General features: G+C 58.3%; 211 protein-coding genes, 1 pseudogene and 1 riboswitch (1 of these 213 only partly in view). Of the genes and pseudogenes, 122 read left to right on the forward strand and 90 right to left on the reverse strand.

The genetic code is table 11. From position 1 onward, the window contains the following. Positions 1-106: 106 nt before the first annotated feature. The 3 genes from ACR0I0_RS10725 to phnF form a co-directional block, all read right to left on the reverse strand. On the reverse strand, positions 107-676 hold the full coding sequence (locus ACR0I0_RS10725) for a hypothetical protein (RefSeq protein ID WP_480491367.1): 570 nt from the start codon (positions 674-676) through the stop codon (positions 107-109). 319 nt (positions 677-995) lie between these two features. Beyond that, positions 996-1685 carry a ribulose-phosphate 3-epimerase gene (gene rpe, locus ACR0I0_RS10730; protein ID WP_171636657.1) on the reverse strand — a complete coding sequence of 230 codons (690 nt, stop codon included), beginning with the start codon at positions 1683-1685 and terminating at the stop codon, positions 996-998. Between the two features lie 160 nt (positions 1686-1845). Continuing rightward, positions 1846-2565 (reverse strand): phosphonate metabolism transcriptional regulator PhnF, encoded by a 720-nt coding sequence (gene phnF / locus ACR0I0_RS10735; protein WP_480491369.1) that lies wholly within the window; start codon positions 2563-2565, stop codon positions 1846-1848. A 103-nt stretch (positions 2566-2668) separates the two neighbouring features. Here phnF and phnG point away from each other — a divergent pair, with 103 nt between their 5' ends. The 8 genes from phnG to ACR0I0_RS10775 are packed head-to-tail and all read left to right on the forward strand — an operon-like array spanning position 2669 to position 8262. After that, on the forward strand, positions 2669-3127 hold the full coding sequence (phnG, locus tag ACR0I0_RS10740) for a phosphonate C-P lyase system protein PhnG (RefSeq protein ID WP_480491371.1): 459 nt from the start codon (positions 2669-2671) through the stop codon (positions 3125-3127). Then, complete coding sequence (gene phnH / locus ACR0I0_RS10745; RefSeq protein ID WP_480491373.1) at positions 3127-3702, forward strand: phosphonate C-P lyase system protein PhnH; 576 nt, start codon at positions 3127-3129, stop codon at positions 3700-3702. Before phnG ends, phnH begins: the two co-directional genes overlap by 1 nt. A gap of 3 nt (positions 3703-3705) precedes the next feature. After that, positions 3706-4794: a carbon-phosphorus lyase complex subunit gene (locus tag ACR0I0_RS10750; RefSeq protein WP_480491374.1), complete on the forward strand. Its 1089-nt coding sequence runs from the start codon at positions 3706-3708 to the stop codon at positions 4792-4794. Next, positions 4791-5387, forward strand: coding sequence for an HAD family hydrolase (locus tag ACR0I0_RS10755; RefSeq protein WP_210093578.1), 597 nt, complete (start codon positions 4791-4793; stop codon positions 5385-5387). The genes ACR0I0_RS10750 and ACR0I0_RS10755 overlap by 4 nt, the downstream gene beginning before the upstream one ends. After that, positions 5384-6244, forward strand: a complete 861-nt coding sequence (locus ACR0I0_RS10760; RefSeq protein ID WP_480491376.1) for an alpha-D-ribose 1-methylphosphonate 5-phosphate C-P-lyase PhnJ — start codon at positions 5384-5386, stop codon at positions 6242-6244. The genes ACR0I0_RS10755 and ACR0I0_RS10760 overlap by 4 nt, the downstream gene beginning before the upstream one ends. After that, a complete protein-coding gene (phnK, locus tag ACR0I0_RS10765; protein WP_171636672.1) occupies positions 6241-7011 on the forward strand; it encodes a phosphonate C-P lyase system protein PhnK in 771 nt (256 codons plus the stop codon). The genes ACR0I0_RS10760 and phnK overlap by 4 nt, the downstream gene beginning before the upstream one ends. A 22-nt stretch (positions 7012-7033) precedes the next feature. Then, positions 7034-7717, forward strand: a complete 684-nt coding sequence (gene phnL, locus ACR0I0_RS10770; RefSeq protein ID WP_171724510.1) for a phosphonate C-P lyase system protein PhnL — start codon at positions 7034-7036, stop codon at positions 7715-7717. Next, positions 7714-8262, forward strand: a complete 549-nt coding sequence (locus ACR0I0_RS10775; RefSeq protein WP_480491378.1) for a phosphonate metabolism protein/1,5-bisphosphokinase (PRPP-forming) PhnN — start codon at positions 7714-7716, stop codon at positions 8260-8262. Before phnL ends, ACR0I0_RS10775 begins: the two co-directional genes overlap by 4 nt. Here ACR0I0_RS10775 and ACR0I0_RS10780 read toward each other — a convergent pair. Next, positions 8244-8927 (reverse strand): DUF1045 domain-containing protein, encoded by a 684-nt coding sequence (locus ACR0I0_RS10780; RefSeq protein WP_171724508.1) that lies wholly within the window; start codon positions 8925-8927, stop codon positions 8244-8246. The two genes, ACR0I0_RS10775 and ACR0I0_RS10780, sit on opposite strands and share 19 nt — an antisense overlap. Before the next feature lie 52 nt (positions 8928-8979). Here ACR0I0_RS10780 and ACR0I0_RS10785 point away from each other — a divergent pair, with 52 nt between their 5' ends. Beyond that, entirely contained in the window at positions 8980-10122 is a 1143-nt protein-coding gene (locus tag ACR0I0_RS10785) for an alpha-D-ribose 1-methylphosphonate 5-triphosphate diphosphatase (protein ID WP_171636945.1), read from the forward strand. Here ACR0I0_RS10785 and ACR0I0_RS10790 read toward each other — a convergent pair whose 3' ends face one another. Genes ACR0I0_RS10790 through ACR0I0_RS10820 form a run of 7 tightly spaced genes read right to left on the reverse strand, consistent with a single transcriptional unit; the run spans position 10123 to position 16616 of the window. Beyond that, the gene (locus ACR0I0_RS10790; protein ID WP_171229514.1) at positions 10123-10599 is read right to left on the reverse strand and encodes a class I SAM-dependent methyltransferase; all 477 of its coding nucleotides are present in this window, start codon (positions 10597-10599) and stop codon (positions 10123-10125) included. Between the two features lie 10 nt (positions 10600-10609). After that, entirely contained in the window at positions 10610-11365 is a 756-nt protein-coding gene (locus ACR0I0_RS10795) for a polysaccharide deacetylase family protein (protein WP_480491380.1), read from the reverse strand. Further along, the gene (locus ACR0I0_RS10800) at positions 11362-12504 is read right to left on the reverse strand and encodes a glycosyltransferase family protein (RefSeq protein WP_480486797.1); all 1143 of its coding nucleotides are present in this window, start codon (positions 12502-12504) and stop codon (positions 11362-11364) included. The genes ACR0I0_RS10795 and ACR0I0_RS10800 overlap by 4 nt, the downstream gene beginning before the upstream one ends. Next, positions 12501-13085, reverse strand: coding sequence for a histidine phosphatase family protein (locus ACR0I0_RS10805; RefSeq protein WP_171636684.1), 585 nt, complete (start codon positions 13083-13085; stop codon positions 12501-12503). The genes ACR0I0_RS10800 and ACR0I0_RS10805 overlap by 4 nt, the downstream gene beginning before the upstream one ends. After that, complete coding sequence (locus ACR0I0_RS10810) at positions 13082-14158, reverse strand: glycosyltransferase family 4 protein (RefSeq protein WP_210093572.1); 1077 nt, start codon at positions 14156-14158, stop codon at positions 13082-13084. The genes ACR0I0_RS10805 and ACR0I0_RS10810 overlap by 4 nt, the downstream gene beginning before the upstream one ends. Continuing rightward, positions 14158-15405: a glycosyltransferase family 4 protein gene (locus ACR0I0_RS10815; RefSeq protein ID WP_210093571.1), complete on the reverse strand. Its 1248-nt coding sequence runs from the start codon at positions 15403-15405 to the stop codon at positions 14158-14160. The genes ACR0I0_RS10810 and ACR0I0_RS10815 overlap by 1 nt, the downstream gene beginning before the upstream one ends. Then, the gene (locus tag ACR0I0_RS10820; protein ID WP_480491382.1) at positions 15402-16616 is read right to left on the reverse strand and encodes a glycosyltransferase family protein; all 1215 of its coding nucleotides are present in this window, start codon (positions 16614-16616) and stop codon (positions 15402-15404) included. Before ACR0I0_RS10820 ends, ACR0I0_RS10815 begins: the two co-directional genes overlap by 4 nt. A gap of 386 nt (positions 16617-17002) precedes the next feature. On the opposite strand from ACR0I0_RS10820, the gene ACR0I0_RS10825 reads away from it, so the two are divergent. Beyond that, positions 17003-19378 (forward strand): mechanosensitive ion channel domain-containing protein, encoded by a 2376-nt coding sequence (locus ACR0I0_RS10825; RefSeq protein ID WP_480491384.1) that lies wholly within the window; start codon positions 17003-17005, stop codon positions 19376-19378. Positions 19379-19401: 23 nt separating this feature from the next. Here the strand turns inward: ACR0I0_RS10825 and ACR0I0_RS10830 are convergent, their stop codons facing one another. From ACR0I0_RS10830 to ACR0I0_RS10850, 5 genes are read right to left on the reverse strand one after another with little or no spacing between them, the layout of a single operon-like run. Further along, positions 19402-20757, reverse strand: coding sequence for a CoA transferase (locus ACR0I0_RS10830; protein WP_480491385.1), 1356 nt, complete (start codon positions 20755-20757; stop codon positions 19402-19404). Beyond that, complete coding sequence (locus ACR0I0_RS10835) at positions 20754-21908, reverse strand: ABC transporter permease (RefSeq protein WP_171724500.1); 1155 nt, start codon at positions 21906-21908, stop codon at positions 20754-20756. The genes ACR0I0_RS10830 and ACR0I0_RS10835 overlap by 4 nt, the downstream gene beginning before the upstream one ends. Next, positions 21905-22933, reverse strand: a complete 1029-nt coding sequence (locus tag ACR0I0_RS10840; RefSeq protein WP_152457137.1) for an ABC transporter permease — start codon at positions 22931-22933, stop codon at positions 21905-21907. The genes ACR0I0_RS10835 and ACR0I0_RS10840 overlap by 4 nt, the downstream gene beginning before the upstream one ends. Positions 22934-22947: 14 nt before the next feature. After that, the gene (locus tag ACR0I0_RS10845) at positions 22948-24861 is read right to left on the reverse strand and encodes an ABC transporter substrate-binding protein (RefSeq protein WP_480491387.1); all 1914 of its coding nucleotides are present in this window, start codon (positions 24859-24861) and stop codon (positions 22948-22950) included. Next, positions 24854-26626, reverse strand: coding sequence for an ABC transporter ATP-binding protein (locus ACR0I0_RS10850; RefSeq protein ID WP_171636699.1), 1773 nt, complete (start codon positions 26624-26626; stop codon positions 24854-24856). The genes ACR0I0_RS10845 and ACR0I0_RS10850 overlap by 8 nt, the downstream gene beginning before the upstream one ends. 209 nt (positions 26627-26835) lie before the next feature. On the opposite strand from ACR0I0_RS10850, the gene ACR0I0_RS10855 reads away from it, so the two are divergent. The 7 genes from ACR0I0_RS10855 to ACR0I0_RS10885 all read left to right on the forward strand — a co-directional run bounded on the left by ACR0I0_RS10855 (position 26836) and on the right by ACR0I0_RS10885 (position 34830). Continuing rightward, positions 26836-27357 carry a class I SAM-dependent methyltransferase gene (locus ACR0I0_RS10855; RefSeq protein ID WP_480491389.1) on the forward strand — a complete coding sequence of 174 codons (522 nt, stop codon included), beginning with the start codon at positions 26836-26838 and terminating at the stop codon, positions 27355-27357. Positions 27358-27375: 18 nt separating this feature from the next. Continuing rightward, complete coding sequence (locus ACR0I0_RS10860) at positions 27376-28014, forward strand: glutathione S-transferase family protein (RefSeq protein ID WP_480491391.1); 639 nt, start codon at positions 27376-27378, stop codon at positions 28012-28014. Positions 28015-28116: 102 nt separating this feature from the next. Further along, positions 28117-30519, forward strand: coding sequence for a GcvT family protein (locus ACR0I0_RS10865; RefSeq protein ID WP_480491393.1), 2403 nt, complete (start codon positions 28117-28119; stop codon positions 30517-30519). 2 nt (positions 30520-30521) lie between these two features. Then, positions 30522-32066: a trimethylamine methyltransferase family protein gene (locus ACR0I0_RS10870; protein WP_480491395.1), complete on the forward strand. Its 1545-nt coding sequence runs from the start codon at positions 30522-30524 to the stop codon at positions 32064-32066. Further along, positions 32067-32741 (forward strand): TetR/AcrR family transcriptional regulator, encoded by a 675-nt coding sequence (locus ACR0I0_RS10875; protein WP_171636708.1) that lies wholly within the window; start codon positions 32067-32069, stop codon positions 32739-32741. Further along, positions 32738-34042, forward strand: a complete 1305-nt coding sequence (locus ACR0I0_RS10880) for an NAD(P)/FAD-dependent oxidoreductase (RefSeq protein WP_209834863.1) — start codon at positions 32738-32740, stop codon at positions 34040-34042. The genes ACR0I0_RS10875 and ACR0I0_RS10880 overlap by 4 nt, the downstream gene beginning before the upstream one ends. A 56-nt stretch (positions 34043-34098) precedes the next feature. Beyond that, positions 34099-34830, forward strand: a complete 732-nt coding sequence (locus tag ACR0I0_RS10885; RefSeq protein ID WP_480491397.1) for a hypothetical protein — start codon at positions 34099-34101, stop codon at positions 34828-34830. 6 nt (positions 34831-34836) lie between these two features. Here ACR0I0_RS10885 and ACR0I0_RS10890 read toward each other — a convergent pair whose 3' ends face one another. After that, positions 34837-35196, reverse strand: coding sequence for a DUF3307 domain-containing protein (locus tag ACR0I0_RS10890; RefSeq protein WP_371807769.1), 360 nt, complete (start codon positions 35194-35196; stop codon positions 34837-34839). Positions 35197-35440: 244 nt separating this feature from the next. On the opposite strand from ACR0I0_RS10890, the gene ACR0I0_RS10895 reads away from it, so the two are divergent. Beyond that, positions 35441-38437 (forward strand): cyclic nucleotide-binding domain-containing protein, encoded by a 2997-nt coding sequence (locus ACR0I0_RS10895; protein ID WP_480491603.1) that lies wholly within the window; start codon positions 35441-35443, stop codon positions 38435-38437. Between the two features lie 3 nt (positions 38438-38440). Here ACR0I0_RS10895 and ACR0I0_RS10900 read toward each other — a convergent pair whose 3' ends face one another. From ACR0I0_RS10900 to ACR0I0_RS10940, 9 genes are all read right to left on the reverse strand, one after another. Further along, positions 38441-38728 carry an ArsR/SmtB family transcription factor gene (locus ACR0I0_RS10900; RefSeq protein ID WP_171636950.1) on the reverse strand — a complete coding sequence of 96 codons (288 nt, stop codon included), beginning with the start codon at positions 38726-38728 and terminating at the stop codon, positions 38441-38443. A 112-nt stretch (positions 38729-38840) separates the two neighbouring features. Then, positions 38841-40073 (reverse strand): mandelate racemase/muconate lactonizing enzyme family protein, encoded by a 1233-nt coding sequence (locus ACR0I0_RS10905; RefSeq protein WP_171724491.1) that lies wholly within the window; start codon positions 40071-40073, stop codon positions 38841-38843. A gap of 19 nt (positions 40074-40092) precedes the next feature. Beyond that, entirely contained in the window at positions 40093-41187 is a 1095-nt protein-coding gene (locus ACR0I0_RS10910) for a Zn-dependent alcohol dehydrogenase (protein ID WP_480491399.1), read from the reverse strand. A gap of 82 nt (positions 41188-41269) precedes the next feature. Next, a complete protein-coding gene (locus ACR0I0_RS10915) occupies positions 41270-42469 on the reverse strand; it encodes a TCR/Tet family MFS transporter (protein ID WP_480491400.1) in 1200 nt (399 codons plus the stop codon). 100 nt (positions 42470-42569) lie between these two features. Beyond that, on the reverse strand, positions 42570-43283 hold the full coding sequence (locus ACR0I0_RS10920) for an alpha/beta fold hydrolase (RefSeq protein ID WP_480491401.1): 714 nt from the start codon (positions 43281-43283) through the stop codon (positions 42570-42572). Positions 43284-43295: 12 nt separating this feature from the next. Further along, positions 43296-44084 (reverse strand): 3-oxoadipate enol-lactonase, encoded by a 789-nt coding sequence (gene pcaD, locus ACR0I0_RS10925; protein WP_480491402.1) that lies wholly within the window; start codon positions 44082-44084, stop codon positions 43296-43298. 59 nt (positions 44085-44143) lie between these two features. Then, complete coding sequence (locus ACR0I0_RS10930; RefSeq protein ID WP_171636724.1) at positions 44144-45118, reverse strand: threonine ammonia-lyase; 975 nt, start codon at positions 45116-45118, stop codon at positions 44144-44146. Beyond that, positions 45115-45945 (reverse strand): alpha/beta fold hydrolase, encoded by an 831-nt coding sequence (locus tag ACR0I0_RS10935; RefSeq protein ID WP_480486818.1) that lies wholly within the window; start codon positions 45943-45945, stop codon positions 45115-45117. The genes ACR0I0_RS10930 and ACR0I0_RS10935 overlap by 4 nt, the downstream gene beginning before the upstream one ends. Further along, positions 45945-46631: a haloacid dehalogenase type II gene (locus ACR0I0_RS10940; RefSeq protein ID WP_480491404.1), complete on the reverse strand. Its 687-nt coding sequence runs from the start codon at positions 46629-46631 to the stop codon at positions 45945-45947. The genes ACR0I0_RS10935 and ACR0I0_RS10940 overlap by 1 nt, the downstream gene beginning before the upstream one ends. Positions 46632-46757: 126 nt before the next feature. Between ACR0I0_RS10940 and ACR0I0_RS10945 the strand changes: the two genes are divergently transcribed. Then, complete coding sequence (locus ACR0I0_RS10945) at positions 46758-47186, forward strand: FKBP-type peptidyl-prolyl cis-trans isomerase (protein ID WP_171330048.1); 429 nt, start codon at positions 46758-46760, stop codon at positions 47184-47186. A 271-nt stretch (positions 47187-47457) separates the two neighbouring features. Here ACR0I0_RS10945 and ACR0I0_RS10950 read toward each other — a convergent pair whose 3' ends face one another. Genes ACR0I0_RS10950 through fabA form a run of 3 tightly spaced genes read right to left on the reverse strand, consistent with a single transcriptional unit; the run spans position 47458 to position 50025 of the window. After that, complete coding sequence (locus ACR0I0_RS10950; RefSeq protein WP_480491405.1) at positions 47458-48249, reverse strand: enoyl-ACP reductase FabI; 792 nt, start codon at positions 48247-48249, stop codon at positions 47458-47460. 5 nt (positions 48250-48254) lie between these two features. Continuing rightward, positions 48255-49484 carry a beta-ketoacyl-ACP synthase I gene (gene fabB / locus ACR0I0_RS10955; RefSeq protein ID WP_171117367.1) on the reverse strand — a complete coding sequence of 410 codons (1230 nt, stop codon included), beginning with the start codon at positions 49482-49484 and terminating at the stop codon, positions 48255-48257. A 31-nt stretch (positions 49485-49515) separates the two neighbouring features. Continuing rightward, the gene (gene fabA / locus ACR0I0_RS10960; RefSeq protein ID WP_152457158.1) at positions 49516-50025 is read right to left on the reverse strand and encodes a bifunctional 3-hydroxydecanoyl-ACP dehydratase/trans-2-decenoyl-ACP isomerase; all 510 of its coding nucleotides are present in this window, start codon (positions 50023-50025) and stop codon (positions 49516-49518) included. Between the two features lie 186 nt (positions 50026-50211). Between fabA and irrA the strand changes: the two genes are divergently transcribed. Then, positions 50212-50628 carry an iron response transcriptional regulator IrrA gene (gene irrA, locus ACR0I0_RS10965; protein WP_170344907.1) on the forward strand — a complete coding sequence of 139 codons (417 nt, stop codon included), beginning with the start codon at positions 50212-50214 and terminating at the stop codon, positions 50626-50628. A 6-nt stretch (positions 50629-50634) separates the two neighbouring features. Here irrA and ACR0I0_RS10970 read toward each other — a convergent pair whose 3' ends face one another. After that, the gene (locus ACR0I0_RS10970; protein ID WP_480491406.1) at positions 50635-51576 is read right to left on the reverse strand and encodes a LysR family transcriptional regulator; all 942 of its coding nucleotides are present in this window, start codon (positions 51574-51576) and stop codon (positions 50635-50637) included. A 38-nt stretch (positions 51577-51614) separates the two neighbouring features. Here ACR0I0_RS10970 and ACR0I0_RS10975 point away from each other — a divergent pair, with 38 nt between their 5' ends. Next, positions 51615-52436, forward strand: coding sequence for a phytanoyl-CoA dioxygenase family protein (locus ACR0I0_RS10975; RefSeq protein ID WP_171724482.1), 822 nt, complete (start codon positions 51615-51617; stop codon positions 52434-52436). Here the strand turns inward: ACR0I0_RS10975 and ACR0I0_RS10980 are convergent. Further along, positions 52419-53282: a hypothetical protein gene (locus ACR0I0_RS10980; RefSeq protein ID WP_171636737.1), complete on the reverse strand. Its 864-nt coding sequence runs from the start codon at positions 53280-53282 to the stop codon at positions 52419-52421. The genes ACR0I0_RS10975 and ACR0I0_RS10980 overlap by 18 nt on opposite strands. A 123-nt stretch (positions 53283-53405) precedes the next feature. On the opposite strand from ACR0I0_RS10980, the gene miaB reads away from it, so the two are divergent. The 10 genes from miaB to cmk all read left to right on the forward strand — a co-directional run bounded on the left by miaB (position 53406) and on the right by cmk (position 63891). Then, positions 53406-54725, forward strand: coding sequence for a tRNA (N6-isopentenyl adenosine(37)-C2)-methylthiotransferase MiaB (gene miaB / locus ACR0I0_RS10985; RefSeq protein WP_171636739.1), 1320 nt, complete (start codon positions 53406-53408; stop codon positions 54723-54725). Between the two features lie 170 nt (positions 54726-54895). Continuing rightward, the gene (locus ACR0I0_RS10990) at positions 54896-55660 is read left to right on the forward strand and encodes an outer membrane protein (protein WP_348539536.1); all 765 of its coding nucleotides are present in this window, start codon (positions 54896-54898) and stop codon (positions 55658-55660) included. Positions 55661-55796: 136 nt separating this feature from the next. After that, positions 55797-56819 carry a PhoH family protein gene (locus ACR0I0_RS10995; RefSeq protein ID WP_171636743.1) on the forward strand — a complete coding sequence of 341 codons (1023 nt, stop codon included), beginning with the start codon at positions 55797-55799 and terminating at the stop codon, positions 56817-56819. A 36-nt stretch (positions 56820-56855) separates the two neighbouring features. Continuing rightward, positions 56856-57350 (forward strand): rRNA maturation RNase YbeY, encoded by a 495-nt coding sequence (gene ybeY, locus ACR0I0_RS11000; RefSeq protein WP_480486827.1) that lies wholly within the window; start codon positions 56856-56858, stop codon positions 57348-57350. Positions 57351-57386: 36 nt separating this feature from the next. Continuing rightward, complete coding sequence (locus ACR0I0_RS11005) at positions 57387-58274, forward strand: hemolysin family protein (protein ID WP_171636747.1); 888 nt, start codon at positions 57387-57389, stop codon at positions 58272-58274. Continuing rightward, on the forward strand, positions 58271-59776 hold the full coding sequence (gene lnt / locus ACR0I0_RS11010) for an apolipoprotein N-acyltransferase (RefSeq protein WP_480491410.1): 1506 nt from the start codon (positions 58271-58273) through the stop codon (positions 59774-59776). The genes ACR0I0_RS11005 and lnt overlap by 4 nt, the downstream gene beginning before the upstream one ends. A 41-nt stretch (positions 59777-59817) precedes the next feature. Beyond that, positions 59818-59867, forward strand: a riboswitch (SAM-SAH riboswitch). 5 nt (positions 59868-59872) lie between these two features. Continuing rightward, entirely contained in the window at positions 59873-61054 is a 1182-nt protein-coding gene (metK, locus tag ACR0I0_RS11015) for a methionine adenosyltransferase (protein WP_480491411.1), read from the forward strand. A 97-nt stretch (positions 61055-61151) separates the two neighbouring features. After that, on the forward strand, positions 61152-61862 hold the full coding sequence (trmB, locus tag ACR0I0_RS11020) for a tRNA (guanosine(46)-N7)-methyltransferase TrmB (protein WP_480491412.1): 711 nt from the start codon (positions 61152-61154) through the stop codon (positions 61860-61862). Between the two features lie 68 nt (positions 61863-61930). Beyond that, positions 61931-63277 (forward strand): 3-phosphoshikimate 1-carboxyvinyltransferase, encoded by a 1347-nt coding sequence (gene aroA, locus ACR0I0_RS11025; protein WP_210093553.1) that lies wholly within the window; start codon positions 61931-61933, stop codon positions 63275-63277. After that, positions 63274-63891, forward strand: a complete 618-nt coding sequence (gene cmk, locus ACR0I0_RS11030) for a (d)CMP kinase (protein ID WP_171636757.1) — start codon at positions 63274-63276, stop codon at positions 63889-63891. The genes aroA and cmk overlap by 4 nt, the downstream gene beginning before the upstream one ends. 21 nt (positions 63892-63912) lie before the next feature. Here the strand turns inward: cmk and ACR0I0_RS11035 are convergent, their stop codons facing one another. Beyond that, a complete protein-coding gene (locus ACR0I0_RS11035) occupies positions 63913-64389 on the reverse strand; it encodes a YHS domain-containing (seleno)protein (protein WP_171724473.1) in 477 nt (158 codons plus the stop codon). 217 nt (positions 64390-64606) lie between these two features. Between ACR0I0_RS11035 and ACR0I0_RS11040 the strand changes: the two genes are divergently transcribed. From ACR0I0_RS11040 to ACR0I0_RS11085, 10 genes are all read left to right on the forward strand, one after another. Then, positions 64607-65143 (forward strand): hypothetical protein, encoded by a 537-nt coding sequence (locus tag ACR0I0_RS11040; protein WP_170344921.1) that lies wholly within the window; start codon positions 64607-64609, stop codon positions 65141-65143. A 193-nt stretch (positions 65144-65336) separates the two neighbouring features. Then, complete coding sequence (locus ACR0I0_RS11045; protein ID WP_171636759.1) at positions 65337-67022, forward strand: tryptophan halogenase family protein; 1686 nt, start codon at positions 65337-65339, stop codon at positions 67020-67022. Between the two features lie 168 nt (positions 67023-67190). Then, complete coding sequence (locus ACR0I0_RS11050) at positions 67191-67466, forward strand: DUF6525 family protein (protein WP_256369019.1); 276 nt, start codon at positions 67191-67193, stop codon at positions 67464-67466. A gap of 231 nt (positions 67467-67697) precedes the next feature. Then, on the forward strand, positions 67698-69374 hold the full coding sequence (gene rpsA, locus ACR0I0_RS11055) for a 30S ribosomal protein S1 (RefSeq protein WP_480491414.1): 1677 nt from the start codon (positions 67698-67700) through the stop codon (positions 69372-69374). 270 nt (positions 69375-69644) lie between these two features. After that, a complete protein-coding gene (gene ihfB, locus ACR0I0_RS11060; RefSeq protein ID WP_050603110.1) occupies positions 69645-69929 on the forward strand; it encodes an integration host factor subunit beta in 285 nt (94 codons plus the stop codon). Between the two features lie 7 nt (positions 69930-69936). Then, positions 69937-70287, forward strand: coding sequence for a lipopolysaccharide assembly protein LapA domain-containing protein (locus ACR0I0_RS11065; RefSeq protein WP_171724471.1), 351 nt, complete (start codon positions 69937-69939; stop codon positions 70285-70287). Between the two features lie 11 nt (positions 70288-70298). Further along, on the forward strand, positions 70299-70940 hold the full coding sequence (locus ACR0I0_RS11070; RefSeq protein ID WP_480491416.1) for a phosphoribosylanthranilate isomerase: 642 nt from the start codon (positions 70299-70301) through the stop codon (positions 70938-70940). Positions 70941-70987: 47 nt separating this feature from the next. Continuing rightward, positions 70988-71323 (forward strand): hypothetical protein, encoded by a 336-nt coding sequence (locus ACR0I0_RS11075; RefSeq protein WP_480491418.1) that lies wholly within the window; start codon positions 70988-70990, stop codon positions 71321-71323. Positions 71324-71391: 68 nt separating this feature from the next. Then, positions 71392-72639: a tryptophan synthase subunit beta gene (gene trpB, locus ACR0I0_RS11080; protein WP_480491420.1), complete on the forward strand. Its 1248-nt coding sequence runs from the start codon at positions 71392-71394 to the stop codon at positions 72637-72639. A gap of 671 nt (positions 72640-73310) precedes the next feature. After that, positions 73311-74963, forward strand: a complete 1653-nt coding sequence (locus ACR0I0_RS11085; RefSeq protein WP_210093549.1) for an Ig-like domain-containing protein — start codon at positions 73311-73313, stop codon at positions 74961-74963. 54 nt (positions 74964-75017) lie between these two features. Here the strand turns inward: ACR0I0_RS11085 and ACR0I0_RS11090 are convergent, their stop codons facing one another. The 7 genes from ACR0I0_RS11090 to ACR0I0_RS11120 all read right to left on the reverse strand — a co-directional run bounded on the left by ACR0I0_RS11090 (position 75018) and on the right by ACR0I0_RS11120 (position 81045). Continuing rightward, positions 75018-75392 carry a DUF2237 family protein gene (locus ACR0I0_RS11090; RefSeq protein WP_171117420.1) on the reverse strand — a complete coding sequence of 125 codons (375 nt, stop codon included), beginning with the start codon at positions 75390-75392 and terminating at the stop codon, positions 75018-75020. Positions 75393-75401: 9 nt separating this feature from the next. Beyond that, positions 75402-76565: a serine hydrolase domain-containing protein gene (locus ACR0I0_RS11095; RefSeq protein ID WP_480491423.1), complete on the reverse strand. Its 1164-nt coding sequence runs from the start codon at positions 76563-76565 to the stop codon at positions 75402-75404. Positions 76566-76648: 83 nt separating this feature from the next. Next, the gene (gene pth, locus ACR0I0_RS11100) at positions 76649-77329 is read right to left on the reverse strand and encodes an aminoacyl-tRNA hydrolase (RefSeq protein WP_209834899.1); all 681 of its coding nucleotides are present in this window, start codon (positions 77327-77329) and stop codon (positions 76649-76651) included. A 141-nt stretch (positions 77330-77470) separates the two neighbouring features. Continuing rightward, complete coding sequence (locus tag ACR0I0_RS11105; protein ID WP_171636768.1) at positions 77471-78124, reverse strand: 50S ribosomal protein L25/general stress protein Ctc; 654 nt, start codon at positions 78122-78124, stop codon at positions 77471-77473. Between the two features lie 249 nt (positions 78125-78373). After that, complete coding sequence (locus tag ACR0I0_RS11110) at positions 78374-79540, reverse strand: alpha-hydroxy acid oxidase (protein ID WP_480491425.1); 1167 nt, start codon at positions 79538-79540, stop codon at positions 78374-78376. A 146-nt stretch (positions 79541-79686) separates the two neighbouring features. Next, entirely contained in the window at positions 79687-80478 is a 792-nt protein-coding gene (gene trpA / locus ACR0I0_RS11115; protein ID WP_209834901.1) for a tryptophan synthase subunit alpha, read from the reverse strand. Between the two features lie 78 nt (positions 80479-80556). Continuing rightward, positions 80557-81045, reverse strand: a complete 489-nt coding sequence (locus tag ACR0I0_RS11120; RefSeq protein ID WP_171636774.1) for an acyloxyacyl hydrolase — start codon at positions 81043-81045, stop codon at positions 80557-80559. A 198-nt stretch (positions 81046-81243) separates the two neighbouring features. Between ACR0I0_RS11120 and ychF the strand changes: the two genes are divergently transcribed. Further along, entirely contained in the window at positions 81244-82341 is a 1098-nt protein-coding gene (gene ychF / locus ACR0I0_RS11125) for a redox-regulated ATPase YchF (RefSeq protein WP_171724461.1), read from the forward strand. 78 nt (positions 82342-82419) lie between these two features. Here the strand turns inward: ychF and ACR0I0_RS11130 are convergent, their stop codons facing one another. Beyond that, positions 82420-82812, reverse strand: coding sequence for a GFA family protein (locus tag ACR0I0_RS11130; RefSeq protein ID WP_171636778.1), 393 nt, complete (start codon positions 82810-82812; stop codon positions 82420-82422). A gap of 215 nt (positions 82813-83027) precedes the next feature. Here ACR0I0_RS11130 and ACR0I0_RS11135 point away from each other — a divergent pair, with 215 nt between their 5' ends. The 3 genes from ACR0I0_RS11135 to fdhF all read left to right on the forward strand — a co-directional run bounded on the left by ACR0I0_RS11135 (position 83028) and on the right by fdhF (position 88495). Next, on the forward strand, positions 83028-83909 hold the full coding sequence (locus ACR0I0_RS11135; RefSeq protein ID WP_171636780.1) for a LysR family transcriptional regulator: 882 nt from the start codon (positions 83028-83030) through the stop codon (positions 83907-83909). A gap of 85 nt (positions 83910-83994) precedes the next feature. Then, on the forward strand, positions 83995-85698 hold the full coding sequence (locus ACR0I0_RS11140) for an NAD(P)H-dependent oxidoreductase subunit E (RefSeq protein WP_480491428.1): 1704 nt from the start codon (positions 83995-83997) through the stop codon (positions 85696-85698). 13 nt (positions 85699-85711) lie between these two features. Continuing rightward, positions 85712-88495 (forward strand): formate dehydrogenase subunit alpha, encoded by a 2784-nt coding sequence (gene fdhF, locus ACR0I0_RS11145; protein WP_480491430.1) that lies wholly within the window; start codon positions 85712-85714, stop codon positions 88493-88495. Positions 88496-88764: 269 nt separating this feature from the next. Here fdhF and ACR0I0_RS11150 read toward each other — a convergent pair whose 3' ends face one another. From ACR0I0_RS11150 to ACR0I0_RS11165, 4 genes are all read right to left on the reverse strand, one after another. After that, a complete protein-coding gene (locus ACR0I0_RS11150; protein WP_480491431.1) occupies positions 88765-92853 on the reverse strand; it encodes a translocation/assembly module TamB domain-containing protein in 4089 nt (1362 codons plus the stop codon). Beyond that, positions 92850-94655, reverse strand: a complete 1806-nt coding sequence (locus ACR0I0_RS11155; protein ID WP_171636786.1) for an autotransporter assembly complex protein TamA — start codon at positions 94653-94655, stop codon at positions 92850-92852. Before ACR0I0_RS11155 ends, ACR0I0_RS11150 begins: the two co-directional genes overlap by 4 nt. 152 nt (positions 94656-94807) lie before the next feature. Continuing rightward, on the reverse strand, positions 94808-95794 hold the full coding sequence (locus ACR0I0_RS11160; protein WP_480491433.1) for a type I glyceraldehyde-3-phosphate dehydrogenase: 987 nt from the start codon (positions 95792-95794) through the stop codon (positions 94808-94810). A gap of 54 nt (positions 95795-95848) precedes the next feature. Continuing rightward, positions 95849-96172, reverse strand: a complete 324-nt coding sequence (locus tag ACR0I0_RS11165; RefSeq protein WP_170344942.1) for a hypothetical protein — start codon at positions 96170-96172, stop codon at positions 95849-95851. A 325-nt stretch (positions 96173-96497) separates the two neighbouring features. On the opposite strand from ACR0I0_RS11165, the gene ACR0I0_RS11170 reads away from it, so the two are divergent. Beyond that, positions 96498-96854: a hypothetical protein gene (locus tag ACR0I0_RS11170; RefSeq protein ID WP_209834911.1), complete on the forward strand. Its 357-nt coding sequence runs from the start codon at positions 96498-96500 to the stop codon at positions 96852-96854. 15 nt (positions 96855-96869) lie between these two features. Here the strand turns inward: ACR0I0_RS11170 and ACR0I0_RS11175 are convergent, their stop codons facing one another. Next, positions 96870-97805 carry a 2-hydroxyacid dehydrogenase gene (locus ACR0I0_RS11175; RefSeq protein ID WP_480491435.1) on the reverse strand — a complete coding sequence of 312 codons (936 nt, stop codon included), beginning with the start codon at positions 97803-97805 and terminating at the stop codon, positions 96870-96872. A gap of 130 nt (positions 97806-97935) precedes the next feature. Between ACR0I0_RS11175 and ACR0I0_RS11180 the strand changes: the two genes are divergently transcribed. The 4 genes from ACR0I0_RS11180 to ACR0I0_RS11195 all read left to right on the forward strand — a co-directional run bounded on the left by ACR0I0_RS11180 (position 97936) and on the right by ACR0I0_RS11195 (position 100617). Then, on the forward strand, positions 97936-98163 hold the full coding sequence (locus tag ACR0I0_RS11180) for a hypothetical protein (protein WP_171636793.1): 228 nt from the start codon (positions 97936-97938) through the stop codon (positions 98161-98163). Between the two features lie 7 nt (positions 98164-98170). Next, complete coding sequence (locus ACR0I0_RS11185; RefSeq protein ID WP_171724455.1) at positions 98171-98977, forward strand: thioesterase family protein; 807 nt, start codon at positions 98171-98173, stop codon at positions 98975-98977. Positions 98978-99049: 72 nt separating this feature from the next. Then, on the forward strand, positions 99050-99697 hold the full coding sequence (locus ACR0I0_RS11190) for a DUF1007 family protein (protein ID WP_480491437.1): 648 nt from the start codon (positions 99050-99052) through the stop codon (positions 99695-99697). Continuing rightward, complete coding sequence (locus ACR0I0_RS11195; protein WP_480491439.1) at positions 99682-100617, forward strand: nickel/cobalt transporter; 936 nt, start codon at positions 99682-99684, stop codon at positions 100615-100617. Before ACR0I0_RS11190 ends, ACR0I0_RS11195 begins: the two co-directional genes overlap by 16 nt. A gap of 1 nt (position 100618) precedes the next feature. On the opposite strand, the gene truA is transcribed toward ACR0I0_RS11195, so the two are convergent. Next, positions 100619-101386 (reverse strand): tRNA pseudouridine(38-40) synthase TruA, encoded by a 768-nt coding sequence (gene truA / locus ACR0I0_RS11200; RefSeq protein WP_480486862.1) that lies wholly within the window; start codon positions 101384-101386, stop codon positions 100619-100621. A gap of 107 nt (positions 101387-101493) precedes the next feature. Between truA and ACR0I0_RS11205 the strand changes: the two genes are divergently transcribed. From ACR0I0_RS11205 to ileS, 6 genes are all read left to right on the forward strand, one after another. Further along, complete coding sequence (locus ACR0I0_RS11205; RefSeq protein WP_480491441.1) at positions 101494-102909, forward strand: YcjX family GTP-binding protein; 1416 nt, start codon at positions 101494-101496, stop codon at positions 102907-102909. Continuing rightward, positions 102906-103361, forward strand: coding sequence for a GNAT family N-acetyltransferase (locus ACR0I0_RS11210; protein WP_209834923.1), 456 nt, complete (start codon positions 102906-102908; stop codon positions 103359-103361). Before ACR0I0_RS11205 ends, ACR0I0_RS11210 begins: the two co-directional genes overlap by 4 nt. Next, positions 103354-104343 (forward strand): YcjF family protein, encoded by a 990-nt coding sequence (locus tag ACR0I0_RS11215; RefSeq protein WP_480491442.1) that lies wholly within the window; start codon positions 103354-103356, stop codon positions 104341-104343. The genes ACR0I0_RS11210 and ACR0I0_RS11215 overlap by 8 nt, the downstream gene beginning before the upstream one ends. Positions 104344-104403: 60 nt before the next feature. Further along, positions 104404-105114 (forward strand): VIT1/CCC1 transporter family protein, encoded by a 711-nt coding sequence (locus ACR0I0_RS11220; RefSeq protein ID WP_171636806.1) that lies wholly within the window; start codon positions 104404-104406, stop codon positions 105112-105114. Between the two features lie 178 nt (positions 105115-105292). Further along, positions 105293-108001 carry a DUF2339 domain-containing protein gene (locus ACR0I0_RS11225; RefSeq protein WP_480491444.1) on the forward strand — a complete coding sequence of 903 codons (2709 nt, stop codon included), beginning with the start codon at positions 105293-105295 and terminating at the stop codon, positions 107999-108001. A 164-nt stretch (positions 108002-108165) separates the two neighbouring features. Continuing rightward, on the forward strand, positions 108166-111078 hold the full coding sequence (gene ileS / locus ACR0I0_RS11230) for an isoleucine--tRNA ligase (protein ID WP_480491446.1): 2913 nt from the start codon (positions 108166-108168) through the stop codon (positions 111076-111078). Between the two features lie 40 nt (positions 111079-111118). Here ileS and ACR0I0_RS11235 read toward each other — a convergent pair whose 3' ends face one another. Continuing rightward, positions 111119-113077, reverse strand: coding sequence for a lipase family protein (locus ACR0I0_RS11235; protein WP_171724446.1), 1959 nt, complete (start codon positions 113075-113077; stop codon positions 111119-111121). A gap of 134 nt (positions 113078-113211) precedes the next feature. Between ACR0I0_RS11235 and ACR0I0_RS11240 the strand changes: the two genes are divergently transcribed. Then, complete coding sequence (locus tag ACR0I0_RS11240; protein WP_480491448.1) at positions 113212-113667, forward strand: methylated-DNA--[protein]-cysteine S-methyltransferase; 456 nt, start codon at positions 113212-113214, stop codon at positions 113665-113667. Positions 113668-113743: 76 nt separating this feature from the next. After that, positions 113744-114211: a hypothetical protein gene (locus ACR0I0_RS11245; RefSeq protein ID WP_152457211.1), complete on the forward strand. Its 468-nt coding sequence runs from the start codon at positions 113744-113746 to the stop codon at positions 114209-114211. Positions 114212-114232: 21 nt separating this feature from the next. On the opposite strand, the gene ACR0I0_RS11250 is transcribed toward ACR0I0_RS11245, so the two are convergent. The 4 genes from ACR0I0_RS11250 to fsa all read right to left on the reverse strand — a co-directional run bounded on the left by ACR0I0_RS11250 (position 114233) and on the right by fsa (position 117472). Next, positions 114233-114928, reverse strand: a complete 696-nt coding sequence (locus ACR0I0_RS11250) for a CDP-alcohol phosphatidyltransferase family protein (RefSeq protein ID WP_170344959.1) — start codon at positions 114926-114928, stop codon at positions 114233-114235. Positions 114929-114996: 68 nt separating this feature from the next. Continuing rightward, positions 114997-115917, reverse strand: coding sequence for a tyrosine recombinase XerC (locus ACR0I0_RS11255; RefSeq protein WP_171636812.1), 921 nt, complete (start codon positions 115915-115917; stop codon positions 114997-114999). Beyond that, entirely contained in the window at positions 115914-116621 is a 708-nt protein-coding gene (locus ACR0I0_RS11260) for a DUF484 family protein (protein ID WP_171636814.1), read from the reverse strand. The genes ACR0I0_RS11255 and ACR0I0_RS11260 overlap by 4 nt, the downstream gene beginning before the upstream one ends. A gap of 197 nt (positions 116622-116818) precedes the next feature. Continuing rightward, on the reverse strand, positions 116819-117472 hold the full coding sequence (gene fsa, locus ACR0I0_RS11265) for a fructose-6-phosphate aldolase (RefSeq protein WP_152457215.1): 654 nt from the start codon (positions 117470-117472) through the stop codon (positions 116819-116821). Between the two features lie 88 nt (positions 117473-117560). Between fsa and ACR0I0_RS11270 the strand changes: the two genes are divergently transcribed. The 4 genes from ACR0I0_RS11270 to ACR0I0_RS11285 all read left to right on the forward strand — a co-directional run bounded on the left by ACR0I0_RS11270 (position 117561) and on the right by ACR0I0_RS11285 (position 122459). Then, positions 117561-119756 carry a primosomal protein N' gene (locus tag ACR0I0_RS11270; RefSeq protein WP_480491450.1) on the forward strand — a complete coding sequence of 732 codons (2196 nt, stop codon included), beginning with the start codon at positions 117561-117563 and terminating at the stop codon, positions 119754-119756. 79 nt (positions 119757-119835) lie between these two features. Beyond that, positions 119836-121068, forward strand: coding sequence for an MFS transporter (locus ACR0I0_RS11275; protein ID WP_480491452.1), 1233 nt, complete (start codon positions 119836-119838; stop codon positions 121066-121068). A gap of 66 nt (positions 121069-121134) precedes the next feature. Continuing rightward, positions 121135-122013: a 50S ribosomal protein L11 methyltransferase gene (locus tag ACR0I0_RS11280; RefSeq protein WP_480491454.1), complete on the forward strand. Its 879-nt coding sequence runs from the start codon at positions 121135-121137 to the stop codon at positions 122011-122013. Between the two features lie 89 nt (positions 122014-122102). Next, positions 122103-122459, forward strand: a complete 357-nt coding sequence (locus ACR0I0_RS11285) for a hypothetical protein (protein ID WP_245218135.1) — start codon at positions 122103-122105, stop codon at positions 122457-122459. A gap of 110 nt (positions 122460-122569) precedes the next feature. Here the strand turns inward: ACR0I0_RS11285 and ACR0I0_RS11290 are convergent, their stop codons facing one another. After that, the gene (locus ACR0I0_RS11290) at positions 122570-122785 is read right to left on the reverse strand and encodes a DUF1127 domain-containing protein (RefSeq protein WP_171636824.1); all 216 of its coding nucleotides are present in this window, start codon (positions 122783-122785) and stop codon (positions 122570-122572) included. Positions 122786-123118: 333 nt separating this feature from the next. Between ACR0I0_RS11290 and ruvC the strand changes: the two genes are divergently transcribed. The 25 genes from ruvC (at position 123119) to ACR0I0_RS11415 (ending at position 151843) form a co-directional block, all read left to right on the forward strand. Further along, entirely contained in the window at positions 123119-123616 is a 498-nt protein-coding gene (gene ruvC, locus ACR0I0_RS11295) for a crossover junction endodeoxyribonuclease RuvC (protein ID WP_152457220.1), read from the forward strand. Next, positions 123613-124290 carry a Holliday junction branch migration protein RuvA gene (gene ruvA, locus ACR0I0_RS11300; protein WP_480491456.1) on the forward strand — a complete coding sequence of 226 codons (678 nt, stop codon included), beginning with the start codon at positions 123613-123615 and terminating at the stop codon, positions 124288-124290. Before ruvC ends, ruvA begins: the two co-directional genes overlap by 4 nt. Positions 124291-124294: 4 nt before the next feature. After that, the gene (gene ruvB / locus ACR0I0_RS11305; RefSeq protein ID WP_171229583.1) at positions 124295-125314 is read left to right on the forward strand and encodes a Holliday junction branch migration DNA helicase RuvB; all 1020 of its coding nucleotides are present in this window, start codon (positions 124295-124297) and stop codon (positions 125312-125314) included. Positions 125315-125377: 63 nt separating this feature from the next. Then, positions 125378-126001 (forward strand): hypothetical protein, encoded by a 624-nt coding sequence (locus ACR0I0_RS11310; protein ID WP_480491606.1) that lies wholly within the window; start codon positions 125378-125380, stop codon positions 125999-126001. Then, on the forward strand, positions 125998-126381 hold the full coding sequence (ybgC, locus tag ACR0I0_RS11315) for a tol-pal system-associated acyl-CoA thioesterase (RefSeq protein WP_171636827.1): 384 nt from the start codon (positions 125998-126000) through the stop codon (positions 126379-126381). Before ACR0I0_RS11310 ends, ybgC begins: the two co-directional genes overlap by 4 nt. A 110-nt stretch (positions 126382-126491) precedes the next feature. Then, positions 126492-127187 carry a protein TolQ gene (gene tolQ / locus ACR0I0_RS11320; RefSeq protein WP_152457225.1) on the forward strand — a complete coding sequence of 232 codons (696 nt, stop codon included), beginning with the start codon at positions 126492-126494 and terminating at the stop codon, positions 127185-127187. A 2-nt stretch (positions 127188-127189) separates the two neighbouring features. Continuing rightward, a complete protein-coding gene (gene tolR, locus ACR0I0_RS11325) occupies positions 127190-127666 on the forward strand; it encodes a protein TolR (RefSeq protein ID WP_152457226.1) in 477 nt (158 codons plus the stop codon). Positions 127667-127675: 9 nt separating this feature from the next. Beyond that, positions 127676-128779 (forward strand): energy transducer TonB, encoded by a 1104-nt coding sequence (locus tag ACR0I0_RS11330; RefSeq protein ID WP_480486883.1) that lies wholly within the window; start codon positions 127676-127678, stop codon positions 128777-128779. Continuing rightward, complete coding sequence (gene tolB / locus ACR0I0_RS11335; protein ID WP_171232590.1) at positions 128776-130095, forward strand: Tol-Pal system beta propeller repeat protein TolB; 1320 nt, start codon at positions 128776-128778, stop codon at positions 130093-130095. The genes ACR0I0_RS11330 and tolB overlap by 4 nt, the downstream gene beginning before the upstream one ends. A gap of 72 nt (positions 130096-130167) precedes the next feature. Next, positions 130168-130674 (forward strand): peptidoglycan-associated lipoprotein Pal, encoded by a 507-nt coding sequence (pal, locus tag ACR0I0_RS11340; RefSeq protein ID WP_152457229.1) that lies wholly within the window; start codon positions 130168-130170, stop codon positions 130672-130674. A gap of 4 nt (positions 130675-130678) precedes the next feature. Beyond that, on the forward strand, positions 130679-131503 hold the full coding sequence (gene ybgF / locus ACR0I0_RS11345) for a tol-pal system protein YbgF (protein WP_480491459.1): 825 nt from the start codon (positions 130679-130681) through the stop codon (positions 131501-131503). Then, the gene (gene tilS / locus ACR0I0_RS11350; RefSeq protein ID WP_480491461.1) at positions 131494-132753 is read left to right on the forward strand and encodes a tRNA lysidine(34) synthetase TilS; all 1260 of its coding nucleotides are present in this window, start codon (positions 131494-131496) and stop codon (positions 132751-132753) included. Before ybgF ends, tilS begins: the two co-directional genes overlap by 10 nt. A gap of 75 nt (positions 132754-132828) precedes the next feature. Then, positions 132829-134742, forward strand: coding sequence for an ATP-dependent zinc metalloprotease FtsH (gene ftsH / locus ACR0I0_RS11355; protein ID WP_171636833.1), 1914 nt, complete (start codon positions 132829-132831; stop codon positions 134740-134742). A 660-nt stretch (positions 134743-135402) separates the two neighbouring features. Then, entirely contained in the window at positions 135403-136629 is a 1227-nt protein-coding gene (locus ACR0I0_RS11360) for a hypothetical protein (RefSeq protein ID WP_480491464.1), read from the forward strand. Positions 136630-136791: 162 nt separating this feature from the next. Beyond that, positions 136792-138312 carry a type I restriction-modification system subunit M gene (locus ACR0I0_RS11365; protein ID WP_480491466.1) on the forward strand — a complete coding sequence of 507 codons (1521 nt, stop codon included), beginning with the start codon at positions 136792-136794 and terminating at the stop codon, positions 138310-138312. Continuing rightward, a complete protein-coding gene (locus ACR0I0_RS11370; RefSeq protein WP_480491468.1) occupies positions 138309-139646 on the forward strand; it encodes a restriction endonuclease subunit S in 1338 nt (445 codons plus the stop codon). The genes ACR0I0_RS11365 and ACR0I0_RS11370 overlap by 4 nt, the downstream gene beginning before the upstream one ends. After that, complete coding sequence (locus ACR0I0_RS11375) at positions 139643-140377, forward strand: DUF6615 family protein (protein WP_480491470.1); 735 nt, start codon at positions 139643-139645, stop codon at positions 140375-140377. The genes ACR0I0_RS11370 and ACR0I0_RS11375 overlap by 4 nt, the downstream gene beginning before the upstream one ends. A gap of 4 nt (positions 140378-140381) precedes the next feature. Next, positions 140382-141518, forward strand: a complete 1137-nt coding sequence (locus ACR0I0_RS11380; RefSeq protein ID WP_480491472.1) for a DUF4268 domain-containing protein — start codon at positions 140382-140384, stop codon at positions 141516-141518. Beyond that, on the forward strand, positions 141518-144628 hold the full coding sequence (locus ACR0I0_RS11385; RefSeq protein ID WP_480491474.1) for a type I restriction endonuclease subunit R: 3111 nt from the start codon (positions 141518-141520) through the stop codon (positions 144626-144628). The genes ACR0I0_RS11380 and ACR0I0_RS11385 overlap by 1 nt, the downstream gene beginning before the upstream one ends. Positions 144629-144643: 15 nt before the next feature. Continuing rightward, a complete protein-coding gene (locus ACR0I0_RS11390; RefSeq protein WP_480491476.1) occupies positions 144644-146977 on the forward strand; it encodes an NACHT domain-containing protein in 2334 nt (777 codons plus the stop codon). 175 nt (positions 146978-147152) lie between these two features. Further along, positions 147153-147749, forward strand: a complete 597-nt coding sequence (locus ACR0I0_RS11395; RefSeq protein ID WP_480491478.1) for an MOSC domain-containing protein — start codon at positions 147153-147155, stop codon at positions 147747-147749. A 144-nt stretch (positions 147750-147893) separates the two neighbouring features. Next, positions 147894-149570 carry a formate--tetrahydrofolate ligase gene (locus ACR0I0_RS11400; RefSeq protein WP_171170859.1) on the forward strand — a complete coding sequence of 559 codons (1677 nt, stop codon included), beginning with the start codon at positions 147894-147896 and terminating at the stop codon, positions 149568-149570. A gap of 60 nt (positions 149571-149630) precedes the next feature. Continuing rightward, positions 149631-149936, forward strand: a complete 306-nt coding sequence (locus tag ACR0I0_RS11405; RefSeq protein ID WP_171636837.1) for a chorismate mutase — start codon at positions 149631-149633, stop codon at positions 149934-149936. A 53-nt stretch (positions 149937-149989) separates the two neighbouring features. Further along, positions 149990-150880 (forward strand): bifunctional methylenetetrahydrofolate dehydrogenase/methenyltetrahydrofolate cyclohydrolase FolD, encoded by an 891-nt coding sequence (folD, locus tag ACR0I0_RS11410; RefSeq protein WP_171636839.1) that lies wholly within the window; start codon positions 149990-149992, stop codon positions 150878-150880. A gap of 369 nt (positions 150881-151249) precedes the next feature. Continuing rightward, positions 151250-151843, forward strand: coding sequence for a LytTR family DNA-binding domain-containing protein (locus ACR0I0_RS11415; protein WP_245218136.1), 594 nt, complete (start codon positions 151250-151252; stop codon positions 151841-151843). A 2-nt stretch (positions 151844-151845) separates the two neighbouring features. Here ACR0I0_RS11415 and pdeM read toward each other — a convergent pair whose 3' ends face one another. The 15 genes from pdeM to ACR0I0_RS11490 form a co-directional block, all read right to left on the reverse strand. Then, positions 151846-152508, reverse strand: coding sequence for a ligase-associated DNA damage response endonuclease PdeM (pdeM, locus tag ACR0I0_RS11420; protein ID WP_480491481.1), 663 nt, complete (start codon positions 152506-152508; stop codon positions 151846-151848). Positions 152509-152548: 40 nt separating this feature from the next. After that, entirely contained in the window at positions 152549-154960 is a 2412-nt protein-coding gene (locus tag ACR0I0_RS11425; protein WP_480491483.1) for a ligase-associated DNA damage response DEXH box helicase, read from the reverse strand. Between the two features lie 40 nt (positions 154961-155000). Continuing rightward, positions 155001-156308 carry an ATPase gene (locus ACR0I0_RS11430; RefSeq protein ID WP_171636847.1) on the reverse strand — a complete coding sequence of 436 codons (1308 nt, stop codon included), beginning with the start codon at positions 156306-156308 and terminating at the stop codon, positions 155001-155003. A 115-nt stretch (positions 156309-156423) separates the two neighbouring features. After that, positions 156424-156969 (reverse strand): prepilin peptidase, encoded by a 546-nt coding sequence (locus tag ACR0I0_RS11435; protein WP_171724435.1) that lies wholly within the window; start codon positions 156967-156969, stop codon positions 156424-156426. 3 nt (positions 156970-156972) lie between these two features. Beyond that, positions 156973-157824 carry a tetratricopeptide repeat protein gene (locus ACR0I0_RS11440; RefSeq protein ID WP_171636850.1) on the reverse strand — a complete coding sequence of 284 codons (852 nt, stop codon included), beginning with the start codon at positions 157822-157824 and terminating at the stop codon, positions 156973-156975. 30 nt (positions 157825-157854) lie between these two features. Then, on the reverse strand, positions 157855-158397 hold the full coding sequence (locus ACR0I0_RS11445; protein WP_371732270.1) for a tetratricopeptide repeat protein: 543 nt from the start codon (positions 158395-158397) through the stop codon (positions 157855-157857). A 57-nt stretch (positions 158398-158454) separates the two neighbouring features. Further along, positions 158455-159429 (reverse strand): type II secretion system F family protein, encoded by a 975-nt coding sequence (locus ACR0I0_RS11450; protein ID WP_480491485.1) that lies wholly within the window; start codon positions 159427-159429, stop codon positions 158455-158457. A 10-nt stretch (positions 159430-159439) separates the two neighbouring features. Next, complete coding sequence (locus ACR0I0_RS11455; protein WP_117869719.1) at positions 159440-160408, reverse strand: type II secretion system F family protein; 969 nt, start codon at positions 160406-160408, stop codon at positions 159440-159442. 11 nt (positions 160409-160419) lie between these two features. Continuing rightward, positions 160420-161862, reverse strand: coding sequence for a TadA family conjugal transfer-associated ATPase (locus ACR0I0_RS11460; protein ID WP_480491488.1), 1443 nt, complete (start codon positions 161860-161862; stop codon positions 160420-160422). A gap of 25 nt (positions 161863-161887) precedes the next feature. After that, complete coding sequence (locus ACR0I0_RS11465) at positions 161888-163123, reverse strand: CpaE/TadZ family protein (protein WP_152457246.1); 1236 nt, start codon at positions 163121-163123, stop codon at positions 161888-161890. Between the two features lie 221 nt (positions 163124-163344). Beyond that, entirely contained in the window at positions 163345-163968 is a 624-nt protein-coding gene (locus tag ACR0I0_RS11470; protein WP_171636857.1) for an OmpA family protein, read from the reverse strand. Positions 163969-163985: 17 nt separating this feature from the next. Then, positions 163986-165359 (reverse strand): type II and III secretion system protein family protein, encoded by a 1374-nt coding sequence (locus ACR0I0_RS11475; RefSeq protein ID WP_209834954.1) that lies wholly within the window; start codon positions 165357-165359, stop codon positions 163986-163988. A gap of 193 nt (positions 165360-165552) precedes the next feature. Then, the gene (cpaB, locus tag ACR0I0_RS11480) at positions 165553-166431 is read right to left on the reverse strand and encodes a Flp pilus assembly protein CpaB (protein ID WP_171636861.1); all 879 of its coding nucleotides are present in this window, start codon (positions 166429-166431) and stop codon (positions 165553-165555) included. 293 nt (positions 166432-166724) lie between these two features. Continuing rightward, a complete protein-coding gene (locus ACR0I0_RS11485) occupies positions 166725-166952 on the reverse strand; it encodes a hypothetical protein (protein ID WP_171724433.1) in 228 nt (75 codons plus the stop codon). 303 nt (positions 166953-167255) lie between these two features. Continuing rightward, positions 167256-167483 carry a Flp family type IVb pilin gene (locus ACR0I0_RS11490; protein WP_171724432.1) on the reverse strand — a complete coding sequence of 76 codons (228 nt, stop codon included), beginning with the start codon at positions 167481-167483 and terminating at the stop codon, positions 167256-167258. A 353-nt stretch (positions 167484-167836) separates the two neighbouring features. On the opposite strand from ACR0I0_RS11490, the gene ACR0I0_RS11495 reads away from it, so the two are divergent. Then, complete coding sequence (locus ACR0I0_RS11495) at positions 167837-168703, forward strand: lytic transglycosylase domain-containing protein (protein ID WP_171636865.1); 867 nt, start codon at positions 167837-167839, stop codon at positions 168701-168703. 37 nt (positions 168704-168740) lie between these two features. Here ACR0I0_RS11495 and ACR0I0_RS11500 read toward each other — a convergent pair whose 3' ends face one another. Together ACR0I0_RS11500 and ACR0I0_RS11505 are read right to left on the reverse strand one after the other, a co-directional pair. Then, complete coding sequence (locus tag ACR0I0_RS11500; RefSeq protein ID WP_152457252.1) at positions 168741-169367, reverse strand: CoA transferase subunit B; 627 nt, start codon at positions 169365-169367, stop codon at positions 168741-168743. After that, a complete protein-coding gene (locus tag ACR0I0_RS11505) occupies positions 169367-170071 on the reverse strand; it encodes a CoA transferase subunit A (protein WP_171724430.1) in 705 nt (234 codons plus the stop codon). The genes ACR0I0_RS11500 and ACR0I0_RS11505 overlap by 1 nt, the downstream gene beginning before the upstream one ends. Positions 170072-170276: 205 nt before the next feature. Between ACR0I0_RS11505 and ACR0I0_RS11510 the strand changes: the two genes are divergently transcribed. Then, on the forward strand, positions 170277-170612 hold the full coding sequence (locus ACR0I0_RS11510; RefSeq protein ID WP_480491492.1) for a hypothetical protein: 336 nt from the start codon (positions 170277-170279) through the stop codon (positions 170610-170612). A gap of 71 nt (positions 170613-170683) precedes the next feature. Here ACR0I0_RS11510 and topA read toward each other — a convergent pair whose 3' ends face one another. From topA to tldD, 3 genes are all read right to left on the reverse strand, one after another. Continuing rightward, complete coding sequence (gene topA, locus ACR0I0_RS11515) at positions 170684-173311, reverse strand: type I DNA topoisomerase (protein WP_480491494.1); 2628 nt, start codon at positions 173309-173311, stop codon at positions 170684-170686. 167 nt (positions 173312-173478) lie between these two features. After that, a complete protein-coding gene (gene dprA / locus ACR0I0_RS11520) occupies positions 173479-174603 on the reverse strand; it encodes a DNA-processing protein DprA (protein WP_480491496.1) in 1125 nt (374 codons plus the stop codon). 238 nt (positions 174604-174841) lie between these two features. After that, positions 174842-176263, reverse strand: coding sequence for a metalloprotease TldD (gene tldD, locus ACR0I0_RS11525; RefSeq protein WP_480491498.1), 1422 nt, complete (start codon positions 176261-176263; stop codon positions 174842-174844). Positions 176264-176439: 176 nt separating this feature from the next. Between tldD and coxB the strand changes: the two genes are divergently transcribed. From coxB to ACR0I0_RS11580, 11 genes are all read left to right on the forward strand, one after another. Beyond that, positions 176440-177351 carry a cytochrome c oxidase subunit II gene (coxB, locus tag ACR0I0_RS11530; protein WP_480491499.1) on the forward strand — a complete coding sequence of 304 codons (912 nt, stop codon included), beginning with the start codon at positions 176440-176442 and terminating at the stop codon, positions 177349-177351. An 88-nt stretch (positions 177352-177439) separates the two neighbouring features. Continuing rightward, the gene (gene cyoE / locus ACR0I0_RS11535) at positions 177440-178390 is read left to right on the forward strand and encodes a heme o synthase (RefSeq protein WP_480491500.1); all 951 of its coding nucleotides are present in this window, start codon (positions 177440-177442) and stop codon (positions 178388-178390) included. Continuing rightward, a complete protein-coding gene (locus tag ACR0I0_RS11540; protein WP_162896804.1) occupies positions 178387-178548 on the forward strand; it encodes a hypothetical protein in 162 nt (53 codons plus the stop codon). Before cyoE ends, ACR0I0_RS11540 begins: the two co-directional genes overlap by 4 nt. Continuing rightward, positions 178548-179123, forward strand: coding sequence for a cytochrome c oxidase assembly protein (locus ACR0I0_RS11545; protein WP_480491501.1), 576 nt, complete (start codon positions 178548-178550; stop codon positions 179121-179123). Before ACR0I0_RS11540 ends, ACR0I0_RS11545 begins: the two co-directional genes overlap by 1 nt. A gap of 22 nt (positions 179124-179145) precedes the next feature. Further along, positions 179146-179961 carry a cytochrome c oxidase subunit 3 gene (locus ACR0I0_RS11550; protein ID WP_152457261.1) on the forward strand — a complete coding sequence of 272 codons (816 nt, stop codon included), beginning with the start codon at positions 179146-179148 and terminating at the stop codon, positions 179959-179961. A gap of 157 nt (positions 179962-180118) precedes the next feature. Continuing rightward, entirely contained in the window at positions 180119-180796 is a 678-nt protein-coding gene (locus tag ACR0I0_RS11555; protein WP_480486915.1) for an SURF1 family protein, read from the forward strand. Then, entirely contained in the window at positions 180793-182181 is a 1389-nt protein-coding gene (gene thrC, locus ACR0I0_RS11560; protein WP_171117532.1) for a threonine synthase, read from the forward strand. The genes ACR0I0_RS11555 and thrC overlap by 4 nt, the downstream gene beginning before the upstream one ends. Continuing rightward, the gene (locus ACR0I0_RS11565) at positions 182178-183440 is read left to right on the forward strand and encodes a M16 family metallopeptidase (protein ID WP_480491503.1); all 1263 of its coding nucleotides are present in this window, start codon (positions 182178-182180) and stop codon (positions 183438-183440) included. Before thrC ends, ACR0I0_RS11565 begins: the two co-directional genes overlap by 4 nt. Continuing rightward, positions 183440-184024, forward strand: coding sequence for a GNAT family N-acetyltransferase (locus ACR0I0_RS11570; protein WP_171636888.1), 585 nt, complete (start codon positions 183440-183442; stop codon positions 184022-184024). Before ACR0I0_RS11565 ends, ACR0I0_RS11570 begins: the two co-directional genes overlap by 1 nt. Before the next feature lie 102 nt (positions 184025-184126). Next, the gene (locus tag ACR0I0_RS11575; RefSeq protein WP_210093517.1) at positions 184127-184945 is read left to right on the forward strand and encodes an MBL fold metallo-hydrolase; all 819 of its coding nucleotides are present in this window, start codon (positions 184127-184129) and stop codon (positions 184943-184945) included. Between the two features lie 38 nt (positions 184946-184983). After that, complete coding sequence (locus ACR0I0_RS11580) at positions 184984-186399, forward strand: FAD-binding oxidoreductase (protein ID WP_480491506.1); 1416 nt, start codon at positions 184984-184986, stop codon at positions 186397-186399. Positions 186400-186435: 36 nt separating this feature from the next. Here the strand turns inward: ACR0I0_RS11580 and ACR0I0_RS11585 are convergent, their stop codons facing one another. Further along, complete coding sequence (locus tag ACR0I0_RS11585) at positions 186436-186918, reverse strand: fasciclin domain-containing protein (protein WP_117869700.1); 483 nt, start codon at positions 186916-186918, stop codon at positions 186436-186438. 170 nt (positions 186919-187088) lie between these two features. Further along, positions 187089-187628, reverse strand: a complete 540-nt coding sequence (locus ACR0I0_RS11590; RefSeq protein WP_171636894.1) for an adenine phosphoribosyltransferase — start codon at positions 187626-187628, stop codon at positions 187089-187091. 438 nt (positions 187629-188066) lie between these two features. Here ACR0I0_RS11590 and ACR0I0_RS11595 point away from each other — a divergent pair, with 438 nt between their 5' ends. Continuing rightward, positions 188067-188240 carry a hypothetical protein gene (locus tag ACR0I0_RS11595; RefSeq protein WP_210093516.1) on the forward strand — a complete coding sequence of 58 codons (174 nt, stop codon included), beginning with the start codon at positions 188067-188069 and terminating at the stop codon, positions 188238-188240. 7 nt (positions 188241-188247) lie between these two features. Here ACR0I0_RS11595 and ACR0I0_RS11600 read toward each other — a convergent pair whose 3' ends face one another. From ACR0I0_RS11600 to ACR0I0_RS11610, 3 genes are all read right to left on the reverse strand, one after another. Further along, positions 188248-188877: a LysE family translocator gene (locus tag ACR0I0_RS11600; RefSeq protein ID WP_171636898.1), complete on the reverse strand. Its 630-nt coding sequence runs from the start codon at positions 188875-188877 to the stop codon at positions 188248-188250. Positions 188878-189160: 283 nt separating this feature from the next. Then, positions 189161-190033: an S-methyl-5'-thioadenosine phosphorylase gene (locus tag ACR0I0_RS11605; RefSeq protein WP_480491508.1), complete on the reverse strand. Its 873-nt coding sequence runs from the start codon at positions 190031-190033 to the stop codon at positions 189161-189163. Between the two features lie 66 nt (positions 190034-190099). Further along, positions 190100-190660, reverse strand: a complete 561-nt coding sequence (locus ACR0I0_RS11610; RefSeq protein ID WP_480491510.1) for an invasion associated locus B family protein — start codon at positions 190658-190660, stop codon at positions 190100-190102. 166 nt (positions 190661-190826) lie between these two features. Between ACR0I0_RS11610 and ACR0I0_RS11615 the strand changes: the two genes are divergently transcribed. Continuing rightward, positions 190827-192461 carry a SulP family inorganic anion transporter gene (locus ACR0I0_RS11615; protein WP_171636902.1) on the forward strand — a complete coding sequence of 545 codons (1635 nt, stop codon included), beginning with the start codon at positions 190827-190829 and terminating at the stop codon, positions 192459-192461. 31 nt (positions 192462-192492) lie between these two features. Here the strand turns inward: ACR0I0_RS11615 and ACR0I0_RS11620 are convergent, their stop codons facing one another. Together ACR0I0_RS11620 and ACR0I0_RS11625 are read right to left on the reverse strand one after the other, a co-directional pair. Further along, on the reverse strand, positions 192493-193131 hold the full coding sequence (locus tag ACR0I0_RS11620) for a CatB-related O-acetyltransferase (protein WP_480491512.1): 639 nt from the start codon (positions 193129-193131) through the stop codon (positions 192493-192495). Continuing rightward, positions 193131-193736: a flavin reductase family protein gene (locus tag ACR0I0_RS11625; protein ID WP_171636908.1), complete on the reverse strand. Its 606-nt coding sequence runs from the start codon at positions 193734-193736 to the stop codon at positions 193131-193133. The genes ACR0I0_RS11620 and ACR0I0_RS11625 overlap by 1 nt, the downstream gene beginning before the upstream one ends. Positions 193737-193807: 71 nt before the next feature. On the opposite strand from ACR0I0_RS11625, the gene ACR0I0_RS11630 reads away from it, so the two are divergent. The 5 genes from ACR0I0_RS11630 (at position 193808) to ACR0I0_RS11650 (ending at position 196861) form a co-directional block, all read left to right on the forward strand. Beyond that, positions 193808-194302: a GNAT family N-acetyltransferase gene (locus tag ACR0I0_RS11630; protein ID WP_171636909.1), complete on the forward strand. Its 495-nt coding sequence runs from the start codon at positions 193808-193810 to the stop codon at positions 194300-194302. A 52-nt stretch (positions 194303-194354) separates the two neighbouring features. Beyond that, positions 194355-195098, forward strand: coding sequence for an EcsC family protein (locus tag ACR0I0_RS11635; protein WP_171724418.1), 744 nt, complete (start codon positions 194355-194357; stop codon positions 195096-195098). 132 nt (positions 195099-195230) lie between these two features. Then, the gene (locus tag ACR0I0_RS11640; protein ID WP_171636911.1) at positions 195231-195692 is read left to right on the forward strand and encodes an NUDIX hydrolase; all 462 of its coding nucleotides are present in this window, start codon (positions 195231-195233) and stop codon (positions 195690-195692) included. Positions 195693-195764: 72 nt separating this feature from the next. Continuing rightward, positions 195765-196220, forward strand: a complete 456-nt coding sequence (locus tag ACR0I0_RS11645) for a DUF1178 family protein (protein WP_171330180.1) — start codon at positions 195765-195767, stop codon at positions 196218-196220. Between the two features lie 2 nt (positions 196221-196222). Next, positions 196223-196861 (forward strand): SDR family oxidoreductase, encoded by a 639-nt coding sequence (locus ACR0I0_RS11650; protein ID WP_209834980.1) that lies wholly within the window; start codon positions 196223-196225, stop codon positions 196859-196861. Here the strand turns inward: ACR0I0_RS11650 and ACR0I0_RS11655 are convergent. After that, positions 196855-197211: a hypothetical protein gene (locus ACR0I0_RS11655; RefSeq protein WP_171363717.1), complete on the reverse strand. Its 357-nt coding sequence runs from the start codon at positions 197209-197211 to the stop codon at positions 196855-196857. The genes ACR0I0_RS11650 and ACR0I0_RS11655 overlap by 7 nt on opposite strands. 165 nt (positions 197212-197376) lie before the next feature. Here ACR0I0_RS11655 and ACR0I0_RS11660 point away from each other — a divergent pair, with 165 nt between their 5' ends. From ACR0I0_RS11660 to ACR0I0_RS11685, 6 genes are all read left to right on the forward strand, one after another. Beyond that, positions 197377-198615 carry an aspartate kinase gene (locus tag ACR0I0_RS11660; protein ID WP_480491516.1) on the forward strand — a complete coding sequence of 413 codons (1239 nt, stop codon included), beginning with the start codon at positions 197377-197379 and terminating at the stop codon, positions 198613-198615. 46 nt (positions 198616-198661) lie between these two features. Continuing rightward, positions 198662-200905: a phosphoenolpyruvate--protein phosphotransferase gene (ptsP, locus tag ACR0I0_RS11665; RefSeq protein ID WP_171724417.1), complete on the forward strand. Its 2244-nt coding sequence runs from the start codon at positions 198662-198664 to the stop codon at positions 200903-200905. A gap of 149 nt (positions 200906-201054) precedes the next feature. After that, positions 201055-202500: a glucose-6-phosphate dehydrogenase gene (gene zwf / locus ACR0I0_RS11670; RefSeq protein ID WP_480491518.1), complete on the forward strand. Its 1446-nt coding sequence runs from the start codon at positions 201055-201057 to the stop codon at positions 202498-202500. A 2-nt stretch (positions 202501-202502) separates the two neighbouring features. Then, entirely contained in the window at positions 202503-204308 is a 1806-nt protein-coding gene (gene edd, locus ACR0I0_RS11675) for a phosphogluconate dehydratase (RefSeq protein WP_216598296.1), read from the forward strand. A gap of 4 nt (positions 204309-204312) precedes the next feature. Continuing rightward, positions 204313-204945 (forward strand): bifunctional 4-hydroxy-2-oxoglutarate aldolase/2-dehydro-3-deoxy-phosphogluconate aldolase, encoded by a 633-nt coding sequence (locus ACR0I0_RS11680; protein WP_171636920.1) that lies wholly within the window; start codon positions 204313-204315, stop codon positions 204943-204945. Between the two features lie 51 nt (positions 204946-204996). Then, a complete protein-coding gene (locus tag ACR0I0_RS11685) occupies positions 204997-206187 on the forward strand; it encodes a pyridoxal-phosphate-dependent aminotransferase family protein (protein ID WP_480491521.1) in 1191 nt (396 codons plus the stop codon). Positions 206188-206312: 125 nt separating this feature from the next. Here ACR0I0_RS11685 and ACR0I0_RS11690 read toward each other — a convergent pair whose 3' ends face one another. Beyond that, positions 206313-207428 carry a pyridoxal phosphate-dependent aminotransferase gene (locus ACR0I0_RS11690; RefSeq protein ID WP_480491524.1) on the reverse strand — a complete coding sequence of 372 codons (1116 nt, stop codon included), beginning with the start codon at positions 207426-207428 and terminating at the stop codon, positions 206313-206315. Positions 207429-207530: 102 nt separating this feature from the next. Here ACR0I0_RS11690 and ACR0I0_RS11695 point away from each other — a divergent pair, with 102 nt between their 5' ends. From ACR0I0_RS11695 to ACR0I0_RS11705, 3 genes are all read left to right on the forward strand, one after another. Next, entirely contained in the window at positions 207531-207773 is a 243-nt protein-coding gene (locus tag ACR0I0_RS11695) for a hypothetical protein (RefSeq protein WP_480491526.1), read from the forward strand. Between the two features lie 19 nt (positions 207774-207792). Then, entirely contained in the window at positions 207793-208863 is a 1071-nt protein-coding gene (locus tag ACR0I0_RS11700; RefSeq protein WP_480491528.1) for an SMP-30/gluconolactonase/LRE family protein, read from the forward strand. A gap of 66 nt (positions 208864-208929) precedes the next feature. Then, positions 208930-209712 (forward strand): crotonase/enoyl-CoA hydratase family protein, encoded by a 783-nt coding sequence (locus ACR0I0_RS11705; protein WP_480491530.1) that lies wholly within the window; start codon positions 208930-208932, stop codon positions 209710-209712. Here ACR0I0_RS11705 and ACR0I0_RS11710 read toward each other — a convergent pair whose 3' ends face one another. From ACR0I0_RS11710 to ACR0I0_RS11725, 4 genes are all read right to left on the reverse strand, one after another. Further along, positions 209713-210045: a DnaJ family domain-containing protein gene (locus ACR0I0_RS11710; RefSeq protein ID WP_209834987.1), complete on the reverse strand. Its 333-nt coding sequence runs from the start codon at positions 210043-210045 to the stop codon at positions 209713-209715. A gap of 40 nt (positions 210046-210085) precedes the next feature. Beyond that, positions 210086-211249, reverse strand: coding sequence for a benzoate/H(+) symporter BenE family transporter (locus tag ACR0I0_RS11715; protein ID WP_480486942.1), 1164 nt, complete (start codon positions 211247-211249; stop codon positions 210086-210088). Positions 211250-211387: 138 nt separating this feature from the next. Beyond that, a complete protein-coding gene (locus ACR0I0_RS11720) occupies positions 211388-214549 on the reverse strand; it encodes a valine--tRNA ligase (protein WP_480491533.1) in 3162 nt (1053 codons plus the stop codon). 79 nt (positions 214550-214628) lie between these two features. Then, positions 214629-215357, reverse strand: a complete 729-nt coding sequence (locus tag ACR0I0_RS11725; RefSeq protein ID WP_480486946.1) for a dienelactone hydrolase family protein — start codon at positions 215355-215357, stop codon at positions 214629-214631. 113 nt (positions 215358-215470) lie between these two features. On the opposite strand from ACR0I0_RS11725, the gene ACR0I0_RS11730 reads away from it, so the two are divergent. Both ACR0I0_RS11730 and ACR0I0_RS11735 read left to right on the forward strand, forming a co-directional pair. Then, entirely contained in the window at positions 215471-217762 is a 2292-nt protein-coding gene (locus tag ACR0I0_RS11730; RefSeq protein WP_480491535.1) for a xanthine dehydrogenase family protein molybdopterin-binding subunit, read from the forward strand. Beyond that, positions 217740-218816, forward strand: coding sequence for a DUF2235 domain-containing protein (locus ACR0I0_RS11735; RefSeq protein ID WP_171724407.1), 1077 nt, complete (start codon positions 217740-217742; stop codon positions 218814-218816). Before ACR0I0_RS11730 ends, ACR0I0_RS11735 begins: the two co-directional genes overlap by 23 nt. Before the next feature lie 313 nt (positions 218817-219129). Here the strand turns inward: ACR0I0_RS11735 and ACR0I0_RS11740 are convergent, their stop codons facing one another. After that, entirely contained in the window at positions 219130-220152 is a 1023-nt protein-coding gene (locus ACR0I0_RS11740; protein WP_480491537.1) for an alpha/beta hydrolase, read from the reverse strand. A 240-nt stretch (positions 220153-220392) separates the two neighbouring features. Next, positions 220393-221637, reverse strand: coding sequence for an alpha/beta hydrolase (locus tag ACR0I0_RS11745; protein ID WP_480491539.1), 1245 nt, complete (start codon positions 221635-221637; stop codon positions 220393-220395). Positions 221638-221710: 73 nt separating this feature from the next. Between ACR0I0_RS11745 and ACR0I0_RS11750 the strand changes: the two genes are divergently transcribed. Further along, positions 221711-222343, forward strand: a complete 633-nt coding sequence (locus ACR0I0_RS11750) for a tyrosine-type recombinase/integrase (RefSeq protein ID WP_480491541.1) — start codon at positions 221711-221713, stop codon at positions 222341-222343. Between the two features lie 1433 nt (positions 222344-223776). On the opposite strand, the pseudogene ACR0I0_RS11755 reads toward ACR0I0_RS11750, so the two are convergent. Next, positions 223777-224911: pseudogene (locus tag ACR0I0_RS11755) on the reverse strand (IS3 family transposase). Between the two features lie 265 nt (positions 224912-225176). Further along, on the reverse strand, positions 225177-225752 hold the full coding sequence (locus ACR0I0_RS11760) for a GcrA family cell cycle regulator (protein WP_152457300.1): 576 nt from the start codon (positions 225750-225752) through the stop codon (positions 225177-225179). A 126-nt stretch (positions 225753-225878) separates the two neighbouring features. On the opposite strand from ACR0I0_RS11760, the gene ACR0I0_RS11765 reads away from it, so the two are divergent. After that, positions 225879-226682, forward strand: a complete 804-nt coding sequence (locus ACR0I0_RS11765; protein WP_171638216.1) for an ABC transporter permease — start codon at positions 225879-225881, stop codon at positions 226680-226682. Positions 226683-226763: 81 nt separating this feature from the next. Here the strand turns inward: ACR0I0_RS11765 and ACR0I0_RS11770 are convergent, their stop codons facing one another. After that, on the reverse strand, positions 226764-227648 hold the full coding sequence (locus ACR0I0_RS11770; protein WP_171724521.1) for a DMT family transporter: 885 nt from the start codon (positions 227646-227648) through the stop codon (positions 226764-226766). A 273-nt stretch (positions 227649-227921) separates the two neighbouring features. On the opposite strand from ACR0I0_RS11770, the gene ACR0I0_RS11775 reads away from it, so the two are divergent. Beyond that, positions 227922-229109: an aspartate aminotransferase family protein gene (locus tag ACR0I0_RS11775; protein WP_209546957.1), complete on the forward strand. Its 1188-nt coding sequence runs from the start codon at positions 227922-227924 to the stop codon at positions 229107-229109. Positions 229110-229185: 76 nt separating this feature from the next. After that, positions 229186-229539: the start of an ornithine carbamoyltransferase gene (argF, locus tag ACR0I0_RS11780; RefSeq protein ID WP_171724400.1), read on the forward strand. The gene runs 573 nt beyond the window's last position; the window shows 354 of its 927 coding nt (coding positions 1-354); its start codon is at positions 229186-229188; its stop codon lies off the right edge, out of view.

Raw genomic sequence — 229539 nt, forward strand, 5'->3', positions numbered from 1 at the left:
GTGGGCGGCAGTTGCTCTGAAAGAGCAATGAGAGCCCACACCGTCGAACTAAAGAAGGCCGCTCCACACCGGGGCGGCCTTTTTTTGTTTTGTGTGAAGACCTTGGCTATTTACAAATATTAACCAATTCTTCCAGCGCTTCTAACAGAGGTGAATTGTTATCTGCTGAATTGTAGTGTTCGGCGTGTGAGCTACCCAAATCACTCGTGCAATGCGTTTCATTGCATTCGATGGCTGTCTCCCGAATGAGCTGGCCAGCAGGCTGAAGAGCTTCATCGTTGTTGTAGGTTTCCATGAACGCAATCGAGTAGTTTTCTGCATTGTCACCCCCACCACTAAATACAACGTAATGGTCATCCGCTCTCAGGATGCGGACGTCTACAATCGGAGTTTTCAAATAGGTTCCCTGATGCAAGATACCGTTTTGATCTGAAGTTTCCGTGCCGATCAAAAATATACATTTCTGTGGAAAGGAGATCTGCTGGGTTTTCTTTCGTCCGGCTGCCTGCGGCTGTGATGTCAAAGACATCTTGGCGATTTTGTGAGTCAGGCTCTCATAGTCGGCTTCGCCAGCTAAAACCGCACGACAAGCTACGATGATTAGAATGGAGGCACCTAATAGGTGTTTCATATTGTTTCCTTCGAATGACGCTAGTCGACGGTTGGTATAATCCATATGGAGAAATCCCAATACCGAAAGCAACTTTAACGCGCGATGATTCCGTTTGCAGAGCATGGATTCCCACTTGCCAAACCCCGCCAACCCCACTTTACGCGCGTTCTCAACAAGAACGTCACGGCGGGGTGATCCCAGCTTTTGAGGCGTGACGTGGATTGGCGATGCGCGTCTGTCCTCCTCCCTACTGCGACGTCAAGGAAACGGGCAGAGCGTCTCATGTGGGCGCGGTCCGCACGGACTGAAGCCCTTACTTGACAAGGGCTGTGATCCATACCGGCGGCTGACGGTCTTGCCGTCAGCCGCTGGTGATTGCAAATCAGGACAGTGCTGATTCAGCCGCCGCCCGGACAGCGCGGATGTTGTTTCCGTAGACCTGTGGGGTTGAAACCGAACCGCCTTTGAATACAGCCGAACCGGCCACCAGCACATCCGCACCCGCCGCTGCCACCAGCGGGGCGGTATTCGGGTCGACGCCACCGTCAATCTCGATATGCACTGGACGATCACCGATCATCTGACGCAGTTTTTTAACCTTGCCAGTCATGTCGATGAATTTCTGGCCCCCAAAGCCGGGGTTCACGGTCATCACGCAAACCAGATCCGTGAGGTCCAGCAGATGCTCGACCGCTTCGGCAGGGGTGCCGGGGTTCAGGGCAACGCCGGCTTTCATTCCGGCGCCGCGAATGGCCTGCAAGGTGCGATGGGTATGTGGGCCAGCCTCGATATGTGCGGTCAGAATGTCCGCTCCGGCATCGGCATAGGCCTGGATGTAGGGATCGACCGGCGTGATCATCAGGTGAACGTCCATCACCGTTTTCACATGCGGGCGAAAGGCTTTCACGGCCGGAGGGCCAAAGGTCAGGTTTGGAACGAAATGGCCATCCATCACGTCAACATGAACCCAGTCGGCGCCCTGCGCTTCGATGGCCTGAATTTCCTGCCCAAAATTGGCGAAATCGGCGGACAGGATAGACGGCGCGATCTTGATGGTGCGGTCAAAGCTCATGGTGGCCTCGTATCAGCTGAAGAGTCGCGGATGCGTATACCCCTGAGCCGGTGGGATGGATAGCCCCCGCAAACGCTGTGCCGCCACAAAACTCTTACCGCGTAGCATCTGACCCAATGGGTTGAGGCCTCGGCCCGGAGGTCGGATGCGGCTGAGAATCCTAGTTCGCTGATGCCTCGTTCAGGGTCAGCGTTACACGCTCACCCGCGAAAACCGTGCGGCCGTACTCGACTGGCCGTCCATCCGGGTCGGCATTGACGCCGACCGAAAAGAGAACAGGAGCACCTTCTGACAATTGAAGTTGTAGCGCCTGCGTTGCGGTCGCCCCGCGCGCGGTCAGGCGAGTCGAGACGCGGACGTAATCCCTGATGCCGCAGGCTTGCAGCGCTTTGGTAACGGATTGGGTTTCGGTCAATGTCTGCAAGATATCCGGAAATCGTTCCGCGGGGAAAACGCTTTGAAACAGGGCTATGGGCTGCCCGTCCGCCAGGGATAATCCGTCATAGACGTGCACTGGATCACCCTTGTTAAGGCCCAGAGCTTCGGCTTCGGCTTCATCGGCGACGCGCGTGGTCAAAGCTAGGATTTTCTTACCCGGTATCTTGCCGCTGGCCGAGATGTTCTTGTGATAGCGCACCCTTTTGCCGATCGGATAATCCGTTGGCCGTGCCGCAACAAAAACGCCCGCACCGCGCCGAGCGTGCACCAGCCCCTGATCAGACATGTTAGCCAAAGCGCGCCGTACCGTGTGGCGGTTGACGCCATAGGTGGCGGCCAGCTGAGTTTCGGTCGGCAGGCGATCTCCGGTTTGATAGCGCCCCTCGGCGATGTCCGAGGTCAGGCGCAGGGCAATACTTTTCCAGATCGGCGTTTTGCTCATTCCACCAAACCTTCAAACGGTCGCAGATTGCGTTTTGACAACCTGTCGGTTAACATTTGTCTAGTTGTATAGTTCATGTAGACAACCTATCCAAGAGGCTTTGATGGCAAACCAGACGGAAATCGGGATCAAGGCACGGAAGGAATGGATGGGTCTGCTGGCGCGCGCGCCGGACACTGCCCTAATGGCGCTGTGGGACGGCATTCAGGACTGCCCGAGTTTCGAATGGCTGCGCAGGCCCGAAGTGGGTGGTGTCATGGTGCGTGGCCGCATCGGAGGAACCGGCGCTTTGTTCAACCTGGGTGAAATGACCGTTACGCGCTGCTCGGTCGTGTTGCAGGATGGTACGGTCGGTCACGGATATGTTCAGGGCAGGTCGAAATCCAAAGCAGAAGCGGCGGCATTGATTGATGCGATGATGCAGACGGCCGCTGCTGGTGATTTGCAGGAACGGCTGCTTGATCCGCTGAGGCTGCAAATGCAGTCGATCAAGACAGCGCGCGCCGCAAAGGCAGCGGCCACCAAGGTCGAGTTTTTCACGCTGGCTCGGGGGGAAGACTGATGCCTGTTCAAATGCGGTACTCGGGGGGCTTTCAAGACGCACCTGTCGACGCGGCACATGCATTCCGCGCGGCCATGACCGCCATGGCGCGCCCGGGTGAACTCCGCACCCTGACTGGCTGCGCACCACCTGCGCCCTTGTCCGTTGCGGCTGGCACGCTGCTCCTGACGCTTTGCGACGCCGAGACAAACGTTCATCTGGCGGGTGAAGCCGACACCGATGTGGTGCGCGAATGGCTGACCTTTCACACGGGTGCACCGATAGTGGCGGCGGAAGAGGCTGATTTTGCCCTTGGTACGTGGGATGCACTGGCGCCGCTCAACACCTATCGTATCGGGACGCCGGAATACCCGGACCGGTCCGCGACACTTGTTGTGGAATGCAGGCGGCTGGAGCAGAACGGAGCGGTTCTCAGCGGCCCCGGCATCCGGCACACGGCGCGACTTTCTCTGCCGGATATTCCGGCTCTTCAGAACAATGCGCTGCTTTACCCTTTGGGGTGTGATTTTTTCTTCACCTGCGGTGAGGCGGTCGCGGCCCTGCCGCGTAGCACGCAAATCAGGTCCAGGGGGTAAGCCATGTATGTCGCTGTCAAAGGGGGCGAAAAAGCCATCGAAAACGCCCATGCGTGGCTTGCCGAAGAACGCCGCGGTGCGACAGATGTCGCGGAACTGAGCTTCGCGCAGATCCGTGAACAGTTGGGCCTTGCGGTGAACCGGGTCATGGCCGAGGGGTCGTTATACGATCCCGACCTTGCTGCGCTGGCAATCAAACAGGCGCGCGGCGATCTGATCGAGGCGATTTTCCTCGTCCGCGCTTACCGCACGACCCTGCCTCGTTTCGGCTATTCCAACCCTGTCAAAACCGGCGACATGGCCTGTGATCGCCGGATCTCGGCCACGTTCAAAGATGCCCCCGGTGGTCAGGTTCTGGGGCCAACCTTCGACTACACCCACCGATTGCTGGACTTCAAGCTGGCGGCCGAGAGCGAAGTTCCAAAGGCGCCTGAAGGCCCTGTGCGGCTGGAATCAACGCCACATGTTACCGCATTCCTGAAGGATGAGGGTATCATTCAGGATGAACCGGCCCGCGATGACGTTCCGGGCGATCTGACCCGTGAACCGATGGAGTTCCCGTCCACCCGCCCGGTGCGCCTTCAGTCGCTGACCCGTGGGGACGAGGGATTTGTGCTGGGCATGGCTTATTCGAGCCAGCGCGGTTACGCCCGCAACCACGCCTTTGTCGGAGAATTGCGTATCGGCAAGGTCGTGGTTGAGCTGGACATCCCCGAGCTGGGCTTTGCCATCGATATCGGCGAGGTCGAGCTGACCGAATGTGAGACGGTGAACCAGTTCACCGGTTCGAAAACGGAACCGCCACAGTTCACGCGGGGCTATGGGCTGGTCTTTGGCCAGTCTGAACGAAAGTCCATCGCGATGGCGCTGGTCGATCGGGCCTTGCGGTGGGAAGAGTTGGGTGAAGACAACGTGGGCGCGCCCGCGCAGGATGAAGAATTTGTTCTGAGCCATGCGGACAACATTCAGGCTACCGGCTTTCTCGAACATATCAAGCTGCCGCATTATGTCGATTTCCAGTCCGAGCTGGAACTGGTCCGCAAACTGCGCCGAAAGGCCCAAGAGCGCATGTCAGAGGAGGCCATGGAATGAAAGCCGTCGTTTTTGATATCGGAAACGTTCTGGTCAAGTGGGATCCGCATCTGGCATGGCTGGAGGAGATGGGTAGCCGCGAGGCGGTGGCAGAGTTCCTGACGCGCATCAATTTCCCCGAACGCAACCTGCGGGCCGATGGAGGAGAGATGTTCGCCGATCTGGCCGCTGAACTGGAAAATGCGGAAGATCGGCAGCGCCTCAGTGTTTACGTTGAACGTTATGCCAGAACCGTTCCGCAAAAGATCGAGGGAAGCTGGCGCCTGCTTTACCGCCTGAAAGAGAAAGGCACTCCGGTTCATGCGATCACCAATTGGTCAGCGGAAACCTGGCCTGTCGGCGTGGGGGCACATCCCGAATTGGGCGAAGTGTTTGGTGTCACCGTCGTGTCGGGGCAGGAGAAGCTCTTGAAGCCTCAGCCAGAGATTTTCCATCTGTTGTGCAAGCGGGCCAGGCTTTCACCCGAGAACTGCATTTTCATCGATGACGGGCTGCACAATGTCGAAGGCGCGCGTGCGGTGGGCATGGATGGGATCCACTTCACCGCGCCGCACGCGCTTGAACGCGCTCTTGCAGAAAGAGGCTGCTTATGAGCGCGTACAACTTCGCCTATCTGGACGAACAAACCAAGCGGATGATCCGGCGGGCGATCCTCAAGGGTCTGGCCATACCGGGGTATCAGGTGCCGTTTGCCAGCCGCGAGATGCCGATGCCCTATGGCTGGGGTACCGGGGGCGTACAGGTTTCAGCCGCGACGTTGACGCCCGAGGATACGTTCAAGGTGATCGATCAGGGCGCAGACGACACCACCAACGCCGTATCCATCCGCAAGTTCTTTGAAAACACCGCAGGGGTCGCCACCACGGAAAAGACGGAACAGGCCACAATCATTCAGACCCGCCACCGCGTCCCCGAAGCAAAACTGCGCGAAGATCAGATCATCGTTTATCAGGTGCCGATTCCCGAACCTCTGCGCTTTTTGGAACCGCGCGAGACTGAGACGCGCAAGATGCACAGTCTTGAGGAATACGGGCTGATGCATGTGAAACTGTACGAGGATATCAGCCAGCATGGGGCAATTTCGACCGCTTATGCCTATCCGGTGAACGTGGCTGGACGCTATGTCATGGACCCGTCCCCGATTCCGAAATTCGACAATCCAAAGCTTGAGATGGACGCGATCCAGCTGTTTGGAGCCGGGCGCGAGCAGCGTATTTATGCGGTGCCTCCGCATACCAAAGTCGTGAGCCTCGATTTCGAGGATTATCCGTTCGAGGCCACCAAGGCCGATCATCCCTGCGATCTGTGCGGGGCCGAAGACAGCTATCTGGACGAGGTTATCATGGATGACGCGGGCAACCGGATGTTTGTCTGTTCTGACACGGATTACTGCCGGTCACGGCGTGAGGCGGGGCATGCAGGCCAATTGGCCGGAAAGAACGCGCAATGACCCCTCTGTTGCAAGTCAAAGGCATTGAAAAAAGCTATGGCCGCCGGATCGGATGCGCGGATGTGAATTTTGATCTCTTCCCCGGAGAAGTAATGGGAATCGTTGGTGAAAGTGGGTCGGGCAAGTCGACCTTGCTCAACTGTATGGCCGGCCTTCTGAAGCCGGATGCCGGGCAGGTGATCTTTGATACCCGTGCAGACGGCCCGGTCGATACGGTCACAATGTCCGAGCCAGAGCGCCGGATGCTGAGCCGCACCGATTGGGCCTTTGTCCATCAACATGCGCGCGACGGGTTGCGGATGTCTGTCAGCGCCGGAGGCAACATTGGCGAGCGGCTGATGGCCGTCGGCGGACGCCACTATGGCAGCATTCGGGGCAAGGCCATTGACTGGTTGGGCCGGGTCGAGATTGACGAGAGCCGCGTCGATGACCGCCCAAGCGCGTTTTCGGGCGGGATGCAGCAGCGTTTGCAGATCGCGCGCAATCTGGTGACAGGTCCTCGGCTGGTGTTCATGGACGAACCGACCGGTGGTCTGGATGTGTCGGTACAGGCGCGTTTACTGGATTTGTTGCGCGGACTTGTGCGTGAGATGAGGTTGAGTGCGATCATCGTCACCCATGATCTTGCCGTGGTGCGTCTGCTGGCGGATCGGTTGATGGTGATGAAAAGCGGTCGCGTGGTCGAGGCCGGGCTGACGGATCAGGTACTGGACGACCCGCAACATGCCTATACGCAGTTGCTGGTGTCCAGCGTTTTGCAGGTTTGAGGCTTTGGGGAAAGATGAAGCGATGATTGAACTTGTCGATGTCAGCAAAAGCTTCACCCTGCACAATCAGGGCGGCGCCGCGATCCCGGTGGTAAAAGGCGCGTCTCTGAAAGTGGAACCGGGTGAGTGCGTCGCCCTGACCGGGCCGTCGGGTGCAGGCAAATCCACGCTGATGCGGGTGATCTACGGCAACTATCTGGCGGCCACTGGTCAGGTGCTGGTCGCAGGGTTGGACGTGGCCCGGGCTGAACCGCGGCAGATCCTGTTGCTGCGTCGTGACACGTTGGGCTATGTCAGCCAGTTCCTGCGGGTCGTGCCTCGGGTGCCGACGCTGGACGTTGTGGCAGAGCCGCTGCTGGCAGCGGGCTGTGACAGGCAAGTGGCAATGGACAGGGCAGCCGGATTGCTGAAACGGCTGAATATTCCCGAACGTCTGTGGACCCTCAGCCCGACGACTTTCTCGGGCGGCGAAAAGCAGAGAGTAAACATTGCGCGGGGCTTTGCGCATGAATATCCGGCAATGCTGTTGGATGAACCGACCGCAAGCTTGGATGCGCAGAACCGGGAAACGGTTTTGTCCCTGATCGAAGAGACAAAGAACAAGGGCGTGACGATTGTCGGGATTTTTCACGATCTCGACGCACGCGAACGGGTCTGCGATCGCGAGGTCGATGTCTCGGACTTCACGCCGGGGATGGCTGCATGACGCTTGCTCCGATCATAGCGGTCGTGGGTCCTTCGGGGGTCGGAAAGGACAGCGTAATGAACGCGTTGGTGGTCCGGGCGCCGGGTGTTCAGCGGCAGCGGCGGGTGATTACCCGTCCCGAAGGCGAAGACGGCGAAGATTTCGACCGGGTCTCGGTCGATACATTTCAGCGAATGGAACGGGTTGGTGCGTTTGCGCTGAGTTGGCATGCGCATGGGCTATATTACGGTGTGCCAAAGACGATCACGCGGCAGCGGCAGGTGGCCGTGGCCGTTCTGGTCAACCTGTCACGAACGGTGTTGCTTGAGGCGCAGGAGGTGTTTGGTGATCTGATCGTGATTTCCCTGACGGCCAAGCCCGAGGTTCTGTCCGAACGCTTGTCCTTAAGAGGGCGGGAAAGCAAGGCGGAACAGACGCGGCGTCTGGACCGGGCCCAAACGTCTTTGCCCAACGGTTTGAATCAGGTCCTGGAATTCGACAACTCCGGTGCGATGGAAGATACGGTTGCCGAAATCCTGCCGCACCTTCAACCGGAAAGCCCGTAGCGATGGATAAGGTAGAAGCGCCCGTCCTCAGCCTCGCCCGTAAGGGCCAGATCCGTGATCTGGAAGGGCTGCGGCAGCAGTGGGACCAGATCGGTTTGCAGCGCGTTCCGAGTTGCTCTCAGGGTTGGTTTGTCCAGCTTGCCGCTCAGGGTGATGTGAAAGCGGAACGCGTCCAGTACGTAAGGATAGCCCCACTGAACCAGGTTGGCGTCTTGCTCTGGGGTCAACCCGGCGGCGCGACGGCGGGCCAGTTCGGCCTTGGAGGTAGGCGCACGAAAGCTGTCCAGTTCCCGAACACAGGCCGCGGCAAGCGCATTCAGTGCCCGCGTCTCACCCAACGGACGCAGGGTCAGAAAGCGCCCAAACCGGGCGATCTCGAGGCCATCCAGCGACACAGGTGGTTGGCGGGAGGCGAGCGAGCTGCACGCCTCTTGCAGGGCTTCGAACGTTTTGCCGTCGCGCAGTCTGAACGGTGGCTTCAGTGTCGCGTGCAGCCCGTACTTGCGCGGTACTTCCGTGACAGCGGCAACGTCGATGCCTTCGACAATCGGATGGGCAACCGGCTTTCCCGCCTCCATGTCCCAACCCAGCCAACTGGTTGCAAATTTCGCCCATTCCTTTCCCGCAGGCGGCGCAAAATAGATCGCGTATCGCGTGAATGTCATGTCGGCCTCCTCTTGCGTGGCCTTCCTCGGTCTCAACATGCGTGAAGTTCAGATGACAGAAGAGTTGATCCTTGCCAATGCCACGCTTGTATTGCCGAATGAAACCGTAACCGGCAGTGTCCGGATTGTGGGTGAGGCCATCGCTGAAATCGACACCGGAAACGGGGTTCCCGCGGGCGCGATAGATTGCGAAGGCGACTATGTCAGCCCCGGCCTTGTCGAGTTGCACACGGACAACCTTGAACGTCACATTCAACCGCGCCCACAGGTGAACTGGCCCCATGCCGCCGCAATTCTTGCGCATGATGCGGAATTGGCCGGCGCCGGGATCACGACAGTGTTCGATGCCATGCGGGTTGGATCGATCCCGTCGGGCGCCCGGCGGTATGGGAAATACGCCCGCGGCCTGTCGCAGGAGTTGTGGGATCTGCACGAACAGGATGCGCTGAAGATCAGCCACTTTCTGCACTTGCGGGCCGAGGTGTGTTCGGAAACTCTGGTTGAAGAGCTGAGCGAATTTGGACCGGAAGACAGGGTTGGCATTGTGTCCATAATGGATCACACACCCGGTCAGCGTCAGTTTCGCGATATGGGCAAGCTGGAGACCTTTCTGAAGGGCAAATATGCCATGGATGATGACACGTTCTTTCAGCACGTGGCGCAATTGAAAGGGCTTCGAGATCGCAATGGCGTACTGCACGAGGTCGAAGCTGTCAAAGCTGCCCGCCGTTTCGGAGCAGTATTGGCCAGCCATGACGACACGACTGAAGATCAGGTGAAAGTGTCCGTAGGTCACGGCATCCGTCTGGCCGAGTTCCCCACAACCGTCGAAGCGGCACGCGCCTGCCACAAGAACGACATTCGGGTCATGATGGGCGCGCCGAACATAATCCGCGGGGGGTCGCATTCAGGCAATGTTGCTGCCTACGAGCTGGCTCAGCTTGGGTATCTGGACATCCTGTCTTCGGATTATGTGCCGTCGGCCTTGTTGCTGTCGGCGGTTAGGCTGGGCGAGATTTGGGGCGACCTGGCGCGGGGGATGAAGACGGTTACGCTGGCACCGGCTCGGGCCGCAGGGTTGGAGGAGCGGGGCGAGTTGCGCGTCGACGCCCGCGCCGATGTCATCCGCTTCCGGATGCGCGCGGGTGTACCCGTCCCGAGTTCGGTTTGGGCGCGCGGTCGACGCGTGGCGTGATCAGGCCGTGTAGAACAGGTAACGGTCCGGGGCGATTGTCTTGGGCCCCTGGATCTGGGCAAAGCCGACCAGGGGCTGACCTGAAATCAACAACCCGCCGGGCTGCATGACTTTTGCGATCAGCGGGCTGAGACGCTCTGCTTCGGCGACGTCCTCGTGCTTGATGCCGCGTCCGAAATCGTAATGCGCCAGCGCGATTCTATGCCCGTCGGCCGCCAGTCTGAGCAGCATCGGTTCGGCCTCACCTTGCAGGAAATCCTCGGCCGGGGGGGTGCTGTCCGGATGGCATTGCAGGATCCGGTCCATCACCCAGATCCGGCGCTCTGGCAGGATTTCACGCAGGTGGTCATAGGTGCGGCCATTGCCCAGGCCCATATCCAGCACATCCCCCGGCTGGCCGCTGATCCGCTCGGCCGCCCAGTTCAATCCGTCGCGTTGGGCCGTCAGTCGGCGCAGCATGGAATCCAATCGGCTCATGGTGATGTCCTCATTCGTTCTCTGGCGCGACCCGGGCTGTGGCGGGCCCGCTCAGCAGTTTGCTCAGAAGGGCCTCGGTAAAGGTCCAGATGTCCTGATCATGGACCAGATGATGGGTCAATATGCCAAAGGGCTCGGTGTTGTCTGAACGGCCTTCGCGTCGGTCTCGCAGAAGACCAGCAGTCTGCGCGATCAGGGCGTCGGCTGAGATCAAGCCACGCGACCCGCGCCAGTCGATCGGATCAAGGTGGGTATTGATCTGCTCAAGACCCGGGGCGGCCAGGCATGATTTTCGGGGCGTTGCGGTGGACAGGATGCGGTATCCCAGCTTTGGCAACTGTTTGGCCATTTCGGGTGCAATGCGATTCCAGGGGGGCACGAACATTTGTCGCATATTGTCACCAAACAGGGACCGAAGACGCACCATCCCGGCCTCCGCATCCGTCACCATCATGTCCAGCGGACGGTCGAGCCGAAACTCGGCCTTCTTCTCGCCGCGAGGTGCATGGTTTGTATGCGCCCACCCGTGTACGACCGGAACAAGAGACGCGCGCGCGGCGACGTATTCCGCCAGCGCGGGCGTCGCGTCGCGTGGAATGACGGCCAGATGCACGGGCAGGCCCAGTTTGTCGGCCAGCTCGGAAAGGCGGTCCAATTGCGGTGTTGGCGCGATGGCATCATCATCGCGCCACCACAAAGGCAAGGGCAAGCTTTCGGCGCGCCAATGATTCAACTCGACGTCAAGTGGGCGCCAGTCGGGGTTCATGTGCGTTGCTCCAGCAGGCGCTTGGCGATGTGGACGGATTGGATGGCCCCGTCAAAACCGAAATCCTGTTGTACACGGGGGCCGTCGGCCACGACACGCTCCACCGCCCGAGCCAATGTCGCCCCGCTCAACGCTCGGCTTTCCAGAACTTCGATTGCGGGCAGATCGGACAGGCTTTGCCCGCGCAGCCCTTGTTCCACCTCTTTGCCGTCGTCGAAAGGTACAAACACGGCGGGGGTGCCACTTTGAAGGATATCCATGGCAGTGTTGTAGCCGCACATGCTTACCGATGCCGCTGCCAGGGGCAGCATCTGGCGGAAATCCGGCCGCACAGGTTCCAGAACAACCGAAGCACCTTCGACCATCCGGGACAATTCCGCGATCCGTGCCTTTGCATCCGTTCCACCGACCAGCAGGCGCCAGCGCCTGTTGGGCATCTTTCGGGCGGCCTCGATGGCCGCGCGAAAGATCGGTTGCCCGACGGATCCGCCGCCAGCGCTGACCAGGATTTCATCCTGGCCCGCTGCGTCGGGGTGAGGTTGGGGCAATGCAGGCGCCACAAAGCCGGTGTAGTGAAGTCGCTTGGCCAATCGGTCCGACACCGGCCAGCTGACCGACAGGGGTGTAACGCTTTCGGTGGAATGCACCAGAATGCCGTCATAATGCCGAGACACGATTTCATCCGCGCGCTCGGCCTTGGCGCGTTTGGAGGGCGGAGCCAGAATGTCGCGGATGGATCCGAGAATGACGGGACGCTCAGGCAACGCGCTTGCCGCATTCAAGGCCGCATCGAACTCGGCCGACAGTGATCGGCGACCAAAGGGGTAAAGCTCGGTGATCAGGATCTGCGGCTGGAAGCTGTTCACCGCCTGCACCAGGGCGGCCTCGCGCGTGGCGTGATAGGCCGCGTCAGCCTCGTCGCCGCTTTCGGTCAGCAAACGGGTGAAGTTGGTTCCGTCTGACCTGAGCGGCGGCAAGCCGAACAGGGTCATGCCCGTGCTGTCCAATTGCGGCGCGGGCATGCCACCCGTCACGACCATGACGTCGTGGCCATCATCCCGAAAGGCCCGCCCCAATGTCAGCGCCCGGCTGAGATGCCCGGTGCCCAACAGGTGCGTGACGATTATCATCACCTTCATTGCGGGGCCTCGTATTTGATCAGGCGAACGGGGTCGGCGTCGGCGGTCATGGTCTTCATGTCGACGATATACAGCCGATTGCGTTTGATCTTAAAGGGGGCAGGTCCTTCGAAATTCCAACCCCATGCCCAAGCCAGAATGACCCGCATGATACCGATATGACAGACTGCGACCGTATCCTGCCGCAGCGCGGACAGCCAGGGGCGAAGCCTGTCCCGAACCTCGGCCGGGCTTTCTCCGTTTGGTGGGCGGAAATCCCAGCCCCAATGCTCGATATGACGATATCCGCTGGATGCGTCCGCGATCAGGTCGACCCCGCGCTGACCTTCCCAATCGCCCCAGTTCATCTCGGTCAACGCGTCCGAGGTGTTCGGGTCGCGACCGGTCACGATTTGCGCCGTCTCACTGGCGCGGTGCAGGGGGCTGGACCAGATGTCAGCCTTGGCCCAGTCCTGCGGCAATCCATAGCCCGCCAATTCGGCTCGGGCGTCATCGTCCAGCGGTATGTCGCTGCGCCCCTGGATCCGTCCCGCGCGGTTCCAATGGGTGTGCCCGTGGCGGAGCAGTGCAAGCCGGGTCATGATACGTCCTTCAGCAGGGGTCGGAGGGTTGCCCACAAGCGCTCGGTCGCCTGTGGCATCAGGTGGCGCTCTGCCACGTAGTTGCGTGCCGCAGCGCCCAGAGTGTGGCGCAGCGTGGAATCCGACAAAAGGGCCTGCATGCCATCCGCAAATCCCCTGGCGCCGCTTTCGACGGATGGATAGGCCGCCGGGGACAGAACATCGCGTACACCGGGCCGATCCTGAGCGACCACAGGCAATCCCGCAGCCTGCGCCTCGAGGTAAATCATGCCGTAAGCCTCATTCACTCCGGGCCATGCGAGCAGAGATGATTGTTGATAGACGCGTTGCAGTTCTTCCCGGTCAAGCTGACCCAGAAAACGCACCCGCTGTCCGAACGGCGCCATCAGCGCCTCAACCTGCCTGCGAGCCGGGCCGTCTCCTGCGATGTTCAGGTGCCAGTCCCCGGTCAAATGCGCCAGGGCCTCGGACAATATCTGATAGGACGCCAGCTTGTCCCCATGCCGCATCATGCCGACGGTCAGCATGGGTGCGCCACCTGTGGCGGCCGGAGGCAGTTCCGAGATGGGCAGGAACGGAGGCAATTCGACCAAAGCCTGATCGCCAAAGCGATCCCGCCGCAAAGTGATCAGGTCGTTGGCCGTATGATAAAAGATCACATCCGCTGCATCGCAGGCCTGATGCGCCGCATTGGCGAACTCAGCCCACGGCCCGTTTAACCGACTGGATGCGCGGGTGCTTTCCAGTTGCACATAGGGAATGCCACGCGCCTTGCAAACCCGAGGGCCCAGCAGGTCAGGTGCCTTGTAATAGTTGTGGTAGGTCACCCACAAATCGGTATCTGAAGGCATGTCAGAGACAAGTCGCTTCGCTTCATCTTCTGCCGCGCGCCTCAGGGCTTGTTGCAGGTCTTCGTCGCCGCTTTTGTCATAGATGCGCAAGTCGGTCGCCAGATCGACCGTATCACCCTCGGCGGTCAGCGCCTGCATCAGATTCCGGGCCATTTCACGGTCGCCCGAAGGTTTCGGGCTGTCAGGAGATTTCATCGGGGCATAAAACGCGACCCGCGCCATTAGGCGTTTTCCATGCACATGGAGTTGAGGCGTTCCGACAGCCGTGCGATGCCGGGAGCCATCCGGAACTCAGCGATCAGACGGTCATAGGCCGCATGCGCCATCTTTGACGCTTGCTGCGGATTGGCTGACAAACGTTCCACGGCTTCTGCAAGTGCAAAAGGGGCGTCATCGGACAAAACCCCATGTGTTCCGGTTTCGATAAACTCGGGGATCGCCGAGACCGGTGTCGACAGGATTGGCAACAACTGAGACGCGGCCTCCATCAGCACATTCGGCAACCCGTCGCGGTCTCCGTCCTTCGCTATGCGGCTGGGCAGAACGAACAGGTCGGCATCACGCATTGCTGCGATGACCTCGGGCTGGTCGCAAGCCCCTTTCCAAGTGATCCGGTTCGCAATGCCGGCTGCGTTCGCCTGTGCCCTCAAAACGTCATCCAATGCGCCGCCGCCGATATGGGTCCAGTGCCAGTTCAGGTCATCGGGCAGCAATGCGAAAGCCGCGATCAGACGATCGAAGCCTTTTTTCTCGACCAGCCGCCCGACAGAAATCATGTGAAAAGGATCATTCACAGCACGCAGCTGTCGCGTTGGGGGCTTGGGAAAGCGAGACAGGTCCAAACCGTGATAGATCAGGTCCACGCGCTTGGGGTCATCGGCCAGGCTGCGCAGATGTTCCGCTCCGATGGCTGTGCAGGTGGCGCCAAACGTGGCCCCGTAGGAGGCGGCTTGCAGCTTTTCACGTTTTTCCCAATCCGGCGACGTCCAGATATCCTTGGCATGAGCCGAAAAACTCCACGGCAATGCGCGCATGATGGCGGCGTAACGGGCAACGGATGACGGCGTGTGCATGAAATGAGCGTACAACCCTTGCGTCCGGGCAGGCAATTCTGCGGCCAGAACGCAGGCTTGCCCAAACCGTCGGATGCGATTGGGCGTCGGGTCGCGCTTCAAGTCCTGACGCCAGGTCCGATAGGCCCTGTCGTAACCGGGAAGCGTTTGGGCAAGGGCCCGTGCCGCCCAGACCCGTTTGGGTTCATCATGAAGATACTCGGGCAGGTATCGGACCTGTCCTGTGAACCGGTCATGCAAGGGATGGCGTTTCGTATCGGTCGGGTGCCGCAAAGACCAGATGTCTAAGCGATGCCCGGCCTCCTGCAAGGCGACAAGTTCCTGAGCAATGAACGTTTCGGACAGTCGTGGCCAACCTTTGACCACAACCGCCAATCGAGGAGAATCTGAGGTCATCCGGTGGCTCGTTCCTGTTCCCAGGTCAGCAGGCTCTCGATGCGGTCGGTGACATAATCCAGCCCGTCCAGCAATCCGCTTTGTATCGCCTGCGACGGTAGGGACTGGTGCGGTAATTCCCGAATGGCGCGGATCATCGCGTCCGGCGTCAGGCCATCCCGGTTTTCATCCAGCATTCGGACAAGGCTCAGCCCTTCTGCGCGCGAGGCCCGTATCCACTGTTCCAGACGGGGCGTGGTGCGCGGGACGATGACAGCGCGTTTGTCAAAGGAAAGAACCTCGCAGAACGTGTTGTAGCCGCCCATGCAGACGACGCCTTCGGCCCCTGCAAACAGCGTTTCGATCTGGGATTCGAACCCAACGGCAGTGACGCGGCCGTTCAACGCGGCAACGCGGGTTTCGAAATCTTCGCGCAACTCACCGGACAGAAAGGGGCCATAGACCAAAACCGCGCGCGGCGACAGATCCGGGTCTTTTTCATATGCGGACAGGACGAGGTTGACCATCGCCTTGCCGTCGCCGCCACCGCCGGGCGTGATCAGGATGTAGGGTTGTTGCGGAGGCTCGCCGACCGGACCAAGATCGCGGCGCAGATATCCCGTCCAGTGGATGCGGGACTGCGCCGAAGCGCTCAGCGGCAACCCCTGCGTCGGGTCATAAATCGACTGCAAGCCGTAAACCCAGATTTCGTGATAAAACCGTTCGGTGGCTTCAACGGCTTCCTTGCGCGCCCACTCGGCGGCCAGGACTTCGGGTTCATCCAGAACATCGCGCAACCCAAGCACCATTTTTGTTCCGCAGTTCTTTTGCAGATGGTTCAGTGTCGGTAGCAGCTCACCCCGAAACCCCGTCGGTTCCTTGTCTACGATCAACACGTCAGGGTCGAACTGCTGAACGGCGGTTTGAATAAGACCTGACCGCAACTCGGTCACTTCTTCGATGCCCATCCCGATCGTGCGTGCAGCATAAGACCCGTCTGCGCGTTTGGTGACACCGGGCAGGCGCACGTGGTCAACGCGACGGGGAAAGGTAAACCGTCCGGCCACGGGTGATCCCGTCAGGATCAGCGCGGATGCGCTTTGGTCCGCCTGCGTGATCGCGGCCGCCAAAGCCCGAGACCGGCGAAGATGGCCCAGCCCGAACGTATCGTGACTGTAAAACAGGATACGCGGTGCGCGGCCCGGTTTGGAATTGGTTTTGCCTAGGCTCATAGTGTTGCCTGTCTTCTTGATCCCGGTTCGAAATCCGCGCGTTTGCAAGCGTTACTGTATATATCCCCGTCGCGCTTGCCAAAGGAGGAATTGCTCTTCAGCAAATGTTCCAAGCATTGCGATTTGGCAACAGCATATTGACGGTTTCGCGTCATGTCGCACCAAAGCTTGAGAGGGATCGCAAAAGAACCGATGAACTGGCAAAGGGGCAGGGCCTTCAACTGCCGTTCATATTCAATTTTCGCCAGATTGAAAACATCCGGAATTACGCAGTGCGCCAAGAACACGCCCGAACACGATATTGAGCAGGGTGCACCCGAGTGTTTGAACTGCCTAAAACCCTTCTGTAATCTGATCGCTATCGGAAAAACTGGATGCAAAACCCCATGAAACATACCTTTCTGGCCGCAACACTTCTGGCTTTGTGGGCTTTTGTACTGGCGCTTCCGGTAAGCGTTTCAGCGCAAACATCCTTGATTCCGGGATACAACGCGGACAGTTCGTCTGCGTCCTCGCCGGAAAGTGACCTGGCTGCCGCAATTCGCGCCGCCAGCGAAGCCGGGGCCAGTGTGATCGTCATCGACAGCGCCGGGCAGGTTGTGACAACGGCAGGCGGCACGGATGCGGGCACGAATGATGCGGCAAGCGATTCGAACAATCCCATGGGTGAGGGATCGCAGCTGATGAAGGCGCAGGAGCGGTTCTCGAAATTCCGTGAGTCCATGCAGTCACGGCTTGAGGCGCTGCCGTATTCGGTGTTCGAAGTGAAGTATATCCTGCGCCAGACCAGTCCGGACGGTCGCATTCAGACCTATGTGGAAGTTCTGGGCTGGAACATCCTGTTCCTGTTGTTGGGCCGCTGGCTGTCTATCGAGATATACGGGAAACGCATCGCGCGTCGCTGGGTCGTGGCGCGGATCAAGGATGAACCGCAGGGTTACCGAGAAAAGATGCCCTTCCTTCTGTTCCGGTTCCTGATGGGGATCGGAGCGACGATATTTGCCATGCTCATGGCCCTGATCGTCGGATACCTGTTTTTTGGCGAGGCGGACGATATCTCGATCCAGTTCACGGTCACGGCGATCTTCACGGCGTTCTTCCTGTCGCGCACGGTGTCCGATCTGTGGCGGATGGTTTTGTCACCTTACCTGAGTCAATACCGGCTGCCGCCGTTCTCGGACCGGGACGCCAAGCGGCTGTATCTGTGGGCTTCGGCCCTCGCGACCTATGACATCACGGTTGTCCTGTTTTCGACCTGGGTTGCGGATTTCGGGCTGAACTACAACGTCTACGCCATGGTCTATGGCTGCCTGACAATGGTGGGCGCTTTCGGCAATATTCTGATGATCCTGTTCAATGCCCGGGCCATTTCAAATGCCATCCGGGGCGGAAGAGCGCCGGATCAGGTCTCGTGGTTGTTGCGGTTCGTCTCCTTCGGCTGGGCACCTGCACTGATCGTCTATGTCGTGTTCAGCTGGTTCCGTCTGGCGGTTGATCTTGCACTGGAGAACCCAACGCCGCTGCCGCTGATCGCAAGCAGCTATATGATCTTCATGTCTGTCGTCGTTGCCTATGGTGCGATGAACTACGTGCTGGAGCGGTATTTTGACCGTTCGCGCAAGATCAACGAGATAAACGAAGAAACCGCCGCTGCCGAAGCGGATGCCGAGCCCGTGGAAACGCCCGAGGCAGAACAGCGCAAACAGTATCTTCTGACCTATGAGGATCTGGCGCGTCGGGTGGCTGGAATTCTGGCCTTTGTGATCGGTGTCTATGCCCTTGTGGTGATTTGGTATCCCGATGCGGAATGGAGCGAGGACCTGCCGGTTGCACGTGTGCTGGATGTAATGGTCATCATCTTCATCGGCTACATCCTGTTTCATTTCTTTCGCATCTGGATCGACAGCAAGATAGCGGAAGAAGTCGATGATGGCACCGAGGCCGAACTGGGCGATGAGGGCGGGGAAGGCGGACAAAGCCGGCTGGCGACGCTGCTGCCATTGTTCCGCGGCGCAATTCTGGCCGTTGTGGTCGTGACCATCATGCTGATCGTTCTCATGGAACTTGGTATCAATGTCAGCCCGCTGTTTGCGGGTGCCGGTGTGGTTGGTCTGGCTGTCGGTTTCGGATCTCAAACACTGGTGCGAGACATCTTTTCCGGAGCGTTTTTCCTGATGGATGATGCCTTTCGGAAGGGTGAGTACATCGATATCGGAGACGTCAAGGGAACGGTCGAGAAGATCTCGGTCCGGTCCTTCCAGCTGCGTCACCATCTTGGCGCGTTGAACACGATTCCTTTTGGCGAAATCAAGGTTCTGACGAACTATTCCCGTGACTGGGTGATCATGAAACTGCCGCTGCGCGTGACCTATGACACTGACGTGGAAAAGGTGCGAAAGCTGATCAAGAAGCTGGGGCAGGAGTTGCTGAGCGATCCTGTGATCGGCGAAAACTTCATACAGCCGCTGAAGTCCCAGGGCGTGATCGAAATGCAGGATTCAGCGATGATCATCCGGGTCAAGTTCATGACCAAACCGGGCGATCAGTGGCTGGTGCGCAAGAAGGTCTATCAGGAAATTCGCGAATTGTTCGCGCGGGAAGGCATCAAATTCGCGCATCGCGAAGTCACCGTGAGGTTGGCAGACGGCAAAGACGCCGATGACCTGACGCCGAAACAGCGTGAGGCGGTAACAGGCGCGGTGCAGGCAGCGATCGATGAGGATTACCTGGACGATATCGGCCCTGGGGGCGATGATCGATAGGGGCGCGGCTGCGTACCGGATGGTCAGTAGGCGTCGAGCGGCCAGACAGGTTCTGAACTGCCCAGTTTCGACGCGGGCAAATCCCAGCGCATCGTCGCTTCGCCGACCCTCAGCGCAGGGTTGAGGCGATGGCCCGGCCCCCAGCCGGACGCCTCTGTCGCCGTGCCGTAATCCGGTGTTGCCGGGCTGACGGGTGAAGCTTCTGCGTCGTCTTTGCCGAGCACGGCCAGAAGTTCGGCGGTGCGCGCCAGAGAGAGATGCGCGTGCATGATGGAATTGCCTGACGCGGCCTCGGCCAGTGCGGACAGGACGGCAGCCGCCATCAGATAGCCGGTCGCGTGGTCCAGAGCCTGAACAGGCAACGGGGTCGGCTTGTCCGCGTTCGCCCACTCCATCCCGGCATGGGCGATACCCGCGCTCATCTGGACAAGGCTGTCAAACCCGCGCCGGGTCGACCATGGACCTTGCCAGCCATAGGCATCCAGCGTGACTTCGATCCGGTTCGGAGCCAGCTCGTCACGTTTGGCCCGGGTCAGACCCAGTGCCTCCAGCGCGCCGGGTCGATACCCGTGTACGAACACATCCGCCTGAGCCAGCAACCCATGCAATCGTTCAAGGCCGGTTACGGATTTCAAATCAAGATAGGCGCAGCGCTTTCCCAGAGATATGTCGGGGATCACCCCCGGTTCATCCCAGCCAGGTGGGTCGATGCGCAAGACCTCGGCTCCGAACCCTGCAAGCGTTCGCGTAGAAACCGGGCCGGCCAGAACGCGCGTCAGATCCAGCACCCGCAACCCGGCCAAAGGCCGATCAGCGGTGGCCCGAGGTCTGTCGCGCAGGTTGACATAGCGCGGTCGCTGCCAACCGATCAAAGGGTCGCGCGACACGGCGCGGCCTTGTGGGTGATCAAGCCATTCCGTCCGGCTGCGCATGGCAGCGGCCACCCCACCTTCGGCAACAACCGCCGTTTCCAGATCCGATACTGACCAAGATCTGACGGCTTTTGCCACGGCTTCACGCTCTGGCCGGGTGCCAAGGACTTTCAACGCGGCAGAGCGATGGCGGGGCAGGTTTGTGTGCAGCCTGATCCAGCCATCAGCGGCTTTGTAGTCGCCCGCGACCGCATCCCACAAACTGGGCATGTCCCAACCATCCGGCTTGAAGGAATAGCCGAACCACAGAGATGCCAGCCGATGATCGATCGAGACTTCGGGTGCCTTCGTGGACAGGTTGAGCGCCTGGATCAGCTGGGCCATTTCCCGCCCCACGGCTGCGAAACTGGCGGTGGCCAGTTCGGAAACGGCGAAGGCGCTTGGCAGCATACCGGCACCGACCCTGTGATAGCTGCCGGCAGCGGGAAGAGTGGCCAGCAGACTCATTGCTGATAGGGGTCGAGACTGTCGCGCAGCCCGTCACCAAGGAAGTTGAACGCCAAGACCACGACAATGATCGGCAGCATCGGGATTGCCGTCCAGGGATAGATCTCGATCGACGCGAGGTTCTGCGCGTCATTCAGCATCACGCCCCAACTGACCGCAGGTGCGCGCAGGCCGAGGCCAAGAAAGCTGAGCGCTGTTTCCCCAAGGATCATGGCCGGGATCGACAAAGTGGCCGACGCGATCAGGTGCGACATGAAGTTGGGCAGCAGGTGCTTGCGGATCACACGGCCCGAACTTGCCCCCATCATCTCTGCGGCCCGGACATATTCCTCTTCCCGCAAAGACAGGAATTTTGCGCGAACCGAGCGCGCCAGGCCCGGCCAGTCGAGGATGCCCAGAATGATCGAAATGATGAAGAACACTGCGACCGGGCTCCAGTTCGAAGGCACTGCGGCGGAAAGGGCCAGCCACAGAGGCAGTTCCGGCAACGAACGCAGGATTTCGATGACACGGTTGATGGTCCAGTCGATACGTCCGCCGAAATAGCCGGCCATCGAACCGAACAGGATGCCAAGAAAGAAGGACACCGAGATACCGATCAGACCCACCGTCAAAGACAGCTGTGCGCCATAGAGAATACGGCTGAAGATGTCTCGGCCCAGCCGGTCGGATCCCCACAGGAACAGCGTTGTCCCCTCTGGCGGGCAGAACAGGTGTGTGTCCGACGGTACGAAACCGGCCAGCTTGTATTCAGAGCCTTCGCAGAAGAACCGGATTGGGCGCGGGTCTTCGGTGTCGGGGACGAACTTCCATTGGAAGGTTTCAAGGTCCGCCTCGGCGACGATCGGATAGACATGTGGGCCGATGAACTCGCCCTCGTGAAACCAGTTTACCGATTGTGGCGGCGCGTACAGGTGCTCTCCGTTTCGGTCATTTGGCCCGTAAGGCGCAATAAACCCGGCAAAGGGCAGCATTAGATAACAAAACAGCAGGAAAATGCCCGAGATCAGGCCCAGCTTGTGGGTTTTGAACTTGCGCCAGACCAGAACCCAGTTGGGGGCATCCAGATCGGCGCGTTCCAGCTGCTGAATCGAGGCCTGCGGATCAAACGGCGCGTCATCGACATAGCGGTTGTCAGGACGATCAGTCATGCCTCGCGCCCCTCATACCGAATGCGCGGATCCAGCATCACCAGCAGGATATCCGAAATCATCGTGCCGATCAGCGTCAGCAGGGCGACGAACATCAGGATGAACGCCGACAAGAACTGATCCTGCGTCTTCAAAGCAGTCAGCAGTGTGGGGCCGATGGTTTGCAGGCCCAGAACGACCGAAACCAGAACCGAGCCGGACACCATCGACGGCAGCAGGTTGCCGATATCGGCGACAAAGGGGTTGAAGGCCACCCGCAGGGGATACTTGGTCAGCATTCGTGACGGGGCCATGCCCTTCGCGATGGCGGTTTCCACATAGGGTTTGCCGAGTTCGTCCAGCATGTTCGCGCGCAGACGCTGCATCATCGCCGATGCCCCTGAAGTACCGATGACGAAGGTCGGTACGATCAGGTGGATGAGGATGGACTTCAATTTCTCCCAACTCATCGGCTGGCCTTCGAAACTCGGATCCATCAAGCCCCCGATCGGCAGGTTGAAATACTGGTGGCCATAATAGAACAGGATCAGCGCCAGCAAAAAGTTCGGCGTTGCTAGCCCCAGATATCCGACGAAGGCCGAGGTATAGTCGATCCATGTCCGGGACCGCGCGGCGGCGATAACGCCCAGTGGCAATGCGACGGCATAAACAAACAGGATTGCAGCCAGATTGACCACAACCGTCAACCAAAGCGTGTCACCGACGATTTCGGAAACGGGACGGTCGAATTCAAAGGACCACCCGTAATTGCCCTGAATCAACCCGGAAAACCCGTGCGGTCCGGGCCAGAATCCCATCCAGATCAGGTATTGTTCCCACATCGGACGGTCCAGAGCGTATTCAGCGCGCAGAAACTCTGCCTTTGCGACACCTGCGGACTGGCCCGAGGCCTGAAGTTCAGCGATCTGGTTGCTCAGATAGTCGCCGGGCGGAAGGTTGATGATTACAAAAACCAGAACCGAGACCACCAACAAAGTCAGCAGCATCGTGAAAAAGCGATACACCACGTAGCGCAGCATGATCATTTAGCTGCTCCTGCTCAGTCGGCGAAAAAGAATTCGTCCGGGCGGTGAATGCCGAAATGTGCACCGGGTTCCCAGGCCCACATAGCCTGTTCCGGAACATTGCGCAGGCGGTTTGACACCACAATGGGCTGGGGGGCGCCGTTCAGGATGCCAATCGCATAGACCTGATCGGCATGGATTTTCAACATCTCGGTCCAGACAGCCGCGCGTTCTTCATCGGTCGCGGCGATTTGCCATTCATGCGCCAACTCCATCAGGCGCTGCGCCTCTGGCATGTCGGGGGCCTCACCCGCTTCGCCACCGGTCTGATAGTGCTGCCCCCATTTTGGCCAGGCCAGAAACACCTGATCTGTCGGGGCCAGATAAGCCGGAGATGTATGCGCCTGTGGAATACCGTCATCCCAACCGAACCAGACGGACGCCATGGAATTGCCCGCGAAAACGCGGTTGCGCAGGATGTCCCTGTCCAGCGGGCGCATGACCAGTTTGACACCGATTTCACGCCAGGTATCGGTTACGATCTGAAGCGCGTTTTCGACTTCTTGCCGCTCACCTGCGGTTTCGATAACCAGCTCCATCGAACGGCCGTCAGGCAAAAGGCGAATGCCGTTCTTGTCGCGCTGATCCAGACCAGCCTCATCCAAAAGTGCATTGGCCTGATCAATATCGTATTGTGCCCAGGCCGCAGCGTTTTCTTCACTGTAGAAGGGCGAGGCGGGAAGAACCGAGTTCGCGGCAGGGTGTGCGAGTTTGAAGTAAAGCGCCTGGTTGATGGTCTGCCGGTCGATGGCCAGCGACAAGGCGCGCCGAACACGAGCGTCCCTCAATACATTGCGCCAGACGTCATCAGAGAAGTTCAGGTTCGGGTAGATCGCGACCTGCGAGGCCACGCCGGTTTTCCACAACAGCGTTTTGTATCCGCCCTGTGCTTCGCCTTTCTTGAGGATCGACGCGTCTCGGAAGGCAAGGCCACGGCCTTGCAGGTCGCTTTCACCGGCGTTGGTCTTGGCGGCAACAAGACCGGGGGCGACGATCTCCATCTCGACCACGTCAATATAGGGAAGCTGCACCCCCTTGCTGTCGATGCGGTGATAATAGGGGTTGCGCACAAAGCTGTGGCGGATTTTCTTGCCCGAGCTGGCGTTCAGCCATGGCTGCAACGTGGGAAGTTCGTGGTTGTCGAATTTGTAAAGATTATCCAGCTTGTTGTGCAGCGCTGCCCAACTTTTGACCCGGGCATCTTCAACCTGAAAGGCAAGCTCTTCCGCATCTGCGTATTTCTCGTGATACTGTTTCAGAAAGGCGGCCGGCCGGTAAATAAACGGCGGTCGTGCTTGTGCCAGAGATTGCAGAAAGTTCGGGTTGGGATCATCCCATTCGAAGATCACCGTGGTCTCATCAGGAAACGTGACCGTGGGCAATTTGCCTTCGACGATCAGAAAATCGGGTGGGCCTGACGGGCTGAGCAACTCGTTGTTGGCGACGTCTTCCCACCAATAGCGGAAGTCTTCCGAGGTAAAGGGTGAGCCGTCCGACCACTTGTGTCCTTCGCGCAGTTTCAGGGTGAATTTGCGATTGCCCTCGTTTTCATACGAGGCCAGCAGGTCGGGTACCAATTCGTAATCTTGGTTGAACCCGACCAACCTTGCATAGCCGTAGACAACCATCTGCCGGATATCTTTGGATCGTGTGACCATGGTGCGCAGAGTGCCACCCGGTTTCCCGAATTCTCTTCCTTTTGCGGCCAGATCCACAATCAGAGGGTCCTTGGGCAAACGCTCCTGCACTGGCGGAAGATTGCCGCTTTCAACCTCGGCGCTCCAGAATGCGCTTTCCTGAGGTGTCGGGATTGTCTCTGCCGCGGCGGGCAGGGTCCCTGAAAACGCCAGCATTGCGGCCAGCAGCAGAGGGCGAATGGTATTAAACATGGCAACGTACCTTATGGCCCGGTTCCAATTCCACCAATGAGGGTATCACGGTGTCCGAGAAACGAAAGGCTTCATCCCAACTGTCCGGCGCGCCGGCACCCAGAGAAACCAATTGAAGGTCAATCGGGCGATTGATGTCGGGTTCGGGTTGAGCGGCAATCAGCGCCTTGGTGTATGGATGGCGCGGATTGTAGAAAAGAGTTTCGGGCGGTGCCTGTTCGACGATCAGACCCCGCCTCATGACGGCAACTTCGTCAGCGATCCGTGCAACAACGGCCAGATCATGTGAGATGAACAGGTAGGACAGGTTCAGGCTGTCTTGCAGGTTTTCCAGCAAAGTCAGGATTTGTTCCTGAACAGACACATCCAATGCCGAGGTCGGTTCGTCGCACACGATCAACTGCGGGTCCAGCATCATGGCCCGCGCCACTGAAAGGCGTTGTCGCTGCCCTCCGGAAAACGCGTGCGGATAGCGTTTGAGCATATCACCCGTCAGGCCGACGCGCTGCAACATCTCGGCGGCTTTGTCACGCTGTTCGGCTGTTGTGCCGATGCGATGGATTTCCAGTGGCTCGGTCATGGCGTCCTGGATGCGCATCCGCGGGCTGAGCGAACTGTAAGGGTCCTGAAACACCATCTGCGCCTTGCGCTGAAACGCTGTGCGCTGGGCTCGGGTCATTTTGTGCACTGTGATCGGGTCGGCGTCGGGGGCGGTACGAAACAGGACTTCACCACCGGGGTCGGGCAATTCAGCCCCCAAGGCGATGCGGGCCGCCGTTGTCTTTCCAGATCCGCTTTCACCGACAATTGCCAAAGTCTTGCCGCGCGCCAGGTTCAGGTCGACTCCTCGGCAGGCATAGATTGCTTTGTCGGATTGCCATCCTTTGCTGGACCGCATGGTATAGGTCTTGGACACATCCTTCATCTGCAGGATCAGATCCGTGTCGGGCATCGGTATACCCACCGCATCCTGATCCGGTATTTCCGGCGCGGCATCAAAAAGCTGCTTGGTATACGGGTGTGCGGGCGCGGTCAGGATCGGGGCGGCGGGGCCGGCCTCCATGATACGTCCCTTGTGCATGACGACGACCTGCTCGGCCATGTTGGCGACGACACCCAGGTCATGAGTCACCAGAATAAGCGCCATGCCGGTTTCACGCTGCAATTCCTTGATCAGGCCCAGAACCTGCGCCTGCGTGGTCACATCCAGAGCGGTGGTCGGTTCGTCCGCGATCAGCAATTCGGGTTTGGACACCATTGCCATGGCTATCATGGCACGTTGGCGCATACCGCCGGACAACTCGAAAGGGTAGGAGTCATAGGCACGCTGTGGATCCGGGAAACCGACGCGTTCGAATTGCGTCAGGACCTTTTTGCGCGCCGCGGACTCGGACAGCCCACGATGCAGCCACAAAACCTCGCTGACCTGATTGCCGATCTTGTGCAGCGGAGACAGCGATCTCATGGGCTCCTGAAAGATCATTGAAACCCGATTGCCGCGGATGTCGCGCAGCTCACGTTCGGAAACCGTGGTGAGCTCGCACATGCCCTTGGAATCGTTCAGGGTAATCGTGCCGCTTCGAATCTGCGCCGTGCGGGGCAGGATACGTAAGGCTGCGCGGCATGTGATTGTTTTTCCCGATCCCGATTCTCCGACAAGGGCAAGCGTCTGTCCGGCTTCGACATCGAAGTTCACATCCGTGACCACGGAATTGCCCGTACCAAAGCCGATGCTGAGGTCTCTTACGGACAACAACGCGCTCATGCGGGTTTTCCACCCGTTTGACCGTTCGATGACATCGGTTACTTCAACTCCCCGTGATTTTTTGTTCAGTGTCGCGCGGTTCCGCCCGTCTAGTCAAACCCGTTCTTGGGCCGAAATGTCGCGAAATCGTGAAACTATGGGCTTCGTCGCTACACAAAGTCTTGAGATTTTGCCATCAAGGACGGCATCGGGCGCATTTATGCTCTCGAATGGTATCAAGGAGATATTTTCCGGTGTCCGAGAATCAAAGCCGTCTGGATCTGTTCATCGATCGCATGGTGTCTCAGCGCGCTTGTCTGGATCACGCAATCAAGCACACTGCGGGCATGACAGGTCCGGTGTTCGAATTGGGTTTGGGCAACGGGCGTACGTATCACCATCTTGTGCAGCACATGGATGGTCGCCCGGTCTATGTGTTCGAACGCGCGGTGGCCTCGCACCCCGACTCGACCCCGCCCGAAGATCGCGTGATTCTGGGTGATGTGCGGGGTACCCTACCTGCATCGGTTGAACGGTTCGGTGCGTCAGCCAGCCTGATCCACGCGGATCTTGGCGGGCACAATCGCGAAAAGAATGACAAATTCGCGCGGTTTGTATCTCCGCTCATCGAGCCTTTGCTTGCTCCGGGCGGGCTGATGGTCTCGAGTGATCGGATGTATTTCGAAGGGCTGACCGAGATGCCGTTGCCCGAAGGCGCCGTCGAAGGGCGCTGTTTCATATATCGCCGCTGACCGAAAAGGAGTAACGGCATGATTTTCTACGATTGCTCCACTGCTCCAAACCCTCGTCGTGCGCGGATGTTCATTGCCGAAAAAGGATTGGATATCGAAACGCGTGAGGTCTCGATTGCGAAAGGTGAACAGTTGAGCGAAGCCTTTCGCGCCGTGAACCCACGGGCCACGATCCCGGTTCTGGTAACGGATGACGGAACCGTTTTTACGGAAAATCTGGGCATTGCGGCTTTTCTGGAGGCACAGTTTCCGGAACCGCCTTTGATGGGCCGAACCCCCAAGGAAAAAGGTTTGGTTCTGATGTGGAACGCGATCGTCGAACATCAGGGCGGGGCACCCATTGCCGAGGCTTTGCGCAATGGACATCCCGCCTTCAAGGATCGCGCCATTCCGGGCCCTTCCAATCATGCGCAGATTCCCGAACTTGCACAGCGCGGGCGCGAGCGTGTGGCGTCCTTCTTTGAAGTGCTGGAAACACGTCTGACGGAAAGCCCGTTTGTGGCCGGTGACGTGTTTTCCCTGGCGGATATCTCGGCTTTCGTTTTTGTCGATTTCGCCCGCGTCATCAAGATGCGTATCCCGGAAGACAACGCGGCCACCCTGGCGTGGTTTCGAGCCATCCAATCTCGTCCAAGCGCAAGTCTGCAAACCTGCTGAACCGTGCCGGGTTGCGTTGTGATCAGCACTGTACAGAAATGTCTAGACAGATGTGAACAGTGCCACTAGCGTCTCCTCAGATTCTGTTCAGGGGAGGTCGGGATGAAATCCCAATATCGCGTCGTGGTCATCGGAGGAGGCGTTGTCGGGGCCTCGGTTCTGTATCACTTGGCCAAGCTTGGCTGGTCGGATGTCGTCATGTTGGAACGGCGGCGGCTGGCGTCTGGGTCGTCTTGGCACGCAGCGGGAGGCATTCATGCTTTGAATGCCGATCCGAACATGGCGTCTTTGCAGGCCTATACCATTGATCTGCTCAGCGAGATCGAGAAGGAATCAGGCCAGAATATCGGCCTGCACATGACCGGTGGTCTGACGCTGGCGGGAACCCCCGAGCGGTGGGAGTGGTTGCAGGCCAATTACCGCATCTTCCAGTCCATAGGCATTGACGATTGTGAATTGCTGAGCCCGGAAGAGGCGCAGAAACGCTGCCCGATCATGTCCACCGACGGCATTCTGGGCGCGATGTGGGCCGACCGCGAAGGCTATATCGACACCACAGGCACCGTGCAGGCCTATGCCACCGCCGCGAAAAAGCGCGGTGCCGAATACTACGAGGAAACCAAGGTCGAGGAACTGATCCAGACGGCGGATGGCTGGCAGGTGGTGACCGACAGGGGCACGATCACCTGCGAACATGTGGTCAACGCCGCCGGCCTGTGGGCCAAGCAGGTGGGACGCATGGCAGGGGTCGAACTGCCGGTTTCTCCGCTGAAACACCATTACCTGATCACCGACACGGTGCCCGAGGTCGCAGCGGCCGATTTCGAGATGCCGATGACCGTGGATCTCGAGGGCTTCACCTATATGCGGCAGGATCAGAAGGGTGTTCTGGTCGGAATCTACGAGGTCGATCACGAACACTGGGCCATGGACGGCGCGCCGTGGAATTATGGCGAAGAGCTGTTCCAGGAGCAGCTGGACCGTATTGAAAACGAACTGACGCTGGGGTTCGAACGCTATCCGGCGATCCAGAACGTGGGCATCAAGACATGGGTGAACGGTGCGTTCACCTTCTCGCCCGACGGCAACCCTCTGGTCGGTCCGGTGCCGGGCAAGCGCGGTTATTGGACCGCCTGCGCGGTGATGGCCGGGTTCCTGCAAGGCGGCGGCGTCGGCAAGACGCTGGCCGAATGGATGATCCATGGCGAACCCGAGGCCGACGCGTGGCCGATGGATGTGGCGCGCTATGGCGATTTTGCACAGAACAAGCGCTATATCCGCGAGACGACGGGCCAGTTCTATTCCCGCCGCTTCGTGATGACCTATCCGAACGAGCAACTGCCCGCCGGACGCCCGTTGAAAATGGCACCGGCGCATGATGCGATGACCGAGGCAGGGTGCAAATGGGGCGTCAGCTGGGATCTCGAAGTACCGCTTTATTTCGCGCCGAAAGGGTTCGAGGAAACCCCGACGCTCAAGCGTTCGAACGCGCATGACATCGTGGCCGAGGAATGCAAAGTGATCCGCGAAGGTGCGGGCTTGCTGGATATTTCGGGCTTTTCGCGGTTCGAGGTTTCCGGTCCGAACGCAGAAGCTTGGCTGGACAATGTCATGGCCTCCAAGCTCCCCGGCCCGGGTCGTGCGAAACTGGCCCCGATGTTGGGTGAGGATGGACGCCTGAAGGGTGATCTGACGGTGCTGAATTGGGGCGACGGGACCTGGTGGATCATGGGCAGCTATTACCTGCGGGCCTGGCATATGCGCTGGTTCGACGATCACATGATGGATGGCGTCAATATCCGTGATTTGGGCGAGGAATATTGCGGCTTTGCCGTGGTCGGGCCGAAGTCACAGGCAGTTGTGGAAAAACTGGCGGAACAGGATATCTCGGGCTTGAAGTTCATGGGGTGCGGCGATTTCGATATCGGCCTCGTGCGCGCCCGCGTCGCCCGCATGTCGGTGACCGGAGAAAAGGGGTACGAGATCAACTGCCGCTATGGCGACCATATCAAGCTGCGCCGCCTCCTGCTGGAAGCGGGGGCCGAGGAAGGCATCCGCGAATGCGGTTTCAACGCGATGCTGTCCACGCGGCTTGAGAAAAGCTTTGGCATCTGGTCGGCGGAGTTCACGCAGGCCTACACACCGGGCATGACCGGAATGGACCGCTGGATCGACTGGGACAAGGACTTTGTTGGAAAGGCGGGCGCGCTTGCCGAACGTGACGGCAACGGCCCCGCGCAAATTCAGGCGACATTGGAAATTGATGCTCTGGACGCAGATGCCAGCGGATACGAACCGGTCTGGGCCAATGGCGAACGCGTTGGGTTCGTAACCTCGGGCGGCTACGGGCACTACACCGGCAAGTCACTGGCGATGGCCCTGATCGATCGGGACAAGGCGGAACCGGGCACGGAACTGTCCGTTCACGTGGTGGGGGTTGAACGTCCGGCGCGTGTGATCGCGCCGTCACCTTATGACCCCGAAGGCAAAGCGATGCGAGGCTGATCATGACTGCTGCAGAGCGCGGGCGCCGACGGCGGGGGCGGGGGGCTGAAGCCGCCCCGCAGCCCGGTCGCGATGTGAACTATCGCCAGCTCAGGAACCCTTTCCCACATATGGAAGTGTTCCCGGCCGATCAGATCGCGGATATGCATGACACCGCCTTGCGGACACTGGAAGAGTTGGGGGTAAAGACCCTGCTGCCCGAGGCGCGGAAACTGTTCAAACAGGGCGGCGCGCGGGTGGATGAAGACACTGAGATGGTGTTTATCGGGCGCGAGATGGTTGAAGCCGCAGTCGCGTCAGCGCCCAAATCCATCGCCTGTCGCGCCGGCTCGCGGCGTCGCGATTTTACTCTCGAACTGGGCTCGCTGGTGTTTCAACCCGGAGCCGGCGCGCCGAACGCAACCGATCTTGAACGTGGTCGGCGCCCGGCGACAGGTCAGGATTATCTGGAGTTTCTGAAGCTCACGCATCATTTCGACGTGTTCCAGATGATTTCGCCACAGGTCGAGCCGCAGGATGTGCCGACCCATCTGCGTCATTACTTCACGACTCGGGCGCAGATGGAACTGACGGACAAGTTTCCGTTCTTCTTCTCGCGCGGGACGCCGCAGGTGATGGACTGTTTTGAGATGCTGACCACGGCACGCGGTCTTTCGGATGATGCGTTCCGGGGCAACGCGCATTGCTATACGATCATCAACACCAACAGCCCGCGCACATTGGATATCCCGATGGCGCAAGGTCTGATCGACTTTGCCCGCCACGGTCAGATGTCGATCATCACACCCTTTACCCTGATGGGCGCGATGGCGCCGATCACCGTGGCCGGGGCGATCACCTTGTCTCATGCCGAGGCCCTTGCCGCGCTGACTTTGACCCAACTTGCCAATCCTGGTGCGCCGGTCTGCTATGGCACGTTCACCAGTAACGTGGACATGAAGTCCGGCGCGCCCGCTTTTGGGACGCCGTCGCACTTTCAGGCATCACTGGCTGCGGGCCAACTGGCGCGGCATCTTGGTTTGCCCTGGCGGTCGGCTGCCGGATCGGCGTCAAACACCAACGATGTACAAGCCGCGAACGAAAACCAGTTTGGGCTTTGGGGATGCCTTATGGCCGGGGCAACGGTGATCATCCACTCCGCAGGCTGGTTGGAAGGCGGGTTGACGGTTTCCTTCGAAAAGCTGGTCTGCGACGCGGAAGTGCTGAATATGGTCGCCGAACTGTGCGCAGGTGCGCAGGCGGGGCCGTCCGAGATCGGGTTTGAAACTGCATTGAGTGAGGTTGAACCCAGTGGCCACTTCTTCGCATCAAGCCAGACGATGGAGCGCTATAATACTGAATTCTATCAACCGCATGTCCATGACTACGCCAATTTCGGCACGTGGGCCGAGCGTGGTTCGGTGGACGCGAACCATCGGGCAACGGATGTTTGGAAAGGCATTCTGAACGACTTCCGGGCGCCCGCTGTCGACAATGATCGGACAGGTGATTTACATGACTTCATTGCCCGTCGTACCGCCGAGGGCGGTGCCCCACCGGAGAGTTGAATGAGCCCGAAACCGATCCTTCATCGCGATGACCCCGAGGCCGAACCATTGATCGGCAACATCAAGGTCACGCGTGACGACTGGCTGAACGTGGCGATGGATGTGCTGATTTCGGACGGGGTGGACCAGATCAAGGTCCTGAACCTTGCCGAACGGATGGCAGTATCGCGGTCGTCGTTCTATTGGTACTTCAAATCCCGGCAAGAGTTGCTGGATGCATTGCTGGCGCGCTGGCAGGCCACCAACACCGCCGCCTTGGTCGCGCAGGCCGAAGCACCGGCCGAGACGATAACAGCGGCCGTCTGCAACGTTCATCGGTGCGTAGTGAACACCGATCTGTTCGATACTGCGTTGGATTTTGCCGTACGTGACTGGGCGCGAAAATCGGGCAAGGTGCGGCGTATGCTGGATCAGTCGGACGCCCGCAGGCTGAAAGCGCTGCACGCCATGTTCGCCCGCTACGGCTATTCCGAGATCGAAGCCGAAACCCGGGCGCGCGTGCTGTATTACATGCAGATCGGTTATGATCTGGCGCAATTGAACGAACCTATCGAGATGCGGCTGTCGATGGTGCCGCATTACCTTTACGCCTTCACAGGTGTCGAGCCGAAACCCGAGGAAGTTGAAGAATTCAGCGCGTATTCCCTGCGCTTTTGGAAAGGAAACCAGACATGAGCCAACCAGACGCAATCATCATCGGAACCGGCGTGATCGGCGCGGCCATTGCGTTCGAGATGTCCAAGGCGGGACGGAAAACCCTGTCGTTGGACCGGAATTCTCAGGTCGGGCACGGTTCTACCGCGGGGTCCTGCGCGATTATCCGGATGCATTATTCCACATTCGATGGAACCGCGTTTGCCTGGGAAGGCTACCACTACTGGCGCGACTGGGCCGAGTACCTTGGCTTGCCGAAAGACGCCAACCTTGCGCAGTTCCGCGAAACCGGCTGTCTGGTCATGAAAACCGAGGCGAACGGGATGCTGGAAAAACACATGCGCAATTCGTCCGAGCTGAATTGCCCGTTCGAAGAATGGTCAGATGAAAAAGTGCTGGAACGCTTGCCGGTCTATTCGCTGGACAGCTTTGCCCCCGCGCGCCGTATGGACGATCCTGAATTCGGCCAACCCAACGGGCGTAAAATGACGGGCGGGGTGTACTGGCCTCAGGCGGGTTATGTCACCGACCCGGCCCTGTCGGCTCAGAACCTGATGGATGCCGCGAAACAGCATGGGGCCGAGCTGCGCACCGGCGCTGAAGTCACGGAAATCCTGACCGAGGGCGGGCGCGTTTCCGGCGTCAAGCTGGCCTCGGGCGAGGAAATCCACGCCAAGGTTGTGGTCAATGTGGCAGGACCTGGTTCGTCCATCATCAACAAGATGGCCGGCGTTCTGGACGATATGACCATCAAAACCCGACCCTTGCGGCAAGAGGTCGTGCACGTTCCAGCCCCTGAAGGGTTCGATTTTGAACACGACGGAACCATCGTTTCGGACAGTGACATTGCCTGCTATTGCCGCCCGGAACACGGCAATCACATCCTTGTCGGATCTGAGGATCCGGAATGTGATCCGCATCAGTGGTGCGAGGACGATGTGAACTACAATCGTGAATTCACCGATCAATGGACCACGCAGGCCATGCGGTATGCGCAGCGTGTGCCCAGCCTTGGTATTCCATCGAAAACGCGGGGCGTGGTTGACCTTTATGATGCGTCTACCGACTGGATTCCGATCTATGACAAATCCAGCCTGCCGGGGTTCTACATGGCCTGTGGTTCAAGCGGAAACCAATACAAGAATGCGCCCATTGCGGGCAAGATGATGGCGGCACTGATCGATTACTGTGAAGGTGGCGCCGATCACGACGCGAAACCGTTGCAGTTCGAATTGCCATACATCAAGCGGACAATCGACGTGGGCTTCTACTCGCGCAAACGACCGATCAATGAGGAAAGCAGTTTCTCGGTTCTGGGCTAGTCGCGTTTCGCAAACGGTCTATGTCGTGTGTGGCTGTCAACAAGCCCGGCCCTGACATGACCGACCGAAAGACAACCGTATTGATCCTTGGCAGCGCCCCATCGGCGCTGGAGGCGCGGGCATGGTCGCGCGCGCCTTTCACGCATATCGTCGCCATCAACAACGCATGGCGCATCCGAGAAGACTGGGATTACCTGATCCACCCCGAAGACTTCCCGGCAGAGCGCCTCCCTGGAAAAGTTCTTGGCACTCAACACATAGTCACTGCCGACGAATACGTCCCAAGACAGAATGACTATGGCGGGTTCGTTTATGCCGGCGGAACGATGGCTTTCACGGCAGGCTATTGGGCCTTGTCAGTCTTGAAGCCGGATGTTCTGGCTTTTTCCGGTTGCGACATGATGTATTCAGGATCGGGGCGAACACATTTTTACGGAAATGGCACGGCGGACCCTTTGCGAAAGGACGTGACACTGCGTTCGCTTGAAGCGAAGGCCGCCCGACTGGGGCTTTATGCAGCCGCTCAGGGGTGCAGAACCGTACGGTTATCCGGCGCGCCAAGCCGGCTGGTGTTTCCATCCGTCAACCTATCTGACCTGACAGCCGCACCGCTTCCCGGTATTGCAGCCATGCACAGTGTGCAGCGAATGGAAGATGATCTTGGCTATTATGTAGCCTCGGGTCGGTATTGGGAAGTTGAGCACCGGTTCGACCCTGCTGCGATTGACGCATTGGATCGGATGTGGCTTAGGGCCTATCGGCTTGCCGTATCGGAGAACGTGGCCTGACACCGTTCAGGCGGCGAAGGTAACCCAGGCCCAAACCATCGCAACATAAGTCAGGTTGTGCATCAACTGATCCAAACCTGCGGCGCGCCAAAAAGCGGGTTGCGTTGGCTCAAGTCGCTTTTTGTCTGAATAGCTGGCCTTGATGAAATCGATATTGAAATGGATGAACCATTCCAGCGCCCCGACAATCAGAATAAAAACCAGCGGCGCGCCGAACACCAAAAAAACGACGATAGAACCCACAACATGCACAGCGGCATGTTGCGCGCGTCCCAAGTGAAAATACTCACCCCGACCGGAAAGCATCTTCGGTGTCTGGAGGTAGTAGTCAGCGAACATATGCTTGATCAGCAAAAGACAAAGCATAAGAAACACTGCGCCAATACTGGCAGTCAAAAGAACCCTCCCGATATCGTTCTGACGCCAACATTAGGCAATAAAACGGGCACGCGTAAATGAACTAGTTCACATTCGGTCAAGAAATTTTCCAAAAGGGAAAAATTTGCTTATCCTGTCTGGATGATATTTGATTCATGCTGTTGAAATTGCATGCATTGCGTTTAATCCACGTCGAAGGTCAGCAGCAGGGGCAGGTTCCATAGAACGCACAATTTTCCGCTTTATCTGGAAATACTCCAAGCGCGAACAGCTGGTCCTGCTGGCCGTGACGGCGACGCTGTTTCCTTTGCTGTATCTCACACTTGAGTTGCCAAAACGAATAATCAATGACGCGATCGGGTCGTCCACCTCTGAGGTGACGATCTGGGGCTATTCCATGTCGCAGACCAATTTTCTGGTTGCTCTGTGCTTTGCCTTTCTGGCGGCCGTGCTGTGCCATGGCCTGATGAAAATGCGCATCAACACCATGAAGGGCGTGCTGAGTGAACGGATGCTGCGGCGCTTTCGCTATCAGTTGATCAGCCGGGCGCTGCGCTTTCCTCAACCCTATTTCGAGCGTGTCAGCCAGGGTGAAATGGTGTCAATGATCACCGCCGAAAGCGAGCCGATGGGCGGCCTGATGGGCGACGCGATCAGCCAGCCGGTTCTTCAGGCCGGCCAAATGATCACCATACTTTCCTTCCTGTTCCTACAAAGCGTCTGGTTCGGGCTAGCTGCCGTGGCGCTGATACCCTTGCAGGCCTGGTTGATCCCCAAGCTGCAACGCCAGATCAACCTGCTGAACAAGAAACGCATTCAGGAGGTTCGAGTTCTGGCGGCGCAGATTGGCGAGAACGCGGCGGGCGCGTCCACCCTGCGGACCAATGGCGGCTGGCGTTTTCGCCGGTCGATGATCTCGGAGCAATTGGGACGCCTGTTCGGCATCCGTTTCGAGATCTATCAAAAGAAGTTTTTCATGAAATTCCTGAACAACTTCATCTCGCAGTTGACACCGTTCATGTTCTATCTGGTTGGTGGTCTGTTGGTGCTTCAGGGCTCGGTTTCGCTGGGGGCGCTGGTTGCCGCATTGGCTGCGTACAAGGATCTCAGCTCACCTTGGAAGGAACTGCTGACCTATTACAACCAGACCCAGGACATGTCGCTGCGCTGGGATGTGGTCATTGACCGTTTTGCCCCGGCCGGAATGCATGATGAAACCTTGTTCGAAAGTGAACCCTCCGAGTGGCCACACCTGAACGGCGACATCGTGCTGGACCACGTTTCGGTGCGTGACATGGATGGCAATCAGGTGCTTGATGATCTGGACCTCAGTTTTCCTGCCGGAAAGACAATTGGGATCGCCGCCCCCAGCGAGGAAGATCGACGCGCCATCGGCGAATTGCTGACACGGGAAAAACGTCCCAGTGCTGGCCAGGTTCGGATCGGAGATCTGAAACTGGCCGAGTTGCATCAGGTGGTTGTCGCCGCGCGTATCGGGTATGTCACATCACGCCCTGTCATGTTCCAGGGTACGCTGGGCGACAACGTGATGATGCCGATGCGGTTCAAACCGCTGACTGACCCGCCGGACGACCCGGATTTTCTCGAAACCTTGAGGGCAGGCAACAGTGCCGATCCGTTTGGGGCGGAATGGCTGGACCCAACTCTGGCCGGCTTTCAGGACGCCGCAGAACTGCGTGCCTGGTGGTTGCAGTTGATTGATGGAATGGGGTTTGGCGCAGCGCTGTTCCAACGGGGCGCCGAACAAAGCTTCGATGCGGCCGAGCATTGTGAACTGGCAAAGAAACTGATCGAGCTGCGCCCGGTCGTGCAGCAGGCGGTTCGGGATGCCGGGCTGGAACAACAGGCGCTTGTCTTTGACCGGAACACCTATAATGCGGCCCTGCCTGTGGCTGAAAATCTGCTTTTCGCAACGCCACGTGTTCCTGTGACACAGGCTTTGCTTGCGCAGCAAAAGGTCTTTCTCGGACAGTTGCGTGAACTGGGGCTGGACGAGACATTGATCGCGTTGACCCGCGACGTGATCGACATGCTGCGCCAGATCTTCGGGATGGATGGAACCGACCACCCGTTGTTCCAAAAGCTTGGTCTTGATGCAAAAACCTATGAAATTGCGGTGGATCTGGTGGACCAGACCCGCAAAGAAGGTTCGGACGGGCTGGATGACGAACAGCTTGCCAACATGTTGGCGGTGCCATTTGTGATCTCTGCCGAACAGATCGGACCTGCGTTCACGGATGAACTGAAGGATCGCATCCTCGAACTCCGGCACAGCCATTCCGAGAAACTGATGGAGCGTTTGCAAGACGTCTTCGTTCCATTGGATCCGAACGTCTTTGCGCCCGGATTGACGGTCATGGAAAATGCGCTGTTCGGAAAAGTCAGCCAGATTGGCGGTTCCCGTTCGGACGAAGCCCGCAAGGTGATAGTGGATGTGTTGGCTGAAAACGGCGCGCGCCCATTGGTCACAGAGCTGATCTATGATGTCCAGGTTGCTCTCGGCGGTCAGAATCTTCCGGCGGTGTTTGCCGAACCCTTGGCCTTTACCCGAGCGACGATCAAGAAACCTGACATCCTGATTCTGGAAAACGCGCTGGCCAGCTACGACATGAAAACGCAGGTGGCGGTCTATAAACGGCTCCGTGAACTGCTGCCGGACACCACCGTCGTCTATCTGAATGATCAGTTTGAAAACCCCGGTGCATTCGACATGTATGTTGAAATCCGGCAAGGTCGTGTGGTCTCGGACGGAGGGCCTGTGGCGGTGGAGGAAGACAGTGCAGCATCGGCGGATTTGACGCGGAAACTGCGCGCTCTGGAACAAACCCCCTTGTTTTCGGGTCTGGACCGGCGTCAGCTGCGCCTGCTGGCCTTTGGTGCGCGCTGGTTTGATGCCGCGCCGGGGCAGGTGGTGTTCTTGAAAGATGACCAACCCACCGACGGTGCCTATGTGGTGCTGGAGGGCGAAGCAGGTTTGTATCTGCCGCAAGAACAGGGGCCTGACCAATTGATCACCAAAGTCGGGCCTGGTGCTTTGGTCGGAGAGTTGGGCCTGATCAGAAAAGAACCACGTGCGCTGAGCATGGTGGCGGAAACCCAGCTTTCCTGCTTGCGGATCGGTGAAGAAGAATTCCTTGCCGTTGTGGAAAACGACGCGGCGACCGCATTCAAGCTGTTGCAGGTTATCGCCGGCTATGTGTCCAATTAGCGATCAAGAGTCCGTGTTGCAGAACAAATCATAAAGCAGGCGGATCACTTTTTCCGTGGCACCGTCGCGCAATGAATAATAGACCGTTTTGCCTTCCCGGCGCGTCGAGACCAACTCTTCCTCGCGCAGGCGTGCCAGCATCTGGCTGACGGCAGCCTGCCGTAGCTGAAGCAGCTCTTCAAGTTGGCCGACGGATTTTTCACCACCGCCAAGATGGCACAAGATCATCAGGCGCCCTTCATGTGCCAGTGTTTTAAGAAATGCAGCCGCGCGTGCAGCGTTGTCTTTCATGTCCGGCGGAGCGTCTGTTGGGTGTGCCTGAGGTTCGGTTTCGTTAAGTGCCACTTTCGGACCGTCATATCGCGTTTCGTGATGCCAATATGCATCAAGGCCATTTGTATTGTCACCCCTCGGTTGCCGGGGCGCCCCCTTGAAAAGCGTTGCCTTCAACGTAATCGCATGGGTCCTCCTGCATTTGCAGATGCAACCCGTCGCCGTCATATGGGTGCGCGCGGGCCAGGTCTTCATCGACATCGATCCCAAGGCCCGCAGCATCCGGGGCGGCGACAAAGCCATTCTCGACCCGGATCGAGCCCTTGATCAGTAGATCGTGGAACGGTGTTTCGATGGTTTCCAGAAGCAGCAGGTTGGGAATGGACGCCGCCAGATGAATATTGGCGGCCCATTCCACCGGACCCGCATAGAGGTGCGGTGCCATCTGCGCGTTGAAGACCTCGGCCATGGCGGCGACTTTCTTCATCTCCCATATTCCGCCTGCACGCCCCAGCGCCGGTTGCAGGATTTCGGCGGCTCCGGCGCGCAGGACGGCTCCGAATTCGGCCTTTGTGGTCATCCGTTCTCCGGTGGCAACCGGAATGCGTACATTGCGCGCGACGCGGGCCATGTCTTCGATATTGTCCGGCGGCGTAGGTTCCTCGAACCACAGGGGTTGGTATGGTTCCAACGCCTGCCCCAGCCGAATTGCACCGGCTGTGTTGAACTGGCCATGGGTGCCGAACAGCAGATCGGCCCTGTCCCCCACGGCCTCGCGGATCGCTTTGCAGAAGGCGACGGACATGGAAATGTCGCTCATCGCGGGCATGTGCCCGCCGCGGATGGTATAGGGGCCGGCCGGGTCGAATTTCACGGCGGTGTAGCCACGGTTCACCATTTCCGCCGCCGTTTCACCGGCCTGTTCGGCAGAGGTCCAGAAATCGTTCAGGTTGTGCTGGGGCAGGGGGTACAGGTAAGTATAGGCCCGGATCCGGTCATTCATCCTGCCGCCCAGCAGCGCATGCACCGGCCTGTCGCGATCTTTGCCCAGAATGTCCCAGCAGGCAATTTCCAACCCCGAGAATGCGCCCATCACCGTCAGGTCCGGCCGCTGCGTAAAGCCGCTGGAATAGGCGCGGCGGAACATGAGTTCAATGTTTTCGGGGTTTTCTCCCAACATATGCCGGTCGAACACGTCCTGAATGACATGACGCATCGCTACAGGGCCCACGGACGAGGCATAACACTCACCCCATCCCGTGATGCCGGTGTCGGTCGTCACTTTGACAAGTATCCAGTATCGCCCTCCCCAGCCCGGGGCGGGCGGGGCGGTGACGATGACGTCGAGATCCTGAAGTTTCATCCCAAATCCTTTCGGTGGGTCAGGTCCTGTCGAACAGGATCACATTTCGCTTGGCCGATCCGGTTTTGGTGTCGGCGATGGCCTCGTTGATCTGATCCAGAGACCAGCGGCCCGAGATCAGCTCGTCCAGTTTCAGCCGTCCCTGCTTATACAGGTCCACCATCCAGGGTATGTCGCGCTGAATGACCACGTCGCCCATTTTCGACCCGACGATACCCTGGCCCAGGGCTGCCAATACAACGGGTTCATAGCTGGCCATGTCACCGGAATGTGGCATTCCGATCATGATCGCCTTGCCGCCGCGCCCAAGATAGCGCGGAGCCTGATCATAAGCGGGAATCGCGCCGACGGTGATCAGAACGGCATCGGCACCGCGCCCCCCCAGCGCCCTGTATGCGGCTTTCCAAGGTTGATCCAAGCTGGCCAAAACGCCATGGGTTGCGCCGAACTCTTTGGCGATCTCAAGCTTTTCTTCGGTCATGTCCACGGCCAAGATCCGCCGCGCGCCTGCAATCCGCGCGCCTTGAATTGCGTTCAGGCCGACCCCGCCCGCCCCAATGACCACCACGTCCTGACCAGGGCGCACGCCTGCCGCATTAACCGCAGCGCCGACCCCGGTGATCACGCCGCAGGACAGCAGGCTGGCCAGTTCCTTAGGCAGGTCATCCGGGATTTTGACAATCTGGCGGTGGCTTACCACGACCTTTTCAGCAAAGGCCCCGCATGCCATCGCCTGTTCGAGCGCGCTGCCATCGCCTGTTTTCAATGGACCTTTGACAGTGTCGTAGGGTGTTTCGCAAATTGTCGGTTGCCCGCCTGCACAGGCAGGGCAAGACCCGCAGGCGCGGATCAGGGTCACCACCACAGGGTCGCCGACCTTGAAATCCCCGGCCGCGTCTCCGACTGCGGTGATCACGCCTGCGGCTTCGTGCCCGTAAACCGCTGGCAGGAACCCTCCCCATGCGCCTTCGGCATAGGAAATGTCCGAATGGCAGATGGCCACGGCATCCAGTGTCACCTCGACCTCGCCCGTGCCGGGGGGGGCCAGATAAACGTCTTCGATCACCAGTGGCTCGCCAAATGCCCGGCAGACTGCGGCTTTGATTTTTTGCATGTTGTCCCTCACTCCCGTTGGGTTCACGGTGGCGCGGGAAAAGGCGGCTCGCAAGGCAGAAACCGCCATTTGCGTGTCGTTGTTACGCCACGACAGGCCGGGACCGTCTAAACAGTAGGAACCCTGCCAGCATCAACAAGAGTGCCAGCAGAAACGGGGCGCCAGGCAGGTAGAGCGGGGTGTCAGGTCGAATGAACTGCGCGAATACGCTGGTCATCACCAACGGTGAGATCACCATCGAAAGCGCATGCAACGCAGTCAGGACACCCTGCAATTCACCTTGCTGAGAATCTGGTGTGGCCCGCGACATCATCGCCTGAAGGGCGGGCGTGATGACCGCCCCAATGGCGGTAATCGGAATGAGAAGCAGTGCTATCAGGCCGTTGGTCAGAAAGGCCAGAATGGCGAAGCTTATGATTTCAAAGATCATGCCATAGATGATTGTTGCCCGCTCGCCCAAAAGCCGGATGGCCGGGCGGATCAGACCGCCTTGCACGACGGCCATGCCGATACCATAGATTCCAAGCGACAGGCCGATCATCTGCGCGGACCAACCGAAGCGCTCGGTCGTGAAATAGGACCAGATGGCCGGATAGACGTAGATTGAAACCGAATACAGGAAATAGACCCACAGCATAGGCCGGATGCCGGGCAATGATGCTATGGCGCGAAGCGAGTTCACCGGGTTCGCGCGCCGCAGGTTGAAGGCACGCCTGTTTTCATCGGTCACCGTTTCCGGCATCACGAAATATCCGATGCAGAAGGTCAGCGCCGCCAAACCCGCAGCAGCCCAGAATGGTGCGCGGGTTCCAAATTCGCTTAGCAATCCGCCGATCACCGGACCCAGAACGAACCCCACGCCAAATGCCGCGCCCAGAAGGCCGAAATTTGCGGCCTTGTCTTTTGGGTCGGACACATCGGCCATGAAAGCCGCCGCCGTCGAATGGGTGGCCGCCGTTATGCCGCCGACGATACGTCCGACCAGCAAAAGCCAGATGCTGCCCGCCAAGGCCATGACGACGTAGTCCAGCGCCATGACGAACAAGGACACCAGCAATACCGTTCTGCGCCCGTAAGCATCGGAAAGGTTTCCCAGAATGGGGCCGAAGATGAATTGCATCGTGGCAAAGGCTGTGCTCAGCACACCTCCCCAGATCGCGGCATTGGCCAGGGTGCCGCCCTGAACCTCGACGATCAGTTGCGGCATGATCGGCATCACAAGACCAATGCCCATAGCATCGATCATGACGATGCAGAGGATAAAGAAAAACGGCAGAGGCATGGGACCTGAACACATGAGTTGTGAGCGGCACCCTAGTCATGCCCGACGAATGAGGGAAGAGACAGTTCCGCGGGACACCCCATGTCGTTGCGGCAGGTTGTTAGAGTTTGCCCGCCAGTTCGGACAGAAGCTCAGCCAATTCCTGCGGATGTGAAAAAAACGGCGAATGCGAGCTGTCGATTGTACGTCGAAGGTTTTCGGGGACGCAGGCGTTCATGTCTGCCTGGTACTCGGTCGGTATCGTGTGGTCGTCGGTTGTTCGGATATAGGCCTTGGGGACCTTGGCAAAGCGTGGGCCGACAGGCAGCGGTGTTTCTTGTGGCAGGATGGCTTGCGGACACAGGCGCGCGTATGCGTATGGCAGGACGTCGTCCGGGCAATCGTGAAAAAACAGCTGTGGGATCGCATCCACTGACACGGTATAGGAAAGCCCGTCCGCAGATTTTTCCACTGCGTGCGCAATGGTTTGCCGTGGCCCGCGCCTGCGCATTTCCGCCATCGAAAGACCATCCCGAGGGACATAGGCACACAGGTAAATCAAGGCGCGCATCGCATCCGGGCGGGCCTCGGCCGCTGCGCTGATCGGAAAGCCGGCCCAGGAATGGCCGACGACGATTGTATCGGGTGTACAGGCGTTCAAAATGGCATCGCGGCAACCGTCCAGCGTGACGTCGGCCACCGGCGTGGGGTCTGCACCATGGCTGGGCATGTCGATGGCGCGGGCGGTATGGCCCAGGGCTTCCAAAGCGGGGATCAGGTCGCGCCAGCACCAGGCGCCGTGACACGAGCCATGGACCAACAGGAAGGACGTCATTGTCATTCTCCTTCAGACATGTCCGATCTCGGTCAGAAATCCGGTCAGGATTTCTGCGTATTCCGCGGGATTCTCAACGCAAGGCAAATGTCCAACGCGGCGGATCAGCCGAAATTGGGATCCGGGCACAAGATCAATCGTTTCCCGCACCAGATCGGGTGGGGTCGATCCGTCTTCGCTGCCCGCAATTCCAAGCGTGGGCAGGCGCAGGCCGCTTGTGGGGGTATAAAAGTCGGTACCGGCAATGGCGGCACAGCAGCCCAGATACCCTTCGACTGGTTGGCTGACCATCATATCGCGCCAGGGCAGGTAATTTTGGGCGTGGCGGAATTCGCGCGAGAACCAACGCTCCATCGTGGCATTGGCCAAAGCCTCGATCCCGCCCTTTCGCACCGCCTGAATGCGCTCTTGCCAGATCGAAGGCGTGGCGATCTTGGCAGCGGTGTTCGATAGCACCAGCGCACGAATCTGGTCCATGCGTTTGATCGCCAGCCCCTGCGCGATCATCCCGCCAATCGAGAGGCCGACAAAGACGCAATCGCGAACCTGAAGGTGATCCAGCAGCGCCTCGGCATCCCGCACCAAAGCGCCCATCGAATAGGGTGCAGGGGGCACCGAGGATTGCCCGTGCCCACGTTTGTCATACCGGATGATGCGCAGCCCGTCGGGCATGTATGGCAGCACTGCGTCCCAAAGATGCAGGTCGGTTCCCAGGGAATTGGCAAACACAATGGGTGCACCGTCCGTGGGGCCGTCGATGCGATAGTTCAGTTTCACGTCGCCCAGATCAGCGATCATCATGACAAAGGTCCTTGTCGTCATGCCGTCCTGACGTAATTTGCACGGCTTTCGCACCGATGTCAGGTCAGGAATTCCAACGCCTTAGCAAATATTCCCGGATCGACATTCCCGCCCGATGTGACGACGATCACGTCGTCGCCTTCGATCTCGTCGCCCCGGAAAAGGGCCGCGGCCAGTGCTACGGCGCCGCCGGGTTCCAACACGATTTTAAGGCGCAGAAAGGCATATGCCATGGCCTGCAATGCCTCGTCTTCGGTGACAGAGAGTCCGGGGCCGCAAAGACGGTGAAGGATCGGAAAGGTGATGTCGCCGGGCTGCGGTGTCAGGATCGCATCGCATATGTTACCCGACGCCGCATTGTTGTTTTGAATGCGACCTGACGCCAAGGATCGTTTGACGTCGTCGAACCCTTCCGGCTCACAGGGGCGCGCCCGCAAATTCGGCGCGTGTTTCTCCAGCGCCAGCGCAATGCCCGAGGTCAAACCTCCGCCGCCGCAACAGACCAGAACATCCGACTGCGAAACCCCAATTTCCGCGGCCTGCCTGGCGATTTCCAGCCCGGTTGTGCCTTGTCCCGCGATGACCTGCGGTTCGTCATAGGGGCGGATCAGGGTCAGACCACGTTCAGCAGCGATGGCTTCGCCTATTTCCTCCCGTTTTTCATTCGCGCGATCGTACAAAACGACTTCGCCGCCCAGCGCGCGGGTGTTGTCGATCTTGAGCTGCGGCGCGTCCGATGGCATGACAATGACCGAGGCAATCCCATGTTTCGAAGCGGCCATCGCAACGCCTTGCGCATGGTTGCCCGATGAATATGCGATCACACCACGCTGGCGTATGCCTTCATCCAGCGCCGAAATGGCCGACCACGCGCCGCGAAACTTGAAACTGCCGGTATGTTGCAAGCATTCCGGTTTGACCCAAATGCGGCGGCCCGCAAGCGTGTCGAGAAAGGGCGACGACAGGATCGGCGTTTCGCGAACGTGTCCTTTCAGCCGTTCTGCGGCGGCTTCGATCATCTCAAATGTGCTCATGCGGCGTTCTTCAATACCTTCTGTATCAGGTCCAGTGATTGGACTTCGTTCAGGAACGGAACATGCCCGCGATCCGGTACCTCGACCGAGATCAGCTCCGGGTGTCGATGCCGCATCTCGGCCAGAGTGTCCGCGCCCAGAACATCGGAATTCGCGCCCCGGATCACACCGGTGGGAATGCCACGCAAGGCTTCGAAGAACACCCAAAGATCAGGGGCTGCCGCGCTTGCAGCTTGTTCAAGAAGCGCCTTGCGCAGGGCTGGATCATATCGCAGCTTCAGCCCGTCTTTGCGCATTTCATACTGAAATTCTGCCTGCTTGCGCCAGGTCTCCAGTGGAACACCGGGAAATTGTGGCTCCATTACGTGTTTCAATGCGGCGGCGGCTTCATCATAGGTTTTGGCGGTGGGCTGCGCCCCCACGTAGGCCATGATCTTGGCGATGCCCGACGGCTCGATAACCGGACCCACGTCATTCAGAATTACGGCGGCCAGACGTTCGGGGTGGCTTGCGGCCAGCGCCATGGCGATCAGCCCGCCGCGCGATGTTCCCAGAATGACTGCTTTCTCGATCCCCAGATGATCGAGCAGCTCAATCGCGTCATGGGATTCGCGGAAGATATTGTAATTCATAAAGTCGGGGTCGTATTCCGAACGCCCGCGCCCCCTGTAATCCATGGCGATCATGCGCAGGCCCGAGGCATGTGGCGCAAAAAACGAAAAGTCGCGGCTGTTTCGAGTCAGACCGGCCAGGCACAAAAGCGGCGTGCCGGTGCCGGACTCTTTGAAATAGATGCGCCTGCCGTCCGTTGTCATGAATTCTGACATCAGAAACCGGCCAGCTTGGGAATCGAGGTCAGATCGGACAGCACATGCGCAGGTGTCCAGGGGAGGCGATCCATGGGTTCACCAATCCGATTGACCCATGCGGTCACAAAACCGTACCCGCTGGCCCCGGCAGCATCCCAGCCGTTCGAACTGACGAACAAGACGTCATCGCGTGCGCAGCCAAACCTGTTTTGCACCAGATCATAGACACGGGCGTGGGGTTTGAAGACGCCGACGCTTTCGACCGACAGCACATCATCCAATACATCGCCGATTCCGGCGGACTTCACGGCTCCGTCCAGCATCGGGGGCGACCCGTTGGACAGGATCGCCGTTTGCAGCCCACCATCCTTGAGGGCTTTCAGCATGGCCGGAACTTCTGGATAGGCCTGCAATTCCCAATAGAGATCAAGCAGACGTTGGCGCAGCCCCGGGTTGCCTTGCAGGCCTGCGGCCTCCAGAGCCCAATCCAGCCCGTCCTGGGTAACGTCCCAGAAATCCGCATGCGCATCCGCCACGGCGCGCAGCCATGTGTATTGCAGTTGTTTCAGACGCCAATGCCCCGCAACGGTGGTCCATTTGTCTTTCAGGGCTTCGAAACCCGGCTCGTCTGCCGCCTGCCGGGCAGCCGCGGCAACATCGAACAATGTTCCGTAGGCATCGAACACACAGGTCGTGATCGGCATATGGTCCTCCTTAGATTGCGCGCAGGTTGGCACATCGGCGCAGAGGGTGAAAGAGCCGAGGGTTTACAACATTGTGTCAACCTATAGGGTTGGCCGCTTAACCCCTTGGAACGGCCGGAGGCCACGATGACCGAAATCAAACAAGGCGACACGGTTCGCATCCACTACACCGGGACATTGCTGGACGGCAAAGTCTTTGACAGCTCGGACGGGCGTGATCCGTTGGAATTCGTGGTCGGGTCGGGCCAGATCATCCCGGGGCTGGACCGTGCCATGCCGGGCCTGTCCACCGGGGACAAGACGCGGGTGGAAATTGCCTGTACAGACGCCTACGGCCCGATCAACCCTGCGATGCGTCAGGAAATTCCCCGTGAAGGCATTCCAGACGACATCCCCCTGGATCCCGGGACACAGTTGCAGATGCAAACGCCAGAAGGTCAGGCCGTGCCTGTAACGGTTGTGGATTCAAACGAAGCCACCGTTACTCTGGATGCAAATCACCCGCTGGCAGGGCAGGATCTGGTTTTCGAGATCGAAGTCGTTTCAGTCAACTGAGACATGGTTCGGGCCGGATGTCCGGCCCCGATCTCACCCTATCAGAGCGTGAATCGCGGCCCTTACCTGTGGCTGCGTAAAGAAGACGAACACCAGCAACAGTGAAGTCAACGTAAGCAATAGCACCCTGGCCCGTTGGCTGAGAAAGCCGGGCTTTCGCCGGCTTTGCGTCGCGCGTGCATTGTTTGCAATGATTTGGTCAAGTTTGCTCATATCGATTACCTGCCGCCTAATGATGGTGAAATCTGGGCAGCGGCAGGGAAAGATATGGTCACATGGATTCGGGCTGAGGCATGCCCAGAACGTGGAAGCCACCGTCAACGCGGATGATCTCACCCGACGTGCAGGCACCTGCATCTGACGTCAGGTACACAGCCGTTCCGCCGACAGCTTCAAGTGTGGCGTTAGAGCGCATCGGTGCATTCTGATCGCAGAATTTGTAGGTCTTGCGGGCACCGCCGATCGCTGCACCGGCGAGGGTTCTCATCGGCCCTGGGGAAATCGCGTTCACGCGGATGCCATCGGGGCCAAGATCGTTGGCCAAATAGCGCGTTGCCGATTCCAGCGCAGCCTTTGCGACACCCATCACGTTGTAGTTGGGCACAACCCGGTTGGAGCCCTGATACGTCAGGGTCAGCAGGGAACCGCCATTGTCTTTCATCAACGGATAGGCGCGACGCGCGACCTCGATGAAGGAATAGGCCGAGACATCCATCGAATGCTTGAAATTCGCACGTGTGGTATTCAGGAACCGACCTGTCAGCTCGGACTTGTCCGAATAGGCGATAGCATGCACCAGGAAATCTATGGTGGGCCAACGTTTGGCCAGCTCGCCAAAAGCGCGATCCAGCGACTCGTCGTCGGTGACATCCGCATCGACCATGAAATCGCTGCCCAGGCTCTGAGCCAGCGGCTCCAGCCGCTTTCCGAATGCCTCGCCCTGATAGGTGAATGCCAGTTCGGCGCCAGCCTCGTGCATGGCCTTGGCAATGCCCCACGCAATCGAGCGGTCATTGGCCACGCCCATGATCAGGCCGCGTTTACCTTTGAGAAGATCCGACATTACTTTCACCCGTTATACTTTGAAAGAACCATGGACCCGTTCGTGCCGCCAAAGCCGAAGCTGTTGGTCATGACACTGTCCAGTCCTGCGTTTTCAACCACTTGAGTTGCAATTTCACCGGGCTGAATGCCTTCGGCAAGCGTGTCGACATTGATCGATGGAGTAATGAAATCATTTTCCAGCATCAGCAGGCAGAAAATCGTCTCAAGCGCGCCCGCCGCGCCCTGAGCGTGGCCTGTCATCGACTTCGTCGAGGAGATGGGGGGTACATTGCCTTCGCCAAAGATGCGGCGCACCGCCTCTACCTCACCCACGTCGCCGACGGGGGTCGAGGTGCCGTGAGCATTGATATAGCCGACCTTGCGCCCCTCGGGCAGGGTACTCAGAGCAAGTCGCATCGCGCGCTCGCCGCCCTCACCTGAAGGAGCAACCATGTCGTGACCATCTGAAGTTGCGGCATAACCTGTAACTTCAGCATAAATTTTGGCGCCGCGGGCCAGAGCGTGGTCCAGCTCTTCCAGAACAACGATTCCACCGCCGCCCGAAATCACGAAACCATCACGGTTTTCGTCGAACGCGCGCGAGGCTTTATCGGGTGTGTCATTATATTTCGACGACATCGCGCCCATTGCGTCGAACAGGCAGGAAAGCGTCCAGTCCAGTTCTTCACCGCCGCCGGCGAACATCACGTCCTGCTTGCCCAGCATGATCTGTTCGGCCGCGTTGCCGATGCAATGCAGCGAGGTCGAGCAGGCCGAGGTGATCGAATAGTTGATGCCCTTGATCTTGAACGCGGTCGCCAGATTGGCCGAGATCGTCGAGCACATGCATTTTGGCACGGCAAATGGCCCGATCCGCTTGGTCGCGCCCGTCTTCAGAACGGTTTGATGCGCCGTCAGCATCGCGCTGGTCGAAGGTCCGCCAGAGCCCGCAACCAGCCCGGTGCGTGGATTGACGATCTGGTCTTCGGTCAGCCCGGAATCGGCAATCGCCTGGCTCATGGCGATATGTGCATAGGCGGCCCCTGGACCCATAAAGCGCAATGTGCGCTTGTCCACATGCTGGGCCACGTCGATCTTGAGCGTACCCGCGATCTGGCTGCGAAAACCATGTTCTGCCATCTGCTCGCTGGCCACGATCCCGGATTTACCTGCTTTGAGCGAGGTCAGAACCTCTTCGGCATTGTTCCCGATCGAGGACACAACCCCCAGACCGGTGACGACTACTCGACGCATGTGCGCACTCCTTGTTTCAGACCGTTCAGGCTCAGGCCTCGGATAGAACGACCTTCATGTCCTTGACATCATAAATCATCTCGCCATCGGCTTCGACAATGCCATCCGCCACACCCATTGTCAGGCGGCGCGTTTGAATCGCTTTTTTGAAATCGATTTTATACGTCAGCATCTTGCGGTCCGGGCGAACCATGCCGGTCAGCTTTACTTCGCCGACGCCGACGGCCATGCCGCGCCCCTGCCATCCACGCCAGCCAAGGTTGAAACCGGTCAGTTGCCAAAGCCCGTCCAGCCCCAGACAGCCCGGCATGATCGGGTTGCCCGGAAAGTGGCACTCAAAGAACCAAAGGTCGGGTGTGATGTCGAATTCGGCCAGCACATGGCCCTTGCCGTGCAGACCACCATCGGCAGAGATGTCGGTGATCCGGTCCATCATCAGCATCGGTGGGGCGGGCAATTGTGCGTTGCCGGGGCCAAATAACTCACCACGAGCGCATTTCAGCAGATCATCTTTGTCAAAACTGCTAGGGAACTGGGCCATTCTGCCACCTTTCCTGCCGGGGGTCTGTCTTTACATCTGGCTTCGTCTAACACCCGTTTGCAAGGTCCTGCAAGAGCGGCGCGCCACATCATGTTGTGTTGGTTCTTATCTTGCGAATGAATTTCATTTGTAATTGCCGGTGATGCGCCCCTATATATAAAGGCAGGAATAATGGGTATCGGATCGATGACACCTCAGAGCCGCGAAATCGCAACAGGTTGGCTGGTGAATGCCGGCTTGCGACCGACGCGTCAGCGCGTGGCGCTGGCCGAGCTTTTGGTGGGCGACGGCCGCCATCGCCACGTCACCGCAGAAAGCCTATTTGAATCGGCAAAGGCGAATGGGGATGCGGTGTCTCTGGCAACGGTCTACAACACTTTGCGTGCTTTTTGCGATGCGGGCGTGCTGCAAGAAATCACAGTGGACGGATCGAAAAGCTACTTCGACACGAACACGCATGATCATCCCCACTTTTATTGGGAAGACGACGCAAGGCTAAGCGATGCGCCGTCGGATCAGCTGGTCATTCAGCGCCTTCCCGAGGCGCCGGAAGGTGTCGAAATCGCCTCTGTCGATGTCGTCATTCGCTTGCGCAAGAAGTAAAAGACCTTAAACGCCTGTCAGCCCGGCCACCAAAACTCGCTCGGCCTTTTCGATGACCGTGTCAGAGGGTCCTGTGCCGTGCCGCGCCAGAACGACGGATTCTGCTGTGTCCGGATTGGCAATCGGTACGCTGACCAGATGCTTGTTGTCATAGCTGAAGCTGCTGGGTGGGCTGGCATAGCTGATCCCGATTCCCTCACCATGGGCGGCAAGGCTGCGTTGAATCTCAAGGGATGCCGCCCGGTGCGCGACGGTAGGGCGCAGCCCGTTTTGTCGGAACAGGCCGAGAATGTGTTGGGCGGATAATCCTTCCGAAGACAGAATCAACGGATGACCTTCCAGCGCTGCAAGGGTGACTTCTGTGGTTGTCGCCAATGGATGATCCGGGGACATCAAGGCCTTCGGTCTGCTGTCGAACAGTTTTGTACGGGCGAACCCCGCATCCATGGTCAGGTCGTATGTGATTGCGATGTCAATCTGGCCATCCATCAATCCATTCAGCAGCCCTTCGAAGGACCCGGCCACATAGGTAAGGTTGAGATCGGTGAACGTGTTGCGGAGAAGTTGCAGGGCCGAGGCCAAAAGGAAGGGGGCCAGGTCCGTAAAGCAGCCCAATCTCAGCCTGGAGGTGCCCGGCGCGGAGGTATCGGACATTTCGATTCGCGCAGCATTTTTCAGCAAGACCTCGGCGTTCTCTATGAACGTACGTCCCTGAGGTGTCAGTGCCATGGCTGCACCCCGGCGGCGAACGAACAGCGGATACCCCAAATGGGCTTCAACACGCGTCAGCGCAGTGGACAAGGCCGGTTGCGAAACATTGAGATGCTGGGCTGCCGCCGACAAACTGCCGTGACGCCCGACTGCACAGACATATTCATATTGGCGCAACGAAATATATAACATGAGATTAATAATAACTTCGAAAGATATGATTTGAACAGAATACATTTTTCCGGTCAAAAGCAAAAAAACTTCAGGAGCTTCCGATGCCACACCGTCTTGTTACTCAGCAGATGATCGACACTTATCAGGCCGACGGCGTCGTACTGGTCAAAGGGCTGTTTGCGGATCATGTGGATCAACTGCGTGATGGTGTGGCCGCGAATATGGCCGATCCCGGTCCCTATGCCTCGGAAAACAAGAAGGCGGGTGAAACAGGTCGTTTCTTTGATGATTACTGCAATTGGACCCGGATTCCGCAGTTCCGCGACGTGATCGAGACGTCTCCCGCAGCTGAGGTTGCCGCGGATCTGATGCAATCGAAACGCGTTCAGATGTTTCACGATCACGTGCTGGTCAAGGAGCCCGGTACGTCGATGGCGACACCGTGGCATCAGGACGGTCCATATTATTTCGTCGAGGGTCAGCAGACGATCAGCTTCTGGTCTCCGCTTGATCCGGTCAGACAGGCGACGCTGCGGTGTGTTGCCGGGTCGCACCGATGGGATAAAGAAGTTCTGCCGACCCGATGGGTTTCCGAGGACGGCTTTTTCCCGGATGAAGGTCAGTACATCCCCGTGCCGGATCCGGATGCCGAAGGTATGAAGGTCATCGAATTCGAGATGGAGCCCGGCGATGCCGTCGCTTTCAACTATCGCACGCTGCACGGTGCGCGCGGAAACCAGTCGGACAGCCGTCGCCGCGCCTTTTCACTGCGGCTGGTGGGCGACGATGCCCGGTATGTAGAGCGCCCCGGCCGAACCTCGCCCCCGTTTCCCGGTCATGACATGACGCCGGGACAGCGCCTGCGCGAGGATTGGTTTCCGATCTTGTTGCAGCGCCAGGCCGGCTCAGAACCACTGACCTGATTCGATCAGCCCGAGATCCAGCAGCTGGCGGGACTGCCATTCAAACGGCACCGAGTTGCGCCAGCGAAAGCTTCGGATGTCAAAGGTTGACCCTGCATTGGATTTCAGCGCCTTCGCGGCACGGAAAGAACAAATGGCGGCCGTCAGGTTGTGATGCCAGGGACAGGAATAGGTATTGTATTCCGGTTCGTTGAAAGTGTGATCGGGTCTCAGCACCAGGTTTTTTTGTGCTTTGAACAATGCGATGCGGTCGATCCTGCGACGTTCGTAGGGAATGTGGTCCTCGAACCGCCACCGCAACCCGCCCGAAAGATCCACCTGACGGTCCAGCGGTTGGCCGCTTGGGTCGTGGCGGGTATGGGCATAATAGCCAACACTGTCGAACATGGCCTGATCGGGGGCCACGCCATTGGGATGTGCGGTCAGATCCTCGGCGTACAGGTCAATGACATAGCTGAGCATCGCATTGCGACGCTCTTCACCATGAAAGACAAGCATCTCGCCCACGCTGCGCGTTTCGCAGTAGGGAAAGAACAGGTATTCGGCGTTGTAGCAATAATACATCCAGATGCCGGGTGCGGCCTGAATGATCCTGTTTATGGTTTCGAACACGACCAGCCGGGGAACACATTTCAAATTGACCCGATGCACCTTGGCGGACAGGTCCTCTGTCAGATGAAACTCGTCCGGTGCAAAGACGATGACGGATTTGAAACCCAGCCTCAGATGATGGTGCAGCGTGCTGGCCAACTCGACGTCGTCCTCGGCAAAAATCAATGCTACGGGGCCTTTGGCCAGTGCGGCCTGTCCCGATTTCAGGAAATGGTCGAGGGAATCGTACGTCATCGGGTGCTTTTTGGTCCGGCCTTGCTGGAAAGTCCTGCCAAATTCGGGTAATTGCGCCCGCATTGCAAGCGGCGTTCGAAGCGTATAGATGACGCCGATCCAGCGAATGCAAAGGCCCGTCCCATGTCCGAACCGAAGAAGCTGTTTATCAAGACTTATGGCTGTCAGATGAACGTCTATGACAGTGAACGCATGTCCGAGGCGCTGGGCGGGCAGGGCTATGTCGAAACCAAAACGCCTGACGATGCCGACATGATTCTGCTGAACACTTGTCACATCCGCGAAAAAGCGGCTGAGAAAGTGTATTCGGAACTCGGTCGCTTCAAGGGTCTGAAAGCCGAAAAGCCTGACCTGAAAATCGGTGTGGCAGGCTGTGTTGCGCAGGCCGAAGGTGAAGAAATCATGCGCCGCCAACCGCTGGTCGATCTGGTCGTCGGTCCGCAAAGCTATCACCGTCTGCCCGAGATGGAGGCCAAGACCCGTGCGGGCGAAAAGGCACTGGACACCGATTTCCCCGAGGAAGACAAGTTTGAAAAACTGAAAAACCGTCCCAAGGCCAAACGCGGCCCGACGGCGTTTCTGACCGTTCAGGAAGGGTGCGACAAGTTCTGCGCCTTCTGCGTGGTGCCTTATACGCGTGGGGCCGAAGTCAGCCGCCCCGCTGATCGCATCATCCGCGAAGCCCATGATCTGGTTGAACGCGGCGTGCGCGAGATCACGCTGTTGGGTCAGAACGTGAACGCCTATCACGGGGCCGGCCCCGACGGAGACATGACCCTGGCCGGGCTGATCTGGGAACTGAACAAGGTTGACGGGCTGGAACGTATTCGTTTCACCACGTCGCACCCCAATGACATGGCCGACGACCTGATCGAGGCACATGGCAGCTGTGAGAAACTGATGCCGTATCTGCACCTGCCGGTTCAGTCGGGCTCGGACCGTATCCTCAAGCGAATGAATCGCAGCCACACGGCAGAAAGCTATCTGCGCCTGATCGAACGCATTCGTGCGGCGCGCCCGGATATTGTGATGTCGGGGGACTTCATCGTCGGCTTCCCAGAAGAAACCGAAGAGGATTTTCAGGCAACGATGGATTTGGTTGAAGAGGTCAAATACGGCTACGCCTATTCCTTCAAGTATTCCACACGCCCGGGAACACCAGCGGCCGAGCGGGCTCAGGTTGATCCGGCTGCGGCGGATGATCGATTGCAGCGCCTTCAGGCCCTTATCACACGGCACCAAAGGGAAATTCAGGACGGTATGGTCGGTCGTACAGTCCGCGTTTTGTTTGAAAAACCGGGCCGCCTGCCGGGCCAGATGGTCGGAAAATCCGAGTATCTGCATTCGGTGCATGTGAAAGGGCCCGAGATTGCCGTTGGTGATCTGAAAGAGGTCCGGATCACCGACTCGGGCGCCAACTCTTTGGCGGGTGAGCTGCTCTGACTCGGTAAGATTCCGCCGTTCAGACACCATAGTTGGTGTTTGTTTCCAAAATTTACCCTTGATTTATTGCTTGGAACTATGCTCCGAGAGGAGCCATGTTTTTCAGGCGCCGTTATTGCGTCAAAAAACGATTATACGCCGATCTGAAGATCGGAGTGATGGAGGTACGAGTGCCAATCTTGAACAGCTTCAGGACCCTGAGCCTAGTGAAAACCTTGCCTTTGGCCTCGGTTGTTACTTTTTTTGCCAGCGCGACGATTGCCGGAGACCTGAAGGGCACGACAACCGATCCTGTCGTTATCAGCCCCAAGAAGTTCAGCAGTGACGTCAGTGCATTTTACCTGGGGATTGCTGGCGGCTACGCCTCAGGCTGGGACGATCGATTTGGCCTGAGAACGCCCGCCGGGCTGTTTGATATTGGCGACCTGAACGTATCCGGCGCATACGGCGGCTTTCGTGGTGGTTGGCGTGGTGTTCTGCCTTCAAGGTGGGGGCGTGATTTCGTCTATGGTTTTGAAGTCAGTTATGATTTCGGATCCTTGGACGACAGTGTCAGGGCCCAGATCGGCGGTTCGAACGTTGAGGGTGGGGCAGAGATATCTGACGTTTTGTCCCTCAAATATCGAAGCGGCCTGACAAGCCGAAATGGTCGGGTTCTGTACTTTTTCAGCGTCGGTTACCTGTGGGGCGATGTTGAAACAACCAACAACATCACATCCGGAGCTACAGTACAGAGCTTTTCGGCATCGGATCGGCGGGGCGGATATACCGCAAGCATCGGTGCCGAACACAAGCTGACCGACAATTGGTCGGTCACCGGCGAATACGAATACGTCCAGTTCAAATCCGAAGACGTTCAATTCGGTTCGGGCTTTTCCACGAAGTCCACACCGAAATACGGCGGCTTGAGATTCGGGCTGAACTATACGTTCTGATGCGCGTCTGACAGGCTTTTTTCTTTTGTATGATCGGCGCTTTTGTCATCCGCGGGCTTATTTTTGAAACTGTGGCTTGCGCCCACCGAGATTTGTTGTCTACGCTCGGGGTGAACCGCCAAGACAGGAGAACGGATTGGCCATCGGTGCCCTGACCCCACCGCAAGACGAAATGCCCCAACGCGAGGCGTTTTTAGAGTTTCCCGACAACCGATTGTTGATTGACCTGTGCGGCGAATACGACCGCAATCTGACCGACATCGAAAGCAAGCTTTCCGTCCAGATCGTACGCCGCGGCAACCAGCTTGTCGTGATGGGCGATGAAGACGCCCAGAAGCAGGCTATTGAGGTGCTTCAATCGCTTTACACGCGATTGGAAGGCGGGCGCGAGGTCGAGGCCGCGGACGTGGACCGAGAACTGCGGATGGGTGGTTCGGAACAGGGGACCGGCAGCCGCGACGGCGATCAGTTGGAAATGTTCAAGGGCGGTTCAGTCGAGATCAAAACCCGCAAGAAACTGGTGGAACCGCGCACGGACGCCCAGAAAGCTTATGTGCAGTCACTGTTTCAAAATGAGCTTGCATTTGGCATTGGGCCTGCTGGCACGGGGAAAACCTATCTGGCTGTTGCCGTGGGCGTGTCGATGTTCATTGGCGGGCATGTGGATCGAATCATCCTCAGCCGCCCGGCGGTCGAAGCGGGTGAAAAATTGGGTTATCTGCCCGGTGACATGAAAGACAAGGTCGATCCCTACATGCAGCCGCTGTACGACGCGCTGAATGATTTTCTGCCCGGCAAGCAACTGGCCAAGTTGATTGAGGAAAAGCGAATCGAAATAGCGCCGCTGGCGTTCATGCGTGGACGCACGTTGGCCAATGCTTTTGTGGTGCTGGACGAAGCACAAAACGCTACGACCATGCAGATGAAGATGTTCCTGACTCGTCTGGGCGAAGGCAGCCGCATGGTAATCACCGGCGACAGGTCGCAGGTGGATTTGCCGCGCGGCGTTCAGTCGGGCTTGCAGGATGCGGAAAGACTGTTGAAAACGATCCCCAACATCAGTTTCAACTATTTCACGTCCAAGGACGTGGTTCGCCACCCGCTTGTGGCCGCGATCATCGAGGCGTATGAGGCGGATGCGGGCCGGGAATCCACTTGATTGCAAGGCTCATTCACAGGGCTTTTGTGCGATAAGATGAATCTGGAACTCACTGTCGAAGACGACCGGTGGCAAGGGCTTGAAGCTTTGTCGCGGCAAGCGATATCCGCTGTCCTGTCCTATGCGGAACTGGACCCTGAACTTTGCGAGATCAGCGTTCTGGGATGCGATGACGCACGCATTTCGGAACTGAACGCCGAGTTTCGCGGCAAACCAGCCGCCACCAATGTTCTGAGCTGGCCGGCAGAAGATTTGGCCCCGGAGGAAGCCGGGCAAGCGCCCCATCCGCCAAAGCCGGATTTCACCTGTGAAATTCCTTTGGGCGATATTGCGATCTCCTTCGACACCTGCGCGCGTGAGGCGGATGAGGCAGGCAAGGACATTGACGATCACGTCATCCATTTGCTTGTTCACGGAACGTTGCATTTGCTGGGATATGATCACATTCGTGACCCCGACGCCGCTTTGATGGAAGGGATTGAGGTCGAGATACTTGGCAAGTTGGGTATAGATGACCCATATAAGGTATAAGGTGGGTCATGTGACCCGATCAGTTGGAACAAGGTAATGGGCGAAACAGACGGCAGTTCTAGGGCGGCGCAAAGCGCGCAACCTCAGGACAGCGGCAATGATACAGAAGAGAAAAGCGGGTTTATTTCCCGAATTTTCGATGCGTTTTCGAGTCAGGAGACTCAGCAAAACCCGGGGATGAACGGGCAGAGCGCAGCGGCAGCTCGGCCTCACGGGATGATGAACCTGCGCAGGATGCGCGTCGAAGACGTGGCCATTCCCACGGCCGAGATCATCGCGGTTCCTTCTACCATCACCAAGGATGAGCTGGCTGACGTATTCCGGGACAGTGGGTTGTCCAGAATTCCGGTCTATGAAGGAACGCTGGATACGCCGTTGGGCTTCGTTCACCTCAAGGATTTAGCGCTGACCCATGGTTTCAATGGCGGTGCGGACAAGTTTGACCTGAAATCCATGTTGCGCACGCTTTTGTTCGTGCCGCCTTCAATGCCGATCGGTGTCCTGCTGACCAAGATGCAGACCGAACGTCGCCATATGGCGTTGGTGATTGATGAGTATGGCGGCGTCGACGGGCTGCTGACGATCGAAGACTTGATCGAGCAGGTCGTGGGTGAGATCGCGGACGAACACGATGCAGACGAAGATCAGCTTTGGGTGCAGGAAAAGCCGGGCTGTTACGTTGTGCAGGCACGTGTGCCGCTTGAGGACTTCGAGGCCGAGATCGGCAGATCCTTGACCAGCCACGAGGATGTGGATGAAGAAGACATCGACACGCTGGGGGGGCTAGTGTTCATGCTGTCCGGGCGTGTTCCGGCACGGGGTGAGGTCGTGATTCATCCGGAAGGGCCGGAATTCGAAGTGATCGAAGCCGACCCGCGACGCATCAAACGGTTGCGCGTCATGCTGCCGGACGTCGCTGCATGACGCCTGTCCGGGGCTGGCCGTTATCGTTGAGATTGTTTGCCGCCGCCGCACTGGGCGCCTTCGGCGCTTTTGGCCAGGCACCGCATGGGTATTGGGGCGCTACGGTTGTTGCACTGGTTTTGATCGTTCCGGTGTTCCTCGCCAGTGAAACCCGTGCTCGCGCGGGGTGGATCGGCTGGTTCTTCGCCACCGGCTATTTTGCCCATGCGCTCAGCTGGATCATCGAGCCCTTTCAGGTGGATGCAGAGCGTCACGCCTGGATGGCACCGTTTGCGCTGGTGTTCATGGCTGGCGGGCTCGCCCTGTTCTGGGCAATTGCGTTTCGACTTGCGCGGCATGTTGGCGCGACCGCCATGCAGCAAGGCGTTTTGCTGATCGCAACGCTGTCGCTGGCCGAACTGGCCCGGGGATACGTGCTGACCGGGTTCCCTTGGGGCGGAGTGGCGCAAATCTGGATGAATACGCCCGTGGCGCAAGTGCTGTCTCTGGTGGGGCCGTATGGCTTGAATGCGCTGACATTTGCCGTGGCGTTTCCGATAGGGGCGGCACTGATTCAGGAAAGACGCTTGCGGGCACTGGTCCGTCCACTGGGATTTACAGCTGCGGCGGCGGTGCTGGCGATTGGCTATGCGTCGATGCGGCCAACGGTTCAGGAAGGCCGGCACACAGTTCGTGTCGTTCAGCCCAACGCGCCGCAACACCAAAAGTGGGACCCGGCATATGCGCCCTTGTTCTTTGCCCGTCAGATTGAATATTCCGCCGCTTTGCCCAGACCGGACCTGATCGTCTGGCCCGAGACCGCAGTTCCAGCCTGGCTGGGCAGCGCGCAACCGTATTTGACGGCCATTGCGGATGCCGCTCAGGGGACGCCCGTGGTTTTGGGGATCCAGCGTGGAGACGGCCCGAGGATTTTCAACTCGATGGTCTATCTGGATGAAGCCGGGCAGCAGGGCGGTCTGTATGACAAACACCATCTGGCCCCGTTTGGAGAATATGTGCCTTTTGGCGAGTTGATGGGCCGTTTTGGGATTTATGGGATGGCGGCCACAACGGGGCATGGATTCAGCGCAGGGCCGGGGCCCGAGCTCTTGGGCCTTGGCAAATTGGGAAGGGCGCTGCCTCTGATCTGTTACGAAGCCGTGTTCCCGCAAGATGTGAACGGGGCGGCGGGTCGGGCGGACTTTCTGTTGCAGATCACAAATGACGCGTGGTTCGGAACGCGTTCGGGACCGTTTCAGCATCTGGCACAGGCCCGGATGAGGGCAATTGAACAGGGTCTGCCGATGATCCGTTCGGCCAATACCGGCATATCGGCCATGATTGACCCATTGGGTCAGGTCACGGCCTCATTGGCGCTGGGCAAGCCGGGATACGTGGATGCGATCCTGCCGCAGCCACATCAGCCAACAGTTTATTCCCGCATCGGGGACAGCCCTGTTCTTGGGTTGCTATTGTTTCTTGCTGCATTGGCGTGGTTCAACATCCGTCGCCTGAGCAAATAATTAGAGATTGACCCCATCTTTAAGCGAGCGTATGCGTCTGTGACCTGTCACAACGGCTTCCTGGCGTGGCGGAGAAACCCCTAATGGAGCGCATTTATGTCCCGACAGAACTATACATTTACTTCGGAATCCGTTTCCGAAGGGCATCCCGACAAGGTCTGTGACCGTATTTCGGATGCTGTCCTTGATGCATTTCTCAATGAAGAACCAGAAGCCCGTGTGGCCTGCGAAACTTTTGCCACGACCAACCGGGTTGTGATCGGTGGCGAAGTAGGTCTGTCTGATCAAGACAAGCTGCACGATTACATGGGTCGCATCGAACAGATCGCCCGCGACTGTGTCAAAGACATCGGTTACGAGCAGGACAAGTTTCACCACGAAACTATCGAAGTAACCAATTTGCTGCACGAACAATCTGCCCATATCGCTCAGGGCGTTGACGCTGCGGACGACAAGGACGAAGGTGCCGGCGACCAGGGCATCATGTTCGGTTATGCCACGACTGAAACTCCGGCGCTGATGCCCGCGCCGATCCAGTATTCGCACGCCATCCTGCGACGTCTGGCTGAAGTGCGCAAGAATGGCACCGAACCTGCTTTGGGCCCCGATGCAAAGTCGCAGCTGTCAGTCGTTTATCGCGACGGCAAGCCGGTCGGCGTCAGCTCGATCGTTTTGTCTACGCAGCACCTGGATGAAGCGCTGTCTTCGAATGACATCCGCGCCATCGTCGAGCCTTATATCCGTGAAACTCTGCCTGACGGCTGGCTGTCGGCCGAAACCGAATGGCACGTCAACCCGACCGGCAAATTCGTTATCGGCGGACCGGATGGTGACGCGGGCTTGACCGGGCGCAAGATCATCGTGGACACCTATGGCGGTGCGGCCCCTCATGGCGGCGGCGCGTTCTCGGGCAAAGACCCGACCAAGGTTGACCGTTCGGCAGCATACGCAGCACGCTATCTGGCCAAAAACGTCGTGGCGGCCGGCATGGCCGAACGCTGCACGATTCAGCTGAGCTATGCGATTGGCGTGTCCAAGCCGCTGTCGATCTATGCCGACACACATGGAACCGGCCAATTGGCGGATGCGGTTATCGAAAAAGCTGTGGGTGAGGTCATGGATCTGACACCGCGCGGCATTCGCCAGCATCTGCAACTGAACAAGCCGATCTATCAGCGCACAGCTGCATACGGCCACTTTGGTCGCCAGCCGAGCGATGATGGTGGTTTCAGCTGGGAGCGCACCGATCTGGTCGATGCGTTGAAATCCGCAGTCTGACCTGAACAACACAAAGCGCGCCTTTGAGGGCGCGCTTTTTCCTTGTGCGTGCCGCTCGCCCTTGCAACGTTCTCTGGCGCGCAGTATGGCGACCGCCATGAGCACCGAGACCCCAAAACGCCCGCGCAGAAACTTCTATGGCCGCTTCAAGGGCAAGACCCTGAAGCCCAGCCAAAAGACCTATCTGAACGAAGATCTGGCGGCTTTGTCGCCCGGTGCGGTGGATTGGGATACAAACCCCGAACGCAGGCCGTTGGACCTGAACACGTTGTTCGGCGGCAAACCGGTTTGGCTGGAAGTCGGCTTTGGCGGCGGCGAGCATCTGGTTCATCAGGCGCAAAGCAACCCCGACATCGGCATCATCGGGGCCGAGCCCTATATCAACGGCGTTGCCATGCTGCTGGGCAAAATTCGGCAGGCGGGGGTTGATAACCTTGCTGTGCATCCCGGCGATGCCCGAGACCTGTTCGACGTGCTGCCAGAGGCCAGTATATCGCGCGCCTTCCTTCTGTATCCTGACCCGTGGCCGAAAACCCGGCATCATCGTCGCCGTTTCGTGACGCCGGAACATCTTGAACCATTGGCAAAGGTCTTGAAGCCCGGATCGATCTTCCGGGTCGCCACGGACATCCCCGACTATGTGCGGCAGACACTGGAGGAAGTCCCCCGCGCCGGGTTCGAGTGGCTGGCCGAGCGCCCCGCAGATTGGCGCGAGCCGTGGGACGACTGGATTTCCACACGCTACGAGCAGAAAGCCTTGCGTGAAGGACGCACGCCCCATTACCTGACCTTCCGCCGCAAAGACTGATTGCCGCTGGACCAACCGGTGCCAATTCGCTAATCGGCTTGAGCACTGATAGCGCAAAAGGAGCCCCCATGTCCGGACACGGAACGCCCATCCCGATGACTTCGCATCCCTGCGGCCCGCTGACCGGCACGGCAGAGGTGCCGGGCGACAAGTCAATTTCGCACCGGTCACTGATCCTTGGCGCGATGGCTGTAGGCGAGACCAGGATATCGGGGTTGCTCGAAGGTGAGGACGTCTTGGACACCGCAAAGGCAATGCGGGCCTTCGGGGCAGAAGTCACAGATCATGGCGGCGGCGAATGGACCGTGCATGGCGTGGGCGTTGGCGGGTTTGCCGAACCGGATCAGGTGATTAACTGCGGCAATTCCGGCACCGGAGTCCGGCTGATCATGGGTGCCATGGCGACCTCGCCGATTACGGCAACTTTTACCGGCGATGCCAGCCTGAACAAGCGTCCCATGGCGCGAGTAACGGATCCGCTTGCGTTGTTTGGTGCGCAGGCCGTGGGCCGCTCGGGGGGGCGTTTGCCCATGACGATCGTCGGTGCGGCAGACCCGACTCCGGTCCGGTACGAAGTTCCGGTGCCCTCGGCCCAGGTGAAATCCGCCGTCCTGCTGGCGGGTCTGAATGCCCCCGGTGAAACCGTGGTTATCGAGAAAGAGGCGACCCGCGATCATTCCGAGCGGATGTTGTCCGGTTTCGGTGCCGAAATTACGGTGGAAGACACCGATGAAGGCCGGGTCATCACTTTGACGGGGCGCCCGGAGTTGAAGCCGCAAGTCATCGCCGTTCCACGCGACCCGTCCAGCGCGGCCTTCCCGGTTTGCGCCGCGCTGATCACGCCCGGTTCGGACGTTCTGGTGCCGGGTATCGGCCTGAACCCCACGCGCGCGGGCCTGTTCACGACGCTGCGCGAGATGGGCGCCGACCTGACCTATGAAAACGAGCGCGAAGAGGGCGGCGAGCCGGTTGCCGATCTGCGCGCGAAATACTCGCCAGACATGAAGGGTATTGACGTACCGCCTGAACGCGCGGCCTCGATGATTGACGAATATCCCGTTTTGTCCGTGGTTGCCGCAAACGCCACGGGCACCACGATGATGGGCGGAGTGAAGGAACTCCGGGTGAAGGAAAGCGACCGCATCGATGCCATGGCGCGCGGTCTGCGCGCCAACGGCGTCACGGTCAACGAGGGTGACGACTGGTGGTCGGTCGAAGGGTTGGGTATCGGCAAGGTTCCCGGCGGCGGGACGTGCGAAAGCTTCCTGGATCACCGCATTGCCATGTCCTTCATGGTGATGGGCATGGGCGCGCAGAACCCGGTAAGCGTGGATGATGGTGGTCCGATCGCGACATCCTTCCCGATTTTTGAACCGTTAATGGCGTCGCTTGGTGCAAAGGTAGAGCGCAGGTGAGCTTCACTGTCGCCATTGACGGACCTGCGGCTGCGGGCAAGGGCACGATCTCCAAGGCCGTTGCGGCGCATTTCGGGTTCGCGCATCTGGACACCGGCTTGCTGTATCGCGCCGTTGGGCGGCGTACTCTTGAAGGGTTTGGCGCGCTTGAAGCAGCGCAGGCCCTGACCGCCGAAGAGCTTGAGCAGGGTGATCTGCGCACGGCTGAAATCGCGCAGGCCGCATCCAAAGTGGCGGTGATCCCCGAGGTTCGCGCCGCCTTGGTGGATTTTCAGCGCGCCTTTGCCCGAAGGTCGGGCGGTGCCGTCTTGGATGGGCGCGACATCGGGACGGTGATTTGTCCCAATGCCGAGGTGAAGCTGTTTGTAACTGCCAGCCCAGAGGTGCGAGCCGAACGCCGGTTTCTGGAGCTTAGCGCAAAAGGTGCTGACGTGACGCGCGAACAGGTTCTGGCAGATGTCAAAGAGCGGGATGCGCGCGACGCAGAGCGCAGCGCTGCGCCGATGAAGCCAGCCGAGGATGCAGTGCGACTGGACACAACAGACCTCAGTATCGAGGCTGCATTGGCCAAAGCGCTTGAAATCATAAGCGCAAAACTGCCCGCGACGCGCTGACGTCGCAGGCAGGGGCGACATTTACAGCTCGCCTACGGCGATGCTCTTGATATTTGCCCACTGTTCGTCCGCCGTTTTTGTGGTGGCGGGAACGTCCTTCAGGAAGGCCGCGCGGGTTTCGGCGTTCAGGAACAGGTACAGTTTTCCATCTGCGACCAGGTACTGATCCGGGTCTCCGTCGAACTTCTTGCCGACCGACACGCCGAATGAACAGAATCCACCATGCTGCGGCAGATAGGCCGCCGGGTTCGCCATGAACGCCTCGAGGTTGGCGGCGGTGGTGAAGTAGTAGGACGCGCCATCATATGTCGCCGAGTGGGTGGCGAAGCCTTCGACCGGGTTGCCATCATTGACCAAAGCAACCAGATCGACCCCATGTGCGGCAAGCGGGGCACCTGCGGCCGAGATGCCGTTCGACACGTTGATTTCGTCCGCGGCAAAAGCCGGAGTGGACAGGGCGATGGCGGCCGCCAGGGCGGTGAAGACGATAGTTTTCATTACACGTTTCCTCTTGGTTCTGGGTTCGGGTCGATCGGATCGTCGACCGGTGAAACATAGTTAGGGGGTGAAAGTTGGACGTGTAATCGCAGATAAGCCATCAAATATTGCAGATCGTACAAGTATCTGAATGGCCAGAAGGCGCGTTCACCAAGCTTTGTTTGGTCAGTGTGGTTTTGCGTACCTATGCTGAAAGAATGCCTGCAGGAGTGCCATCATGATCCGATTAGCCCTCATTCTTGTTTTCATTGCCCGAAGCCTTGCCGCGCAAGAGCCCGTGCAAAGCCCACCCGAAGCCGAGCCGCCCATGACGTACGAACGGCTGGGCAACATTCTTTTCGCGCTTGACCCCGAAGCAGAGCCGAGCGGCCCTGGGTTTCAATTGACGATTGCAGGGGTACAGGTCTTGGTCATCACCGACACCAATGCGGATCGGATGCGGGCCATGGTCCCGATCCGCAGCGCTGAGGCGCTGTCGGAGGAAGACTTGATTCGAATGATGCAGGCCAATTTCGACAGCACTCTGGATGCCCGTTACGCGATCGCCAATGGCACCTTGTGGGCTGCGTTTATCCACCCGTTGTCCCTGTTGGAAAAAGATCAGCTGATCTCGGGGCTGGCCCAGACTGTGAACATCGCCAGGACATATGGCACCCTGTATTCCGGTGGCGCGGCAGAGTTCGGAGGCGGCGACAGCACCGATCTGCAACGTGAGTTGATTGAAGAACTGCTGAAGAAAGGCGAAGAGATCTGACCTGCACCGTGAATATGGGAATGGCGTGACGCCTGCTGGTTGGCCGACGTTGCGCGGCCGGGCCTTCATAGGCCCTAGATGGATTGAGGAAAGCTGTTATAGTTTCTTCCCAGCGAAAAGGGAAAGCTGCGACACAACCCGCAAAAAGCAGGGGCGCAGCAAAAAATTCCCGAGCCAACAGGGACAAAACTACATGAACAATCGTTTGAACAAAATCACTATCGTGGGTGGCGGTACGGCTGGATGGATGACCGCGCTGATCCTGGATATGGTGTTTTCCCGCACGTCAGCGCCCAAGGATCGACCGCAAATCTGTCTGATCGAAAGCCCGAACATCTCGACCGTGGGGGTGGGTGAAGCCACGGTTCCGCGGATGCCTGTCACGCTGCGTCAGGCGGGCATTTCAGAGCGGAGTTTCTTCCGCGAGACAAACGCATCGTTCAAGCTGGGTGTGAAGTTCTGCAATTGGAACAATGACGCCAAGGGCAATCGCATCGACTACATGAACCCCTTTGCGCACGGCCAGATGCTTGAGGGACTGGAGGCTGCCGAGTATTTCCTGCGCTTCGGCAATGGCGACAGGGATTTCACGCAGTCCATCTCGCCGCATGATGATCTGGCCCGTTTGTGCAAGGGCGCGCGTCAGTTGGGGCAGCCGGAATTCGAACAACGGTTTGGTTATGCCTATCATCTGGATGCCGTAAAGTTTGCAGGCATGCTGACCAGGGTCTGCACGAAGCGCGGAGTGGAACATATCCGGGATGAGGTGCAAACGGTCGAGCTGGATGAACAGGGCAATGTCAGTCATCTCATGCTCGAGGCAAAAGGCCGCCATGATATTGAGATGGTCGTGGATTGCACCGGGTTTCGTGGGCTGATCATCAACAAGGCACTCGGTGAGCCATTTTTGGATTACTCTGACTACCTGCCCAATGATAGGGCCATGGCGTTGCAGATCGAGCATCCGGATCCTGACAAGATCGAAAGCGCCACCAGATCCACTGCCTTGGGCGCAGGTTGGACGTGGCGCGTGCCGCTTTTTAACCGTGTGGGCACAGGATATGTCTATTCGTCGGCACACCGAACGGATGACCAGGCGGCGGACGAGTACCTTGAGTGGCTGGGTGACAGCGGCAAAGGTTTGACACCGCGCGTGATCCCGATGCGCGTCGGTCGCGTGCGCAATGCCTGGGTCAAGAATTGCGTGGCCATAGGCCTGTCCGGCGGGTTCATTGAACCGCTGGAAAGCACGGCGATCCACATGATTGACCATGCGATACGCTGGTTCGCCGAGCATTTGCCCACGCGAGACATCGAGCCTTCGCTAAGGGACAGATACAATCGGCAGATGGACAAGCTTTATAACGAGGTACTGGAATTCATCTGTTTACACTATCGGTTGGGCAACCGTACCGATGACCAATACTGGATCGATGCGCGCACCGAGATGAAGATACCGGATCGGTTGGCCGAAAATCTTGAACTGTGGCAGTATCGCCTGCCGATGGATCACGATATCGAGTTCGCCACTTTGTTTGACAGCCGCGTTTATCAAACCGTTCTTTTGGGCAAACAGGTTTATGATACGGGCTATGGTTCAGGCATCCGTGATCGTCTTCGACCGTTGAAGAAACCGATTTGGTTCCAGGGTATGAAGAACGCGAAAATGGATCTGGCGAAGATCGTTAAATCCATGCCGGATCACAAAACACTGTTGCGCGATATCCGGGGGGAACTTGATCAACCTGCCTTTGGAATGGCGGCAGCAATGAAGCCGACAGTGGCGATGCCGGGCACGGCGCCAGCCCCTGTGGTCATCGAGAACATGCCGAACTTTGCTGAAATCCAAAGCGGTAAAAAGGATTTGCAACTGTTCTGACTGCTTCCTGCCCGTCGCGCAGGGAATGTTTGCGGGAAAGGCGGGGTGCAAACTCCCCGTCTTTTTTACTTCCAACTGTTTTATCAATATGTAATGTAATCACATATATAGTGAAAGGCGACCGCATTGCGACAACAGAAGAAACAAGGGCAAACAAAGGGTCGGAACTTGCGGAGCACCCTCAAACGTCGGAGACGACAGGCGGCGCCTATGCAGGTTTACGATTCTCTGCCGTCAGGGCTGCGCCAGTGGTTGGCCTCGGCAAGTTTGCCGTGGAGCCCCGTTTCTGCGCAAAAAATCTGGACCCGGGCCGGAGGCGCGCGCAACCCTTCCGCAGCGTTGATGCGACTGGACGCAATTGAACAGGCCATGCTGCGGCGCGATGCCGGGGTTTGGACCTTCAAAACCGGCAACGCGCCTGGGTACAGAGCCGCCAAACCTTGAAAATATGGGCTTTGCCCTTGCACATACCGGGGAATCCGCCTATACGCGCGCTGTCGATACAAGGGCGGTCAACGTCCGGATGACGTTTCTGAGCAGGGCCGGGTTACCTCGGCCCTTTGTGTTTGTTTGCTCAGGGGCGCACCGGGTCACGTCCGATGGCACCATGAATCAAGACCGGCGGAGACAACCGCTCGGCCAGCAAAAACGTATTGTAAAGGAAAACAACGCCACATGGCTAACGCATCCATGGAGGAATTCGAAGCCCTCCTGAATGAAAGCTTCGAAATGGACACACCCGAAGAGGGTTCTGTTGTCAAAGGCAAGGTTCTGGCGATCGAAGCCGGCCAGGCCATCATCGACGTCGGCTACAAAATGGAAGGCCGCGTTGATCTGAAAGAATTCGCAAATCCCGGCGAAGCCCCTGAAATCGCTGTAGGTGACGAGGTCGAAGTTTACCTGCGTGCCGCAGAAAACGCCCGTGGCGAAGCCGTCATCTCGCGCGAGATGGCCCGCCGTGAAGAGGCATGGGACCGTCTGGAAAAAGCATATGCCGACGACCAGCGTGTCGAAGGTGCAATCTTTGGCCGCGTCAAAGGTGGCTTCACCGTCGATCTGGGTGGCGCAGTTGCGTTTCTGCCCGGCTCGCAGGTTGACGTGCGCCCCGTGCGCGACGCTGGCCCGCTGATGGGTCTGAAGCAGCCGTTCCAGATTCTGAAAATGGACCGCCGCCGTGGCAACATCGTTGTTTCGCGTCGCGCAATTCTGGAAGAATCGCGTGCCGAACAGCGTGCCGAGGTTATCGGCAACCTGTCCGAAGGTCAGACCGTCGAGGGTGTTGTCAAGAACATCACCGAATACGGTGCATTCGTTGACCTGGGCGGCGTTGACGGCCTGCTGCACGTCACCGACATGGCATGGCGCCGTGTGAACCACCCGTCCGAGATCCTGACGATCGGCGAAACCATCAAGGTTCAGGTCATCAAGATCAACAAAGAGACCCACCGCATCAGCCTGGGCATGAAGCAGCTGCAGGAAGATCCGTGGGATCTGGTTGCTGCCAAGTACCCGCTGGGCTCGGTCCATCAGGGTCGCGTTACCAACATCACCGACTACGGCGCGTTCGTCGAGCTGGAAGCCGGTGTCGAAGGTCTGGTGCACGTGTCCGAGATGTCCTGGACCAAGAAAAACGTCCACCCCGGCAAAATCGTATCGACCAGCCAGGAAGTTGACGTCATGGTTCTGGAAATCGACGGCGCCAAGCGTCGCGTGTCTCTGGGCCTGAAGCAGACTCAGCGCAACCCATGGGAAGTGTTTGCAGAAACTCACCCCGAGGGCACCGAGGTCGAAGGCGAAGTCAAGAACATCACCGAATTCGGTCTGTTCATTGGCCTCGAAGGCGACATCGACGGCATGGTTCACCTGTCCGACCTGTCCTGGGACGAGCGTGGCGAGGATGCGATCCAGAACTACCGCAAGGGCGATGTCGTTCAGGCGGTTGTCTCGGAAGTTGACGTGGATAAAGAGCGTATCTCGCTGTCGATCAAAGCCCTGGGCGGTGACAAGTTCGCCGAAGCCGTGGGCGGCGTGAAGCGTGGCTCGGTCATCACCGTCGAAGTCACCGCGATCGAAGATGGCGGCATCGAGGTCGAATACGAAGGCATGAAGTCCTTCATCCGTCGTTCAGATCTGTCGCGTGACCGTGCCGAACAGCGCCCCGAGCGTTTCTCGGTCGGTGACAAGGTCGACGTCCGCGTCACCAACGTCGACAGCAAGACCCGTCGTCTGGGCCTGTCGATCAAGGCGCGCGAGATCGCCGAAGAAAAAGAGGCCGTGGAACAGTACGGTTCCTCCGATTCGGGCGCATCGCTGGGCGATATCCTGGGTGCAGCGTTGAAATCCGGCGACTAAGCCAAGGCAGTATCCCAAGCATGAATTTCGGCCCCGCACGACAGTGCGGGGCCGTTTTTGTTGCGAATCAATATGTTCCGAACCGCAGGGTTAATTAGGGGATTGATCGCGCATTAAGTGTGGAAATTGGCCTGACAGATAAAATTTCGCGCGAGAATGTGGCAAAATAAAGCCTCAAAACTCAGAGTATCCGTTCCCCCCTTCCGGGTTTTTTCCTATACTGTCAAAACAGTAGACCTGTCACACCGGCTGCCTGGGAGGGTATCACGCATGATCCGTTCAGAATTGATTCAGAAAATCGCTGACGAAAACCCGCATCTCTATCAGCGTGATGTCGAGCGGATCGTGAACACCGTATTCGAAGAAGTCACAGACGCCATGGCGCGCGGTGACCGTGTCGAACTGCGGGGCTTTGGTGCCTTTTCCGTGAAAAAACGCGACGCACGTGTTGGGCGCAACCCGCGCACGGGCGAAACGGTGCAGGTCGAAGAAAAATGTGTACCGTTTTTCAAAACTGGCAAGTTGCTCAGGGATCGATTGAACGGTAAAGCCTGACACCATGATGCGTTACCTTCGATATGCTTTTCTGGCGGCCCTCGGGATCATCCTGATTTCCGTGTCTCTTGCCAATGTTCAGTCCGTAGAACTGAAACTGATGCCGGATGCTCTGGCCGAGCTTCTGGGTTTTAACCTCAGCGCGTCACTGCCGCTGTTTCTGGTGGTTTTGGGGGGTGTTGCGGCAGGATTGGTTATTGGTTTCCTGTGGGAATGGCTGCGGGAACACAAGCACCGCCGCGACGCGACCGTGAAGAAAACCGAAGTGCGCAAGCTTGAGCGCGAAGTCAAGAAGCTCAAGAAAAAGCAAAACCAAGGCAAGGACGATGTACTTGCCATTCTGGATGAGGCGAGCTGAGCCTGATCGTCATGTCTGATGTTCGGTTCAAAATCTGCGGTCTGACCGCACCGGATCACGTGCGCGCTGCGGCCGAAGCCGGGGCGGGTTATGTTGGGTTTGTTTTCTTTCCGAAATCGCCACGCAATCTGGATATTTTGCGGGCCGCAGAACTGGCGCATCTGGTCCCAGTTGGCGTTGCCAAGGTGGCTTTGGTGGTGAATGCCACTGACGAAGAATTGGACGGAATCGTTTCGACTGTACCGCTTGATATGCTTCAACTGCATGGCAAGGAATCGCCCGAACGGGTTTCCGAAATTCGCGAGCGATTTGGTTTGCCGGTGATGAAAGCCATAGGAGTGGCCGAGGCCGAGGATCTGGCGGCCGTCGATCTTTACTCGGAGGTGGCCGATCAACTGCTGATCGATGCGAAACCGCCCAGAGAGGCCGAATTGCCGGGCGGCAACGGGTTGGCTTTTGACTGGCGGCTGTTGGCCGGACGGAAATACTGGCGCCGGCCTTGGATGCTGGCCGGTGGCCTGACACCCCAGAACGTTGCCGAAGCAGTCCGGATGACAGGTGCCCGGCAGGTGGATGTGTCATCCGGTGTCGAAAGCGCGCCGGGTGTGAAAGATGCTGCCCTGATCCGCGACTTTGCATCGGCTCTCAGGTGATCTGATAAAGATCTTGCTGCGTATCCCTCGAAACAGAGGGGTTGAGCATGCTCGCAGCAATCGGGGGCGTTTCCTTGAAACACTGGTACCATGCGCCGGAGTTTTTCTGGCGCGCGGGACAGGCCTGTCGGCAGGCGCAAGGCGACCCATTGTGCCTGCACGCTGACTTGTTCAGGCAGGATGGCATCTATTTTTCATTCAGTGTCTGGCAAGACATCGAAGCAATGCTGACATTTTCCCAATCCGGCCCACACAGGCGTGCCTTGTTGGCGGCCGATCGTTTGGCGGATGTGAACAGGTTTCATCATTTTCCGTGCATTGGTGTGCCCAGCTCGGCGCAGGCGATTCAGGTCTGGCGTCAAAACACGCAGGTTGTGGAATGATGCGTTTTGCCCATGGCAAATCCCGCTGCCACCACCTATGAACAACAGATACGACGAGGGAGACACCCATGGCCAACGATCTTTTCAATTCCTTCATGTGCGGCCCTGACGAACAGGGACGTTTCGGCATCTTCGGCGGGCGTTTTGTCAGTGAAACTCTGATGCCGCTGATCCTGTCACTGGAAGAGGAATACAACAAGGCCAAAGATGATCCGACGTTCTGGGCCGAAATGGATGACCTGTGGGCAAACTATGTGGGTCGTCCTTCGCCGCTGTATTTTGCGGAACGCCTGACCGAGCATCTGGGGGGTGCCAAGATCTATCTGAAGCGTGACGAGCTGAACCACACCGGCGCGCACAAGATCAACAACGTGCTGGGGCAGATCATTCTGGCGCGGCGTATGGGCAAGACCCGGATCATTGCTGAAACCGGGGCAGGGCAACACGGCGTGGCCACCGCCACCGTATGTGCCAAGTTTGGCTTGAAATGCATTGTCTATATGGGGGCGCACGACGTGCAGCGTCAGGCCCCGAACGTATTCCGCATGCGTCTTCTGGGGGCCGAGGTGATCCCTGTGACCTCGGGCCGTGGGACGCTCAAGGATGCGATGAATGACGCGCTGCGCGACTGGGTGACTAATGTGCGCGACACGTTCTACTGCATCGGCACCGTGGCTGGGCCGCACCCCTATCCGGCAATGGTCCGCGATTTCCAGTCGATCATCGGCAAGGAAGCGAAAGAGCAGATGATGAAGGCCGAAGGCCGTTTGCCCGACACGATCATTGCGGCCATCGGCGGCGGTTCGAACGCGATGGGTCTGTTCTATCCTTTCCTCGACGACAAGGACGTCAACATCATAGGCGTCGAGGCGGGCGGAAAAGGTGTGAACGAGAAAATGGAGCATTGCGCTTCGCTGACCGGCGGACGGCCGGGCGTGCTGCACGGCAACCGGACCTATCTGTTGCAGGATGACGATGGCCAGATTCTTGAAGGCTATTCAATCTCGGCCGGGCTGGACTATCCGGGCATCGGGCCAGAGCATTCCTGGTTGCACGAAATTGGACGCGCGAATTACGTCTCGATCACTGACAAGGAAGCGCTCGAGGCGTTCCAGCTGTGCTGCGCAACCGAGGGGATCATCCCGGCGCTGGAACCAAGCCACGCATTGGCCCATGTGATGAAGATCGCACCGGAATTGCCCAAGGATCACCTGATCTGCATGAACATGTGCGGCCGTGGAGACAAGGACGTTCAGACCGTGGCCAAATATCTAAACTTCGATATGTCAGACACCGAAGGCCGTACGGCGGGTTGAGTGTGAACCGGGGCGGCATGTCCCGGTTGCTCTGTTATGGCGTCCTTTGCTCAAGCGGTCCTGAAAGCAATATTTTCAAGGCGAAACGTCCTGACGTTCCAGGGCAGGACAGGCGGGATAGTCAAACATGTGACATGTCCGCCCAAATCAGGTTGCCCTGCAAAAAAGGGCCGCCGCCAAGGCGCATGTAAGGACAACACAGAGGCCCGAGGAATCGCCGGCTGCTGGGAAACCTCGATCATTGTGCCTGCATTTGTTTCCCGACAACTGCCAGTTGCGATCTCTGCCTGGGATTGTTTCGAATATCCCGTCAAGGTCGAGAATCTGTAACCGGCATATTTTGAGCACGTGACTTGCAAAGTCACGGCTTGTTGTGACGTCTTGCCGAGAAGACTCCTTGAAAACACCGGGGTTCGAAGTGCTTTCCGACATTTTTTGCCTTTGTCTTTTGGTTTGTGCACAGCCATGTGGCCCGCACGCCAAAGTTGAGTTGTTTCCAATTCTATACAGTGTCTCCAATTTGAACTAACTATTGGGTAACTGGCGTGGTTGCGGCCGGTTCAGGGGACGTCTCTGCAATGGATGGGACAATGGATGACGTGGCTCGGGGCACAGTGTCTTTGCCCGGGCGCCCTGGTGTTTAGCGCCCTCGAGGTGTTGTAGGAGGTAAAATGGTCAGGTCCGTTATTTCGAGGCTGTTGTGCCTCTGTTTTCTGATTTCAGCACTCATGATCGGAAGCGCGAAAGAGGGTGCGGCCCTTGGTGGCGGCTTCTTCATAACCTCAGTTCCGACGCCGAACGGGGGAAGCATCTTTTTCAACAATATCCCACTTACCGGATCGGCCTTTGTTTCGCTGGGTGGGTCGGGGCAGGTTCCCGGCGGTAGTTTCTATTTCAACAACGGCATTCTGAACCTGAGTGCGATCACGCCTGCCGGCCTTGCTTCCCTGGGCTATATCGGCGCAACCATTCTCAGTCAGGATGGCGCGGATTCCACATATGCGGCAGACGGGTATATGGGGATTACGTTCACTGCGCGCGAAACCGTCGGAGGGCCGCTTTATCGCTATGAGATCGCGTTGTCCGGTGTAACGAACACCCAAATCGTCAACACGCGCGTTCTGGTGGATACGACACAGCCAACTGCAACGATTGGGGCCCTGACACCGACCGGCAGCGGAACGTTTCAAGCAACCATTACGCTGAGCGAACCAAGCACCGATTTCACCGTGGGCGACCTGTCCGTCACCAATGCAACGACCACTCTGACCGGGTCCGGCACCAGCTATGTCGCCACTTTGACGCCCCAGAACAACGGTACCATCGAGCTTTTCATTCCGGCAGGGGTGTTCTCGGACGCGGCTGGGAATCTGAACCTTGAGTCAAACAGGGTCAGCACGCTTCAGGCCGTGACAAATGCTCAACGTCAGATTCAGGCGTTCCAGAACGCCCGGGCCAACAGCCTTGTGTCGAACCAGCCGAAACTGACCCAGTTTCTGCAAGGTTCGGGGTCGGGTGTACTGGACGCTTCGGTCACGCAGGGCTCGGGGTATCTGAATTTCGCCAGTGATCCGGCGCGCCCCGTCTGGTTCAGTGTGACCGGCAACTGGAGTTCTCAGGATGATTATGACAACTCCTATGCACTGGCTGTTGTCGGGGCTCATCGCCAGATCAATTCGAACCTGTTGATCGGCGCCATGCTTCAGTTCGACTATGCCGAAACGGAAAACGGCCCGGCCAGCGTGGACGGTACGGGCTGGCTGGTTGGTCCTTATGTGGTGGCAAAATTGCCCAATCATTCGGTGTTTCTTGAAGGGCGGGTACTTTATGGCCAGGCCGACAACAACATCTCTCCGTTTGGCACCTACGAAGACAGTTTCGACAGTGACCGTTGGCTGGTCCAGTCGCGCGTGACAGGTGAGATAAAGCGTGGCGCCCTGACATTGATGCCCTTGCTGGACGTAAGTTATGCCAGTGACGATCAGAAAGCTTATACCGACAGCCTGGGTAATCTGATACCACAGCAGGATTTCAGTTTGACGACGGCACGGCTGGGTGTGGATTTCAGCCACCCGCTTCAAGTGTCACGAGGAGAGATGATGCTGACGGGCGGGCTTTCGGGGATTTGGAGCACGACTTCGGGTACTGGCACCGCCCCGGGCGTGACTCCGATTGGCGACACCGCCCGAGCCCGTGCGGATCTGGGCCTGGACTATCGGTTGGAAAACAACAGCTTGCTTGCAGCAAACGTGTTCTACGATGGCATTGGTGAAAGCGGTTTTGAAAACTACAGCATCAGCCTGATCTGGCAAATGGCGTTCTGACCTTGGGGCGAAACTGGATCGCGGATCAGGTCTCGCCCCAGGCGCAATGGCTGTCTAGGCATTCGCCTTGTTCTGAAGCAAGATATCAAGCGGCACAATCTCGAGCGCGCGTTGATGGGTCGCCTCCAGGTGAACCTTTGGGGCGCATCCTTCGTCATGGGCTTGTAGGAACCGGCCGGCACACAGACACCAGCTGTCACCGGGCTTGAGGCCCGGGAAATCAAACTCGGGCCGAGCCGTGCTCAGATCATTGCCGACGTATTTCGAGAATGCCAGAAACTCGGCCGTCATCACGGCACAAACCGTATGGCTTCCCTGATCCTCGGGGCAGGTATTGCACGCACCGTCGCGGAAGAACCCGGTCAGAGGATCGCGTGAGCAGGGCGCCAGAACGCCGCCGAGTACATTGATACTGTCTTGCTTCTGCATGAACACACCTTACAGGCTTTCTGCGATCTTGCGGAACATTTCGATATTTTGGTCGTTTACGCCAGTGTCGCGAAATTTCCGATCAGCGCCGGTAGACACAATCAGAACGCCGCGAGGTTGGTTGAAATAGATGTATTGCCCATACACGCCCCGGGCCAGAAACTCTCCCTCATGGGCGCCGCGCGGGATCCACCACTGGTACCCATATCCAATCTTCCCCTGAGCGGTCGGGGCGCTGGGTTGAGTTGCCTCGAATATCCAGTCGGAGGGCACCACTTGCCGGCCGTTCAATGCCCCATCTTGCAGGATCATTTGCCCGAACCGCGCAAAGTCACGTGTCGTGAAGTTCAATCCGCCCAAAACGAAGGCGACACCAGCGCCGTCAGTGACATAATACCCGTCCCGCTCAAGGCCCAGGGGCTGAAGGATTTTTTCCGTCAATAGATCCGCAACACTGCGACCGGTCGCCCCGCGTATCACCATGCCCAATACATGCGTGTCTATGGAAACATATTGCCAGGTTTCACCGGGGGGCGCGAAACTGTCCTGCAATGAGGCCGCGAAATCGTCCAGTTCACCGCCCAGGGCAATCACACGACCCATCCTGTTGATGTCAGATTTCGGGTCCAGATAATCTTCGTCAAACGTGACGCCGCTGGCCATGTTCAGAACGTTCCGAATTGTCGCCCTGTCATATGCGCTGCCTGCAAGTTTGGGGGCGTATTTGACGACGGGATCATCCAATGAATCGATTGCGCCCTCTTGCAGGAGAATGCCGAAAAGCGCCGACAGATAACTTTTTGCCACTGACCACGAAATCCGGCGATCATCGGGACCGGTGCCCAGATAGTATTCCTCGAACCGGATCTTGCCGTTCTGCATGATAAGCAAAGAAGTGACCGAGCGTTCATTGATCCAAGTGTCGGTGCCTTCCGGAAGATCGAAACCTTCGCCGTAGGGCAGTTCCCATGTTGGGGCGTTTCCACGCGGCAGATCCACGGTCAGAAAGGTTTCATCCATATGCGAAAAGTTGTGAACGATCTTGTCCTCGGAAAACAGAGAGTTCACCGCCATCAGGCGCTGTAACTCTTCGCGTTTCCAAAGCCCAACGGCAGCGGCGGCCAAAGCCAGCGCCAGCACAATGCGCAGAACCCACTTCAGTATGGACCGCATCGCATAGCCTCCCTTGTTTGCGTGTATTGGAACGTGGACATCCCGCTTTCGCAACGCCGACGTAACGGAAAGAGGGCGGGGCGCTATTTGAACTTGTCCAACAGTTTCTGCATGGCCGACCGTTCGTCGGCTGGTGGCTTCGGAGGTGCCTTAGATGCGGTTTCAGCTTTCGGAGCCGCCGTCTTGGACGACCGGGGCGGAGCAGTACGCAGGGCCACCGCGTTCATGAATTTTCCACCATCATTCTGGGCCAGATGGGGCGCGCCGTCCGAAACACCCCGCAGAACGTCGTCCAGCCAGTCACTCTCGGATTTCGCAAAGTCGCTCAGAACATAAGCCGAGACCATCTCCTTGCGGCCCGGATGTCCGATCCCAAGCCGGACACGGTCATAGGCTGCGCCTATATGGTCGTGGATTGAACGCAGACCATTATGCCCAGCGTGTCCGCCGCCCGCCTTTACCCGCACTTTGCCCGGGGCGAGGTCCAGCTCGTCATGGAGCACGACAACATCTGTGGACTCGAGTTTGTAGAAACGCATCGCTTCACCCACGGATTGACCGGACCGGTTCATGAAGGTCTGTGGTTTCAGCAAAAGGATTTTTTCAGACCCTAACCGCCCTTCCGAGATTTCGCCCTGAAACTTGGACTTCCATGGGCCAAACCCATGATCTTCCGCAATCCGTTCCACAGCCATGAACCCGATGTTGTGCCGGTTTCGGGCGTATTTCTGCCCCGGGTTTCCCAATCCGACAAAGAGTTTCATGACCATGCTCCGCCTCTGTAGCCTCGAGGCTATGTGATGCCCGGAATTGCCATGGAAATCCAGCCGGCGCCGCGCGTCATGACCACAAAAAAACGGGGCTCGTCAGAACCCCGTTTCAAAAATCAGACGTTTGATCCGAATTTATTCTTCTTCTTTGCCGACGACTTCGACTTCATCGACTGCAACTTCTGCTTCTTCACCTTCTTCGTCGTCACTTGTCGACAGACCGGTCGGTGCCGAGACGTTTGCGATCACGAAGTCGCGGTCGATGGTCGGCTTGGTGCCTTCGGGCAGTTCAACCGACGAAATGGTGACGACGTCGTTGATGTTCATTCCGGCCACATCAACGGTGATCTTCTCAGGAATGTCACCTGCGGTGCACAACAGCTCGACTTCCGGGCGGACAACGGTCAGCACGCCGCCCTTCTTGATGCCGGGGGCTTCATCTTCGTTGATGAACTCAACCGGAATGTACAGTGCGATCTTGGTGGTCCGGCGCAGGCGCATCAGGTCCAGGTGGGTCGGCAGGTCTTTGACGACATCACGCTGAACGTCGCGGCAGATGACGCGAACGTCTTCATGGCCTTCGACTTTCAGGTTCCACAGGGTCGACTTGAAGCGACCGGCCTTCAGGCGCTTGAACAGTTCGTTGAACGGAATCTGAATCGGCAGCGGATCTTTGTCGCCGCCAAACACTACGCCCGGAACCATGCCTTCGCGGCGCGTTTTGCGAGCGGCGCCCTTGCCTGTCCCCGTCCGTTCCAGAGCTACGAGATCAGGAATCTCTCCAGCCATGATAATTCTCCAATGTTAGGGCGGGTATCCTCCAAGGCTGTATACCCGCGTGAAGCCGCGTCCTTATCTCGATTCATCCGGTTTGGAAAGGGGGAAATCACAGCTTGTCGTTCTCTATGGCCCAACCGCGCGCTTCGGAGTGTTCTTCGTCAAATGAGTGAAGGGTCCGCTGCTTCATCTGGCCACAAATATCCCGGGGGAGACGCCCGGAACGGGCGGCGGGGGCAGAGCCCCAAATCTGCCGCGGTCTCAGGCTTGCCAGCGACCACCAAAATCTTCTGGTACCAGAAGATTGTGCGCCCCCAGCGCGCTAACGGTTTTTTCACCGCACAGCGCCATTGTTGTATCAAGTTCCTTCTGAATCACTTCCAGCGCGGTGGTGACGCCTTTCTGGCCCATGGCGCCCAGCCCATAAATAAATGCGCGGCCGATATACGTCCCCCTGGCCCCCAGTGCCAATGCCTTAAGCACGTCCTGACCCGAGCGGATACCACTGTCCAGATGCACTTCGACATCGTTGCCGACAGCGTCCATGATCTCGGGCAATACCCGAATCGAGCTGAGCGCACCATCCAGCTGACGCCCACCATGGTTCGACACGACTATGGCATCCGCTCCCAGCTTGGCAGCCATTTTGGCATCTTCCGCGTCGAGTATCCCTTTCAGGATCACTTTTCCGCCCCACTTTTCCATCAGTTTTTCGACTTTGCTCCAGTCGAGGGTGGGGTCGAACTGTTCAGCGGTCCAGGCCCCCAGTGAAGACGCGTCCGAGATACCTTGCACATGTCCCACTATATTGCCGAACTCGCGCCGTTTGGCACCCAGCATTTCAATGCCCCAGGCCCATTTGGTCATCAGGTTCGCTATGGTCTTTGCGGTCAGCTTGGGTGGTGCGGACAGGCCGTTCTTCAGGTCTTTGTGCCGTTGGCCCAGAATCTGCAGATCCAACGTAATCACCAGCGCCGAACACTTGGCGTCCTTGGCCCGCTGGATCAGACGGCTGACATAGTCATCGTCCTTCATCGTGTAGAGCTGAAACCAGAACGGCTTGTCGGTGTGCTCGGCCACGTCTTCGATCGAGTTGATCGACATTGTGGAAAGGGTAAAGGGCACACCAAAATCCTCGGCGGCTTTGGCGGCCTTCATCTCTCCGTCCGCATGCTGCATCCCCGTCAACCCGACCGGGGCCAACGCGACCGGCATTGACACCTTCTGGCCGATCATTTCCGAGGCCGTCGAACGCCCGGACATATCAACGGCAACCCGCTGACGCAGGCGGATCTTTTTAAAATCGGAACTGTTTTCGCGGAAAGTCTGTTCCGTCCAGCTGCCGCTTTCAGCGTAATCGTAGAACATCCGCGGCACGCGACGCTCGTATATGCGCCTGAGGTTTTCGATATTGGTTATCACAGGCATGACTCAGACCTCCGAACTTACTGGTTCGTTTTCCTTACCAATGCATGTCAACGCCTGCAATGATCTGGCCCGGCGTCGGGCAGTCAAAAAAAGCCTGCCCCAGAACAGTCTGCGGCAGGCTTTTTAGTCTTGTGTTATCTGCGGGATCAGGCGCTATGAGCGCCATCCGACAGGGACTTTACAAAATCCAGCACTTCATTGACCGGTTTGCCTGCACCGATCTGGCTGACGATCGCCGATCCGACTACGGCACCATCTGCCACGGACGCGATATTGCGGGATTTCTCGGGCGTATTGATGCCAAAGCCCACGATCACCGGCAGCTCGGTTGCGGCCTGGATACGGGCAACCTCGGGGGCCACATCCGTTGCCTGCGCCTCGGCCGCGCCGGTGATGCCAGTGATTGAGACGTAATACACGAAGCCCGAGGTGTTTTGCAAAACGCGCGGCAGGCGCTGGTCATCCGTGGTAGGTGTTGCAAGACGAATGAAGTTCAGGCCGGCCGCCTGCGCAGGCAGGCAAAGCTCTTCGTCTTCCTCGGGCGGCAGATCGACAACGATCAGCCCGTCAATACCGGCATCTTTGGCATCGGCCAGAAAAGCCTCTACACCCCGGCTGTAAATCGGGTTGTAGTACCCCATCAGGACAATTGGCGTTGTGTCATCTGTTTCCCTGAACGCGCGCGCCAGATCCAATGTGCGCTGCAACGTCATCCCGCCGTCCAACGCGCGTTGACCCGCTGCCTGAATTGTGGGGCCATCCGCCATCGGATCAGTGAAGGGCAAACCAAGTTCGATGATGTCCACACCCGCGCCGGGCAGGCCTTTGACCACGTCGAGCGAGGTGTCATAGTCCGGGTCCCCTGCCATCACATAGGCAACAAAAGCCTTCTTTCCTTCGGCTTTCAGGGCGGCAAACTTAGCGTCGATACGGGTCATCGGATGTCCTTGCAATCGGGTTTGGACCCGTGTGCAGAAACTTTGACCGAAAATCAATCCCGCCAACGCAGGAATAGCTCAGAAGCCCAGATGGTACCGCAGCAGAACCGCGTTTACACCAGGGTTCTCATCGTTGGTGCTGGCGTTCGACTTGTGCGTGATCGCAACTGACATTCTGTTGCCGTTGTTCAGGTTATATCCAAGACCCAAAAGGCTGCGGATCTGAAAGTCTCCGCCCAGGTCGTTCTGGTCGTTGCTGGCATTGAAGTATCCCGGCATGACACTGCCTTCGACGAACCAGCGCTCACCCAGAGAATACAGCCCGACCAGCCCAACACCGATATGCGTATCCCCGTCTTCGTTCACAGAAAACGCAGCACCCCAGCCAGCACTGAACCGAGTTGCCTGGTGAAAAGGAGTGTGATGGTACTCGAGAGCGATCAGTGCCTGATCTTCGGACGTCGCCTCGGAAAAATCTGAATACCCGGCACCAAGAACAACCGTCTGAGCATGGGCTGTAGCAAATGTAGAGACCGTCAGTACGGCTGCAAGAAGTAGTTTTTCCATTATATTCTGCCATTTAATTTGATCGCGCTATGTTAATTGTTCATCCTACCCTTCGGTTTTCAGGGCCGACAAGAACACGATTTGAGAACAATTTCGTGATGTGGCCGAAGGGACTCAAACAAAGTGGCCCGGCAATCACTTGCGCATTGATGCGGACCTGCATAGAAGCTGCGTTCGTATTCTATGCAGGAGGCCGTTATGGGCTTTAAGATGGGAATCGTGGGTCTGCCGAACGTGGGCAAGTCGACCCTGTTCAATGCGTTGACCAAAACCGCTGCCGCGCAAGCCGCGAATTTCCCGTTCTGCACGATTGAGCCCAATGTCGGCGATGTGGCCGTGCCGGATGAGCGGCTCGACAAGTTGGCCGCAATCGCATCGTCAAAACAGATCATCCCGACGCGCATGACATTCGTGGATATCGCCGGACTGGTGAAGGGGGCCTCGAAAGGCGAGGGGCTCGGGAACCAGTTTCTGGCAAATATTCGCGAGGTCGATGCCATCGCCCATGTCTTGCGCTGTTTCGAAGATGGCGACGTGACCCATGTAGAAGGCCGCATCGACCCCGTGGCCGATGCTGACACCATCGAGACTGAGCTGATGCTCGCCGATCTGGAAAGCATCGAAAAGCGCCGCGCCAATCTGGTGCGCAAGCTGAAAGGCAATGACAAAGAGGCCCAACAGCAGGACCGCCTGCTTGCCGAAGCGCAAAAGATGCTGGAAGGCGGCAAACCTGCACGGTTGGTCGAGGTTTCGGACGAGGACGCCAAGGCCTGGAAGATGTTGCAACTGCTGACCACCAAGCCGGTTCTTTATGTTTGCAACGTGTCCGAGGAAGAAGCCGCTGAAGGCAACGAATACTCGGCGAAAGTCGCCGAGATGGCTGCCGCCCAGGGCAACTCTCACGTCATTATCAGCGCCAAGATCGAAGAAGAGATCAGTCTGCTTGAAGCGGACGAGGCACAGATGTTCCTTGAGGAAATGGGTCTGGAAGAGCCCGGTCTCGACCGTCTGATCCGTGCCGGTTACGACCTGCTGAAACTGGAAACCTATTTTACGGTCGGCCCGAAAGAGGCCCGCGCTTGGACCATCCGCACCGGCACCGCTGCACCGCAGGCGGCTGGTGTCATTCATGGTGATTTCGAAAAGGGATTCATCCGCGCCGAGACCATCGCCTATGAAGACTTTGTCGCCTGCAACGGCGAGCAGGGGGCGAAAGAGGCAGGCAAGATGCGGGCCGAGGGGAAAAGCTATATCGTCAAGGATGGCGACGTGATGCACTTTTTGTTCAACACCTGAAATTGCGCCACAATCCGCAATCGTATTGGCGTATCGAGGCCCGCCAACTCAAATCGGGAAATGAACTGTCCTGTGCTTTTAAGTCTGTCCGACGACTGAGGTTGCATCCCAAGATTGCGCAGACTCTTGATAGATTGATTTTTCCGGGTTGTATTTTCGCGGATCATCTAGCGATGATGCGTGAACATAGATACGATCATCCATAAGACTGCTGCGCCTTGTAAGTTGCGCTCCACAGTTCGGGCAGAAGCCGCTGAACGTTGGGTTGCCCGACCCGCCCAGCATTTCGTACGTTTTGCAAGCACTACTTATTTCAAAAGAGTCACGGACCAAAGGCATCATCTCTGAATGCCCGGAACCTGTGAGGTGCTGGCAGTCGCGACAGTGACAGCGAAACATTGGTACATCAAGTCGGGTGCCTGCATAGCGAACCAGGCCACATTTGCACCCACCTGTTATTCGTTCCGTCATCCTGAAACCTCCGCCTCTGGAAGCTAAGGTAATTTCCGGGTTTTGTCAGCTTTGTTTCGCTTGGTTGAAGACGTCATACGATTCACTGTTCCTGCATGGTAAATGCCTTGAGTTCGGGAATCACAAGTCGCAGCCCGCGCAATTTAAGCGCTCTTTTCTTTGCCGTCGAATATCCGATACTCTGACGAACGACCCGCCAACAGGAATGCCCTGAGATGATCGAAATTCGCGACCTGCAATTGCTCAGTGCCTTGGCGCGGCATCGGCATTTTGCCAAGGCGGCAGAGGAATGCGGGATATCTCAACCCGCGTTCTCGATGCGTATCCGTAACCTTGAAGACCGATTGGGCGTCTCTATCGTCCGCCGCGCCAACCGGTTTCAGGGTCTGACCGAAGAGGGCGAGATGATCGTCCAGCGGGCCCGTCGTATTCTCGATGACACCAAAGCACTGGAACAGCAGGTGCTGGCCACCAAGGGCGAGATCACCGGTACGCTGATCCTTGGCGTGATTCCGACGGCCATCGCCTTTACCGGGCGCCTCACCAAACGCTTTCGGCAAGCGCATCCGCGCATCGTTACGCGCATCGAAACCATGTCTGCCACCGCCATTCAACACCGGCTGGACGAAGGAAGCCTGGACGCCGGGATAACATATGGCGACAGCATCGGGACCGATCTGCGACAGGTGCAACCTTTGTACGAGGAAACCTATGTTCTGCTGGTTCCGTCACACATGACGGACGAAAACGGCCCCTTGCCTTGGGCGCGCGTGGCTGAATTTCCGCTGAGCCTGCTCGAGCCGCAGATGCAAAACCGGCGTATTCTGGATCGTATCTTTGCCGAACAGGGGCTGCACCCGGACGTGGTTGCCGAAACCAGCGGATTTACCGCGTCGATGGTGATGGCACGCGAGGGGCTGGCTGCCACGGTTGTGCCACGTGTCCTTATTCGGGCATTGGGCGAGTTGCAGGGGACAAAGGTGCTGCCGCTGGTCGATCCGATTGTCAGCAAACCGATCTGTCTGGCCACCCTGAGCCGAGATCCTGAACTGCCAACGGTGCAGGCACTGCGCGCTGTGGTGACGTCTTTACGGTGATAAGATGTCGTTATCGTGCGATTGCAAAAAGCGATTTGACGATATGCTAGCCTGATGAGACACGGGGCCTGAATCGGAGGGCATTATGGCACCATTAGACACCAAGCCATCAGGCGCACCCAAGGGCGTCTGGAAGTCAGGTAAAGGCAAGGGGCGGCACACGCCCAAAGGCCGACAGTTTACGGATGAAGCACAGGCCGAAATTGCGCGCCTGCTGGGCGACCGCCCACGCCGCCGCGACCTGTTGATCGAGTATTTGCATCTGATTCAGGACACGCACGGCCATATCAGCGCCGACCATATTGCCGCGCTGGCCGTCGAGATGCGGATCGGGCAGGCCGAGATTTACGAGACCGCGACCTTCTATGCCCATTTCGACGTGGTGAAAGAAGGTGAAACACAGCCCCCCGCGCTGACCATTCGTGTCTGTGATTCCCTGTCCTGCGAAATGGCTGGTGCGCAGCAGTTGAAAAAAGCGTTGGAGGATGGGCTGGACCCGTCCGAAGTGCGCGTTCTGCGCGCTCCCTGCATGGGGCGCTGCGACACGGCACCGGTGCTCGAGATTGGTCACAACCATATCGACCACGCGACCCCTGAAAAAGTGCAGGCCGCTATTGCTGCCGATGACACCCATGCTCATCTACCCGATTACGAAACCTTCGCGGCCTACGAGGCCAATGACGGCTATACCAAGCTGAAAGAGCTGCGCGAGGGCGGCGACTGGGAAGCGGTTCAGGAACAGGTTCTGGCCTCGGGCCTGCGCGGTTTGGGCGGCGCCGGTTTTCCGTCGGGCAAGAAATGGGGCTTTGTCCGCATGAATGACGGCTCGCGCTATCTGGCCGTGAACGGGGACGAGGGCGAACCCGGCACCTTCAAGGATCGCTACTATCTGGAACGCACGCCGCATGTTTTCCTCGAAGGTATGCTGATCGCCGCCTGGGCGGTTCAGGCGGAAACCTGCTTCATCTACATGCGCGACGAATACCCAGCTGTGCTGGAGATTCTGCGGCGCGAGATTGCCGCGCTGGAAGATGCCGGAATCGTCGAGCCGGGCTATATTGACCTACGTCGCGGCGCGGGCGCTTACATCTGCGGCGAAGAATCCGCAATGATCGAATCGATCGAGGGCAAAAAGGGCCTGCCGCGTCATCGCCCGCCCTTCGTGGCGCAGGTCGGCGTATTCGGCCGCCCGACGCTGGTGCACAACGTGGAAACGCTCTACTGGGTGTCCAAAATCTGCCGGGAAGGTCCGGAGATCCTCAATTCAGTTGAAAAGAATGGCCGTAAGGGGCTGCGCAGCTATTCGGTCTCGGGCCGGGTGGCGAAACCCGGCGTCTACCTGCTGCCGGCAGGGTCGACCATTCTTGACGTGATTGATGCCGCCGGGGGCATGGCCGAAGGTCATGTGTTCAAGGCGTATCAACCGGGCGGGCCGTCGTCAGGTCTTCTCCCCTCCAGCATCGACGACGTCCCGCTCGACTTTGACACCCTGCAGCCGCTGGGCACCTTCATCGGATCCGCTGCGGTTGTGGTTCTGTCCGATCAGGACACGGCCCGCGATGCGGCGCTGAACATGCTGCGGTTCTTCGAGGACGAAAGCTGTGGCCAGTGCACGCCCTGCCGGGCGGGCTGCGAAAAAGCGGTCAAGCTGATGCAGGCCGAGAAGTGGGATACCGACCTGCTGGAAGATCTGTGCCAGGTGATGGGCGACGCCTCGATCTGCGGGCTGGGGCAGGCGGCCCCGAACCCGATCCGCCTGGTCATGAAACACTTCGCTGAAGAAATCTGAGGGAGACAGAGCCATGCTTGATGCAAGCCCAAACAAGACCGTCACCTTCAACCTGAACGGCGATGACGTCACCGTGCCCGAAGGCACCACCATCTGGGAAGCGGCCAACGGCCGTGGACTGGTGATCCCGCATCTGTGTCACAAACCGGCGCCGGGCTACAAACCCGATGGCAACTGCCGCGCCTGCATGGTCGAGGTGGAAGGCGAGCGTACGCTGGTCGCCTCGTGCATCCGTCCGGCGGCTGACGGGATGGTGGTGAAAACCGACACCGACCGCGCCGAGAAATCGCGCGCCATGGTCATGGAACTGTTGGTGGCCGACCAGCCCGAGCAGCCGCATGACAAATCGAGCCATTTCTGGGATATGGCCAAGCTGAACGATGTCAGCGACAGCCGCTTTCCGGCGAAAGAGCCCGAGAAGATCCCGTTGCTGGATGACAGCCATGTGGCGATGCGGGTCAATCTGGATGCCTGCATCAACTGCAACCTCTGCGTCCGCGCCTGCCGCGACGTTCAGGTGAATGACGTGATCGGCATGGCCGGGCGCGGGCATACCGCGCAGGTGGTGTTCGACCAGAACGACCCGATGGGCGAGTCGACCTGCGTGGCCTGCGGCGAATGCGTTCAGGCCTGCCCGACCGGCGCGCTGATGCCCGCCACCGTCCTGGACGACCAGCAGCATGGCGACAGCAAGGATTACGATTCCAAAACCGAAAGCGTCTGCCCCTTCTGCGGGGTGGGTTGCAAGGTCAGCCTCAAGGTCAAGGACGGCAAGGTCAAATATGTCGAGGGCATCAACGGCCCCGCCAACGAAGGCCGTCTGTGCGTCAAGGGCCGGTTCGGGTTCGACTATATCCACCACCCGCACCGCCTGACCAAACCGCTGATCCGGCGCGAGGATGCACCGGCAAAAGGTCTGAACGTTGATCCCGGCAACCTGTCGACCCATTTCCGCGAAGCGACCTGGGAAGAGGCGATGGATCTGGCGGCCACCAGACTGATCGCCCTGCGCGACCAAGACCCGCGCAGCGTTGCGGGCTTTGGATCGGCCAAATGCACCAACGAGGAAGCCTATCTGTTCCAGAAGTTCATCCGTCAGGGTTTCAAACACAACAATGTCGACCACTGCACCCGTCTGTGCCATGCGTCGTCCGTTGCCGCTCTGATCGAGAACGTGGGCTCGGGCGCGGTGACGGCGACCTTCAACGAGATCGAGAATGCCGATGTGGCCATCATCATCGGGTCGAACCCGATTGAAAACCACCCTGTCGCGGCCACCTATTTCAAGCAGTTCGCCAAGCGCGGCGGCAAGCTGATCGTGATGGACCCGCGCGGCGTCGGCATGCGCAAATTCGCGGACGAAATGCTGCAGTTCCGGCCCGGTGCCGATGTCTCGATGCTGAACGCGATCATGAACGTGATCGTCGAAGAAGAGCTTTATGACAGCCAGTACATCCACCGCTGGACCGAGAACTGGGAGGCCGAGAAAGAGCACCTGCGCCAGTTCACGCCCGAGGCGATGGCACCGATCTGCGGCATCGATCCGGATCAGCTGCGTCGCGTTGCGCGCACCTTTGCCAATGCCAAGGCGGGTCTGATCTTTTGGGGCATGGGCGTCAGCCAGCATATCCACGGCACCGACAATTCGCGCTGCCTGATCTCGCTGGCCCTGATGACCGGGAATGTCGGCAAACCCGGCGCGGGTCTGCACCCTCTGCGGGGCCAGAACAACGTGCAGGGCGCATCAGACGCCGGGCTGATCCCGATGTTCCTGCCGGACTACAAGACGGTGACGGATGACGGCATTCGCGCGCAGTTCACCGAGGTCTGGAAATCGGACGATTTCTCAAACGAGAAGGGTTTGACCGTCACCGAGATCATTGACCAAGCCTATGCAGGCAACATCAAGGGCATGTATATTCAGGGTGAAAACCCGGCCATGTCCGATCCGGATGTTGGCCACGCACGTGAGGCCCTGGCCAAGCTGGACCTGATGATCGTGCAGGACATCTTCCTGACCGAAACCGCGAACTATGCCGACATCATCCTGCCGGCCTCGGCGCTGTATGAAAAGAACGGCACGGTTTCGAACACCAACCGTCAGGTGCAACGTGTCCGTCCGGCCGTGGCGCCTCCGGGTGAGGCGCGCGAGGATTGGAAGATCACGGTCGAACTGGCGCAGCGTATCGGGCTGAACTGGGATTACACAGAAGTGTCCGAGGTCTTTGCCGAGATGAAACTGACCATGCAGTCGCTTGACAATATCACGTGGGAACGGCTGGAAAACGAGACGATCACCTATCCGTCGCTCAGCGAAACCGATCCCGGCCAGCCTATTGTGTTCGGCGATGGCTTCCCCCGCGCGGGGGGCAAAGCAAGGTTCACTCCGGCCAATGTCATCCCGCCTGATGAAGCGCCCGATGATGAATACCCGATGATTGCCACCACCGGCCGTCAGCTGGAACATTGGCATACCGGTTCAATGACCCGCCGGGCAAAGGTTCTTGACGCGGTCGAGCCAGAAGCCAACTGCTCGATGAACCCGCGCACGCTGAAGCTGATGGGGATTGAACCGGGCGAAATGATCCGCCTGACCACGCGTCGCGGTTCGATTGAAATCATGGTGCGCGCCGACCGGGCCATTGCCGAAGACATGGTGTTCATCCCGTTTGCCTATGTCGAAGCGGCGGCGAACATCCTGACGAACTCGGCCATCGACCCCTACGGCAAGATCCCCGAGTTCAAGTTCTCGGCCATTCGTGTCGAAAAGATCGAGGATGCGATGGCAGCGGAGTAAGATCGCGGCCAGACTGAACAAGGGCGGCCTCTGGAAGGGGCCGCTTTTTTCTTTGCCGCGCCGTCGTTCAAACGATTGCCTCATCTGACTTGCCCCGGCAATTCGTCGCGTTTTCATTTGGTCGCGGCACCACGCAAATTTCCGCACTGGCGATGGCATCGCGACCACCAACGAAATCGGAACCAGGCGTCCATAAGGCAATGTGAACACCCGTCACCTGCTGGTGCGAAACAAACGGATGGCTCAACGCGGCTTTTATTGGCAGCTGGTCAATAGTCACGCTCGAAGAACAGACCCAGGCCGGTTTCCCCTCGGCCATCGACCGTACCGCGCACCGTGAAATTGTCCGTGACATCGAGGTTTAGGTTCACTTCGGTGTCACCTTCGGTGTTCACGGTGAAATCCGTATAGAGGTTTTCACCCAGGTACGCGCCCGCGCCCAAACGGCCCGCGCCGCTTTCCGAAGCTCCTATGTCGACCGTGTCGACTCCGGTGGAGTCGCGGAGACCTTTGGTTGCATCACCACCCGCACCGCTAAGCTGCGCCAGTGATGCTGCCATTTGCGCGATCAGGAAAGGCGAGATTTCTGAAAACCGGTTCCCGAACAGCAACATTGCCAGCGCTTCTTCAGCCGGACGTTCAGGGTCGGAAAACACATTGACCTCAGGTGAATCCAGCGGGCCGGCAATTTCGATCGTCGCGGTGCCGTCAGACGTGCTGGCTGAAGACTCGAACTCGATATACGGGGTCAGGTCGCCTTGCAATGTGACGATCCCCTTGGTCAGTGCCAATCTGCGGCCCAGAATGTCGAAATTCCCTCGGATCAGTTCGATCTGACCGGACGGAACAACAGAGGCAGTGGTACCGCCGATGAAAATTCGACCGCCCAGTTCTGCGTTCACCCCTCGTCCTCTGACGAAAACCGCCTTGGGTGCAAGCAGGCTGATATCCAGCGCAATACGGGATGCGCTTTTCTCCGATCCTTCGGTCACGACCAATCCGGCCCGCTCTCGCGTGATGAAACCGGCGCGACTTTCGTTGATGTGCTGGATGTCCGGGATAGGTGCCGCGCCTACCGCGCCGGACGCGGCGGCAAGGTTGATGTTGGTTTCGTCAAACGTGATCTGACCGGCAAGCGAACTGTTTCCGGCCAACGCCCCGGTCATGGCAATCTGACCGTTCAGGGTGGTTTCATACAGCAACCGGTCTGTCAGCACCAGGTTGTTCAGGGTGGTGGTAATCTGGGCGTTGAACGGAGGGGTCAGGTCAACAGGCCCGTTGACGGTAAAGTTGCCTCCCGCCCGAACTCCGCCATTCAGTGTAATGTTTGCGCGACTTTGCGCCAGATCCACCTGACCACTGATCCCGGTAATGGTCTGACCAGCACCCGGAATGGCAAGGGATGTGCCCGAAGTGGTGACTGAACCGCTCAGCGACGCCAGCGCCGGAGCACCCTTGAGTGCCAGATCGAAGCGCGCCGACCCGTCGATCTTGTTGGGTGTGATGAAGACATTCGCGATCCCAAGGTTGATGCCGCCCTGTGCCTTCAGATCCGCCTGACCGCTGGTTTCATCAAAGGTGCCAGCCAACGTGGTGTCTATGTCGGCAGGCCCTTGCGCCTTGGCGTCAATCGTCCAGACACCGTTATCGCGTTTGGCCGTTCCCTTTGCTGCCACAGTGCCGGGAAATTCGGGAACGAACCGCTCGATCCGGTTCAGTTTGGCGTCAAAATCCACATCAGCCGAGCCATTCTGGCCGACTGTTCCTTGAAGGCTGGCGTAAGAGCTGTCAGGCCCGTCCAGGCGGGCAGTGCCTTCCAACCCAGAGCCGGTCGGAGCGACGTTCCCGCTCAGGTTCAGCGGGCCGGACAAGGTTTGCGACAGACGGGCAAGGTCATCCAGTTTGGCGGAAAAGTCCAAACCGCCGGCGTCTCGGTTCAGCTTGCCCGATGCATTCGCCGAAAGGGCCGTTCCAATCAGTTGGAACGTACGGATATCCAGGCCTTCATCGTCGTTCATCGCGTCCACGGTCAGGTTCGTTCGCCCCTGGATCAGGTCGTCAACGGCGTCGATCCCGGTTTTGATGTCGTCCGCCGCCAGATTGCCTTTTACGTCGAACGCTTTGCTGCCGACTGCGCCCTTGCCGACAATATCCGCACGGATCGCCCCTGCCAGATCGCGTTTTGCAAGGCTTGAAAACGGTGACAGGTCCGGGATGTTCAGATTGACCTGCCCGTCAATGGCAAGGGCTTTCCTTGGGTCGTCTATGGTGGCAGAGGCCTTGACGGTCAGCGCTGAACCGTTCACCGATGCGTCGCGGATCACAATCTGTTCCTGGCTCAGCGCACCGTCGAACGTGATCTCGTTGCGACCGACCAACAGCGGGTCGATCTCGGCCAGACCGGTTTTGATATCCCGGCCCGATACGCTGGCCGTGCCGTCAAACTCCAGCGTCTGAACAGTTCCTTTTCCGTTCAGTTTCGCTTGCACTGCTCCCCCAAGCTCGCGTTTGGCAAGGCCCGAAAACACGGACAGGTCCCGGGAATTGACCGTCGCCTGACCATCGATCGTCACGTTGCCATCAGGGGTCGTTACGGTGCCGTCGGCCTGGGCGCGCAAGGTATCACCGATCAGGGTGAAATCTTGGATGGTTATGCCATCTGCGCCACGCTTGGCGTCGAGCGTTATTGCTGTGTTGCCCTTGATCACCGGATCGATGTCATCACGCCCGGTCGAGAGGTCGGTTCCTTCGACCTCCAGTTTGCCGTCGAAACTGCCTTCCAGTGGTGAGCCTTTACCGTTTAGACGGGCCGAAACCTGGCCTCCCAGCTCCAGTTGGGCCAGTTCCGAAAACCGGGACAAATCCGTGGCTTCCAAAGTGGCGGTGCCGTCGATGGCCAAACCGGTGGACAAGCCGCTGACCAATGCGTCGACACCCAATTCGTAATCCGAACCAACTAGTTCGAGACCGGTCAGGTTCAGGGATTGGTCACTGCCATAGTCAAAGGTGCCATCCAGAGTGATGAGGTCGCCTATTGCTGCATTCAGGGCCTCGTCCGCCAGATCAATTCCGTCCAACGCGGCCTGCAGATTGCCATTGATTTTTAGCGCTGCGCCCTGTTCCAAGGTCCCGTGAGCAGTAATTTGCGCGCGCTCCAAATTAACTTGCTCGGCCTGCACGGCGTTCGCAGTCAGGCTCAGGTCCCAATGATTGCCGTTTTTTTCGTCGTACAGCGCCGAAATCTGTGCCGCTCCAACGGACGTGTCACCGCCCGAGGCTGGAAGAGTTACCCTTTCACCCTCCGGTGGCGTTATGCGTCCTTGCAGGGCCGCGAGTTGCAATCGCCCACCTGCCGCCAACTGTAACTGGCCTTTCAGGTTCAGTGCTTGTGACGAGATCTCAAGTTCGTCAATTTCCAGCGCACCTTCAGGTTGGGTTCGCCCATCCACATAGAGCTGTGTTTTGGCACCGAAAAACGTATCCATTTCTTCGGCGACAAAAGGTGTCAAATCACCGCCGAGATCGGCAGTAAACGCAATGCCCTCTTCCGCGCTAGCCGCGGCAGTCGGGGCCGAGCGTAACCGAACCTGCCCTGTCACCCGAGGCTGACCATCGCTGCTGAGACCGATATCGGCCGTAAAATCGGTCACGGGTCCGGACCCTTTCGCTGTCAGCGCGATAGGCGGGGTATCCGGCATTTCAAGAGCGGTCGAGATCAGGCCGCCCGCTGCCTCTGTCACCTGAAGATCAAGATTGATCTGGCTGTTTGAATTCTGAAAGCCCGCGGCCAACTTGATCTCATCGCCCGCCCGGTCCAGCCGCGTGATATCAAGGTTGGTGTCCAGCGTTCCGTCGGCCAGTGACAGGTTGCCACTAACCGCCAGTTCTGCGGCCACTCCGATCAGGGGCTGGCCCAAAGCCAGCTCGTCGATGCGAATTTCACCGATTTCAATGGCTACGGGCAGTTCAGGCAGTTGGAAGCCTTTTGTTTCTGCGGTTGGCGGCGGCGTGTCTTTGGTGGTGGTGCCCGGCGCACGGGCAACGTCGATTTCTTGTGCAGTCAAGGCATTGACCGAGAACCGCCCACGGATCAAAGCCAGCCGGTTCCAGTCAAGTTCGGCGTCCTTTATAGTCAGCCAGACCCCTTCGTCATCGGCAACCGTGATCTCGGCAATCGTGGCACGTGAACTCAGTGCACCTTGCAGGCCCTTGACGGTGACGTTCTGATCGTCGCCCGACAGGGTATCCTGCAGGAACCGCTCAATCATGCTGCCGCCTTCGTCCTCCTGCGGATGTCCGGCCACAGGCACGATTGCCAGCGCGGCGATCAGCAGAGGATATGAAAGGTGCCGTCTCAAAATGCCTGTCCGATCCCGATATAGAACTGTAGCCCGTCCCCGGTGGGACCGCTGACAGGATAGGCCAGATCAAGACGCAAGGGGCCAAACCCGCCCAGATCGTATCTTACGCCGATACCGGCGCCCGAGTGGTCTTCCGCGCCGCTGCCGACAAACGAAGATGTATCGACGACACCGTAGTCGTAAAACCCGACAAGCGACAGGCTGTCGGTCACCTTGCCTCGGATCTCGCCGGACAAGCCAATAAATGACTTGCCGCCCGCGACGCCGCTTCCGACCGGAATGCCGAGGCTTTCATACGGCTGCCCGCGAACGGTTCCCGCACCGCCCGAGAAGAACAGAAAGTCGGGCGTGACGCCATTTGCGGGAGGACCGATTACCGATCCCAGTTGCGCCCGCCCCGCCAGTACAACCCGTCCTCCGGTACCAAGGCTGGTGTAGGCACGACCGTCGAAAAACAGACGAATTCCCGTGTCGCTGCCGGAAAAGCCGACAAAGGGCATGATCTGGGAATCCAGATAGAAACCGCGCGTTGCACTGACTTTGCTGTCACGCTCATCCCATTCGGATCGGAACGGAACGATGAAATACCTGAACTTGCGCCCGCTGCCATATGCGTCATCCGCGTCCGACCACTGGAACCCGGCCGATGCCTCGGCGTAAAGATTGTCCGAGAACGTCCGGCGCGCACCATAGGCCAGCGAAGCCACCGTCACATTGTAGTTTTCCGTGTTGCGGCGTTCCAGCAGGGCGCTCCAGAAGGTGTTGTCATCAGGTCCAAGCCGGTCAGGTTGATCCAGACGCAGCCCGATCCGGCCATCAATATCCTCTGCACCGCCAATATTTCGAACCGCCGCTTCGAAGCGCAGACGTTCTGCGCGCCTGAACATATTGCGATGGGTCCACGTCGCCGTCACATCCACACCATCGCGAGAGGCCAGTTCGACACCAAAGGTCAACCGACGTTTGGGCAGGTCTTCGAACGTGGCGTCGAAATCCAGTGTGCCATCGGGGTTTGGAGTCTCTCGTTCCTGCAACGAGACCACGTTGAACGTGCCGGTCCGGCGCAACCGTGTTCCCACCTTCTGGATTTTCTCAGGGGAATAGACCTCTCCACTTGGGAACCCGGCGATCTTTTCGATGGATCTGTGGCGTACATCTGAATTGCCCTTGATGAACATCTTGCCAAATGTCAGCCTGCGCCCGGGATCAAGGTCGATCTGGGCATCCAGACGAGCTTGGGCGTGGCGCGCGATGATTGTCTGACCCGCAATTCCGGCTTTTGCGTGACCCGCGTCCCTCCATCCCTGAACACCGGCCGAGGAGGCCTGTTGAATGGCACCGGTCGTCGCCAGTTTCCCGGGGGCAAAATCCTCGGGGAGTTTGGTTTCAGGGGCCAGGGGCTGAACAGTGGCGGTGCCGAATTTGAAGCTTGGCCCGGTTTCAACGGCAATCGCAGCACGGTTTATTTGTGCAGGCACCGTGAGAGAGCTCAGCTCGGCCGCTTCCTGTCCATCAAGCTTGATGCTGACGACCGGGCTGAAATAGCCCTCGTCGTAAAGGATTTGCACGATCGTACGGTAATCCGACAAGGCCGCCGAGAGGATTTCAAGCGGGGTGTCGAGGCCGCGTTCTTCAGCCGTGGTTACTGAGGATGTCTGCTTGAGACGTTCAACCAGTTCTTTCGATGCACCAGGGGCGGTGAGAGACGTTTCCAGCGCCGCCAGCGTGGTTGGGGCCAAAGTCACAACTGTGGCCATCAGCCAGCGCCCCAGGCGGCATTGCCGCTTGCTCCTTTGCATGAATTGCCCCAACTGTCCCAATTCCAGTTCTCTTGTCCGTGTCGTGCACGGTCCTTTGAATTCAGGTTAGAGCATCTGAAAGCGGATGGGGAAAGGAATTATACATGAGACGAGAATTTTTTCGGCCAAATTGTGTTGAGGTTGCCGCCCGGCTATTCGGCTGCCATCAGGCGGGCCACGTCCAGCATTCGCGCCGAGAAGCCCCATTCGTTGTCGTACCAGCCAAAGACCCTGACCTGATTTTCACCCACCATACGGGTCTCGGGCCCGGCAACAACCAGCGATTCAGGGCGGGACCGCAAGTCGGACGAGACCAGCGGCAAATCAGTCCAGCCAAGCACCGGGGATGCAGCAACGGATTGTTTCAGGGCTTGATCGAAGGTTTCGGCGCTCATGCCGCGCTGCAATGTGACCACGAGGTCCACGGCTGACACACTTGCCGTCGGAACGCGGACAGCCGCGCCCGAGATACGCCCGGCCAGATGCGGAAGGACGACATCGATCAGGTGCATCGCGCTCGATGTGGTCGGAACCATCGACAGCGCCCCCGCCCGGGAACGGGCAAGGTCGCCGCGCGGCGCATCCACCATCGGTTGGCTGTTGGTATAGCAGTGGATGGTGGTCATGTGCCCCGACACGATACCGCCGATATCGTCGATGACCTTGACCAGTGGCACCAGCCCATTTGTGGTGCAGGATGCGTTTGACACAATCCGGGCGCTGCCCAACTGGTCTTCGTTCGCACCCAGAACGATGGTGACATCAGCAGCAGGGGAGGGGCCTGAGATCAGCACTTTGCCTGCGCCCGCAGACAAACCGCGACGCGCAACGTCCGAACTGCGGGCGATACCCGTACAATCCAGCATGACGTCAACGCCCGACAGATCAACGCGGGACAGATCATCGCTGTGGGTCATGGGAATCGAGTGCCCATCCACGATCAGCGCGGCGTTCCCTGTGGACACATCGCCGGAATAGGGGCCAAATGTGCTGTCGTATTTGAACAGGTATGCACAGGTGTCCAGCGGCGCGATGTCATTGATCAGCACCAGCTCGATATCTGACCCTGTCGGCAGGGCCAGAACCTGCCGCAGGATCGTACGGCCAATACGGCCGAATCCGTTAATTGCGAGTTTCATGCGCAAGCTATGGCAGGCCGGTCCGGCGACCTCAATGCCTGATCTGACGCTGTGTCAGTTGCAGCTGACCTGCGAGAAAAACTGGCCCGAGATGTTCTGATACATGCTGGCCACGATCGGCTTGCACCCGGTTGCCTGCTGAATTGCGGCAATGGCCTGAACGGTGCGCAGGCGCGGTGGCGGGCCGAATGGGTTGAGGTTGTTGTTGTCACGCGTGGCGCGATAGACGACCGGCGCGTCGGAAACCTGTGTCACCGCCCAGGTGCGGCTCATGACGAACACGGATTTGGTTTCTTCCTTGGCCGAGATGGGGGATGCAAAAAGGGCCGCGGATGAAGCGAGTGCTGCGACGGCCAGCAGGGCAGGGCGTAGTTTCATGGAACAATCTCCAGTGCTCAAAATCAGAATTTACTTGGATTTCAGCAAATTCCGGCCCGCCTGTGAAGCCCCAAGGTCAGAAATTTGCGACGCCACCCCGTCGGGCAGGTGTTACCGACGAGCTGTGGGCAATGGCAAATGCCGGTTGCAGCACCTGTGCCGCCAATGCCTGACCCACCCCGGATCGCCTGTGTTGCGGGCTTGCGAACAGGGGGCACGCAGACAGATTTTTTGGTATGCTTCGAAGGTACGTGTCGGGGGCTTGGCCCTGCCGGGTTAGGGGTATAACCTTGACCACAAATGATTTCAGCTCTGCGAGGCCGCCATGAATGCCCCAAGTTTTACCGCCATCGCCGCATGCGGCATTCTATTGATGAACACCGTGGTCGAGGCCAAGCCGCTGTCCCGAATCATAGCCGAGATGGGGTTGTCTCCGGCAGATTTCGAAGTGGTCAACGCAGCCTCGAACGCGCTTTTGACCAGCGGTACGCCTTCCGTGGGCCAGGAACGGTCATGGAAGAATGACGACACGGGTTCCAAAGGGACAATCCGGGTGCGATCGGTACAGGGAAACTGCGTTGGTCTTCAGCATGTGATTCAGCCGGACGGCGGTGATCAGAGCAGGGAAATCCGAACCCGCCGGTGCAACGACGGCAACGGCAATTGGATCCTTACGCCCTGATCATCAGCTCAGATTTCAGTAACCCTGATCACGATTGACTTCATGCAGCAAGGCCGCGCCGGAGCTGAGGCGCTGGAAGTTTTCAGCCACATCCGACAAGGCGTCGCCCAGATGCCAGCCTGAAACATGTGGTGTGATCGTCACACCGGGGTGGCGCCATAGCGGGCTGTCTTGTGGCAAAGGTTCCTGCGAGGTGACGTCCAAAACGGCATGGCCCGGAACCCCTGCGTCCAGTGCCGCGATAAGGGCGCCCTCATCAATCAGATTTCCGCGCCCGGCGTTCAGCAGCTGACTGCCGGGTTTCATCGCCGCCAGCATCCGGGCATCAAACAGGCCAGCGGTCTGAGGGGTCGAGGGCAGGATGGCGCAAACGTGGTCACATTGGCCAAGAAGCGCGGGCAACGCGTCCTGCCCATGCATGCAAGTTACGCCTTCAATGGCTTTGGGCGTACGGCTCCAGCCCATGACTTGAAAGCCCACGGCGTGCAGCATCCGCGCGGTGCGGGCGCCGATGTGGCCAAGACCCAGAACACCGACCACGGTGTCCGGGGTAAAAACCGGTGCTCGCGGGGACCACTCGGCGCGGGTTTGAGCCGCTTCGTGAAACGCCATGTGTCGCTGAGCGCGCAGGATATAGGCCAGAAACCACTCGGCAATGCCCTGTGCCGGTGCGTCAGGCTTCAGGCGGGTGATGCGAACGTGACCGGGCAGACCGGGATGGCTGACAATGGTCTCGACCCCTGCGCCCAGCTTTTGTACCAGTTTCAGGTTCGGCAATCGCGTCGGGTGGTCACGTTGCATGTCAACCACGGCCAGCATGGTTATGTCATCAGGATTGCCCAACGTTTCGGCGGTGCGGATATCCGCATCCGGTAACACGGCCTGTAAACTGCGGGCAATTTCGTCATCACTTATCCAGTTGGACAGCCCGGTTTCGATCAACAACGCCATGTGCGGCTCCTGCATGTGTTTGATGTGGTGACGTCCCGTCACTGCGGTGGACAGGGCCCGGGCAGTTAAGCCATCCTTGAGGCAAAAGTATAGCCCGGACCCGGTGCTTCAGAGGGACATTTCCGAAAACATGACAATCAGCCTGGCCGTGCAAATTCATGATCATCTGCAAGACGTTGCTGATATGACCGGGGTCGAGGTCACTCGGATGGATGACGCATGTGTCCCTGGCGGTAATGGCGAAACTGATCGCAAGGCCGGCGTGTCCTACATTTTCGCCGCCAAAGTCGGAATGGGGAAAGTGTTTGAACGCCTGGGTTCAGACAAACGGAAACGATTTGCGCAAGAACAAACCTGAGGATCACATGGCGGAAGCGCTCGACTTTACCAACACGACTTATTTTCATCAGCGCGAGGACGGGGCGTTTGTTGGTAACGATGCCGCGCGCGGGCCTTGGTCTGCCGCACATTGCCACGCGGGGCCGGTCAGCGGCTTGATCGTACGGGCCGCGGAAACCGAAATCGGCCCCGAGAAGATGCTGACCCGACTGACTGTCGATTTGCTGAGGCCGCTCCCGCTGGCCGGGCTTCGCGTTGCGGCAGAGACCACGCGCCACACAAAGACGCTTGGGACCACGCGGGTCACGGTGCACGATCTCGACGATACGTTGTGCGCCACGGCAACAACCATGCACCTGTTGCGGCGCGATCTGGGGCAGGTGCCGAATGTCGAGATGGATGCGCCGAAAATAGAGGACGTTGTCGATGGCCCTTTTCCGATAGGTGAAATTCGCCACGATCTGCCAGGCTTTGCCCATTACAGCGATATTCGCTATCCCGCAGGGGGAAAACAGGGGGCCGGGCCCAAAACGATTTGGATGCGTACTCCGCAGCTTTTGCAGGGCGAGGATCAATCGCCCATACAGGCCCTGTGCCCGTTGGCCGATTGTGGAAACGGTATCTCATGGAATGCGCCGACCACTGAAATGGGGTTCATGAATACGGACCTGACCGTGCATATCCACCGTGAACCGGTTTCGGATTGGCTGGCCTCAAAATCGATTTCGCATTGGCAGCCTTCCGGCATCGGCATGTCTCAGTCCGTGCTCTTTGATACGCAAGGTCCAGTGGGTACTGCGCTGCAAACACTGGTTCTGTTTCCGCCGACCTGATGGTGGGCCGGATTTCGCATCGGGAGTGAAAATGTCGTTGCCGCCACGCGGACGGAGACCTATCTTGCACCTATGCGTTATCTTATAACCACTATGATCCTTTGTTTGCCGATGGAGGCCAACGCCCACCCCCATGTCTTCATTGATACCGGGCTGGAGTTCATCGTGGATGACGCTGGTCAACTGACCCATGTTCGCGTGACCTGGGCGTATGACGAATTCTACTCGTTGTTGGTTCTGGAAGACATGAAGCTGGATCAGGATGCTGACGGCGTTCTGACGGAAAGCGAAGAACGGTTCCTGACCGGGTTCGATACGCAGTGGGTGGAAGGATATAACGGCGATCTTGTCGTTACCACAGACGGAACCCCCGTCGCGCTGTCGGGCCCGATGGAGGCGCAGGCGACAGTTGAAGACGGGCGCGTTGTCACCACGCATCTCAGGGCGGTGGAGGCCGGTTCCGTCGCGGCCACGGCGCTGTCTGCGAAAGCGTTTGATGAGACGTTTTATACCGCGTACGAGGTGACGCGACCCGTGACCGTGACGGGCCCCGCCGCGTGCCAGATTGACCGGTTTGACCCGGATATCGACGGCGAACTGGCCCAGATGCAGGCCTTTCTGCTGACCCTGGACGCCGACTATGACTTCGAGGAAAATGACATCCCTCTGGTCGGTGAACGTTTTGCCACCGAGATCCGCGTTTCATGTCCCGCTACCTGATCCTGCCTGTCGGCCTGGCGATTGCACTGCTGCTCTGGTTTTGGGGCAGCGGAGGCTTTGACAGCCTTGCGGCCTGGGCTGCGGGGGAGCAACGAGAATTCCAGAACCAGATCGCCCGGTCCTTGCGTGCCGCGCGTGCCGAGCAACCCGAGGCGGTGGCAACGCTGTTGACGGTCTGTTTCGCCTACGGGTTCTTTCACGCCATCGGCCCCGGCCACGGAAAGGTCCTGATCGGGGGTTACGGTTTGGGTCGGCGTGTCGCCTTCTGGCGGTTGTCGGCGATCAGTGTATTGTCCAGCCTGGGGCAGGCGGTGACGGCCGTCGTCTTGGTCTATGCCGGGGTGCTGGTGTTCCAAATGTCCCGTGAAAGCCTTGTTGGAACGACGGAACAGGTCATGGCTCCGATAAGCTACGGAGCGATCGTCCTTATCGGTCTTTGGCTGGTGGTCCGGTCCTTGCGCAGTTTTGCAAAGAAACGGAATACCACATCGCCCCATGAGCACCATCATCAGGAAAATGATCACTCGCATCATCCCCACCACGATGGAGAAGTCTGTTCAGATTGCGGCCACCGCCATGGCCCGACCGCGCAGGAAGTTGCGAATGTGGGTTCACTGCGCGAGGCCCTTATCCTGATTGCGGGCATCGCGGCACGACCATGCACAGGGGCTTTGTTCGTGCTGATTCTGACGTGGCAGATGGGCATCGCGATGGTTGGTATCGCCGGGGCTTTTGCCATGGCATTGGGCACGGCGCTGGTGACGACATTGGTGGGATGGACGTCCTTTGGCCTTCGCGGAGGTCTGCTGGCCTCAGCCTCAGCCACACGGTTCGCATCGGTGTTGGCCCCAACCATCGAACTGGTCGCCGGGCTGATCATTGCCGTGATCGCAAGTGGTTTGCTGCTGCGTGCGATTTAGGTCAGTCGAACACCGGTTCCGGATATCCGACCCGCGCCAGATACAGCCCCTGCGGCGGGCACACCGGCCCGCAGGCTGCACGGTCGGCAGCTTCCAGCGCCTCACGCACCTCCTCCGGGGTCCACGCTCCGGCGCCCACACGTTCCAGCGTTCCGACGAAACTGCGCACCTGATTGTGCAGGAATGACCGAGCCCTTACGTGAAAATGAACTTCGGGGCCGGAAAAGCCCTGAACCTGTTCAACCCGCAACTCATCCAGAGTTTTGACCGGGCTGGCCGCCTGGCAAATCGACGACCTGAAGGTCGTGAAATCATGGCGACCCAGCAGCATGTTCGCCGCTTCCTGCATGGCCTCGACATCCAGCGGATGATTGATCTGCCAAACCTGCCCTTTATCATGGGTTGCAGGCGCGCGTCGCATCAGGACGCGGAACAGGTATTGCCGTTCGACCGCCGAAAACCGCGCGTGCCAATCGTCGGTCACGCGTGCGGCGTCCACGATCGCCACCGGCTGCGGTTTGAGGTGATAGTTTAGCGCCTCGGACAGGCGGAACGGGTCCCACTCCTTGGCCATGTCGCAATGGGCGACCTGACCCAACGCATGAACCCCGGCGTCGGTACGCCCTGCGGCAGCAATCGTATGCGCACCCGGCTGGATACGGGACAGGGCCTGTTCGATTGCGCCCTGCACGGACGGCTGATCCTTCTGCCGCTGCCATCCGGCAAACGGTTCCCCCTGGTATTCGACTTTCAACGCGTATCTGGGCATGTGCCGCTGGTACAGCGCGGCGCGGGAACGGGCAAGGGGGCGAAAGCGCTGGTATGTGCGGTACCCTCTACCTATCTTGGGTGAAACGATAATTGCGGGGCGACAGATTGGTCATCTCATCTCTGGCAGACAGTCTTGTGCGCGGCGTCGAAACCATCGGCGACAGCGTATCCGAGACGTTTTTTGAGCCTGTCATCCGCCTGGGTGTCACCGGGTTGGCGCGATCGGGCAAGACGGTTTTCATCACCTCGTTGGTGGCGAACCTGCTGGATCGGGGGCGCATGACCGGGTTGGTTGCGCAGCAGGAAGGTCGGATCAATGCCGCCTATCTGCAACCCCAACCGGATGACACCGTGCCCCGGTTCGATTATGAAGCGCACCTGTCCGCCCTGACGGGTCCGTCACCGCACTGGCCGGACAGCACACGCGCAGTGTCAGAGCTGCGCCTGTCCTTCAAAGCCCGCCCAGCCGGCTTGCTTGCTGGCTTGCAGGGACCGCGCACCGTCCATCTGGATATCGTCGATTACCCCGGCGAATGGCTTCTGGATCTGGCCCTGCTGGACAAGTCTTATGCAGACTGGTCTTGGGAAACACTGGCGCGTATTGAGGCCCGCACGGAGGCAGCCGAGTATCTGGGGCAGGTCAATGCCGCAGACCCGTCCGGCGCACATGACGAGCCGACCGCGCGGGCGCTGGCATCGTCGTTCACAACCTATCTCAATCAGGCGCGTGAAGCGGGGTATTACGACTGTACCCCCGGACGGTTCCTGCTGCCGGGGGATCTGGCCGGATCTCCGGTTCTGACCTTTGCGCCGTTGGTGGTGTCTGGCCCGTCGCGGCGCAGAACGCTTCAACGCGAGATGGAACGGCGATACGAAGCCTATAAAGCCCAGGTCGTGAAACCGTTTTTTCGCGATCATTTCTCGCGCATCGACCGGCAGGTGGTTCTCGTCGATGCGCTGGGCGCTATTCACAAAGGTCCACAGGCGGTCGAGGATATGCGCCGCGCCATGGCCGATATCCTGTCGGCCTTTCGCCCCGGCCGAAACGCGTGGCTCAGCCAATTGCTGCTGGGCAAAAGGGTTGAACGCATCCTTTTTGCGGCGACAAAAGCGGACCACCTGCACCACATGCAGCATCCCCGCCTGACCGCGATTATCGAGGCGTTGACGCGCGAGGCGCGTGATCGGGCGAATTTCGCCGGAGCCCGGACCGAGGCCCTGTCTCTGGCTTCGCTGCGTGCTACGACCGAAGAACTGCGCCACCACGACGGGACAGACTTGCCATGCGTTCGGGGTACCCTGTTGGAGAGCGGCAAACAGGCCGCCTTCTACCCGGGAGAATTGCCCGAGGATCCAGCGCATCTGTTGGGTCCGGCCCGAAACGGGGCTGATGCGTGGTTGGACGAAGATTACGGCTTCATGGCCTTTGCCCCGGCAAAGCTGTCGCTAAAACCTGGTGATGGCCCGCCGCATATCCGGCTGGACAGGGCGGCACAGTTCTTGATCGGAGATCGGTTGTGACGACAATTCTGCGCCGCGCGCGCCCGACGGATGCGGGCACCATCGGGTCGATCCTGCACGGTTTCGCCTTGGAAAACGACTGGATGCCTGAATTGCACAGCTGTGCCGAGACAATTGCTTTCTGTGGTCGAATGATTGATCTGGAATGGGTGACCGTGGCCGAAACCGAGGCCGGCGTTGTTGGTTTTTTGGCGCTCGACGGTCGTGAAATCCATTCGCTTTATCTGGATGCTTCGGTTCGGGGCCGCGGGATTGGTCGGCAATTGCTGGATCACGCCAAATCGGCCCGCTCAGAGCTGAGCTTGTACGCGTTTCAGAACAATGCCCGAGCCTGCCGATTTTATGAACGTAACGGCTTTGCCGAGGTGGCCCGCAGCGATGGGGCGGACAACGACGAAAACCTGCCGGACATACGGTTTGTCTGGTGCAGCGAGGATGTGATCAATGGCTAAAGGCCCGGTTTTGATCGATCTTGAAACGGATGAACCCCCTGCCGATGTCGCCAAGGCCCCGCCGGTGCCGGACATCACGCAACCACAAGGGCAGGCGATGCAAGGCGCGGCGCGGCTGGCGGCGCGCAAGCCATCGGCTCTGGCGCGCTGGTTCTGGGGGCTGGTCCTGGCAGTGGTCGGGGCGGCCGTATCGGTGGCCGCGTGGGATTTTGCAACTTCGCTGGTGGCGCGAACGCCTGTTTTGGGGTGGATTGTAACCGGGTTGATCGCCGCGCTGGTTCTTGTGGCGCTTATGATCGCAATCCGTGAACTGGCCGCATTGGGGCGATTGTCCCGTGTGGATGGCCTGCGCCGGGCCGCAGATACCGCGTTGGCAGAGGACGATCTGGCTCAGGCCCGCGCAGTCACCAATCGTATCATCGCATTCTACAAGGGCCGGGAAGACACACGCTGGGGCCGCGAACGATTGGCCGAGCGGATGGCGGATCAGTTCGATGCGTCAGCTCTGCTGGAACTTGCCGAAGTTGAGCTGTTGGCGCCTCTGGACCAAGCCGCCAGCCGCGAGGTCGAGGCCGCGGCCCGGCAAGTTGCAACCGTGACCGCATTGGTGCCGCTGGCGCTTGCGGATGTGATAACCGCGCTGGCCGCGTCATTGCGGATGATCCGCCGGGTTGCCGAAATCTATGGCGGGCGCGCGGGTACGCTGGGCGGCTGGCGTCTGACCCGCAGTGTATTTGTGCATCTGGTGGCGACAGGGGCGGTTGCAGTCGGCGATGATCTGCTGGAGCCTGTCCTGGGCGGTTCCGTTCTGAGCAAACTGTCACGCCGGTTCGGCGAGGGTCTGGTCAACGGGGCACTCAGCGCTCGTGTGGGTGTGGCCGCGATGGAGGTGTGCCGCCCGCTGCCCTTCTCGGACAGGCACAAACCTTCGACGCGGGGCATCATCAAACGCGCCTTGCAGGGCCTGTTTTCCAAGGGTTGATCCAAAGCAAGGCGCCCCGGCCTGCGCTTCGGCACACTGAATGTGTCAAAGGAGCCAGCCATGACGGATCACGGTCACAGCCCGCAGGAAATCGCCGAACGGATCAACGCACCGCCCGGACGCGGCGTGTTGCGCGATGTCGTCTATGGCGGCATCGACGGGTCCGTCACCACATTTGCCATTGTGGCAGGCGTTGCAGGGGCAGGTCTTTCCCCTTTCGTTATCGTGGCGCTTGGCCTGGCGAATGTTCTGGCTGACGGGTTTTCGATGGCTGCGGGCAATTATTCAGGCACCAAGGCCGAGCTGGACAACATTCGCCGCATCCGCGCGGTCGAGGAACGCCACATTGCGTTGTACCCGGATGGTGAGCGCGAAGAAGTGCGAGAGATCCTTGCGCAAAAAGGGCTGTCTGGCGACATTCTGATCGAGGCCACGGCAGAGATCACCTCGAGCACCGAAAACTGGATCAACCTGATGATCGAAGGTGAATATGGTCTGGGCAGTGTCGACCCGCATCCGATGAAAGCCGCATTGGCCACGTTCTTTGCGTTTCTGGTGGCGGGGATGATCCCATTGCTGCCGTTTCTGGTGTCCGTGCCGAACGCGTTTGCGATCTCGGCCTGGATGACCATGGCTGTCTTCTTTGCGATTGGCGCGCTCAAAAGCCGGTGGTCACTGGCCCCCTGGTGGCGGTCGGGGATCGAGACGCTTTTGATCGGCGGGCTGGCCGCGCTGATCGCGTATCTCGTCGGGTCCCTGTTCCACCCATGAAATTTGCGGCGCTGGGATGACGGTTGTTGCAGTGGGCCTTACCGCAGACCCCGGACCTTTTCAGGCCGACGATCGCGCGCCCGGCGATTTCGGTGCTTTAGATCGGTTCACAGCTTTCCTGACTGTCACTTTCGGACGGCTCAAGATAGCCTGACCTCCAAAAGGATCGGAGACTCGGTTGGAATCGCTGCTTGTTCTTGTTGGCCTGATTGTTCTGGCCATCCCTGTGACATTGATCGCTCTTTTGGTCGGGCATTCCCGTTTGCGTCGCCGGGTAGAGCAGCTGGAAGCGCAAATCGACGCCTTGGCCTCAGGCGATGCGACGGTCCTGCCGCAACCGGAACAGGAAACGCCTGCACCGCATCCTGCTGCTGAAGAAAAGCCGCGCAGGCCGGCACCCTGGTCGGCTCCAAAGCGGCAGGAAGACAACAGTGCCGACGCTCAGGATGCAGAGGTTTCTTCTCCGGCTGTCGTGTTTCGCCATGACAGGTTTGCGGCATTGGGAGCGTGGCTGCGCGAGAACTGGTTTTATGTGGTTTCGGCCCTGTCTCTGGCGCTGGCCGGTATTTTCCTTGTGCAATACGGCGTCGAAAACGGTTTGCTGCCGCCGGCGGCCCGTGTCGTCGCAGCCCTGGGTTTCGGCACGGTTCTGATCATCGGAGGAGAAGTCCTGCGCCGCAAGTTCGGTGATGACGAAGCGGTGGCAACCGCCTATCTGCCCTCGGTCTTTTCCGGTGCCGGGCTTGTCACTTTGTTCGGGGCCATCCTGTCCGCGCGCCAGCTGTACAACCTGATCGGTGCCGAAACGGCACTGGCAGGGATGGTCGTTGTCGCGCTGGTGGGGCTCGTTCTGGGGTGGTTCCATGGTCCGCTGTTGGCTGCGGTCGGTTTGACCGGTGCCTTCGCGGCGCCTTTCCTGGTCGGGGGCACGTCCGATGATCCGTCGTGGCTTTACGCGTATTTCCTGCTGGTCGCCGTCTTGGGTCTGGGTATCGACACGGTACGGCGCTGGGCGTGGATCTCGGTCCTGACACTGTTCGGGGCCTATGCGGCGAATCTGCTTCTGGTGATGGGCGCGCCGAGTAGGGAATCGGGATACCTGATCGCGGCAACGGTGCTGGCGCTTTTGGCAACCGCCATTCCGGTGCGGCGCATTTGGCCAAATCACGCGGGCCCCATGCTGACTGAGATGATCCGCCGCCCAAAGGCCCGCCCCTGGCCAGAATTCCCAACTCGACTGGCCGCCGGGGCCATCGCGGCAAGTACGGTGATCCTGTCCTGGCATTGGGCGGATACAGAGTCCGAATTCTGGTTGGGCGTCAGCCTGTTGTCTGCCCTTGTTCTGGCGCTGCTCCTCTGGGCCAAGGATGCACCGGCCCTTCGGGACCTGACTGTCCTGCCTGCGGCCGGTTTGGTGGTCTTTGTCGCCTCTCACGGGCTTGAGGATGGCGCGGTTCTGGGCCGGTTCGCGGCCACTTACGCGGAAACGCCCGAGGCCGACTATCCGATGGTGGTGACTGTTCTCGTCGCTTTGGGAGGTTTGATGTCGGCCCTGATGGCGTGGCGGTCATTCAAGGCAAGCCAGTATCGCGCCGTCTGGGCCGGAGGAGCCGCGCTTTTTGCCCCTGTGCTGGCCATCGCGCTGGAAATAGGCTGGCATCCGGCTTCGGTGATCGGGGCTTATCCTTGGGCGCTCCACGCGATTGCGCTGGCTGTGTTGATGGTGGTTCTGGCTGAACGCTTTGCCCGCGTTGACGGCGATGACCGGATGCGGGCGGCACTGGCCACCCTGTCCATGCTGTCGTGTCTGGTCTTTGCCTGCGTCATCGTGCTCAGCTCGGCGGCGCTGACGGTTGCATTGGTCGCCAGCGTTGTGGTTGCGGCCGCGTTGGACCGCAGGTTCATCCTGCCGCCGATGAGCTGGTTCATCTGGGCCGGTGTCTTTTCCGTCACGGTGCGTTTGGTGCTTGATCCCGGGCTGGACTGGGCCAATTCCGCTCCGGTGTCCGAGGTGGCGATGGTCTATGGCGCGGCCACATTGGGATTTGTCGTGGGCTGGAGGCTTTTGCGTCCGTTGAAGCGCCCACTGGCGGCGCTGCTGCTGGAAAGCGCGGCCTGGGCGACAGCGGGTATCCTGCTTTCATTGCTGCTGCTGCGTTGGCTTGAAGGCTTCGGCGAGGGCGGCGCTGACAACAGCCATTGGGGCCTGGGTCTGCTGGCCGTCATCTGGCTTTTGCTTGCGTTCGCGCAGGTGCAGAGGTTCGGGCTGGGTGGCAAACTGAACTATCTGCGATACCTGCTTGCTCTGTTCTTTGCGGGGCATGGCCTTTTCTATCTGTTGCAGGCATTGGCGGACCAGAACCCCTTGTTTGATCCGAATGCGGATCCGGTGCTTGGGCCGCCGGTTTTGAATACGCTGGCCGTTGCTTATCTGTTGCCCGCATTGGCCATCGGCGGATCGGTCTGGAGGATCCGGGAAATGCCGAAACCGATCATGCAAGCAAGCTTTGCCGTTGCAGGGACGTTGGCGGCAGTTTGGTTGGGTTTGACCATCCGTCACGTCTGGCAGGGCGCGGCGGGTATGTATGAAGGCAACGGCGTCACCCAGCCGGAACTGTATACCTACACTTTGGTGCTGCTGCTGATCGGGGCCGCTTTGTTCTATCAATCTCTTGCCCGCCGATCCGACCTGATGCGCAAGGCCGGGCTGGCGGTGATCGGGCTGGCGGTGGCCAAGGTCTTCCTGATCGACATCGCCGGTCTGGGCGGCCTGATCCGGGTGTTTTCGCTGTTGGCGCTGGGCCTTGCGCTGGCCGGTCTTGCGTGGCTGAACCGGTGGGCGAAACTGCGCCATTCGCCGCAGCGGGCAGAACCTCTGGACCATTAGGTGCCGGCGTCATATAAGCGCGCCATGTATGACCGGATGGCCATCATTATTCGAATTATATCCCCGGCGCTCTGACCTCCTGAGACGCCGGGCAAAGGTGTTTGAGACTTCGCACCGACCGCTTCGATCCAATAGACGACCAGATCATCCAAAGGACGCCCCAAATGTGCGCCGACACGATCCAGACACCTGATTACAAAGACACGCTGAACCTGCCCAAAACCGATTTCCCCATGCGCGCCGGCCTGCCCAAGCGCGAACCCGCATGGCTGGAACGGTGGGAGACCATCGGTGTCTATGACCGCCTGCGCGAGAAAAAGGGCCGCACGCCCTTTACCCTGCACGATGGCCCCCCTTACGCGAATGGTCACCTGCATATCGGCCACGCCCTGAACAAGACCATCAAGGACATGATCGTGCGATCCCATCAGATGATGGGCTTTGATGCGCGATACGTCCCCGGCTGGGACTGCCACGGCCTGCCGATCGAATGGAAGATCGAGGAACAGTACCGCAAGAAGGGCAAGAACAAGGACGAGGTGAACATCGTCGATTTCCGTCAGGAATGCCGCAAGTTCGCCGAAGGCTGGATCGACGTGCAGCGCGAAGAGTTCAAGCGTCTGGGCATCACTGGCAACTGGCCCGATCCCTACATCACCATGGATTATCACGCCGAGGCGGTGATTGCGGACGAATTCATGAAGTTCCTGATGAACGGCACGCTCTATCAGGGTTCAAAGCCAGTCATGTGGTCGCCCATCGAAAAGACGGCCCTGGCCGAGGCCGAGGTCGAGTATCACGACAAGGAAAGCTTCACCATCTGGGTGAAGTTCAAGATCGTCAACGCGGGTGATCTGGATGACGCCTGTGTGGTGATCTGGACGACCACGCCGTGGACCATGCCGTCGAACAAGGCCGTCGTATACGGTAAAGACATCTCCTATGGACTCTACGAAGTCACCGGCGCGCCGGAAGAATGCTGGGCCAAGGTAGGCGACAAGTTCCTGTTGGCCGACAACCTGGCCGCCGATGTATTGGGCCGTGCCCGTCTGAACGACGATCAGTGGACCCGTGTGCGTGACGTGACTGCCGACGAATTGGAGAGCGTTCAGCTGCTTCACCCGCTGGCCGGCGCCGATGGCGGCAATGGCGAATGGGACGACATCCGCGATTTCCGCGCCGCTGACTTCGTGACCGATACCGAAGGTACTGGATTCGTCCACTGCGCGCCGTCCCACGGGATGGAGGAATTCGAGCTGTACCGTGATCTGGGCATGCTGGAGCAGGTCATCACCTATAACGTGATGGACGATGGCTCGTTCCGTGCTGATCTGCCGTTCTTTGGCGGCAAATACATCCTGTCCCGCAAGGGCGGCGAGGGTGACGCAAACAAGGCCGTCATCGACAAGCTGGCCGAAGTCGGCGGGCTGCTGGCGCGCGGCAAGATCAAGCACAGCTATCCGCATTCGTGGCGCTCGAAAGCTCCAATCATCTACCGCAACACGCCGCAGTGGTTCGCATCCGTCGACCGCAAGCTGGATGACGGTATGGGCGAGATGGGCGACACCATCCGCGAACGTGCTCTGCGCTCCATCGACGAGCTGGTGAAATGGACCCCGCAGACGGGTCGTAACCGCCTGTATTCGATGATCGAGGCGCGCCCGGACTGGGTTCTGTCGCGCCAGCGTGCATGGGGTGTGCCGCTGACCTGCTTCACCAAGAAGGGCGCTCTGCCCACCGACGCGGATTACCTGTTGCGCAACGCCGAACTCAACGCCCGCATCAAGGCAGCGTTCGAGAAGGACGGCGCCGACGTCTGGTACACCGACGGTTTCAAGGAAAAGATCCTCGACGGAATCGCCAACCCGGACGACTACAAACAGGTCTTTGACGTGCTGGACGTTTGGTTCGATTCTGGGTCCACCCACGCGTTTGTTCTGCGCGATCGCGAGGACGGGACCGAGGATGGCATTGCCGATGTCTACATGGAAGGCACCGACCAGCACCGCGGCTGGTTCCATTCGTCCATGCTGCAAGCCTGCGGCACAAAGGGCCGCGCGCCCTATCGCAACGTAGTGACCCACGGTTTCACGCTGGACGCCAAGGGCAACAAGATGTCCAAGTCGCTGGGCAACACCATCGTGCCGGAAGAGGTCGTCAAGCAATACGGCGCCGATATTCTGCGCCTATGGGTGGCTCAGACCGACTATACCGCCGACCAGCGGATCGGGCCGGAGATTCTGAAGGGCACTGCCGACAGCTATCGCCGTCTGCGCAACACCATGCGGTTCATGCTGGGCTCATTGGCCGACTTCACCGAGGCCGACCGCGTCGTGCCCGAGGATATGCCGCGTCTGGAACGCTGGGTTCTCAGCCGTCTGGCGGAATTGGATGAGCAGGTGCGCAAGGGTTATGCCGCGTTTGATTTCCAGGGTGTTTTCAGCGCCGTGTTCAACTTTGCGACGGTTGATCTGTCGTCCTTCTATTTCGACGTTCGCAAGGATGTTCTGTACTGCGACGGGGACAGCACACGCCGCCGCGCCGCGCGCACTGTTCTGGATATTCTGTTCCACCGCCTGACCACCTGGCTGGCCCCGGTTCTGGTCTTCACCATGGAAGAGGTCTGGCTGGAGCGGTTCCCGGGCGATGACAGTTCGGTCCATCTGGTGGATTTCCCGGACACACCCGCCGATTGGCGCGATGCCGAGCTTGAGGCCAATATGGCCAAGGTGCGCCGTGTGCGCCGGGCCGTGACTGCCGCGCTCGAGGTTCAGCGTCAGGACAAGGTGATCGGCTCCAGCCTCGAGGCGGCACCGATCGTGCATGTCGAGGATGGTGATACCCGCGATCTGCTGGCCACGTTCGACGTGGACGACATGTGCATCACCTCGGGCCTGACCGTGACCGGCGATCCCGCCCCGGCCGAGGCGTTCCGTGTGCCGGAAATCGAAGGCGTTGCCGTCGTGTTCGAAAAAGCAGAAGGCGAGAAATGTCAGCGTTGCTGGAAAATCCTGCCTGATGTGGGCCGCCACACCCACGCGGGCGTCTGCGGGCGCTGCAATGAGGCGCTGGGATAAATCAACGCGCCCCCCGAATTCAGTCGGGGGGCATTTTGGGCTATGTCTGCACAGATTGCCGAGTTGGATTGAACAGATCAAAGCCAATGGCAGGATCTGACAGGGCTTTCCAAACCTGATAGTCCGTAAAGTAACCGGTGTGCCCGCCGGGATCGACCGGGATGTTTCGATTTGCAAAAATGAGCCCACCCTCGATCTCGGTTCCGACAAAATCGTCCTGCCGGAAGATGTTGAACCACGCGGCGTTCAACTGACTGGCGGTGATGGTGAACATCTCGGGAAAATAGCGCTGATAGATATGGGTGACCGGAGAGCCCATCGTGATGAGTGTCAGAGCCCGCCCGCCGATGCGTCTTTGGACACGTGGGTCAGCAAGCATCTGTGTGGCGATCACGGTGCCCTGCGAATGGGATATCACCGTGATATGATCCGCTGGAAAGATATCGAGAACATAGTACAACGTGCGATAGAAACGCTCGTCTATCGCCTTACGATCCGGATAGTTGCGTTGCCGCGTTTCCAGATCTTTTTCCAGATAGCATTTGTCGCGAATGGCGTAGGTAACGATATCCCGTGCAACGCCCAGCCCGGCGGAAACAAAATCAGAAAACCGGTACATCAACGCAGTTGCGCCAAGAACGATCAGGCCGATCTCGCCCTGCGAACAGGCCAACCTGTCCAAAGCCCAAGAGATCGGGTTGGTTTCACCTATGCCCACGTTGCATGCGGCCTCAAAACTCTGGTTGGCTGCGATCTCTCGGATCGTGACCAGAACCAGCACGATTGTACCAAACAGAAAGACCCACTGCGCCAGCCGGTTTACAATCGCCCGGCTAATCAGACCGCTGCGGGTGTGAAGGTTGGCCTTGTACGTTTTGCGACCTGCAAAAAGCCCGACGCCAACGAACCCCAACAGAACGATGGCCACAAAGGCCACGCTGAGAGTTTCGATGGACTCGTTCAAATTGCTTTCAAAAAGACGTTGCAGCTGACCGCCGGACAGGCCCGAAACAGTTTCCAGTAATTGCTCTATGGTCAACCAGAGGCCGGAAATGAAGAACATCCAGAAAACCAGCATGCCTGCACAGATGCTGGGGTACAGCCGCCTGTGCTCTGAAAGTGTGTCATTGATCCGCAACGTCCAGGCGGACAACGCGTAAAGAATGATTGTCAGGAAGATAAGAGTGGCCCAGAAGATGGAGAGCAGAAAAACCTGAAACGCCACGAATTGCTCCAGGGCCGGCGGGCAATTTCCGGTTTCGGAAGGGGCGCATGCCCACAATTTCAGGCCCAGCGGCCCAATGACCAGGCACAGTGTCAGTGCTGTTCCCATTGCGAGCATTCCTCGCCAGAAGACCCGCCTGAGATAGGTCGGTGCGGATCGGCTTTGCCCCAGCCCGACAATGGCTCCGCCGGCGTACAGCACGAACAGAAGCCAGAACAACAGGGTAGGGTTCTGGAAAACCGAGACAGGTATCCGGTCGGTCATGACCGCTGCGGCACCGATCAACAAAAATACGTTCAGCGTCGCAACCGCACCGAAGAAGACCCATGTAAAAAGATGTACCAGCTGTGCCGCCAGTGTATTCCTGCCATTGGGTTGGTCCGAAGCAACGCCTTTTCGGATGTGGGTTTGCTCGACATTGTCCATCGCCAGATATCCCAACGCCAGAACGACCCAAATCAGGTCCAGCACGGTTTTGATCGCTCCTTTCGGGGCCGGAGAGCGATCAGCCCAATAAACTTCGGCAAACAGGGCCTTGTCCTGAGGAACAGCCGGGTCAGTCACCGTGCGCAGATTGACTTCGAACAGCTCTGCATTTCGTGGATTTCCGTCGAAGGTGGATTCGGCCAGTTCGATCATGCCGCGTTCGACTTCGATCGGTGGTCTGGGGTTTCCATCCAGCCAAGTTGTTGCTGCGCCAACGACTTGATCGACGGTTTCGCCGGGTTTTTGTTCACCGATTCCATGTACCGTGAGGATCAAATGTCGACCCATTGCGTTCTCCAAAATCTCTTTAAGTAACGGCAGGAGCGTATCACGAATGGCGCCAATGCCCAAAAATGACGTTTTGCGTGGTCTTGCACATTCCCGCGCTTGTGCTTGGCGCTTTGATCTGAAACCGTCGGTCCATGGCGATGATTTCCGTTGAAACTCAGTTCGGACGACTTGGTGTTGAAGAAACAGACGGGGCCCTTACACGGCTTGTCTGGAACGGCAGGGACGAGGGTGAGCCGACTACGCTGCTGCGCGAAGCCGCCGCCCAGTTGAGGGCCTATGATCAAGGGCGGCTTGACCGTTTCGATCTGCCGTATCACATTGACGGTTCAGAGTTTCAAAAGCGGGTCTGTGACCTGATGTATGCCATCCCGCTTGGAGAAACACGCACCTATGGCGATATCGCCAAAGAACTGGGGCAACCCGCCCAGCCGGTTGGCCAAGCCTGCGGATCAAACCCCATTCCCGTCATCGTTCCCTGCCACCGGGTACTGGCCGCAAATGGCCTGGGCGGTTTTTCGGGCGACGGTGGTGTTGAGACGAAAGTTGCCCTGTTGCGGCATGAGCGGGCGGCAGGTCTTTTGATCTGAGCGTCGAAATTCGGTTGCAATCCGCTTTTTGCAGACACAACTTGTAACCATTGCTGAATTTGAAGGACCGCATTGCATGACCACTGAACAAGACCGTGCAGCCCGCAAGAAGGCCATTATCGACCGGTTGATGTCGCTTGAAGCGCAAGAGCTTGCAACGGCGCAGGCGCATTACGATGCGTTTTTGAAAGATGCCCAGTTGGATGACAGGGAAGGTCACGACAAGGATGACATTGCCGCATCGCGGGAAAACGCCGATCTGGCGGCTGCCTTCGATGCCCCGGTTCATGCGCATCATGCCAAGATTGATGTCATCGAAAATACCGATTTCAGCCTTGCCGACACGGTCAGGCCAGGAGCTGTGATCAAGTTCAACAACCGCAGATTTGTCGTGTGTGTCTCGACAACGCGGTTTGAAGTGGATGGCAAGACCTATATGGGCATTTCAACCCAAAGCCCGATATATCTGGCGATGGCAGGTCTGCAAAAGGGCGACGTCTTTACCCATAACGGCACCGAGTTCGAGGTGCAGGACGTTCTGTAAAACGGAACGGGCAGCGCTGCGTCAGGCGTGGCGCTGCGGAACAACCTGTTGGGCGATGCCTGCGAAGGTCAGGTACAGGCTGGTGATGACCAGCCCCCAATGGGCCCAGCTTTCGGGGTGAAAATCGACCCATGCGGCCCAACCCGCGAAGAACGTCCATGCCAGCGCCATCGGCAAGGTCAGGCTGCGCCAGCGCTCGGTGCGCACGGGATGAACGAATTTCAGCGGCAGAAACATGGCCAGCGACAGCAGGGTGACCAGCAGCAGGATGATCCAGAAATTCGGTTCCAGTGCGAAGATCACGATCACGAACATGTTCCAGCACCCGGGAAAACCGGAAAAGGAATTGTCCTTGGTCTTCATGCGTGTATCCGCGAAATACATCGCACTGGCAAATGTGATGACGATGATCGCGAACCATCCGGTCCAGCCGTCCATCAGCCCTGATTTGAACAGGGCAAAAGCCGGAATGAACACATAGGTCAGGTAATCGATGATCAGATCCAGCAGAACGCCGTCGAACTCGGGCGCGTTGTGCTTGACGTGATAATGTCGCGCCAGCGGGCCATCGATACCGTCTACAATGAAAGACACGACAAGCCAAAGATACATAAGGCTCCATTTCTCTTCGACCGCGGCCAGCATGGCCAACATGGCAAAAACAGCGCCTGTTGCAGTAAAGAGATGAACGGAAAGAGCTTTGAATCTGAGTGTCATGCGAGCGTCATGACTGATGCGCGTCCGAGATGCAAACCAAAAGCCCGGGTTTTCGAGTCATGTGCACTTCAGGCTTTGGGATGCGCGCTGTTGTAGACCTCCATCAACCGCGCAGTGTCCACTGCCGTATAGGCCTGCGTCGTCGACAAAGAGGCGTGGCCTAGAAGCTCTTGAATGGCACGCAGGTCGCCTCCGGCTGACAGCAGGTGGGTGGCAAAGCTGTGCCGCATCGCGTGGGGTGTTGCGGTTGAGGGCAGCCCCAATTGCATACGTGCCTTGGCCATGACCCCTTGGATTGCACGCGGGTTCAATGGCCCGCCACGGACGCCTCGAAACAGGGCTTTGTCCTGTGCTTGTGGATGGGGACACAGCTTCAGGTATCCGTCGACCGCTTCGCGGGCGGCAGGAAGAACCGGTACGACCCTCTCTTTGTCGCCTTTCCCGACGATGCGCAGCGTGGTGGGCAAAGGCGCGTCCGCTCCGGTCAGGGACAGCGCCTCGGATATGCGCAGGCCGCATCCGTACAGCAGCGTGACAACCGCGACGTCGCGCGCCGCGACCCAGTCGGATGTGGATTGCAGTTCCACTGTATCGATCATGGCGCGGGCTGCATCTTCGGCCAGCGGACGGGGCAGTTTCTTGGTAAATTTCGGCGCGCGGGTTGACAGAACGGCGGTGGGCTCGAACCCCTCACGCTCTGCCAGCCAACGGTAGAAGCTTTTGACCGCCGACAGTTTGCGCGCCAAAGACCGCGCGCTGACGTCCGCGCCGCGCTGATCCGCCATCCAGGCGCGCATATCCGATACCGTGATCCGTTCCAGCGCCTTCAGGCCATGCCGTTCGGCGTGATGCAGGGTCATGAACGACAGAAACTCGACGACATCGCCACGATAGGCGTTTAGCGTATTCTCGGATCGTCCGGCAAGCGCGCTCAGGCTGTCCAGCCAATGCTGAAGCGCGTCGCGGCAAGCGGGCGAGACCAGGCTCACGACAACCAGTGGCGCATCGAGCGTTCGAACACGCCGGCAAAAAAGGCCAGAAGATCGGTGCCCAGCTGCGGGGTGAAATGCCGCGGGTCGCGGGCGGCCATGACGATCATGCCCGGAAGGCGACCGGCCCCGAGGTCCAGCTTCAGGCAGGCCTCGGAACGAAGCTGATCGGCCTGTGACCCGAAAATACGTCGGTTTGGCTGGTGGATTTCCCGCAAGATCACATCCCGCGCAGGACCGCCGCGATCAATGGTCAGGTACCGGTCGATGAAACCGGGTTCCGCGATCGTCAGGACCCCGCCCAACGTGTCGATTGCGGGATCGTTCTGAACCACGGTTGTTTCCAGAACCAGCGTAACGCTGTCGACGCGCAGGATGTCCGCCACATCGGCGCCCAGCGCGCGCAGGAAATCTTCGAACTCGACAGGTTCCAGCAATCGCAGAATGGCGCGGTGGACCTGATTGGTGCCCGCGAGGTTTTCATAGGCCGCAGCGATGACGGAACGGTGGGTGTCTTCCAGCCGATCCAGCCGCGCCTCGAGCCGTTGCATCGCAATGCCGCGCAGGTCTATCACGTTGTCGCCGCGCGCTTGCTCGTTGGCAGCGACAAGCGCCTGCATCAGGTCTTTGTCGTCCAGTACGACATCCGGCTCGGCCAGAATTGCCGCGCGGAGGTTATCCTCGAGTTTGGGGGTGCTGCTCATGTCCCGTCCGGTCTTTTTTTGTTGTCGCGGCTTATAACATGCCGGACCGGATTTGCCTTGGAAAAAATGCACGCAAGGGTGGATTTCCTTGCATGTTGTGGCAAGGGGCTCCCGCCCGCCATGCCCGATCACAGATCAGGCATTTGGCCGTTGGGCCGGGCGCGGCGCCTGATGGCGCCGCGCGGTTGCAAGCCAGATCAGAGGATTTTCTGACCGGTTTTGGCCCAGTCGGCCAGAAAGGTTTCCAGACCTTTGTCGGTCAGCGGATGGTCGGCCAGCTTCTTGATTACGGCAGGCGGTGCGGTGATCACGTCGGCTCCGATGCGGGCGCTGTCGGTCACGTGGTTGACGGTGCGGATCGATGCAGCAAGGATTTCGGTCTCGAACCCGTAGTTGTCATAGACCTGACGGATGTCTGCGATCAGGTCCATGCCGTCGAGGTTGATATCGTCAAGCCGACCGATGAAAGGCGAGATGAATGTCGCGCCCGCTTTCGCAGCCAGAATCGCCTGATTGGTCGAGAAGCAGAGCGTCACATTGACCATCTGGCCTTCGTCGCTGAGCGTCTTGCAGGTTTTCAAGCCGGCCCATGTCAGCGGAACTTTGACCGCGATGTTCGGTGCGATCTTGGCCAGTTTGCGGCCTTCGGCGATCATGTCGTCAGCTTCGGTGGCGACAACCTCGGCCGATACCGGGCCATCGACCAGATCACATATCTCTTTGGTCACTTCCAGAATGTCGCGACCTGACTTCAGGATCAGCGAAGGGTTGGTGGTTACGCCGTCCACCATGCCCAGATCGTTCAGTTCGGCAATGGCGTCGATCTCGGCGGTGTCTACGAAGAATTTCATGAGGGCAGTCCTTTGATGGGTTGGCCTTGGTCGCGGATGGCTTTACCTCAAAGAGACCCCTGCTGGAACCCCCTGCGAAGGATATGCCGTGAGCGCTAACGGATTTTTCGACCAAGGAGAGCTGGTTGCGGTGCTTACAACGCAGCCGCTTGACCGGACCCTGGATTACAAAGCGCCCGAAGGCGGGTGCGTTCTGGGCGCGTTTGTCGAGGTTCCTTTGGGACCACGCAAGGTTCTGGGGGTGGTTTGGGGGCCGGGGCAGGGCGGCTTTGACCTGAGCAAGGCGCGCTCGGTAATCCGGGTTCTTGACGTTGCACCGATGCGTGAAGAGATGCGGGTGTTTCTGGAAAAGGTCGCCGATTACACTCTGACACCAATGCCTGCGATGCTGCGTCTGGCGACGCGGGCACCGGGCTTGGGTGATCCGCCATCGATGCGCAAGGTCTATCGGTTGGGTGAAGGCCAACCAGACCGATTGACCGATGCGCGGACCCGGGTTCTGGGGGTATTGCGCGACTACGGCGGGCTGGCTTTTACCTTGAAAGAGCTCGCCGAGCAGGCGGGTGTAACGTCATCTGTTGTCAAAGGGTTGGTCAAACAAGGCGCCGTGCGCGAAGAGGACAGCCCGCGCGACCTGCCTTATCCTCATCTTGATCCGGACCTTCCCGGGAAAGACCTGACAGCGGATCAGGCAGCGGCGGTCGAACGGCTTCAGGCCGGGCAGCGGACCGGTGATTACGGCACCACGCTGCTGAAAGGCGTTACCGGTTCCGGTAAGACCGAGGTCTATTTGGAGGCCGTGGCTGAGGCGCTGCGCATGGGGCGGCAGGCCTTGGTCCTGCTGCCCGAGATCGCCCTGACCGCAGAATTTCTGACTCGGGTCGAGGCGCGGTTCGGTGCGCGCCCGGCGGAATGGCATTCCGGCGCAACCATGACGGAACGGCGGCGGGTCTGGCAGATGGTCGGGCAGGGCAATGCGCAACTGGTCGTTGGCGCCCGGTCGGCGCTGTTTCTGCCATTCCGCGATCTGGGGCTTGTGGTCGTCGATGAAGAACACGACACGTCCTACAAACAGGAAGACGGCGTGCACTACAGCGCACGCGACATGGCGGTTCTGCGCTCGGCGATTTGTGGCGCGCGGGTGATCCTGGCCAGTGCGACACCTTCGCTTGAAAGTTGGGCCAATGCCGAGGCGGGCAAGTACGAAAGGCTTGACCTGACCTCGCGTTTTGGGGCGGCGGTATTGCCCGAGATGAAGCCCATCGACATGCGGGCCGAGCAGATGCAGCCCGGAACGTGGGTTTCTCCGTCTTTGCGGCAAGCGGTGCAGCAGCGGATCGAAAAAGGTGAACAATCGCTGTTGTTCATCAACCGCCGTGGCTATGCGCCGGTGACCTTGTGCCGGGCCTGTGGCGAGCAGATCGCCTGTGATCAGTGCGACGCACGCATGGTCGAGCATCGGTTTCTCAAGCGATTGATGTGCCACCAATGCGGCGAAACCAAGCTGATGCCCGAAGATTGCCCCTCCTGCGGCGTGGAAGGCAAGCTGGCCCCGGTCGGGCCGGGGATCGAACGGCTGGGGGAAGAAGCCGAGGCGACCTTCCCCGAGGCGAAAATCGCAATGCTGAGTTCTGATCTTTTTGGTTCAGCCCGGGCATTGAAAGCCAAGATAGAAGAGATCGCCGCCGGGGATGCCGACATTATCATCGGTACGCAGTTGGTGGCGAAGGGGCACAACTTTCCCAAGCTCACATTGGTCGGTGTGATTGACGCTGACCTGTCTCTGCACGGCGCGGATCTGCGCGCGGCTGAGCGTACGTTTCAATTGATGCGCCAAGTGGCTGGGCGCGCGGGACGGGCGGACAAGCCAGGGCAGGCGCTTTTGCAGACATTTCAACCGGAACACCCGGTGATCCGGGCCATCCTGTCGGGTGATGAGGAAGGGTTCTGGAAAGCCGAGGCAGCGGGTCGGCAGGCGGCAGGCGTGCCGCCCTATGGTCGCATGGCCGGGATCGTGTTGTCGGGCCCCGAGGTCGGGCCGGTCTTCGATATCGGCAATGCAATGGCCCGCAACGATTCGCCCCTGCGCGCGATCGGTGCTCAGGTCTTTGGCCCGGCGCCGGCACCTATTGCACGTATACGCGGTCGCCACAGAGTGCGCTTGTTGGTGAAAGCCCCGAAAGGGGCGCCGATTCAGGATGCCATTGCCCGCTGGATCGCCCCGTTGCGCCTGAAGGGCGATATCCGCCTGACCGTCGATATCGACCCACAGAATTTTTACTGACCTCTGCATCTGTGCAGGGTGATTGTGCGCAGACCGCTTCCCTCTCGCCAAAGCAGCGAAATGGGCGTAGAGGGGTCTCATGCTGAAACCCATGCCCCTTACAGAGGCGCAGAGCCTGCCGTTCTGGCGCCGCCCCATCACGCTGTTGTTCATGATGGCGCTGACCATGCCCATTGCGTTCAACGCATGGAGCGCGTTGCTGAACAACTTTGTTATTGAGGTGGCGAACTTTGATGGCGCGGATATCGGTCTGCTGCACACGGTGCGCGAGATTCCGGGGTTTCTGGCGGTTGGGGTGATTGCCGTCATCATTTTCATTCGCGAGCAGGTGCTGGCGATGATCTCTCTGATGATGCTTGGTGTCGCAACGGCGGTGACCGCGTGGTTCCCCAGCCTGGGCGGGTTGCTGTTTGTGACCTTGTTCAGTTCGATCGGGTTCCATTACTACGAGACCGTAAACCAGTCGCTTCAATTGCAGTGGCTGCCCAAGGATCGTGCTCCGCAGGTGCTGGGATGGCTGGTTGCGATGGGATCGGCGGCGACCATGGTGGTGTATGGGCTGATCGTACTGACCTGGGATCGCTTTGATCTGTCCTACAACTTTGTATTCATGGCGTCGGGTGGAGTTACGGCTGCGTTGGCACTGTTCTGTCTGTTCGCCTATCCGCAATTCGATGCGCCCACGCCGCAGACCAAGAAGCTGATCCTGCGTCGCCGGTATTGGCTGTATTATGCATTGCAGTTCATGGCAGGCGCGCGGCGGCAGATATTTGTCGTTTTTGCCGGGTTCATGATGGTCGAGAAATTCGGCTTTGAAGTGCATGAGCTCACCAGCCTTTATCTGATCAATCTGATGATCAACATGTTGGCCGCCCCATTGCTGGGAAAGGCGGTGGCAAAGTTCGGTGAGCGGCGCACGCTGATATTTGAATATACCGGCCTGGCCATCGTGTTCGCAGCCTATGGCGGCATCTATTGGTTCGGTTGGGGCGTTCTGCTTGCGGCAATCCTTTATGTGATCGACCACGTGCTGTTTGCGCTGGCTTTGGCATTGAAAACCTATTTCCAGAAAATCGCTGACCCTGCTGACATCGCGCCGACCGCTGCGGTGGCCTTTACGATCAATCATATTGCGGCGGTGTTTTTGCCCGCTTTGCTTGGCCTGCTTTGGGTCGTGTCGCCGGGCGCTGTGTTTGGCCTGGCCGCGGCGATGGCGATCGGTTCGCTGCTGTTGTCCCTGTTGATCCCGCGTCACCCCGAGCCTGGCAACGAGACTATCCTGACCAAATACGCTCCGGCCCCTGCGGAATAGGTCTCGGCGCTTGACCTTGACGGCGCGGCGTCCTAGGCGCGGTGTCAATCGAGACAGGAGGCCCCAATGCCCACATTCACCGCACTGACGACGCTGACAGGTAAGAAGGCCGCCGAAGGTCTGGGCGAGGCGATGGAACGTCTGGAGCCAGAGCCAACCGGCGTTGGTGTGTTCGAAGTCGAAGACGGATCCGGCCTGTGGGAGGTCGGCGGATATTTCACCGAAGCCCCTGACGAGACCGCGCTGGCGGTTCTGGCCGCGGCGTTCGACGCCAAACCGTTTGTTGTTTCAGAGCTGCCGGAAACCGACTGGGTTGCGCATGTGCGACGCGAGCTTGCACCCGTCGAGGCGGGGCGTTTCTTTGTCTATGGAAGCCATGATGCCGACAAGCTGCCCGAAGGTCGCATTCCATTGCTGATCGAGGCCGCAATGGCCTTTGGCACCGGCCACCATGGTACGACGTTGGGTTGCCTCAAGGCCTTTGACAGATTGCTGGATGAAGGGTTCACCGCGACGAAAGTGGCAGATATCGGCTGCGGCACCGCCGTTCTGGCCATGGCCGCAGCCCGGGTTTGGGACGGCGACATCATTGCCAGTGACATTGATGAAGTGGCCGTTGACGTGGCCGAAGCCAATCTCAAGGCGAACGGGATGTCCGGTGCCGTACGGTGCGTGGAAGCCGCGGGATTCGACCACCCCGATCTCAGGGCGCACGCACCCTACGACCTGATCTTTGCCAATATTCTGAAAGGTCCTCTGGTCGCCCTCTCGCCGGAAATCGCGGCGAATCTGCGTCCCGGAGGGTATGCAATCCTGTCGGGGATCCTCAACGAACAGGCCGATGACGTGGTGTCGGTTTATTCTCAAAATGAATTCAATCTCGCTCATAGAGATGAGATTGGTGAGTGGACGACCCTAATCTTAATGAAACAGGGCTCAAACTAGGCCATTTGCAGGAGTTTTGTGGAATTTTGCCACGTTTTTGTCGTATTCTCTATTTACCGTTTTCTGACTGAAGTCGAGGGGGGCGGTTTTTGGAGGCTGCCATGACGGGTAAACAACTGGAGTTCACTCAGCGCGTTAATCGCCTGAACAAAAAACATCAAAAGATGAGCCGTGGCTATCGCGCGACGATGCGCAAGGATGGCCTGGTCGTCATGAAGCCGCAGCGGGTAAGCTCGGCAGTACCGGCCAGGGTGCTGTTGCTTACGCTTCTGAGTGTTGTGGCGTTCAAGGCGTTTCTTTTGTCCAGCCTTGGCCCGACCGGATACCAATATCGGATCGACAGTTTGAATGAGGGCACATCGGTCGAAAAAGCAGGTGCCTGGGTGATGCAGATCGACCCGGTGTCGCAGGCGATTGCCGTGCAACTCAACAAGGTTTTATACTGAATCTCAATTTGACTCAGTTTCCAAAAAAAACACCGCGCGCCCGGGGCGCGCGGTGTTTTTGTTTGCCCCTCAAGGGAGGAGGAAGGGGCGAATGCGAGTGGTGGTCGGTATTACCGGAGACCTTGGGCGATGGCGTCAATGTCGCCGCGGCACAGGCCGATATCTTCCAGTTCACGATCGCTCAGACCGGTCAGCGCGTTGCGGGTAACGCGGGCGTCATTCCATTCGACAGCTGCGTTCACGGCCGATACGAAAAATGCGCCGATACGGCCAACGAGGCCGAACGAGCCAGTGGAGGCGAAGCGGGTGGTGTCCAGTGCAGCCATATCCTGTTTCCTTCTGGTTGGTGTTCACTTTGCAGTCTTGCGATCTGCCCGGCATCTAGTGCCGCCAAATCGCCCGCACAAGTTCAGTTTTTGCATGTGTCCTATGCGTTTCCTGCAATGCTGCAAAAGGCTGTAATCCCCTTAAATAATTGGTGAAAACGCGTTCACAAAAGTGTCGAATTCAGACTTTTTGAAGTCGCAAATGGCACGTTGAGTCGCCCTTGGGACAGGGGTGTCGTTTTCAGGCCTTGGGTCAATTCGCTTGGAAAATGTTCACGCTTCGTGCTAGGCGTTGAAAAAAGATCACAGAACCCGAGCAGGCCGAGGCAAAACATGCGAATTCTGGGCATTGATCCGGGGCTTAGGACCCTGGGGTGGGGCGTCATCGAATCAAATGGCAGCCGCCTGAGCCACGTGGCCAACGGTTTGTGCAAGTCGGATGGGGATGATCTGGGTGAGCGGCTGTTGTCTCTCCACAACCAGATTGTCGAAGTCATCGCCGATCACCAACCGGACCAGGCAGCCATTGAACAGACCTTTGTGAACAAGGATGGTGCCGGTACGCTCAAACTGGGTCAGGCGCGTGGGGTTGCGTTGCTGACACTGGCTCAGGCTGGTTTGCCGGTTGGGGAATACGCCCCGAACCGGGTCAAGAAAACGGTCGTGGGTGTGGGGCACGCGGAAAAAGAACAGGTGCTGCACATGGTCAAACTGCAATTGCCCGGATGTCAGCCCAAAGGGGCGGATGCAGCCGATGCTCTGGCGATTGCGATTTGCCATGCCTATTACGGCAAGACCCAACAGGTGCGTGTGAAAGAGGTGCGGGCATGATCGGAAAACTCACCGGAAGGCTGGACTATCGCGCCGCAGATCACGTGCTGATCGATGTCCGGGGGGTGGGATACATCGTCTATTGCTCTGACCGGACCATGGCGGCACTGCCGGGCGTGGGCGAGGCGGTTTCGATCTATACGGACATGGTCGTGCGCGAAGACCTGATGCAGCTTTATGGCTTTCTTTCGCTGGTCGAGAAGGAATGGCATCGCCTTTTGTGCTCGGTTCAGGGGGTCGGAGCGAAAGTCTCTCTGGCGATCCTCAGCGCGCTGGGGCCGGACGGTGTCAGCCGCGCAATCGCACTGGGAGATTGGGCGGCGGTCAAGGCGGCGAAAGGTGTGGGGCCGAAAACAGCGCAGCGGATCGTTCTGGACCTCAAGGACAAGGCGCCGGGCGTGATGGCCATGGGTGGCACGGTGATTGATGCGATGGATGGCCCTTCGATCGAAGTTGTAGAGCTTGTCGAGGCAGCGCCTGCTCCGAAGCGGACGCCAATACCAGCCTCTGGGGCCGCTGCGGCATCAGCGGGTGCGCTGTCTGCCTTGTCCAATCTGGGTTATGGGCCGTCGGATGCAGCAGCCGCGGTTGCCGAGGCCGCCGCCAACAACCCGGATGCAGACGAAGCGGGTTTGATCCGTGCCGCCCTGCAATTGCTGGCTCCGAAAGGCTGAATGAATGGTAGACGCTGATCCCACTGTGCGCCCGGACCCATTGCCCGAGGACAACGACCGCGCATTGCGCCCGCAGGGCTTGGATGAGTTCATCGGTCAGGCCGAGGCGCGCGCCAATCTGCGCATCTTCATCCAATCCGCCCGCCAGCGGGGCGAGGCGATGGATCACACGTTGTTCCATGGCCCTCCGGGGTTGGGCAAGACGACGCTGGCGCAGATCATGGCGCGTGAACTGGGGGTGAATTTTCGCATGACGTCCGGGCCGGTTCTAGCGAAAGCGGGCGATCTGGCTGCGATCCTGACCAATCTCGAAGCGCGTGATGTCCTGTTCATCGACGAAATCCACCGCCTGAACCCGGCGGTGGAAGAGGTGCTTTACCCCGCGATGGAGGATTTCGAGCTTGATCTGGTGATCGGCGAGGGGCCCGCTGCGCGAACGGTTCGGATCGAGTTGCAACCCTTCACGCTTGTCGGGGCCACGACGCGCATGGGTTTGCTGACCACACCTTTGCGCGACCGGTTTGGTATTCCGACCCGGTTGCAGTTCTACACCGTGGATGAACTGCATGAGATCGTCACCCGAAACGCGCGGAAACTCGGCGCTCCGGCAGATGATGAGGGCGCACGCGAGATTGCGCGCAGGTCGCGCGGTACACCGCGCATCGCCGGACGTCTGCTGCGCCGGGTGGTGGACTTCGCCATTGTCGAAGGAGATGGGCGGATCACCCGCGAACTGGCTGACGGAGCCTTGACGCGGCTGGGTGTGGACCATTTGGGGCTGGATGGTGCGGACCGCCGATATCTGAAACTGATCGCCGAAAATTACGGTGGTGGTCCTGTCGGGATCGAAACGATGTCAGCCGCGCTGTCTGAAAGCCGGGACTCGCTGGAAGAAGTGATCGAGCCCTTTCTGTTGCAACAGGGGTTGATCCAGCGGACACCGCGTGGGCGGATGTTGGCGCAAAAGGCCTGGACGCATCTGGGCATGGCTGCACCCAAGCGGCAGAGCGATCTGTTCGGTTGAAGCTTGCGCTTGGAAAATTTATGCCTTCGGCGAGAGTATTTTCGAAAAGATGAAGGCTTGACCGTGACACCGGAAGAGATTGAGGCGCTGTTCACGCGCGAAAGCGGTGAGTTTCTGTTTGCCCGTTGGGGACGACCCATCGTGCCGATTGTGTTTGGCGTTGAAGATGAAACGCTGTCCACTGTGAAGGGCGCCTTCGAGGCGGTTGTCACCTTGGCCGGTCACAAAATGGCCGAAACCGACCCCGAACTTGGTGCCAACTGCATGGTCTTCTTCTTCCGGGATTGGAAAGAGCTGCTGGACGTGCCGGATCTTGATCGTCTGATCCCGGATCTGGCACCGTTGGTCGGGCGCTTGGTTAGAGCGGATGCAAACCAGTACCGCATCTTCAGGTTCGAAGAAGACGGTGCGATCCGCGCGGCTTTTGTTTTTCTGCGCATGGACAAGCAGTTGTCCAAGATACCGGCGGAAACGCTGGCGCTGAGCCAGGTGGTGCAGACCATCCTGCTTTGGTCCGATACTGCGTTTCGGACGCAATCTCCGCTGGCCGTGGCGGGCGAAACGACGATCCTGCGCCCCGATATTGCTGCGTTGATTCGGGCTGCTTACGATCCGGTTTTGCCCGGTTCGGCGCAGGATGCGTCTCATGCGCTCAGGTTGTTTGCCCGGTTGGAGCCACCGCAATGAAACATTCCTACCCGGTTCGTGTATATTATGAAGACACCGACATGGGCGGCGTCGTCTATCACGCGAACTATCTGCGGTATATCGAACGTGCGCGTTCGGATTGGGTGCGCAATCTGGGCAATGACCAGAACGCGATGCGGGAAGAAGGCATTGTTTGGGTCGTGCGGCGGGTCGAGGCCGATTACCTTTCGCCAGCCAGGTTCGATGACGAACTGATCGTCGAAACCGAAGTCACGGAAATCTCGGGTGTGCGGCTGACCATGGCGCAGCTGGTCCGGCGTGGCGAGACCGAGATTTTTCGCGCCTCGGTCACTGCCGTGTGTATCAACAAGGATGGCAGGCCGATCCGGCTTCCGGCAGAGATTCGCGCATTGATGTAACAATTTGAGGGTCAGGGGTGGTTCTATTGGCATTTCAACCCCAACTGCGTTAGCGTTTGGCAAAACAAGGCCAAACAAACGGCCGTCAGGCAAAAACAAAGAGCAGGTTCATGGAAGCTGAAACGCTGGCGCTGGCGCAGGAGATCGATTTCTCCATGTGGGGGCTGTATGCCCGCGCGACCTTTATCGTCAAATTGGTGATGTTGATGCTGATCGGTGCATCCATCTGGTCCTGGGGCATCATCATCCAGAAGCTGATAAATTACCGCGCGGCCCGTCGCGAGGCGCAGGCATTTGACGAGAGCTTCTGGTCCGGCAACCCTTTGGACGAGCTGTTCGAGCAGATCGGAACCCAGCCGGATGGCAGTTCTGAAAAGATTTTTGCGGCCGGAATGATCGAATGGCGCAGGTCGCACCGAAATGATGGCGGATTGATTGCCGGAGCGACCGCGCGGATAGACCGGTCCATGGATGTGGCCATAGCGAAAGAGGCAGAGACCTTGCAGAAAGGTCTGCCCATTCTGGCCACGGTTGGATCGACCGCGCCGTTCATCGGCCTGTTTGGTACCGTCTGGGGCATCATGAATGCGTTTATCGAGATCGCCGAACAGCAGAATACCAATCTGGCGGTCGTGGCCCCGGGTATTGCCGAGGCACTATTGGCAACGGGGCTCGGCCTTCTGGCCGCGATCCCGGCGGTTATTTTCTACAACAAGCTCAGTGCTGACTGTGACCGCATCGTGGGCGGCTACGAAGCCTTTGCTGACGAGTTCGCGACCATCCTGTCGCGCCAGTTGGATAGCTGACAATGGGCGCGGCGGTTCAGCAATCCTCGGGTGGAAACGGGCGCAGACGCGGTCGGCGTCGCGGTCGTGCGCAACCCATGGCCGAGATCAACGTGACACCGTTTGTGGATGTCATGCTGGTTTTGCTGATTATCTTCATGGTGGCCGCGCCATTGCTGACCGTCGGTGTTCCGGTAGATCTGCCCAAGACCGCCGCCAGTGCTTTGCCCGGTGACAATGAAGAACCTTTGACCGTAACCCTGACGGCAGATGGACGTGTGCAGATCCAGACAACTGATGTGTTGCGCGAGGAACTGATCGGCAAGCTGCGGGCCATCGCCGCAGAGCGGAGCAGTGACCGGGTTTTCCTGCGCGCCGATGGCGCGATTCCTTACGCGCAGGTCATGCAGGTCATGGGCGCGCTGAACGCGGGCGGGTTTTCCAACGTTGGGCTTGTGACCGATACGGGCGGGCCGACGCTGGACGAAGGTGGAGAGTGAGGGCGCACGGTGGATACCGGCACCAAGATTTCGGCGATTGCGCATGTCAGCCTGATCGGAGCGGCGCTTTTCGGCGGTACCTTCCGGTCCGAGCCTTTGCCGATGGCCGTACAGGATGTGTCCGTGATAACCGCTGAACAATTCGCGGCCATGACGGCCCAGCGGGATGCGCCTGATATCCCGGAGGTGCCGACGGCATTGCAACAACCGCCCGAACCACAGGCTGATAGCACGCCGCCAGAACCTGTGGTCGAGGAACAGCCGCGCCCTGAACCCGTCGTGCCTGCCGAACCCGAACCCGAGCCTGCCCCCGTTATCGTCGAAGCACCGCCGGAACCGGACGTGCCGGATGAGCTGCCGGTACTGACAGAGCCCGAGGTCGAACCTGTCGCACAGCCTGTGCCTCCGGGACCCGAGGCGCAGCCGCGCCCATCCGATCGTGTTGCCCCCGAGGCCATAGCGCCACCACCGCCCGAGGCAAAACCGGATGATTTCGAAACGCCGCCGGTGTCTTTGGACGAAGGAGCCGAGGTTCAGCAGGAACAACAGGATCAGACCGCGCCGGAAGAAGCGGCGCCCGAGATCGTGACCGAGGCAGAGGAAACCAAAGAGCAGTCTCCGCTTACGTCACCGCGACCGCGGGTGCGTCCGAACCGCCCAAGCCCACCGCCCGAAGCCGTTGTGGCAGAGACGCCCGAGGCGGCGCCTGAACCTGACGCGCAAGCCGACGAGGCCGCGATCAATGACGCTTTGGCCGAAGCCTTGGGCAGTGGAACCCAGCCATCCGGCCCACCGCTGACCAGCGGCGAGAAGGACGCGATGCGATTGGCCGTGTCCAAGTGCTGGAATGTGGGCTCTTTGTCTACGGATGCACTGAGTACTGTGGTCGTTGTGGCTTTTTCGCTAAACCGTGATGGTACGGTTGTGGATGGCAGCATTCGGATGCTGGACAGTTCTGGTGGGTCTGCTGGTGCGGCCAATCAGGCTTATCAGGCCGCCCGGCGCGCGATTTTGCGCTGCGGGGCCAGAGGATATGATTTGCCTGCTGACAAATACGCTCATTGGCAGGATGTTGAGATTACATTCAATCCCGAGAGGATGCGGATCAAATGATGAAACTTCTGACCAGCCTCTTTGTCGGCCTGACGCTGATGTCTGCGCCGGTTCTTGCACAGAACGGTCCCCTGCGACTGGAGTTGGACCAGGGCATTATCGAACCATTGCCCTTTGCGGTGCCGAACTTTGTTCCCGATGGTCCGTCAGCGGCGCAATATGCACAGGACATCTCGCGCGTGGTGGCGGCTGATCTGACAGGAACCGGGTTGTTCCGCGAGATCTCTTCGGATGCCTTCATCAGTCGGGTCAGCAGCTTCGAAGCACCAGTTCAGTTTGCCGATTGGAAAGCGATCAATGCCGACGCGCTGATTACGGGGGCGGTCAATGTTTCGGGCAAGAACCTCACGGTTCGGTTCCGGGTCTGGGATGTGTTTTCGGGTCAGGAGCTGGGCAATGGGTTGCAATTGGCAGGCACCACCGAGGGCTGGCGGCGCATGGCCCACAAAGTGGCAGATCAGGTGTACAGCCGGATTACAGGCGAGGGCGGTTATTTTGACAGCCGCGTGGCCTTTGTTTCGGAAAGTGGACCGAAAAACCAACGCCTGAAACGTCTGGCGATCATGGATTATGATGGGGCGAACGTGCAGTACATGACCGACAGTGCCGCAATCGTTCTGGCGCCGCGCTTTTCGCCTACTGGCGATCGGTTGCTGTACACCAGCTATGAAAGCGGCAGCCCGCGCATCTATGTTCTGGATGTGGGCCGCGTCAAACGACAGGAACTGAAGACGCAGGACGGAACCATGAGCTTTTCGCCCCGCTTTTCGCCGGATGGCCGGTCGATCGTGTATTCCTTGATTCAGGGCGGAAACACGGATCTGTGGAAAATGGATCTGGCGTCGGGGCAAAGCACTCGTCTGACCAACACGCCGGCGATTGAAACCGCCCCCAGCTATTCGCCGGATGGCAGCCGGATCGTGTTTGAAAGCGACCGTTCGGGCACTCCGCAGCTTTACGTGATGCCTGCGAATGGCGGCGAGGCAACGCGGATCAGCTTTGGCTCGGGTCGTTATGGCACGCCGGTATGGTCGCCGCGCGGCGATCTGATTGCCTTTACCAAGCAAAATCAGGGCCGCTTCCACATCGGGGTGATGCGCACGGACGGATCAGAGGAACGCTTGTTGACCGCCTCGTTTCTGGATGAAGGCCCAACCTGGTCGCCCAATGGCCGCGTCATCATGTTCACCCGTGAAACGCAGGGCGCCAGCGGCCGGGCCTCGCTGTATTCGGTGGATATCTCGGGCCGCAACCTGCGCCCGGTGCGTACACCGGATGGCGGCAGTGATCCGTCATGGGGCCCACTACAGAATTGATCGCAGCAAAGTTCACAACGAATCGTCCCTGTGGTAGACAGGCGGCAACAATCAAAACACGAGGCACTTGAAATGAATGTATTGAGCAAAGTCCTGGCGTTGGGCGCGCTGAGTGTGATCGCCGCCTGTACGAACAATGACCCATCCGCCTTGGGCGGCAGCGGTGCTGGTGGCACAGGCGCAATCGTACCGGGCTCGCCCAGTGACCCGCGTTCGCCTGCGTATTTCCAGCAGACCGTCGGGGATCGTGTTCTGTTCGCCGTGGACCAGTCCACCCTGACACCACAGGCGCAGACCGTGTTGCAAGGGCAAGCGGACTGGCTTCTGGCCAATCCGGATTTTGTTGCCACGATCGAAGGTCACGCGGACGAGCAGGGTACGCGCGAGTATAACCTTGCGCTGGGTGCGCGTCGCGCAAATGCCGCTCGTGAGTATCTGATTTCGCGCGGTGTTGCTGGCAACCGTCTCAAAACCGTCAGCTACGGCAAGGAGCGCCCAATTGAGATTTGCAGCGTTGAGGAATGCTATTCCAAGAACCGCCGCGCAGTGACTGTGCTGACCGGATCAACACTGGGGTAAGACAATGCGTATGGCAGGATGGGTATTGGCGGCGGTCATGGCGACAGCCGGTGTTGCACAGGCACAGGATCAGCAAACCCTGGCCGACATACGTCAGGAGCTGACGGTGCTGCATGTGGAAATTCAGCGTCTGAAGCGCGAGTTTTCCACCACAGGATCGCCCGCGCCAAACTTGTCCGGCAGTTCGGTTCTCGATCGGGTTGACGCCATTGAAGCGGAACTGCAACGCCTGACCCGTCAGACCGAGCAGCTTAACCAGCGTGTACAAAACATCGTCTCAGACGGCACCAATCGCATCGGAGATCTGGAGTTCCGCCTGTGCGAGCTTGAGGCAAACTGCGAGATTTCAGGCGAACCGACCAGCACACTGGGCGGAGAGGGCACAGATGTAGGTACGGCCGTCATCGCGCCTGCCACGCCATCCCAAACCGATCAGGGTGAACTGGCCGTGGGCGAGCGGGCGGATTTCGACGCGGCATCGCAAGCACTGGCCGATGGGAATTACCAGACTGCGGCTGATTTGTTTACGCAGTTTGATGCGAACTATCCTGGCAGCCCCCTGGCGCCCGAAGCGAATCTGAAACGGGGTCATGCGCTCGAAGGCCTTGGCGACACCCGCGAAGCGGCACGGGCGTTTTTGGCAAGCTTTACCGGAGATTCCGAAGGCGCATTTGCCCCCGAGGCGCTGTTCGAGTTGGGCGCGGCGCTGGGGCGTCTGGGGCAGACCGATCAGGCCTGCATCACGCTCAATGAAGTTGGCGTGCGCTTTCCATCCGCACCGGCATTTGCGGATGCGACGCAAGAGATGTCTGCGCTGGGGTGTTCTTGAACCGTCACAGCGAAAACCTGCTTGCAGAGCTTCGCGCCCGGCTTCCCGAAAGGCCTCCGCCTAAACTGGGCGTGGCGGTCTCGGGCGGTGGGGATTCCGTGGCGTTGATGCATCTTTTGCATCAAGTCGTCCAAAACGAAGAGATCGCCCTTTTTGTGGCCACGGTCGATCACGGCTTGCGCCCCGACGCAGCGCAGGAGGCCGTGACAGTGTCGCGCCAGGCCGCTGCTTTGGGGCTGCCGCATGACATTTTGCATTGGGCGGGTTGGGACGGATCGGGCAATGTTCAGGACGAGGCCCGCAAGGCGCGTTACAGCCTGCTTGCCGGTTGGGCGCAACAGCGCGGAATCGACGCCATCGCGTTGGGGCACACGGCAGATGATCAGGCGGAAACGTTGCTGATGCGATTGGGTCGTTCATCAGGTGTCACGGGACTGTCCGGCATGTCGGCAAGCCGGCAATGGGAAGGGGTGACATTGCTTCGGCCAACGCTGGGGATCACACGCAAGGATCTGAGAGCCTACCTGACCGGTATCGGCGCAACATGGGTCGAAGACCCGTCGAATCAGGACCCTCGTTTCGACCGGATCAAGGCACGAGAGGCCATGTCCGGCCTCAAACCACTAGGAATTGATGCGCTTTCACTGTCGCGAGTGGCCGACAATCTGGCGCAGGCCAATGCAGCCCTGGGCGTTTTTGCGCAGGAATCCGCACGGAATGTCGCCCAGATCGAACAATGCGACGTGAAGGTGAACAGGGCCGGTTTTGCCGCATTGCCCAAGGAAATCCGACGCCGCGTGTTGCTTGGATGCCTTGCCTGGATCGCAGGGCAGGGATATCCCCCGCGTCAGGCGGCGGTCGAGCAGGCCATGAAGGCCATAACCGACGGGCGGGCAGGGTCGCTCAGCGGTTGCCTGTTGGTCCCGGAAGGGATGAGTGTTTGGATTTGCAGGGAATTCAAGGCCGTGGAGGCTCGGATTTCAGCACGTGACGAAGTTTGGGATGGCAAATGGGTCTTGACCGGTCCCGAAATTTCCGGTGCCGAGATCCGCGCTCTGGGTGAAGACGGGCTGCGACAGGTGCCTGAATGGCGCGAAACAGGCCGGCCCAGGCTGGCCTTGAGTGCGACGCCCGCGGTCTGGAAGGGGGGCGTGGTGCTGGCCGCTCCGCTTGCGGGATTCGCGAATGGATGGCGCGCGGACACGACGCCGGAATGGCCCGAGTTCCACGCATCTTTTTTATCGCATTGAACATACCACAATCCTCTCTATTTTAAGAGGTAACTTGGCAGCTCCTCACCTGCCGGAACTTTTGGGAGAATTTCCTTGGGCAACGCTCGCAATATCGCGTTTTGGGTCGTTCTGTTCCTGCTAATCCTTGCACTGTTCAATCTGTTCAGTGGACCGGGCGGAACGCTTCAGAGCAATGAAAGAACTTACTCCGATTTCGTCGGCGCCGTGCAAGGCGGTGAAGTCAAGAACGTGACGCTGGATGGTGAACAGATCCGCTATACGACCGAGAGCGGTGCAACTTACGTCACGATCAAACCCGGCGATGCCGAGGTCACCAAGCTTTTGATCGATGAGAACATCCCGGTTCAAGCGGTCAAGCAACAGCAGTCGGGCTTCCAGTCTTTCCTGATCACGCTGTTGCCGTTCCTGTTGCTGATCGGTGTCTGGGTCTATTTCATGAACCGGATGCAGGGCGGCGGCAAAGGCGGTGCGATGGGCTTTGGCAAGTCGAAGGCCAAGATGCTGACCGAAAAGCATGGCCGCGTCACATTTGACGACGTCGCGGGCATCGACGAGGCCAAGGAAGAACTGGAAGAGATCGTCGAATTCCTGCGCAATCCACAGAAGTTCAGCCGCCTTGGCGGTAAGATCCCCAAGGGCGCGCTGCTGGTCGGACCTCCGGGCACCGGTAAGACCTTGCTGGCCCGTGCCATCGCGGGTGAGGCGGGTGTGCCGTTCTTCACTATTTCAGGGTCCGACTTTGTCGAGATGTTCGTGGGTGTCGGTGCATCCCGTGTCCGGGACATGTTTGAACAGGCCAAGAAGAATGCGCCTTGTATCGTCTTTATCGACGAGATCGACGCGGTGGGTCGCCATCGTGGCGCTGGCTACGGCGGTGGTAATGACGAACGCGAACAGACCCTCAACCAGTTGCTGGTTGAGATGGACGGCTTTGAGGCCAATGAAGGCGTGATCATTCTGGCGGCCACCAACCGTAAGGATGTTCTGGATCCCGCACTGCTGCGTCCAGGCCGCTTTGACCGAAATGTGACCGTTGGCAACCCCGACATCAAAGGCCGTGAGAAGATTCTGGGCGTGCACGCGCGCAAGACTCCTTTGGGCCCCGATGTCGATCTGCGCATCATTGCTCGCGGCACGCCGGGCTTCTCGGGTGCCGATCTGGCGAACCTCGTGAACGAGGCTGCTTTGATGGCCGCCCGCGTGGGTCGCCGCTTTGTCACCATGGAAGACTTTGAGAACGCCAAGGACAAGGTGATGATGGGCGCCGAGCGCCGCTCGATGGTGCTGACCCAGGACCAGAAGGAAAAGACAGCCTATCACGAGGCCGGCCATGCCGTTGTCGGCCTGACCCTGCCGTTGTGCGATCCTGTCTACAAAGCCACGATCATTCCGCGCGGTGGTGCGCTGGGTATGGTGGTTTCGCTGCCTGAAATGGATCGCCTGAACTACCACCGTGATGAGTGTGAGCAAAAGCTGGCCATGACCATGGCCGGCAAAGCCGCCGAGGTCATCAAATACGGTGAAGACCACGTTTCGAACGGCCCGGCCGGAGATATCATGCAGGCCAGTCAGCTGGCGCGTGCCATGGTGATGCGCTGGGGCATGTCGGACAAGGTTGGCAACATCGACTATGCCGAGGCGCATGAAGGCTATCAGGGCAACACCGCAGGGTTCTCGGTGTCGGCCCATACGAAAGAGTTGATCGAAGAAGAGGTGAAGCGCCTTATCCAGCAGGGTTATGAGCGCGCGCACCAGATTCTGACCGAACAGCACGAAGCATGGGAACGCCTGGCGCAGGGCCTGCTTGAATACGAAACCCTGACGGGTGATGAGATCAAGCGCGTTATGAACGGTGAATCACCCAGCGAGGATGATGAAGGCGACAAGCCGGATGAAGGCAGCGCGCCCAGTGTCACGGCCATTCCCAAGACAAAGGCCAAGAAATCTCCGCCCGATGGCGGGATGGAGCCTGAACCCACCGCATAGTCAAAAAAGACCCGGCGCATAGTCCCCAGCCCCTGCCATAAATGTTGATAATCCGAAACCCCGTCAGTATGCTGGCGGGGTTTCGTTCAATGTTGCAGGGCTTCTATGCCAAATCCTACGACTCCTGACAGTAAAGTGTCCCCGAAGAAATCGTCGAGAGTTGTGCGGAGAAGGCTTCCCTCCACCCCCGGTGGATTTTCAATTAACTTCTGCCGAAACAGTACGTGCGAGAGATTTGGCATCTTTCCAGACCCATTGGATGGACGAGGAAGACCCGGTCTAGGGCAAGCAAGGGGGAAAATCTCAGGCGCCGGCGAAGACCGAACGTACATCTGCCCTGCATGCAACAGATCCAGCATTGTAAAGTCGAACCAAGCAGTAATGGAAGAGTACGCACGTCTGCGACAGCTAACTAGGCGAACAAATCAAGTACATTGCTCCAATCCACGTTGCGATAATTTCGGAGCCTCCATGAGCTTGATGCCAAGCCGGTATCAGAAGTTTGGAAAAACTGCCAAGGGGGATCCACGCTATCGTTGCAAAAGCTGCAAGAAAACTGTGTCTGTTGGATCACCCACCAGACGCCACAAACAGACGAGCGATACAGCCTCAATCCTACGATGTCTTGTAAACAAAGTACCGCTGAGCCGGATTTGCGAGATGCACGACGTCAGCTTAAAGCAGGTCCACGGCAAGATTGACTTCTTGTATCGCCAAGTCACTGCTTTTGCGAGAGATCGGGAGAACTACCTGCATCTCTGTTTTGAGGACCAAGATCCCTATTTCGCAACAGACATCCAAACAATTCTCGTCAATTGGCCGGTCAAAAAGCGCCGAGGCACCATCCCTTTGCTGCACATGGCGACGGTGCACAAGTACTCCCAGTTCGTAGTTGCGTCGACAGTTGACTATGACCCCGCTGTCGACCCGAGGGACTTGCAAGAGGCAATGGAGCAATGCGGAGACTTTGAAATCAACCGTTCCATGCGCAAACACGCAAGGCTCTGGTCGTATAAGGAATATTCACAATCACTGGCAAGGCAAATGCCTCCAGGCCACTCCATTAGTGACCTCGCGGTTGGTGGAGAATTGAAGCTGCCGGGCCACGGAACCAGAGTGCGTGGCGATGCCTTTCAGTACGCACATATGATGCTAGTGAAAAAGCTGATCGGACAGCAATTCAATGTTGCCAACTACTGTTTGGATGCGGAGTCAGGCCTCGCGGCAGCGATTTGCGCGTTGAATGTAGATCTTGTCAAATCAGAACGCGTAAACGTGTTTGAGATTAGATTCGTGAAGGGTCTGACAAATGACGAACGCCTGAGTTATGTGAACGAAGGGCGGCGCATGTTTCGGTACATCGAAGCAGGTTATCGTAGCTTGATCCCATTGGTGCAGGAAAAGTATCCAGAGCTAACGGATATGCAGGCCGGCATGGCAATTCTCCTGAACAATAAGTTCGAGTCAAAGACGTCGGAGGAGCGCATTCAAGCCTTTAATCGGGAAGGCGTGATGTGGCCATTTCATACGAAATCTGAACCTTTAAAGATTGTTAGGTGGGCAACCCTTGCGGACAGAATGAGATGGGTCGACTTGGGCCAAATGCTTTCGTTGGCATCACTTCACCCAGTCGATTCCTATTTCAATTTTGCTCGCAGGCGCGTCGCTGGTTTTGAGCGCGGGATTCCAACTGCTTCCAACCAACAGAGAATTTGGCACGCATACTCTTACTACAATCCTGAGATGGTTCCCAAGATGGCCGCAATCCTCAGGTTTTACTATAATTATATGCTTGCGCCTCCCGAGAACGATAATCAGACACCGGCTATGCGGCTCGGATTGACGAAAGGCAAAATCTACCCGAGAGACCTTTTGTCATACAACTAGATGTTGTGTTCGCGCAGTCTTTCCGCTTCATTTAGAGCAGTGTCGGCGATTCAGTAGTAAGTTCCGGCATAAAATCAATAATATGTGGCGGCAGCGACCAACTGAGGAGCTTCAACAGCCCCTATTTGAAGTGAAACTGCTAGTCGTCAACGAGGGAACGCAATGAGTATTGAAAAGACCGTCTTCGCGTCAGCTAACAAAATGCGCGGGGCAATGGACGCAGGTGAGTACAAGCATATCGTTCTGGGGCTTCTGTTTCTGCGCTACGTTTCGGTTTCTTTCGAGCGCTTGCACGAGAAGCTTTCAGAAGACGAGTACAGCGATCCGGAAGATCGGGACGAGTATCTGGCCGAGAATATCTTCTGGGTTCCTGAAAAAGCCCGTTGGTCTTACCTCTCCAAGAACGCCAAGAACCCAGAAATCGGCATCATGCTGGATCAGGCGATGCGCGATATCGAGACTGAGAATGAAAGCCTTAAAGGAGCACTGCCCAAAGTCTTTGGGCGCGATACGCTGGATAAGTTGATCCTTTCAGGACTCATCGACCTCTTCACTAACCTGAAGCTCGACGGAACCTCTGCCGACTTTGATTTGATCGGCCGTATCTACGAGTACTGTATTGGTGAATTTGCCTCCTCTGAGGGCAAACGGGGTGGGGAGTTCTACACGCCCAAATCGGTCGTCAATACGCTGATCGAGATGATCGAACCGACCAGGGGACGCGTCTATGATCCTTGCTGCGGTACGGGTGGGTTCTTTGTTCAGTCTGAGAAATTCATCGAGGCCCACCAAGGCCAAAAGTCGGATGTCGCGATCTACGGCCAGGAACGCAACCACACGACGTTCAGCCTGGCGCGCATGAACCTGGCAATCCGCGGCATCTTCGGCGATCTACGCTGGAACTCCGAGGGTACATTGCTGCGCGATGAGTTCCCTGATGAACGCTTTGACTACATTCTGGCAAATCCCCCATTCAACATCTCGGACTGGTCCGGCGACTTGTTGAGAGAAGATGGCCGTTGGAAATTCGGTGCCCCCCCCGTGGGCAATGCGAACTTCGCGTGGATCCAGCATATCTATGCCCGTCTGTCGGCCACCGGTATTGGCGGCGTCGTGATGGCGAATGGATCCATGTCATCCATGCAAAGTGGGGAAGGCGATATTCGCCGCGCTTTGTTCGAAGCTGATGCGGTTGATGCGATGGTAGCTCTGCCGGGTCAGCTCTTTTATGGGACGCAGATTCCAGCCTGTCTTTGGATCCTCGCTAAAGACAAATCAAACGGAATTGCCAAGGAAGTGACCCTTCGAGATCGGCGAGGCGAGGTGCTGTTCATCGATGCGCGCAAGATGGGTGCTCTTGTGGAGGGCAGCCGAAAGCAAAAAGAGCTGTCCGAAGAAGAGATCGCACAGGTTGCCACCGCTTATCATGCGTGGCGTGGTGAACCGGACGCAGGCGGATACAAGGATGTACCAGGCTTCTGCAAGTCGGCTTCAATAGATGAGATCGCCAAGCACAATTTCGTTTTGACTCCGGGCCGCTATGTCGGCGCCGGTGCCGCGGAAGAGGATGATGAACCCTTCGAGGAGAAGTTCGAACGATTGATGGGAGAATTACGTGGCCAGTTCGCCGAGGGGCGGAGGTTGGAAGCCGAGATCGAGGCGCGGCTGGGGGCGTTGGGATGAGTGCATGGGCTGAACGAAAGCTTGGTGACCTTGTCGTGTTCAAGGCAGGATCTGGTTTTCCCAAAAAATTGCAAGGAAGTCGCTCGGGGGATCTTCCTTTCGCAAAAGTGAGCGACATGAACACATCCGGAAATGAGGTCATACTCGCGACGGCAGAAAACTACATTTCCACCGAACAGGCTAGGGAACTTAAAGCATACATTCACAAACCGGGGTCCGTTGCGTTTGCGAAGATAGGCGTGGCTTTGACTACGAACCGCCGCCGAAAACTGACGCATCCCATTGTCCTCGACAACAACATGATGTCAGCTGAGCCCGATCCTGTTCAAATCGACAATGACTTTGCCTACCACCTCCTCACCACCTTGGATTTCAACGAGGTCGCCTCGGGTTCTGCATTGCCGTATCTTACTGTCTCTGCATTGAAAGACATCGACGTTTTAGTTCCTCGGCTGCCCGAACAGCGCGAGATCGCCGCAATTCTCGGAGCTCTCGACGACAAAATCGAACTAAACCGCAGGACGGCGGCGACCTTCGAGGAAATGGCGCGGGCGATCTATCGGTCGTGGTTCGTCGATTTCGACCCCGTCTGGGCCAAGGTTGAAGGGCGAGAGCCTGCGCATATGGATCCGAAAACGGCCGCTCTGTTTCCGAATAGTTTTGGAGAAAATGGGCTGCCGGTGGGGTGGGAATGGCATAGCTTCGGTGACCTTTACACGGTGCTTGAAACTGGTCGCCGGCCCAAAGGTGGGGTCGCTGAAGTAACAGAAGGCGTTCCCAGCATCGGTGCTGAAAGTATCAAACGGGTTGGAGTCTTTGACTTCAGCAAAACCAAGTTTGTCCCAAGCGAGTTCTTTGCTTCGATGAAGAAAGGAAAGCTCTTGGACGGAGATGTTCTGGTCTACAAAGATGGAGGCAAGCCTGGTGAGCTCAGGCCCGCTGTCTCATACACTTCAGAGGGTTTTCCATTCGCAGAGGCTTGTATCAACGAGCACGTATTTAGAGTGCGAGTCGAAGAAAGTATTGGCCAGCATTTTGCATATCTTGCTTTGTCCAGCGACAACTGCATGTGGCAAATGCGCGAATTAGCGACAGGCGTTGCGCAACCTGGGCTCAACCATTCAGCCATGAAGTCTCTGACGACTATTTTGCCTAGCGATGAGCGGGTTGTGAAAGCCTTCGCAAAAATGGTCCAGCCACTTCTCGATGGATGTAACGAGAAAGCTGCTGAGTCTCAAACACTTGCGGCTCTTCGCGACACCCTCCTTCCGCGCCTGATGTCTGGAGAATTGCGCGTGGGTGAGACGAAGGAACGGGTGGAGGATGTTGCTTGAGCAGCGCCATTCGGGACTATCTCCGTCAGCGTGCAGGCTGGGTTTGGAATGAGCAAGGCCAAGCATTTCGACGCGGCCTCAGTCTGCAAGAAGAAACTCTGACCGAAATGCTCCTTCTGCGGATGGCAAAGGACAAGGCAAGACATGGCTTGCGCGTTCGTATGTTCTCCAAAGCCGAAGAGAAACTTAATGGTGCAGACTGGGAGTGGTTCATACGAACTCCTTCCTGCTCACTTGGCCTTCGCGTCCAGGCCAAACGCTTGTACCTTCACTCAACCCAAAAGGACTATGGCGGACTCGACCCCAAATCCAGCCAGGTCAACAAGCTGATTTCCATGGCTGGTCGCAACCATCCTGTCTACGTGTTTTTCAATCATGAGCACGGCATGAGTTCCGCTTCTTTCACGTCGGGTGGTGAGCCAGGGTATAGAGGACGAAGCTTCTGGGGTTGCACAATAGCAAGCGCTCAAAAAGTGAAAGCCGCGAACAGCAACAGCGTGAAGAAGTTAAAGTTGGTTATGAGGCCATGGCACCATTTGGTCCAACCTTCTGGTGCGTGCGGCGCTAGTGCCATTGTGGGTAGCCCTCGCTCTAAAACTAAATTTGCCGCCGATGATCCCGACCCACAATGGCTACAATTGTTTCAACAAACCGACTTTTTACAAGGATATCTTGAGAAACATGAATTGGCAGGTGTCGCCCATTTAGACTTCTCTGATTTTTCGAGGTGAATGAATGTTTCAGGTGAACCGTTCTGAAAACAGATTGAAAAAGCTCGAGGAAAAGCGCTTCTCTGATTTAAATCTTCGTGAGCGAGAACATTTGCAAGAATGGCTTGCAAATCAGCCAGACGCGCTCGGTGAAGAACTGTTGATCATCCAAAAAGAGTTTGATGGCTTTGCCGACACTCGGGAGCGACTTGATCTTCTTGCATTGGACAAAGACGGTCAGCTTGTTGTTGTCGAAAACAAACTCGACGACTCTGGGCGCGACGTTACCTGGCAAGCGTTAAAATACACGGCCTATGTTTCCAGCCTGACCAAGGCGCAGATTGTCGACATCTATCAAAAGTACCTTGATCGCTACTGCGATGGCGGCAACGCCACTCAGGGGATCTGCGAGTTCTTGGAGGTTGAGGAACTCGACGAGGTAGTGCTGAACCCTGGAAATGATCAGCGCCTTTTCTTTATTGCCGCCAATTTCCGGAAGGAGGTTACTGCAACTGTGCTCTGGCTGCGCGAGCATGGCGTCGATGCTCGCTGCTTCAAAGTTGTCCCGTACGTGTTTGCAGAAGAGCTTTTTGTCGACATTCAGCCGGTGATACCAACGCCGGAAGCCGCTGACTTCATGATTGGAATGGCGGAGAAAGAAACGGAAGCCCGCACTGCTCAAGGTACAAGGCGCAAGAGTCACAAGTTGCGCAAAGACTATTGGGCGATTGCGCTCGAAAAGATGCGCGAAGATGGCGTTTCCCTGTATCAAAATATCAGCCCATCCGACGATCATTGGCTCAGCGCAGGATCTGGTTTGGCTTCCTGTCCATACAGGCTGATTTTCTTGAAGAAGGAAATTCGCGTAGAGTTTGCGTTCACCCGGTCAAACAAGGACGAAAACAAATGGCTGTTTGATGAACTCCTTAAGCAAAAGAATGAAGTAGAAACTGCCTTTGAGAATGAGTTGGTGTGGTTGAGACTAGACGACTACAAAGAGTCGCGTCTGTATTTTGCGCTTCCGTGCGAAGGTTATCACAAGGAAGACTGGCCGGACTACGTGAAATGGCACTCCCAACACATCAGGAAACTAGAAAGCGCGCTTAGTAGACCAATTGCGGACCTAAGTTCAGCGTTCAAAAATCGAGGCGATAGTCACTGATGGCGTTCTTGAGCGAAGCAGATCTTGAAGATGTCTTGATGGAAGAGCTCGGTGAACTGGGCTTTGATCTGATGCATGGCGCGCAGCTCAGTCCGGACGTCAAACCTGCCCTGCGCTCTAGCAATCGGGAAACGATACTAGAATCGGTCCTCGTAGAAAGCCTGAGGCGCATCAACCCAGAGCTGCCGTTGCCTGCTATCGAAGAAGCCTCCAAACGTGTTCTGGATGCCGTGTTCACAACCGACCTCATTCAAGAAAACAGGCGGCTGCACAGACTTTTAGTAGACGGGATCAAAATCACCTACTTCGCAGAAGGTGAAGAGCGAAATGCCGTTGTGAAATTGATTGATTGGGGCGATGAACTCAACGACTGGAGAGCCATCAACCAGGTCGATGTGGTTGGTGTATCAGTCCGGCGACCCGATATCGTGATCTTCTTGAACGGTATGCCGCTCGTGATCCTCGAGCTTAAGGGCACTGAAGGTGCCGATATCGAGGCGGCATTCAACCAAATCCAAACCTACAAGTCCGACATCCCCGACTTGTTCCGTACGTCCCTACTGAATGTCGTCAGCGATGGTTTCAATGCGCGATATGGCTCCCTGTCGGCTGGCTTGGACCGGTTCATGGCGTGGCGCACAATTGATGGGCAAACGCTGATCCCGCCACACTCCCAGTTGGCGATTACAACGCTAGCCCGGGGTCTGTTGAGCCGCACGACCCTGTTAGACATGCTCCGATGGTATGTTGTCTTCGAAGATGAGGGAAAAGGCCCGATCAAAAAGATTGCTGGCTATCATCAATACCATGCCGTCAAAAAGGCCATGGATACGGTCCAGACGGCTCGAGCGGGCGATGGTAAGGCGGGTGTCATCTGGCACACGCAAGGATCAGGCAAATCACTTCTAATGACCTTCCTAGCCGGCCGAGTGATGCATCATCCGGGTTTGGAGAACCCAACGCTTCTCGTGCTCACAGACAGAAACGATCTCGACAACCAGCTATTCGCCACCTTTGGGCGCTGCAAAGACCTTCTTGGCGAAGATCCGGTACAGGCTGAAAGCATTGAGGACCTGCGAGAAAGGCTTGACCGGGAGGTCGGTGGGGTTGTGTTCTCGACCATTCAGAAATTCCGCCCTTCTGGAGGCGGGGAGTTTCCTGAGATTACCCCACGTTCAAATGTGATCGTTTTGGCAGACGAAGCCCACCGTACACAGTACGGGTTTGATGCAAAGCTCACCAAAGAGGGTGAGATCAAGTTCGGTTTGGCGCATCAACTAAGGAAAGCTCTTCCAAACGCTGTGTATGTTGCGTTCACAGGGACCCCAGTAGAACTTATTGGCGCAAACACACGGGGCGTATTTGGCGACTACATCGATGTGTATGATATCGCGCAAGCTGTAGAAGACGGAGCCACAGTTCCCATCTACTACGAGGCTCGGGTCGCGAAAATTGAATTGGATGAAGACATTGCCTCCGAGATAGACGAGGAGTTCGATGAAGCAACTGAAGGGCTCGAAGACGATGAAGCCAACTCGGTAGCTCGAAAATGGTCCCAGGTCGAAGCTCTTGTCGGCGCTGACAATCGGTTGGATGCGGTAGTAGCTGACATTCTGGAGCACTTCGATGCTCGCATTGAAGCCATCGACGGCAAAGCAATGATCGTTTGTATGAGCAGACGCATTTGTGTCGATGTCTATAACAGGATTGTTGCAACTCGGCCGGGCTGGCATGGTGAAACTGACGATACCGGCGCAGTCAAAGTCATAATGACTGGTAATGCTAGCGACCCAGCAGACATGCAACCGCACATCAGGTCGAAGAACCGTCAAGAGGCGATCAGGAACCGCTACAAGTCTCTGGATGACCCCTTAAAGCTTGTCATTGTTCGCGACATGTGGCTGACCGGTTTTGATGCCCCCTGTATGCACACACTGTATGTAGATAAGCCGATGCGGGGGCATGGCTTGATGCAGGCCATTGCACGTGTAAACCGAGTGTTTCAGGGCAAACCTGCCGGGCTAGTGGTCGATTACATCGGTATCGCCGCGGAACTAAAGAACGCCTTGGCACACTATTCCCAATCTGACCAAGCTCAAACTGGTATCGATGAAGGTGAAGCCGTTTCTGCCTTTCTGGATTGCCTAGATGTTGTTCGACAGCAGTTCCACGGTTTTGATTATTCAGTAACGATTGGCGGTACACCGAAAGAGCGATTGTCCGTGCTACCATCGGCCATCGAGCACATACTGAAGGCTTCGGACGCCTCTAACGACACGCAGAAAAGCGTAAAGCGCTTTCAAGATGCGATGGCCGCCCTGGTTCGCGCCTTCAAGCTCGCGGCAGGCAGTACTGAGGCCAAGAGCCATGCTGAAGAGATTGCGTTCTTCATGGCCGTCCGGGCTGGGCTGGAAAAACTCGATGTAGGTTCAAAGAAGGCGAAGTCGGCCACTACAGATCTTGCTGTCCAACAACTTTTGAATAGCGCGGTCGCATCTACAGAAGTGGTCGATATTCTTGAAGCTTGTGGTTTTGATCGGCCGGACATCAGCGTCCTATCAGAAGAGTTTATGCTGGAAATTCAGAACGCTCAGCACAAGAACCTAGCAGTTGAGGCTTTGAAAAAACTGCTGAATGGTCAGATATCTGCAAAAACACGCAGCAATATCGTAAAGAAAGAGGAGTTCTCTACACGGCTAGAGCAGGCCATCGCACGTTACCACAATCGTAGCGTTGACGCGCTTCAGATATTGCAAGAGCTCATTCAGATTGCCAGAGATTTGCAAGACCAGCCCGACGATGGGCTGAGCGGTCAAGAAAGGGCATTCTACGACGCGTTAGCAAGAAACGAGAGCGCAGTCGAAATCATGTCGAACGAAGAGTTGCAGGTGATTGCAACCGAACTCGTTAAAACTGTCAGAAGCAATTCTGGAACTGACTGGTGGCGCAGAGAGAACGTACGGGCAAAAATGCGAGTGGCTGTAAAGAGGATCCTTCAAAGACATGGGTATCCGCCGGATCTCACAACAGAAGCCGTGAAGACAGTCCTTAGACAGGCCGAGGCACTGGCTACAGAATTGAGCAGCGGTGGTGAAGCGACGCCAGCCTAACGCATGGCGGCTGCAATGAATAAAAAACCAAAAAAAAATGAGAAAAAAATGAAGTTCAATTTTTCAGACAACTACGAATTCGAGTCGTTCGTTAGAAAAATCGCTACCGAATGCTGGGGAACAAAGGGGTACTCCGGTCCAATCACGATTGATGGTAAAGAACGGGACGGCGTTCTTGAAAATGATCATATGATCTACTGTTTGGAAGTTACCGTTTCCAAAACCGCCAAACACACTCTTGAGGCATGCAAAAAACTGGACGAACACGTACGAAGGCTGCGTGGGCTTCACCCAGAAAAGGGAGTTACCGGGTGGTACGTAACTCGTTTTGAACCTACGGGTGAGCAAGGAGCCATTCTTCAAAGCTACCGGACAACTGTAAATCACAGGACATATGAAGCCTTCTACGCAAACATGGTTGATGCAAAGGAATACCTTATCGAAAGACCTAAAAAACCTTTCGGTAGCATAAGGCATCCAAAGGATGGGTCCTTCGACAAGGAGTTGAAATATACTCCCACAAAAATTTTAGACTTAAAAACAGGGGATTATACACACACCGGAAGTATAGCCAAAAGATTTGCAAAAAGAGCTACGAGGGCGTTGATCGTCGGCGAGTTTGGCGCTGGTAAGAGCATGGCGTTAAGGGATATTTTTCAACGCCTTTCAAAGGACTATCGATCAGGTAACGACTCCCAATTTCCAGTATATATCAATTTGCGGGACCACATCGAGCAATATGACCCAGACGAATGCCTAAGACGCCATGCGTCTAGCATTGGAATGTCAAACCCAGAAAAATTGATAAAGGCTTGGCGCTCGGGGTTAGTGTATTTATTGCTGGATGGATTTGATGAACTGGCTCCGCGAATAGCCACGAACTCAAAGAAACGAGCTCAGGATTTGCGAAACTCCGCAATCTCTTTGGTGCGCAGACTTATAGAAGAAACCCCGTCAGAAGGTGGAATCCTTCTGGCAGGGAGAAACAACTACTTCGACACCAACCAGGAACTACATGCGGCGCTCGGTCTGAGAGACAATTGGCTGCTGCTCGAACTCCATGATTTGGATGATGAAGATTTATCCAGGTTTATTTCTGATCACGGGTGGGAAGGTGATTTACCTGATTGGGTTCCGAAGAAACCCCTATTGATATCATATGTGAAGCAAAACGACTTGTTGCTTTCCGGACAAGATGGGCAATTGGCTGAGAGTTTCGACCCAGCACTGGGATGGAACTTTCTAATCGACAAGATCTGTGAGCGTGAAGTTGGGCAGGTCTATATCGCGTTGGAGCCTAAGGAGTTACGAAAAATTTTTGGTCGTATGGCAACGTTGGCCAGAAAAAAGACCGACAGGCGAGGTCCTTTGAGTTTCTCGGATTGTAGGCGAGCTTTTGTGGAGGTGACGGGTGTAGAACCCGAAGAAAGGAGCGTAACAGCAATTCTCCGATTGCCTGGAATGTCTGGAAGCCTCGCAGGTTTAGATTCATCTGACTTGGAAAGAGGTTCCAGATTCTTTGTGGACACTGATCTCGCGGATGCTCTCAGCGCAGAAGATGTACTGTCTGCCATACAGATTCCTTACGAGTTCGATGGTCAGATTTGTGATGGAGTTGTACATCCGCTTGGTGATCTTGGGTGCCGGCTCGCATATGAAATGCTCGGACAAGACGCCAATACGTTGCTCACTGGAGCGTTGAGGTTTTTTTCGGAAAAAAATACAGACGCCGCACGAAACATGTCGTCAGATCTACTTTCAATTGCGTTCGCGAATGACGCTACAGTCCAACAAGAAGTTCTATTTTCGAACCTTTACGTTGGTAGCCTTCGCGTTGATAGCGATGCAGATTTTTCCAATGTCACATTAGACTGCTGTGCAATTGAAACGCTCACAATCGAAGTCGACAATCCGAACCGTTTACCGGTGTTCCAGGGCTGTCAAGTCGACACTCTGATGGCACCTGAGTACCTTTTCAAGTTAGTAACCAAAAGTCTTGGCTTACATAACAGTATCGACAAGAAGGTTTGTGAGGATGTTAGTTTCGATAGTTTGCGTCAGGAAGGCGCTCCAGAGGCCTTTTTGGACTTAGTATCGATTATTGACAAGGTGTTCCTACAATCGAGGAAAGGCCGATTAATTTCAGCTGTTTTCAGAGGAAGACCGCCAGAGCGAAGAGAAAACATCGATAGCGTTCTAGGGGCGATGAGCAAGGCTAACTGGGTACACAAGTCTCGTAGGAATGGCGTGGAGTTAATTGTTCCAAATCTATCCAAAATGGCAGAAGCAAAAACCGTAATTGCAAAAAAACTCTTCGATCACGAATTTGTTGATCAAGCCCCAAGTTAGAAAAAAGATCGGTTTTTGAAAGACAATTCTATAGACGCAAATTTCTGAGCCAACTAAGGCTCAGAAATCTTCAACATTTATCGCATGGGCTGGCGCATAGTCCGGGTCTTTTTTCTTTTCATCGGTGTTTTGCCGGGCAATATGCGCGCAAGAAAAAGGATGAAACGGGAAGGCTATGCCATTTTTGCGTGAAACCGAATTTGCCGCCGAAGCAGTCTGGCTTGGCTATGTCCCTGCGGGAACCTCCTTGCGGGCCAAGGCTGTTGACGCGCTGGATCTGGGTTTTGACGGCGTGAAGGGTGAGCGCCACGAAGGCCTCAATCGGGCGTCCTGTGTCCGGGTCTCGAACCTTTACCCGAAAGGCACTGAAATTCGCAACGTGCGTCAGCTTTCAGTTTTGTCCGAGGAGGAGTTGCAGCAAATTGCGCAGGACATGGGGTTGGATCAGCTTGACCCGTCCTATCTTGGGGCTTCCATTGTGCTGCGCGGAATCCCGGATTTCTCTCATATTCCCCCGTCCTCGCGTCTTCAGGCAACGAACGGGGCGACGATAACAGTGGACATGGAAAACGCCCCTTGTGTTCTGCCGGGGCGCGAGATCGAAGCGGATCAACCGGGGCATGGCGCAGCTTTCAAACCTGCGGCGGCCGGGCGTCGGGGCGTCACGGGATGGGTCGAACGCCCGGGTCGCATTCAACTGGGGGACCGGCTGAAACTGTTTGTTCCGGATCAACCTGTTTGGGCTTGTGAAAACGGGCTTGTTTCCGATTAGAAACCCCTGAAACGAACTTACGACGCTTCGCGACGCCAGAATGTCGGAATCCATGGCTATCGGGATTGTACACAAGGTTATGGAATGCACAGCGCCGACGCCCCGCGTCGGTTTTGCACGGTATTCAATCAAGGACCCCGGCCAATGAGCTACAAATCCGATATCGAAATCGCCCGCGAAGCGAACAAAAAGCCGATTCAGGAAATCGGTGCCAAGATCGGCATCGACTCTGCGGATCTGCTGCCTTACGGCCATGACAAGGCGAAGGTTAGCCAGAACTTCATCAACTCGGTTCAGGACCGCGAAGACGGCAAGCTGATCCTGGTGACTGCAATCAACCCGACCCCGGCAGGTGAGGGCAAGACCACGACCACAGTGGGTCTGGGTGACGGCCTGAACCGCATCGGCAAGAACGCGATGATCTGTATCCGCGAAGCTTCGCTTGGCCCGAACTTCGGTATGAAGGGCGGCGCCGCGGGTGGCGGTTATGCGCAGGTCGTTCCGATGGAAGAGATGAACCTGCACTTCACCGGTGACTTCCACGCCATCACCTCGGCGCACTCGCTGCTGTCGGCAATGATCGACAACCACATCTACTGGGGTAACGAGCAAGAGATCGACACCCGCCGTGTCGCATGGCGCCGTGTGGTCGATATGAACGACCGTGCCCTGCGTCAGATCACAGCTTCACTGGGTGGTGTATCGAACGGCTTCCCGCGCGAAGCTGGTTTTGACATCACCGTGGCGTCCGAGGTTATGGCGATCCTCTGCCTGGCAAACGACCTGAAGGACCTTGAAAAGCGTCTGGGCGACATCATCGTTGCTTACCGCCGCGACAAGACGCCGGTCTACTGCCGTGACATCAAGGCCGAAGGCGCAATGACCGTTCTGCTGAAGGATGCGATGCAGCCGAACCTGGTGCAGACGCTGGAAAACAACCCGGCCTTCGTCCACGGCGGCCCGTTTGCGAACATTGCGCATGGCTGTAACTCGGTCATCGCGACCAAGACCGCTCTGAAAGTTGCCGACTATGTCGTGACCGAAGCCGGTTTCGGTGCGGATCTGGGTGCCGAGAAGTTCATGAACATCAAGTGCCGCAAGGCGGGCATTGCCCCGTCGGCTGTGGTGCTGGTTGCGACCGTGCGGGCAATGAAGATGAACGGCGGCGTTGCCAAGGCCGATCTGGGTGCGGAAAACGTTGAGGCCGTCAAATCAGGCTGTGCCAACCTTGGCCGTCACATCGAGAACGTGAAATCCTTCGGTGTACCGGTTGTCGTCGCGATCAACCACTTCGTCACCGATACCGATGCCGAAGTTCAGGCGGTGAAAGACTATTGTGGCGAGCACGGCGTCGAGGCGGTTCTATCGCGTCACTGGGAGCTGGGTTCCGAAGGGTCTGCCCCATTGGCCGAGAAAGTCGTCGAAATCGTCGAAGGTGGCACCGCGAACTTCGCACCGATCTACCCCGACGATATGCCTCTGTTCGAGAAGATCGAAACCATCGCCAAGCGCATCTACCGCGCTGACGAGGTTCTGGCTGACAACAAGATCCGCAACCAGCTGCGTGAATGGGAAGAAGCCGGATATGGCAACCTGCCGGTCTGCATGGCCAAGACGCAGTATTCCTTCTCGACCGACCCATCGCTGCGCGGTGCACCCACGGGCCATTCGGTTCCGGTGCGCGAGGTACGCCTGAGCGCGGGCGCGGGCTTCATCGTGGTCGTCTGCGGCGAGATCATGACCATGCCTGGTCTGCCCCGCAAACCGGCTGCCGAAACCATCTGCCTCAATGACGCAGGTGAGATCGAGGGCTTGTTCTAAGCCGCCGAATAGGACATCTCGTGGTCCGGGGATTCATTCCCGGGCCATGAGGAGATGACGATGCCCACTCTGACACCGCCTCAGAACTGCAACACGATGCAGGAGCTGCGGGCTGAGATCGACAAGCTGGATCGCCAACTGATCGAAATGCTGGTGACACGCGCCAGCTATATCGACCGCGCGTCGCAGCTGAAACCGGGCGAGGGCCTTCCGGCCCGTATCCCGGAACGCGTCGAAGAGGTGGTGCAACGCGTGCGTGCAAGCTCGGACGCGCTGGGGATGGACCCGGATCTGGCCGAGAAGCTGTGGCGCATATTGATTGACTGGTCGATTGCACGCGAAGAGCGCGTGATTGGCACCGACTGACTGACCGGGCGTTCTGTGCGCCCGATCCGTTTTTTGAAAGAAGGGATCGAAGTATGGTAGCTCAGGTTATCGACGGTAAGGCCTTTGCCGCAAAAGTGCGCGGTCAAGTTGCCGATCAGGTCGCAAAGCTGAAAGAAGAAAACGGCATCACCCCCGGCCTGGCCGTGGTTCTTGTGGGCGAAGACCCAGCCAGCCAGGTTTATGTCCGCTCGAAGGGCAAAATGACCGTTGAAGTCGGCATGAACTCGTACGAGCACAAACTGGACGCCGCGACGTCGGAAGAAGACCTGCTGGCGCTGATCGACAAGCTGAACAACGACCCGGCCGTGCATGGCATTCTGGTTCAGTTGCCGCTGCCCAAACACCTGAACGAGGATCTGGTGATCAACTCGATCGACCCGGCCAAGGATGTGGATGGCTTCCACATTTCGAACGTGGGCCTTCTGGGCACCGGTCAGAAATCGATGGTGCCCTGCACCCCGCTGGGCTGCCTGATGATGCTGCGTGACCACCACGGTTCGCTTTCCGGCATGGACGCCGTTGTGATCGGCCGCTCGAACATTGTGGGCAAACCGATGGCGCAGCTGCTGCTGGGCGACAGCTGCACCGTGACCATCGCGCATTCGCGCACCAAGGATCTGCCGGATGTCGTACGCCGCGCCGACATCGTTGTTGCCGCTGTTGGCCGCCCCGAGATGGTTCCGGGCGACTGGATCAAGGAAGGCGCGACCGTGATCGACGTAGGCATCAACCGCATCGAACGCGACGGAAAGAACAAGCTGGTCGGTGACGTGGACTATGCCAGCGCGTCCCAGCGTGCTGGCGCCATCACTCCGGTTCCGGGTGGTGTAGGTCCAATGACCATTGCATGCCTGTTGGCCAACACTTTGACTGCGTGCTGCCGCGCCAACGCTCTGCCCGAACCCGAAGGTTTGACGGCGTAAGGCAATCTGGTCGGGTCGATCATATCGGCCCGGCACACTCCTCGGTTGTGCGTGACCCTGCGAGACAATCGTTGCACGCTGTAGCCATTTTGCCCTGAATGGGTTTGACAGCTTAAGAAATCGTGATATCCCAGTATTCCCAGTTGGTTACAGGTAAGGTGCATCAGTGCGTGTCGTGCTAAGGTTGAATTTTGTTGAGTCATGCACAAAAGCGGTATGACGTCTGGGATTAACACTATTCGGAATGCTTGTACCCCACAGCGAGTGACGGCGGGCCTTGTCTTTCTTCCCTTGCTTGCCTACGCGTTTCCTCCGTTTCTGGTCGCGGATCTGAGCTTCAGTTTGCGTCTTCTTTTCTGGACCGGGGTGATGGTCCTTGCCCTGACAGTCACCGGTTTGGCGCGCAAGCTGATGCAGAAAAACCCTGTTCTGTTGAATGTTCCCGTCCGTGATCTGGCATTCGCGGCACTGATCCTGGTTCTGTTCACGCCGTCCCTTTGGATATTGGCGTGGGTCCTGTTCACGTGCGGGGGCCACATAGTACCTGGCGCCCAGACCGTAGCGGTATATGGGGTCCTGTTTGCAACGGGTTTGGTTCTTGTGCAACGCAATGATCTGAACCCATTGATGGCCTCGACCCCGGACGCCGAGAAGCCGCGCCTGATCAGGCGTCTGCCGCCTGACTTCGATGGTCAAATCCATCGTTTGACGGTCAGGGACCACAATGTGGATATTGTCACTTCAGAAGGCACGTTCACGGTCCGCTCGCGCTTTACGGACGCAATTGCCGAGATGGAACCGGTCCCCGGGCACTGTTCGCACCGGTCACATTGGGTGGTAGACGCGTCCATTGTTGGGCTTGAAAAAAAAGCGGGTAAAACCTTTTTGCGCCTGATGAACGGCGATCTGGTTCCAGTAAGCCGCAAGTACAAACCGAAGTTGGAAGAAGACGGGTTGATCTGAACTCAACGCGGCATTGGGATCATCTGTGGTTGCGGACCCGTTAGAATGGCCATTGCGTCCGAGCCCATGAGATCGGAAAGTGCCCGATCCGAACTGCGCAACCCCCCGGTGTAAGTTCCGTAGGCAGGCAGGATCAGCCGGTTTCTGTCCAGCAGAAAGGCGGGCCGGGAAATGTGCCTTCCTTTTGTCCGAATCTGTGCTTTCGGATGAAAATGGCCTGAAATTTCACCTTGCGGCCGATCCTGGGCGATGTGACGAAAGACAAGACGGCCGCACTGCCATTCGACCAGATGAGAGCCCCCCATCTCGATCGGGCCGGGATCGTGATTCCCTTCGATCCAGATCCATTGGCGCCCGGCCTGCAAAGTCGCAATCCTCAACCCTTCTGCGTCGGGCAAGGTTTGGGCCGCTTCGAGATCGTCAAAGCTGTCACCCAGGCAGATGACGGTTTCGGCGTTGGTGTGTTCCAGATCGCGCGCCAGCCGGTCAAGCGTTTCGCGACTGTCATAAGGCGGAAGCGTAGCCCCGCCCCGTCGGGCCATACGTTCTGATTTTCCCAGATGCAGGTCCGAAACACAAAGCAGTCGCCGCGCCGGCCACCATAATGCGCCAGACGGCAACGCAGCGAGTTGCTGGTTTGCAAAGGAAAATTCACACACGTTCATGATACGTTCTTGACCTGATTCCACATCTTGCGCAAGGGCTTCAAAGCTGGTCCAACCCGGCGGCTTCCAGCAGGCGGGCGCTTTCTTCGGCAAGCAGCCTTTCTTCGGCGGCCCCTTTGACAGGCACCTTTCCGACCTCAAGAAACAGCGGCGCGGCCAGTGGGGAAACGCGGTCCAGACGCAGCTGATCGATGCGGTCGCCGATGCGCGCCAGCATTGCCTCGATCCGACCGAAGTCAACCAACCCGCGCATGGCTTCTTCGCGGGTGATCTGCATCAACAGATGATCGGGTTCATATTTCAGCAAAGTGTCATAGAGAATATCTGACGAAAACGTGGCTTGCCGCCCGGTTTTACGTTGCCCGGCCAAGTTGCGTTCGATCAGACCGGCAATCGTGGCCGACGCGCGAAAGGTACGCTTCATGACTGCGTTGCCTGCCAGCCATGTGTCCAGCCCTTCACGCAGCGCTTCGGGTTGAAACAAAGGGCGTGGGTTAGTGACCGCATCCAAACCCCAAATCAGCGTGGCATAGTCTGTAGCGACAAACCCCAGCGGCGCCAAACCGGTTTCCTCCATCCGTTTGGTCAGCAGCAGCCCCAGTGTTTGTTGCGCGTTGCGGCCGGCGAATCCGTATACGCACAGATGCTCTCGCCCGTCGCTTGGAAAGCTTTCGATCAGCAGACGATCGCGTTGAGGCAGGCGGGACATTTGGCGCTGCAAGTCCAGCCAATCAGCCGTATGGGAAGGCAGGTGCGGCCAGTCAGTTTGGGCGAACATGCGCAGAATGCGGTCGCTGAGTTGCGTTGAGGTCGCAAATTTCGTGCCCGAGAAGGTCGCGATCTTTGGTTTGCGATCGGCGCGACGGCTGACTTCGACCACCATTTCGCGCAGACCTTCATACCGTACGATCTGTCCGCCGATCAGGAAGGTATCGCCGGGGGTCAGCGAAGCAGCAAAGGCTTCCTCGACTTCGCCCAACGGTTTACCGCCACGGCTGCGTTTAAGGCGAACTTTGAGTGTATCCGTGTCCTGAATCGTGCCCAAATTCATGCGAATGCGCGACGCTGCGCGGGGATCGCGCAATTGCCATTGCCCGTCGGCACGCTTCTGCAGCCTTTGCCAGCGATCATAGGCGCGCAAGGCGTAGCCACCGGTGGTGCAGAAATCCAGACAGGCGTCAAATTCGGATCGGGTCAACTGTGCGTAAGGTCCCGCGGATGTCATCTCGGCATATAGATCATCAGCGTCAAAGGGCCCGGCACAGGCCGCAATCAGAATGTGCTGGCACAACACATCGCGGGGGCCGGGGCCTCGGGGTTCTCCGTCCAGGTCATGGGCTTTGGCGGCCTCGAGCGCAGCGACGCATTCGACAACCTCAAAGCGGTTGGCAGGAACCAGCAGCGCCTTGGAAGGCGCGTTGTAGCGGTGGTTGGCCCGACCAATCCTTTGCACCAGACGCTTGACGTTCTTGGGCGCACCGATCTGAATCACCAAATCGACATCGCCCCAATCAATGCCCAGATCGAGGCTGCCGGTGCAGACGATGGCGCGCAATTCGCCACGCACCATCGCGGCCTCGACCCGCTCGCGTTGCTGCCGGTCAAGGCTGCCATGATGGATGCCGATGGGCAGGCCGTCGTCATTCGCCAGCCACAGATTGTGAAAGTAGATTTCGGCCTGCGCGCGGGTGTTGTGAAAGATCAGCGTGGTCTTGTGCCGCCGGATCTGGTCCAGCACAGCCGGAATCGAATAGGCCGCGCCTCCGCCGGACCAGGGCGGCGTTTCCGTTGTTTCCAGCATCTGGATGTCCGGGTCCGGGCCGGGATCGGCCTGCACAATCCGGCAGGCGTCCGGGTGGCGCGCCAGAAAGCCGGCAATTGCCGCAGGGTCTTCGACTGTGGCTGACAGGCCTACACGACGCAGACCCGGGTTGAGGCGCTGAAGTCGTGCCAGGGCCAGCATCAGCTGATCGCCGCGCTTGCTTTCCGCCAGCGCGTGGACTTCGTCGACGATGATCCGCTGTACCCCATCGAACATGCGCGGCGCATCTTCGTACGAGGTCAGCAGTGCCAGACTTTCCGGTGTGGTCAGCAAGATATGGGGTGGATCGGCTCTTTGGCGTTTTTTCTGCGTGGCCGAGGTGTCACCGGTGCGATCCTCGATCCGGATGGGCAGGCCGATCTCATCCACCGGGGTGCGCAGGTTACGTTTGATATCCGCCGCCAGCGCCTTGAGCGGCGAGACATAGAGTGTATGCAACCCGTTGTGGTCCCCGTCGGCCAGTTCGGACAGGGAAGGCAGAAATCCGGCCATGGTCTTGCCGCCACCGGTTGGGGCGATCAGCAGGGTTGCCGGTTCCTTCGCCCGGTCGAACATTTCTTTCTGATGTGGGTGGATGGACCAGCCTTTGGAGGAGAACCACGTACCAATCCGAGCGGGAATCTGCGTCATGGTTGCAGATTACCCGCCCGGAGGAGGGATTGGCACGGCGTTATTTGACGATTTTCTCGTCTTTTACGAACATGTTGGCCCAGGCACGGTCAATCAGGTCCGGGCTCATCTGATAAGGGATGCCTTCGAACTCGCAGATCGAGATCATCTGATCGATCAGGAAGATCGGTTGGTAGTTGGCATAAATATTGTTGATGGTCGGGTACTTGACCTTCAACAGGTGCACCAATGCCGCCTCATCCAGCGGCATACCTCGTTTGCGGGCCACCATGGCAAAGATTTTCAGGAAGTTCTCCTGATTGGGGCCGTCAATCTTGATCTTGAAGAAGATCCGGCGCAAGGCCGCTTGGTCGAAGATCTCATTGGGGTGGAAGTTGGTCGAGAAGATGACCAGCGTGTCAAACGGAACTTCGAACTTTTCACCTGATTGAAGGCCGAGGATATCCTTGTTTTCTTCAAGCGGGACAATCCAACGGTTGACCAGCGCCTGCGGCGGTTCGGCCTGACGGCCAAGGTCATCAACGATGAAAATGCCACCGGTGGATTTCAGCTGCAAGGGGGCCTGATAGGTTCGGGCGGTCGGATTGTAGACCAGATCCAACATACTGAGCGAGAGCTCACCACCGGTTACGACGGTGGGGCGTTCACATTGAACATAGCGAGAATCGAACCGCTTGCGACGACGCAGGCTGTTGGGGTCGTCCGGCTCCTGTTCGATCGCCGTGTGCACGATCGGGTCATAGACCGTGATCACCTGACCCGCATATTCGATAGCGTAGGGCACATAGACGTTATCACCCAACGCATCCCGGATGCCGTTCGAGATCGAGGATTTACCGTTGCCCGGAGGACCGTACATCAGAATCGATCGGCCCGCACTGACCGCCGGGCCCAGATGGTCCAGCAGGCTGTCGGGCAGAACCAGATGACCCATTGCGCCAACCAGTTGCTCTCGCGTGACCTGAATATTTCGGATCGACTGGCGTTTGACCTGCTCGCGATAGACATCCAGCGGCACCGGCATTGCGCCGAAATATTCGGATTGGCTCAGCGCATCCAGCGCACGGGCCTTGCCTGCATCGGTCAGCTGATATCCCATCTCATTGCCGCTATTGGCGTTCAGTGTCCCGGTCGCTTCAAGCAGTTTCTGATCGCGCGCGATATCGACCAGTTCCTGTGTTACAGAACCAGGCAGACAGATGGCTTCGGCGACTTCTGATACCGTGCTCGCGTTTTTGCGAAAAATCGTCTTCAGCAGAATGTCCCGCATCATTACAAGCGGAAGCTTCATTTCGCCCAGACCTTTGGGGGCAGGGGGGGCCATAACAGAGGAATTCTGCATATTCATGCGCGGTGCTCGTCCATCAAAATGTCACGCCAAGAAGCCGAAAACGGGCGTCTTGAAGAAAATGAACCAGCTTTGTGGCGGGACAAAGGCAGCGGCAAGGCGCGCTGATGATAGTTTACGATCCGAGAACAGTGCCCAGAATCAGGTACATCGCCAATGATCCGCCCAAGGCGAAACCCATCGGAAACTGTTTGCCCCGGCTCCAGCTTTCCCAATGCGGCGCGATCGTGCGCAGCCTTGTGATCTTGGCCAAACGATGAGTGACCACGGAAGCCAGAATACAGGCGGTCAGGATCATAAGCATAATTCGCAGATCGCCCAGCCAGACAAACGCCGATGCGGCGGCCAGAAACTTGGCATCGCCAGCGCCCATGGTGCCCGCGGCGTTCAGGAAGATACCAATGACCAAAACCACGACGATATGCAGCAGTTGCCAGAAATAGACCGGCATAGACACGGTGATCGGCCCTAGGTTGCCGCCGACACTGCCTGTAGACCAGGGCGGGATGGCGATCAGTCCTATCACGATGTAAACCAGCGTCAGCGCAAGGACTGCATGGTTCTTGATCCGCATCTCACGCATATCCGTGAAGGCCACGTAAAAGCAGATCGGCAGCACAAACGGCAGAAACCAGGCCGCTGCCACTGCGGGTATTTGCATGTGTCAGGCCCCTTCAAGCGCCCGAAGCGAGCGGACCGCCTCGTCGAAATGCTGCGGGTGGGTTGAAATGGCTTCGCGGAAAAGGTTCTTGGCGGTGGTTATATCGCCCTGTTTGACTGCCGAAATACCCATCGTGTTGAGCAGACGCGCCCGCTCGACCTGAGTCATCGGGACGACTGGCAGGCTATAGTTGCCTTGCGCTGATCGGGCCAAAACCAAGTTGTTCTTGGCAGTAAACAGCGAGTTGTCCTGACGGATCGCTTCCGAGAACAACCGCTCCGCTTCGGCATATTCGCCGCGGGTCAGTTTGGAATATCCCCAGTTGTTCATCACACTGCCCGGACGTGTCGTCAGCCCGACAGCGGTTTCATAGAAATGATCCGCGCGTTTCCACTCTTTCCGGGAATCCGCAACGACTGCCTCGAGGCGATACCGTTTGAAGGTTTCAAAGGTTGGGGGAACCGAATCCAGAACGGTTTTCGCCTGCGACCAGTCGCCGTTTCGGACCAATGCGTCCGCGTATTCAACCTTGTCCGCGGCGTTCGTGCCCTTCATCGTTGTGACGCGCTTCCATGCGGTCACGGCCTCGGTCGTGCGTTTGGCACGGCCCAAAGAAATTGCCAGTCCGCGCTGAAGATCGATCCGGTCCGGGTTCTTGAGCGCTGCGCCGTGGAAATAGGTCACCGCTTCGTTTGGATCTGCGGCGCTCAGAAGCACATCGCTCAGGTTTGTTTCGTCAATAACGTTCACTTCCTGAAACGTTCGTTCAACCTTTTCCTCTTCGGTTTCCTTTGCACAGGCCGAAAGGATCAGACCACTGATAACAACACTCGGAATCAAGAATTGCTGGCGCATTTTTTGCGTCCTTTACTGCTCTCGCCTCAATTACTGGATCTTGCGTAGCGTGAATTGCCCGTCGCCAAGCTGCTCCAGTGTGTATTCTTGTTGTTCTTGTGGGGTATTATTAACAGGATTTTCCATTTTTGCGAGTGCTAAGCGCAGATTGTCCCGGATTGCGTCACTTTCGCCATTGTCCAGCGCATAGGCACGCTGAAACACTTGCGCGGCCTCGGGGTATTCCTGTTTTTCCATCAGCAGGACACCCAGATTGTTCCAGGCCACCGGCCAGTCCGTGTCGTCTTCGACGGCTCTGCGCAGAAGTTTTTCGGCCTGTCCCAAGCGGCGTAGCCCCACATTTGCGGTACCCAGAGACGTCAGGACCTGGGGCGTCATACCCTGTTCCAGCGCGGCCCGGGTAAAGGTTTGAAGCGCCAGTTCGTATTCTCCGGCGGCCATCAATCTGTTTCCGACCTCGATGCTGTCCTCGGCCTGACCTTTGGTGTCAACTCCCGGTGCATCCAAACCGTTGGGTGACAGGCCTTCTGTACAAGAAGCCACCATGGCAAAAACCATGGTGGCCCGGAACATTAGGCGAAACCCGGAAGGGAAGCACCTGAATTCAGCATTCATATGGCTCTATCCGACCTAGCGTCCAAAACTCGAAATAACATTTGCCGACGGGCCAACCAGAATAATCAGCAGCGGTGGAACCGTCAGCATCATTGTGACAAGAGTCATCTTGGTCGGCAACTTGTTCGCGGCCTCCTCGGCGCGCATCACGCGTTTGTCGCGCATCTCACCGGCGTAAACCCGCAACGCCTCGGCGATTGATGTACCAAATGTTGCCGATTGGATCATGACGGTGACAAAAGAGTTCACGTCCTGAACGCCACAGCGCACGCCGAAGTCGCGCAGGACGGTATCCTTGTCCTTGCCGGCCTTCATTTCATACGCGACGGTTTCGAATTCCTGCGCGATATCCGGATAAGACGCGCTCATTTCACTGGCCACGCGAACGATGGCCTGATCCAGCGATTGACCGGCCTCGACGCAGACCAGCATCAGATCAAGCGTATCGGGAAAACCGGCGGTGATCGCTTCCTTCCGCTCTTCGACCCGTCGCGTGATCCAGTATTTGGGTGCGAAATAGCCGATCGCGCCGGGGACAAGCACCCGGATCAACATCTGTGTTCCGGTAAATTCCTGGCCGCCGGAAAAAACCGTGACCAGCAGAACACCAATGAAAATACCAAGGATCCCCAAGGAAAACTGCGCAAAGTGGAAGAACCGAACCGAATCCTTCGACCTGTAGCCCGCCTGGCGCAGCTTCAGCTCGACGGCCGAGTATTCTTCCTCGTTCTTGGGCTCGAGGAAAGTTGCAAACTTCTCAAGCTGTTCGTTTCGGCTCGAGTTTCGAAGCTGCTCTTTCTTCCCTTTTTTCTGCTTTGGAGGAGCCGCATTCGATCTTTGCAGTTTCTTCAGGGGGTCTTCCGGCTGCTTCATCATCAGTGTGACAGCGACCAGAACCATAAGCAGGCCAAGTACGCCGACAACGATAAGCGGTCCGAATTCACCCAGGTGCTGGGTCAACAGGTCATTGATGCTGGTCAGGATTTCCATGGTGCTGCCCTCAGACCTTGATGTTGGTGATGATTTTCATGACGATCAGGTTCAATGTCAGCAGGATCGCGACAACAAAACACGCGGGAATAAACCAGGGGTGATCCAACACGTCGTCGTAATAGCCTGGGTCCTTGACAAGAATAAAAATCAGACAGGCAACAGGGAACCCGGACAGGAACTTGCCGGACCATTGCGCCTCGGCCGTAATTGCCTTGACCCGACGGAACAGGCGAAAACGGGCGCGGATCACCTTTGCCAATCCGGCCAGAATTTCGGCCAGGTTGCCGCCAGATTGCTGCTGAATACCCACGGCTACGGCAAGAAAGCGCATATCCTGCATGTCCAGACGCTCAGCCATGTCCTTCAGCGCCTCGCCCACATCGCGACCATAGGCACATTCATCAGCGATAACGCCAAATTCGGTTCCCAGCGGATCCTGAACTTCGTTTGCAACCACCTGAATCGTCGACACAAATGGATTGCCAACACGCAGAGATCGTACCATCAGCTCAACCGCATCGGGCAGTTGTTCTTCGATCATTCCCATGCGTTTCTTGGCCTTGTGGTTTACCCAGGCGTAAACGCCGCCGATGCCGATCGCGATGGAAACAACGATACGAAGTGCCGTGTCCGTAGCGGTGCCAATGCTCAAACCGACAAAGGCCATGGCTGATACCAGACCCATGATCATGATCAATTGACGTGGAGAGAACGCGATTGCAGCCTTTTGCGCCTTGTCAGCAAGAAGTGAATACAGAGGAATGCTCTGCGATTTCATATGCTGCTGCATCTCTTTGCGCAGCTGCTCCAGCACCTGTTCGCGTCCGGCACCCTTTTCCAGCATATCCAGGCGCCGGTTGACGCGGCTGTTCAGGCTAATGGACTTGCCGAAGGCGACAAGATAGATGCCCTCGACCAAGGCAAGGACCCCCACAAAGATGGCGACATAAATGATCGCCTCCATAGGCAATTGCATACCCGGTTCTCCTACATAGTGGTTGGGTCGTAGATGGACGCTGGCAAGTCAAAGCCCCATAGACGGAACCGTTCCGAATAGTGGCTCCGGACGCCAGTGGCGGTGAAATGCCCGATGATCTTGTTGTCTGGTGTCAGGCCAACGCGTTGAAAACGAAAAATTTCCTGCATGGAAATCACGTCCCCTTCCATCCCGGTGATCTCGGTGATCGAGGTCATCCGGCGCGAACCGTCCTGTAGGCGGCTGGCCTGCACGATCAGGTTCACAGCCGAGGCGATCTGACTGCGGACCGCCTTGATCGGCATTTCGATCCCGGCCATCGCGATCATGTTTTCCAGACGTGAAATGCCGTCACGGGCCGAGTTGGCGTGAATCGTGGTCATTGATCCGTCGTGACCGGTGTTCATGGCCTGCAACATGTCGATGACCTCGGCGCCGCGTGTCTCACCCACGATGATACGGTCAGGACGCATACGCAGGGCGTTCTTCAGACAGTCGCGCGGGCTGACTTCACCTTTGCCTTCCACGTTGGGCGGGCGGCTTTCCATCCGACCCACATGCGTCTGTTGCAGTTGAAGTTCAGCCGTGTCCTCGATGGTCAGGATCCGCTCGGCATCGTCGATGAAGCTGGACAAGGCGTTGAGCGTGGTTGTTTTACCCGAACCCGTACCCCCAGAAACGATGATATTCAGTCGCGTGGACACGGCGGCCTGCAAATAGGCGGCCATTTCTTCGGTGAACGCACCGAAATTGACCAGGTCGTCAATGCCCAGCTTGTCTTTCTTGAATTTACGAATGGAAACAAGCGATCCGTCCACCGCGATCGGAGGCACCATGGCATTGAAACGCGATCCATCGGCCAGACGGGCGTCAACATACGGGTTGGATTCATCGACGCGGCGGCCCACGGCGGACACGATCTTGTCGATGATCCGCATCAGGTGCTTTTCATCTTTGAAGGTAATGTCGCTGAGTTCCAGCTTGCCGGAACGTTCCACAAAAATCTGTTGTGGACCATTCACCAGAATATCGTTGACCGAATCGTCCTGAAGCAGCGCCTCGAGCGGGCCAAGGCCCGTCACCTCGTCATACAGTTCCTTGTTCAGTTGGGACCGGTCTTCGCGGTTCAGAACAATGTTTCGTGTTTCCAGAACTTCACTGGCGATAGCACTGATTTCAGCGCGCAACTCGGCTTCGCCGGCGTTTTCCAGCGCGGCCAGGTTCAGGTTCTCCAGCAGTTCGCGGTGCAGTTCGATCTTGATCTCACCCAACCGCTCCTTGCGTTTGCGGTCTTTGTCTGAACTTGTGACCTCACCAGCAATCTTTTTCACGGGTTTGCGTGCCACCGCAGTCGCGACAGGTGTCGCCTGTGCAGAAGACGCCGCTGTTTCAGCCGGTTGTGCCGGCGTTTTGACGGGCTGCGCTGCGGGTTGCTTTTTGTATCTTGAAAACACGGCTTATCCCCCCTTGGGATGATGTTTACGCAGCTTCTTCGGCACTGCTGCCGAGGCTGTGGAGCGACTTCGCCAGCTTTGCGATTTCGCGGCGCAAAGGGTTCTTGGCGGCCGCATTTGCCAGAGGCAGACCATGATCCCCACTTTGCATGACCGGTTTGCCACCATCAGGCAGCAGAAGGTCGATGGAGATTCCAAGGCTTTCCCCCATGCGTTTCACGCGGCTTTTCCCGTTCAGATCGGTAAATTTCGGCGCGCGGTTCAACGCAAAACGCAGCTTGTTGAATGGTAGCTCCTCTGCCTGCAATGCACGTTTCAGGCGCAGGGCATTCTGGGCGGACCGCATGTCCAGCTCGATCAGGGCGAAATACACATGGGCGGCCTGCAAAACTGTTTCCGACCACAGGACCAGCGTTTTTGGCATGTCGACAATGACATAGTCGAAATGCGCGCGCGCCATGTCGATCACGCGCTGAATGTCTTCCGGGGTGATCAAGTCCAGTGGCACCATGTCGGAGGGTGCGGTCAAAACCTGAAGCTTTTCTTCATATGTTTGAAGGGCTTGCGAGAATACTTCGCTGTCCATCGCATCGGTATCCGACAGCATTTCAAACACGGTCTCTCGTCGCGGCAGATCCAGATAGGTGGAAACAGTCCCGTATTGCAGGTCCAGATCGATCAGACACACAGTCGGTGCGTCTTTGTCCGAAGCACAGGCCAGTTCCCAAGCCAGGTTTACGGCCAGTGTCGTTGCGCCGACACCACCTGCCAGGCCCTGAACGACAAACAGTGCGCCTTCCTTGGACGCGCCGCCGGCTAAAGGAACGGCGGCTGCTTGCGCAACGGCAACCGGGTCGGGCTGCTTCATTCGCTCGATGGCTTCCTGCAATTCGCCTTCGGGAAGAGGATAGGGCACGAACTCGTCAGCACCCTTGCGCAGCAGTTGGTGCAGGGATGCCGGGGTAACATCCTCGGCGATCAGAACAACTTTTACTTTCTTTTCATTGGCTTGAGTGATTATCTCACCTAGCAGAGAAAGGTTGTCTTCGTCTTCTCCGTCGATCGCCAGTGCTACGAATTCCAGCGTTTCAGCTTCGGGTTGGCTGAAAAAGGCCAACGCTTCTGCAAATCCCAGATCTCCCCAGCGTTCGCCCAAGATGGCTTCCATGTCTTCGATCAGAAGGTCGAAATTCTGAACATCCCGACTGATGGTGCAGGCCAAGATTGCAGTATTGTCGTCTTGCGGCGTCGCGCTGGTCATAAACACTATCCTCGTCGTGAGGGCTCAGCATGTCATATGAACGAAATCCGCCAGATTGATGTGCTGTCGCCCCAATACGGTCAAATTTGGCCGCAGGTCACCCTATTGTTCACAATGTTGCTTTGAAGTTGGGCGAGAATTGGGCGCAAAAGAACCAATTGTAGGGAAATGGGCGACGATGTCGCCCATTTCAAACGTATTATCCACCGCTTCCGGCGGCACTAGTTGGCCGTATCTGTTGATGATACATTCTCAATCACGGTCTTCCACGTCGCACTTTCAACGTATTCGCGATAGATAATGTTCGCGTATTTACCGTCGAGCAGTTGCGGGTGACGGTCAACAAAGCCAGAAACTTCCGTTACCGTCCGGCGGTTGCGGCGATCCCGATTCGGTGTCGCGATCAACGGCTGCGTTTTCCCAAAGGATACAACGGCTTCAAGTCGTGAACGCGAGATGCCTTGCCGTTCAAGGAACGCAACGACGGCCTGCGCGCGGCGTAGCCCAAGGCTTTTGTTGTAGCTGGTCGACCCAACGGCATCTGTATGTCCGTAAACCCGGAACCTGGCTTCGGGGAACTGTTTGATCCAGTCAGCCTGCTGCAACAGTATGCTTTGCGCTGATGCGTCCAGTTGCGAACTGTTGAAGGCAAAGTTCACTTGGCTGGGCACATCCGCGGCAAATCTGCGACCGAGAATCTGAGCATAGGTCAACTCGCCGTTTTGAACCTGGATATTGTTCAATGTCGCGTTTCCAAAGGTTCCGGCATCGATCTCGTATCCGACCTCGCGCGTACATGCGGCAACGGCGACCGTAAGACCCAGTGTGATGATCCACTTCTGCATTGGTCCTATCCTCCTGATCAATCTAGGACGTAGCCGTACGAGCTGCCGAAGCTCTGTTTGGCAACCTCAGACGCTCCGCCGGCGCCCGCGCGCTGTGTGCGCGCCACCCGACCGTTCACGAACAGGTCGAATTCGCTGGGCGGTTTGACCCGATCGGTTGGAAGCGCAAGAGTTTCGCCTCGAGTCGGTGAAACTAGATGCGCCGTGATGATGATGACAAGTTCACTTTGTTCACGCTGGTAATCAGCGCTGCGGAACAAGGACCCCAGAACCGGCACATCTCCCAGCCACGGCACTTGGTTGACTTGGTCCACAAAGTTGTCCTGAAGCAGTCCGGCGATGGCAAAGCTTTCCCCGTCGCGCAGTTCTATTGTGGTCTTGGCTTCCCGCACGATAAAGCTGGGAACGGTGTCTCCATTGATCGTGAAGTTGGTGCTGGTGTCGATGCTCGAAACCGAGGTGCCCATTTCCAGATTGATCAGGTCGCCGTCCACAACCCGAGGAATGAAGTTCATATTCACACCGAAGGGTTTGTACTCGATTGCCACGACACCGTCGTCTTGCGGCACCGGAATCGGAACTTCACCACCAGCCAGAAACGTTGCTTCCTGACCGGACAGGGCTGAAAGGTTCGGTTCGGCAAGGTTGCGAACAAGGCCCTTCGACTCGAGGGCTTGCAGAAGTAAGTTGACTTGTGCCGATCCGACCCCGAAGCCAAACAACAAGACACCATTTTCCACTGTGACAGGGGGAACAAGGTTCTGCGGATTGAAACCACCGACAAAATCAGTGCCCGTAACTGAAAGCGTTGAAGAAAGCTCTTTAGCGACCGAGCGGTTCATCTCGGCAAAGCGAACTTTCAGCATGACCTGCTGGACGCCACCCACAGACATCAGGTTCGATACACGTTCGGGCGCGTACCGTTCAGCCAATTCAAGTGCGCGGGCCAGTTTGGCCGAGCTGGAGATCGTACCGGACAAAACAATGCCATCATTCGCTGTGCGAACCTCGATGGGTTCATTGGGCAGGATTTGACGCAGACGTTCCTTGAATTCCGTAACATCTGGTGCGACCCGGACGCGGACATTGGCCAAAAGATTGCCTGCGCCGTCAAACAGTGTCAGCGTGGTCAGGCCCGGGGCCTTGCCCAGAACATAGATCGTGCGCTCGGACAACGATGAGATGTCTGCAATGCCGGCATTGGCAATGCTGAGCTCTGCGAAAGGTTGTTCGCTTTCCACAACAATCGCGCGGTTCATCGGAACTTCCAGCGTTTCCACTGTGCCCTTTTTTACCACGCGAAGGGATTCAGCCCAGGCGGCATCGCCGACCGGGCCCATAAAAAGCGACAACCCCAGCAGGGTTGCGCTGATCCAGGAACGTATTGTCATGTGACCTGCCTCTCCGATCACGCCTCGTTTTTTGGGTCTTATGCCCTATGTGCAAAGAGACTGCGCGAAATCCGAATTTATTGCAATAATCAATGGTTTCTGGAATTTTCCTTATGTGGAGAATTGGCAACAACAACAAGAAAAGAGCCGCATCTGAGATGCGGCTCCGATCTTGTAACACTCTGAATTGGCGTCAATTTGTACAGGGGATAGGCACGTTGACAATCTCGCCACCGCGTCTGATGCGCGTCGTGCAGACCTGTTCAACCTCTTCCTTCGGTTCCGGAGCGGCTGCCGTTATTCCAAGCAGTTTGCGCTGATCCACCTCGATTGCCGACGCAACAGAGTCATCCTGCACCCCAACCAAAGCTAGGGAAAGACGCCCGGTGTTCTGGGCCTGCGCGAGTGCTGCGACCTGTTCCGGCGTGGCTGCGACCGTGACTGTGCGTGCAATCGTTGCGCTTGCGACGTCCGAACCAGCGGTCTGGTCGACCGCGATGAGTTGAACATTGGTTTCGATCAGCTTGGTGATGCCGCCAGTGTTGCCCTCGACGGTGCCGCTTGATCCGGTCCAGTAGATGTCGACATTGTCGCCGGGGCGCAGGAAGCCTGAAACACCAGAGGCCACGTCGACGCTGATTGCAAAGGCGCGCATACCTTTTTCAAGTCGAGATGTTAGGCCAGCCGATTCGCCTGGACGCGTGATCTTGACCTCCATAATCGCCTCGTCTTTTTCCATGGTTCTCAGAATATAACGCTCATTGGCGCCACTTTCGGGAAACAGGGCAGTGAGATCAGAGAACGTACCTTCGGGAATCGCGTTTTCCGGCCAGTCTACAGCGCGTACGTCTTCCTGCGTCAGGCGTTCACCGTATTTTAGAGGACGATTTGAAACGTAAACAGTTACCGTCGGAATGACATCGACTTTGGCATTGGCCAGCGCTTCTTCTGCCGCTTGTTTCTGCCGTGCCAGTTCGCTTTGATAAGCCGCAATATAGTTGCGCGCCATGTAAACGGCGCCCCCAGCCAGAGCAACGCCGACAATCAGGACAAGTCCGAATACCGCTCGCATACATGCACCTCTTTCTTATTTAGTCGGATACTAAGCGGCCAAAGGGCCACTTTGAAACAGCCCAAGTGTTAAATGTAAATTGTGTCGAAATGTGGGACAAAAATGTCTGCTTGTTAGATTCTGCGTCAGCTTTCGCACAATTCCGCAAAACGACTGCTGTCATTTCCTTACGGCAGGCCAGACGAAGAACAACGAAACAAACGCCGCGCCCCAAAAAGGCCGCCGCGTTTATTTGCCCTACACGTTCACCAACAAGCTCAGGAAAGTGGGTGAATGTGAAAACTCGCTGTGGTTCAGTTGGTTCCCGCTGTGACGAGACCGCCAGGCCCGGTGTTCGAGCCGGTGCTGACAACAGAGGAACTCATGGCTTGGTTGATGTTACCGCCGATACCATCAACACTTGAGCTGATGACGAGGTAGGTCGCGCCTGACAGACCGATCAATACTGCGGTCAAAACCACCCAGTCAACGGTCACCGCTCCTGCTTCGTCCGATTTGAACCGATTAAGGAACTTTAGCATCTACATATCTCCAATACGACAATTCAGTGTTTCCCGTAACGTCGCCCAACAGTGGTTCGTTCGGATGGCGGAAATCAGGCCAAAAGTTGATTTTGGTGAAGATATCTAAGATTTAGCACTTTTTCTCGTGTTCCTTATTGCGGTGAGACCTGAAAAGGGCGTGACTAATTCGGTGGCACTCGTGATGTGTCGGGCGGCGTCATGTCTATTAGCCTGTATTTTTTCCTCAGAAGTATCGGTACTTCTGAAACAAAAAAGACCGCGCCTGAAGGCGCGGTCTCGAAATCTTGCTAAACCAGAGGCTTAGTTGGTGCCTGCAGCTGTGATACCACCTGTTGCGGTGTTGCTGCCGGTGCTGATCGACGATGCTTGCAGAGCGGTGTTCACGTCTGTTGCCAGGCCGGTCGCGCCAGCCGAGATCTGCTGGTATGCAACGGCTGCCAGGCCGATGACTGCTGCGGTCAGAACAACCCAGTCAACTGTTACTGCGCCGTCTTCGTCTTTGCGGAAGTTCTTGATGAACTTGATCATGTTACGTCCCTCCTAAAGGATCAAAAAGAGTTTAACAAACCTCGGCGTTCTTCAGAGCTTTCTCTCTCAGGCCGCTCATGTCCGTCTCGGTATGGATTAATGTTTGCCTGTTGTGCGTGGCAGGAATTGGGCCAAACACAGATTTTTTTTCGTACGGCTTAACTTTTTGGTTATAATTTTTATAACATATTGAAAATAAAAGATAAAAAAATCACAACGATTGAAGCAAAGGCCCTATAGCGATGCAAAATTGCGCCAAATGAGGCGAAACTGCCCCATTTCGCTTTGTTTTTCTGGCCTTGCGGGAAGATTCGGGGTTCAAATCGCCTAAAAAGAAAACATGAGGCAGGCAAATGAATCTCCGGAACGCACTTCAATGCGCCGGTGTGCTGGCGTTTCTGATATCGGGTACTGCATCCGTAAATGCGACCGAGACAGAGCCGCGCGGCGTATACAAGCGCGTCAAAGTCCCAAAACCCGGTGAACGTCCGCGTGTGACCGTGCAGATCACTCCGGAAGAACATGCAGCCAACCCTTCAGCGCCCAGCACGGGCACTGAACTGGTGGTGCCGGAAATCATCGCGCGTACCAAAGTCGCTCCGCTGCCGGCGCCCGGTGCGGAAGTCAAACGAGATCCCAAAGGATCGTACAAGGCTTTCTGGAACTTGATTTCACCGCACATTGATGAAGGCGGGGCCGGGCGGCTTGACGCGGCGATCAGCGCCCTGGCCGCAACCAACGTGAGATCACCGCGACTGCAATCGCTGCAAGATATCGCAAAGGAACGCGGGATCGATATCCTTCGTTCCACTGTGGGAACCAATGTTTCACCTGCGCTGGTGCTTGCGGTCATCTCGGTGGAATCGGCCGGGCGTACAGACGCGGTCAGTTCCGCAGGCGCGCAGGGGCTTATGCAGTTAATGCCCGCGACAGCGGCCAGATTCGGGGTAAAGGACAGCCTTAAGCCCTCTGAGAACATTGCGGGCGGTGTAAAATACCTCAACTGGCTGATGGAAGAGTTCGGGAATGATCCAATACTTGTATTGGCTGGATACAACGCAGGAGAGGGGGCCGTACGCAAACACAGCGGTGTGCCACCCTATGCTGAAACCCGGGACTACGTGCCAAAAGTCCTCGCCGCGTTTCAGATCGCGCGGGCTTTGTGCGCAACGCCGCCAGACCTGATTTCCGATGGCTGTGTTTTTCAGACTTCCAACTAACAAGGCCCGCCGTGATCCGGCGGGCCTTTCCATTTGATCAGGAAACGATTGTCGCTTCCGTTGCGGCGCGCAGCTCATCTTCGCTGACACCTTCCGCCAGTTCGACGATTTTCAGACCGCCTTCAACCACATCCAGCACACCAAGATTGGTGATAATGCGATCCACGACGCCCTTTCCGGTCAGTGGCAGGGTGCATTCCTTCAGGACCTTGCTGTCGCCGTGCTTGTTGGTGTGATCCATCACGACAATCACCCGGCCGACGCCTGCAACCAGGTCCATCGCGCCGCCCATGCCTTTCACCAGCTTGCCGGGGATCATCCAGTTTGCCAGATCGCCTTTTTCATCCACTTCCATGGCGCCCAGAATCGCCGCTGCGATCTTGCCGCCGCGGATCATGGCGAAGGACGTGGCACTGTCGAAATAGGCCGTGCGGGACAGTTCGGTGATCGTCTGCTTGCCTGCATTGATAAGGTCCGGGTCTTCTTCGCCCTCGAAGGGGAAGGGGCCCATGCCCAGCATGCCGTTTTCCGATTGCAGCGTGATGTCCTTGTCACCCACATAGTTTGCCACCAGCGTCGGGATCCCGATACCCAGGTTCACATACATGCCGTCTTCCAGTTCCTCTGCCGCGCGTGCGGCCATCTGATTGCGGTCCCAGGGCATTATGCTTCCTCCTTCTTGCGGGTGGTGCGCTGTTCGATGCGCTTTTCGTGTTCGCCCTGAATGATGCGATGCACATAGATACCGGGCAGGTGGATGCAGTCGGGGTCCAGCGAACCACGCGGAACGATCTCTTCCACTTCGGCCACGCAGATCTTGCCGCAGGTCGCGGCAGGAACGTTGAAATTACGGGCGGTCTTGCGGAAAACCAGATTGCCGGTGTCGTCAGCCTTCCAGGCTTTGACGATGGCCAGATCGGCAAAAATGCCTTCTTCCAGAATGTAGGTCTCGCCGTTGAAGTCCTTGTGCTCTTTCCCTTCGGCTATCACGGTGCCGACGCCGGTCTTGGTGTAGAAGCCCGGGATGCCCGCCCCACCGGCGCGCATCCGTTCGGCCAGTGTTCCCTGGGGGTTGAATTCCAGCTCCAGCTCACCGCTCAGATACTGGCGCATGAACTCGGCGTTTTCACCGACATACGAGCTGATCATCTTCTTGACCTGCTTGGTCTGCAACAGGATGCCGATTCCGAAATCGTCCACACCGGCATTGTTCGACGCAAAGCTCAGGTCTTTGACGCCCGAATCCCGGATGGCCTCAAGCAACAATTCCGGAATGCCGCACAGGCCAAACCCGCCTGCGGCAATCAGCATGCCATCCGACAGCAGCCCATCGAGCGCCTCGGTGGCATTGGCATAGACTTTCTTCATGGAAAACTCCCCCAATGACATGGTGATGGGCTGGTTGTGCCGTCGCGTCACAGGGAAGTCAATGAAACCGGAGGCTGGGTCGTATTTCTACCAATGGAAAAGGCCGTTGCAATTGATCGGGTGGCTCTGCATGTTCGCCGCACTTTTATAGGAGGTTGAAAACATGAAACGAATTTGGGTCTGAGCAACCGCAGCTGCTGCGCTTTTGGCTTTGTCAGCCTGTGAGCCTGATCAGGCGGCGGTACTTCAGCTCGATGATAACAAGATCAAAGTTGTTGGTGCTGGATATTCTGAGAAGTCTTCACTTGAATCTGCAATTTCAACCGCCAACGCACGGTGCGCACAGCAGGGCAAAGAGGCCTTCGTTCTGGCCAGCGATACCGGCTATCAGGAGGTGGACAAGAATGCAGCCCTGATCATCGATGTCCTGACGGCTGCTGCCCAGAACTCAGGCAGCGCACCCGGCTATTATCCTAGCTCAAGCAGCTCGGAAGACTGGCAGACGACGCTCGAAGTGCGGTGCGGCCCTCAGCCCAGGTAATTCGCTGACAGCCCCCCGCAATGCCGAAACAGCGATTGTGGGGGGGGTTTCAACCCCGACCACCTGTCAGACTAGGTTGTTGCTTTCTTGGTGGTTGCTTTCTTTTTAGACGTGGCCTTCTTCTTGGTGCCTTTTTTGGCAGCGCGCTCGTTGACAAGCTCGATGGCCATTTCCTGCGTTACGTCCTCGGGTTTGATGTCCTTGGGGATCGTCGCGTTGATCTTTTCCCATTTCACATAAGGCCCATAGCGCCCGTCCAGAACCTGCATCGCGCCGCCATCGGGATGCTCACCCAACTCCTTCAGAGGTTTCGCCGCGGCCCGCCGTCCACGACCGGGGTTTGCCCGTTTTTCGGCCAGCAATTCAACGGCGCGGTTCATGCCGATCTCGAACACGTCACTGGGGTCTTTCAGATTGGCGTAGACCGGCTTTGCCTCCTCCGGCAGCTGATGCATCAGGTAGGGGCCGAACCGCCCGAAATTCGCGCTGATCATGCCGCCTTCGGGGTGTTCGCCGATCTGACGGGGCAGGGACAGAAGCGTCAGCGCCTTTTCCAGATCCATGTCATCCTTGCTCCACCCGCGCGGAAGGGATGCGCGCGGGGGCTTTTTGTTCTCGGGCGTGGGTTCGCCCCGCTGAACGTAAGGGCCGAACCGGCCGGACTTCAGCCAGATCTCATCCCCGCCATCTTCGCCCAGCAGCCTTTCGTCACCTTCCGCGCCTTCACCGGCAATCGGGCGCGTATAGGTACATTCCGGATAGTTCCCGCATCCGACGAACCCACCCGTACGAGAGGTCTTCAGGTGCAACTGACCGGTGCCGCATTTCGGGCAGATACGCGGATCGGACCCATCCTCGCGCGGCGGGTACAGCTGCGGAGCCAGAGCTTCGTCTAGCTTATCCAACACTTCCGAAATCCGGAGCTCGGAGGTTTCGCCAATCGCGGCTGAAAAATCACGCCAAAACTTGCCCAGCAGATCCTTGTAGTCGCGCTCCCCGGCGCTGACGTCATCCAGTTGCTCTTCCAGATTCGCGGTGAACTCGTAGCCAACATACTGGCGGAAGAAGTTCAGCAGGAAGATGGTGACGATCCGGCCCTTTTCCTCGGGGATTAGCCTGTTCTTGTCCTTGCGGACATATTCCCGGTCCTGGATCGTCGTTACGATCGAGGCATAGGTAGATGGGCGCCCGATCCCCAGCTCTTCCATCCGTTTGACCAAAGTGGCCTCGGTATAGCGCGGGGGCGGTTGGGTATGGTGTTGAAGGGCCAGAACGGATTCGTTCTCGGACAGGATTGCTTCTTTCGCGATCTTGTCACCGCTGTCGCTGGTCGCCTTGGCAAACTGATCCTTCAGAGAGGCTTTGGCAAAACGGGCCGGATCGCCCTGCGTGATCTGTGGCAGGCGCTTTTCATCCTCGTCCGCGACGTCATCCCGGCCTTCTTCGTATACCCGCATGAACCCATCGAACATTACCACCTGGCCCGTGGCGCGAAGGCCGACCTGACCGTCGTCGCTGCCGATCTCGACGGTGGTGCGCTCCAAACGTGCGGCAGCCATCTGACAGGCGATGGTGCGTTTCCAGATCAGATCGTAAAGCTTGCGCTGATCTTCATCCGTGACCTTCAACGCCTTGGCATCGCGGGACATATCCGTCGGGCGGATACACTCGTGAGCTTCCTGAGCGTTCTTGGCCTTGTTCTTGTAGATGCGCGGGCTGTCCGGCACATATTCTGCACCGTAGCGATCCGCGATGGCGTCGCGGGTCGCGGCCACGGCTTCGGGCGCCATGTCGATGCCGTCGGTCCGCATATAAGTAATGTATCCGGCTTCATAAAGCCGCTGCGCCACCTGCATTGCATGGCGCGCGCCCATGCCGAATTTGCGGCTGGCCTCCTGTTGCAGGGTCGAGGTCATGAACGGAGCGCTTGGGTTACGTGCGGCGGGTTTGGCCTCGACCGATGTCACGCTCAGCGCGCGGCTGGTGATCGCCTGAACCGCCAGCTCGGCCTGTGTCGCATTGGCCAGATCGTGCTTGTCCAGCTTCTTGCCGGCCAGCGTGACCAGACGCGCCTCATAGGTCTGCCCGCGCGGTGTCTCGAACAGCGCCCGAACCGACCAGTATTCCACCGGCTTGAATGCCTCGATTTCCATCTCGCGCTCGACGATCAGGCGCAGACAGACGGATTGCACGCGACCCGCCGATTTCGCACCCGGCAGTTTGCGCCACAAAACCGGAGACAGGTTGAACCCCACCAGATAATCCAGCGCGCGGCGGGCCAGATAGGCCTCGACCAACGGCATATCGACCTGACGCGGGTTCTGCATCGCCTCGGTCACGGCGTCCTTGGTGATGGCGTTGAAGGTGACGCGGCTGACGGGCGTATCCTTCTTGATCGAGCGGCGTTTGGTCAACGCTTCCTGTAGGTGCCAGCTGATTGCCTCGCCCTCGCGGTCGGGGTCAGTGGCGAGGATCAGCGCATTGTCTTCTTTCAACGCGTCGGCAATGGCCTTGACATGCTTGCGGCTGTCGTTCCCGACCTCCCATTTCATCGAGAAGTCATGTTCAGGATCGACCGATCCATCCTTTGGCGGCAGGTCCCGCACATGGCCGTAAGAGGCCAGAACCGTGTAGTCGGGGCCCAGGTATTTATTGATTGTTTTTGCTTTGGCCGGAGATTCTACAACAACTACGGGCATTTAAGGGGAAACCTCGCTCGACGAATTTGGCGCCTTCTATGGTGGTGCAAAATGTGTGGGGCAAGCGGGAATTGTCAATGCGTTCCTTTCGTCGGTGGAAAAGCGCCGTGATTTCAGTGCGCTATCACAAATCTTCAGAAACCGGGCACGCCGGAACGAGGGTACGATCAACTTGCCAGCGACAACAGACCTCCGGGCTGACGCTGGATTCGCCCATCAAGTTCAAGGTCGATCAGCGCCGGTCCAAGCTCACCGGCCGAGGCCGCGATATCCCGCAGCAATTGATCTTCGGCGATGGGCGAGGGGCCAAGCCGCGCGATGATTTGCTCGTGCAGGTCTCTTGCAGGACGCACGATTGGTTCCGAGGGCGGTTCGATTGGCCGGCAAATCAGGTCGTCCTGCCTCGGCAAGGCTTCAATAACGTCTTCAGCAGATCGGACAAGTGTGGCGCCGTCACGAATCAACAGATTGCAACCGGCGGCCCGCGCGTCGAACGGATGGCCGGGAACGGCCAGAACCTCGCGCCCCTGATCCAGTGCGTCCCGTGCCGTGATCAGACTGCCGGACTTGGCGGCTGCCTCGACGACGACAACCGCCTGCGCAAGCCCCGAAATGATCCGATTTCGGCGTGGAAAGTGCCGGGCCTGGGGTGTTACGCCCATCGGTTGTTCCGAAATCCGTAAGCCGCGGGACGCGATGTCATGGGCCAGTTCCGTGTTTTCGGCGGGATAGATCACATCAACGCCACCGGCCATGACTGCCACGGTGCCGGTCTCCAGCGCGGCCATATGTGCGGCTGTATCGATGCCACGCGCCAGGCCAGAGACGATTACGTTCCCCTTGCTGCCCAGTTCGGTGGCCAGGCCACGTGCCATCCGCGCGCCGAGCGAGGAACAGTTTCGCGCGCCGACCATCGCAATCGTTGGTTTTTGCAGCAGCGAAACGTCTCCGATCGCCCAAAGCAGCGGCGGTGCTTCGTTGAGTCCAGCCAGGGCCGCGGGGAAATCAGCGGACCCAAGGCACAAAAGCCGCGCTTTAGCGGCTATTGCGGCCCTGAGTTCCGCCTCGATCACGCCGGGGGGGCAGGTTTCATACCCTTTTATACCGGCGGCGCGTGCCATTTCAGGCAGCGCGGCCAGCGCGTTCTGCGCTGAGCCATGTTCGCGAAGCAGCCGACGAAATGTCGCCGGACCGACCTTGCGAGAACGCAACAGACGAAGCCACGAGAACCGGTCCTCTTCCGTGGTGGGTGGGAGTGGGGGGTGATTGGAAGAAAGCTGCTCTTCGGTCATCCGTTGCTCCGCCTTGTTGCAGAACTGGTTTACGGGACAGGCAGTTAACAGCTTGTGAATCGTCGAAAATTAGAACTGTTTTTTTGCAATTCTGTCAGAGAAAAGCATAGAACACATTGATAATAAGCAAAATAAATAATGCTCAGTCAGAAAGGGCGCTTTGGTCGCCTAAGGCAATTTTCGCGAAAAAAGAGACGCTGGGTTAACCCTGCGCCTCCGGGAATGCGCCGCTTCCGACTCAGGCGGCCGAACCACCGACAGTCAGCCCGTCCATCAGCACGGTCGGCTGGCCAACACCCACCGGCACCCATTGCCCGTCCTTGCCACAGGTTCCCATACCTGGGTCCAGCGCCATATCGTTGCCCAGCCCGCGGATGCGTTTCAAGGCCGACGGCCCGTCACCGATCAACGTGGCGCCCTTGACCGGCGCGCCGATTTTGCCGTTTACGACACGATATGCCTCGGTGCACGAGAAAACGAACTTGCCGTTGGTGATGTCCACCTGACCCCCGCCGAATCCAACGGCCCAGATGCCGTCCTTGATATCGGCCACCAGGGCCTGCGGGTCGGCTTCGCCACCCAGCATGATCGTGTTGGTCATGCGCGGCATGGGTTTGTGCGCATAGCTCTGCCGCCGCCCGTTACCCGTAGGAGCAACCCCCATCAGTCGCGCATTCTGGCGGTCCTGCATGTATCCGGTCAATATACCGTCTTCGATCAGCACCGTGCGCGCGCTGGGCGTGCCCTCATCATCCACGGTGATCGAGCCGCGACGATCAGCAATCGTGCCGTCATCCACCACGGTCACGCCTTTCGAAGCAATCTGCTGCCCCATCAACCCGGCAAAGGCCGAGCTGCCCTTGCGGTTGAAGTCGCCTTCCAGGCCGTGGCCGATGGCCTCGTGCAGCAGGATGCCCGGCCAGCCGGGGCCAAGCGCGACTTCCATGACACCGGCCGGTGCAGGAACCGCGTCCAGGTTGACTAGTGCGATACGCAGGGCTTCGCGGGCCTTGGCCTGCCAGTCGGCGGGGTCGATCAACCCGCTCAGGCCAACCCGGCCACCACCACCGGCGGATCCGCTTTCGCGGCGTCCGTTCTGTTCGACAATGACCGACACGTTCACGCGGGTCATGGGGCGCACATCGCGGACCATCACCCCATCGGGGCGCAGAATCTCGACCTCTTGCACGGCTGCCGCGATCGTGGCGCTGACCTGAACCACACGCGGGTCCAGATCGCGGGCGAAGGCGTCGATCTCACGCAATGTCTCGATCTTGACCGGGAAAGCGGCAGAATCAATCGGGTCTTCGTCCGTATAGAGGCGCGTATTGGTGGAGCGCGGAGCATCCGCCAAGACCCCGCCGCCATCCCCGACAGCCAGTTTTGCTGTTTCCGCCGCCCGTTTCAGGGCAGGAATCGAGACGTCTGTGGAATGCGCATATCCAGCCACTTCACCTTGTATGGCACGCAGCCCGAACCCTTCCGACGCATCGTAAGACGCGGTGCGCAGACGGCCGTCATCGAACACGAGAGACTCGGATTTTCGCCGCTCGACAAACAGCTCTCCGTCCTCGGCCCCGTCCGTGGCCGAGCGCAAAATGGCAAGCGCTTCATCGTGTGGTAGAGCGCTTTCAAACGGGCGAAACGGGGCGTCGGACATGGGTTGCGACCTTTCGGGTTTGATCCAGATCAAAAATAGCGTCTGTTTGACGCAAGCATTTTGCTTTATCTACCCGACGGAATATGGTTTTTAACGCGGCCAAAGACAACGGGAGAGGTGCGACCGATTCACACCTTTTCGCCAGGGACGCAAAGATCAAACGATCAGGACAGAACATGAAGAATGCTTTGATGCTTTCAGGGTTTATGACAGCCCTCTCCAGCCTTCCAGCCATGGCTCAGGAGCTTGAGATTATTGGCAAGCCGGTTGACGGCGGTATGGGCTTTCAGCCCGCGGCCACCAGCCTTGCCACGGGAATTCAGCGTCTGGACGGCATGATTCTGGTGATCATCACCGTCATCTGCCTGCTGGTTGCCGGCCTGCTGGTTTATTGCATCGTGCGTTACAACGAACGCGTTAACCCGAAACCGGCGCGTTTTTCACACTACACCCCGGTTGAGATTGCATGGACCCTTGGCCCGATCCTGATTCTGGTCTTCATCGGTGCGTTTTCGCTGCCGGTTCTGTTCAAACAGCAGGAAATTCCGGAAGGCGACATCACCATCAAAGTCGTGGGCAACCAGTGGTACTGGACCTATGAATATGTTGATCACGATTTTGCCTTTGACAGCTACCTGCTGGGCCATCCGGCCACTCTGGACGAGGGCGCGCGCCCGGCTGACGCCGACGTGACCCCGTTTGTTCTGGATGATGCCATGCGCGCCAAGCTGGCAGATGCGGGTTACAGCGAAGACGAATGGCTGCTGGCCACCGACACTGCCGTTGTTGTACCGGTTGGCAAGGTTGTCGTGATGCAGGTTACCGCATCTGACGTGATTCACTCCTGGACTATCCCGTCCTTCGGCGTGAAGCAGGATGGCGTGCCCGGGCGTCTGGCGGAACTTTGGTTCGAGGCCGAGAAGGAAGGCGTCTATTTCGGTCAGTGTTCGGAACTCTGCGGCAAAGACCACGCTTATATGCCGATCACCGTGAAAGTCGTCAGCCAGGAAGCGTATGACCAGTGGCTGCAAGGTGCGATCGAAGAATATGCCGGTCTGCCGCAAAGCTATCAGGTTGCATCGAACTGAGCACACTGAGGGCGGGTAAAAGCCCGCCTGACACGAAATGCAGGCTGTGCGGGCTGACCGCGCAGCTTTCGCCCCAAAAGGACCCGAGATGACCGACGCAAGCATCAATGCCAGCACAGCGACCGCCCACGCGGACGAGGCCAGCTTTGGCGATTACTTCGCCTTGCTGAAGCCGCGCGTGATGTCTCTGGTCGTGTTCACGGCGCTGGTCGGTCTGCTGGCGGCTCCGGTTCCGGTCCACCCCTTTGTCGGGTTCTGCGCCATTCTGTTCATCGCCATCGGTGGCGGTGCATCGGGTGCGCTGAACATGTGGTGGGATGCGGATATCGACAAGGTGATGAAACGCACCAAAGGTCGCCCGATCCCCTCCGGCAAAGTGGAAGAGGGCGAGGCGATGGCCATCGGCCTGACCCTGTCGGGCCTGTCGGTGATCATGCTGGGCCTTGCGACCAACTGGTTCGCAGGTGCGTTTCTGGGCTTCACAATCTTTTTCTATGTCGTTGTCTACACCATGTGGCTGAAGCGCTCGACCCCGCAGAACATCGTGATCGGTGGTGCGGCGGGCGCTTTCCCTCCGGTGATCGGCTGGGTGGCTGCTACCGGGTCCATGGAGGTTGAACCGTGGCTGATGTTCGCCCTGACCTTCATGTGGACACCGCCGCATTTCTGGGCACTCGCGCTGTTCATGCGCTCGGACTATGATGACGCGGGCGTGCCTATGCTGACCGTCACGCATGGTCGCCGTGCGACGCGTGTACACGTTCTCGTCTATACGGCCCTGCTGGCGATACTGGCGGTGGGAACCGCGTTCTCTGGCATCGGTGGTCCCATCTATCTGACCGTGGCTTTGGTGTTGAACGCGTTGTTCCTGCGCGGCGCCTGGCAAATTTCACGTCGGACCGAGGATGACTCGGAGGCCGATAATTTCAAGGTCGAACGCAGCTTTTTCAAGCTTTCGCTGCTCTACCTCTTCCTGCATTTCGGCGCTATTCTGGCCGAAGCCTTGCTGAAACCCTATGGTTTGGGAGGATGGTCATGAGCCTGCGCAAAAGCCATGAACTGCATCAGCGTCGGTTCAGCCGCAATCTGGGCGTCGGCCTGACGCTGGCTGCCTTTATCGTGATCATTTTCGGCCTGACGATCGTCAAGGTCTCGGGTACTGACTTCAACATGGCCACGCAGGAGGTCCAGAACTGATGGCTTTGTCTGGTCCACAGAAAACGGTCGCTCAAACCGTGGGTGTGGTTGTCCTGATGGGTAGCCTGGCCTGGGCGGCGGTACCATTCTACGACTGGTTCTGCCGCGTGACCGGATTTGGCGGTACAACCGGTGTGGCCGAAGCCGCCCCCGAAGACATTCTGGACCGCACGGTCACCGTACGGTTTGATGCGTCCAAGGCCAAATACATGGCCTGGGAATTCAAACCGGTCGTTCGCGAGATGGAAGTGCGCATCGGCGAGACCGGACTGGCTTTCTATGAGGCCTACAACCCAACGGATCGTCCAATAGCGGGTCAGGCCTCATACAATGTGGCACCCTATTCGGCGGGCGGGTATTTTCAAAAAATTGCCTGTTTCTGCTTTGAAGAGCAGGTGCTGCAACCCGGCGAGCGGGTAGAGATGCCGGTGACCTTCTTCGTCGATCCTGAAATGGTCGAAGATCTTGAAGCAAAGTATGTTCATACGATCACGCTGTCGTATACATTCTACGAAATTGACCTGCCAGAGGGCTATGCCGCCCTTGAAGCGCAGGCAGAAACAAACACGAACTAACGCCTGTAGGTGAGGGACGCTGATGGCACACGCTAAAAACCATGATTATCACATTCTGGCCCCGTCGATCTGGCCTCTGATCGGAGCTGTCGGCGGCTTTGTGATGTTGTTCGGAGCCGTCCTTTGGATGCACGGATTGACCCCGTGGATGTTCTGGGCCGGTCTGGTCGCAGTTCTTTACACCATGTTCGCTTGGTGGTCCGAAGTTGTTGTCGAAAGCCGCCAGGGGGATCACACCCCTGTGGTTCGCATCGGTCTGCGGTACGGTTTCATCCTGTTCGTCATGTCCGAGGTGATGTTCTTCTTTGCCTGGTTCTGGTCGTTCTTCAAACATCGCATGTACCCGATGTACGACTATGCCGGCACCGAATACATCCAGCCGGACATCCACGCGGTTGACCCGTTCCACCTGCCGCTGATCAACACGCTGGTTCTGCTGCTGTCGGGCTGTGCTATCACCTGGGCCCACCACGCGCTGGTGCATGACAACGACCGCAAAGCGCTGATCAACGGTCTGGCCATCGGTATCGTTCTGGGCATTGCCTTTACCGGTTTGCAGGCGTTCGAATACTATGAGCTGCTGGCCCATGAAGGCTGGAAATTTGGCGATGATCAGTTCTATTCGAACTTCTTCATGGCGACCGGTTTCCATGGTTTCCACGTCATCATCGGCACCATCTTTCTGTCGGTCTGCCTGATCCGGGCCCTCAAAGGCGACTTCACACCGGAAAAGCATGTCGGGTTCGAAGCGGCGGCCTGGTACTGGCATTTCGTTGACGTTGTCTGGCTGTTCCTGTTTTTTGCAGTCTACATCTGGGGCCAGGCCCCGCTGATGTAAGCCAGATCAGTTGATCAAATTGCTAAAGCCGCCCTTGAGGGGCGGCTTTTTCTCTGTTCCGGGCGCAAGATTGCGCCCCATACAATTGCGTGGTTGCAATTTGGCCCACACGCCCCTTAACAAGACGCCGGTTCCTGAAACGAGGTTCGACCCTGCCATGCGCCGCATTCTGTTCCTGCTGATCTTCGGCCTCGCCGGTTTGGGCGTTCTGCTGTCGCTGGGGATCTGGCAGATGCAGCGTCTGGCCTGGAAACAGGAGCTGTTGGCAGAGATTGAAAGTCGCATTTCAGCCGACCCTATCGCCTTGCCCCGGCAGGTTTCAGAGGACACCGACAAATACCTTCCGATAACGGTTTCGGGTGAGATGGAACCAGGCGAAATCCATGTTCTTGTTTCGGTCAAACAGGTCGGGGCAGGGTATCGCATCATCCAATCGTTCAGCACCGAGGACCGCATAATTCTGGTCGATCGGGGGTTTGTGCCGACAACTGCAAAACAGGCGTCGCGTCTGACCGGTCCGATGGAGATCACCGGCAACCTGCACTGGCCGGATGAGGTCGACAGCTATACGCCCGAGCCCGATATTGACGACAACATCTGGTTTGCCCGGGACGTGCCCAATCTGGCCGCCGCGCTGGGGGCCGAACCGGTGTTGCTGATTGCACGGTCTCAGACCGACCCGAACGTGACGCCTTTGCCGGTGGATACGGCGGGGATTCCAAACGATCACCTGCAATATGCAATCACCTGGTTTGGCTTGGCTCTGGTTTGGGCTGTGATGACCGGTTATTTCCTGTGGCGCAATCGCGCCCCTTCTGAGAGTGAAGAGCAATGAAATACATCTCGACCCGTGGCCAAGCGCCAGAACTGACCTTTGAAGAGGCGATGCTGACCGGATTGGCCCGCGATGGGGGGCTTTATCTGCCCGCCGAGATCCCTGTGATGAGCCATGACGAGATCGCGGCGCTTGCTGGTCTGCCCTATGAAGACATCGCGTTCCGTGTGATGTGGCCCTATGTCAGCGGCTCCTTTGCAGAGGATGAGTTCAAGCAGATCATCGCGCGTGCCTACGAGGGTTTTGGTCATGACGCCCGCGCGCCGCTGAAGCAGCTGAACGAGAATCACTTCTTGCTGGAGCTCTTCCACGGCCCCACGCTGGCCTTCAAAGACTTTGCCATGCAGTTGATCGGCCAGCTGTTCCAGGTGGCCCTGAAACGGCGCAATGACCGCGTGACCATCGTGGGCGCGACCAGCGGCGACACCGGTTCTGCCGCGATTGAGGCGTTCCGGGGGCTGGATGCCGTGGATGTGTTCATCCTGTTCCCGCATGGCCGCGTGTCCGAGGTGCAGCGTCGCCAGATGACGACGCCTGCGGACAGCAACGTTCATGCCTTGGCCGTGGATGGCGATTTCGATGATTGTCAGGCCGCGCTGAAAGATATGTTCAACGATTTCGACTTCCGCGACGGGGTCAAGCTGGCGGGTGTGAACTCGATCAACTTCGCCCGGGTGCTGGCGCAGATCGTTTATTATTTCTCGGCCGCCGTCAGCCTCGGCGCGCCGCACCGCAAGGTCAGTTTCACCGTGCCGACCGGCAATTTCGGCGACATCTTCGCAGGCTATCTGGCCAAGCGCATGGGCTTGCCCATCGACCGTCTGGTCGTTGCAACCAACCAGAATGACATCCTGCACCGCTGTCTGTCGGGTGAGGGGTATTTCAAGGGCGACACCATCCCCTCGATCAGCCCGTCGATGGACATTCAGGTCAGCTCGAACTTTGAGCGGGCGTTGTATTACGCCTATGGCGAGGACGGCGGTGCCGTGGCGCAGTTGATGGATGAGCTCAAGTCCGGCGGCTTCAATGTCAGCCAGGGCGCGATGGAAGCGCTGCGCGAGAGTTTCGACTCGGGCCGAGTGTCCGAGGAGGAAACGCTGGCGACGATCCGGCATACGCTTGCCCACAGCGCGGAACTGGTCTGCCCGCACACTGCGGTCGGGATCAAGGTCGGCGAAGACCACCGTGCCACCGATACCCCGATGATCACCTTGGCTACTGCGCATCCCGCCAAGTTCCCCGCCGCAGTCGAGAAGGCGAGCGACGTGCATCCACCTCTTCCATCCCGCATGTCTGATCTGTATGAACGTCCGGAACGGGTGACCCGCATCGCCAATGATCTGGGTGCCCTTGAGGATCATATAAAAAGGCACATCGCTGAGTGACTGTCAGACAAGACCAACTGAAGAACGGGTTTCGTATCGTCAGTGAACATATGCCGGGGCTGCAATCTGCGGCCATCGGCATCTGGGTAACCGCCGGTGGGCGGCATGAGCGGATCGAACAGAACGGAATTGCGCATTTCCTTGAACATATGGCGTTCAAGGGAACAGAGCGCCGTTCGGCGCTGCAAATCGCCGAGGCGATCGAGGATGTGGGCGGGTATATCAACGCCTATACCTCGCGCGAGGTAACGGCCTATTACGCGCGCGTTCTAAAGGACGACGTGGCGCTGGCGATGGATGTGATCGGCGATATCGTCCTGAACCCGGTTTTCGACCCGCGCGAGATCGAGGTCGAACGCGGCGTGATCCTTCAGGAGATCGGCCAGGCCTATGACACGCCCGACGATGTGATCTTTGACTGGTTGCAGGAGCAGAGCTATCACGACCAGCCTTTGGGCCGAACCATTCTGGGACCATCCGAACGGGTCAGTGCGTTTTCACGAGAAGACCTCTCTGGCTTCGTAGCAGAGCATTATGGCCCCGATCAGATGATCCTGTCCGCTGCCGGTGCCGTGGATCACGATCAGCTGATGAAAATGGCCGAAGAGATGTTCGGTCATCTGCAACCACGCAACGGGCTTATCGCCGACCCTGCGCGCTTTACCGGTGGTGAAGCACGGCAGGAGAAAAAGCTGGAGCAGGCCCATTTTGCACTTGCGCTGGAAAGCCCGGGCTATCGCGACGATGCGATCTATACGGCGCAGATATATTCGACGGCTCTGGGTGGCGGCATGTCCTCACGGCTGTTCCAGGAGGTGCGTGAAACACGCGGGCTCTGCTATACGATCTTTGCCCAGACTGGTGCTTATGCGGATACCGGTACGACGACGATCTACGCCGGTACCTCGGCAGATCAGGTGGCAGAGCTTGCCACCATCACCATCGACGAGATGAAGCGCGCAGCAGAGGACATGACCACGGAAGAGGTTGCCCGTGCCCGTGCGCAGATGAAAGCCGGGATGTTGATGGGGCTGGAAAGCCCGTCAAACCGGGCCGAACGGCTGGCGCGGCTGGTTCAGATCTGGGGGCGGGTCCCGTCTCTGGAAGATACGGTGGCCAAGATCGATGCGGTCAGCACCGAAAATGTGCGCGTATTTGCCGAGCAGATGGCCGTCAACGCACCTGCCGCTTTGGCGCTGTACGGGCCGGTTTCGGGGGCGCCGACATTGGCCGAACTACAGGAGAGGCGGGCGGCGTGATGCTGTTGGGCAGACGCAAGCTGAAACTCGAGACTGCGCGGCTCAGCCTGCGCCCGCCTGTACATTCCGACTTCAACGATTGGGCCGCGTTGCGGCGAGCCTCGAAAGGTTACCTGACGCCTTGGGAACCGATCTGGGCCAAGGACCACCTGAGCCGCAAATCCTTTACCAACCGTGTGTATTGGGCACAACGTTCGGTAGCGGCCGGGACGGCAATTCCGCTTTTTCTGTTTCGCCGTGAAGATGACGTGTTGGTTGGGGCCATCACGCTGGACAACATTCGGCGCGGTCCCGCACAGGCGGGCACATTGGGGTACTGGACCGGTCAGGCCTTTGCCCGACAAGGGTATATGCGTGAAGCCATCGGCGCGATGGTTCACCATGCCTTTACCCGTTTGGACCTGAGCCGGATTGAAGCCGCCTGCCTGCCGGAAAACCGGGCGTCGCGCGGGTTGCTGGAAAGCTCGGCCTTCAAATACGAGGGCGTGGCGCAGTCGTATTTGCAAATCAACGGGCGGTGGCGGACGCATGTTCTGTATGCCAGCCTGCGGTCTGACCGGCGTGGAAAAACCGACGCGGGATAGGGGGCGCTGCCCCCGTCGCGGCAAGCCGCGCCTCCCCCGGGATATTTGGGGCCAGATGAACAAGGGGCATGACTTGTTGTCTTTCTGCGCTACACTCGGGGTATGCGCTGGTTGATTGCGGCATTAATGGTGATTTCGGGCGGGGCCGCTGCGCAGGAGCGACGGCCAAGTCATTGTGTCGCCATTGCCGATGCGGCGCCCGGAATCGAGTATCTGCACAGGGCGGCCTGGCAGGATCCGGTGCCGGAATTCTCGGTGCGGATTAGCTATATCGCGCATGCCTCTTTCATGATCCAGACCCGCGGCGGGCTGAATGCGGTGACGGATTTTACCGGATTTATCGGCAGCGCAAACCTGATCCCCGACGTGGTGACGATGAACCATGCCCACGGCACGCATTGGACGGCGCATCCCGACCCGGCCATTCCGCATGTTCTCCCGGGGTGGGGAGAGTTCGGGAAAGGTATCGAGCATCATCTGGATCTGGGTGAGATGCTGGTGCGCAATGTCTCGACCGATATCCGGTCTGTATATGGTGGGGTCGAAGAACGCGGCAATTCGATTTTTGTGTTCGAGGTTGAGGGGTTGTGCATAGGTCATCTGGGGCATTTGCATCATGTCCCTTCGGATGAACAGTTTGCCGCGCTCGGGCGGCTGGATGTGGTCATGGCCGCCGTGGATGGCGGGACCACGATGCCTTTGCCCGATATGATTGCGGTTCTGAAACGGCTGAAAAGTTCTGTCATCATTCCCATGCACTGGTTCTCGCAGTTTTCGCTGGATCGCTTCCTGGTGGATATCAGGGATACATTTCCGGTTGAGCGCGGCGGGGTGTCGGAGATCACCGTGTCGTTGCGGAACCTTCCGGACCGCCCCACGGTTGTGGTGCTTGAGCCGCGCTATCTGATTGATCTTGAATAAGGCTTGCGGCAACCGCATCGCTTGGGCATTGGAGGCGTATGAGTTTGAACCCCGCTGATGACCGTTTTGCCGCGCTGCTCCGTTCGATACTGGGCGACGGTGTCCTGCGCCCCGTAGAGGAACGGTATTTGGAAGAACCGCGCGGGCGTTTTTCGGGACGGGTCGGTCTGCTGGCCTTGCCGCGAAACACCGATGAGGTGGCGCAGCTGGTAAAATTGGCTGCACAGGCACAGGTTCCGATTGTTCCATATGGCGGCGGCACTGGCCTGGTCGGCGGGCAGGTGATGTCGGCGGGGCCTGCGCCGTTGGTGATCTCGTTGGAACGGATGACCGTCATCCGGTCTGTCTTTCCAACCGAGAACGTTCTGGTCGCCGAAGCCGGGGCTATTCTTCAAGATGTTCAGGCCGCAGCCGAGGCGGTAAACCGGTTGTTTCCTTTGTCATTGGCGGCGCAGGGATCCTGCCGGATCGGGGGCAACCTGTCGACCAACGCAGGGGGCGTCAACGTTTTGCGGTATGGCAACGCGCGCGACCTGTGCCTGGGGCTTGAGGCGGTGCTGCCCAGTGGTGAGATCTGGCATGGCCTCAGCCGGCTGCGAAAGGACAACACCGGCTATGACTTGCGCAACCTGCTGATTGGGGCCGAGGGGACGCTGGGGATCATCACTGCCGCATCGCTGAAGCTGTTCCCGCGACCCACCGGTGTCGGGACCGCGGTGTTTCAGGTGGCTTCTCCCGAAGCGGCGATCGACCTGCTGGCTTTGGCGCGGGACAAGGTGGGTGAGGCCGTCAGCACGTTTGAACTGATCCACCGGCAAGGGCTTGATTTCCTGACCGAGGTTCTGCCGGATGTCCGTCAGCCGTTCGCCTCGCCCCCGGAGTGGAGCGTTTTGATCGAGCTGGGTCTGGCTGATGGGCAATCACCATTTGCCGCGTTGGAGGAACTCTTTGTTCGCGCTGAAGAACTCGGTCAGGTTCAGGACGGAGTAATCGCCCAAAGTGAAGCGCAGAGAGCCGATTTGTGGGCGGTGCGCGAACGCATTCCCGAAGCCAATCGTCTGATCGGGTCAGTGTCGAGCCATGATATCTCGATCCCGATTTCCAGAATTCCCGATTTCATTTGCGAAGGCAGAGAATTGATTGCACGCCTGGGGCCCTTCCGGATCAATTGCTTTGGTCATCTTGGTGACGGCAACCTGCATTACAACGTGTTCCCGCCCAAAGGGCGATACCGATCGGAATTTGATGATCAAAGAGGCGCGATCAAGCAGGCCGTCCATGATCTGGTCTATTCCTTCGACGGTTCGGTCAGTGCCGAACATGGGGTCGGGCGCCTAAAGACCAGCGATTTGGAACGCTACTGCGATCCAGCCAAGCTGGGCGCGATGCGGGCCATCAAGCGGGCATTGGACCCGCAGGGCATCATGAATCCCGGCGCGGTTCTGAAAGGGTGAACACGGCCCGAACGTCGGACCGTGCCCGGTTGATTCCTACGATGCAGGCAGGATCACCTTGTCGATCACATGGATCACGCCGTTCTTGGTTTCGATGTCGGCCTGAACCACGTTGGCGTCATTCACCATCACACCCGAATCCAGATCGATCGTGATATCGCCGCCTTGTACGGTTGCAGCCGTCATGTCATCGCTCAGATCACCTGACATCACTTTGCCCGGCACGACATGGTAGGTCAGAATGGCAACCAGCTGATCCTTGTTTTCGGGCTTCAGCAAGTTTTCGACGGTGCCTTCTGGCAAAGCCGCGAACGCGTCATCGGTGGGGGCAAACACGGTGAACGGGCCTTCGCCTTTAAGTGTGTCCACCAGTTCGGCGGCCTGAACTGCCGCGACGAGTGTTTCAAAGCTGCCAGCGGCGACGGCTGTGTCGACAATGTCCTTGCCGTGACCATCGGCGAATGCAGCAGTGCTGAACAGGATCGAGGCGACACCGGCGGCGGCGAATTTGCGGAACATGAGCTAAACTCCCTGGGTTGAAATGCTTCAAGCAGCATCACACAGGGTACGGGACAGCCTGACCACAAGATCACTTATTTTGATCCGTTTTGCGGCTTGATCGGCGCGAAAACCAGCCTAAGCCTTTCCGGTTTTTAGTTTCCAGTCACGTTTTTGTGAAAAACTCCTGGTCAGAGTCCTTCGAATTCGCACAGGACATGCACGTCCATGCCCATCTCTTCCAACACTTTACTGCCGCCAAGCTCGGGCAGGTCAATGATGAAGGCGCACGAGACGATTTCGCCCCCAAGCCGCTCGATCAGCTTGATGCCCGCCGCTGCAGTTCCGCCCGTGGCGAGCAGATCGTCAACCACCAGAATTTTTTCGCCGGGTTGGATGGCATCGTCATGGATCTCGACGATCGCCTCTCCGTATTCCAACTTGTAGTCCTGGCTGATTGTCGTGCCGGGCAGTTTGCCTTTCTTGCGGATCGGGACAAAACCGACGCTCAACTGATGTGCAATCGCACCGCCCAGAATGAACCCGCGTGCTTCAAGCCCGACCACTTTGTCAATCTGCTCACCGGCATAGGGGTGCAGCATCTGGTCAATCGCCATCCGAAACCCACGGGGGTCGGCAAACAGGGTTGTCACATCCCGAAACATGATCCCTTCATGCGGGAAATCGACGATGGTTCGGATATAATCTTTGACAGATTTATTTCTGGACATGGACCAACCTTTTAGCGTCAAACACAGGTATTGTGTTTGGCCCAACGGGGTTGGCCATGCAAGGAACAATTCCACGGTTGGATCAGCACGGGAGTGAGGTTGCAGCGTTGAGCAGGCCAAAAACCGAGGCAACTTGTGCGCCGGCCAAGATAAGTCTCCGACCCATTTTCTTGCTTGCTGCCACCTGTTCCAAACAGTTCCACGCTCGAATTTCCGGTAGCGCAATGAGCAATCTGTTTGGTTTGCAATTCGACATGTCCGTGTCTCAGGCGCGGTCGGCTTCAATTGCGAGGAGCTGGCTCAAGAACGGTCCGAAGGTGGCAAGGTTCATTGTCAATGTCCTGTCCTTGCCGTTAAGTGCCCGATAACGACAAAAACTATGCTATGGATATGCACAGCATCGCCAGATAGAGCTTAACTTCGTTGGGAAAAATACACGTGGCCAGGAATGAAGGCAAAGGATCGGCCAAGAAAAACAGTCAGTTGGTCTTACGCCTCGACAGGGATGAACGTGACTCGTTTGTCGAGCTTTGCAAAGAGCTGGACACGTCGGCTGCGCGCGAAATCCGCAGATTTATCCGTGGATTCATGAAAGAGCACGCCGAAGACTGATGCGGTGTCAGGCCGGTCGGCGTAGGACCGCCGTGGCCATACCCATGCCGATCAAGGTCAACCCGCCAAACCGTGTCATCGCAGTGATTACGCTGGCGCGGCCGATCAAACGCCGCAACCTGTCTGCCAACAGGGCGTAGGCCAACGCGTTCAACCAGGCCAGCCCGACGAATGTGGCAATCAGGATGACGAACTGAGGTCCAAGCGGTTCAGCGGGGCGTATGAACTGCGGCACAAAGGCAATGAAGAAGGCAATGGATTTCGGGTTCAGGGCTGTGACGGCGGCTGCGTGGCCAAATACGCTGCGCGCTGTGACATCCCGCCCGGTGTCGACCATGTTCAATCCACCGGCTGGCGCACTGCGCAACAGCTTGATCCCAAGCCAGACCAGATAGGCCGCGCCCACCCATTTGAGAACGGAAAACAACGTGGCCGAAGCCAGAACAAGCGCGCCAAGCCCCAGCAAAGATGCGGTCATGGCCAAAAGATCGCCCACCGCCACCCCCGTGGCCGATGCGACGGCGACACTGCGCCCCTTGGACAGGGCATAGCTGAGAACCAGCAACACCGTCGGGCCGGGGAGCAGCAGCAAAGCCGTAGATGCAGCCACAAAGGCCAGCCAGACTTCAAAAGGCATGATGCGGTTCCTTTACTCAACTCAATTCATACAGATTTTCTGTCATACTACGAATTGGATTCAAGTCGACAATGTCGGATTCAATTTCCCTCGAGGCGCTAAAACAGGCCAAATACGCAAAACGCATTACGCTCGAAACCCAAGAAGTCGCAGGAAACACTTAAAGAAAAATGCCAGGGAACGTTCCGTTCTGACAAACCGGCAGGACAACAAACCTTACCAGTACCCTGTGCCAGGCCGGGTTTCGGCGCGATTTCCAGCCATCAGTAGCAAAACCGGGCGTTTACATCACACGCCCGGCCACCGCATCCAACTTGGCCATAAGCGCCGGGTCGCGCTTTTCCGGTGCGGTCAGGATCGCGTATTCCAGCGCCCGGTCGCAACCGTGCGGGCAGGGTGTTCGTTCGGCCCCCAGAAGGGACGGCAGGCCCTTGACCAGTGCGCGGCCTTTTTCGGCATTGCCGGTCAGGGTGGCGATGATCGTGGTCACGTCCACCTCGCCATGGTCCGGGTGCCAGCTGTCATAATCGGTGACCATCGCGATCGACGCGTAACACAGCTCGGCCTCGCGGGCGAGTTTCGCCTCGGGCATGTTGGTCATGCCGATCACGTCACAGCCCCATTGCTCGCGATACATCCTGGATTCCGCAAGGCTTGAAAACTGGGGGCCCTCCATCGCCAGATAGGTGCCGCCCCGGTGGATTGTGATGCCGGCGGCCTTACCTGCCGTCTCGCATGCGTCCGACACGCGTGGGCAGGTGGGATGAGCAACGCTGACATGGGCAACGCAGCCCGTTCCGAAAAAGCTTTTGTCCCGTGCAAAAGTGCGATCGATGAACTGATCGACAATCACGAAGTCACCCGGTGCCATATGTTCGCGGAACGATCCGCAGGCCGACACCGAGATCACGTCCGTCACGCCCAACCGTTTCAGCGCATCGATATTGGCGCGATAAGGTACATCGGTGGGTGAATGCACATGACCGCGCCCATGACGTGGCAGAAAGGCCATTTCGATACCGTCAAGCGACCCTGTCAGGATCTGGTCTGACGGCGTACCCCAAGGGGTCTCAACCTCTACCCATTCCGGGTTTTCCAGCCCATCGATGTCATAGATGCCCGATCCGCCGATGACGGCTATTCTGGTTTGGGTCACTGTCCTGCTCCGCCTGAATATCTGATGTTGAATTTGTGCGGGTTCAGCCCGGATTTGACAAGAGGCCTATTCCCGTAACGTCAACAGGTTGCGCTGCTGCGATTGCACAGTGAAATCATCCCAGGCCGCGCCAAATATGCCCAGAGACCAGGTCAGATCCTGTGATTGTCCGTGCCGGTCTCGAAACACAAAGCGGAACGCATCGCCGGTCAGCATGGCGTCCAAAAGCGCCTCGGCACGTTGGTCTTCGAAGGTACAGCCAAGCCCGGTCAGGCATCCGGGGCGCCGCGTGCGCCATATGGCTTCTTCGCTGTTGTCGATGCGAAATCCGGATGGGTTGAAGAAAGTGCCCGGCTCGATCCCGAATTCAACTTTGAAACCTTCAGGTTCGGGCGTAATGAAAACGAACTGTGCCGCAAATTTTGGCCGAAAGGAAAACACCTCGGCCCGTCGGATGTAACACCGCTGCCGCAGGGTGTTGTCTTCTTCGCGCTCGTCACAGATCGAATTCCAGATGCCGAAAATCTCGTGATGCGTTACCCGCCAGTTGCCGGCCGTGTCATTGCCATCCAAATCCTGTGCAAGGACGGGAAGGGCCGGGAACAGTAAGAAGAGGATCCAACGCATGGCCTCACATGTTGTGGCTTCATCATGGTTCTGCAAATCAACTTGCCGCGAGCGTCACGTATGCGTCACGCGCATGGCTGCATCCCGTTTTATGCAGTAGCTCAATGCCGGCGCGCCAGCTACAACGACGCCTTCGCGCGAACATATAATCCTATAGGACTGTCTGATGCCCCGAGCCTTGCTGGCAAGCTTTGCCAATCGCCTTGCCATTCCCGATCTGCGCTGGGTTCCAGATGAAGGGCTGACCGTCTCACGCCTGCGGATCGAGCTGCTGTCCGGCCTGACTGTTGCCCTTGCACTGGTGCCCGAGGCGGTGGCCTTTGCCTTTGTGGCGGGTGTGCACCCGCTGGTCGGTCTTTATGCGGCGTTTTTGGTCGGTTTGATCACCGCACTGATCGGTGGACGGCCGGGCATGATCTCGGGCGCGACCGGCGCGCTTGCGGTTGTCATGGTGGCACTGGTGGCCGAGCATGGGGTTGAATACCTGTTCGCGACCGTTGTTCTTATGGGACTCCTTCAGGTCATCGCCGGGGCGATGCATTGGGGGCGCTTCATCCGTTTGGTGCCGCATCCTGTCATGCTGGGCTTTGTGAACGGTCTGGCCATCGTGATCTTTCTTGCCCAGATGGGGCAGTTCAAAGTGCCCGGAACCATGGAAAATACCGGTCATGGCATGGGCGGCGGCGAATGGTTGTCCGGGATGCAGCTTTACACCATGTTGGGTCTTGTCGGGCTGACAATGGCAGTGATCTGGGTCATGCCCCGGATTACACGCATCATTCCTGCGCCGCTGGCCGGTATTCTGGTTGTCGCGGCAATCGTGATCGGTTTTGGCCTTGATGTGCCGCGCGTCGGCGATCTGGCATCGATCGAAGGCGGCCTGCCTTCCTTCCATATTCCAATGGTTCCTCTGAACTGGGAAACCTTTGAGATCATCCTGCCATATGCAGTCATTCTGGCCGCCATCGGCCTGATCGAATCCTTGCTGACCCTGAACCTTGTGGGTGAGATCACAGGCAAGCGTGGTGGGGCGTCTCAGGAATGCATCGCGCAGGGCGCATCGAATATCGTGACCGGATTTTTCGGCGGCATGGGCGGTTGCGCGATGATCGGGCAGTCGATGATCAACGTGAAATCCGGCGGGCGTACTCGTATTGCCGGAATTGCAGCAGCGCTTTTCCTGCTGGTCTTCATCCTGTTCGCATCACCCCTGATCGAACAAATCCCGCTGGCCGCGCTGGTTGGCGTGATGTTCATGGTTGTGATCGGCACCTTTGCGTGGAACTCGTTCAAAATTCTGCGCAAAGTACCAATGACCGATGCGTTCGTCATCGTTCTGGTCACTGTCGTAACGGTGATGGAGGACTTGGCCGTTGCCGTTGTGGTCGGCGTCATCGTCTCGGCGCTGGCCTATGCCTGGAACAATGCCAAGCGCATTCATGCGGTCACGCGTGACTCCGAGACCGAGAAAGGCGCGAAAGTCTATGAAATTCAGGGGCCGTTGTTCTTTGGGTCCTCTGACGGCTTTATCGAACTGTTCGACGTCCCGAACGATCCCGAAACCGTCATCATCGATTTCGCCGAAAGCCGCGTGGTGGATCAGTCCGCGCTGCAAGCCATCGAGAATATCGCAGGAAAATACGAGGCAGCAGGCAAACGAGTCATGCTGCGCCACCTGAGCCGGGATTGTCACAAATTGCTGAACAAAGCCGGACACCTCATGGTCGACAGTGATGATGACCCGGACTACGAACTGGCGGTAGATTACTCTGTCCGCACCGGTATTCTGGGCGGGCACTGACTTCGAAAGGCGGCCACTCAGGCCGCCTTTTTCAAGGGTCCAAGCGCTCCAGCTTATCGATATCTCCCGTCAGCAGAGCGCTTTCGGCTTCGGCGATCAGTTCGGCTGGCCAATCCCACCACTTCAAAGAAAGCAACCGCTCGATTGTGTCGGCGTCAAACCGGTGTCGCCGTACTTCGGCAGGATTGCCCGAGACGATCGCATAAGGCGGGATGGTTCCACGCACGACTGAACCCGCGCCGATTATCGCTCCGTCACCGATACTGGCTCCTGGCATGATCAGCGCGCCATAGCCGATCCAGACATCATTGCCGATCACGGTGTCACGGACGTCCGGCTGGAATTCCAGCATCTGTTCCGGATCGAAAACCGGAAAGGGAAAGCAGGTTATCCCATCCATCGCATGACTTGCCGAGGCTGTCACAAAGCGGACGCCGTGGGCAATTTGGCAAAACTTCCCCAACATCAGCTTTTCGCGCGAAAACTCGAACAGGTAAGGGGCCAACCGATTGGCCCAATCCTCGGGTTCGTCAAAATCTGATGCGTAGGTGTAATCTCCCACCTGAATTCTGGGGTGGTTGATAACTCGTGACAGAAAGGCCGTTCCTTTATGTTCCGTGCCGTCAGGCAGAGTGACAGGATATCGGCGCGCAGCGTCAGGCAGGGGCATCAGTCATCCGGTCTCGAAAGGCTGAACAACTCGGAAACGACAGAGTAATCGCGATACCCGAGCCGTGCCAAAGGTTGGAACGAGGTCACGTCAAACTTGCCATCCCGAATATGATCGTCGTGCAGGTGTACACCTGTCACTTCGCCAAACACCACCCGATTGGCTTCACCGGGCAGCGTGACGATCTGGGTCAGCTTGCATTCCAGCGCAGCTGGGACCCCTTCGATCCGTGCGCAGGGTATGGTTTCGCATTCTATGGGTGAAAGCCCGGCATGCGAAAACTCATCAACTTCTTTCGGCAACCCGGCCGAACTTGCATTCATTGCGTCCCGATGCGCTTGGGCCACGACATTTACGCAAAACACGCCCGTGGCCTCGATATTGGCGATGCTGTCCTTGCCGGCGTTCTGATCCTGTTTGGTGCCGGTCGAGGCAAACATGACCTGTGGTGGCGTATAGGCGACGCCGTTAAAGAAGGAATAGGGTGCCAGATTGTTGACCCCATCCGCGTCCCGAGTCGAAATCCAGCCAATCGGGCGCGGCGTGATGATGGCGTTGAACGGGTTGTGTGGCAATCCGTGGCCGTCTTCGGGGCGGTAGAACATCTGATCTCCAAGCGTTTGCCCAAGGCGTAGCGAAGTGCTAGGGCGATTGCCAGCAAGTAAATGAGGGCAGGGTGCAGCAATTCGGGATCAGGCCGGAAGAGCCGGACGACTGGTGGGAGGTCGAAGCCCTGTATGACCTGTGTTTTGCGCCGGGTCGCGAGGCTTTGTCGTCCTACCGCTTGCGTGATGATGTACCGCCGGTTGCGGGCTTGTCTTTGGTCGTGCGCGACGGTCAGGGGATTCTGGCCGGTGCGATCCGGTTCTGGCCGGTTCATGTTGGTGATCATGATGCTCTGCTGCTGGGGCCGGTTGCCGTGCACCCCACCCACCAAGGTGAAGGCCTGGGTGGATATCTGATACATGCAGGAGTCGAAGCGGGGCGCACCCGCGGTTGGCAGAGGGTCATGCTGGTCGGGGATCAGCCCTATTACAGCCGGTTCGGTTTCACGCGATTGCACGCGGTCGAAATGCCTCCGCCCACCAACCCTGACCGGGTTTTGGGGCTGGAACTGGTGCCCGGCGCCTGGTCCGGGGTTCAGGGCGCGGTGACACGTTGGAGCCGCTGACCTATTGAAACCATGCTGCGCAACGCCGATGTTGAAAGGCAGGAGGGCGTGAATGCAGAACGTTGTTCTTGTTGAAAACGTGGATACCGAGGCCGAACTGGATCGTTTGGCGGATCACTACCGGTCCGCCGGAGGGGTCGGCGTGAAACTTCTCAACAAACTTGGGGGGTCAGCCGAGTCTTTGCTGGAGCAATTGCCAGAACCCGTTCGGAATGGCCTGACAGGCGCAACCGAACAGGCGTTATGGCTGGCGATGCATGCGGCCGAGGGCTCGCGGCGCGCGGTTCCTGATCAACAGCCCTGGGTCAATACCGCGCTGACGACTGCCATGGGTGCGGCCGGGGGGCTGGGCGGCGTTTCGACAGCCTTGATGGAGCTGCCCGCGACAACCGCGATGCTGCTGCGTGCCATTCAAGGGGCCGCCGCGCGCGAGGGGTTTGATCCCTCTGCCGAAAACGTAAAGTTCGATTGCGTCCGCGTCTTGTCGGCAGCTGGACCATTGTCGCATGATGATGGGGCAGACCTGGGGTTTTTCTCGGTCCGGCTGACCCTGACCGGACCGGCCATGCAACGCCTGATTGCCGCCGTTGCGCCGCGTTTTTCGATAGTACTGGGGCAAAAGCTTGCAGCCCAGTCCGTTCCTGTGCTGGGGGCATTGGCCGGCGGTGGCACGAATTATGTCTACACGCGCTACTACCAACAGATAGCGCGCGTGCATTTCGGTTTGCGCCGGTTGGCAATTGACGCTGACATCCCCCATGAGGATCTGGCACGGCGGCTTTCTGCCCGAATGTAGGCGATATCCTGGGCGACGTGAGTGACTTGGCGTGTGATACATCATGTGGTATGATTGCAAGTGCCAGCCGCTAGATTGGGTGAGCGTACCAATTTGGATGGCTGACGTTCGACCGAAAGGGAGCGTCGCTTGATGAAAGCACGATTGTTGCTTCATGACCTTCCAAAAGCTGCAAGGCAGCCAGTTTTGCGGCAATCCTCGGCTTTGTGTTTCCGGATCAAGCGCGGCCGTCCCAAGATTCTGTTGGTCACGACACGCAAGGCACGGCGATGGATCATTCCCAAAGGATGGCTCATCCCCGGTCTGAGCCCGCAGGAAACCGCATTGCAAGAGGCTTGGGAAGAGGCGGGCGTATCTGGTCGGATCAGCGGGGTGCGACTGGGGCAGTTCCTGCACCACAAACATCATTCGAACCGGCCCCCATCCTTATGTCTGGTGGATGTTTTTCCAGTGCATGTAAGCGCTGTGTCGCAGGAATACCCGGAAAAGACCGAGCGTCGGCGCAAATGGTTTTCGCCGAAAAAAGCGGCGCTAAAGGTCGATTCTCATGAGCTCGCTGAATTGTTGCGCGACTTTAAGCCGTACTCACATTGAAGTAGCATCTGATAGGCTTGATATTGTCACCTTGATCGGTATCTATTCGCCAATCGTTTTTTTGGACTGAACATGATTCAATACGCGTTGAAATGCAGCGAAGGCCACAGTTTCGACAGTTGGTTCCAATCCGCAGAAGCCTATGACAAGCTGGCCTCTGTGGGTATGGTCACCTGCGCGGTTTGCGGGTGCACGCAGGTCGAGAAAGCGGTCATGACGCCTCGCGTCCGCCCGGCGCGGAATGCCAGGAAGAAAAGTGAAATCCGTTCCACTCCGGAAGAAAAGATCGACGTTGCAACGCCATCGCCCGAAATCGAGAAGGTTTTGGCCGAAATGCGCCGCCATGTCGAAGAAAACTCGGATTATGTCGGGAAAGATTTCGCCAGCGAGGCGCGCAAGATTCATCTGGGCGAGGCTCCGGAGCGTGCCATCTACGGAGAAGCCAAGCTGGATGAGGCGAAATCCCTGATCGAAGATGGCGTGCCGGTGGCTCCGCTGCCGTTTGTCCCCAGCAGAAAGACCAATTGATCATGCACATCATGATCACCGGCGCCAATCGCGGCATCGGGCAAGCCCTGGCAAAGCATTACGTGAACCGGGGGGACAAGGTCACTGGGACGGCGCGTGACGGCAGCATGCAGGTGCGTCTGGATGTGTCCGATCCCGTGCAGCAATCCGCCATGGCAGAACAGATGAAAGACCAGCCTGTCGACCTGCTGGTCTGCAATGCCGGCGTGTATCTGGACAAGGGGCATTCGATCGATGGCTACCCGGCCGACATGTGGGCGCAAAGCTTTGCGGTAAATGTCACGGGGGTCTTTCTGACCATACAGACCCTGTTGCCCAACCTGCGCGCCGCGGGCGGTAAAGTTGCGATCCTTTCGTCGAAAATGGCGTCGCACACACTTGCGCCGGGTGGCAGTTATATCTACCGCGCATCCAAGGCGGCGGCTCTGAACCTTGGGCGGAATCTGGCGATGGATCTCAAAGATGACGGGATTGCCGTCGGCATCTATCATCCGGGCTGGGTTCAGACGGATATGGGCGGTGCAGCGGCGGATATCGATGTGGATCAGGCCGTGTCCGGCCTGATTGAACGATTTGATGCCTTGTCGCTAAGCACAACGGGCTGTTTTGAAACCTATGACGGGCAACCGCACGCCTACTGAGAGGCCAATGCGGCTTTGGGGATTTCGAAGACCTCACCAGGTTCAATGTAGACCACCATCATATCGCCTCGCGTTTCATGTGAGATTTTCGAGGTCGAATTGCTGGATTCCGGCACACCATCCTTGAAATAGATATTGCGCACATGTCCGCCTCCCAGGGCCACTGCGACCGTTATGTTTCCGTCATCATGGCGGCGCAGTTCCGCGTGGCAGCTTTGTACGGGATCACCGGCATTTGCAGCGCAGGGAATTGTGCCCAACGCGTTCTTGCCGTCCGTCCCGGCAACACTCGCGACCTGGGCCAGTGCAGGCGATGATAATAGGGCAAAGGCGAGGGCTAGGCGAAACATGAGGAACCTCTTTATCTGGTTGTTATCCTCAGGCTGACATCGCGCCGGTGCAATGTAAAGCGGCCCTGCGCCGCAGGCAGAACTCCTTTGCGCCCTTGCCCTTGCGGTGCCCCTCGCTTATGAGGCACGGAACGTCAAATCCAAGGCGCGGAGACTTTTGCCCCCATGCCCGTACTCGTAATGAAATTCGGCGGCACATCGGTCGCCAATCTGGACCGCATCCGCCGCGCCGCCAAACGTATCGGCGTTGAAGTTGCCAAGGGCTATGACGTGATCGTCATCGTCTCGGCCATGTCGGGCAAGACCAACGAGCTTGTGGGCTGGGTGAACGAAACGTCGCCTCTGTTCGACGCCAGGGAATACGACGCGGTCGTGTCCTCGGGCGAGAATGTTACAGCTGGACTGATGGCGCTGACCTTGCAGGAAATGGACATCCCCGCGCGCAGCTGGCAGGGCTGGCAGGTGCCGCTGCTGACCACCAGCGCGCACAGTCAGGCGCGGATCGAGGAAATCCCGACCGAGAACCTGAATCAGAAATTCGGCGAAGGAATGCGCGTTGCCGTGGTTGCAGGCTTCCAAGGGATCAGCCCCGAAGGCCGCATCACCACGCTGGGTCGGGGTGGGTCGGATACCACGGCGGTTGCCTTTGCGGCAGCCTTCGACGCCGAACGCTGCGACATCTATACGGACGTTGATGGCGTCTATACCACCGATCCGCGCATCTGCGAAAAGGCACGCAAGCTGGACCGCATCTCGTTCGAAGAAATGCTGGAACTGGCGTCGCTTGGTGCCAAGGTGCTGCAAACCCGCTCGGTCGAACTTGCGATGCGATACAAAGTCAAACTGCGCGTTCTCTCAAGTTTTGAAGAACAATCCGATGAGGCCGGCACGCTGGTCTGCGACGAGGAGGATATCATGGAATCCAATGTTGTGGCCGGTGTGGCCTATTCCCGCGACGAGGCGAAAATGACCGTTGTTTCCGTGGCGGACCGCCCCGGCATCGCCACGACAATCTTCTCGGCGCTCAGCGAAGAGGGTGTGAACGTCGACATGATCGTCCAGAACATCTCGGACGAGGGGCGTACGGACATGACCTTTTCCTGTCCCACCGATCAGGTGGCACGCGCCGAAAAAGCGCTGCTGGAGATCAAGGAAAAGGGCGAGCTGAACTATGCCGAACTGGTTGCAGACACTGATGTCTGCAAGGTCTCGGTTGTGGGTATCGGGATGCGCTCGCAATCGGGCGTGGCGGCCAAGATGTTCAGGGTGCTCTCGGATGAGGGGATCAACATCAAGGTCATTACAACCTCCGAGATCAAAATTTCCGTCCTTGTCGACAGGAAATACATGGAACTTGCTGTTCAGGCACTGCATGATGCCTTTGAACTGGACAAGGCGGCCTGAGCTTATCGGCCAAAGGTATCGCCTGACACACTAAATCGGTTGGGCCATGGCGGACGGCACGGAAACAGAATCCCGCAAGCTGCTGCGGCGGTTGCGCGAAGAAATGGCGAGCGAAGCCGCCGGTCAGGAACGTCTTGACCGGATCACGCACCTGATTGCCGACAGCATCAGGGCCGAGGTGTGTTCCATCTATCTGTTTCGCGATGAAGACACGCTGGAACTTTGCGCGACCGAGGGGCTGTCTCCGGAAGCGGTTCATAAAACCCGGATGCGCATGGGCGAAGGCCTTGTGGGGCGGGTCGCCAAGTTCGGCAAGGTCGTCAACACCGCCGACGCGCCGTCGGCCAAGGGCTTCCGTTACATGCCGGAAACCGGCGAGGAGCGGTACTCCTCGTTCCTGGGTGTGCCGGTTCAACGCCTTGGGGAAAAGCTGGGCGTTCTGGTCGTCCAGTCCCGCGAGGCGCGCGAGTTTTCCGCAGATGAGGTCTATGCACTGGAAGTGGTCGCCATGGTGCTGGCCGAAATGGCCGAGCTTGGCGCCTTTGTCGGCGAAGGCGCGGCCCTGTCACCCCTGCACCAGCAATCGGTTCTGCTGCGCGGCGGCCCGGCGCAGGAAGGGTCTGCCGAAGGGCATGTCTGGCTGCACGAACCCCGCGTGGTGGTTACCAACCCCATTGCCGAAGACCCTCACCGGGAACGCGAACGTTTGGTCGATGCGGTAGAAGAACTGCGCGTCGGTGTCGACAAGATGCTCGAAATTTCGCAGGGCGGCGACAAGGAACAGCTGAAGGTCCTGGAAGCTTACCGCATGTTTGCCAATTCCAAAGGCTGGATGCGGCGGATGGAGGAAGACATAGCCCTGGGTCTCAGCGCCGAAGCCGCGGTGGAGAAAGAACAATCCCAGGCCCGTGCGCGCATGGGACAGGTCACCGATCCGTACTTGCGTGAACGTCTTGCGGATCTGGACGATCTCAGCAATCGCCTGCTGCGCATCCTGACTGGGCAAGGCAAGACGGACAGTGCTGATCTGCCACCCGATCCGATCCTGATCGCGCGCAATATCGGCCCCGGCGACTTGCTGGAATACGGACGGGCGCTGAAGGGGATCGTGCTTGAAGAAGGCTCTGTCGGCAGTCATGCCACGATTGTTGCGCGGGCGCTTGCGATTCCTTTGGTCGTGCATGTGGGCCGGATCACCACCGAGGCCCTGAACGGAGATCACGTTCTGGTGGATGGTGATCAAGGTGTTGTGCATCTGCGCCCGGAAGACAGTGTGGTCAGTGCCTTCCGCGACAAGATCGCGATGCAGGCAAAGGCGCAGGAACGTTATGCGTCGATCCGCGAAACACCCTGCGTGACGCGCGATGGCTCGCGGATTAACCTTGTGATGAATGCAGGTCTGATGGCCGATCTGCCATCGCTTGGCACCTCGGGCGCCGAGGGCGTTGGCCTGTTCCGCACTGAACTGCAATTCCTGATCCGCAACCAGATGCCGAAACGGTCGGAACTGGTCAGCCAGTATCAGCGCGTTCTGGACGCGGCAGGTGGCAAAAGGGTGGTATTCCGGACACTCGACATCGGGTCGGACAAAGTTCTGCCCTATATGAAGCACGTGGCGGAACCAAACCCGGCGCTGGGCTGGCGCGCCATTCGGGTCGGTCTGGACAAGCGCGGCGTCATGAGGATGCAGTTGCAGGCCCTGCTGCGCGCCGCCAATGGTCGACCGCTGACCATCATGTTCCCTTTTGTCGCGCAGGCCGAGGAATATCGCGAGGCCCGTTGGGAAGTGAACAAAACCATCGAGCGGGAAAAACGGTTGGGTCATGTGCTGCCCGAGATGCTTGAAGTTGGCGCGATGCTGGAAACGCCGTCGTTGGCCTTCGCGCCGCAGAAATTCTTTGACGAAGTGGACTTCATTTCGATCGGCGGGAACGATCTAAAGCAGTTCTTCTTTGCTGCTGACCGTGAAAACGAACTGGTCCGGCGTCGCTATGACACGCTGAATGTCAGCTTCCTGAGCCTGATGGAACGCATCGTCGAACGCTGCGATATCTCGGACACGCCACTCAGCTTCTGTGGCGAAGATGCTGGCCGCCCGGTCGAGGCCTTGTGCCTTGCGGCGATGGGGATTCGGACGCTGTCGATGCGGCCTGCCTCGATCGGCCCGGTCAAAAGCCTGCTGTTGCGGTCCAATCTGACGGAGGTTCGCAAAATCATCGCTGACGCGCGCCACCGCGGAGAGCAATCGGTGCGTCCTGCGGTCATGGACTGGCTGCGCCATCAGACCTGATGCGCTAAACGGCACGGTTTCTTCAAACTGTGCTTGATTTTTCATGGGCGGTTTTCTAATAGACATGCAATGTTAGCGATAACATATTGGGTTTTTCGGGGTATCACGCCGTGCTAAGCTGATATCGGCAAATTCAGAAGGAGCCTGTGATGGTTTCACGCGTAATTCCGGTAGAGCCATTTGATCTGGTACTCTTCGGTGCGACCGGCGATCTGGCGCAGCGTAAAATCCTGCCGGGCCTGTACCATCGCTTCGAGGTCGGCCAAATGCCCGACGGCGCGCGGATCATCGGTACGGCACGCTCTGATATCGACAATGACGGGTTTCGCGATCAGGTCCGAAAATCGATGGAACAGTTCGCGCCCGGTTTTTCCCGGGAAACAATGGATCGGTTCCTTGCCCATGTCGAATATGTGCCCGTGGATGCGCTGGGCGAGACCGGGTGGTCCGACCTGAAAGAACGGATGCGCGAAGACGTCGTGCGGGCCTTTTATTTGTCCGTTGGTCCAAGCCTTTTTTCGGGTATCGCGCAGCGGCTGCATGACGCCGGTCTTGCGACACCGGACAGCCGCATTGTCGTCGAAAAACCATTTGGGCACGATCTTGCCTCGGCGAAGGCGCTGAACGAAGGCTTGCGTGCCTGTTTCGAAGAACATCAGATTTACCGGATCGACCATTATCTGGGCAAAGAGACCGTGCAGAATCTGATGGCGCTGCGCTTTGCCAACTCGCTGTTCGAACCGCTCTGGAATTCGACCCATATCGACCACGTGCAGATCACGGTGGCCGAGACCGTAAGCGTCGAAGGGCGCGGGGCCTATTACGATCAGTCCGGCGCAATGCGGGACATGGTCCAGAACCATCTGGTGCAGTTGCTGTGTCTGACCGCAATGGAACCGCCTTCGAAATTCTCGCCCAACGCGGTGCGCGATGAAAAGGTCAAGGTGATCGAAGCGCTGGAGCCCGTGGCCCAATCTGGCATAGCGCGCGGTCAGTATCGGGCCGATAAGGGCGAGGGCGGTTATGTCGATCATGTCGGCAACCCCGCCAGCCGAACCGAAAGCTTCATCGCCCTCAAGGTTCATATCGGCAACTGGCGTTGGGCAGGTGTGCCGTTCTATCTGCGTACTGGCAAGCGTCTGCGCGCGCGGGAATCCGAAATTGCGGTGTTCTTCCGCGATCCGCCGCACACGATTTTTCCCAATGTCGGCCCTTTGCACGGAAACGTTCTGGTGATCCGGTTGCAGCCTGACGAAGGCATCACCCTGCGCACCACGATCAAGGATCCGGGGCCGGGGGGCTTCCGGCTGTCGGATGTTGCGCTGGACATGAGCTTTGCCGATGCGCTTGGGGCCGAAGCGCAAGCCCCCGACGCTTATGAGCGGCTGATCATGGATGTCATCCGTGGCGATCAGACACTGTTCATGCGTGGGGACGAGGCCGAGGCCGCCTGGGCCTGGGTCGATCCCATCATTCAGGGCTGGGAGCAGCGCGGAGACCGCCCGTCCCGGTACGATCAGGGCAGTTCAGGCCCCGAAGAAGCATTGATGCTGATGCATCGCGATGGGCGCCGCTGGCGTCAGATCGGAGGGTAATCATGGTTCACTCAGTCATTTCCGATGTCACCAAACGGATCATCGACCGCAGCGCCGATCTGCGCGGCCCACATCTTGAACGGATGGAGCAAGCCAGATCCAAGGGTCCTGCCCGTGCGCATCTGTCCTGTAGCGGTCAGGCCCATGCCTATGCGGGCGCGGGCGAGGATCAGCAATCGATGGCCACCGGCACTGCGGGCAATCTGGGTATTGTCACCGCCTATAATGACATGCTTTCGGCTCATCAGCCGTTTGAACGCTATCCCGCCCTGATCCGCGATGCGATCCGTGCCGCCGGCGGAACGGCACAGGTGGCAGGCGGTGTGCCAGCCATGTGCGACGGTGTCACCCAGGGCGAAGCGGGGATGGAGCTGTCGCTGTTCTCACGCGACGTCATCGCGTTGGCAACCGGTGTGGCGCTTAGCCACAACACCTATGACGCGGCTGTTTTTCTTGGGGTGTGCGACAAGATTGTGCCCGGCTTGATCATCGGCGCGCAGGCCTTTGGCCATCTGCCTGCCGTATTCCTGCCCGCAGGCCCGATGACCAGCGGCTTGCCGAACGACGAAAAAGCCAAGGTCCGACAGAAATTCGCCGCCGGGGAAGTGGGCCGCGAAGAGCTGATGAAGGCTGAAATGGCGGCCTATCACGGCCCCGGTACCTGTACTTTTTATGGCACCGCCAATACCAACCAGATGCTGATGGAGTTTATGGGGCTGCACCTGCCGGGCTCCAGCTTCGTCAATCCGAATACCCCGTTGCGTGACGCCCTGACCGAGGAAGGCGCGCGCCGTGCCCTGTCGCTCAGCGCGTTGGGCAACAGCTACACTCCGGTCTGTCAGGTTCTGGACGAGCGCGCTTTCGTCAATGGCATCGTCGGTCTGATGGCAACCGGTGGTTCAACCAATCTGCTGATCCACCTGATCGCCATGGCGCGCGCTGGTGGTATCGTGCTGGACTGGCAGGATTTTTCCGATATTTCCGCTGTGGTGCCGCTGGTCGCGCGGGTCTATCCCAACGGCCTGGCGGATGTGAACCATTACCACGCGGCCGGCGGCCTTGGGTACACGATCGGTACTCTGCTTGAACAAGGCTTGCTGCACCCGGACACGCTGACCGTCGCAGGTCAGGGGCTGCACAACTATACCAAGGAACCCAAACTGATCGATGGCGAGTTGATCTGGCAGGATGGTTCGGGACACAGCCTGAACGAAAAGATCCTGCGCCCAGCCAATGACCCGTTCCAACCCACCGGGGGCCTGTCGCGCCTGACCGGCAATCTGGGCACTGGGGTTATGAAAGTATCAGCCGTAGCGCCGGAACATCAGGTCGTCGAAGCACCCGTGCGGGTGTTCCACGATCAGGATGAGGTGAAAGCCGCCTTCAAAGCCGGAGAGTTCACAGATGACGTTATCGTCGTGGTCCGGTTTCAGGGCCCCAAGGCCAACGGGATGCCTGAACTGCACTCGCTGACGCCCATGCTGTCGATCCTGCAGGGCCGGGGCCAGAAAGTGGCTCTGGTCACCGATGGCCGCATGTCTGGCGCTTCCGGCAAAGTACCCGCCGCCATCCATGTTGTCCCCGAGGCGCTCGACCGCGGCCCCATTGCATACCTTCAGGACGGTGACGTCCTGCGCGTCGACGCGGTCAGGGGTGATCTGGAAATCCTCACCGCAGGCGTTCTGGACCGGTCCCCCGCGACCGCCGACCTGTCCGCCAATCAACACGGCGCTGGGCGCGATCTTTTTGGTGCGTTCCGCCAGAATGTCGGCTCGGCCGACACCGGTGCCAGCGTTTTCGGAGTTTAACCTCATGTCCAAATCCCAACGCACCCGCGAAATCTGCGCTATGGCGCCCATTGTTCCGGTTCTGGTTGTCGATGACGTCGCGCAGGCCCGCCCGCTGGCCGAGGCATTGGTCGCCGGCGGCTTGCCCGCGCTTGAGGTCACCTTGCGCACGCCCGCCGCGCTCGACGCGATCCGCGCGATGGCCAAGGTGCCGGGCGGCGTGGTCGGCGCAGGTACGCTGGTCACACCCGAAGACGTCTGCGCCGCCAAAAAGGCGGGCGCGCAGTTCGGCGTTTCCCCCGGTGCCACGGATGCCCTGATCGCGGCCTGCGAAGCCGAAGACCTGCCGCTGTTGCCCGGCGCCGCGACGGCAAGCGAGGCTATGGCGTTGCTGGAAAAAGGCTATGACATGTTGAAATTCTTCCCGGCCGAGGCCTCGGGCGGCGCGCCCGCGCTCAAGGCAATCGGCGCGCCGCTCCCCCAGATCAGCTTTTGCCCGACCGGGGGCGTGTCCCCCGCCAACGCCCGCGACTACCTGTCATTGCCCAACGTGATCTGCGCTGGCGGAAGCTGGGTCGCACCAAAGCAACTGGTCGAAAACGGCGACTGGGCCGGGATCGAGACACTTGCGCGCGAGGCGTCGAAGCTGGCGGATTGACGCCGCGCGGCCTCTCGGTAATGTGGGCGTCAATTTATACAGGTTGACCCCATGACACAGACGGTATCCCTTTCCCAGGGGCGGACATATTTGGCCATTCCGGGCCCTTCGGTCATGCCGGATGCGGTTTTGCAAGCCATGCACCGTCCGTCGCCCAACATCTATGATGGCGCGCTCATCGACATGATGCCCGACCTGACCCGCGATCTGTGCCGGGTTGCCCGCACAAATCACAACGTTGCCATCTATATCGCCAATGGTCACGGCACCTGGGAGGCCGCTCTGTCCAACGTGATCGCCCCCGGCGAAACCGTTCTAGCTCCTGCCTCGGGCCGGTTCACCCATGGCTGGGCCGAGATGGCCGAAGGCATCGGGGCAAAGGTTCAACTGATCGATTTCGGCACCTCGTCAACCTGGGATTTTGACCGGATCGCAGACGCATTGCGCGCGGATCGAAACCACCAGATCAAGGCGATTCTGGCGGTCCACGTGGATACATCCAGTTCGATCCGGAACGACATCCCGGCGCTGCGCAGGCTTCTGGACGACCTGCAACACCCGGCGCTGCTGATGGCAGACTGCATTGCCTCACTTGGCTGTGACAGGTTCGAGATGGCTGGCTGGGGCGTCGATGTCACAGTTGCCGCTTGCCAAAAAGGCCTGATGACCCCGGCGGGCATCGGCTTTGTTTTCTTCAACGAAAAAGCACAAGCCAAACGGGCCACCATGCCGCGCGTTTCGCAATATTGGGATTGGCAGCCGCGCGCCGATCCAGACCTGTTCTATCAGTATTTCAACGGCACCGCGCCCACGCACCACCTCTATGGCCTGCGCGCCGCGCTTGATCTGATCCATGCAGAGGGGATCGAACAGGTCTGGGCCCGCCATGAACGTCTGGCCACTGCCATCTGGGCGGCCTGCGAAACATGGGCCGAAGGCGGCGCGCTGCATCTGAACGTTGCCGATCGCGCCCACCGCAGTCACGCCGTCACGGCCTTGCGATTGACAGAAGGTCGCGGCACGGCCCTGCGCGCGTTCACTGAACATCAGCTGGGCCTGACGCTGGGCATTGGTCTTGGGATGGAGGACTACGACAGCTGTTTTCGCCTCGGGCATATGGGCCATGTCAACGGGCAGATGGTGATGGCGATGCTGGGGGGTATGGAAACGGCCATGGCCGCGCTTGATATCCCCCGTGGCAAAGGCGCGCTCGAGGCCGCAGCCGCCGTTCTGGCCGCCTGACACGCCTCAGACCAACAGCACCGATCCGCCCCTTCATCTGGCCAAAAATATCCTCGGGGGGATCGCGCTTTGCGCGATGGGGGGCAGACAGCCCCCCTTTGACCCGATGGCAAGACAGACCAGCGCTAGCCTGTCTTTGCCCGCACTTCCGCTAGCGCCTTGGGCAAGGCGACCGCAAAAGCATCCAGATCTGCTGTTTCACCACAGCTTACCCGGATGCACCTGTTCTGGGGTGCTGCAAACGGCATCCGGACAAACAAGCCCCGCGCAACCAAAGCGTCCAGGACGGCCTTGGCGAAATCGCCATCCCGCCCGCAGTCAATCGCCACGAAATTGGTGGCGGAGGGCAGGGGCTCCAACCCGTTCTCGCAGGCAATCGTTGCTAACCGCTCACGCGCCTCAACGATTTGCGCCTGAATGTGCTCCAGCCAGGTGCCATCCTGCAACGCGGCCAGCGCCCCGGCCTGCGCCGCTCGGTTCATGCCGAAATGGTTGCGCACCTTGTTGAAGGCTGCGATCAGGTCGGGCGCTCCTAGGGCATAGCCAACTCGCGCGCCCGCCATGCCATAGACCTTAGAAAATGTCCGCATCCGGATTACGCGCGGATCATCTATACTGACAGGTGCAGCCGTCCCTTCGGGCGCACATTCCACATAGGCTTCATCCAGAACCAGAAGGCACCCATCAGGCAAGGCTTCCATGGTAGCCACGATGTCCGCGCCGGAATGCCAGCTGCCCATCGGATTGTCCGGATTGGCCAGATAGACCAGTTTGGCACCAACCTCAGCCGCCTTGGCAAAAAGCGCCGATGGGTCCTCGTGATCACCTGAATACGGCACTTTGTGAAGAATGCCGCCGAACCCGGCCACATGATAGTTGAAGGTCGGATAGGCCCCGTCCGAGGTGACAACCGCATCCCCAGGCCCGACGATCAGCCGCACCAGATAGCCCAGCAGCCCGTCAATACCTTCGCCCACGACGATATTTTCCGGCGATACGCCGTGATGGTCGGCCAAAGCATGGCGCAGGTCATGGTTTTCGGGGTCGCCATACATCCAAACCTCTGACGCGGCTTGCGCCATGGCCTCGATTGCGCGGGGCGAGGGGCCGAAAATGCTCTCATTGGCGCCCAGCCGGGCCACAAAGGACGCGCCGCGCTGACGCTCTTGCGTTTCGGGGCCCACAAAGGGCACGGTGGCGGGCAGGGATTGGGCAAGCGGGGTGTATCGAGGTCCGGTCATGTCCGCAGATAACCCCAAGCCCGATCAATGAGCAAGCGCGCACCGCGTTTGGTTAAACAGGGAATGAATGAATAAAGGAACAGCAATGAAGAGATTTTTGGAATGAGCGAAGTCGGTCAATGGTTTGCAACGTTCGGCTTGCTAATGGACATTGTCGGTGTTGTTCTTTTGTTCAAGTTTGGATTGCCGGAGAACTTAGACCGCGATGGTGCTGTGAGAATTATTCTTGAGCAAAGCGATGAAAGCGAAAGAAGCAGAGCTGCACTGTTTGATGGCCTTTCATATTTGGCTCTTGGACTGCTAATAGTTGGGTTCATTTTTCAAATCCTCGGTGTATGGATCTAGATCGTAAATAGGAGCGCAGATGCGCATACTGTCTGCCATAGTTCTACTGGGCCTCGCTTATCTTCTGTTCTGGCCCGTTCCCGTTATCCCCGTCGCCGTTGAAATGCCGGAAGATGTCGGTTTCACAGGTGATTTCGCAGAGAACACCGCGCTGGACGCCGCGCAGCTGATCCGCCTGCCGGGTGACGAGATCGGGCCCGAAGACATCGCTGTCATGCCAGATGGCACGATCTACACAACCAGCCTGTCCGGCACTCTCTACCGCATCGACGGGGCGGAACCGGTCGAGGTTGGCCAACTTGGCGGGCGTCCGCTGGGCCTCAAGGCCGGACCGGATGGCGCGCTTTACATCGCTGACAGCTATCGGGGCGTGATGCGTTGGACCGGTCCGGGCACATTGGACACGCTGGTGGGCGACATCAACGGCGCGCCGGTGATCTACGCCAACCAGCTGGATGTGGCGCGGGATGGCACGATCTACTTCTCGAATTCATCTGACCGCTTCGATCCTGAAACCATGGGCGGGACCAAACCGACCTCTGTCCTCACCATCTGGGAACAGTCCGATACGGGTTACGTCGCGCGTCGCACACCCGACGGCCGCACCGAGAAAATCGCCGAGGGCTTTGTCTATACCAACGGTGTCGCGCTTTCACCTGACGAGGATTTTCTGCTGATCGCGGAAACAGGTCGCGCGCGCGTGCACAAGCTGTGGCTGACCGGACCAAATGCAGGGCGGCAAGAGATCCTGCTGGAAAACCTGCCCGGCTATCCCGACAACCTCGAGGCTCAGGGCGACGGCACCTATTGGATGGCCTTCGCCAGCCCGCGTGTCCCGTCCGAGGCGCTGATGCCGTGCCCGTTCCTGCGCAAGGTGATCTGGCGATTGGGTCCGGCAGTGCGCCCCGCGCCGATCCATCGCGGCATGATGGTGCAGTTTGATGGCGATGGTACGATCCTGGGCACGCTACAGGACCCGCAAGGCCGCTTGGGCATCACGACCGGCGGTAAGATTGCGGGGGATCAGTTCTATGTCATGACGCTCGATTCCCCGTGGTTCGGGCGAATGCCTGTCAGCGACATGCCCTGACGTCGCAGTGGTATTCCGCAGTCTGTCCGGGCATGTTTGTCACGATTGAATTTCCGGAGGTCCTCCATGTCACGCGTATCCGTTGCCTATCAAGACCACGTTGCCCATGTCACTCTGACCCGAGGCGACAAGATGAATGCGCTGGATGATGCAATGATCAAGGCACTTTTGTCCGCCGGGCAAGAGGTCGCCGCCTCGGATGCCCGTGCCGTGGTCCTGTCCGGCGAAGGCAAAAGCTTTTGCGCCGGGCTCGACATGGCAAGCTTTGCCAAGATGGCCCATATGGACCCCACGGAATGGCTGATGACCCGCAGCCATGAAGACGCCAACGAGATGCAGGAACTGGCGCTGATCTGGCGTCGCGTTCCGGTTCCGGTGATCTGCGCAATTCAGGGCGTGGCTTATGGCGGTGGCCTGCAAATCGCGCTGGGCGCGGATATCCGTATCGCGCATCCCGAAGCGAAACTGGCCGTGATGGAGATGAAATGGGGCATCATTCCCGATATGGGCGGCATGGTTCTGTTGCCTCGGCTGGTCCGGTCGGACGTGCTGCGGCTGCTGACCTATACGGCCCGCCCGATCGGTGCGCCGCAGGCGGCGGAGTGGGGCCTTGCGACGCAATTGTCCGACGATCCGTTGACCGAAGCGTTGGCCCTAGCCGAAAACATCGCGGGCCAAAGCCCTTCGGCCATCCGTGCTGCCAAGCGTCTGATCGAGGTTGCCGAAACTCAGCCCCGCGCAGACGTTCTGATGGCGGAATCCGCTGAGCAGGTGGAACTGATTGGCAAACCCGACCAGATGGAAGTTGTCATGGCGCAGATGCAGGGCCGCAAGCCCGAGTTCAAATGATCACCGCATGAAGGCCCGCCGCGCGTCGCGGGCCATGTTGTAGCGCATTTCCAGATCGGCGATACGGGCCATTGCGGCTTTGCGCTCGGCGGGGTCCGTCAGGGTCGCATAATCCTGCCGCGCTGTGTCGAGCTGTTTTTTGATGTCGAATTCTTCCGGCAACACGCCTGCCTGCGCCATGATCCGATGGCCGGCGGCGGTGGCCGGATCGCTCAATGCCTCGGATGACCGGTCAGGCAGCGGTTGGCCTTCGCCCTCAAGGCCCTGCAACTGACCCTCGGCTTGGGCTTTCTTGATCTGGCGCTCGACCAGTTTTCCCAACGCTCCAAACATGGCCTCTTCATACTTGCTTTGAAGTGCGGTTTGAACCCGTTTACCGAAAGCGTTGTTTCACAAGATAGGCCATCCCGCCTGCCAGCAAGCCCCAGACGGCCGCACCAAGTCCAAACGCGGTAATGCCGGATGCAGTGATGGCAAAGGTCAGGATGGCCGCCTCGCGCTCGGCCGGAACTTCCAGCGCGGCGGATGTGGCATTGGCCATCACCCCGATCAGCGCAACACCGGTCAGCGTGCCCATCAACAGTGGATCGGCATGAATGGCGAACCCGGTAATCGCCACGGCGAACACCCCGAACAGGCAATAGAACAACCCACCCATCACGGCAGACCAATAGCGTTGCGCGGGGTCGGGGTGGCTGTCCTCGTTCGCGCACATCGCAGCGGTGATCGCCGCAAGGCAGGTGGCGGGGGCACCGAACGGAGAAGACAAGATGCTGGAAATACCCACGGACGAGAACAGCTTGCCGGTCTGCGGCGCATAGCCAAAGCTGCGGATCACCGCGATGCCGGGGATGTTCTGGGTCGCCATCGTGACGATGAACAGCGGCACGGCAATCCCGATGACCGAAGCCGCAGAGAAGCTGGGCGTGGTCCAGACCGGAGCCGCGATCCATTGCGTCGGCGTCAGCGACGCGTCCCCGGCGTTCAGAACGACGACGGCTGCCGCTGCTACGACCGCAGCCGGAACGGCAAACAGGCGGTTGATCCGGCCGGCGATGAACCATGTCAGAATTACCGGCAAGGCTTGCCATGGCAGGTCAACCGCTGCCTGAAAGGGCAATATGCAAAGCGGCAGCAACACGCCCCCCAACATGGCCTGCGCCAGGGTCGTCGGTATCGCCGCAGCCATTCGCCCCAATGGTCGCCACAGCCCGGCCAACACGGTCAAAGCCCCTGCACAAAGGAACGCGCCTGTCGCTTCGGCAAACCCCAGTGCAGGTGTGGCGGAAACCGCCAGCAGGGCCGCACCCGGCGTGGACCAGGCCACGCTGATCGGCTGTCGGTACCACAGGCTCAGCACGATGGCGGTCAGGCCCATGGCGATCGCCGCCATCATCAATCCGGACGCCGCCTGCGCCGGGGACGCGCCCATCGCCGCCAACCCTTGTAATACAATCGGGAAAGAGCTGAAAAAGCCGACGATTGCCACAACCAGCCCGGTCGAGACTGTCTGGAACGGTGGGGCTTTGTGCGTCATGACGGCCTCGGGGAAATGTGTTCGCTGATTGCTAACAAGCAGGGGCAGGGTCGGGCAAGGTCTGAACGTGCAAAAGAAAACCCCGCCGTTGTGGTCGCGGCGGGGTTCCGGATTTGAGTATTTGGGAAAAGATGAAGATCAGGCGATTTCGGTCAGTCGGGCCAGCGCCTCGTTCAGTTTCGCTTCTTCCTCTTCGCGGGCGGCGAGGTTGGCTTTGGCCTCTTCCACGACCTCTGCAGGGGCCGAGGCCACGAATTTCGGGTTGTTCAGACGCCCGCGCAGGCCACCAAGTTCCTTGGCCAGCTTGCCCTTGGCCTTTTCCAGCCGTTCCTTTTCCGCTCCGATGTCGATGATATCCGCCAGCGGCAGGCCAAAGGACGCTCCGGGCGCCGCGATAGAGATGGTGCCCTTGGGCAGCGTGTCGGCTTTGGTCAGGCTGTCGATCCGGGCCAGTCGCTTGATCAGCGCCTCGTTCCGGTCCCAGGCGGCCTGGCCGTGGGCGTCGATCTCGGTCACCAGCATCGGCACGTACAGACCGGCCGGAACGCGCATCTGGGCGCGGGCCGAACGGGTGTTCTCGATCACCGAGATCACCCAGTTCATTTCGCGATCCGCGGCGGCATCAACCAGTTCGGCGGCGGCATAGGTCGGCCAGTCGGCATGCACCAGCATCTTGGCGCGGGTGCCGGTCAGGCCCCACAGCTCCTCGGTGATGAATGGCATGATCGGGTGCAGCAGGACCAGGCACTGATCCAGAACCCAGCGCATGGTGGCGCGGGTTTCAGCCTGGGCCTCGGCGTCATCGCCTTGCAGCAGAGGTTTGGACAGTTCCACATACCAGTCACAGACCTTGCCCCAGACAAAGGCATAAAGCCCGTTGGCTGCATCGTTGAAGCGATAGCTATCCAGCGCCGCGTCGACCTCTTCGCGCACGCGGGCAGTTTCACCGATGATCCAGCGGTTCACGGCGGCTTTGGGCTTCAGATCAGCCACATCCAATTGCGGCACGGCGTCGGTGAAAACCTCGTTCATCTCGGCAAAGCGGACGGCGTTCCACAGCTTGGTGCCAAAGTTGCGATAACCAGTGATGCGTTCGCGGGACAGTTTCAGCACCCCGCCAATCGCCGCCATCGACGCGTTGGTAAAGCGCAGCGCGTCGGCACCGAACTCGTCCACAATCTCCAGCGGGTCGATGACGTTGCCGGTGGTCTTGGACATCTTCTTGCCCTTCTCGTCGCGGACGAGCTGGTGCAGATAGACGGTGTGGAACGGGATCTGATCGACCACGGCCAGCTGCATCATCATCATCCGGGCGACCCAGAAGAACAGGATGTCGAAACCGGTGATCAGGACATCGGTCGGGAAGTAGCGCTGCAACTCTTCGGTCTGTTCGGGCCAGCCCAGCGTGCCGATGGGCCACAGGCCAGAGGAGAACCACGTGTCCAGCACGTCAGGGTCGCGCCACACCGGGTAAACCAGCTTGGTCGGATCCTGTTCAACGGCGTACTGCGCCAGGCTTTCGGCGAACCGATGGATCGCCTCCTGCTTGTCGGCGACTTCGATCACGGTCGCGTGGCTCAGAGGGCTGGGAATGTCCGCATTGTCGTCCAGGAACTTTTCGGTAACGGCATCGAAACTCGCGGCACATTCCATGACATTGCCACGGTGCAGCATGCCGCCTTCGTTCAGCAAACGACCCAATTCAACCAGATCAAGGTCGCCATCATTCTCGTCGTCAATGAAGTCTTCTGCGGACAGGTCTAGACCATACCAAACCGGAATCTGATGCCCCCACCACAGTTGGCGGCTGATGCACCAGGGTTCGATATTTTCCAGCCAGTGGTAGTAGGTCTTCTCGCCCGACTCGGGGATGATCTTGACCGTGCCGTCCTTGACCGCGTCCAGCGCAGGGCCGACGACCTTGGCGGCATCGACGAACCACTGATCGGTGAACATCGGCTCGATCACCACCTTCGACCGGTCGCCGAAGGGCTGCATGATCGGTTTGCTTTCGACCAGCGGCACCAGTGTGTCGGCGCCTTCCTGATCCGGCTTCAATGCGGTCGATCCCAGGCGCGGATCATCCGCGCGGGTCATCACGGCCAGACCATCAGCCGTGATCTCTTCAACCACCTTGGCCCGCGCTTCGAACCGGTCGAGGCCACGCAGATGATCCGGCACCAGATTGATCGCGTCGATTTCGTTCTCAGTAAACGCGCGCCCACGCGCATAGTCCTGCGCCTTGCCTGCCTCTTCGGCATAAGGGGCCCCATCGGCCCGCATCGCGCCCTTGGTGTCCATCAGGCGGTACATCGGAATGCCGCCGCGCTTGGCGACCATGTTGTCATTGAAGTCATGTGCGCCGGTGATCTTCACCGCGCCCGAGCCGAAATCGGGGTCGGGGTAGTCGTCGGTGATGATCGGGATCTGGCGGCGATGCTCTTTCGGACCAACCGGGATTTCGCACAGCTTGCCGACAATCGGCGCATAGCGTTCGTCCGAGGGGTGCACCGCGACCGCGCCGTCGCCCAGCATGGTTTCGGGGCGGGTCGTGGCGATGGAAATGTAATCCCGCTCTTCCTCAAGGATGACGTTCCCGTCCTCGTCTTTTTCAACGTAAGTGTACGTCTCACCCCCGGCCAGCGGGTACTTGAAGTGCCACATGTGGCCGGCGACCTCGATATTCTCGACCTCGAGGTCCGAGATCGCGGTTTCGAAATGCGGATCCCAGTTGACCAGCCGCTTGCCGCGGTAGATCAGGCCCTTGTCGTACATGTCGACAAAAACCTTGATGACCGCGTCGTGGAAGTTGGGGCTGTTTTCATGGCCCGTGCGCGGGTCGCCCGCTGCACCGGCCATGGTAAAGGCGTTGCGCGACCAGTCGCAGGAGGAGCCGAGGCGTTTCAGCTGCTCGATGATGGTGCCGCCGTATTCACCCTTCCATTCCCAGACTTTCTCCAGAAACTTTTCGCGGCCCAATTCGTTGCGGCTGGGTTGTTGGGTGGCGGCCAGCATCTTTTCGACCTGCATCTGGGTTGCGATGCCGGCGTGGTCCTGGCCGGGCTGCCACAACGTGTCAAAGCCACGCATGCGGTGCCAACGGATCAGGATGTCCTGTAGGGTGTTGTTGAACGCATGGCCCACATGCAGAGCACCGGTCACGTTCGGCGGCGGGATCATGATGCAAAAGCTCTCGTCGCGCGAACGGTTCGCGCCTGCCTTGAAGGCTCCGGCCTGTTCCCAGGCATTGTAGATCCGGGCCTCGGCCTCGGCCGCGTTGAATGTCTTTTCCATCGCCATGGGATGCGTCCTGCGTCAACAAGTTCGGGTCAGCGCCTGCAATAGCGAATGCGCGCGGCAAGGGGAAGGCCTAGTGCGCCTAAGCCACGCCAAAGCGTGCTTTGAAATAGGCGTCAACGCGTTGATAGGCGGGTTCATGGAAATCCAGCGTCAGCAGCGAATGATCCTTGCCGGGATATTCGACGGTTTCCAGCAGATTGCCGAATGCCTGTTCAAGCGCCTGCATCAGTTTCTTTGGTGCAAGCTTGTCTTCGGAGTACCGCATCGCCAGACCGGGGCCTTTCGCGGCCATACCCGCAGAGGCCGCGCCGATGTCTTCAGCGCTCATGTGCAGATGGCGACCCCCGAGGATCGGCAGCGCAGGTTGGCTGGCTACCCCGCCCAGAACGGCGTCTTCGGCCATGAGGGTCAGGGCGAAACTGCCGGTCAGGCACATGCCGATGACGCCCACACCGGCGCTGTTTTCGCGTTGCTTGATCTCACGGGTCAGGGCGCGCATCCATCCTGCAATGGGGCTCTGCTTGCCACGGGCGAAAATGTTGAACTCGCGCCGCACGCAGAACAACCGGGCCATGTTTTTGGCCATTTCAACCTTGCCATATGTTCCAAACAAATGAGGCAGGTAGACGCGAAAGCCGGATGCGTTGAGCTTGGCGGACAACGCCAGCGTTTCGGGCCCGATCCCTGGCAGTTCCTGAAGGATCAGGATCGGTGGGCCTTCGCCGCCGACATAAACGTCATGTGTGGTCGACTGCCCGCTGGTCATCGGGGCAGAGAAGGGAAAAACGGTATCATGCGTCCAGCTCATGGCCCAAGGCTAGCCGAACATCCTTTGCGCGCAAACGAATTTCAGTGAACTCCGCTGGACATCGCCTGGTCGCGGGCTAGGCTCGCCCCTGAGACCGCGCAGGAGGGCCACCCATGGAAAAGTTCGGCAGAAGCCAGCCGGTGAAACGGACCGAGGATCAACGGTTCCTGACCGGGCAGGGGCGTTACATGGATGATGCGGTGCCCGGGAACGCTTTGTTTGCCGCATTCTTCCGCAGCCCGGTGGCGCATGGTGACATCACGTCTCTGGATGTCGAGGCCGCACGGGCTGCCGACGGCGTTCGGCTGGTCATGACGCTGGACGATCTGGCAGCTTCGGGCATCGACACGGTGCTAAACGCTGCCGTTTTACAAAACCGCGATGGATCGAAGGCCGCTGCGCCCGATCGGCACATGCTGGCCAGGGATCGCGTGCGTTTCGTGGGCGAGCCGGTGGCGGTTGTTATCGCGGATACGCTGGCACAAGCGCAGGACGCGGTCGAGTTGATTTGGATGGACACGGAAGAGCGCCCTGCCAAGCTGGACGTGAAGGCAGGCGGTGAGATCCTGCACGCGGAAGCGCCCGAGAACCGTGCTTTCGATTGGGGGCTGGGCGACGAAACCGCGACCCAGGCTGCCTTTCAGGCGGCCGCGCATACGGTGTCGCTGAACGTCGCCGACAACAGGGTCATCATTAGTTCGCTGGAGCCGCGCGGATGTCAGGCGAACTGGTCCGAGGGGCGCCTGCATTTCTCTTACGGAGGTCAGGGCGTTTGGGCGATGAAGGCCCAACTGGCGCAAAAACTGAAACTGGATGCGGACAACATACGCGTCACGACCCCGGATGTGGGTGGTGGTTTCGGTATGAAAGTGATGCCATACCCCGAATATTTCTGCGTTTCCGTGGCGGCGATGAAGCTGGGTCAGCCGGTGCACTGGATGTCCGACCGGTCCGAGGCGATGCTTTCCGATCACCATGGCCGCGACCTGACCTCGCTGGCCGAGCTGGCCTTCGACGCCGATCACAAGATCACCGCCTACCGCGTCCACAGCAAGGTGAACCTTGGCGCATACAACAGCCACTTCGGTCAGGCGATCCAGACCAGCCTGTTCAGCAAAGTGCTGATGGGTGTCTATGACGTCCAGACCACCTATTTGCGGGTCGAAGGCTTTTATACGAACACGACGCAGGTGGATGCGTATCGCGGTGCGGGCCGCCCCGAGGCGATTTACGTGCTTGAACGCGCGATGGACCGCGCCGCGCGCGAACTGGGCGTTGACCCGTGGGAACTGCGGCGCAGGAATTTCATCCGCTCCGCCGATTTCCCCTACACCACTTCCACTGGCGAAACTTATGATGTCGGCGATTTCGACATGGTCCTCACCCGTGCGGCCGACCAGACCACCGGGTTCGAGGCCCGAAAAGCTGCGGATGCCGAACGCGGTCTGATCCGGGGGCAGGGTCTCTGTTACTATATCGAAAGCATTTTGGGGGACCCTTCCGAAAACGCGAAGGTCGCGTTTTGCGAGGATGGAACGGTGAATCTTTACGTCGGCACACAATCGAACGGGCAGGGGCATGAGACGGTCTACGCCCAGTTCCTGTCAGATCAGACGGGTATCCCCATGGACAAGATCACCGTCATTCAGGGCGATACCGACCGGCTTGCCCATGGCGGCGGCACTGGCGGGTCCCGCTCGGTCACGGTGCAAAGCACGGCCACCCTGGCCACGATTGACAAGATGATCGCCGCATTCACGCCTTATCTAGCCGATAAGATGGGGGTCGAGGACAGTGATGTGCATTTTGACCACGAGACATTCCGAGCGCCGGGCTCCAACCTGACGCCGACCCTGACCGAAGCTGCCGAGATGGCGCGTGCCGATGGTCGAACGGATCTGCTGCAACATGAGGCCCGCGCAAACCTGGATGCGCGCAGCTATCCGAACGGCGCGCATGTTGCCGAAGTCGTGATCGATTCTTGCACCGGCGAAACCTGGGTGGACCGGTACACCGTGGTTGACGATTTTGGTAATCTTATTAATCCGTTGCTGGCAGAAGGGCAGGTGCATGGCGGGGTGGTGCAGGGTATCGGCCAGGCGCTGACGGAACATGTCGTGCACGATGCACATGGGCAACTGCTCACGGCTTCGTTTATGGATTACGCCTTGCCCCGTGCAACCGACATACCCATGATTAAGTTTACCTCGGCGCCGGTTCCGTCAACCTCGAACCCGATGGGGATGAAAGGGTGTGGCGAGGCTGGCACCGTGGGCGCGCTGGCCGCTGTGGCAAACGCGGTTCAGGATGCGCTCTGGGATCATGGGGTGCGGCAGGCGGACATGCCTTTCACACCTCACAAAGTATGGGAATTGCTGACGCATGAATCTGTCGCGGCTGAGTAGAAAGGTTCTGGGATGGCTCGGGCGCCCTTTGCGGTCCGAGCATTCCGCCGAGACGCGGCACCGCGAACCGATCAGCCATGTCATCATCCTTGATGGCACCATGTCCACTCTGGAACCGGGGTTTGAAACCCACGCCGGTCAGACATTTCGCCTGTGCTGCGAGATGGGCAGCAAGGTTTCGGTGTTCTACGAGGCAGGCGTGCAGTGGGAAAGCTGGAAGTCCTCGCTGGACGTGATGATGGGCAGGGGCATCAACCGCCAGATCCGTCGCGCCTATGGGTATTTGGCGTCCCGCTACAAGCCGGGCGACAAGATCTTTTTCATCGGTTATTCGCGCGGTGCCTATGGCGTGCGCAGTCTGGCCGGCGTGATCGACATGATCGGCCTGCTCAAGGCGGAACACGCCACTGAACGAAACATACTGCAAGCGTATCGCCACTATGAATGCAATCCAGAGGGCATCGCCGCCAGCGAATTCCGCCGACGTTTCTGCCACGAAGGGGTCGAGATCGAGATGGTCGGCGTCTGGGACACGGTCAAGGCGCTGGGTTTGCGTTTGCCGCTGCTGTGGCGTAGGGCCGAAGAGAAGCACGCCTTTCACAACCATCAGCTGGGCCCGGTCACCCGCCACGGGTATCACGCTTTGGCGCTGGATGAGACGCGCGAAGTGTTCGAACCAGTTCTGTGGACCTGCACGCCCGAGTTCAAGGGCCATGTGGAGCAGGTCTGGTTCCGCGGAACCCATGGCGACATAGGTGGCCAATTGAACGGCTACGAAGAGGCGCGGCCGCTGAGCAACATTTCCCTGATCTGGATGCTGGACAAGGCGGAATTGCACGGTCTGCCTTTGCCCGACGGCTGGCGCGATCGGTTTCCCATTGATCCCCATGCGCCGTCGGTTGGCACATGGCGCGGCTGGGGCAAGATTTTCCTGCTGCGAAAGCATCGCAAGGTCGGGCAGGACCCGTCAGAACGCCTGCATGTTTCAGTTTCGCCGGACGAACTGCCCGGATGGGTCGCGATGCCGAACCTGCCGACACATCCCGCGCAGTGAAAGGCTACAATGTGCCGGTGACTCCAAGATCACCGGCACTTCACTGTCAGGTTCGAGCCCAACTTGTAAATTCGAATTTCTTGGTACGCGCGCACGCAGCACCAGAAATGCTGCATGCGTGTGAATTTCGGTGCCGCCGCGCAGCGGAAGGACCAGTCATTCATGTTGACCGCAGCGAGGAACAGACGCCGAATTCACCAGGAGCGGGACTTTGCTGCCGTTCTCGTCATTCACTCGTTTGCGGAAATCCGAAATTGCTGAAGTTCGTCTGAACTCGTGAATGCTTTCGGTTTTTGTAGATGCCCGGGGACCCTTACTTTGAACCCAAGTGCACATCAAGGAATGATATGATCCGGTCTCCCAAAGACATTCGAGTGCCATCGTCACCCAGCGAAACAGCATTGTGCGGATAAAAATGGGCAAATCCCGGAACCCATGACAGCGAGTATTCCACACCGGCTTCTCTCAAAAGCGACACAACTCCCGGCAGGTCACTTAACTGCGTGTGTTCGTCGAATTGAGAGTACGCCAGTAGTGTGGGTGGCAAATCAGGGTGGTCCATCACTGCTTCATGCTCGAAGAGAATGTTCGGCCCGGACAGCGGAAAAATCGCGGCAAGTGGGGCGTCCATACCAATTCCGACGTTGAGTGTAATTCCGCCACCGGCCGAATGCCCGCCCATTGCAATGCGCTCAGGATCGATATTGAAGCGCTCCGCGTTCTCAATGACAAATTCGAGGGCGAGGTTGGCATCTTCCGCACCAGCCAGCCCGGCTTTCCACAGATAAAGCCTGTCTTCGGGGCTGTTCTCTAGCCGTGGCAATCCCATTGCATTCCGAGCCCGAACTGTCGCCTCAAACACCTGCGGCGTGATGTAGGCGTCAACATCGGCAATCAGGTTCCCTTCCCCCGGCGCTAAAGCAGGCTCAGGGTATTCGGTGGCAAGCCGATACTCGATAACAAAAACAACGTAGCCAAGCGGCGCAAGCAACCGCGCATAATCTTCCGGGCGCGAGTGCACAGCGGCCTCTAGCCGAAAGGGTTCTATACGTCTTCCACCGCGGTGATGCGCGCCACCATGCACGTATATTACCGCCGGATGCGGGCCGTCTGAAACTGACGCAGCCTTGGTGTAGTCCGCGTTGGCAGCAGAGGGTGAATAGACGTCCATCCGCAGTTCCCGCTCTGTCTTAATACCATCAGGCGCGATTTTTCCTGTCCCGTAAACAACGTCGAGCTCAGTTTCGTATCCAAACACCTGATCAGCGTTGCCAGATTTGGCGGCTGAAAAAAGCAGCAAAGCGGCTACAGACAGCCAGACGCTTTTACGGATCATTGAATCCTCCAATCGAAAGTAAAGTGTGCTGGTTCGCAACGCTGTCGGCACTTCTGAATGAAGTGGTCGTCGGTATTTTGCCTCTGATTTGTCAAAGCGTCGAAATAGTTATGAAGATTGAAGCAAATAACCGTCGCAAAGTGCTCTACTGCCTGAAGAGCGTTGCAAAGTTCTCTTTGGTATGCGCTGTAAATACAGTGACTAGCAGAAACTGCCGAAGGCGAATGTGCAAGCCGCACTTCAGCGATCATCGGCAAAGGAGCGGTCAAGGAAGGCTGCAATCCGACCTTCTATCGACACACTCACCGCATCGCCGCCCAGACTGGCAGCACCAGCAGGGTAAAAATGGCCAAACCCGGGAACCCATGCGAACTCATAGTCAACGCCGACTTTTTCATAATGCTGGATGAGTTCAGGCACAGAGGATAGCGCGCCAGGAAGATCATATTGCCCCATAAACATCAAAGTCGGTGGTGTTACTGAGGTCGATGTCACGGTCTTTTTCACGTCAAAGCCCGCATCGGTTCCGGAAAGTAAAAAGACACCTGCAACGGGGACGCCCATGCCATAAGCGACGTTCCAGGACGTCACCGCGCCTGCTGAAAAACCTCCCAGAACGATACGGTTTGGATCGATCTGGTATGTCCCGGCTGCCTTGCGAATGTGTAAAACGGCTGTGCGCAGGTCTTCAGCGGCGGCGACTACGCCATCAACCATTGTCTTTTTTTGATCCGGAATCGCGAAATCTATCGGCGGCAGGTTCATCGTCCCCCGAATGTAATTGGCTTGAGGTAAAAGCGGTAACAGACTTTCAGGATCTATCCAGTCTTCTTGGTAGCCCTCGCCGGACAGCACCGGGCGTTCCGTTGTAAGCCGATAATCAATCGCAAAGCAGGTATAACCTCTCGCAGCAAATCGGCGGCAATAGTTGCCCATCGAGGTGTCCTGCGCACCTCCGGATTGAAATGTCAGACGTGGACTGCCGCGATGGAAAGCCCCGCCGAAAGTAAGGATCACAGCTGGCCGTGGCTCGGTAGCATTTTCGGCGGGATAGTAGACGTCCATCCACAGATCCCGCGATACTTGCGTCCCGTCCTTCGTCACGAGGCCCGCGCCGTAGATCACATCAGCCTCCAGAGTGTATGTCTCCGCTGGTGCCTCCTGCGCGAGCAGAGGAGCACCTCCCGGAGCAGGAAAAAGGAGTGCAGCGACCAAAGCCATCAAATTGAAGTTTCGCAATTTGCTCACTTGGCGCCTCGATCGAATGATAAATTGAACTGCCCGAAGCTTTTCACGCAGGTGCGTAAATTCGGACGGCGATCGCAAACACGCTAAATGAGGAGACCCGATCGCACAACTGGCAGGCAGAATAATTCGCTGGCTGCGAATGCAAAGTGTATAGATTAAGTAATTCTGCTTTGGGCTCTCTACTGCCCAATGCGTCTGCGGCGTTCGCCAATGAAACAGCAAGCTTATAACGGCCATTCAAACCACCAGCAAACTGAGGCGCCAGCGCTGTGCATAGTCAGGGTTTGGCGGGAGGATTGGAGGGCGCACAATGCCAAGAGTCCAACTTCCCGCTGTCACCCCGAAACGAAGAGCCTGGTACAAGGGCCGGATCATCGGCCAGAAACGGCCGCTTTGGCCGAAACAGGTCTGGGCGATCCGCGCGCGGCTCGATCTGGCGGGCAACCTGCGCGATCTTGCGCTGTTCAATGCGGCCATTGATAGCAAGCTTCGCGGATACGATTTGGTGAAACTGGCCGTCGCCGACCTGGTAAAGGATGATCGCGTTCGCGAACGCGTGTCCGTGATCCGGAGCAAAACCAAGCGGCCTGTTCAGTTTGAACTTTCTGAAAACACGCGGGATACCATTGCCGCATGGATCAAGTCACCGGAGATGCTCGGCTGCCATTTCATGTTTCCCAGCAGGTTTCATGACCGCCCGCATATCTCAACACGCCAATATGGCCGGCTTGTGAGGGATTGGGTGGCCGCGATTGGGCTGGAGCCCAGCGGATACGGCACCCATTCGCTGCGCCGGACCAAAGCAGCGGAAATCTACCGCAAAACCGGAAATCTCAGGGCAGTTCAACTCCTGCTCGGGCACACAAAGGTTGACAGCACTGTCAGATATCTTGGTGTCGAACTTGAAGATGCGTTGAGCATTGCCGAGCAAATCGACATTTGAACCATGTTGGCGGGCGGCACTTGCCGTTCGCCAATTCAGACCAGACCTACGGTCGCACCGCGGCAGTGGTTCGGTTCGAGCCCACTTTGACCGATGCTGATCGATGCCCCCATGACAGTAATGCGCAGAAATCTGACTTTGCAAAGATGCCGTTCATGCTTTTGCTCGCCTAACCAGACCGGCCCAGATAGCCGGAGGCCCATCTTGGAAGTGCGGCACTATAGATTGTTGGCCTATTTGAAAAAACTTAGGTACTGAGCAGTGTTGTGCTACGTCAGCCAACGTTAGTGCTAGGGGAATAAGGGCAGTACAAGCTCCAACAAATCAGACGATTTTGGACGAACTATTGGTCGATTAACATCATTGTCCGAGCGATAGCTGCCAGACAAGCTTCAGCGCTGTTTTCGTTTAACCGAAATAATGCACCCAGAGTGTTTTGGATGCCGTGCTGGTACATCCCGCGCCATTGCGTCCACGTTTCCGAGGTGCCGCAACGCTCCGTTGTTCAGCAACACACCACGCCCTGTATCGTAACGGCGCTGTCCAAATCCGCTGGCAACGCATTCCCAGTTTTCCTTTGCCGCTGCGTCGCGGAACCTGGGTAAGTCGTGCGGGTCATGCCGTCCAGGTGTTGCTGCGACATGATCGAGTTTCTTTGAATTGCTTTGGTGGGTCATATGGTGGGTAACTTGTGTTGTGCCAGTTGGCTGGACAGTACCGGTTGTCGGCCTTGGCTTTGGGCGCATAACTGTCACTACGCCTTGTGGTTTCGGATGTCCTGGGACGGCCATATGAGTTGCGGTAGGTTTTGGAGTCAACTGTGGAACCTGACCAGGAACCGCTGTGGGAACCTGATTGGGAGTCGCGGTTGGGACGAGCGGTGGCACAGCAGTTTGACCGTTAGGTTGAGGCGGAACCTGGCCTGGGACAGCTATCGGAACTTGATTGGGAGTTGCAGTCGGAACTTGCGGCGGCACAGCAGTCGGTCCGGTAGCCAACGGCGGAACCTGATTGGGAACGGCTGTCGGAACCCGGTTTGGTGTCGGGTTTGGCACTAATGGCGGAGCTAGTGTCGGCGCTACGATCGGCGTTGGCACCTGACCGGGTACCGCTACTGGTGCCGCGATAGGAACCTGACCGGGAATTGCGTTCGGGACCGCGCCCGGTGCAAGGACCGGCACTGTGACGGACGTGGGCGTTTGCGGCGTTCCTCGAGGTGGCAACTGATTTGCCACCGGCTGCGTTGGGCCGGTAATTTGATTGCCTGCCCCTTGCCCACCGGCCTGCCCGCATCCTTGGCTCGACTGGTGTGGGTTCCCTACGCCTCGGCACCATCCGTAGTGATTTCCGCGGGCAAAGACCTGAGTAGCGGCCAGTTCAGCAAACAAACAAGCTCAGGTGATCAGCCCCACTTGTGTGGTCCAAGTTGATTGTTAGTGCATGACCGGCCTTTGGTCCAATTGAACGATGGTTTCCGGGGCCGGCGGTTTATATCCCAGAGCACTGTGCGGGCGTTTTGTGTTGTAGTGTTTCCTCCATTCTTCGATCAAAATCTGCGCTTCTCTTAGACAGTAGAAGACTTCTCCATTCAGGAACTCATCTCTGAACCGCGCATTGGAACTTTCACAGTAACCGTTCTCCCATGGGCTGCCTGGCTCGATGTATGCGGTCTTTGCTCCAACTGCATTGATCCAGTCTTGCACCGCCACGGCAATGAACTCAGGGCCATTGTCGGAGCGAATGTAGCTTGGCACACCGCACATGATGAACAGGTCACTCAGCACGTCGATGACATCGCTGGAGTTCAGCTTGCGGTCCACACGGATCGCCAAGCACTCCCGGCTGTACTCATCGATGACGTTGAGCGTGCGGAATGCCTTTCCGTCATCCGTTCGACAATGCACGAAGTCATAGCTCCAGACATGGTTTCGATGCTCCGGCCGCAGCCGAACACACGATCCATCATTTAACCATTTAACCAGAGCCGTCCCTTCTTCGGTTGTTTCATTGGCACTTTCAGCCCCTCCCGACGCCAAAGCCTTTCGACACGCTTGTCATTCACCTGCCAGCCCGCATCTCTCAGCAAAGCCGCGATCCGGCGATAACCGTAGCGGCCATACTGGCGGGTCAATTCTATCATGTCCGCCACCAGGCGCTTCTCGTCAGCTCGACCTTTCGGCAGCTTTCGCTGTGTGGATCGGTGCTGTTTCAGGACGCGACACGCCCGGCGTTCTGAGACACGCAGTTTGTGGCGCACATGGTTGATGCAGGCACGGCGACGGGCGGGGCTCAGTAGTTTCCCTTGGCCGCCTCCGTCAGGATCAGTTTGTCCAGGGTAAGATCCGAGACGGCCTTTCGAAGACGCTCATTCTCTTTTTGAAGGCGCTTAAGTTCCTTCAATTGATCCGTACCGATTCCGCCGTACTTCTTCTTCCAGCGATAATAGGTCTGTTCAACAACACCAATCTGCCGGATCGCATCCAGACGGGACATGCCTTGCCCCATCAATATCTCAACCTGCCGTAACTTCGAGACAATCTCTTCCGGCTTCGGTCGCTTGTTCGCCATGTGGTTCCTCCGTTTTCATAACCATAACGGCGGACCACTTCAGAGGGGGAGGATCAGAAAGCGATGAGCCTACGGCAACTTTGTCCGCAAAGCTGACGCTGCGAACTAAAACACCCTCGCAGCATTCAGCGAGGGTGTTTTCTTTGTAAGAACCCGTTACGCCTTGCGTCGTTCTTGACTATGCAACGTCTCCGGTAGAGGCGTGGCGAAATGCCTGCGCCCTTTTCACGTTCCATAGACATGATTTAGGTTCTTGTGTTCGCAATTACCGCCGACGATCCCTGCGCGAGCTCATCGGCTGGAAGGCCACTCCCACATGCGCCTCGCAATAGGGTTTGCCCGCCTCAACCGGAAGGCCGCAGAACCAGAAATCCTCGGTCGCGGGGTCGCCCACGGGCCATTTGCATGTCTTCTCGGTCAATTCCATCAAAGTCAGCTTCTTGGCTTTCTTTTCAACCTCGTTGACCTTGGCCAGCGCCTCGGGGCTGATCTCATTGGCCGATGGCTGCGGTGGCAGCGGCTGACCGGCGGGGATGATCTGACGGCGGGCCGGAACGACCGGTTTCGCCTCGGCGGTCGGGGCCGGGGCCGGACGCGCCGGTTCGGTCTTGGGTGCAGGTTTGGGCTTGGCCTCGGCCTTGGGGGCGGGCGCCGGTTTTTCTTTCGGTTCCGCCTTGGCCGGGGATGCGCCTGCCGTCCGGTTCGACAGGCCCAGGCGGTGCACCTTGCCGATCACCGCATTGCGGGTCACGCCACCCAGTTCCTTGGCAATCTGGCTGGCCGACTGGCCTTCGCCCCACATCTTCTTCAGCAGTTCAACACGCTCGTCTGTCCAGGACATCGTTAGCCTTTCAAAAGCGGAAAGCGGCCCCGGATTCGGGCCGCCTTGGGAATTCGTCTCAGCCCCCTATTCTAAACACTGCTGCCCGAGTTACAAGCTGTCTTCGAATCAGCTTGAGGGCAAATCATGCAAAATCCCGCAGATCAGACCGCGCGTCGCTTCGGAGCAGTCAACTGGATGGGCCTGTACACGCTGGCGCAGCGCGAAACCCTGCGTTTTCTGGCCGTCTGGACGCAGACGGTTCTGGCACCTCTGGTTACGGCGGGGCTGTTCCTGTTGATCTTCACCATCGCCATCGGACCCAGCCGGCCCGATATCATGGGTGTGCCGTTTGTGATGTTTCTGGCACCGGGGATCATGATGATGACGGTGATCCAGAATGCCTTTGCCAATACCTCGTCCTCGATGGTGATCGCCAAGGTGCAGGGCAATATCGTCGATACTTTGATGCCGCCGCTGTCACCGCTCGAGATTCTGCTGGGTTACCTCGCGGGTGGTATTGCCCGAGGCGTGATGATCGCACTGGTGATCTCGATTGCGTTTTTGGTCTTGCTCTCCATTGCGCCTCAGCACCCCCTGATCGCGCTGACCTTTGTTGTTCTGGGTGGGGCATTCATGGGCGCGTTGGGCCTGTTTGCCGGTATCTTCGCCAACAAGTTCGACCAGATGGCAGCAATCACCAACTTTATCGTCACGCCGCTGGCCTTCCTGTCGGGCACGTTCTACTCGGTCGAGGCGCTGCCGCCCGTGCTGAACCGCCTGACCCACCTGAACCCGGTGTTCTATCTGATAGATGGTTTGCGCTACGGAATGATCGGAGTATCCGACAGCTCTCCGTGGCTGGGAATGGCGGTTTGTACGTTTGCAACACTCGTGATCGGAACCATCACCTGGCTGATGCTGCGCACCGGATATCGCCTCAAGGCTTAGGCTGGCCCAGCCATCGCGACCGGTTGCAAGGGCCGGGGCCGGGATGCAGGCGCACCCGTTTCCGCCGTGCAGGGCAGGCTCTCAGACGCGGCGCCGCACCGCTTCTCGCCAGACCAGGATCAGCCCACCGGCCAGAATGGTCGCAGACCCGATCAGACTGATCCAGTCGGGGATTACATCAAAGACCGCCAAGTCGTAAAGGGCGGCAAAGATCAGCGTGGCATAGCTGATCGGGGCCACAAAGGATGCATCCGCCCGCGCCATGCCGTTGACGAAACAGGCCTGCGCACAGGCCATCAGAACGCCGATCCCCACCAATGCCGCCCACTGCTGCGGGGTCGGCATCTGAAAGACGAAGCTGACGGCCAAAGTGGCGATCAGCAAACCCATCGCGTTATTGATCAGCAGGATCTGCATCGGTGGCTCGCGCCCGGACAATTTTTTGATGAAAATCAGCTCCATCCCGATCAGCGCAGCCGCCGCCAGCGCCAGAAGCGCGGCAGGCTGAAAGCTGGCGGGGGTCGGGCGCAGCAGGATCAACGCGCCCGTCAAGGCGACAGCCGCCGCCAGCCAGCGCCAAGGACCAACCCGCTCGTGCAGCAGAGGCATGGCCAGCACCATACCAAAGACAGGGTTCAGAAAGGATATGGCCGTCGCATCCGCCATCGGAATGAAGGCAACCGACGCGAACATCAATGTCACCCCCGCCCAGCCAAAACTGGTCCGCCCGACGTGAAGCCCCCAATGGGGCCGCACCAACCGGGGCCGCAAAGCTGCAACCGCCAGCACGATCGCCAGCAGGGCAAACAGAAACCGCCCGTGACTGATCTGCATGGCGTGCAAGGACGGGCCCAACGCATCCGTCCCGAGCGCCTTTGCCAGCAGCGTCGTCGCGGCGATAAAGGCGGTGGCGACAAAAATCAGCGCAGCGGCAAGCGGTGGATTGTGGTGCTTGGGTTGGAACATGGCCAAGCGGTGCGCCGTTGCACAGGCTTTGGCAAGGGCAAAATTCGATCCCTGCAAAATACTGGCTTCCCAACCTGTGCAAGCATCGCTATACGGTCGGCCATGATCAAACATGTGCATATCCAACTGCTCCGACGCCGACGCATCTTTGCGTAACCGGCCTGTTTGATCTCGTGTGCCCGACAAATCGGCACAGACCTCACCAAAATTGTTGACGAACAGGGCCTTCGTGTATCACTCACGAGGCTCATACTACCTGAAAAGGATGATCCCATGATCCCGTCCGTTCTGCCGACCTATAACCGTGCGCCCCTGACCTTCGTGAAGGGCGAAGGCGCCTGGCTGACCGAGGCGGATGGCCGACGTTTCCTGGACCTCGGCGCAGGGATCGCCGTGAACGCACTGGGCCATGCCCATCCGGCATTGGTGGCCGCGCTGACTGACCAGGCCCATGCGCTGTGGCATGTCTCGAACCTGTACAACATTCCTCAGCAACAGGCGTTGGCAGACAAGCTGGTGGAAAACAGTTTTGCCGATACGGTTTTCTTCACGAACTCCGGCACGGAATCCTGCGAACTGGCCGTAAAAATGGCCCGCAAGTATTTCTATGACAAGGATCAGCCCGAGCGGGTCGAGATCATCACTTTCGACGGTTCGTTCCACGGCCGGTCGTCAGCCGGCATCGCCGCTGCCGGGTCCGAGAAAATGACCAAGGGCTTCGGCCCGCTGCTGCCGGGTTTCGTGCATGTGGCCTTCGGCGATCTGGACGGCGTGACCGACGCCATCACCGACAGGACCGCCGCGATCCTGATCGAACCCATCCAAGGCGAGGGCGGTATTCGCCCGGTGCCGGACGCCGAACTTAAGGCGCTGCGCCAGATCTGCGACGACAACGGGCTGCTGCTGATCCTTGATGAAGTCCAGTGCGGCGTTGGCCGGACAGGCAAGCTCTTTGCCCATGAATGGGCTGGGATCACCCCTGATATCATGATGGTCGCCAAGGGCATCGGCGGCGGCTTCCCTCTGGGCGCAGTCCTGGCCACCGAAGACGCGGCCAGCGGCATGACAGCAGGCACCCATGGTTCGACCTATGGCGGCAACCCGCTGGGCTGCGCGGTGGGCTGCGCGGTGATCGATCATGTGGCAACACCCGCCTTTTTGGAAAGCGTCAACCGCAAGGCGGGCCTGCTGCGCCAAAAGCTCGAAGCCCTGATCGCAGATCACCCCGACGTGTTCGAAGAGGTGCGCGGATCAGGCCTGATGCTCGGCCTCAAGTGCAAGCCTGCCAATATCGACGTGGTCAATGCAGGTTATGACAACCTCGTCATCACCGTTCCCGCCGCCGACAACGTGATCCGCCTGTTGCCGCCTCTCACTCTGACCGAGGACGATATCGCTCAGGCCATGATCCGCCTCGACAAGGCGGCCCGGCAGATCGAGACCCAACTCCAAACCGCCTGATTTTCATCTTTTCCCAAATACTCCGGGGGTCCGGGGGCAGCGCCCCCGGCAACCGACAGCCAGGAAACGAACCGACATGAACCATTTTCTCGACATCCACAAAACCGATGCTACCGCGCTTCGGTCCATGATCGATCAGGCGGGCGCGATGAAACAGGCGCGTCTGGGCCGTCCCAAGGCCGCCCCTGATGACGAACAACCGCTGAAAGACCGCATGGTCGCGCTGATCTTCGAAAAGCCCTCGACCCGGACGCGCGTGTCCTTTGATGTGGGCGTGCGCCAGATGGGCGGCCAGACCATGGTGCTGTCGGGCAAGGACATGCAGCTGGGTCACGGCGAAACCATTGCCGATACTGCCCGCGTGCTGTCGCGCTACGTCGACATGATCATGATCCGCACCTTTGATGAAACCATCCTGACAGAAATGGCC

It is taken from the genome of Ruegeria sp. AG6 (assembly GCF_056541565.1).

Excerpts from the sequence above, each read along its gene's own strand:
- ACR0I0_RS11430 (WP_171636847.1), bottom strand. The coding sequence starts at position 156,308 with ATGAATATGCAGAATTCCTCTGTTATGGCCCCCCCTGCCCCCAAAGGT.
- ACR0I0_RS10840 (WP_152457137.1), bottom strand. The coding sequence starts at position 22,933 with ATGATCATGCTGCGCTACGTGGTGTATCGCTTTTTCACGATGCTGCTG.
- ACR0I0_RS11280 (WP_480491454.1), top strand. The coding sequence starts at position 121,135 with ATGCCCACATTCACCGCACTGACGACGCTGACAGGTAAGAAGGCCGCC.
- phnG (WP_480491371.1), top strand. The coding sequence starts at position 2,669 with ATGGCAAACCAGACGGAAATCGGGATCAAGGCACGGAAGGAATGGATG.
- ACR0I0_RS10875 (WP_171636708.1), top strand. The coding sequence starts at position 32,067 with ATGAGCCCGAAACCGATCCTTCATCGCGATGACCCCGAGGCCGAACCA.
- ACR0I0_RS10945 (WP_171330048.1), top strand. The coding sequence starts at position 46,758 with ATGACCGAAATCAAACAAGGCGACACGGTTCGCATCCACTACACCGGG.
- trmB (WP_480491412.1), top strand. The coding sequence starts at position 61,152 with ATGAGCACCGAGACCCCAAAACGCCCGCGCAGAAACTTCTATGGCCGC.
- ACR0I0_RS11165 (WP_170344942.1), bottom strand. The coding sequence starts at position 96,172 with ATGAAACTACGCCCTGCCCTGCTGGCCGTCGCAGCACTCGCTTCATCC.
- ACR0I0_RS11385 (WP_480491474.1), top strand. The coding sequence starts at position 141,518 with ATGGCGTTCTTGAGCGAAGCAGATCTTGAAGATGTCTTGATGGAAGAG.
- ybgC (WP_171636827.1), top strand. The coding sequence starts at position 125,998 with ATGAAACATTCCTACCCGGTTCGTGTATATTATGAAGACACCGACATG.
- ACR0I0_RS11660 (WP_480491516.1), top strand. The coding sequence starts at position 197,377 with ATGCCCGTACTCGTAATGAAATTCGGCGGCACATCGGTCGCCAATCTG.
- tolQ (WP_152457225.1), top strand. The coding sequence starts at position 126,492 with ATGGAAGCTGAAACGCTGGCGCTGGCGCAGGAGATCGATTTCTCCATG.
- trpA (WP_209834901.1), bottom strand. The coding sequence starts at position 80,478 with ATGACCCGTATCGACGCTAAGTTTGCCGCCCTGAAAGCCGAAGGAAAG.
- ACR0I0_RS11590 (WP_171636894.1), bottom strand. The coding sequence starts at position 187,628 with ATGTCCAGAAATAAATCTGTCAAAGATTATATCCGAACCATCGTCGAT.
- phnL (WP_171724510.1), top strand. The coding sequence starts at position 7,034 with ATGATTGAACTTGTCGATGTCAGCAAAAGCTTCACCCTGCACAATCAG.
- ACR0I0_RS11640 (WP_171636911.1), top strand. The coding sequence starts at position 195,231 with ATGAAAGCACGATTGTTGCTTCATGACCTTCCAAAAGCTGCAAGGCAG.
- rpe (WP_171636657.1), bottom strand. The coding sequence starts at position 1,685 with ATGAGCTTTGACCGCACCATCAAGATCGCGCCGTCTATCCTGTCCGCC.
- phnK (WP_171636672.1), top strand. The coding sequence starts at position 6,241 with ATGACCCCTCTGTTGCAAGTCAAAGGCATTGAAAAAAGCTATGGCCGC.
- ACR0I0_RS10725 (WP_480491367.1), bottom strand. The coding sequence starts at position 676 with ATGGATTATACCAACCGTCGACTAGCGTCATTCGAAGGAAACAATATG.
- ACR0I0_RS10870 (WP_480491395.1), top strand. The coding sequence starts at position 30,522 with ATGACTGCTGCAGAGCGCGGGCGCCGACGGCGGGGGCGGGGGGCTGAA.
- ACR0I0_RS11105 (WP_171636768.1), bottom strand. The coding sequence starts at position 78,124 with ATGGCTGGAGAGATTCCTGATCTCGTAGCTCTGGAACGGACGGGGACA.
- ACR0I0_RS11220 (WP_171636806.1), top strand. The coding sequence starts at position 104,404 with ATGACGGATCACGGTCACAGCCCGCAGGAAATCGCCGAACGGATCAAC.
- pth (WP_209834899.1), bottom strand. The coding sequence starts at position 77,329 with ATGAAACTCTTTGTCGGATTGGGAAACCCGGGGCAGAAATACGCCCGA.
- ACR0I0_RS11400 (WP_171170859.1), top strand. The coding sequence starts at position 147,894 with ATGAGCTACAAATCCGATATCGAAATCGCCCGCGAAGCGAACAAAAAG.
- ACR0I0_RS11585 (WP_117869700.1), bottom strand. The coding sequence starts at position 186,918 with ATGTTCCGCAAATTCGCCGCCGCCGGTGTCGCCTCGATCCTGTTCAGC.
- ACR0I0_RS11380 (WP_480491472.1), top strand. The coding sequence starts at position 140,382 with ATGTTTCAGGTGAACCGTTCTGAAAACAGATTGAAAAAGCTCGAGGAA.
- ACR0I0_RS10885 (WP_480491397.1), top strand. The coding sequence starts at position 34,099 with ATGACCGACCGAAAGACAACCGTATTGATCCTTGGCAGCGCCCCATCG.
- ACR0I0_RS11110 (WP_480491425.1), bottom strand. The coding sequence starts at position 79,540 with ATGCCTGTGATAACCAATATCGAAAACCTCAGGCGCATATACGAGCGT.
- rpsA (WP_480491414.1), top strand. The coding sequence starts at position 67,698 with ATGGCTAACGCATCCATGGAGGAATTCGAAGCCCTCCTGAATGAAAGC.
- ACR0I0_RS11475 (WP_209834954.1), bottom strand. The coding sequence starts at position 165,359 with ATGACAATACGTTCCTGGATCAGCGCAACCCTGCTGGGGTTGTCGCTT.
- ACR0I0_RS11425 (WP_480491483.1), bottom strand. The coding sequence starts at position 154,960 with ATGACGCAGATTCCCGCTCGGATTGGTACGTGGTTCTCCTCCAAAGGC.
- ACR0I0_RS10910 (WP_480491399.1), bottom strand. The coding sequence starts at position 41,187 with ATGCAAAAAATCAAAGCCGCAGTCTGCCGGGCATTTGGCGAGCCACTG.
- fabA (WP_152457158.1), bottom strand. The coding sequence starts at position 50,025 with ATGGCCCAGTTCCCTAGCAGTTTTGACAAAGATGATCTGCTGAAATGC.
- irrA (WP_170344907.1), top strand. The coding sequence starts at position 50,212 with ATGACACCTCAGAGCCGCGAAATCGCAACAGGTTGGCTGGTGAATGCC.
- ACR0I0_RS10880 (WP_209834863.1), top strand. The coding sequence starts at position 32,738 with ATGAGCCAACCAGACGCAATCATCATCGGAACCGGCGTGATCGGCGCG.
- folD (WP_171636839.1), top strand. The coding sequence starts at position 149,990 with ATGGTAGCTCAGGTTATCGACGGTAAGGCCTTTGCCGCAAAAGTGCGC.
- ACR0I0_RS11445 (WP_371732270.1), bottom strand. The coding sequence starts at position 158,397 with ATGTTCCGGGCCACCATGGTTTTTGCCATGGTGGCTTCTTGTACAGAA.
- ACR0I0_RS11690 (WP_480491524.1), bottom strand. The coding sequence starts at position 207,428 with ATGACCGGACCTCGATACACCCCGCTTGCCCAATCCCTGCCCGCCACC.
- ileS (WP_480491446.1), top strand. The coding sequence starts at position 108,166 with ATGTGCGCCGACACGATCCAGACACCTGATTACAAAGACACGCTGAAC.
- ACR0I0_RS11740 (WP_480491537.1), bottom strand. The coding sequence starts at position 220,152 with ATGATCCGTAAAAGCGTCTGGCTGTCTGTAGCCGCTTTGCTGCTTTTT.
- ACR0I0_RS11750 (WP_480491541.1), top strand. The coding sequence starts at position 221,711 with ATGCCAAGAGTCCAACTTCCCGCTGTCACCCCGAAACGAAGAGCCTGG.
- ACR0I0_RS11710 (WP_209834987.1), bottom strand. The coding sequence starts at position 210,045 with ATGTTTGGAGCGTTGGGAAAACTGGTCGAGCGCCAGATCAAGAAAGCC.
- ACR0I0_RS11465 (WP_152457246.1), bottom strand. The coding sequence starts at position 163,123 with ATGACCAGCGCGACGCCGCAAGACGACAATACTGCAATCTTGGCCTGC.
- ACR0I0_RS11550 (WP_152457261.1), top strand. The coding sequence starts at position 179,146 with ATGGCACACGCTAAAAACCATGATTATCACATTCTGGCCCCGTCGATC.
- ACR0I0_RS11120 (WP_171636774.1), bottom strand. The coding sequence starts at position 81,045 with ATGGAAAAACTACTTCTTGCAGCCGTACTGACGGTCTCTACATTTGCT.
- ACR0I0_RS11140 (WP_480491428.1), top strand. The coding sequence starts at position 83,995 with ATGGCACCATTAGACACCAAGCCATCAGGCGCACCCAAGGGCGTCTGG.
- ruvB (WP_171229583.1), top strand. The coding sequence starts at position 124,295 with ATGGTAGACGCTGATCCCACTGTGCGCCCGGACCCATTGCCCGAGGAC.
- ACR0I0_RS11095 (WP_480491423.1), bottom strand. The coding sequence starts at position 76,565 with ATGCGGTCCATACTGAAGTGGGTTCTGCGCATTGTGCTGGCGCTGGCT.
- ACR0I0_RS11730 (WP_480491535.1), top strand. The coding sequence starts at position 215,471 with ATGGAAAAGTTCGGCAGAAGCCAGCCGGTGAAACGGACCGAGGATCAA.
- ACR0I0_RS11495 (WP_171636865.1), top strand. The coding sequence starts at position 167,837 with ATGAATCTCCGGAACGCACTTCAATGCGCCGGTGTGCTGGCGTTTCTG.
- ACR0I0_RS11390 (WP_480491476.1), top strand. The coding sequence starts at position 144,644 with ATGAATAAAAAACCAAAAAAAAATGAGAAAAAAATGAAGTTCAATTTT.
- ACR0I0_RS11180 (WP_171636793.1), top strand. The coding sequence starts at position 97,936 with ATGACAATCAGCCTGGCCGTGCAAATTCATGATCATCTGCAAGACGTT.
- ptsP (WP_171724417.1), top strand. The coding sequence starts at position 198,662 with ATGGCGGACGGCACGGAAACAGAATCCCGCAAGCTGCTGCGGCGGTTG.
- ACR0I0_RS10975 (WP_171724482.1), top strand. The coding sequence starts at position 51,615 with ATGCCACACCGTCTTGTTACTCAGCAGATGATCGACACTTATCAGGCC.
- miaB (WP_171636739.1), top strand. The coding sequence starts at position 53,406 with ATGTCCGAACCGAAGAAGCTGTTTATCAAGACTTATGGCTGTCAGATG.
- topA (WP_480491494.1), bottom strand. The coding sequence starts at position 173,311 with ATGCCCGTAGTTGTTGTAGAATCTCCGGCCAAAGCAAAAACAATCAAT.
- ACR0I0_RS10780 (WP_171724508.1), bottom strand. The coding sequence starts at position 8,927 with ATGACATTCACGCGATACGCGATCTATTTTGCGCCGCCTGCGGGAAAG.
- ACR0I0_RS11770 (WP_171724521.1), bottom strand. The coding sequence starts at position 227,648 with ATGTTCCAACCCAAGCACCACAATCCACCGCTTGCCGCTGCGCTGATT.
- ACR0I0_RS11700 (WP_480491528.1), top strand. The coding sequence starts at position 207,793 with ATGCGCATACTGTCTGCCATAGTTCTACTGGGCCTCGCTTATCTTCTG.
- ACR0I0_RS11395 (WP_480491478.1), top strand. The coding sequence starts at position 147,153 with ATGCCATTTTTGCGTGAAACCGAATTTGCCGCCGAAGCAGTCTGGCTT.
- ACR0I0_RS11405 (WP_171636837.1), top strand. The coding sequence starts at position 149,631 with ATGCCCACTCTGACACCGCCTCAGAACTGCAACACGATGCAGGAGCTG.
- ACR0I0_RS11735 (WP_171724407.1), top strand. The coding sequence starts at position 217,740 with ATGAATCTGTCGCGGCTGAGTAGAAAGGTTCTGGGATGGCTCGGGCGC.
- ACR0I0_RS10775 (WP_480491378.1), top strand. The coding sequence starts at position 7,714 with ATGACGCTTGCTCCGATCATAGCGGTCGTGGGTCCTTCGGGGGTCGGA.
- ACR0I0_RS10900 (WP_171636950.1), bottom strand. The coding sequence starts at position 38,728 with ATGAAAGACAACGCTGCACGCGCGGCTGCATTTCTTAAAACACTGGCA.
- ACR0I0_RS11745 (WP_480491539.1), bottom strand. The coding sequence starts at position 221,637 with ATGGCCGTTATAAGCTTGCTGTTTCATTGGCGAACGCCGCAGACGCAT.
- thrC (WP_171117532.1), top strand. The coding sequence starts at position 180,793 with ATGAAATACATCTCGACCCGTGGCCAAGCGCCAGAACTGACCTTTGAA.
- tolB (WP_171232590.1), top strand. The coding sequence starts at position 128,776 with ATGATGAAACTTCTGACCAGCCTCTTTGTCGGCCTGACGCTGATGTCT.
- ACR0I0_RS11625 (WP_171636908.1), bottom strand. The coding sequence starts at position 193,736 with ATGTTCTACCGCCCCGAAGACGGCCACGGATTGCCACACAACCCGTTC.
- ACR0I0_RS11655 (WP_171363717.1), bottom strand. The coding sequence starts at position 197,211 with ATGTTTCGCCTAGCCCTCGCCTTTGCCCTATTATCATCGCCTGCACTG.
- fabB (WP_171117367.1), bottom strand. The coding sequence starts at position 49,484 with ATGCGTCGAGTAGTCGTCACCGGTCTGGGGGTTGTGTCCTCGATCGGG.
- ACR0I0_RS11215 (WP_480491442.1), top strand. The coding sequence starts at position 103,354 with ATGGCTAAAGGCCCGGTTTTGATCGATCTTGAAACGGATGAACCCCCT.
- ACR0I0_RS11070 (WP_480491416.1), top strand. The coding sequence starts at position 70,299 with ATGTCTGATGTTCGGTTCAAAATCTGCGGTCTGACCGCACCGGATCAC.
- ACR0I0_RS10920 (WP_480491401.1), bottom strand. The coding sequence starts at position 43,283 with ATGACGTCCTTCCTGTTGGTCCATGGCTCGTGTCACGGCGCCTGGTGC.
- ACR0I0_RS11580 (WP_480491506.1), top strand. The coding sequence starts at position 184,984 with ATGAGTTTGAACCCCGCTGATGACCGTTTTGCCGCGCTGCTCCGTTCG.
- ACR0I0_RS10940 (WP_480491404.1), bottom strand. The coding sequence starts at position 46,631 with ATGCCGATCACGACCTGTGTGTTCGATGCCTACGGAACATTGTTCGAT.
- truA (WP_480486862.1), bottom strand. The coding sequence starts at position 101,386 with ATGCCCAGATACGCGTTGAAAGTCGAATACCAGGGGGAACCGTTTGCC.
- ACR0I0_RS11725 (WP_480486946.1), bottom strand. The coding sequence starts at position 215,357 with ATGAGCTGGACGCATGATACCGTTTTTCCCTTCTCTGCCCCGATGACC.
- ACR0I0_RS11775 (WP_209546957.1), top strand. The coding sequence starts at position 227,922 with ATGATCCCGTCCGTTCTGCCGACCTATAACCGTGCGCCCCTGACCTTC.
- ACR0I0_RS11500 (WP_152457252.1), bottom strand. The coding sequence starts at position 169,367 with ATGCCCTGGGACCGCAATCAGATGGCCGCACGCGCGGCAGAGGAACTG.
- ACR0I0_RS10845 (WP_480491387.1), bottom strand. The coding sequence starts at position 24,861 with ATGTTTAATACCATTCGCCCTCTGCTGCTGGCCGCAATGCTGGCGTTT.
- zwf (WP_480491518.1), top strand. The coding sequence starts at position 201,055 with ATGGTTTCACGCGTAATTCCGGTAGAGCCATTTGATCTGGTACTCTTC.
- ACR0I0_RS10950 (WP_480491405.1), bottom strand. The coding sequence starts at position 48,249 with ATGTCGGATCTTCTCAAAGGTAAACGCGGCCTGATCATGGGCGTGGCC.
- ACR0I0_RS10795 (WP_480491380.1), bottom strand. The coding sequence starts at position 11,365 with ATGAACCCCGACTGGCGCCCACTTGACGTCGAGTTGAATCATTGGCGC.
- tldD (WP_480491498.1), bottom strand. The coding sequence starts at position 176,263 with ATGTCCGACGCCCCGTTTCGCCCGTTTGAAAGCGCTCTACCACACGAT.
- ACR0I0_RS11645 (WP_171330180.1), top strand. The coding sequence starts at position 195,765 with ATGATTCAATACGCGTTGAAATGCAGCGAAGGCCACAGTTTCGACAGT.
- fdhF (WP_480491430.1), top strand. The coding sequence starts at position 85,712 with ATGCTTGATGCAAGCCCAAACAAGACCGTCACCTTCAACCTGAACGGC.
- pal (WP_152457229.1), top strand. The coding sequence starts at position 130,168 with ATGAATGTATTGAGCAAAGTCCTGGCGTTGGGCGCGCTGAGTGTGATC.
- ruvA (WP_480491456.1), top strand. The coding sequence starts at position 123,613 with ATGATCGGAAAACTCACCGGAAGGCTGGACTATCGCGCCGCAGATCAC.
- ACR0I0_RS11260 (WP_171636814.1), bottom strand. The coding sequence starts at position 116,621 with ATGAGCAGCACCCCCAAACTCGAGGATAACCTCCGCGCGGCAATTCTG.
- ACR0I0_RS11075 (WP_480491418.1), top strand. The coding sequence starts at position 70,988 with ATGCTCGCAGCAATCGGGGGCGTTTCCTTGAAACACTGGTACCATGCG.
- ACR0I0_RS10905 (WP_171724491.1), bottom strand. The coding sequence starts at position 40,073 with ATGAAACTTCAGGATCTCGACGTCATCGTCACCGCCCCGCCCGCCCCG.
- ACR0I0_RS10970 (WP_480491406.1), bottom strand. The coding sequence starts at position 51,576 with ATGTATTCTGTTCAAATCATATCTTTCGAAGTTATTATTAATCTCATG.
- phnF (WP_480491369.1), bottom strand. The coding sequence starts at position 2,565 with ATGAGCAAAACGCCGATCTGGAAAAGTATTGCCCTGCGCCTGACCTCG.
- ACR0I0_RS10800 (WP_480486797.1), bottom strand. The coding sequence starts at position 12,504 with ATGAAGGTGATGATAATCGTCACGCACCTGTTGGGCACCGGGCATCTC.
- tolR (WP_152457226.1), top strand. The coding sequence starts at position 127,190 with ATGGGCGCGGCGGTTCAGCAATCCTCGGGTGGAAACGGGCGCAGACGC.
- ACR0I0_RS10915 (WP_480491400.1), bottom strand. The coding sequence starts at position 42,469 with ATGCCTCTGCCGTTTTTCTTTATCCTCTGCATCGTCATGATCGATGCT.
- trpB (WP_480491420.1), top strand. The coding sequence starts at position 71,392 with ATGGCCAACGATCTTTTCAATTCCTTCATGTGCGGCCCTGACGAACAG.
- ACR0I0_RS10930 (WP_171636724.1), bottom strand. The coding sequence starts at position 45,118 with ATGAGCACATTTGAGATGATCGAAGCCGCCGCAGAACGGCTGAAAGGA.
- coxB (WP_480491499.1), top strand. The coding sequence starts at position 176,440 with ATGAAGAATGCTTTGATGCTTTCAGGGTTTATGACAGCCCTCTCCAGC.
- ACR0I0_RS11635 (WP_171724418.1), top strand. The coding sequence starts at position 194,355 with ATGCAGAACGTTGTTCTTGTTGAAAACGTGGATACCGAGGCCGAACTG.
- lnt (WP_480491410.1), top strand. The coding sequence starts at position 58,271 with ATGACGCCTGTCCGGGGCTGGCCGTTATCGTTGAGATTGTTTGCCGCC.
- ACR0I0_RS11370 (WP_480491468.1), top strand. The coding sequence starts at position 138,309 with ATGAGTGCATGGGCTGAACGAAAGCTTGGTGACCTTGTCGTGTTCAAG.
- fsa (WP_152457215.1), bottom strand. The coding sequence starts at position 117,472 with ATGAAATTCTTCGTAGACACCGCCGAGATCGACGCCATTGCCGAACTG.
- ACR0I0_RS10815 (WP_210093571.1), bottom strand. The coding sequence starts at position 15,405 with ATGACCTCAGATTCTCCTCGATTGGCGGTTGTGGTCAAAGGTTGGCCA.
- ACR0I0_RS11615 (WP_171636902.1), top strand. The coding sequence starts at position 190,827 with ATGCCCCGAGCCTTGCTGGCAAGCTTTGCCAATCGCCTTGCCATTCCC.
- pcaD (WP_480491402.1), bottom strand. The coding sequence starts at position 44,084 with ATGATGATCGCTGATCTGGGCGACGTGAAACTGAACTATCGCATCGAC.
- ychF (WP_171724461.1), top strand. The coding sequence starts at position 81,244 with ATGGGCTTTAAGATGGGAATCGTGGGTCTGCCGAACGTGGGCAAGTCG.
- ACR0I0_RS11190 (WP_480491437.1), top strand. The coding sequence starts at position 99,050 with ATGCGTTATCTTATAACCACTATGATCCTTTGTTTGCCGATGGAGGCC.
- ACR0I0_RS11685 (WP_480491521.1), top strand. The coding sequence starts at position 204,997 with ATGACACAGACGGTATCCCTTTCCCAGGGGCGGACATATTTGGCCATT.
- ACR0I0_RS11185 (WP_171724455.1), top strand. The coding sequence starts at position 98,171 with ATGGCGGAAGCGCTCGACTTTACCAACACGACTTATTTTCATCAGCGC.
- ACR0I0_RS10790 (WP_171229514.1), bottom strand. The coding sequence starts at position 10,599 with ATGAGCCGATTGGATTCCATGCTGCGCCGACTGACGGCCCAACGCGAC.
- ruvC (WP_152457220.1), top strand. The coding sequence starts at position 123,119 with ATGCGAATTCTGGGCATTGATCCGGGGCTTAGGACCCTGGGGTGGGGC.
- ACR0I0_RS11175 (WP_480491435.1), bottom strand. The coding sequence starts at position 97,805 with ATGGCGTTGTTGATCGAAACCGGGCTGTCCAACTGGATAAGTGATGAC.
- pdeM (WP_480491481.1), bottom strand. The coding sequence starts at position 152,508 with ATGAACGTGTGTGAATTTTCCTTTGCAAACCAGCAACTCGCTGCGTTG.
- ACR0I0_RS10810 (WP_210093572.1), bottom strand. The coding sequence starts at position 14,158 with ATGGCGCGGGTCGCGTTTTATGCCCCGATGAAATCTCCTGACAGCCCG.
- ACR0I0_RS11365 (WP_480491466.1), top strand. The coding sequence starts at position 136,792 with ATGAGTATTGAAAAGACCGTCTTCGCGTCAGCTAACAAAATGCGCGGG.
- ACR0I0_RS11435 (WP_171724435.1), bottom strand. The coding sequence starts at position 156,969 with ATGCAAATACCCGCAGTGGCAGCGGCCTGGTTTCTGCCGTTTGTGCTG.
- ACR0I0_RS11620 (WP_480491512.1), bottom strand. The coding sequence starts at position 193,131 with ATGCCCCTGCCTGACGCTGCGCGCCGATATCCTGTCACTCTGCCTGAC.
- ACR0I0_RS11470 (WP_171636857.1), bottom strand. The coding sequence starts at position 163,968 with ATGCAGAAGTGGATCATCACACTGGGTCTTACGGTCGCCGTTGCCGCA.
- ACR0I0_RS11005 (WP_171636747.1), top strand. The coding sequence starts at position 57,387 with ATGGGCGAAACAGACGGCAGTTCTAGGGCGGCGCAAAGCGCGCAACCT.
- ACR0I0_RS11600 (WP_171636898.1), bottom strand. The coding sequence starts at position 188,877 with ATGCCTTTTGAAGTCTGGCTGGCCTTTGTGGCTGCATCTACGGCTTTG.
- ACR0I0_RS11085 (WP_210093549.1), top strand. The coding sequence starts at position 73,311 with ATGGTCAGGTCCGTTATTTCGAGGCTGTTGTGCCTCTGTTTTCTGATT.
- ACR0I0_RS11485 (WP_171724433.1), bottom strand. The coding sequence starts at position 166,952 with ATGCTAAAGTTCCTTAATCGGTTCAAATCGGACGAAGCAGGAGCGGTG.
- dprA (WP_480491496.1), bottom strand. The coding sequence starts at position 174,603 with ATGACCGAAGAGCAGCTTTCTTCCAATCACCCCCCACTCCCACCCACC.
- ACR0I0_RS10835 (WP_171724500.1), bottom strand. The coding sequence starts at position 21,908 with ATGACTGATCGTCCTGACAACCGCTATGTCGATGACGCGCCGTTTGAT.
- ACR0I0_RS10760 (WP_480491376.1), top strand. The coding sequence starts at position 5,384 with ATGAGCGCGTACAACTTCGCCTATCTGGACGAACAAACCAAGCGGATG.
- ACR0I0_RS11240 (WP_480491448.1), top strand. The coding sequence starts at position 113,212 with ATGGCGATGATTTCCGTTGAAACTCAGTTCGGACGACTTGGTGTTGAA.
- ACR0I0_RS11195 (WP_480491439.1), top strand. The coding sequence starts at position 99,682 with ATGTCCCGCTACCTGATCCTGCCTGTCGGCCTGGCGATTGCACTGCTG.
- ACR0I0_RS11290 (WP_171636824.1), bottom strand. The coding sequence starts at position 122,785 with ATGGCTGCACTGGACACCACCCGCTTCGCCTCCACTGGCTCGTTCGGC.
- ACR0I0_RS11650 (WP_209834980.1), top strand. The coding sequence starts at position 196,223 with ATGCACATCATGATCACCGGCGCCAATCGCGGCATCGGGCAAGCCCTG.
- ACR0I0_RS10865 (WP_480491393.1), top strand. The coding sequence starts at position 28,117 with ATGAAATCCCAATATCGCGTCGTGGTCATCGGAGGAGGCGTTGTCGGG.
- ACR0I0_RS11160 (WP_480491433.1), bottom strand. The coding sequence starts at position 95,794 with ATGAAACTCGCAATTAACGGATTCGGCCGTATTGGCCGTACGATCCTG.
- ACR0I0_RS11235 (WP_171724446.1), bottom strand. The coding sequence starts at position 113,077 with ATGGGTCGACATTTGATCCTCACGGTACATGGAATCGGTGAACAAAAA.
- ACR0I0_RS10750 (WP_480491374.1), top strand. The coding sequence starts at position 3,706 with ATGTATGTCGCTGTCAAAGGGGGCGAAAAAGCCATCGAAAACGCCCAT.
- ACR0I0_RS10830 (WP_480491385.1), bottom strand. The coding sequence starts at position 20,757 with ATGAGTCTGCTGGCCACTCTTCCCGCTGCCGGCAGCTATCACAGGGTC.
- ACR0I0_RS11720 (WP_480491533.1), bottom strand. The coding sequence starts at position 214,549 with ATGGCGATGGAAAAGACATTCAACGCGGCCGAGGCCGAGGCCCGGATC.
- ACR0I0_RS11090 (WP_171117420.1), bottom strand. The coding sequence starts at position 75,392 with ATGCAGAAGCAAGACAGTATCAATGTACTCGGCGGCGTTCTGGCGCCC.
- cpaB (WP_171636861.1), bottom strand. The coding sequence starts at position 166,431 with ATGCGAGCGGTATTCGGACTTGTCCTGATTGTCGGCGTTGCTCTGGCT.
- cyoE (WP_480491500.1), top strand. The coding sequence starts at position 177,440 with ATGACCGACGCAAGCATCAATGCCAGCACAGCGACCGCCCACGCGGAC.
- ACR0I0_RS11610 (WP_480491510.1), bottom strand. The coding sequence starts at position 190,660 with ATGCGTTGGATCCTCTTCTTACTGTTCCCGGCCCTTCCCGTCCTTGCA.
- ACR0I0_RS10785 (WP_171636945.1), top strand. The coding sequence starts at position 8,980 with ATGACAGAAGAGTTGATCCTTGCCAATGCCACGCTTGTATTGCCGAAT.
- ybeY (WP_480486827.1), top strand. The coding sequence starts at position 56,856 with ATGAATCTGGAACTCACTGTCGAAGACGACCGGTGGCAAGGGCTTGAA.
- ACR0I0_RS11705 (WP_480491530.1), top strand. The coding sequence starts at position 208,930 with ATGTCACGCGTATCCGTTGCCTATCAAGACCACGTTGCCCATGTCACT.
- ACR0I0_RS11040 (WP_170344921.1), top strand. The coding sequence starts at position 64,607 with ATGATCCGATTAGCCCTCATTCTTGTTTTCATTGCCCGAAGCCTTGCC.
- ACR0I0_RS11135 (WP_171636780.1), top strand. The coding sequence starts at position 83,028 with ATGATCGAAATTCGCGACCTGCAATTGCTCAGTGCCTTGGCGCGGCAT.
- ACR0I0_RS10935 (WP_480486818.1), bottom strand. The coding sequence starts at position 45,945 with ATGTCAGAATTCATGACAACGGACGGCAGGCGCATCTATTTCAAAGAG.
- ACR0I0_RS11415 (WP_245218136.1), top strand. The coding sequence starts at position 151,250 with ATGGTCCTTGCCCTGACAGTCACCGGTTTGGCGCGCAAGCTGATGCAG.
- ACR0I0_RS10860 (WP_480491391.1), top strand. The coding sequence starts at position 27,376 with ATGATTTTCTACGATTGCTCCACTGCTCCAAACCCTCGTCGTGCGCGG.
- ACR0I0_RS10805 (WP_171636684.1), bottom strand. The coding sequence starts at position 13,085 with ATGACCCGGCTTGCACTGCTCCGCCACGGGCACACCCATTGGAACCGC.
- ACR0I0_RS11275 (WP_480491452.1), top strand. The coding sequence starts at position 119,836 with ATGCTGAAACCCATGCCCCTTACAGAGGCGCAGAGCCTGCCGTTCTGG.
- ACR0I0_RS11130 (WP_171636778.1), bottom strand. The coding sequence starts at position 82,812 with ATGACGGAACGAATAACAGGTGGGTGCAAATGTGGCCTGGTTCGCTAT.
- phnH (WP_480491373.1), top strand. The coding sequence starts at position 3,127 with ATGCCTGTTCAAATGCGGTACTCGGGGGGCTTTCAAGACGCACCTGTC.
- ihfB (WP_050603110.1), top strand. The coding sequence starts at position 69,645 with ATGATCCGTTCAGAATTGATTCAGAAAATCGCTGACGAAAACCCGCAT.
- ACR0I0_RS10755 (WP_210093578.1), top strand. The coding sequence starts at position 4,791 with ATGAAAGCCGTCGTTTTTGATATCGGAAACGTTCTGGTCAAGTGGGAT.
- ACR0I0_RS11490 (WP_171724432.1), bottom strand. The coding sequence starts at position 167,483 with ATGATCAAGTTCATCAAGAACTTCCGCAAAGACGAAGACGGCGCAGTA.
- ACR0I0_RS11575 (WP_210093517.1), top strand. The coding sequence starts at position 184,127 with ATGCGCTGGTTGATTGCGGCATTAATGGTGATTTCGGGCGGGGCCGCT.
- ACR0I0_RS11360 (WP_480491464.1), top strand. The coding sequence starts at position 135,403 with ATGCACGACGTCAGCTTAAAGCAGGTCCACGGCAAGATTGACTTCTTG.
- ACR0I0_RS10980 (WP_171636737.1), bottom strand. The coding sequence starts at position 53,282 with ATGACGTACGATTCCCTCGACCATTTCCTGAAATCGGGACAGGCCGCA.
- ACR0I0_RS11570 (WP_171636888.1), top strand. The coding sequence starts at position 183,440 with ATGCTGTTGGGCAGACGCAAGCTGAAACTCGAGACTGCGCGGCTCAGC.
- ACR0I0_RS11065 (WP_171724471.1), top strand. The coding sequence starts at position 69,937 with ATGCGTTACCTTCGATATGCTTTTCTGGCGGCCCTCGGGATCATCCTG.
- ACR0I0_RS11045 (WP_171636759.1), top strand. The coding sequence starts at position 65,337 with ATGAACAATCGTTTGAACAAAATCACTATCGTGGGTGGCGGTACGGCT.
- ACR0I0_RS11545 (WP_480491501.1), top strand. The coding sequence starts at position 178,548 with ATGGCTTTGTCTGGTCCACAGAAAACGGTCGCTCAAACCGTGGGTGTG.
- ACR0I0_RS10855 (WP_480491389.1), top strand. The coding sequence starts at position 26,836 with ATGGTATCAAGGAGATATTTTCCGGTGTCCGAGAATCAAAGCCGTCTG.
- ACR0I0_RS11715 (WP_480486942.1), bottom strand. The coding sequence starts at position 211,249 with ATGACGCACAAAGCCCCACCGTTCCAGACAGTCTCGACCGGGCTGGTT.
- ACR0I0_RS11440 (WP_171636850.1), bottom strand. The coding sequence starts at position 157,824 with ATGCGCCAGCAATTCTTGATTCCGAGTGTTGTTATCAGTGGTCTGATC.
- ybgF (WP_480491459.1), top strand. The coding sequence starts at position 130,679 with ATGCGTATGGCAGGATGGGTATTGGCGGCGGTCATGGCGACAGCCGGT.
- ACR0I0_RS11455 (WP_117869719.1), bottom strand. The coding sequence starts at position 160,408 with ATGCAATTGCCTATGGAGGCGATCATTTATGTCGCCATCTTTGTGGGG.
- aroA (WP_210093553.1), top strand. The coding sequence starts at position 61,931 with ATGTCCGGACACGGAACGCCCATCCCGATGACTTCGCATCCCTGCGGC.
- ACR0I0_RS11765 (WP_171638216.1), top strand. The coding sequence starts at position 225,879 with ATGCAAAATCCCGCAGATCAGACCGCGCGTCGCTTCGGAGCAGTCAAC.
- edd (WP_216598296.1), top strand. The coding sequence starts at position 202,503 with ATGGTTCACTCAGTCATTTCCGATGTCACCAAACGGATCATCGACCGC.
- ACR0I0_RS10820 (WP_480491382.1), bottom strand. The coding sequence starts at position 16,616 with ATGAGCCTAGGCAAAACCAATTCCAAACCGGGCCGCGCACCGCGTATC.
- ACR0I0_RS11245 (WP_152457211.1), top strand. The coding sequence starts at position 113,744 with ATGACCACTGAACAAGACCGTGCAGCCCGCAAGAAGGCCATTATCGAC.
- ACR0I0_RS11035 (WP_171724473.1), bottom strand. The coding sequence starts at position 64,389 with ATGAAAACTATCGTCTTCACCGCCCTGGCGGCCGCCATCGCCCTGTCC.
- ACR0I0_RS11505 (WP_171724430.1), bottom strand. The coding sequence starts at position 170,071 with ATGAAGAAAGTCTATGCCAATGCCACCGAGGCGCTCGATGGGCTGCTG.
- ACR0I0_RS11450 (WP_480491485.1), bottom strand. The coding sequence starts at position 159,429 with ATGGAAATCCTGACCAGCATCAATGACCTGTTGACCCAGCACCTGGGT.
- ACR0I0_RS11680 (WP_171636920.1), top strand. The coding sequence starts at position 204,313 with ATGTCCAAATCCCAACGCACCCGCGAAATCTGCGCTATGGCGCCCATT.
- ACR0I0_RS10825 (WP_480491384.1), top strand. The coding sequence starts at position 17,003 with ATGAAACATACCTTTCTGGCCGCAACACTTCTGGCTTTGTGGGCTTTT.
- ACR0I0_RS10890 (WP_371807769.1), bottom strand. The coding sequence starts at position 35,196 with ATGCTTTGTCTTTTGCTGATCAAGCATATGTTCGCTGACTACTACCTC.
- ACR0I0_RS11155 (WP_171636786.1), bottom strand. The coding sequence starts at position 94,655 with ATGCAAAGGAGCAAGCGGCAATGCCGCCTGGGGCGCTGGCTGATGGCC.
- ACR0I0_RS11760 (WP_152457300.1), bottom strand. The coding sequence starts at position 225,752 with ATGTCCTGGACAGACGAGCGTGTTGAACTGCTGAAGAAGATGTGGGGC.
- ACR0I0_RS11540 (WP_162896804.1), top strand. The coding sequence starts at position 178,387 with ATGAGCCTGCGCAAAAGCCATGAACTGCATCAGCGTCGGTTCAGCCGC.
- ACR0I0_RS11695 (WP_480491526.1), top strand. The coding sequence starts at position 207,531 with ATGAGCGAAGTCGGTCAATGGTTTGCAACGTTCGGCTTGCTAATGGAC.
- ACR0I0_RS10850 (WP_171636699.1), bottom strand. The coding sequence starts at position 26,626 with ATGAGCGCGTTGTTGTCCGTAAGAGACCTCAGCATCGGCTTTGGTACG.
- ACR0I0_RS11250 (WP_170344959.1), bottom strand. The coding sequence starts at position 114,928 with ATGACACTCAGATTCAAAGCTCTTTCCGTTCATCTCTTTACTGCAACA.
- ACR0I0_RS11170 (WP_209834911.1), top strand. The coding sequence starts at position 96,498 with ATGAATGCCCCAAGTTTTACCGCCATCGCCGCATGCGGCATTCTATTG.
- ACR0I0_RS11555 (WP_480486915.1), top strand. The coding sequence starts at position 180,119 with ATGCGCCGCATTCTGTTCCTGCTGATCTTCGGCCTCGCCGGTTTGGGC.
- metK (WP_480491411.1), top strand. The coding sequence starts at position 59,873 with ATGTCCCGACAGAACTATACATTTACTTCGGAATCCGTTTCCGAAGGG.